The sequence below is a fragment of the Bartonella sp. AC535YNZD genome, assembly GCF_042196625.1.
In the GTDB taxonomy this organism is placed as follows: Bacteria; Pseudomonadota; Alphaproteobacteria; order Rhizobiales; family Rhizobiaceae; genus Bartonella.
Map to the genome: position 1 here is coordinate 57672 of NZ_JBHIQP010000001.1, position 230686 is coordinate 288357.

The window sequence follows — 230686 nt, forward strand, 5'->3', positions numbered from 1 at the left end:
TATAGCTAAAAATACCACACTCACCATTACTGGAATGACAACGCAAAGCATAACAGCCACACAAACAACAATCAAAATTAACTGTTGACGTGCAACATAACCTGATGGCTGTATAACATCAATTTTACAACCAGACAAAAGCAGTGCTCCCCCTAAAATCACAAGCATCTCTAATTGTCTAACAAAGCTTTTCATCTTCATTTACCCCCGTCATACGCACTAAAAATTGTCATAATATAACACCTTAATATTGTACAGATTTGAAAATAATTATCAAGTGAATTCAATGCCAATACTACTCTTATCCAACGTTTGCTCTTTACCTATCACAAATTAATTATTTTGCTTAATTGTTTTGCAATATACTCAAGTGCAAACCGATATCCATCACCTCCACACCCAGTTATGATAGCGTCTACACCTGCAGATGTATAAGAATGGTGACGAAAAGCTTCACGCTGATAAATATGAGATAAATGAACTTCTACTTTCGGCCCTGAAAACATTTTTAGGGCATCGAGAAGTGCAACAGATGTATGACTGTAAGCCGCTGGGTTAATGATCAATCCAGAACTTGCCTCTATTGCTTCTTGTATCCATGCTACTAATTGCCCTTCACAGTTACTTTGATAAAAATTTATTATGATATCATTTTTTTTTGCCCATTCTCTGCATCTTTTTTCAATACCTTCTAGAGTTTCAGTTCCATAAATTCCTGGCTCACGTTGACCTAGAAAATTTAAATTAGGACCATTTAAAATCGTTATTATCTCTGACATAGCAAGCCTTTTCTTTCAGAGTCATCACTTATTAGAAAAATATTTAGCATGTTTTTTACAGCAATAAAGCTCCATTCTTAATCTCAAAAAATTCTGCGCGTCCTTTTAAGTCATCAAATAAAACACGATCTGTTCCTGTCATAAATGTTTGTACAGCTAAATCATCAAGAATATCAAATAGAGCAGCACGTCGATGCGAATCAAGATGAGCAGCCATTTCATCAAGAAGAAGAATGGGAGATCTTTCCGACATCATACCTGTTAGACGTGCATGACACAAAACTAAACCTGTTAGCAGCGCTTTTTGTTCACCTGTTGAACACGATGTTGCTGTTCTATTTTTATCAGAATAAAAAACCTGCAAATCTGCACGATGTGGTCCTTCTAACGTCCGACCAGCAGCACGATCCATTGCGCGATTATGCCGTAATCGATCACAAAATTGTTCTTCAACTTCAGTTGCTGATATTTCATTAAGAGCTGTTTCTAAAAAACCATCAATTTGCAAAAAAGCTCGTGGAAAAGGTATATGAGACGGCATTTGTGTAAACATGTCATTTAAAAGCCGAATAACATCAACACGCGCCGCAGAAATAGCTGTCGCCAATTCTGCCATTTGCTTTTCTAAAGCATCAAACCAAACACAATCTTCATTTCCATCTAAAAACAAACGATTTCGTGCGCGCATAGCTCTATCATAATCGGCTATGCGGCGCCTATGCAACGGATCAATCGCCAAAACCATACGGTCCAAAAAATTACGGCGCTCAAGTGAAGGACCTGTAAAAAGACCATCCATAGACGGTGTTAGGACACTAATATGACAATAATCTGTTAAGCAATCACCTGGTTCACTCACACCATTAATATGGACCTTTCGACTGTTATCGCTAACCTCCAAAGCTGTACCAATCTTTACTTCACCATAAAGAGCACATTCAAGACGTGCAAATACAACGAATCCTTCACCTCCGCCCTCTACAAAGCTAACATCAGAATAAGCAGCACGTCGCAAACCACGACCAGGAGAAAGAAAAGATAACGCCTCTAAAAGATTCGTCTTACCAGCACCGTTATGGCCAGTAAAAACCACATGCTGACCCGAAAAATGAATATTAAAAAAAGAATAATTACGATAACGTAAAAGCTTCAGCTGCCTCACTGCCACTTTGTGCACACGACTCGCCATGCATTGCAAAACAATTGCCCCTAAACGCGAATAGGCATCAGTACATAAAGCACATCCGCATCATCATTATCACGAATCAGAGCTGGTGCTCCAGCCTCAGCCAACATAAAAACCATCTCATCACTTGAAAGCTGCCCAGCAATATCCAAAAGATAACGTGAATTAAATCCTATCTCAAGCGGTTCAGATGCATAAGTTACTGATAACTGATCTTCTGCACTGCCCGAATCTGGGCTATTAACAACAAGCCTTAACTGTCCATGCTCAATCGTTAATTTAACTGCACGCCCCCGATCACTTGAAATCGTTGAAACACGATCAACTGCAGAAGAAAAGTCCTGCCTATTAACAATTAATTCTTTATCATTTCCAAGAGGGATAACACGTTGATAATCTGGAAATGTTCCATCAATTAATTTTGATGTAAAAATCACAGAGCCTATAGAAAAACGAATTTTTGTCTCCGAAAGCTCTATACATACATCGCTATCATTTTCTTCTGAAAGAAGTTTTTGCAATTCTCCTACAGCTTTACGGGGAACAATAACTCCAGGCATTCCCTCAACTCCCGAAGGAGCTTCCATCTCAACTTGTGCCAAACGATGACCATCAGTTGCAACCAAACGCAATTTCAAAACACCATCATTAATAATATGGAAATAAATACCATTAAGATAATAACGGGTTTCTTCAGTAGAAATAGCAAATTGTGTACAATCAAGTAAATGTTTTAAGCCTGATGCCGATAGAGAAAAACGATAACCAAATTGCCCAGGAAGCGACTCTGGAAAGTCTGCCTTCGGAAGACATTGAAGCTGAAAATGTGCACAACCCGAAACAACGGACATTGTACCTGCTTGATTCTCATCGAGGGATAATACAACTTCATTGCTATCAGGAAGTTTTCGAATGATATCATAGAGCAAATGTGCCGGAACAGTTGTTGCTCCAGCTTGTTTAACATTAACTGCAAAAGATTCCATAACCTCTAAATCAAGGTCTGTTGCTTTTAACTGTACACGGCCATTTTCTGCATCAATCAACACATTCGATAAAATAGGAACAGTATTACGGCGCTCTACCACACGGTGAACCCGACCAAGAGACTTGAGAAATTGACTGCGATCAACTGTAATACGCATAAAAGCCCCGTATGATTTACTAAAAACTATAAAAATTCCTTAGAATTAAAGAATAGATCCCTTTAGAGAATCGCCTGCTAGAGTTTATTAAACCTCTCTTAAAATGGCAAGTCACTCCTGTATAAGAAAAAATAAATCTTTTCATTAAATTCTTTAAAGTCTCTCCAAAGAAAGAAACGATAAACACTATACAGCCTGTTCTCCAATCAACCGCTTAAGCAACTCAAGTTCCTTAGCCAATGTCTGATCACCACAAACCAAATCTTCAATTTTACGCACAGCGTGTAAAACTGTTGTATGATCACGCCCACCAAAACGGCGCCCAATTTCTGGTAATGAGCGAGGAGTTAATACTTTTGCTAAATACATCGCAACTTGCCGTGGCTTCACAACCGTACGTGTTCGGCGATTAGACAACAAGTCCTGTTTAGAAACATTATAATGGCGCGCTACCGTACGTTGAATTTCTTCAATCCGAATTCGCTTAGGTTCTCCAGGACGTGTCAAGTGACCTAATAACTCATCAATCCGTTCTAAAGATAAATTAGACTCAAAAGATTGACGAAATAACAACTGATTAAATGCTCCTTCAATATCACGTCCCGACCCTAAAACCGTTTTGGCAATATATTCCAAGATATCATCAGAGATTGATATCATGCCATCATCTTGTTGTGCCACCTTTAACCGCTGGCGCAACATTTGTAAACGCATTTCATAATCTGGTGCTTCAATTTCAAGTGCGACTCCTCCTTGAAGACGAGATCGAACGCGAAGATCAAGCGATTCTAATTCTGCTGGTGGACGATCTGCAGCGACAACAACTTGTTTTGCACTATCAAGCAACATATTAAGCAAATGGCAAAACTCATGTTGTATCGACTTTCCCTGCAAAAACTGCATATCATCAATAATCAAAAGGTCGATATCACGAAGCTGTTCTTTAAAAGAAAGAGCATCATTATCACGAATAGCTGTTGCAAAACGCCACATAAAATATTCAGCAGTTAAATAAATAACGCGCGCAGACGTTAAACGCTTCAATGCAGAAGCAGCAATCGCTTGAAGCAAATGTGTTTTTCCCAAACCAACAGATGCGTGAATAAAAAGAGGATTAAAACGCAAAGCGCTTTTATGCCCCTCCGCAATTGAACGTGCAGCTGCTAAAGCAACACGATTAGAAGCCCCCTCAACAAAACTTTCAAAAGTATAGCGAGAATCAAGTGGGGATCCAAAAACTCCCGTTTGAGAATTCTTAACTGAATGCTCTGCGCAACTTTCAACAAAAGATGAAGTCGCCTGCTCCTCTAGCACAACAGGAGGAACACTTCTTTTACAAACGACATCTCTTGAAACGCGTTCCATACCACGAACAATAACTTCAACACGAATAATTGCTGAATTCTCTTGTTTCCATAAATGAGTCAAAAGAGAACCATAGTGATTATTAATCCATGAACGTAAAAAAGCAGTAGGAACAGAAAGCTTTACAAGAGTATGACTATATTCAGCAAGCTTCACACGTCCAAACCAACTGGTATAAGCCTCAACACCAACCTGCACCTTTAACTGCGCCATAACACGGACAAAAGCCGCCGCACTTTCCTCCTCTGAAACAATAGAATGCCCTATAGAAGCATTTCTACAAACGTTCTCATCACTTTCCGTCATCCTATTCTTTATTATGTTCTCTGCCGACAGGATATTTACCGAAACCCTTTTAAAGGAACTAGCTTTAGAGTTCAATTTATCCACCATCTTCCATCCTGATAAAAATAAAATTTTGTCCTGCCAAACAACTAAAATAAATCTAGCGAAGGCAAAACGCCCTACCCCAAATAAGATTACTCACCCTCCCCTAGGATAGCCTCATCACAACCCCACTAACAAAGATGACCAATAAGATTTATTTGCACTCATGATATGACCCACCCTTCTAAAATGGTAAACATATCCATTAAGAAAACTAAAAAACCGCCAGAAACCTCTCCAACACAAAAGTTTCGAAAAACCTAAATCAAAACATCTTGTATTCAACAAAATACATAATAATGCGCTGATGTGACCCCTTCATGCTTCTTAGTCTTCATAAGAACCATACAAAACAGCAGAGGTAAAATGCAAGAGGTCAAAATAAAATCAAAAAACCCGAAAAAAATGCTTATATTAATGAGGACTGAAAAAAATATTGATTCAATTCATTTTTTTTCTCTAAATTTACCAATAATTAAAGAATCTCTTCAGATTTAAAAAAAAAAATAAAATGCTTGACAAAAAAGACTCTGTACAAATCCACAAAGCTTGTGGATAACCATACCTCCCCCTATAAACTTTCTCTCCTTTTTCAAGTGGAGAATCATTATCGATTCTTATTTTCAATAGAAACCTTTTGAAATAATAAACAAAAAGCCAGCACCCTCATGGATACTGGCTTTGTTCTCAATTAAAGGAAAAAAAGCTTAAACGCTGAGAGCCTTCAAGCGTTTAGCTAAACGTGATACTTTCCTCGCAGCAGCATTTTTATGAAAAACCCCTTTAGAAACTGCACGCATAATTTCAGGCTCAAAATTCTTAAATGCAATCTCTGCAGATGCTTTATCGCCACCCGCTAAAGCATCATCAAACTTACGTATAAAAGTACGAACGCGTGAACGGCGGGCCTTATTAACCTGTGTGCGCGCCGCAACCTTGCGCACCGCTTTTCGAGCAGAAGGTGTATTCGCCATAAATATAATCTCTCTTTCAACACCTTGGTAAAATGAGTCCTAATAACAACTCTACCAATATAAATAAATCCAACCCAAGCAAAACTATAAAGCTGCCTATAACTGTGTGGCTTATAGCGCAATCCCAAAGCTAACGTCAATTAGATTTTCAAAGATAGTCATAAAAAAACGAAGCTAAACTCTTTGATCCGCAACTTTATAGCTTAATAATAGATATTTCTTAACAAACAAAAGAATTTAAACGGCTAACTTACGTAAGACATATTGCAAAATTCCACCATGATGCAAATAATCTAGCTCATCTTCAGTATCAACACGGCACAATAATGGAACGGTTTTTACCGTACCATCAGAAAAAGTAATTTTCGCTACAGTCTTTTGACGAGGTTTCAAGTTATGAATCCCTTCAATTGTAACCTTTTCATCTCCCTTTAAGCCTAAAGATTTCCAACTTAGTCCCTCCTCAAAGACAAAAGGGACAATGCCCATACCAACAAGATTAGAGCGATGTATCCTTTCAAAAGACTGCACAATCACTGCTTTGACACCAAGAAGATTGGTCCCTTTGGCAGCCCAATCGCGTGATGATCCATTGCCATATTCAATACCTGCAAAAACAACGAGCGGAACACCTTCTTGTTTATACGCCATTGCTGCATCGTAAATGGTTTGTTCTACCGCTGACGGATAATGAACCGTATAACCTCCTTCTCGACCATTTTCCCCTAACATGAAATTACGAATGCGAATATTGGCAAAGGTCCCACGCACCATAACTTCATGATTCCCACGACGCGTTCCATACTGATTAAAATCAGCCACTTTAACACCATGATCCATTAAATATTTCCCAGCAGGAGAAGCTGCCTTAATAGAACCAGCAGGAGAAATATGATCCGTCGTGATTTTATCACCAAATAAACCTAAAATCTGTGCATCCTTAATATCTGGTAAGACATCAGGAGTTTTCTGCATAGCATCGAAATAAGGTGGATTGCGTACATAGGTGGATTGCTCATCCCAAGAATAGGTAGAACCTGTAGGAATCCGAACTTTTTGCCAATTTTCATCTCCCTTAAAGACATCTGCATACTTTTCAGCAAAAACTTTACGCGTAACATTTTCTTCGATAAATTCCTGTATTTCTTGAGAAGTTGGCCAAATATCTCTTAAGTAAATCGGTTGACCATCTGAATCTTCACCAAGAGGTTCCTTGGTTAAATCTTTACACACTGTCCCAATGAGCGCATGTGCAACAACTAACGGTGGTGAAGCTAAATAATTCGCTTGCACATCAGGAGAAACGCGCCCTTCAAAATTACGATTTCCTGAAAGAACCGCAGCTGCAATGATACCATTGTCATTAATCGTTTTGGAAATAGCTGGATGCAAAGGGCCAGAATTTCCAATACATGTTGTGCACCCAAATCCTACTAAGTTAAATCCTAACGCATCTAAATCTTTTTGCAGACCTGAATTTTGAAGGTAGGCTTCAACGACTTGTGAACCAGGTGCAAGAGAAGTTTTTACCCATGGTTTACTTTTGAGACCTTTTGCTACAGCATTTCGTGCCAAAAGACCTGCTGCAATGAGAACACTTGGATTTGATGTATTCGTACAAGAAGTAATCGCAGCAATCACCACATCACCGTGACTCAGCGTATATTCTTCACCTTCGACCTGATAGCGCTCACCTTGTCCAGAAGTTTTTTTGTAGTCTTCGACCAATGCCTTCTCAAAACCCTGCCCAACATTTTCCAATGCAATACGTCCTTCAGGACGTTTAGGACCAGCCATAGAAGGGACAACGGTTCCCATATCTAATTCAATTGTATCACTAAAAATGGGATGAGCCACCATTTCATCATGCCACATCCCTTGTGCTTTGGTATAAGCCTCCACTAAGGCAATCCGATCTTCATCACGCCCTGTCATATTGAGATAACGCACTGTCTCCTTATCAATTGGGAAAAAACCACACGTTGCTCCATATTCAGGAGCCATATTCCCAATCGTTGCCCGATCAGCAAGCGTCATATGCTCCAAACCAGGACCAAAAAACTCAACAAATTTACCAACAACACCCTTTTGGCGTAACACTTGGGTCACCGTCAACACGAGATCGGTGGCGGTTACACCTTCTTTAAGTTTCCCTGTTAGACGAAAACCAATCACTTCAGGTAACAACATAGAAACAGGTTGGCCTAACATTGCTGCTTCTGCTTCAATACCACCAACCCCCCAACCTAAGACCCCTAAACCATTTACCATAGTCGTATGCGAATCAGTTCCCACACAGGTGTCAGGATAAACTGTCTCACATCCCTCTTCCTTCTTCGTCCACACGCATTGTGCTAAATATTCTAGGTTAACCTGATGACAAATCCCTGTTCCTGGAGGAACAACACGAAAATTTTGAAAAGCTTGCTGCCCCCATTTAAGGAAACGATAGCGCTCACCATTGCGATCATATTCATGCTCAACGTTTTCCTTAAAAGCCATGGAATTGCCAAAAGCATCAACAATAACTGAGTGATCAATGACGAGATCAACGGGAATGAGAGGATTGATTTTTTCAGCGTTACCGCCAAGTTTAACCATAGCATCACGCATTGCAGAAAGATCAACAACTGCTGGAACACCTGTAAAATCCTGCATAAGAACACGTGCAGGACGGTAGGCAATTTCTGCCCCGGCACTTCCTTTGTCACTTAACCACTTAGCAACATTGAGGATATCCTCTTTTTTAACCGTGCGACCATCTTCAAATCGCAATAAATTTTCGAGAATAACTTTCATCGAAAACGGTAAACGAGAAACACCTTCAAGTCCGTTCTTCTCCGCTTCGATCAAGCTATAATAAGTATATTCTTTGCCACCAACATTTAATACTCTGCGACAATTAAAGCTATCAATTTGAGTCATGACTGTCCACCCTCATACTATAACCACCCAATTTCCAGGAATGAACAACACAAACTACGAGTCAAGGTCGCAGCTTGAGCGCAGACGCAATTACCTCCGCTATCCATTTCCCCCTCCACCCGCTCATAGGCAAATGCGGAAATCAGCGCCAGAAACCATTTTACACCAGATATTGATGTAAGGTACCCCTTATAGAACTATTTCTAGAACTATTCTAGGTACAATTGCATAAAAAATGTGTTTTTTATTCTATAATGCACTAAAGAATATGAAAATAAAAACAAAATAGGCAATCACATGGTGTTATCAGGCAAAGATCTAGCTGCTTACAGAAACGAGGAAATTCTGTTTCAAGGTCTTTCTTTTTGTTTATTTTCACAGCAACTTATGACAATCACCGGTCCTAATGGTATCGGAAAGTCTACATTACTCCGAATCATTGTCGGTCTTCTTGAAGCTGCTGAAGGTCATATAATCCTTAAAGACCATAATCAAACATACCCTGTTGCAACTGCCTGTCATTACCTTGGTCCTCAAAACGCTATGAAACCTCTCTTATCTGTCATTGATAATTTGCAATTTTGGGCAGAATTTTATGGTCAACATTTACGCTTTGTGCATGAAGCCCTTGCCGATATTGGTCTTTCTGATCTTGAACATTTACCCTTTAACACTCTGTCAACTGGACAACAAAGACGTGTCGCTATTGCCCGTCTTTTACTCTCCTATCGTCCTATTTGGATTTTGGATGAACCAATATCTGGTCTCGATAACCATGCTCAGAAACTCCTTGCCCGTATTTTCCAGCGTCATCTCAATCAAGGTGGTATGATTATCGCCGCGACTCATAATTCCCTAGGTATTCCAGAAAACCATACCATCGCTCTGGAAAAATTTTTACCTCTCTAGGAGAGAATAAAGAGAATAAAATGAAAGCACTGTTCTGGCGTGATCTTAAACTATTATTAGCGCTACAAGCTACTTCACTAACAGGATTATTGTTTTTCATCGCTGTTGTTGTCATAACCCCCTTTGCCATTGGACCAGATCCCAAAACTCTTGCACAAATAGGACCGGGTATATTGTGGTTTGGAGCCCTTCTTGCAGGGCTCCTCAATCTGAACAAACTTTTCCAAATCGATCGCGATGATGGTAATCTCGACCAATTTATCCTTTCAGAACAAAGACAAAGTTTTACACTAATTGTCTTTACCAAATGTCTTGCCCATTGGGTAGGAACAATGCTTCCTCTTATTTTTGCTACACCTATTTTAGCCCTCATGCTTCATTTAGATGTAGTAATAACTTTTACAACAATACTTACCCTTTTATGCGGAACACCAGCTATTATTTTTATTGGTGCTATAGGCGCTGCACTCGCAACTTCATTGTTGCACAGTACTTTGCTTATTTTTATCATTATCTTGCCGTGGATCATTCCAATTATGATTTTTGGTGTTTCCGCTGCTACAGCCCCAATAAACCCAAATACCTCTTTTCTCACTTCCCTAGCTCTTCTCAGCGCTTTTTCACTTCTTTTGAGTCTCTTTAGCTCTTTTGTTGCTGCGATAACGCTTAAACTTTTATCAGAATAATAAAAGTTGATTGCCGCATAGCAAAACTCTGCCTATTATGAATTTTATGAATGAAATAATGCGCACATATAAAATGAGATCACTCCCTATAAGTTTTACCCATTTCATGAAAATAAGCAAAATGATTTTGCCTTGGTTAGCCAGCATAACATTGTGTTTTCTTATCTTTGGATTGATTCTTGTGATGCATTCCCCTGATGACTATCAACAAGGGATTACTGTTAAGATTATGTACCTTCATGTACCCTTTGCGTGGTTGTCTACATTCTGTTATATAACGATGAGTGCCGCGGCATTAGGAAATTTGATTTGGAAATATCATCTTGCTGATGTGGCACTCAAATGTGGGGCGCCCATTGGAGCAATTTTTACCGCCTTGGCTCTCATGACAGGAGCACTTTGGGGGAGACCTACATGGGGAACATGGTGGGTCTGGGATGCTCGGTTAACATCAGTTTTAATTCTACTTTTTATCTATCTTGCTATTATCCTGCTTGGACGAGCTTTCGACAACCCAATAAAAGCCGCGCGCGCTACTGCAATTCTTACACTTGTTGGATTTGTTAATATCCCTATTATTAAATTTTCTGTTAATTGGTGGAATACATTGCATCAACCCGCATCATTGTTACGCGCTGGAGGACCAACAATCGACAATGCTATGTTATGGCCCCTTATAACAATGCTCTTTTGTTTCATCTTTATGTTTATTACGCTCTATTTGATGGCTATGCGAAATGAAATCAATCATCGTTATATCCAAATACTTCAGATAAAAAAATCCCGTCGTGCACAACAATAGGCGCTTCATTATGCTCGACCTAAATGGCATCCACGGCGGACTTTTAGGAAATCTATCTCAGAAAATTGATTTTTTCCTGAGCACCCTTAAACACGAGCAAATTGTTGTTTTAAGCTATGTGCTTTCTGCAATATCCCTCTTATGTCTTATTGGATATATTCTTTGCAAAGCCCTCTACCAAAAAAAAATTCTCCAACAGCTAAACAAAAAAGAGCTGTCACAAAAAGATAAAGTATAATGAAAAACATCCCTCCAAAACTTAAAAAAAATATATCTTTGCCTGTTCTGCTTGTTTTTTTTGGACCATTTGTGCTTTTTCTTCTTCTCATGATGTTTTTTTTCAACTTTATGGATAAAAAACACCTTCAAGATTCTTCTCTTCTCCCAAACGCATTAGCTGAAAAACCTGCTCCCAATATTTATCTTCCTCTTCTTGATAAAGAAAGTTATCTCAATTCAAAACAGTTTAAAGGACGTGTCACATTGGTCAATTTTTGGGGTTCTTGGTGTTTACCCTGTCGCGAAGAGCATCCTCTTCTTATGAAAATTGCACAAGATAAACGTTTTGATCTAATTGGCATTAATTATAAAGATAACAAAGCAAATGCCCTGCGCTTTTTAAACAGTTTTGGTAATCCTTTTAAATTTATTGGCTTTGATGATTCAGGATATACAGCTATTGACTGGGGGGTGTATGGACCACCAGAAACCTTTCTCTTGAATAAAGAGAGTATTATTATTGCCAAACATGTTGGTCCCTTAACATGGCAAATTTATCAAAAAAAAATTCTACCAAAAATTGAACAAGCGATTATGACAGAAGAAAAATAATGGAGGTTTGTAAAAACATAACGTTTTATCATGCTATGTATTGCTATTTTATTTATACGGCCACTTATTCTTCTTAGAAAAATTTGACAAGAGTATTATCATTGTTGATTCAAAAACATATGTAAAGAAATATCTGTAGAACAAACCTCCAAAATATGACAAAAATTTTAAGTAGTTTTCATTTTTCCTTAGCGATTAAATATCTGTTTGGGAGCTTTAGTTTTGATTATTTGGACAAAACAATATTGCTATAGAACCATCGTTAGCTTAGTGACAGCAACAAACTATTGTTTTCAAAATCATATAGTATTTTTTCTCCGCTTTTTTATCTGAAATACACATTGTTATGAGGGGACTTCACCACTATTCTCATCTTTATAAAATAATAAATCTGCTTTTTTGCAGCGTCATTGTTATATTTATTCCCATTACACTTATCTGTTCGTAATAGACTCCATAAAGCCTATATTGAATCTATACATTCTTATTCTCTCGATAATTTCCCTTATGATTATAACTAATAAGCTTTATTGAGTCTTAATAAGATAAATTCGAGTAAGAAAATATGACTACAATCAAAAAGTCTCATTTAACAGAGAAGATAAGTTATGAGTACATAATCAATTTATCAATGAACATTATAAAAGAATTCATTGTAAGAAATAAACTTTTGAGATGTAAAAAGTACAAAAGAAGCTTTTTCGAGAAGAGGAAATATATTTTACAGAGAACTCTTTTTTAAGCACTCTATGACATAATTACTGATTTCAACAGAAAGATCACTCGTATACACTAAAAAAACTCTAAAACAAGAAATATTCTAGAAGTTCATATGAGCTTATGCGTAAACTTTTATGACGCAAATAAAATAGGCTTTTGTTGCAATCATCATTTTTTATGAAAAATATTTGATTATGTTTTTTCTTCTAGAAATTCTTGCGGTGTAAAACGATACGTTTTTGAGCAAAATTCACATGTGACTGAAATATAGTTATCTTTAACCATTTTATTGCGTTCATCAATAGGAAATCCTTCTAGGATTCCTTTAATTTTTTCGCATGAACAAGAACATTGATCGACAAGAGAAAAAGAATTAAAAACTCTAACACCTTGTTCATGAAAAAGACGAAACAATAACTGTTTACTACCCACTTGGGGATCTGTTAATTCTGAACTTTCAATCGTTTTCATGAGTATTTTAGCTTCCTGCCATTGGTTATCCAATTGGGTATGAGTTTTCGTTTCTTCTCGCTTTTGATGAGGAGCATCTATTTTATGATGAGACGATTCTTGGGGTAAAAGTTGGGTCAAAATACCTCCAGCTCGCCAACTTTTCTGCGGTTTTCCTTGTTGATCACGATTAATTAATATGGCAACAGCCAAACGAATATCGGTAGGAATTTGCTCTGATTGATCAAAATAAATACGAGAAGCTTCTTGTAAATTTGATCCCTCTAATGCAACTATCCCTTGATAGGGTTGCATGTGGGGACCTTGATCAATTGTGAAAGCTAAAGTTCCTTTTCCTAAAAGTATTTCTGAAGAGGTTTGACCATTGTCTATGGCTTGTTTAAGCTGTTCCTTATCAAAACGAGCATATCCACGTAAACTGGAAGGAGGCGAAAAATCGCACACCAACATATTAACCGGTCCATCGGAATGGGTTTGTAGAATAAATTTTCCCGTAAGTTTTAGAGAAGTTCCAATCAGAACCGTTAAAAGTAAAGCTTCTGCTAGAAGATAAGAAACCGGTTCAGGGTATTGATGTCTTGTGAGAATAGAATTTAAAGTTTCCCCAAGTTGTACGGCACGTCCACGGATATCAAGTTCTTCAACTTGAAAGGGAATAACACTATCATCTTCATGCAAGAAGTTGTTGTTGAGAGAGGCTTCATCCTTAGCTTGTTCACTCATAGCTTTACCTTTTTTATATAATTTGTTGTAGGGAGGCTATTGTGGAGAGAAAAATGCATCTTGTAAACACCAAGAAAGAATTGCTTTTTGAGCATGAAGACGATTTTCAGCCTCATCGAAGACAACGGAGTGCGGTCCATCAATCACAGAATCAACCACTTCTTCACCACGATGAGCAGGAAGACAATGCATAAAAAGAGCATCCGGTTTTGCTAATTTCATGAGAGCTTCATTTACTTGATAAGGCTGAAAAATAGAATGACTGCGAGCACGAAACTCTTGTCCCATGGAGACCCATGTATCGGTCATAATACAATCAGCATCTTGAGCCGCTTCTTGGGGATTATGGGTTAGCATAAGATGCGCTCCCCGCTCACGTGCCCAATGTACAAATTGTTCTTGTGGTTCACTGCCCTTTGGTGTGGCAACACGCAAATGAAAACCAAAAAGAGCTGCAGCTTCAATTAAGGAATGGAGCACATTATTACCATCTCCCATCCATGCAAATATTTTGCCAGCAATTGGCCCTCTATGTTCCTCATAGGTTAAGATATCTGCTAAAATTTGGCAAGGATGTGTATCATCTGTAAGGGCATTAATGACAGGAATTTGTGCATATTGTGCCAATTCGAGCATACGTTGATGTTTTGTTGTTCGTAATATCACGACATCCACAAAACGGGATAAAACTCGAGCCGTGTCAGCTATAGTTTCACTGTGACCAAGCTGCATCTCTGAGCCCGTGAGCATGATTGTATCTCCCCCAAGCTGGCGCATACTGATATCGAATGAAATACGGGTTCGTGTGGATGGTTTTTCAAAAATCATCGCGAGCGTTTTACCTATAAAAGGTTTTGAACCTTTTCCTGCTTTAAAAGATGCTTTAAGGATTTTTGCATAATCGATTAATGCACGTGCCATTGCTGGCGTTAAAATGGATAAATCCGTGAAATGACGAAGAGCATTTGTCATGTGTGTGATATTTGTCTGTCCTTATTTATTTTCGAAAGATAAGAAATTGCTTTTTCAATACGACGCAAACTTTCATCTATTTCTTCTTCCTTGATAATAAGAGGAGGCAATAAGCGCACAACATTATTGTTGGCAGCAACACTTAAGAGATATTCACTTTCCAAGGCATTAACAACGAGATTTGAAGGCACAACACACTGAATGCCCATCATAAGCCCCATCCCCTGAACAGCGCAGATAATATCAGGATAGATATTGAGAATGTGCAAAAGTCCATTTTTTAATTTATCCCCCATACGCTGAACATGGTTGAGAAAACTTGGCTCTAACAAAATATCAAGAATACTATTTCCTACAGCCATTCCAAGCAAATTGCCTCCAAAGGTTGATCCATGCGTCCCAGGTGTCATACTTTTTGCAACTTTATCCGTTGCAAGGCAAGCACCTAATGGAAATCCACCTCCTAGTCCTTTTGCAAGGGTAAGAATATCAGGCGTGACATCACTCCATTCATAGGCAAAAAGCTTTCCTGTTCGTCCTACACCCGTTTGGACTTCATCTAAAATCAATAACAGACCATTATCATCGCATATTTTGCGCAAAAATCTTAAATATTCATGAGGGACCGTTCGTATTCCTCCTTCTCCTTGAATAGGTTCAATAAGAATAGCGGCGGTATTTTTATTAATAACGTTACGCAAAGCGGTTTCATCACAAAAAGGGACTTGAATAAATCCACCAGCTTTAGGTCCAAAGCCTTCAAGATATTTTTCATGCCCAGTCGCAGCAAGTGCTGCAAGTGTACGTCCATGAAATGCCCCTTCAAAAGTAATTATTTCAATGCGTGTTGAATGACCAGCGGCATAGTAATAATGACGCGCTGTTTTAAATGCGCATTCTAATGCTTCAGTGCCTGAATTGCAGAAAAAAACCTTATCTGCAAAACTATTTGCACAAAGCCGCGTAGCAAGAGCTGCTTGTTCAGGAGATTGAAAAAGATTGGAAACATGCCAAAGCTTTTCAGCTTGTATTTTGAGTGTATCAACCAATTTTGGATGTGAATACCCTAATGCATTAACAGCAATGCCAGATGTGAAATCAAGATAATGTTCTCCTTTATCGGAAATAAGCCATACACCATGCCCTTGTTCAAAATGCAAATTTCGTCGTGCGAAGCATTCATAAAGTGGTTGTACAGAGATGGTGTCCATCATAATTTCCTTTATATTTTAACCTTTTCAATATATATACAAAGCGACACTATAAATAAAACAACATGGTACATTTCGTTACGGTGCTTTCAACTTTCATTGCGATTAATGATTACACCTATGGAATAGATCATTACACCAATTGAAAAAAAGTCAATGAAGGTTCTACAAATAAGCATTTTGGAAAAAACCTTAAACAAAAGTGAAAGTTTAACCTATGATTGATTTGCAAGTTGGGGAAAACATTCTAAATAAACTCTTCAAGAGGTAAAGACTCTTGTCATAGAGTGAGTGCATATTGTAATTTACAATATAATAAGCAAGATGATGTGTTTTGATTTGTAAATCCACAGGTTGGATGATTTTTTTATGCTCACGTAGAGTGTAAAGTTCTTTCATTCAGCGTAATGAAAACATTATTTAAACATTTGAAGATGCAACGGGGGAAAGCATCTTAGTGACGTAATCGGAATGGAGTGCTGGTATGGGTTGGACATGTGAACGCGTTGAGCTTCTTAAAAAGCTTTGGAGTGAAGGATTAAGTGCAAGTCAAATTGCTGCTCAATTAGGTGGGGTCAGCAGAAATGCAGTCATCGGCAAAGTACATCGATTAAAGTTACCAGGACGTGGTAAGACAGCACAAGGAAGCACGCGTGCGCAAAAAACTCCCGTGGGAAGCAGCAGCCCATCATCTCCACGTGTGCGTCGCAACACATCCACGGTATCGCCAATAAACACATCAGCTGTAAGTATTGAAGAAACCGCTTTAAAGACAGAATTTGTAGTGGAAGATGTAAAAGAAGTTGATATGTCCACAAAATCCAATGTAGTTGTGCCTATATCACGTCAACTTAATCTTCTACAATTGAGTGAAAATACATGTAGATGGCCGGTTGGCGATCCATTATCAGCAGATTTTCATTTTTGTGGTGCAGATTCTGATGAAAATAGCCCTTATTGTGCCTTTCACGCTAAGCTAGCATTTCAACCAATATCTGAAAGACGTCGGATAAGAGTGTAATATCCTCCGATTGAATCTCGTATTCTACGCCTTCTGCGCTTCGTTATTAAATTTTAATTATTGAATTATTATGAGAAAGAAATTTGTTCTTTAATGAATGAAAAAATTTCTTCATGAAAGCATTCATCGTAAATTGTATCTTTTGATGCGAGTGTGTGGCTATGTGTTGTAAAATGTCTATTGTTGTTTATTTTTACGATTCTCTTTAATTCAGTTATACAGTTTTTAAAACTATCCATAGTAGCAATATCTTTTGAAGAACGTAGTTTCTTAATTTCTCATGTTTTTATTTTTCATATACTTAATAGATTAATGCATTGATTTATAAAACAATTTATCATTTTACATCCTGAATCAGATCCGCAAATATGATAAGACTCTCTCATTTTAAGTCTTCTTATATTGAATTAATAAAAACCTTTCGTTTGCACATCACAAACGAAATGAGAGCCGTGTAGAGTAAAAACACTTAAAGAAAAGCACACGGCTTATAAACTTTCTCAAGTACTAAGGGGAAATTCAAGGGCTGTCGCTATATTGGGAAGTGGTAAATCACGTTAGAATATCCAACCTTGCACTTTATATGTAAGTGTAAAGATGGTGGTGTACAATGAATTTTGTACACCTCATGGAGATTACTTTTTACACGCCCTTCCATAAAATGAATTTGAAAATATTAGGAGATATTTTTTTAATAAGCATGTGAATATGTAGTATAAGTATGTTCTGCCTGAAACATTCTGTTTTTCGTGAGTGCTGTTATCACATTAAATCTGTAAAAACAAAAGCATGAGGCAATGAGAGAGTGTAAAACAATGTCTTTATAAGAAAATTAAAAAATAAGGGAATATTGTATTTAAGGTTTTTGCGCAATATATGGGAAATAATTAATTATCGTTATTAATCAGTATATTATTACGTCTTTTCTATAACCTGTAACATACGAGATCTTATAAAATCAATATTGAACCTGAAACGACCTCAATAACATCACATTTCTTTTCCCGATACGAAACGGCGCAACCAAACATAAAGCGCACCTTCTCCGCCATGTTGACGCGCTGCTTTTTCAAACGCATGGACATAATATCGAAAAGCTGGTGTTGATAACCAATACGGAACAAATCTATACAAAGCTCCATCGCTCCCAACGGATCGTCCTTTTCCTGTAATCACAAGAACATAACGCAATCCTCTCTGCTGAGAGGATTGTAGAAATTTTTTTAAGAAAAAATAAGCTTCTTCCTGCATATAACCGTGGAGATCAAGACGCGCCTCAAGAGGATAACGACCTTGGGAAATTTTACGATGTGCAACATGATCAAAGAAATGAACCTTTTGTGCTTGTGTAACTGCCCTCTTTTCTCTTTTAATAATTGTCGAGGGTTGTTGATTTTCCTGAGACAATAAGGAGATTTGAGTTACAGGCTGTTTTTTATCATTAATATTTGCAATAGTTTCTGAAGTAGAAGAGAGCATCTTACCGTGAAGCGGTGTTATCGTACGACAAACCATCTCCCATAAAAGGCGATCTTGTGAAGCCAATAAATCTCTTTTTTGTCTCCATTTACTTGAGGACATTTTAATTTCTCATAAATCATTGAATGCTTATGGAAGAAAAACAAAAAGTATTTTAATTTTCATTTTCTGTAGCAAAAAGCTTCCAGTTGGGATCTGATGATAAACTATTGCGAACAAAAGTCCAAATATCCCTGATTTCTACAATAGCATCAGGATCACCGTCTATACGCTCGCCCTGTTCATTATAAGTAACAGAAATCATCTCACTGACAATACGTATCGTTAAAAGTTCGTCTTTTTCTTGTATTGCCGCCGAGACAAACTCGATCTTATTAATTCCAACAAAAGTAAACTCTATTCTTTCTTTGTTTTTTTCTCGTTGTTCAATCGCTGTACAAAAGTTTTCAAAAACATTCTGACAAAGCAAGCTTTTTAGTTGACTGCGATCACCTTTGGCAAAAGCTGTTACAATCATTTCATAAGCAATTTGTGCACCTTTTATAAAAAATTGAGGAGAAAAATGCGGGTCAATTTTACGCAGTGCTCGCAAATTTTTATTCAAAATACTTCCCTCTGGTGCAATTTCATCAATTTCACTAAAATTGCCTTTTTCTGAATTTTTCTGATGAGGGAACGAAACAATATTATCTGTCGTTTCTGTCTCATCTTGTTTTTTAGAACGTCGTGAATAAGGATCAAAGGGTGGCTTTTCAAACCCAATTCGTTTCCCTAATACATTACGGAGTTGCACAAAAATAACAACCATAATAACAAGAGCGATGACAAGTATAACGTCAAATTCCATAGGCGCTGTCAATCTCCAAAGATTAAGTCTCTAATAAACATTGCAGTCAATACCATTTATCAATAAATATGTAAAATAAGGAATCTTATCATTCAAATATTTTTATAGATTTTGTATTTAAACGGAGTTCTCTTAAGAATTTCTCCCCCTACTCATCCAGAAGGAAATTTTCATGTGATAAAACTTTATTCTATAAATCCTCGTTTTTTTGTTGTTATCTTTCTTTGCATTCTTTTAATCGAGATTGCTGGTTTTATCTTTGTTGGTCAAGAAATTGGTATTTTAGCAACCTTGAGTCTGGTTATTCTCACAACCATAGTTGGGGTTGTTTTATTGCGAATTCAAGGGATTAGCCTTTTAAAAAACATACAAACTGAACTTATCCAAGGACGCACATTAGAAAATAATATTATCAATGATGCTTTCATTATGTTCAGTGCGATTTTACTTATTCTTCCCGGCTTTATAACTGATCTCTTGGGAATATTACTTCTTATTAAACCAATTCGCTCTGTTGTTTGGCATTTCTTTTCATCATTAAAAAACAAAATGAATCAAAATACTAAAAGAAAAAATGACTCTGAAAAAATAATTGACCTTAACGCAGAAGATTACACAATTCATGATACGACAGAATCTCCATGGCGCAAAAATGATGATAACCATTGAAATGCCTAAAAAATCTGTAACAAACTAAAAAAATATTCAAGATAAAGAGCGCATTTCTTGCAACCTTTTGCAAGGCGTGATAACCAATCTGGTCTTTAGATCTAAAATAAATATACATATTATAATGAGAGAGGTTCGTCGTATGGCCGAAGGTGAAATGAATAACAGTGGTGGAGAGCCGGTTTTTGCTGTATTAACTCAATATTTAAAAGATTTATCATTCGAAAACCCTGGTGCTCCTCGTTCATTGCGTGCACGTGAAAAGTCACCACAAATTGATATCAATATTAACGTCAATGCTAACCCAATTGGTGATGATAATTATGATGTCGTTTTGTCTCTCTCCGTTAAAGCCAATGATGACACTGAAACCTTATTTCATGTAGAACTGATTTACGGTGGTGTTTTCCACCTTAAAAACATTCCACAAGAACATGTTATGCCACTGGTCTTTATTGAATGTCCCCGTCTTTTATTTCCATTTGCTCGCCAAATTATATCTGATGCTACTCAAAGTGGTGGTTTTCCACCTTTGTGGATTGACCCTATTGATTTTGCAGCACTCTTCCAAAAGCGTCTTTCTGAAGAACAAAAGGACAGTCAAATACAGCCCTCTTAAAAAATTTATTTTTTTTGCTATCAAAAAGCCCCTTGATATATTATTGGTATATTAGGGGCTTTTTTTCCTTTAGATGACTTTTTCGGCATGATAAGCCGCAAGCATTGCAATATTGACAACATCTGTATCGCTTCCACTAAATGGTACAATTTGGACAGATTTTTCCAATCCAATTAAAATAGGACCAATGATGGTTGCTTCACCAAGTTCTTGTAACATTTTGCTGGCAATGGAAGACGCGTGATATCCAGGCATAACTAAAATATTAGCAGTCTCTGTTAATCCCATAAATGGGTATTGCTGCATCAATTTGGAATTGAGCGCCACATCAGCGCTTATTTCTCCATCAAACTCAAAATCAACCTTGCGTTCGTGCAAAATATTAATTGCATCCTGAATTTGCTGCGTCGTCTGCCCTTTCATGTAGCCAAACGTAGAAAATGCTAAAAATGCTACCCGTGGTTGATATCCAAATCCACGCACAAACGAAGCTGTTTGTTCCGCTATATCAGCAAATTCTTCAGCATTAGGATTTTCATAAACAGCTGTATCGGCAATAAACACAGTTCGGCCACGGCAAATGGCCATTGAAATACCAATCAATCGTTCTTTTGGTTTTTCATCAATTGCCCGACGTATATCGATCAACGCTGTTTCATAATTGCGTGTCACCCCTGTAACCATTGCATCAGCATCTCCTAGTGCCACCATACACGCAGCAAAATAATTGCGATCATTATTGATACGACGATGACAGTCACGCAACAGCCAGCCTTGACGCTGCATCTTTTTATAAAGATAATTCGCATAAGCATCTGTACGGCAAGAAAGCTTGGCATTTATAATAGAAATACCTTCACGCTCCAAATCAATTCCAGCGATAACAGCTGCTTCTCTTATTTGCTCTTCCCGACCAACCAAAATCGCTTGTCCTAATTTTTGATGAACATAAGAAACGGCTGCCCGCATAACTTGTTCTTCTTCACCTTCTGCAAAAACAATTTGTTTTGGCGCTTGACGAACGTGGTTATAAACCCCACGCATTATCGAAGAAGTAGGATCACGCCTCGCATTTAAATCACGCTCATAGGCCTCTAAATCATCTATGTTCTTTTGTGCAACACCGCTTTCCATTGCTGCTTTTGCTACCGCTATTGAAACAACTGTGAACAAACGCGGATCAAAAGGAACGGGAATGATATAATTAGGACCAAATTTTAATCGCTTTCCACGATAAGCTTCTGCAACGCTGTCAGGTACTTCCTCATGCGCTAAATCAGCAAGAGCTCTTGCCGCAGCAATCTTCATGTCTTCATTAATAACTGTTGCACGCACATCAAGCGCACCACGAAATATATAAGGAAAACAGAGAACATTATTAATCTGATTTGGATAATCGGAACGCCCTGTTGCAACAATAGCATCATGACGCACTTGCATAACCTCTTCCGGCGTAATTTCTGGATCGGGATTGGCCATAGCAAAAACGATCGGCTGCGGCGCCATGGATTTTACCATTTCAGGGGTAAGAGCACCTTTAGCAGAAACCCCGAAAAATATATCTGCTCCTTCCATTGCTTCCATAAGCGTACGTTTATCCGTTCGAATAGCATGCGCAGATTTCCACTGATTCATTCCCTCTTTACGACCTTCATAGACCACGCCCTTTGTATCACATAATATGATATTTTCAGAACGAAAGCCCATTGCTTTAATCAGTTCAATACAAGCAATCCCAGCAGAACCAGCACCATTACAGACTAACCGCGTGTTTTGCATATCGCGCCCTGTTAAAGTCAAAGCATTGAGAACACCCGCAGCAACAATAATCGCTGTACCATGTTGATCATCGTGAAAAACAGGAATATTCATCACCTCGCGTAGGCGGCTTTCAATCATAAAGCACTCAGGTGCCTTAATGTCTTCAAGATTGATTCCACCAAAAGAAGGTTCTAAATGACGCACCAAATTGATAAAACTTTCCGTATCATTTATATCAATTTCTAAATCAATGGAATCAATATCCGCAAAACGCTTAAACAGCACTGCTTTGCCTTCCATGACCGGCTTAGAGGCAAGGGCACCTAAATTGCCTAACCCTAAAATAGCTGTACCATTTGAAATAACAGCAACAAGATTGCCTTTTGCTGTATAATCGTAAGCGAGTGCTGGATTTTGAGCAATTGCCTTAACTGGAACTGCAACACCTGGTGAATAAGCAAGTGCTAAATCATGCTGTGTTGCCATAGACTTTGTTGCAACAATCTCAAGCTTTCCTGGTCGACCACGACTATGAAAATCTAGAGCTTCTCTTTCGCTCGCACTGTAAACAGTTTGAGACATTTTCTGATCCTGCTCGCTCTTTTTCATCTCACTTTATTTTCTCCAAAAACAGTGTAAATTTTGCTTGATAATGCGTATAGTTATTAAATTTGATTCATATGTTAGAAATCGCTATTCTTGCCTTAGCAAATCTGATGATACGTTGCAATTTAGAGATAAATAAATATCGAAGTAAACAAAAAAGAGTAAAAACTTCACTTAAAGGAAACAGGCCTCGTACAAATGGATAAAAAAAACAATCATAAAAATAATTTAATTCCACAGCCTGCCTCCTCATCTGCTTCCTCTCAAGAACGTCTTACACCTATGATGGAGCAGTACATAGAAATCAAAGCCATCAATCATGATTCCCTTCTCTTTTACAGGATGGGGGATTTCTATGAATTATTTTTTAATGATGCAATTGAAGCGGCTCAGGCTTTAGGAATCACACTCACAGCACGCGGAAAACATTTAGGACAAGATATTCCTATGTGTGGTGTTCCCGTTCATGCGGCAGATGATTATTTGCAAAAACTCATTGCTTGTGGTTATCGCGTTGCTGTTTGTGAACAAATAGAAGATCCTGCTGAAGCGAAAAAACGTGGCTCAAAATCTGTTGTTCGGCGTGATGTTGTTCGTCTTGTAACACCTGGAACAATAACAGAAGAAAAACTCCTTGATCCAACGCGTGCAAATTATTTGATGACGCTTTCCCGTATAAAAACCAGTGATGGAGAAGAGTTTGCTCTTTCTTGGATTGATATCTCAACAGGCATATTTCGTGTAACAGAAAGCCGCCAAGAAAAACTTTTGGCAGATATTATGCGTGTGGATCCACAAGAAATCATTGTTGCTGATTCCTTTTTTCATGATAAATCTCACAAATCGCTTTTTAATGTTCTTGATCGTATCGTTTCACCTCAACCTGCTTGTCTCTTTGATGCACTCACCGCTGAACGCGATATTTGCAATTATTTTAAACTCTCAACTCTTGAGGGTGTTGCCGATTATTCACGTTCCGAACTCTCTGCAATTGTGGCGGCTATTCGTTATATCGAAAAAACACAAATCACGCATCGTCCTCCCCTCATGCAGCCTGAGCGCCAAAATGAAAGTGCGACTCTTTTTATTGATGCTGCAACCAGATTAAGCCTTGAACTTATTCGTACGACATCAGGTCAACGGGATGGAAGTTTATTAAAAGCGATTGATCGCACTGTAACAGGAGGAGGGTCACGCCTTCTTATTGACCGCCTTATTGCTCCCCTCACCACTCCTTCAGCGATTGATACGCGTTTGGATTCTATCGATTTTTTTCTACGTAATCCTTCTCTTGCAGAAGCGATAAAGCTTATTTTAAAAGGGGGACCAGATATGCCCCGCGCCGTTTCACGTTTGGCTCTTGGACGAGGAGGCCCCCGTGATATGGCGACAATCCAACGCGGTTTTGAAATCATTCGTGAACTGCATCAACTCCTTAATAATGAGCTCCTATCTCAAGAAATAAGTGATGTACAGCAGATATTCTCAAACTTACCCACAGCTTTATACATTCATTTAGAGCAAGCATTAGCTGATGATCTCCCACTGCTTAAACGTGATGGGGGATTTATTCGCTCCAATTATCATAAAGAACTCGATGAAATGCGGGCTTTACGTGACGAATCTCGCCGCGTTATCGCTGAACTTCAAGCGCAATATGCCCAAGAAACAGATATTAAGACGCTTAAAATAAAGCATAATAATATTCTAGGCTATTTCATTGAAGTAACCAGTACACAAGCATCTGCTCTCACAAATAATCCACAGGCTAAAGCACGTTTTATTCATCGCCAAACAATGGCAAATGCTATGCGTTTTACGACAACAGAGCTTGCTGACCTTGAAAGCCGTATTGCCCATGCTGCCAACCATGCATTGACGCTTGAATTAGAAATCTTTGATATTCTCGTTCAGGAAATTACCGAACAAGTTGACTTTATTCGTAAAGCCTCTGAAGCACTTGCAATTTTAGATGTCTCTGTCGCTCTAGCACATCTTGCTGAAGAACAAGGATATTGCCGCCCTAAAATTGATCATTCACTGACCTTTCATATTACAGCAGGACGCCACCCTGTCGTCGAGCAAGCACTCCGCAAACAAGCCGCAGAACCCTTTATTGCCAATAATTGTGATCTCTCTGTACAAAAAAATCAACAGTATGCAGCAATCTGGCTTTTAACTGGACCTAATATGGGAGGAAAATCAACTTTTTTGCGGCAAAATGCTCTCATTGCTATTATGGCACAAATGGGGTCATTTGTTCCAGCAACTTCAGCGCATATTGGCGTCGTTGATCGCCTGTTTAGCCGTGTTGGTGCTTCCGATGATCTTGCACGAGGGCGCTCAACCTTTATGATGGAAATGGTTGAAACAGCAACGATTCTCAACCATGCAAGTCACCACTCCCTTGTTATTCTTGATGAAATAGGACGTGGAACATCAACCTTTGATGGACTATCTATTGCTTGGGCAGCCGTTGAATATCTCCATGAAGTTAACCATTGTCGTGCTATTCTTGCTACCCATTTTCATGAAATGACTGCGCTTACCGAAAAACTTGATAGACTGCATAATGTAACCATGAAAGTCAAAAATTGGGATGGTGATGTGGTTTTCCTTCATGAGGTCATACCAGGAGCTGCTGACCGTTCCTATGGTGTACAAGTTGCAAAGCTTGCTGGACTTCCCCCAGCCGTTATTACACGAGCGACAGATGTCCTCCATCAACTAGAACAAGGTGAAATGGCTGGAAAAGGGCATAAACTCATTGATGATTTACCCCTCTTTTCTCTTAAAGCAACATCTCCCGTCAATGAAGAAAGAAACAAACATTGTGTTCTTCACGAAGCTTTAAAAAATATCCATCCTGATGAACTCTCTCCTAAGCAAGCTTTAGAAACAATTTACCACCTCAAACAGCTTGAAGAGAGTACCCCCCTATAGAAAACAGATGTTATTTTTTATTAAATAAGCTTTCTTAATAGGAAATAAAGTGTCCTTTTTTGATATGTTTTGGTACAAATATTTGTTTACCTTATTCCTATTGCTTTTCTACGCAATATATTTTGATAAGTAGAATGCATCTAGAGGAAAAATCCTATGCATTATATTTCATATTTCCTTAGATCAATCTTGACGTTTATACAAAAAAATTGATCCACATCGATTCTTTTTACAAGACAATCATTTTTTGCAACGATTATCTTGAATTCTCCTCCACCTTGCCAACATGCATGTCTAATGAATTACGCTTTTTTACGCTCAATATCATCTTACTCATAGCAACAGCGTTGGTTTAAAGCTGTCTGTGTGTATCATACTACCCCATTTTGCATGATAAATTCACGTGCAATAGATTACGCTTTTTCTTTATATTTTAAATGATAAAGAACTCTTTTACTGTTTCCACATGAATCATATAATTAAGTATATCAATGATATCCTAGTTGCATTTTATTTTCCTAAAAAAAGCTTTTGAAATACCTTCCCAACTTTAAACGACGAAGATTTCCACTCGAATTTGATCTGTAAACAGTCCCAATTCTAGCGGTTTCCTCTTAAGCTTCCCACTCATGTAATTAACTTACACAAGGACTCGACAAACAAGCCTAAGAATATTCACAACACACGTTAAAAACGCTTAAATGTTGAAAGCTTTCTTATATCCCGCGCCTCAATGACAGTGTTTTATAGCCCAACAAAATAATATCACCAGTACAATAAATATCTTTCATAAGATGAGTAATAAGAGATCATAACCTTGCATAAAACTAGAATATGATATGAAAAGCGCTTGATACGACCTCACCTGTCTTACACAACTACTAAAAAAATCCGCAGCAGCTTTTATAAATTTTATGCATCGCCTTTTAATCATACTTACGATAACTCAAAATATCCTTATAAGCTCATAAACTTATCCGCTTAGAATATTGTGCAAAAGAAACCAAAAAATCTCTTAGAGGACTATCTTTCTTTTATAAGTCAATACATTGATTTATAATTAAAGTTTAGCGTTATTCAACTTGAATTAGCCCCCCCAAATATCGTAAGATTCTTTCATTTCAAACCTGTTTATCTTAAACCAATCAAAATCACTTGCTTGCACATCACAAGCGGGATGAGTGTGTGGGAAAAACTATAATACAAATGCCTCTTATGAACCCCAAGGATTGTAGCAACATCCATGAGCTGGCAAAGTGTGCGATGGTGCCGGCTTGCTTCTTCTCAAGCGTAAAGATGGGGAATCCACCATTATACCATTCACGGATGCCATCATAAAATGAACTTGGGAGCATTGAGAGATGTCTCTTAAAACGCATCCTTTATCTCATCAAATATTACGAACTGCACCCTTTGAAGCAGATGTGGTCATCGCTGCATAAGCTTTGAGAGCCTTTGAAATTTTACGCTGACGCTTCTCAACCGGTTGCCAAGCACCTTTTCCTTTTGCTTCCATCTTAGCACGACGCTGCTTCATTTCAATGTCATCAACCAATATATGAATGCTACGATTTGGAATATCAATTTCTATGATATCTCCCTCTTCTACCAACGCAATTTCTCCTCCTTCAGCAGCTTCTGGTGAAATATGTCCTATCGAGAGCCCTGAGCTCCCCCCTGAAAAACGTCCATCCGTAACAAGTGCACAAACCTTGCCCAATCCTTTAGATTTGAGATAACTCGTTGGATAAAGCATTTCTTGCATTCCAGGTCCACCACGAGGACCTTCATAACGGATTAAAACAATTTCACCTGTTTTAATCTTATCCGTTAATATAGCTGAAACAGCTGAATCTTGGCTTTCAAAAATTCTTGCTGGACCTTTAAAGGTTAAAATTGACTGATCAACACCTGCTGTTTTTACAATACAGCCATCTTTTGCAAGATTTCCATAAAGAACTGCCAATCCTCCATCTTGTGAATAAGCATGTTTCTTATCGCGAATCACACCTTTTTCACGATCAAGATCAAGAGTCTCATAGCGACTAGATTGGCTAAAAGCGGTTTGGGTTGGAATGCCACCTGGAGCAGCACGATAAAATGCACGAACTGTTGGTTCATTGGTTTGTTTTACATCCCAACGGTACAAAGCTTCTTTCATCGTTTTTGCGTGAACCGTATAAGTTGACGTATCAATGAGTCCCGCCGCATCCAATTCGCCTAAAAGCCCCATAATACCACCGGCGCGATGAACATCTTCCATATGCACATTCGCAACAGCAGGAGCAACCTTGCATAAAACAGGAACACGACGTGAAAGATGATCAATATCCGTCATTGTAAAATCCACCGCACCTTCTTGCGCCGCTGCTAAAAGATGCAGTACTGTATTGGTTGATCCTCCCATAGCAATATCAACGGTCATTGCATTTTCAAAAGCCTTGCGTGAAGCAATAGAGCGTGGCAAAACTGTTTCATCATCTTCTTCATAATAACGCTTGACCAATGTAACAATCTGTTTTCCAGCTTCTTCAAAAAGCATCCGTCGATCTGCATGTGTTGCTAGCATTGATCCATTTCCGGGAAGCGAAAGCCCCAATGCTTCCGTTAAACAATTCATAGAGTTGGCCGTAAACATTCCTGAACAAGAACCACATGTAGGACAAGCAGCACGCTCCATTTCAGCAACTTCTTCTTCTGAATTCTGTTCTGAAGCTGCTGCGACCATGGCATCAACCAAATCAACCATTAGATCTTGATCTTTCCATTTAATCTTACCTGCTTCCATAGGACCGCCTGAAACAAAGATTGTTGGAATATTCAACCGTAAAGCAGCCATTAACATACCAGGCGTAATTTTGTCACAATTAGAAATACAGACAAGTGCATCCGCACAATGTGCATTAACCATATACTCTACAGAATCAGCAATAATTTCGCGTGAAGGCAAAGAATAAAGCATTCCATCGTGCCCCATCGCAATTCCATCATCTACAGCAATAGTGTTAAACTCTTTCGCAACACCACCAGCAACGGCTATCTGTTGTGCAACCAATTGCCCAAGATCCTTTAAATGGACATGTCCTGGTACAAATTGTGTAAAAGAATTCGCAATCGCAATAATGGGTTTACCAAAATCTGCATCTTTCATCCCTGTTGCACGCCAAAGACCGCGGGCTCCTGCCATATTACGCCCGTGAGTCGATATTCTTGAACGGTAAGAAGGCATTATTTTTTTCCCCTCAAATAATTCCATTTTTCTTGTTGTGCTGTAACTTCATTATAAAAACAAGAGCTTTAATATTCAAAAGAGAAAAATACCTTGGACTGAGGCATTTGAAGCACAAAATTAAAAGATTTGCATCAACTTCCTCATAAAGCTTTTGTTTTTTCTATTCCTTATCAATCAACATCTCATCCCTGCGTAACTCTATGTTTGAGACAAATGTCAAGACGATTCAGTGCAGTATGAACTGTTCTAGATTTTTGTATGCCAGATTTGATGGCTATATTGCGTATATCTATTTGCGTAATTTCTGAAATTGGAAAGAATATAAAGGCATCGTGGTAAAAACCTATCATCTCCTTACAATTCAGCTTTACACCTTTCAAAAGCTTCCATAGTAATATCTTTTAAATAATGATGAGGCGCTGTCTCACACTTTTGTTTTTCACACTCTTCAATGGAGTTACCCCCTTAGGAAGAACAAAACACACCAAACAAAATACACTTGTATTGCCAATTTACGCATTCGTTTTAAAGAAACATTTCTCACTGCGCTCGAACTCAGTTCATGACAGCGCCCATAAAGGTATAACAGCCCTCGTGAATAATATAAACTTATGAGAAGCATCCTCACCACTTATGAAGAAGAAAACAAACACCATCATACATTTTACTCATCCCCAATGTTGCGAAGTCCTTGGCAATTAAGACAATTAAAAAGAGAGATTTTTATGCCTTTCTTCAAGTGTTTTTATCCACATGGCTCTCCCTGCTTATGACATCAAGCAAGTGACTTTAATTGTTTTAATATAAGAAGATCTCAAATGAGAGAACCTTATGATATTCGGGATTCTCATTCCAGTTGTAAAAAATTAATTATGAATATAAATCAATGTCTTATATCATTATACCCTTTATGAGAAAAACGAATAGAATTTATAAAGGACTTCGTTTTCCTCGTAAGGAAATCTAGTGCAGAGTTACAATTTGTAGTTCATGCTCATTGGCTCCAGCAAGAGCGATAGAGCGTTCATCGGATAAAATGATAGGATAACCTGTTTCACCAAAGAGAGCCCATATGGTAATGCCTGGGGTCATTGGCGGAAGATCTGGAAAGTTTTTAGCCAAGTCATCTGTACAAACTTTTTTTAAATAAGCAATTTGTCCCGCATCAGAGTAGGCTGTGTTCTGAAACGATAAGTTTTGTTTATGTTCTCCCATTTCACGGTTCCTTTACGCCTTAACTTTTATGACTCACCACTACTGACTTTAATTGGAATCTGTTTTATTTCTTTTTTTAATCTTGGTTGATACAGATTAATTGATAAAAGACCATTTTTCAACTCGGCATTTGTGACGTGCATCCCTTCCGCAAGAATAAAGATTCGCTGGAATTGTCGCGCTGCTATACCGCGATATAAATATTGATGATTTTGGTTGTCTGTTTGTTTACCATGAATAACCAATTGATTATCATCGAGCAAAATATTAAGATGGTTAATCTTAAATCCAGCAACAGCCAAAGTTATCCGGATATGATTTGCATCATCGTTTTTATGTAAACGTTCAATGTTATAGGCTGGGTAAGCTTCATCAGCTTTACCGATACGTTGCAATGTTTTTTCTACGGTTTCAAATCCTAAAAGAAAAGGATTGGAGAAAGGCGTCACATGTGTCATTCATGAGTATCCTCTTTGAAAAGCGGCGTTACTTGACCAAACTCTATACAAAGTGTTCGCTGTATTCCTCTCATATGGCGAGCGTAAATGATAACTTCAAGAGAGAAGATTAAGAGAGTTCAATGACTCAACGTACCATAAAATTATCAAAAGCGCGAAATTTATCTAGTATATTATATAATAAAGATGAAATTGCAGAAATATTTCGCCGTTTTTCTGTGCAACGCCCAGCGCCTAAGAGTGATCTTATCTATACAAATATTTTTACGCTTTTGGTGGCAGTTGTACTTTCAGCTCAAGCGACAGATGTAAGCGTTAATAAAGCGACAAAAGAATTATTTCGCCTTGCTGATCAACCGGAAAAAATGGTTGCATTAGGGGAAGAAGAAATAGCACTTCATATCCGTTCAATCGGTCTTTGGCGAGCAAAAGCACGCAATATTTATGCACTTTGCAACTGTTTAATTAATCAATATGGCGGTCAAGTCCCTGATACGCGTGAAGCACTTATGTCCCTCCCTGGAGTGGGACGAAAAACGGCTAATGTTGTTTTGAATGTTGCTTTTGGTCAACCTACATTGGCAGTAGATACACATATTTTTCGCTTAAGCAATCGTCTTGGTTTAGCGCCTGGCAAAACACCAGAGATTGTCGAAAAAAAATTATTAAAGATTATACCGATCTATTATCTTCGTCATGCGCATCATTGGTTAATTTTACATGGACGCTATATTTGTCAAGCACGTCAAGCAAAATGTGCGCAATGCATTATTGCCGATTTATGTAAAGCCGCAAGCAAAACAAATGCTATCCCAGCACCTCTGGTTGAAATTCAAGGTAATGGCGCTCCGATTTTTTTGTAATACAGTCTTGCTATTTTGTGTATACTAGCTTATGAGAACATTTTTGGAACCGCCCGGCAGGGCATGCCGTGGCTGTTTAAATGCTTGTTCAAGCGTTGGTCCGCTTGAGTGAATAGATGTTTGATTGAATAAACTAATGTATGGAGTAGCAAAATGCCCAAAATGAAGACCAAATCATCCGCTAAAAAGCGGTTTAAAATCACTGCGTCAGGCAAAATTAAAGTAGCAGCTGCTGGTAAGCGCCACGGCATGATTAAGCGTTCGAATAAATTTATTCGCGATGCACGTGGAACAATGGTTTTATGTGAACAAGATGCTAAAAAAGTCATTCAGCATTATTTGCCGAATGGTATTTAAACCTTACGCTTTTGATTTTGAGGAGATTATAATATGGCTCGTGTGAAAAGAGGTGTGACAGCACACGCTAAGCACAAAAAAGTTCTTAAACAAGCTGAAGGCTTTTATGGTCGACGTAAAAATACCATTCGTGCTGCTAAAGCAGCAGTTGATCGTTCAAAGCAGTATGCTTATCGTGACCGCAAAAATAGAAAGCGTACTTTCCGTGCTTTGTGGATTCAGAGAATTAATGCGGCTGTTCGTGCAGAAGGTTTAACTTATGGACGTTTTATTGATGGCTTATCAAAAGCCGGTATTGAAGTTGATCGTAAAGTTCTTTCAGACATAGCAATCCACGAGGCGGAAGCATTTTCAGCTCTAGTCGCTTCAGCAAAAAAAGCTTTAGAATATTTAAAAGACACAACACCTAATGCTTTTGAAGGCGCTGTCAAGTAAGCCAGTCGTGTTCTCTTAAAGCATTTATTTATTCGAGGTCCCGTGCTGGCTATTGCGAGTGCGGGTTTTTCTTTATTAGAAAATAGGCAAAAATATGAATGATATTGAGCGTCTGGAACAAGAAATTTGTTTAGCCTTAGAGGCAGCAGGTGATGAACAAGCACTTGAAACAGTGCGTATTTCAGCATTGGGTAAAAAAGGTAGTATCTCTGAAAAATTAAAAGAATTAGGAAAAATGGAGGCTAGCGAGCGTCATAAAGTTGGACCTGTTCTTAATGGATTAAAAAATCGTATTTTAGAGTTATGGGCGCAAAAGCGTGATCTTCTAAAAAGACAAGCAATGAATGCTCGTCTTTCTCGTGAAACAGTGGATGTTACCTTACCTGTTCGTTCTTCTCCTATAGAACGGGGGCGTATTCATCCTATTTCACAAGTGATTGAGGAAATTATTGCCATTTATACAACGTTGGGTTTTTCTCTTGCCGAAGGTCCAGATATTGAAACAGATTATTATAATTTTACAGCATTGAATTTTCCTGAAGGGCATCCAGCGCGTGAAATGCATGATACCTTCTTTTTTGATGTTGATAAAATGGGAGAGAGAAAATTATTGCGAACCCATACATCACCCGTACAAATTCGTACACTAGAAAAACAAAAAGCACCGATACGGATCATTATTCCTGGAAAAACTTACCGCATGGATTCGGATGCAACGCATTCTCCTATGTTCCATCAGGTAGAAGGTCTTGTCATTGATAAAACCTCCACCATTGCCCATATGATGTGGCTACATGAAACCTTTTGTAAAGAATTTTTTGAAGTTCCTTCTGTAAAAATGCGTTTTCGTCCCTCTTTTTTCCCTTTTACCGAACCATCTATGGAAGTGGATATTCAATGTGATCGTTCTGGTTCAGAAATAAAATTTGGTGAAGGACAGGGTTGGTTGGAAATTTTAGGATGCGGAATGGTGCATCCTCATGTGTTGAAAAATGTTGGTTTAGATCCCGATGAATATCAAGGCTTTGCATGGGGAATGGGCATTGATCGTATTGCCATGTTGAAATACGGTATGCCTGATTTGCGGGCTTTTTTTGATGCTGACCTGCGTTGGTTAGACCATTATGGCTTTCGTTGCTTTGATATGCCTGCTTTTTTTCCTAATAGAAATGTGTGATCTTAGTCATCGCTTTCATGTGAGGTTTTAAAATGAAGTTTACATTGTCCTGGTTAAAAGATCACTTAGAGACAAATGCATCTTTGGATGAAATTTGTGAAAAATTAACCGCTATCGGTCTTGAGGTTGATCACGTTGATGATCGGTCTTCTTTAAAAGGTTTTGTGATTGCAAAAGTTTTAACAGCAATAAAACATCCTGATGCCGATAAACTTCAAATTTTATCAGTGGATACAGGAACTTCCACACCTGTTCAAGTTGTCTGTGGAGCACCAAATGCACGTGCAGGTCTTATTGGTGTTCTGGCACTACCAGGCACTTATATTCCAGGACTCGATGTGACATTATCTGTAGGAAAAATCCGCGGGGTTGAAAGTTTTGGGATGATGTGTTCGCAAGCAGAGCTTGAATTAACAAATGAGCATGACGGGATTATCGAACTTCCAGAAGATGCACCTATTGGAGATTCATTTGCAGCTTATGCTGGTTTAGATGATCCGATCATTGATATTGGTTTGACCCCCAATCGTTCCGATTGTACAGGTGTTCGCGGTATTGCCCGTGATCTTGCTGCCGCTGGAATGGGAAAATTAAAAGAATTGTCTTTACCAAAATTTGATACTGCTTTTGAAACACCTCTCGATGTTTCATTAGATTTTTCGCAAGGTTCATCATTATGCTTAGGCTTTGCTTGGCGTGAAGTACGCAATGTTCAAAATGGCGAATCACCACAGTGGATGCAACAACGTTTGAATGCAATTGGTTTGAGACCGATTAATGCGCTTGTTGATATGACCAATTACATCAGTTTTGACCTTGGTCGTCCACTCCATGTTTTTGATGCAGATAAAATTAAAGGTAATTTGTGTGTACGTTGTGCTCGTGAGGGAGAACAGCTTCAAGCACTAAACGGAAAAGTCTATCATCTGGGCGCTAAGAATTGTGTCATTGCAGATGACGAGGGGGTTGTTTCGATTGCCGGCATCATGGGCGGTGAAAGAACGAGTTGTGATGAAACAACACATCGCGTTATTATTGAATCGGCGCTTTGGGATGCGCAAAGCATTGCACAAACAGGAAGAGCATTAGGTCTTATCAGTGATGCACGTTATCGATTTGAACGAGGTGTTGATCCGGCTTTTATAGAAACAGGGCTTGAAATTGCAACAGAATTGGTCTTACGTCTTTGTGGTGGTGAAGTATCTAAGAAGAGGATCATCGGCTATCAACAACAAGAAATCAAACAGATCGCTTTTCCTTTTTCTGAAATTAAACGTTTAACAAATTTGGAAATAGAGCCTGAAAAAGTCGTCTCTATTTTAACAAAACTCGGATTTTTTGTTGAAGGAAAAGGAGATGTCGTTACGGTAAAAGTACCATCATGGCGCCCTGATATTATGGGTAAAGCCGATTTGGTGGAAGAGGTTATGAGAATTTATGGGTTAGATAAAATTAAACCTATTCCTTTGGAAAACTTTGCAGAAGGAAAAGATCAAATTTTAACATGCGCACAAATTCGTTCACGTGCTACACGTTTGGCTCTAGTGCAACGTGGTATGAAAGAAGCGGTAACATGGTCTTTTATTTCTGAAAATCAAGCTCTTGCTTTTGGAGGAGGTCAAGAAGAGCTTAAATTAGTTAATCCTATTGCTGCTGATATGTCAGTAATGCGTCCTTCCCTTTTACCTGGTTTGATTATGGCGGCACAGAGAAATGCTGATCGTGGTTTTTCCGATCTTTCTTTGTTTGAAGTTTCAAGTATTTATGAGGGTGACACCCCTGATAAACAACACCGTGTTGTTAGTGGAGTTCGTCGCGGAACAGAGCAATTTAAAGGGGCAGGGCGTTTTTGGAATGGAAATGCAACCGTCGTTGATGTTTTTGATGCCAAAGCAGATGCTTTAGCTGTTTTAGAAGCATGTGATATGGATGTTGGGAAAGTGCAGATTGAAGTTGGAGCACCTGATTGGTATCATCCAGGTCGTTCAGGTGTCATAAAACTTGGATCAAAGATTATTCTTGGTTTTTTTGGTGTTTTTCATCCTGCTACATTAGAAACGTTAGATGTCAGTGGTCCTTTATGCGGCTTTGAAATTTTTCTAGACCGAATTCCAGAATCAAAGAAAAAAACGACCAAAAGCCGTCCTCCTTTGAAACTCTCACCTTTTCAAATGGTGCGGCGTGATTTTGCCTTTATAGCGGATAAAACTGTTGCCTCTTCTCTTATTATTCGGGCGGCAAGTGGAGCTGATAAAAAACTTATTCATTCAGTGCAGGTTTTTGATATTTTTGAAGATTTAAGCTTTGGTGAAGATAAAAAATCTGTTGCAATTGAAGTAACTATTCAGCCCATAGAACGGACTCTAACAGATGAAGATTTAGAAAAGCTTGCCTCAAAGATCGTGGATAATGTTACCAAAATGACAGGTGCATATTTACGCTACTGAGTATTCTCATTTTTTATGAGATATTTTACATGAAGTGGGAGCATTTTTGAGTGCTCCCTTTTTGTTTGGCATTCAAGAGCTATAGAACTTCTTGAAAGGGGATCTCTTTACTAAAACAAGCTGCTTAAATTATCAATTTTTTCAATATGAAAAAACTGTTTTTAAACATCTTGAAAAGTTATTTTTTCTCTTAATCCTTCATTGCAAATGTAAAAGATAACTGCTATTGCTAAATGATAATGCAAATTATTTGCAATAAAAAGAAGGCATATAAAGGAAAGAGAGCATCAATGAACGTAAGAACATTTTTCACCATAGTTTTTGGAAGTGTTATTTTTTTTACACCCAATTTTGCTTTGTGTGCTGGTAAATTTAAAGCTGTTACGACATTTACTATCATTGCTGATATGGCACGCAATGTAGCAGGTGATGCCGCTGATGTTGAATCCATTACAAAACCAGGTGCGGAAATTCATGAATATCAACCCACCCCACGCGATCTTATGCGTGCTCAGGGAGCTAACCTTGTATTGTGGAATGGTTTAGAGTTAGAGCTTTGGTTTGAAAAGTTTTTTCAAAATATCAAGGATGTTCCAAGTGTTGTTGTTTCAAAAGGTATTCTACCCATTAAAATTGGTGAGGGCCCTTTTAGCGGTAAACCCAATCCTCATGCGTGGATGTCACCAACCTCTGCTTTGATTTACGTTGATAATATTCGCGATGCTTTTGTAAAATATGACCCTGAACATGCTGAAATTTATAAAGAGAATGCTGAAATTTATAAACAGAAAATTCGTGCAACGATTGATCCAATTAGAGCTGAATTAGAAGCCGTACCGCAAGATAAGCGTTGGCTTGTGACCAGTGAGGGGGCTTTTAGCTATTTGGCGCGTGATTTTGATCTAAAAGAACTTTATTTATGGCCCATCAATGCTGACCAACAAGGAACACCACAGCAGGTCAAGCATGTTATTGATATGGTTCGCAAATACAATATTCATGCAGTTTTTTCTGAAAGCACTATTTCCCCTGCGCCTGCTAAGCAGGTTGCCAGAGAAACAGGGGCTAAATACGGTGGTGTTCTCTATGTTGATTCTCTGAGTGAGAAAAATGGTGAGGTCCCCACTTATATTGATTTATTACGTGTCACGAGTGGGCGTATTAGCAAGGCTCTAGCAGAGGGAGTAAAAAGCCAATGACGGAATGTGGAATATTTGCCCAAGGGGTAACGGTAACTTATCGTAATGGACATACAGCTTTACGCGAAGTGAATTTTGAAAGTCCAAAGGGTTCTATTACGGCATTGGTTGGTGTTAATGGATCCGGTAAGTCAACGTTATTTAAAGCGATTATGGGGTTTGTACGCCCCTCAAAGGGAAAAATTCGCATGTTTGATTTGCCCGTTGATGTAGCTTTGAAAAAAAATCTTATTGCTTATGTTCCTCAAAGTGAAGATGTCGATTGGAATTTTCCTGTTTTGGTTGAAGATGTTGTATTGATGGGGCGGTACGGTCATATGAATTTCTTTCGCTATGCCCGTACACAAGATTATGAAGCCGTTCGTATTGCTTTAGAACGTGTTGATATGCTGGCTTTTGCTAAGCGCCAAATTGGAGAACTTTCTGGTGGACAGAAAAAGCGTGTTTTTCTAGCACGCGCTCTTGCACAAAAAGCAAAAGCTATTTTATTAGATGAGCCGTTTACAGGGGTTGACGTTACAACAGAAGATAAAATCATTGCTTTGTTACAAGATCTTCGTAAAGAAGGAGCTGTGATCTTGGTTTCAACGCACAATTTGGGCTCTGTTCGTGAATTTTGTGATCATACGGTTTTAATAAAAGGAACAGTGTTAGCTTCCGGATTAACTGAAAAAATCTTTACAAAGCAAAATCTGGAAAAAACTTTTGGAGGGTCTTTGCACCACCATATTTTTGATCTTCAAAGCACAAAAAAAAATGATGTTTTCATGGGAAGAAAGCAGTCTGCAGTTTGTGAAGATATTGAAAGAGTGGAGCACGTTGCATGATTTCTTGGTTGCTTGAGCCACTGAGCTATCAATATATGGTGAATGCAATGTGGGTTTCTGGGTTAGTTGGGTGTGTTTGTGCCTTTCTTTCGGCTTTTTTGATGTTAAAAGGTTGGTCATTGATTGGTGATGCACTTTCCCATTCGATTGTTCCTGGTGTAGCAGGAGCTTACCTTTTAGGGTTACCTTTTTCACTCGGCGCTTTTTTTTCTGGTGGTCTTGCAGCAGCAGCAATGCTCTTTTTTAACCATCGAACAAAACTTAAAGAAGATACCATTATTGGGCTCATTTTTTCTTCCTTTTTTGCCTTTGGGTTATTTCTCAAATCATTAAAACCAATGGCTGTTAATATTGATACGATTGTTTTGGGAAATATTTTAGCAGTTAGTTCAACAGATATTCTACAATTGGCTTTTATCGGATTTTTTTCTTTGCTTATATTGCTTTTGAAATGGAAAGATCTTCTTGTTTCATTATTTGATGAAACGCATGCGCACGCCATTGGATTAAACGTAAAGTTTTTAAAGATTCTCTTTTTCACATTGCTGGCCGCTTGTACGGTTGCTGCCATGCAAACCGTTGGAGCGTTCTTAGTCATTTGTCTTGTTGTGACACCTGGGGCAACAGCCTATCTTTTAAGTGATCGTTTCGTAAATGTCTTGATTATTGCAGTTATAATTGGAACATTCACAAGTGTCTTGGGTGTTTATGTAAGTTATTTTTTGAATGCGCAAACAGGCGGGGTCGTAGTACTTTTTCAAGCATTTTTATTTATTTTGGCTTTTATTTTTGCTCCTAAACACGGGTTTATTGCTGCACGCTTACGTATAAATGCGGCAAAAAAGGGTGTGATATTATCATGATTGATCAATTACTGCTTCCGTTTCAATTTTCTTTTATGCTTAAGGGTATGTTTATTGTCATGATTCTTTCTGTTCCAATGGCAATGCTTTCCTGCTTTCTTATCTTAAAAGGATGGGCACTGTTAGGCGATGCCATTTCCCATGCAGTTTTTCCCGGTGTTGTTGTTGGTTATATGACAACACCATGGGTAATTGCATTTTTAACTTCTTTGCCATTTGCTTGGATTCAGCATATGCGTCCCGAGAATATTACAATGACTTTGATTACTTGCGGTGCTTTTGTTGCAGGAATGGTGTGTGCACTATTAACGGGTTTTTTAGGAAGCAATAGCCGTATCAAACAGGACACGGTGATGGGTGTGGTCTTTTCTTCAATGTTTGGTTTGGGGCTTGTTTTAGCCACATCTATTTATAGTAGCTTAGATTTAAATCATATTCTATTTGGTAATCTCTTGGGTGTTAACTGGCTTGATATTACGCAGACAGCAATCATTTCTGCTATTGTCACTTTTATTTTAGCAGCAAAATGGCGCGACTTTATGCTGTATATTTTTGATACAGTTCAAGGACGTGCAATGGGTTTACCAATATCTCTACTCCACTATACCCTTCTAACAATGATTTCTCTTACAATTGTTGCGGCCTTGAAAGCTGTAGGTATCGTGCTCGTTATTTCTTTACTGATAGCACCAGGAGCAATTGCCTATCTTGTCACAAAGCGGTTTTCTTTTATGTTAATGATCGCAATACTTGTTGCAGCTTTTTCTGGTTTTTTAGGGATTTATCTCAGCTTATTTATCGGCTCTGACTCTGCTTCTACAATTGTGTTGATCTTGACGTTGATTTTTATGGCTACTTTCATGATGATTTTCTTTCGTCGAAGCACAGTTCAAGAGACTTGAAAGTGTTAAAATTCATGCATATCAGCCATGCATTTTTATGTATTGTTTCTCGTGCCTATTTTAGTTAGAGATTGGGTTGTTAGGTTATTTTTCCTCCTAATGCCTAGCAACTGAATGCAGTGTATATTCTCCCCCCCCCAAGACTGCATTTTAATTAAGAGGCTGCATTGATTTATTCTGCAGCCTTTTTATTTTTTTCTGAAACTTTTTCTCATTTCTTGAAATCATTTAAAATGATTATAATATTGTGTAAGCTATTCGGTATTTTCAAGGAACTTATAACAGCAAAGACACTTACGCATGAAGGGATAGAGCGTAATTGTACACTCAGACATGTAAACAGAAAAAAACAGATACAATGTTTTTGTATAGGGTTTTGCGTAGAGGAAAATAGTACGAGAAAATGAAAAAAGATTTGAAGATATCGCACCCTTTACGTATCTGCTATTATATAGCAGGGTGGGCGATGGTTATATTAGGTATTATCGGTGTCGTATTACCTATTATGCCAACTGTGCCTTTTTTATTGGTTTCCTCATGGTGTTTTACGCGTTCTTCTCCACGTTTTCATCAATGGTTGAATAATCATCGTATTTTTGGTCCCCCTATTAAGCGATGGGAAGAAAAAAAAGCAATCTCTCCATTCGTTAAAGTTTTTGCAATGATGAGTATGACAGGAGGATTTTTATCCTTTTTTGTAATGCTACACCCTCCTTTATGGATTTCTTTACTTGTTGCGGTTATATTATTGCTGATTGCCATTTATATTGTAACACGTCCATCTTATTAATGATAAAAAAGACTTTATGGGATACTCTTTTTAGCTTCGACTTATTTGTAAAAACTATGAGAACTTTTAAGTTTTGAATATAAGCTCTCCATTCCCAAAATGCATATGAAATAGCAAGCTTTTTGAACGCAATTAATTAATAATATGTCTGTGAAATAATTTTTATGAACAAAGAAAGTTGTTTATGAATACTCAAAATGTTCTTACTTGGTAAACAATGATAAATCACATTCATGGAAGAGAGTCATTATTTTTGTAAAGCATGTTTGTATGAATCTCTACATATACATCATTGAAAAGTCATTGATATGATAGTCATTTCTTTCTAAAAGACATTTCGTTTTTTTTCATATCTCTTAATGAGGATATAATACAAAGCTTACTAAACACCATCATTTTATACTTATACAGTTAAGAAGCCGGTCCATTATATCAATCTTTAATGTTACATCTGTTATTAACTGAAGAATAATTCATAAGAAACAACAGAGCTTTTCAAATTGTTTTATACATACACGCATTCTTATTATAATATGCGAATAAATAATTTCTCTGTCTTTGTATAAAGCTTATTCGAAATAAAAATATTATTGCATTCTCTGTTTTTTAATGAAGTCATGCCCCTCACGTAAAACAAAAGGTCTCCCAAATCATGTTATTTACACATTTATTTTAATGAAACATCTCTCAACGCTTTACTCATTTCATAATAGCAGACCATACATGGATAAAGTAAAATCTCCTGTAAAGTGTATAAAATCTATTTGAGCACCATCATCCTTGCCTTTCAAAATGCACACCAATAGTCACCATGCTATTTGTCATCCTCCAATGTTGCCTTAGTAATTCCTAATGCTACAATTATAGCTTGTCATCTGGTTTTGTATATTTTGGCACTAGATTTTGTACCAATTTATTTTTTTCAAAGAGTTTAAAGGTGTTCTCAAAGGGTTTTGAAAGTCTTTTCTTATTTTTACTTATGGAAACGCACTTTTTTCTGATTTTCGGTCATTTTTGCAATTTTAGGTGTCAAAATCTATTTTGATAAAACGCGCATTTAATGGCTAAAATTGTACATAAAAACAACAAATTACCACGTATTCCTACTTAATCCAACCTCTTCCCACTTAGTATAAAACCTACTGTCAAACTACAACAATAACCCTTAGAACTTGAAAACCTTCATACATGCAAGGAGATGAGTGTGCTTGATTTAACAGGGTTAAAATGAGAAAATCTCCTTGGCTAAACTTCCTTGGCACGTTAAGTATTTTTTTAATGCGTCGTAAATACTTTTAAGTCTTATCTATCGCGCCTTATGTAAGTGAAGCGTATCCGTGGTAGGCCAAGTAGAATCTGCTCAAAAACAGCCAAACTGTTTACAGACCAGCAAAGGTTAAGAATCCTCATCCTTAGGGGAGGACAAAAATCAATCTTATAAACAATATGATGAGTCAATATACTTGTTTTAAAGAACCGGAAACTATGTCTTTATAGGTCCAGCAATTCGCTTTTTATTACCAAAAAAATTGAGATAACGTTGTACTTCTTTTGAATCACCGATCGTTTTTTTAGGATTATCTGAAAGTTTTACGGCTGGTCGACCATTGGCATAGGTCACCTTACAAACAAGGGAAAGAGCATCAAGTGTTGCAATTTCTTGAGGTGCACAGCCCGCAAAGTCGTTGGTAAGATCAGTTCCCCATCCAAAACTCATGCGCACTCTTCCATGAAAGTGATGATAGGTTTTTTCGATTGTATTGACATCAAGAGCATCAGAAAAAATTAAAAGTTTTTCGCGTGGATCTTTTCCTTTTTCTTTCCACCATTGAATAATACGTTCGCCACCTTCAATAGGGGGTGCACTATCAGGTCTAAACCCCGTCCAATCTGCTACCCAATCTGGAGCATCGCGTAAAAATGCTTCTGTACCAAAGGTATCTGGTAAAACAATGAGAAGATTTCCACCATAATAACGGTTCCAATCTTGCAAAACTTGATACGGAGCTCTGCGTAATTCATCATCGTTTTTGCTAAGAGCAGCAATAACCATGGGCAATTCGTGAGCATTGGTTCCAAGAGCTTCTAAATCTGTATCCATGGCGAGAAGGACATTAGACGTTCCAGTAAAAGAATTACCAATGCCTTCTTTTAATGCTTCCACACACCAGCGCTGCCATAAAAAAGAATGGCGGCGCCTTGTCCCAAAGTCAGATATTTTAATATCAGGCAATTTTTTGAGACGTTCAACTTTACTCCACATTTTTGCTTTAGCACGCGCATAAAGTACATCAAGAGCAAAACGATCTAGTTTTTTGAGAGCAGCACGTGAACGTAATTCACTAATAATAGCAAGGGCAGGAATTTCCCACATGGAACTATGGGCCCAGGGTCCATGAAAATGAAGGATATATTGGCCATCTTTGCGGGTGAGTTCATATTCTGGAAGTTGAAAATTCTCAAGCCACTGAAGAAAATCCGGTTCAAAAATTTGTTTGCGTCCATAAAATGTATTACCAGAAAGCCAAATCATTTCTTTTTTTGTAAAGCGCAAACTAAGAGCATGATCAAGTTGGGCACGCAATTCACTCTCATCAATATCATCGGCAAGACGTATTGTTTTAGAGCGATTTATGAGGGAAAAAGTAACATTAACATTAGGATATAACCCCCAAATCATCTGCACCATTAGAAGCTTATAAAAATCCGTATCAAGAAGTGACCGAATAATGGGATCAAGTTTCCAAGTGTGATTGTAAACACGTCTAGCAATATCCGGATGATTCATAACCTTTTTCTTTCATTTTCATAAAATCTAAAACATTATGCACCAACGCGGCTAATATAGGCGGTGCAATATAACAACTCTACAGTTTTGAACAAGAATAAAAAGTCTGCTCTCTTTTTTCATCTTTCATCTTTAAGATTTGACAATACGTATAATTTCATGCTGACCTGTTTTTTGTAACTTTATCCCTGTATGAAATTCGGTATATTCTTTGCTATTAACATAGAGCATATTTTTAGGTCCCCATTTTACTTTAATGCTATAAACGGCATCATAAAACTTCATTGTTGCTTCATATTTTGGCCAAATAGAGGGTAAATGTGGCTGCAAAAACAATAGGTCTCCCTGACGTTGTATTCCAAGAATCGCTTGTGTTGCGGCACGATAAAACCAACCAGCTGAACCTGTATACCAAGTCCAACCGCCTTGACCACATCGTGGTTCAACAGCATAAATATCTGCCGCCATCACATAAGGTTCAACACGATAAGTTTCAGGATCTTGTCCATGATTAATAGGGTTAATCGCGGAAAATAAAGCATAAGCTTCATCGTTTTGTCCCATTTCAGCCAATGCTAAAATACTCCAAATGGCACCATGCGTGTATTGACCACCATTTTCTCGAATTCCTGGAGGATAACCTTTTATATAACCAGGCTCGAGTGTACTTTTATCAAAAGGCGGCCAAAAAAGGCGAATGAATCCGCCTTTTTTATCATAGAGATGCTCCAACATTGATTTCATCGCTTGTTTTTGACGTTCAGGCGATGCCATTTGAGAAATGACAGCCCAAGATTGAGCAATGGTATCAATTTGACATTCATCATTGATTTTAGAGCCAAGAGGTGTTCCATCATCAAAATAACCACGTCGATACCAAGCACCATCCCAACCGTTTTTCTCTAGGGATTTTGTTAAACGTTCAAGATACGTACTCCATATTTGCATATGGCTGTTGTCACCACGTTTCTTTGCTAAAGAGATAAATGCTTGTAATGTGTACCCAAGAAACCATCCTAACCAAATGCTTTCGCCTTTTCCTTCCACACCCACCAAATTCATGCCATCATTCCAATCCCCACCTAACATAAGAGGGAGACCATGTGGTCCGCAGCGTTTAATGGCAAGGTCTAAAGCTAAAGCACAATGTTCATAAACTGTTGCAACCTTTGAGGATTGGGTGGGTTGAAAATAAGCATCCTGTTGCCCACTTTTGAGAACATCACCTTCAATAAAAGGAATGAGCGTATCAAGAAAGGCATCATCGCCAGTGGTATTGACATAAAAAGCTGTTGCATATGCAAGCCAAACGATATCATCAGAAATCCGCGTACGAACACCAGCATTTGTATCAGGCAACCACCAATGTTGCACATCCCCTTCAAGAAATTGGTGCGCTGCAGCATTTAACAATTGGTCATGAGCCAATTGTGGTTCCAGCAATAACAAAGACAAGCTATCTTGTAGCTGATCACGAAAGCCAAATGCACCACTCGCTTGGTAAAAGCCTGCGCGTGCCATGATGCGGCATGCATAAATTTGATAGGGAAGCCAGTGGTTGACCATAAGATTAAAAGAAGAGTCAGGTGTTTTGACTTGGAAAGGAGAAACAAAATCACTCCATTGTTGTTTTTGTTTTGTGAGCAGAATTTCAAAATCGCTTGCACGTGCTTGATCAAGTAGTTTTTCAGCTTCTTGCCTATTTTCAGCACTGCCAAGATAGAAGATGATTTCTTTTGTTTGCCCTGGCAAAAGATCAATATCATAGGCAAATGCTGAACAAGGATCACATCCTGCTGCAATGGTATTCGAAAGAGCACCAGCTTTATGGATCGCATTTGGATGTGTTACGGTTCCCGTTGCACCGATAAATTCAGCGCGATTGGTGGTCGTACTGGTTGGCATTTCGGAGGCTGATAAAAATGTAACTTGTTGAGATTTCTCGATGTGATAGGGATTTTGAATAAAATGCGCCCCCCATCTGGCCTCATAAGAGGAAACAATAAAGGGAGCATATTTTGTACGGACATTTCCCAAAACCCATTCAACATAATTATAAAGGCGTAAACTGCGTGGTTTTTTCCCTTCATTCGTAAGGATAAGACGTGAAAAGCGAATAGGTTTTTCAGGATCAAGTGTATGGGTCAGTTCTAATGCGATTTCTGAATGTGTTGATTTAAAAGTTGAGAATCCAAACCCATGACACGCCTCATAGACAATATTTTCGTCACATTCAACAGTAGAAACGGGTGAGAAACGTTTTAAAGACTGGCGATCAACCAAATAAAGTGCTTCTCCTGGTCGGTTAAACGTTGGATCATTCGCCCAAGGAGTTAGTTGATAATCGCGGCTATTGTTAGCCCAAGTAAAAATTGCACCTTCAGCAGAGACATGAAAACCAAACCTGTGATTAGCAATGACATTAATCCACGGATGCGGTGTATTGGTACGTCCATGAAGACGTATTACATAATGATTATGCTGATTAAAACCACCGTAACCATTCCAATATCTTAGATCTTCTCCATTCGTAGGGAAAGAAGATGGTTTTTGTTGGCTAATAAGACCAATGGAAGAAAAAAGATTTTGTTCAGTTTGTGTTGTAAATTGCTGTCCTTCGTTATATCTTGGCAAGTCTAATTGATCATAAGATTCTTGATAATTTTTATGAATTGTGAGATTAAAATCATTCTCATCAAGCCGTTTAAGTTGTTCAGATAAAGAGCCATTTTGGGCATCAAGAACGATACGCGCTGATGCAAGAAGCGTTTTAAAACTCTGTTCACTCATTTGATCGCGTCGAAGCATGAAAATATGTTGGCATCCATCTGCTTCTTGCGTGTGGCGACGATAAGATTCACAGACCCACTCAAGAGCGCGTTGTGTATTTTGTATATAGGAAAATGCTTGTTCATTGAGAATGACCAAATCAACAATAAGACCGCGCATACGCCAATATTCGTGTGCTTTAAGAAGCTCACGCAGTACAGCTATATTTCCCTCGTTATTTAATCTAAGAAGACAGAGTGGATTGTCTCCTGAAATGGACATGGGCCAAAGATCAGACTGTTTTCCTAGCGTTTTTGCTAATATTTCAGAAGGAAGACGCCACGTTCTTTCTGGATAAATAAGCGGTGTTGCATATTTTTGATAAACAATAGCTTCTTTAAGCTGAGTTCCACTCTGATACAGTGCAACTTGTGAGCGCGTCCATGCCATTGAAAGTTCTTTTTGAAACATATCAGGTTGTCGATAATGTTTAATATGATTATTTAGCGCTTCTTTTGTATGAGCAGCGAAAGTCCAAAAAATAAGTTCTGCTTTGCCATGGGCTGGAATTTGTACACAGCAGCGCAATGACATAATAGGATCTAGAACACAACCTTGACTGTTACTAAAACGAGTATTTTGGTCAAATGCAGCGGGACGATGAATAGATCGCCCCCGACCAATAAATAGAGAGCGATCTGTTTCAGCTTCTGTCTCTTGGAGAGTATCTGTTGTACTAGAAACAAAATGAGCAATATGAATATCAGGGTCGCTAGGTGAGCGTTTACGCCTTTTGGCAAAAATTGTTTTGCCTTCCTCAGCAATTTCTGTCTCTATAAACATACGAGAAAAAACAGGATGAGCACTATCTACGTCCATTGTTGCGAGTGCCAGTTCACCATAAGAAGTAACTTCAATAAGACAATCTTTATGTGTCGTATTCATCAGTTGAAGACGTCTCCCTTCGCCACATCCTTCAGATGTAATAAGACATTCAAGTGTTGATTTAATACCATCAACTATTTTTGTATATTCAGCCTTTTCATCTGTAAAAATGCTGACAGCTTCTTCTTCAATAACGCGTGTTGGTTCACCAGTAACAGACCACCAGCGTCCACTATGCGTATCACGTAGAAAGAATAAAGTACCTTGTTGATCTTCTGTTGCATCAGGAATAAAGCGCGTAATCGCATAATCGTGCCAACGGCTGTAACCAGAACCATTAGCTGTTAACATGGTAGAATAAGAGCCATTAGACAAAAGCAAAGTTGCTCGTGGTTTGAGCAACGGATTTTTAATAATACGCAAAAGGGCAGCGTCAAATGCTTGAGACTTATTGCGCATACGATTAACAGCTTTGGTATGAATAATAGGAATGAGATGAGGCGCTCTTTCCTGTAAGAGCAATTGTGTTGCTTCAATAACGGGATCTCTGTGAAAACGATCACGCATTCGCCCTTGAAAAATAACATTGTTAAGAGCAAGGATAGACATGCCATGATGGTGCGCATAATAATTGCGTACAATGGCGTATTTTTCCCCTATCTTCACGCGTGAAGGAGTAAAATCAATAGAGTCATAATAACCATATGTCCCTAAAGCTCCAAGATCACGGAGTCGTTTTAAATTAGCGACAGCGCAAGAAGGTGCATATTGTGCCGCTAGAAGACTGGCATAGGGAGCAATGACAGCATTGCGTGAGAGTCCACGTTGGAGGCCGAGACTTGGAACACCAAAATGAGCATATTGATAGTTCATTAAATGATCGCGAGCATTAAATGCGGCCTCTGAAATACCCCATGGCAATTCTCGTTTATGGGCATATTGTATTTGACATCGAATAATTAATCGATTTGTTTGATCTAGTAGAGATCCTAACGGTTCATGCATCACAAGAGAGGGCATAAGGTATTCAAACATGGAACCAGACCATGATAGGAGCGCACCTTTCCAACCTATCGGTACAAGGAGTCGACCAAGATGAAACCAATGTTTAAGTTTTATATCTCCCTTTGCGATAGCAAAAAAGCTTGCAAGACGTGCTTCTGAAGCAAGCAGATCATAACAATTTTCATCGAGTTTGTTTTCTTGCACACGATATCCAATGGATAAAAGGTGCCGTTTAGGCTGTTCTAAAAAGTCAAATTCCATCTCAAAGGCTATTTGCCGTGCTGCTATAGCCAACTGGTTTAGTTTTTTACATAATTTTTCAGTATCACAATTATCAGTAGCATCATGATGATGAGCGTTGCAGGTGTCGAGAAGGCATTTAGCCCAAGAGAGCGCACGAGCAGATTCTATCGTTTGAATTTTTTGATCAAATTCACCGACTAAGTGCACAATATCGTGAGCTGCCTGTGAAAGCTCCATGACGTGAGAAGAGATCGTATTTTCTTGTTCTATAAAAGTGAAGACAGAATCATGAAAACGAGTAATGTTTTCTTCGATTTTTTGGCGTAAAGATCGTAAACTGGGTTTATGATCTGGAATTTCTCTGACAGTTTCTTCAAGAATAGCAAGAACATCCGATAAGCCTTCTCGGTCACTTTGAAAAAAAATATGAGGTTTTTCAGCCCATTCACTTAAAGCAGAAGAGAGTGTTACCAAATGACCGGCAAGATTCCCTGAATCAACGGTTGATACATAAGTAGGTAAAAGAGGTCTGAGTGTATCCGTTTCATACCAATTATAGAGATGACCACGAAACTTTTCCATTTTTGCAAGAGAGTGTAATGTACATTCAATACGTGTGATGGTCTCTTCAAAACCAATCCAGCCAAAATCACGTGCTGCAATAATAGAAAGGAGATAAACGCCAATATTCGTAGGCGATGTACGTTGAGCAACAAGAGGTTCAGGATCTTCTTGAAAATTATCAGGAGGCAAATGGTTGTTTTGTGCATTGACAAAAGTTGCATAATAAAGCCATGTCCGCCGTGCAATAGAACGGAGTTTTTTTTCATCTTTTGAAGAAAGATAAAGGCTATCTTGAAAGGTTGAAGGTTGACTCACAATCCAAGCAATGAAGGGTGAAAAAAACCATGCTATCCCAAAAGGCAAAGCAACCAAGCTTGCAAAACTATCAGAAAAAAGGGGGAGTGCTATAGTAAGAATACCAATAAGCGATGCTGGTGCCATTGTAAAAACATAGAAACGCAAACTATTGGGTATTGATTTTGTTGCGGCAGAAGTTTTCCATTCAAGAAGATGCCGTTTTGAAATCGTCATACGATAGAGTGTACGAATAATCGCATCGGTCATAAAATACGCCGAATGCGCAAGAAACGTCGTTTTAAGAAATATATCAGCGCTTGTAAGAGCAATTTTGTTCCAAATTAATTGAAAATGTCCACGCAAAGAATGATCTATATTGGATGAGACAAACGTTTTTAATACACATAGAATGGGTGAAATGAAGGAGCTAAACAACAAGAATAGTTGCCAGACGATTGCACTCTTTAATGGCAAAAGAGTCCAGCCTGAAAATGCTGCGATTAACCACATAAGTGGCATGAGAGAACGACGTAAATTATCCTGCATTTTCCAACGCGTTACAAAGCTTATTTGACGAGGAAAAAAAAGATAAGGTAAAAGTTGCCAATCACCGCGGATCCAGCGATGATACCGCATAACATCAATATTATAAGCTGTCGGATAATCTTCAACAATTTCTACGCTACTTACAAAAGCAGTACGAGCATATCCTCCTTCTAAGAGATCATGACTGAGAACAGTATTTTCTTTAATTTTGCCGTAAAGTGCTCGTTCAAATGCATCAATATTATAAAGCCCTTTACCGATAAAGGTGCCTTCTCCTAAAAGATCTTGATACGTATCAAAAACAGCAAAAACATAAGGATCAATACCACGGTTGGTAGAAAAAACGCGTTGGAGAATTGATGTTTTTTTTTCTGTTGTAAGAGAAGGAATAATGCGTGGTTGTAAAATGCTATAGCCCTTTACAACCTTTCCACTTTGTGGATCAAAAATGGGATGATTGAGTGGATGGTTAAGCTTTCCAACAAGTTGTGTGACGCTCTCTGGAGTAAGACGTGTATCACAATCCAGAGTCATAACAAAACGGCAATCCATAGGAAGACGTGGATTGGGAGGATAAAAGCTCGTGTTTTTATCGCCTCTTAAGAGTCGATTGAGTTCATGAAGTTTTCCTCGCTTTCGTTCCCATCCCATCCAACATTTTTCGCTTGTATTATAAAGGCGTCGGCGATGTAAAAGGAAAAAAAGCGGAAGTTCATCACGATGATAACGACTATTGAGTTTATCAATACTCTTTTGCGCATAGTGTAATAAATCAAGATCATCTTGCGTTTCTCTTAATGGAGCATCCACCCAATCTGTAATGAGTGCAAAATGAATGGCACCTTTAGGATTGGAAAGATAGTGCACTTCAAGATTGCGCACTTGTTCATCAATATCATCGCGTGATGTCATCAAAGTAGGTACAACAACCATTGTCCGCGCATATCCCGGAATACCTTCTTTATATTCATAACCAATGAGTTGTTTTGATGGGACAAACCAAGAAACAACAGTGTTAAATAAAGCAAAAGCAGCATCGATAGCAGGAAAAAGCGCCAATACAGTAAAGCAAAAAGACATCCATTGTGTCATGCCAGACACTTGTAAAAAAGCGTAAATTACAAGCAAAAGAGCAAGCGTTAGAAAAGAGACAGGAACGGCCATGACTCTCAATTTTGAGCAACAGGAAGCGCGTGTCCATTTTATGAGAAAGGGCGGAATATATCCACAAGCCTTTTCAAATATACCACAACCATCATCAACAAGGTACCACCCCACACAAGAATGATGAGGCATATCTTTAGAAGTGGAATTTGCCATTTCTACAACTTTATGTGCAACTTCCAGTTCACTAAGAGGTGAAAAGCGTGAAACTTTTTCAATGACTTGTCGATAAATATTGCGTGAGTGAGCATCAATTTCAGAAAAATCACTATTTTTACGCAAAATAGAATCAACACAACTTACTGTTTCAAACCATGCTGTCCAATCAACATCATCTATAGCTTTAAGAGCACTGATAATATTACCCATGGTCACACCATCTGCTGCTTGTCGGGTGTGTTCATCGGCTGTTGCAATCTCTAAGCTACTGCCTTGGCTTTCCAATTGTTTTTCAAGCCAAGTTAATGCTACGGTTGAATCAATAGATGCACTGCGCAAACGATAAAATAAATGCGCTGAAAAGGTTGGATCAATAGTAAGTGGTTGATACTGCGTAAAAATAGAATGGAGTTTTGGTTTATTTTCTACAAGAGAAATTTTATCAGCCACTTGACTAGCAAGATGACGCATACGCCGCGCTTTTTCAATACGGACTGAAAGACGACGGACATTTTCAATGAGCAGCATCTGCATCACAGAAGGAAGAGCCCACAATTCACCAATTGTGAGCGCACAAACTTCTTGAAATCCATTAATCATAGCAGTCAGTGTTTCTTGTGAAAAACTACTATCAGTATGCGCGATATAAAGCCAAGTTAAAATAAAAATTCGTGGCATTCCTGCTTTTTGTCTAGAAAGAGGAAGTTGCTTTATAAAGGACTTGGGGAGGTTACGGCGTAGCTGTTGTATGGTTTTATCAATGGCGTAATAATTATCAATGAGCCATTGAGCAGACGGTGCGATGGTCTCATCATTTTGGGCAGCAAAATCACTGGTATGAAAGGCATGAAGAATAAGTTTAGCACTTTCATTCAATCTCTTGCGAAAATCTTCTACTCCCTCATATTCAGGGAGTAAAACTTCTTTACCAGAAGCTATATCATGCCCTAAATTATAAAGATCTTCCTGTACTTTATAAATTGCACGAAGAGGAAAATCCGTATTAGTAAAATGATCTTTTCTCTCTGTTTGAGAAAAAAGTATTTTATGAAGGATATTATGCACGCCATGTCCCATTGTTATTTAATTACATCGTTTTTTATTTAAATTGTAAGCATTTTATCTGAATAGTGAACCGTTGATAGACAAAAAAACAAACTTTTTGTTTTTATTTGCAAGCATTTGCAATTTTTGACGCAATAATTAAAAAATAAGTAGACAATTTCTTTAGAAAATAAAAAGGTCACTCTTAAAATGAGTGACCTTAATAACAACATCAACTTTAATGATTGATGATTAATCTTGTTCTTGTTTTTTCAAAGCTGCACCCAGAATATCACCAAGAGAAGCACCTGAATCTGTAGAACCATATTGTGCAACAGCTTCTTTTTCCTCTGCAATTTCTAAAGCTTTGATTGATACTGAAATTTTACGTGTTTTTTTATCAAATGCTGTGATGCGAGCATCAACCTTTTGCCCAATTGCGAAACGCTCAGGACGTTGCTCATCACGATCACGCGCAAGATCAGCACGCCGAATAGTTGTCTCAAGGTTGTGGTCAATCAATTTCACACCAATGTCATTGTCGTTAACAGCAATCACTTCGCATGTTACAACTGCACCTTTTCGCAATTCGCCAGAAGCAGCTGCTTCTCCAACTTTATCGCTGGAAAGCTGCTTAATTCCAAGAGAAATGCGCTCTTTTTCAATGTCAACATCAAGAACCACAGCTTTAACGATATCGCCTTTATTGTAAGTATCAATGACTTGTTCACCAGGACGGTTCCAATCAAGATCAGACAGATGAACCATACCGTCAACATCGCCTTCAAGCCCAATAAAGAGACCAAATTCTGTTTTATTTTTAACCTCTCCTTCAATTTGCGAATTGACAGGAAATTTATTGGCAAAAGCTTCCCATGGATTTTCAAATGTTTGTTTTAAGCCAAGAGAAATACGCCGTTTAGAAGGATCAATCTCAAGAACAACCACTTCTACTTCTTGTGATGTAGACAGAATTTTTCCAGGATGAACATTTTTCTTTGTCCAGCTCATTTCAGAAACATGGATCAGCCCTTCGATTCCTGGTTCAATTTCAACAAAACCACCGTAATCAGTAATGTTGGTAACAGCACCCGTAATTTTTTTACCAATCGGATACCGGACACTGATACTTTCCCAAGGATCACTTTCAAGCTGTTTCATTCCAAGAGAAATACGGTGCGTATCTTGATTAATGCGAATAATCTGCACTTTAATCGTTTGGCCAATTGTGAGCACTTCAGATGGGTGATTAACACGCCGCCATGCCATATCTGTAACGTGCAAGAGACCATCAATCCCACCAAGATCAACAAAGGCACCATAATCTGTAATATTTTTCACCACACCTTCAACGATTTGGTTTTCTTCAAGATTTTGTACGATTTCTGAACGTTGCTCAGCGCGACTTTCTTCTAAAACAGTGCGGCGTGAGACCACAATATTGCCACGACGACGATCCATCTTCAAAATTTCAAAGGACTGTGAATTATGCATGAGAGGTGAAACATCACGAATGGGACGAATATCAACTTGGCTGCGAGGTAAGAAAGCAACGGCACCATCAAGATCGACTGTAAAACCACCTTTTACTTGGCTAAAGATCACTCCATCAACGCGCGCACCAGCATTGAATTTTTCCTCCAAACGGACCCAACTTTCTTCGCGCCGTGCTTTTTCACGCGATAAAACAGCTTCACCCATCGCATTTTCAATGCGTTCAATGTAAACCTCAACTTCATCGCCAACTTGCAAAGAACCATCTTTTGCTTTAGCTCCAAATTCTTTGAGAGGAATACGTCCTTCGACTTTAAGACCAGCATCAATAATGGCCATGTCTTTTTCGATTGCAATAACACGACCTTTAACAACAGATCCTTCATTAAGATCATTAGTTTGAAAAGATTCTGTTAAAAGGGCTTCAAAATCCGCTGTTGTGGGATTGTATTGTGACATAAGAACTCCTAATATATACCTTGTATTATAAGGTATGAGCGCTAGGTTAGTGTTAACATAAGCAACTTCTTGCCTTTTTCCTTTTAAATACAGGAAAAAAAGTTAGCGCTAGGCCGGAAGTCACCTTGACGAATTTATCCAATTATATGCATTTTTATGATTGGATCAATAAAACTACATGCAATTTCAAATGTTGCTTCTATACTCAATTCTGACGTATCAAGCAAGTGGGCGTTTTTTGCTGGTTTTAGTGGGCTTTGTTTGCGCGTTATATCGCGACTGTCGCGCTGTTCAAGTTGAGCTAGGATTTCATGATAATTTGCTTGAACACCTTTTTTTAAAATCTCTTGGTAGCGGCGTTTGGCGCGTGTTTGAACATTGGCTAGAATATAAAACTTGATATCGGCATCAGGACAAACAATCGTTCCGATATCACGCCCATCAAGCACACAGCCGGGCAAAACTTTAGCAAAGTTGCGTTGTTTTTTGACAAGAATTTTGCGTACAGCAGGGTTAATTGCTATTTTTGAAGCCGCTTCACCAAGTTCATGAGAAGAAAGAAGAGAAGGATTTAAGGTATTAAAATCAAGTTCTTTAGCATAAATAATAGCATTACTTTCATCATGAAGAGATAAATTTTGTTGTAAAAGCGCATAAGCAACACCACGATAAGTGAGACCAGTATCGAGATGATGAAGATGATAATGTGCAGCAATTTTACGTGCTAAGGTTCCTTTGCCTGAGGCTGCAGGTCCATCAATAGCAATAACAAAAGGCTTCAAGCGATTCTCCCCCCAAGTTTTTTTATAAAAGGAATAAATTCTGGAAAGCTCGTAGCGATCATTCGTTTATCATCAATGGTAACAGGTTTTTCTGACACAAGCCCAAAAATGAGAAAACACATAGCAATTCGATGATCAAGATGTGTGGCAACATACCCACCCCCCAAACCTTTGGCAGAACCTTTTCCATAAACAACAAGAAAATCTTGACCTTCTTCACAGTCTACGCCATTAATTTTTAATCCTTGAGCAACAGCAGACAATCGATCTGATTCTTTTACACGCAATTCTTCAATGCCTAGCATAACTGTTTTGCCTTCTGCAAAGGCTGCTGCTACTGCCAAAGCAGGATATTCATCTATCATCGATGGAGCACGTTCTTTGGGCACCGTAACGCCTCTAAGGACCGATGATTTTATCCGTAGATCAGCAACATCCTCTCCACCTGTTTGACGTCGGTTCAAAAATTCAATTTGAGCACCCATTTCCCACAATGTTTCGATAAGTCCTATTCGAGAGTTATTTATCAAAACATTTTCAATGGTGATATCAGAGTCTTCTACAAGAAGGGCTGCGATAATTGGAAAAGCAGCAGAAGAAGGATCACCCGGAATATGAATCGTTTGTCCAGTAAGATGGGGTTGACCATTAAGATGAATCAAACGCGCACCTTCGTTATCTTTTTCTATTTCAAGTTGCGCACCGAATGCTTTTAACATTTTTTCCGTATGATCTCGTGTCAGAACTGGTTCAATAACAGTTGTAGTGCCGGCGGTGTTGAGTCCAGCAAGCAGGATTGCTGATTTAATTTGGGAGGAAGCTATTGGAACACGGTAACGTATCGGATTAGCCATTTTCGGACCATAAAGCGTTAAAGGAAGGTGATCGTCGCGCGTTGCCTCAATTTCAACCCCCATGAGACGCAGTGGATCAAGGATACGTCCCATTGGACGTTTAGAGAGAGAAGAATCACCAATAAAGGTTGTTTTCATATGATACGGACCAACCATTCCCATAACCAAACGAGCACCTGTTCCAGCGTTTCCAAAGTCTAAAGGTTTTTGTGCAGCTAAAAGGCAACCATTCCCTGTTCCTCGTATGATCCAGAAGTCTTCTTTTTTAATAATACAGGCACCCATAGCTTGCATAGCAGCAGCTGTATTGAGTACATCAGCGCTTTCAAGTAATCCATGAATATATGTCTCACCACTTGCTAATCCTCCCAATATAAGAGAGCGATGAGAGATTGATTTATCTCCTGGTATTTGAATTTTTCCAGAGAGACTACTCGATTTATAGGTGGTTATAGGGATTGCTTTTTGCATGGAAATTCTATTTAATTCTATCTAACTTTTATGAAATTGTGCATCCTTTAGCACATGCTTTAAAAGACGTCATGAAAAAATCACTGTGGAACAGTGTATTTATCTTTGACAAAGGTATTATTTTTCGATTAAGCACCATAAAATTTATCTTTTAATGGAATAATAGTTAATCAAAGAGGCACGGCTTATGGCAAAACAAGAACTCGGAACTAAACGTGTTGATCCAGAAACAGGAAAAAAATTTTACGATCTAAATCGCGATCCTATTGTGTCGCCCTATACAGGAATTTCTTATCCGCGTTCTTACTTTGAAGTTGCAGCAGCTGAAGCAAATAATGAAGAAGAAGTTGATACTGAAGAGCTTGATACAGCACTTGAAAAATCTGCTTTTATGCTTCTTGAAGATGATGATGTGGATTCTAAAGATGACGATCTTCCTGATTTAGAAGATAGTGATGTAGATCTTGGTGATGATGATGATGATACATTTTTGTCTCATGATGGTGACGATGAAGATGATGACGTTACTGATATTCTCGGAGGCGGTGTTTCTAATGATGATGATGCTTAAAAGAAGTAAAAGAGGACATCTTTTCCATTAAATGTAAATTCTTCTTGATCTTCAAGTTTGATCGTTCTAGAAAAGCTGGAATTGTATACTGTCCTTTTGGGACAATTTGTTTTTATAGGGGCTATAGCTCAGCTGGGAGAGCGCTTGCATGGCATGCAAGAGGTCAGCGGTTCGATCCCGCTTAGCTCCACCAAAAGGGCTAACTGTTCTATCAAGGGAATTAATTATAATAAAAGATGTGTGCATCAATTTAAAAGGTTTATGTGCTCTGTAACCATTGATCCAGTAGCGCGTTCCTTGCTTTAATGCTATCATTATGCGTTTCTAATCATTTGTTGGATTGTAAAGTTTTACTTTACATAACAATGGAAAGAGATCATTTTTTATGCTTTATATAGAAATAAAAAAGGGGCTATTTAACTGACACCTTATATTTTCAAAGGACAAAATTTGAATCCTTCTTCACCACAAAATCATAATCTGTTAATTATCGATATCCTTTTAAAAGGTAAGAAGTTCCTAAACAAAGATTTGGGAATAGAAGACTAAGATATATTTTCCAATTATTGCGAAGCAGGACTTTTGTTGAATATTTTTAGTCTTATCAGATGTCCTAGCAATTTAAAAAATTATCCCCTTGAGTAGCATTCACCAACTCAATACTGAAGCATGTTAAATCTTAAATAACGTATTGTTATCATTATAAATTATTTATATTATTAAGTGATAACTCTAAACAAAATAAACTTCTCTCACCATAAGCCATAACGCATTGAATCAATTGGATTCCTTCCTTACACATCACAAACGATGTTTGAGATGTAGGAGTAAAGCAGTACCATCATTATACTTTTCAATCCCTAATGTTGCAAAAATTCTTATATTTGAGAATGTATGTTCATAAAAAACATTTTTAGTCTTTTCTTTCACAGTTCTTATCCACATGCCCATTGTGCTTGTTATGTGCAAGCCAATGGTTTTATTGATTCAACCTCAAGAGATCTGAAACGATAAAACCCTACGCCATTCGAGATTCTTACTTTAATATAAATAACGATATATTATCTTTATAAATCAATATGCTTAAACCATTTAAGAAAAAGAATTAAAATGCTTCTCATAAATATTCTCAAATGCAAAAGCTATCACAGCATTGGAGGCTGACTTGTTACTTCATAGGCGCTACAAATCTTTCTCTGAATACTCCCTACCCTGAGTATTCATTGTGTGTAAAGTTGCATATACCTTATCATCCTATAAACGGGAGTGTTTTTACAATACAATAAGATAACTTCTTTCAATTAAGATGGACTGGATGGACGAGTATGTTTTATTTCATACAATACTAAATACACTTAGTTCTTTTGAAGACTGTATTGCCCTCTTTATACAAAATAACGTTTTTTCGTTTAATGCATTTCTCGTTTTTTTATATCGAATATTTTACCCTTTTTATAATGCCCGAATTGCATTTGTTTTAATTGCTATTTTATACGCTTAGTAAAGAAAATATTCATGTAATAATCAGCCAGTAATACGCATAATGAAAATAAAAATGATATTATATTTTAAAATTTTCATAATCTCTGGTACTTAGCCCAATGCGAAATGCCAGCGCTAAATAGAAGATAATTTCCATTGTAAATTTTTTAAACAAAGGAGGTAAAAATGTCGAGAGTATCTTCAAACACATTGTGTATTGCAAAAGCTTTCTGTCGCTTGAGTTTATTCTAAAGAAACAATTTATTTCATTGAACGATCGGAAAAACGACACTATTTTATCATATCATAAGGGTTTTTTCTTTCGAATAATTTCACCACATCAATTCTCTGATTGAGATTTTCAAAATCCTCCCTAACGCCACCCACATCTCTTTAATTGCTGTTCATAGAGCTTCGATATTCTCGCCATGCGCTGTGCTGCCTGTGAAAGTGCAACAGTGACATGCCCGCCACTACGCGCATAAGCACCATGTCCCATATGATAATTTAAATAAAGGCTATATGCATCATCAAACCTCACGCCATTGCGTTGAACACTTTGGCGATGATACCAAGCAACAAAATCAGCAGCATCTGCGAAATTCGTACGCCATGCAAAAGACTTTCCTGTAGAGCGAAGATACATTGCCCATGTACTGTCAAGCGCTTGAGCATAACCATAAGCTGTCGACCGACGCTTCCATGGGATAAAACCAAGTAGTTTTTTGCGTGGAGGACGTGCATTATGACGAAAACTTGATTCCATATTAATGGTTGCAAGAATAATAGGCATAGGAATCCCATAGCGCATTTCTGCCTTTTGAGACGCCTTTCCCCAATTATCAAAAAAACCATTTTTTTGTGCTAAAATAGCGCAAGCATTGTTTGTGTGAGTGGGAGTGGTTGTTGCACAGCCCCCTAGCAGAAACACCAATGCCCCTAAAAACAAAAGGTGTCGCATATTCTCTATTCCTCTCGTTTAAGAAATAAAACAAGATAAAGATACTAAAAAATGATTACCAATCAATAAAGAGCGTGATCTAACTTGTGATATTTAAGAAAATTGTTTTGCGTTATTCCTCATCAACTAAACGCAATGTTTGTGACTGAGCGGATGTTGTCATTTTTGTTGGCTCAGAGTAATTTTCTTTTAATTCGAAAGTTTCAATGCGATTTGCCCGTTTCATAATTTTGGAAGATGATATTAAAATTCCCTCTATATCTTCACCTGCTTTGTAAAAGTGCTTCTGTAGGGCGCGAACACGCATATCCATTCGTCCAAAATCTTCCATCAGTTTTGCCACTTCCGATTGAATTAAATGCGCTTGTTCACGCATCCGCGCATCTTTCATAATGGTTTGTACAACCTGGACAGAGAGCATCAACAAAGATGGTGAAACAATAATCACATGGGCTCTATTGGCTTTTTGTACCAATGCCTCAAAGTCCTCATAAATTGTTGCAAAAATTGATTCCGATGGCACAAAAAGGAAAGCAGTGTCATGGGTTTCTCCAGGAATTAAATATTTCTGCGCAATATCACGGATATGGACTTCCATATCGGTACGAAATTGGCGTTCTGCCTCTTGACGCTCTTGCGTTGATGCGGCTTTACGCATAGCATTCCAAGCCTCTAGAGGGAATTTAGCATCAACAACAAGAGAAGGTGCTTTATTGGGCATATGAATAAGACAATCTGGGCGCTTTCCGTTGGAAAGAGCAGCCTGAAAAGCATAGGCATTTGCTGGTAAGGCATCAGCAATAATTGCTTCCATCCGCCCCTGACCAAAGGTACCACGTGTCTGCTTATTGCTTAAAATGGATTGTAACTGAACAACTTGTCCCGTAAGCGATTGAATATTATTTTGTGCCGCATCAATCACTGCTAAACGTTCTTGCAAACGATTCAAATTTTCATAAGTGGATTTAGTTTGTACCTGAAGTGTTTGACCTAAGCTTGTTGTCATTCCATTGAGTTGCTCACTGAGCGATTTATTCAATTCAGCTTGCCGTTGACCAAAAATTTCCGCCATCGTTTGCATTCGCCCTTGCATTTCAGCTTGTGTTTTTAGCAAGGTAGCCATCTGCATTTGTGCCTCACGCGCACGTTCAGCAGTTTCTTGTTCCAAAAATGTTCTTTTTCGATGAGAATGTATCAGCATAAAAAATGCCAAACAGACAAGTGTAAATAAAAGTAAAACGATTAATTTAGAAAAAAACTCACCAGTGAGTATAGAAAAAAACGAATCAAACATAAAAGGTAATATAACGCTCTTATGGTAAAAAAATGCAAGAATCCGTTATTCAATATTGACCAATAACAAACCTTTGATTAATCTCTTCTTATGCCAATAAGATCTTTAGTTATTTTACCTGATCCGATTTTACGGGAAGAGTCCAAACCCGTTGAGCAGGTCGATTCAGCTCTCCAAAAGCTCGCAGATGATATGTTGGAGACCATGTATCATTCTAAAGGTGTTGGTCTTGCTGCTATTCAAATTGGTATACCACTACGTATGTTGGTTATGGATGTCTCTGGAAATTCTGAAGATGAGCAGAAAAAACCGCTTGTTATTATCAACCCTGAGATTTTATGGCTTTCAGATGAGCGCAATATTTATAAAGAAGGTTGTCTTTCTATTCCTGACTATTTTGCGGAAGTTGAACGCCCTAAACGTCTGCGTGTTCGCTATCAGGACCGTGAAGGAAAACAGACAGAAATTGAAGCAGATGATCTCTTGGCGACTTGCTTACAGCATGAAATTGATCATTTAAATGGGCGTCTTTTTATTGATTACATTTCAAAGATCAAACGCGATATGGTGATACGGAAATTTAAAAAACGCGCAAAAGAAAAAAACACACAGGAAGCAGTTTTGTAATGGCATTACGGTTAAGTTTTATGGGAACACCAGATTTTTCTGTTCCCATTTTACATGCTTTATTGAATGCTGGTCATGATGTTGTCGCTGTTTATAGTCAACCCCCTCGTCCAGCAGGACGTCGGGGGCTTAAATTAATCCCCTCAGCTGTTCACACGGTAGCAAAAGAAAAATCTATTCCTATCTTTACGCCTCAAACACTTAAAACAGCCGAACAACAAGAAAAATTTGCAGCACTTTCTGTTGATGCTGCTATTGTCGTGGCTTATGGACTCCTGTTACCCAAAGCTATTCTCGAAGCACCGCGTTTTGGTTGTTTTAATGCCCACGCTTCACTCTTACCACGTTGGCGTGGTGCTGCACCTATTCAACGAGCAATTATGGCCGGTGATAAGGAAACAGGTATCATGATCATGAAAATGGATGAAGGACTTGATACAGGACCTATTGCTCTTTCTCGTTCTCTCCCTATTACTGATAGCGCCACCAGCGCTGAGCTTTCAAATAAACTTTCAAATATAGCCGCAGAACTTATGATAGAAGCTCTATCAACTCTTGAAAAAGGACAACTTAAACTGACCCCACAATCAGAGGAAGGCATCACCTATGCAGCCAAAATTAGGAAAGAAGAAACCCGCATTGATTGGACAAAACCTGCAGAGTTTATTCATAGGCATATTCGCGCGCTCTCTCCCTCTCCTAGTTGCTGGTGCAATATGAATATCGGTGGACGAGAAGAACGCGTAAAAATTATTGAAAGTCGCTTAACAACAGGAGCTTCTTTTGAAATTGGGAGGATAGAACCAAATTCTTTGATTATTCATTGTGGACAAGGACGGATAGAAATAACCTCTCTCCAAAGATCTGGCGGTAAAATTCTTGATAGCGCAACATTCTTGCGAGGCGCTCATATTTCTGCTGTTTTTTAATATGCCACGTTTTAAACTCACTCTTGAATACGATGGTTCAAATTATGCTGGTTGGCAGCGTCAAGTGGAGCTTCACACGATACAAGGAACTCTTGAACAGGTACTCTTTTCCTTCAGTGGACAACAATTGACCATAACAACAGCAGGACGAACGGATGCAGGGGTGCATGCCACGGGACAAGTTGCCCATGTTGATTTTGAAAAAAACTGGCCCCCCCATACTGTGCGTGACGCACTCAATGCTCTTTTACGTAAACAGGGAGAAGCGATTTCAATCCTAAACGTACAAAATGTCCCTGATGACTTTGATGCACGATTTTCCGCTGTAAAGCGCCATTATCTTTTTAAAATTCTCAATCGCCGCTCTCCACCAGCTCTAAATGCCAAACGCGTATGGTGGATACCAAAACCTCTTAATGCTGAAGCTATGCATGAAGCTGCGCAAAAGCTTGTTGGACAACATGATTTTACAACTTTCCGTTCAGCACATTGCCAAGCCAAAAGCCCTATTCGTACCCTTGAACGCCTTGATGTTCAAAGAGAAGGAGAGGAAATCTTCCTTTATGCACAAGCTCGTTCTTTTCTTCATCATCAAATCCGTTCATTCGCAGGAAGCCTCATGGAAGTGGGTATTGGACGTTGGACAACACAAGATCTTGAAGCAGCTCTTCACGCTAAAGATCGCAAACGCTGTGGTGTTGTTGCCCCCCCCTCAGGACTTTATTTAACCAAAGTAGAATATTAATGATCCTTCAAGCGTTAACGCCTCAAAAACTGTTAAGGCAGCATATAAAAAGAACGAATTTCTTCAAACGCTTCTGCTGCTGTATTGACAAATTTCACAAAATTAACATCACTGGGAGAGATCGTACCTTGTGCAGATAGATACTCAAAGTTGATAGCATTGCTCCAAAATTCTTTGCCAAACAATAAAATTGGTACCTGTTTCATACGCCCCGTCTGTACTAAAGTTAACGTCTCAAACAGTTCATCCAGAGTCCCAAATCCTCCAGGAAAAATGGCTAATGCTTTCGCTCGTAATAAAAAATGCATTTTTCGCATCCCTAAATAGTGAAAATTAAAACACAAATGCGGCGAAACATATGAATTAGGCTCTTGCTCATGCGGTAAAATAATATTCAAGCCAATTGTTGGAGCCCCAACATCACAAGCACCACGATTTCCCGCCTCCATGATCCCTGGTCCGCCCCCCGTAACAACCACAAATTCACGATATTCTGTCGTAGCAGAATAGAGTGAGCACAAACGCGCAAACTCTCTTGCTTCATCGTAATAATGTGACATAGCACGCAAATTTTTCTTTTGTGTTTCATTTTTTGCTGCCCACGCAGCTTGCCTAGGTTCAGGAATGCGCGCACCACCAAACAAAACAACTGTCGATTGAATATTATATTCTTTAAGAGTTATTTCCGGCTTTAAAAATTCAAGACCAATACGTTGTGAGCGCAGCTCTGGACGCATCATAAACTCTTGATCGATATAGGCTAAACGATAAGTAGACGAACGCACCTGTGCTGAATTAGAGACTTTATATATTTGTTGTAGAGCATCCTTCGTATGGAGAAGTGGTGTCCAGTTTTCTTGCTCTGCTTTTCTTTTTTCTTTACAGCCTTTTTTCATGCACCTGTCCTACTTCCTCATCGTTTTATTGACTGAAAACATTTCTTCGCGTAAGTCATAGAGAATAAATCTTGAAGCTTTCAACTTGTTTAACGGAACTATGTTCATGATCAATCTCACACAACTTGAAATCATTATCGAAAAAGCATTTGATGATCGTGATTCTATTGATACTACCACAAAAGGTGAAATTCGTGAGAGTGTCGAACACGCATTGAATCTTCTCGATAAAGGTGCAATTCGCGTCGCAGAACGGCAAAAAAACGGACAATGGCATGTTCATCAATGGTTGAAAAAAGCTGTTTTGCTCTCTTTTCGGCTTAACCCTATGCAAATTATTGCTGGTGGTGTAAATGGAACACATTGGTGGGATAAAGTTCCTTCAAAATTCTCTGGTTGGCAAGAGGCAGATTTTAAAAGCGCTAATTTCCGTTCTGTTCCTGGAGCCATTGTACGTCATTCTGCTTACATTGCACCCAATGTTATATTGATGCCATCCTTTGTCAATCTCGGCGCCTTTATCGATGAAGGAACAATGGTTGATACATGGACCACCGTTGGTTCTTGTGCACAAATTGGTAAACATGTTCATCTTTCTGGCGGTGTTGGTATTGGAGGTGTTTTGGAACCCCTGCAAGCAAATCCAACAATCATTGAAGATCACTGCTTTATCGGTGCACGCTCTGAAATTGTTGAAGGCTGTATTATTCGTGAAGGCGCTGTTTTAGGAATGGGAGTCTTTATTGGAAAATCAACAAAGATTATTGATCGTACAACAGGTGAAATTTTTATTGGTGAAGTACCAGCCTATTCAGTGGTTGTACCGGGTTCTCTCCCCGGAAAACCTTTACCAAATGGTGAAGCAGGCCCAAACCTTTATTGTGCTGTTATTGTAAAACGCGTTGATCAAAAAACACGAGAAAAAACATCCATTAATGATCTTTTACGTTCTTAGACACAAGATTAATGCATAATAATATTTTCTCGTTTTTTAACTTGAATAATAACCTCGAATACAAGGATTCTCTCATTTCAAATCCTTTCATAGTGAATCAATCACTATCATTTCCTTGCTCGTCACAAATGCTGTTGGTGTGTGGGTAAGAAACACTTCAAGAAAAGAGTGAAATACCTTTAATGAATTCTCTCTATCGCCAAGAGCTATCATAATATTTTGAGCTGAAAAAGAGTATGATGGGTGCGCTTTGCACCTTTCTGACGCATAAAGATGTGGCGCCAAATGGGTTTCATGTAATTTACAATGAATTTCACATTATATTTTGTTGCAGCCCCCGTTGTGAAATGAAGTTTGATGTATTGAGAGATGTTTCTTTGAAACAAGTGCACAAACGTGCAACACAACAAATGTATTTTGTTTAAAGCATTCTGTTTTACATGAGAAAGTGACACCATTCGCAATACACAAAAACATGAAGCACAGTGCGATTCTATTTAAAAGTGTTCTTTAAGCACCTGAACCAATCGACAAAAGCAAAAGCGCAACTAATGAGAGAAAATATTCCTTTTTCCATTATTTATTCATTTTGAGCGCTTGGATAAATGCCGATTGTGGAATTTCTACTTTTCCAAATTGGCGCATCCGCTTTTTGCCTTCTTTTTGCTTTTCCAAAAGTTTGCGCTTACGCGTAACATCACCCCCGTAACATTTCGCTGTTACATCTTTACGCAAAGCACGAATTGTTTCGCGCGCTATAATTTTACCACCAATAGCCGCTTGAACTGGAATCTGAAACATATGCTGGGGAATAAGATCTTTCAGTTTTTCACACATGGAACGCCCGCGCTTTTCTGCAATCGTGCGGTGCACAAGCATAGACAATGCATCTATAGACTCTCCATTTACCAAAATAGACATTTTAACTAAATCCCCTTCTGCATAATCTGTCATTTGATAATCAAAAGAAGCATAACCCTTTGAGACTGATTTTAGCCGATCATAAAAATCAAAAACAACTTCATTCAGTGGTAAATCATACGTTACCATAGCACGGGTTCCAACATAGGACAAACCAACCTGTACCCCGCGCCGCTCTTGGCATAGCTCTAAAATTGACCCAAGATAATTATCAGGAGTCATGATTGTCGCCCGAATCCATGGTTCTTCTATGGAAGAAATTTTAACCACATCCGGCATATCTGCTGGATTGTGCAACTCTTTAACAGAACCATCATTCATATTCATGCGATAAACAACCGAAGGTGCTGTCGCAATTAAATCCAAATTAAACTCACGCTCTAACCGCTCTTGAATAATTTCAAGATGCAGAAGTCCCAAAAAGCCACAGCGAAAACCAAAACCCAAAGCCGCGGATGTTTCCATTTCAAAAGAAAAACTCGCATCATTTAAGCGTAATTTGCCCATGGCTGCACGCAAATCATCAAAATCGGCAGCATCTATTGGAAAAAGTCCACAAAAGACAACCGGTTGCGCCGGCTTAAAACCAGGCAAAGCATTTTCACAAGGACGACGCTCTTCAGTAATCGTATCCCCAACCCGTGTATCTGCTACCTCTTTGATAGAAGCAGTGATAAAACCAATCTCACCTGGTCCTAATTCATCAACCTGTACCATTTTAGGTGTAAAAACCCCAACGCGCTCAACTGGATATTTTGCTCCTGTACCCATCATACGAATGGTTTGGCCTTTTTTTAAAATACCATCTATCACCCGTACCAAAACAATGACACCAAGATATGCATCATACCAGCTATCAACCAACATTGCTTTCAAGGGATTTGCAACATCGCCTATACGTGGAGGTGGTAATTGTGCAACAATTGCCTCCAAAACATCAGGAACACCCAAACCTGTTTTTGCTGATATTTCTACTGCTTGAGATGTATCAATGCCTATCACATCTTCAATTTGTTCTTTAACACGCTCAGGTTCTGCTGCTGGAAGATCAACTTTATTGAGAACAACAACTAACTCATGGGAATTATCAATGGCTTGATAAACATTTGCTAACGTCTGTGCCTCTACGCCTTGGCTTGCATCCACCACCAACAAAGAACCTTCACAAGCTGCCAATGAACGCGAAACCTCATAAGCAAAATCCACATGACCAGGTGTATCCATAAGATTTAAAATATATGTTTCACCATTCTTTGCCTTATAGTGTAAACGTACCGTTTGTGCTTTAATAGTAATTCCACGTTCACGCTCAATATCCATGGAATCGAGTACTTGTTCTTTCATCTCACGTGTTTCAAGCCCACCTGTTATTTGAATCAAACGATCAGCTAAAGTGGATTTGCCGTGATCAATATGCGCCACGATGGAAAAATTACGAATATAATTACGATCTATTGTCATATAAGCCGATTTAGCAAAGAATAATACAAAACGCAAAGACCAATTATGCTCCGGCTTCTATCAAAGAATATAAACCTAACAAGCTTCTCAAAACACAACTTTTCATAGCCTAAAAAATGAGGCTTTTGTTTGCTAAATTAAATACAAAAGGTTCTAAAATGACCTTTTCACATCTTGTTTGATAACTCATATGCTGGCATTATATAATAAGATATTGATTTATAAATATAATTTAACATTATTTATATTGAATTAGAACCTTGAGTACCGTAAGATTCTCTCATTTCAAATCTGTATATCTTGAATTAATTAAAATCACTTGCTTGCACATTACAAGCGGCATAAGTGTGTGGATAAAATTTATATAAGAAAGAACTAAAAATGGCTCTTATGAACCCGTTTTAATGCAAAAGCTGTCGGCAACACCCACGAACTGGCAAATAGTGTGATTGTGCCGACTTACTTTTTCATAAGCGTAAAGATGTAGGTGCTCAATGGATTTACCGTTATACTATTCATAGGCACCGTCGTGAAATGGGATTGAGAGCGTTAAGAGATGTTTCTTTAAAACAAGCCCGTGAATATACAACGCAATGATGGATGCGTATATCACTAAGACTTTCAATAAAATGCACAAGAAATGCTTTTTTATTTGTACGCAATAATCTGTTTTTTTCAGCAATCTTATAAAATAAAATAGATATTGAGAGAGATAATTTTTTTCTCAATGTTTAAAACTTTAGAAATTGGCTTTATTGAGTAAAGTTTTTATGCCCTTTTATACAACGCCTTTCTTCTTTTATTAAAGATAAAAAACATCAAATCTCTTCTATTAATTTGTTAGTGCTTTGATTTATAATGACTATTTATTGCTTTGCAATTTAAATGAAACCCCTGACCATCGCGAGCCTTTTTCATCTTAAGCTTGCTTATAGTAAATTAGTCAAATTTTTTACACATTACAAACAGAACTGGACAAACAGGACTGGTGTATGGATAAAGCCGTTTAAGGAATGATTAAAATACCTCTTAATAAACTCTTTCAAGTACCAAAACTTGTCGTAATGGTAATTAATAAAGAAAATAATGCTATTAACTTTAATTTTTTATTTTAAGTAAAAATGGTGATATTTCATGGCCTTTATACATTTCACATGGACCATCAATGGGTACAATATCCATTGAGAAAATATGTCTTTTAAAAAAGTGCGTTAATGTACACCATTATGGGGGTTGCTTTGAGCGTTTCTATTTTGCATGGGAGTTAAAGAATAAAAGGAATAACGTGCGACAGTGCATAGTTTTCATTATTCAAAAATATTACCGTAGATGTTTTTGAAAGTTGTTAAAGCCGAATTTAAAAATGATCGTAAAGATGCGTATTAATTTTCACTTTTACAACTTAATGCTTAGCTCAATGAAGTTTGTTTTTCCTTTTCAGAGGTTAGAAAACAGATAGAAGCATACTCTTGCTCCAATTTGGCATGCAAAAGCTGGAATAATTTATAGAATTCTTAATCATCTTAATATTAAAAAAAACTTTAAAAATGAAAACTCTACAAGCAAAAATCTCGTGCAATAAAATCATAATAAAAAAATGTATAGCTAATCAATTTTTTTAATTGCTTTATTTTTTTTACGCCATTGTGAAGGTTGTAATTCAGCCACAATGATCCCAATAAGAATAAGCAAACCGCCCAATAAAGCTAAGGGAGATAAACGTTCTCCAGCCAAACGCCCAACAATACCAGCCCATACCGGTTCACCTGCGTAAATGAGTGTCGCACGCGTAGGGGAAATAGACTTTTGTGCCCAATTCATAGCTAATTGAATGATGGCACTCATTAATGCCAATCCTATACCAATATTAAACCACACCCACGAAAATTCAGGAATGCTTTCACCCATCAAAGGCATACAAGCAAATGAAAAAAAACCACTAAAAAATAACTGAATAATGGTTACACGCCGACTATCAACCTTGTTCGCAAAAATTCCGATGAGTATGACTTCTCCAGCAATCGCTAATGCACCTAACAAAGTCAAAATTTCACCTTTTGAAAAATCAAAACTTCCAGGCTTTTGTCCTGAAATGAATACAAGCCCAATAAAAGCGAAAACAATACCAATCCAACAGGCTAAACGGGGAGGTTTTTTAAACACAATCCATTGCAAGATTGGAACCATCGGTACATAAAGCGCTGTGATAAAAGCCGACTGACTACTAATAATCGTTTGAAGTCCAGCTGCTTGAAAAGCATACCCCAAAAACATGGCTAAACCAATCGCCATCCCAGCAAAAACTTCATAAACAGTTATCCTTTTTATAGAGCGCCAAAAAATTGCCCCACATATAAGAGATGCAACAATAAAACGAAATCCAACAAAAAATAGAGGACCGCTATAGCGTACCGCAATGTGAATGACTAAAAATGTAATGCCCCACAATATTGTCGCAGCAAATAGTGCCAATTCTGGTTTACTTAATAAAGGATATTTAAACTGTTTTATACTTTTCATGAAAAGCCTTCTCCTTCAATTTTCCGCACAATTTATGAAACAATAAGCGTTCCAATTCCCTGTTCGGTAAACAGTTCTAGTAAAACAGGATGAGGGGTTTTACCGTTTAAAATGACAACACCTTCCACACCATTTTGAAGGGCTTTTATACAAGTCTCTACTTTTGGGATCATGCCTCCTGAAATTGTTCCATTTTTGATAAGTTTCTCAGCTTCAGAAACTGTCAATTCTTTTAAAAGTTTACCCTGTTTATCCAAAACACCAGGAACATCAGTGAGAAATAAAAGGCGTTTAGCCTCTAATGCACCAGCAATAGCTCCAGCAAAAATATCAGCATTAATATTGTAAGTTTTACCATCGCGTCCTGGAGCCACAGGAGCAAGAACTGGTATCATTTCAGAACATGCTAAGAGATCTAGCAATGTGCGATCAACTTCAATAGGCTCACCAACAAACCCCAAATCTAAAACACGTTCAATATGAGAATCAGGATCAATGACAGTTTTATAAGCCTTTTCGGCAAAAACCATATTGCCATCCTTGCCGCATAATCCTATTGCCCATTCACCCTCAGCGTTGATGAGAGCAACAATTTCTTTGTTTATGGATCCCGCTAAAACCATTTCAACAACTTCAACAATCCGTTCATCGGTTACCCGTAAACCGTTTTCAAATCGTGATTCAATCCCCATTTTCATTAAAATTTTAGCAATTTGAGGTCCACCACCATGAACAACAATAGGATTAATCCCTGATTGCTTTAATAGAGCAATATCACGCGCAAATGCTCGTCCCAAAGCGGGATCACCCATAGCATGGCCGCCATATTTTACCACGACCGTTTCATTTTCATATTTTTGCATATAAGGTAAAGCAGACGATAAAAATGCTGCTTGTTTTTCCAAAACATCTACATCATCGTTTTTAGCATCATCCATCAATAGAGCCTCCTCATCACTTTTTACCATCTCTTAATGAAACTTAGGAAAAGTGAAAACAATAAAACCAAGCTTTACTCTATCCATCCCCCTGAAAATCGTCAATTTTCTTTTAATTTACGAAGATGAAACACAAAAAATATCCTTTAAAAATTGACCGTAAAAAATTAAACAAAATAGGTGTCAAAAAACGTCATTACTTTATGATCTTATGTATAAAATTGAAAAGCAAAATTTTGAAAATTTTTTAAGCGACGCCCTATATTCAATTCATTAATTTATACCTATGGATACTTAACAATGAATAGAAATATATACAACCATTGATTTTATAAGATAAAAGCAAAATTTTCTTATCATAATAAAATTAACCTATCGCCAAGATAAGAAACCACTCAACCGCTTTAGTAACCTATCTCAATTTTTCTTTAATGAAATTGTCAAACGAAGTTCGACCGGAGACTATAACTTTGGTTTTAAAAATTTGACTTTTTTCAATCGTTAAACATGAGAAAATGTCAATTAAATATCCCTTTATGAAGAATTATAATACGTTGATTTATAATAATAATTTTATATATTTATAGCGTAAAACCCTAAATGAGAAGTCTGAATATAAGAATATTTTGTCATTTTAACTCTCACATTTCAAATCAATAAAAACCGTTGGCTTGTACGTTACAAATGAACTTGGTATATAAATACTATAGAAGGCTTAAAATACCTCTTATTAATGCTCTCAATAGCAAGAGATGCAGCAATGTTTGAAACGAGGAATGATAGTGTTAACTTACGCATACATGAGCGTAAAAAGAGTGGTGTACAATGAAGTTTTATACCCTTTCAAGCACCATCGCATGCAATAGGGGTACATCCATTAGGAAATGTTTCTTCAAAATAAGCGTATAGATTTGTAACACAATGATCTTCTGTATGGGCGTAAGAGATTTACCTCTATTAAAGATCGCGAAAACAAAAGCGTGAGGGACTATGTATTCCATTATTTAAATACTACTTTGAATATTTCTGAAAGGCGCAAAGCTAAGTGAAAAAGAGGTGGCAAAGCTTGAATTTTCTACTTTTATGCTTTTATATTCTCCTCAACTTTAGCTATATCCTCGTTGCAAAAATTACTTAAACAGATATATACAATACTCTTGTTTCACTCCGACATAAAAAAAGTTGCAACAGTAAAGAACATACTGAACTGCCTTAATATTTATCCATTTATCTCAAACATAGTGCTCTATGAGATCTGAATTGATTTACAGATAACAGCAAAAGTAAGCGCTTTATTAAAATACAAAACCAAATCCACAATCTAAAAAGACATGATTACTGCTAAAAGCTGAGATAAGGCATGTAAAAGTTATTTTGAATAAGAATAACCCTTATTTTAAGGAAAGCAGTGGTTTAAGGCTATGAAAATGCCAGAAATAAAATCGGTTATGAGAAGTTGATACTTTATTTGAAAAAGATGAATTGCCTAACAGCTTATTGAGCGTTGCTTTGTAAGCTCTTGTCTATTTTACAGTTTTATTATAGAGCCTTTAAAAAGAAATTTTGAGTGAAAAAATAAATACAAAAAATACTGAATGCATAAAGACAGCCATCATGACACTGGCAATATTTATTATCAATCACTCAATTGCGTTCTTATATGGATAAGCCCTTTTTAAAATGTCATAGACATTCAAAAATAAGACTTATCCATAAAACTCATGAAATATAAAAACTATCAGCAGCAGGAGTTTATCCTAAATTAGCTGTCTCTCTCTTTTCTTTTTAAAGAAAAAAATGCTGTTCAAAGATAATGAGACAATAGAACACTTAATGAAAATAACTTTCCCACAGTTCTCTCTAATTATTCTGAGAACATTCACATATTTTAACCAGAAATATTTTCAAAAAATTCTTTCATCCGTGAAAAAAAACCATGTGATTGCGGTGAATTTTCATGATTTGAGAGCTTTTCAAATTTTTGCAACAATTCACGTTGTTCTTGCGTTAATTTCTGCGGTGTCTCAATTGTGATATGGATGTAAAGATCACCCCTTGCTTGCTGACGGCGCAACATGGGCATACCTTTGCCTCTAAGGCGGAATTGACGTCCATTTTGTGTTCCTTCTGGGATCTTAACACGTGCTTTAACACCATCAAGGTCGGAAACTTCAAACTCTCCTCCTAAAGCAGCTGTTACCATTGAAATAGGAACGCGACAGTGAAGATCTGCTCCTTCTCGCTGAAAAAACTCATGCGGTTTAATGGAAAGAAAAATATAAAGATCACCATTGGGGCCACCACGAATACCAGCATCACCCTCACCAGAAAGGCGAATACGCGTTCCATCTTCAATACCAGCTGGAACATTTACGCTCAATGAACGTTTTTTCTCTATACGCCGTGTCCCCTGACATTTGGGGCATGGATCGGTAATAGTTTCACCCCGTCCATGACATGTAGGACATGTCCGCTCAATAGAAAAGAAACCCTGTGCAGCACGCACACGTCCAGATCCATGGCATGTTCCACAAACTTGCGGCTTAGAACCCTTTCTCGCTCCTGATCCTTCACAAACATCACACGTAACGGAACTGGGAATATTAATTTCTGCAGTTTTTCCTGAAAATGCCTCTTCTAAAGTCACTTCCATATTATAACTCAAATCTGCACCACGTTCGCGACTATCACCACGCTTACGGTGGGTCCCTCCCATAATCTCACCAAAAAAGTCTTCGAAAATATCCGCAAATCCACCACCAGCAGCAAAACCACTAAAGGGATTTGCTCCCCCTTGACCACCACTATTTTCAAAGGCCGCATGGCCAAATCGATCATAAGCAGCACGCTTCTGGGGATCTTTAAGAACTTCATAGGCTTCGCCAATTTCTTTGAATTTTCGCTCTGCCTCTTTATCCCCCGCATTGCGATCAGGATGATATTGCATTGCCAACTTACGAAAAGCAGATTTCAACTTTTTATCATCACATTCGCGAGTCACGCCAAGAATTTCATAATAGTCAACCTTCATCATGTATTCCTGATAATTTTTCTGTCATCCAACTTTATGGATAATATTGCTTTTAATTTATATTTTTAGCAACAAAGTTGCAACTTATCTCAAATAATAAAGCCCAGCCTTATATTTCAAAGGCCGGGTTTATAAATTAATCAACACATACGCTGACACTATTTCTTCTTATCATTAACTTCTTCAAAATCAGCATCGACAACATCATCATTCTTTGTTTCTGTTTCAGTATCAGCAGTTTCTGCTTGTGAAGCTTCATACATAGCCTGTCCCAACTTCATACTAACTTCTGCTAATTTTTGCATCTTTGTTGCTATCTCTTCCGTATCACTGCCTTCAAGCGCAGATTTCAAATCAGAGATTGCTGTTTCAATCTGTCCCTTTTCTTCAGCTGATACTTTATCGCCATATTCATTGAGCGACTTTTCAGTTGAATGAATAAGAGCCTCCGCTTGATTTCTAGCTTCAACACCTTCACGGCGTTTTTTATCCTCAGCCGCGTGCTCTTCTGCATCCTTTACCATTTTTTCAATATCAGCATCACTTAAACCACCTGATGCCTGAATACGAATTTGATGCTCTTTCCCTGTTCCCTTATCCTTGGCCGAAACATTAACAATACCATTCGCATCGATATCAAAAGTAACTTCAATTTGAGGTATACCACGTGGTGCTGGAGGAATACCAACAAGATCAAATTGAGCCAATAACTTATTATCACTTGCCATTTCCCGTTCACCTTGGAAAACACGAATCGTTACAGCACTCTGGTTATCATCAGCTGTCGAAAAAACTTGCGATTTTTTCGTCGGGATAGTGGTATTGCGCTCAATAAGGCGTGTGAAAACCCCACCCAAGGTTTCAATACCCAAAGATAAAGGTGTTACATCTAGCAGCAATACGTCTTTGACATCGCCTTGCAATACACCTCCTTGGATGGCAGCGCCCATTGCAACCACTTCATCAGGGTTAACGCCTTTGTGTGGATCCTTACCAAAGAAGTTCTGCACAACTTGCTGAATCTTAGGCATACGTGTCATACCACCCACTAAAACAACTTCGTCAATCTCACCAGCCTTTAATCCAGCATCTTTCAACGCAGCTTTACAAGGTTCGATGGTACGCTGGACTAAATCGTCAACGAGAGATTCAAATTTTGCCCGAGTCAATTTCATTGTTAAGTGCTTGGGACCTGATTGATCTGCCGTGATAAATGGTAAATTAATTTCTGTTTGCTGTGACGAAGAAAGCTCAATCTTTGCTTTTTCTGCTGCTTCTTTTAAGCGCTGTAAAGCGAGTTTATCATTTTTCAGATCAATTCCTTGCTCTTTTTTGAATTCATCGGCAAAATAACCAACCAAGCGCATGTCAAAGTCTTCACCCCCTAAAAATGTATCCCCATTGGTTGACTTAACCTCAAAAACGCCATCTCCAATTTCAAGGACTGAAATATCAAATGTACCACCACCAAGGTCGTAAACAGCAATTGTTTTTCCATCCTTTTTGTCCAAACCATAAGCTAAAGCAGCAGCAGTTGGCTCATTAATAATCCGTAAAACTTCAAGTCCAGCAATTTTACCTGCATCTTTCGTGGCTTGACGTTGCGCATCATTAAAATAAGCAGGAACCGTAATAACGGCTTGTTCAACTTTTTCACCAAGATAAGATTCTGCTGTTTCCTTCATCTTTTGCAAAATCATAGCTGAAATTTGTGACGGAGAATATTTCTTTCCCGCCTCTTCAACCCATGCATCACCATTGTCACCTTTAACAATTTTATAAGGAACAAGCGCTTTATCTTTTTCAACCATAGGGTCATCAAAGCGGCGCCCTATCAAACGTTTAACTGCAAAAACTGTCCCTTCAGGATTTGTCACCGCCTGCCGTTTAGCAGGTTGCCCAACAAGCCGCTCCCCCCCATCAGTAAAGGCAACAACGGAAGGTGTTGTTCGCGCTCCTTCTGAGTTTTCAATAACTTTTGCATTTTTGCCATCCATAACAGCCACACAAGAGTTCGTTGTCCCCAAATCAATACCAATTACTTTTGCCATATTATAATCTCCATTCAGCAAGCTACCTCAACCTTCATAAAGCATCTTTTTAAGATAGCTCCTCATAACACCTAAAGCCCGTATATTGCTTCAAGCAACATAAATAATAATAAACTGCAAGTCGCAACAAGCCTTGCTGCCTCGTATATAAGAACAGGCTTTTATTGCTACAAGAGAATAATGAGAGAAACATCTCCAAAATAAAAAATTTATTTTAAAATAGGCACTCTAATGACCCATAAATACCATATTTATGAGAGACTTGAGAGCATAATATATTTTTCTTGCAATTCTCAAAAAATATATCTTTCTATAAAAATTAAAAAATAAAAGAATGATTGCACTCTCGCTCTTGATCTTCTCATCATTGATAAAATCGTACTCACGTAAAAGCTTTTTAAAAGGCGAATAATTTATATCACAAATATTATAGATTTTTCTTGGACTAAAATAGTCATCATATCTAATGCTCGTATCAGTAAAGGTATTATCTATCAATCTCCTTTCAAAAATTCTCCCTCTAACGGTCTCATTGTTTGCGGCTATTTGAAATCTGTGCTTTAAATTCACCTAAAGCGTTTTTTCTTAACTGTATAATTTTGAACTTTGAAAATATATAAAAATACCTCTGTATAAACGCTTTAAAATGCCAAAAGCTGTCATAATATTAAAAATTGGTAAAGTGGTTAATGATTGTTCTGTATTATATCTTCATTAAGTAAAATAGTAGTGCATCATAGATTTTATACCATTTGCAAATACTATTTATGAGATGAACACGGAAGCGTTAAGAGGTGTGTTGTCATTGTAAATCTTACTGTCTTCTTTTAAATTTCAAGAATTCTATGATTTTTATATTCAAATCAATTTCATTTTAGTATTTCTTTCTTTTATTTTAAATAAAAGCTCTGCTAAAATAAAAAATATTCAAAGTGTGAATCTTATGAAGGAGGGTAAATCAATGATGACATCTATTATTAAGAAAATAACAAATCTCATCTTTAAGAATATAATACATACACAATATCCATATAAAAAGGTTATCATAAATATCGTGTGTACTCTTCTCTTTGCTGGTATAATCCTGCCAGCAGGTGCTCAGCAATATAAACTTGGCGACATAGAAATTCTCAATCCTTGGACACGCGAAACACCTAGAGGTATAAGAGTTGGTAGCGGTTATCTCTACATTATTAATCACAGTAATACCCCAGACCGTTTGGTTTCTATTTCCACAAACGGAGTAAAAACAACAGAGATACACTCTATGGCTGTCGTTAACGATATTATGAAAATGGAAAAAATGCACAATGGCATTGAAATTCCGGGAAATGGCGAAATCACGCTTAAGCCTGGCGGTGATCATATTATGTTCATGGGGCTTTCACAACCATTTAAGTTAGGTGATAAAATTAGCGCAAAATTAACATTTGAGAAAGCAGGAACCATTGATGTTGATTTCTCTGTAAACGCTATGAAAGTACCATCACCTTCTAAATCCTCTCCTGTTCACTAAGCTCCTTTTATTATAAATACACACTTTATAAAATGAAGAAGTGTGAAATTTTTTACGCTTCTTTATTTTTTGTTTAATGCCATCAGTAAAAAATTATCCCCTTTGATGAATTAACTATGGTCAATTTCAGGAATACGTAAAACTTGACCAGGATAAATTTTATCGGGAGATTTTAGCATTGGCTTATTGGCTTCAAAAATAAATGTGTTTTTATTACCTTGCCCTTTTCCATAAACCTCTTCAGCAATTTTCCAAAGATTATCACCAGATTTAACCTCATAAAAGCGAGAAGTTTTTCTAGGCGTTGTATCTATAACCTTTAATTGATCAACATCTACAGAAGAGATACCTTGTGAATTGCCAACAACCAGCAGTGCTTTTTCAAGTGTTTCCCTATCTGGAACTTCACCGCTTAAAATAGCTTTACCGTCTTCAACTTGAATATTGACTTTTTCTGTACCGAGTTGAAAATGATCAAATGCTCTCTTAAAATCCTTTTCTTTTGGTTCATGGTCCCCAATACCTAACTTTTCCCCTACAGTTTTAATAAAATTAAAAAATCCCATTACGACCTCCTTTCGTGTAGCAGAAACAAATTTTTGTGCATATATTGCCACATTCTTTTCTTTGCTCTTAAAACACATAGGCAGATTTTCTAAACTTCAACAATCAAAACTACATCTGTTCAATTATGAGACAAATACAATAATAAACTTTGTAATAAACCTTGATAAAAAAAGCCTTTATGAAAATTTTCTCTCAAATGAAGGGATCTTAATAGACGTAGAAACATTATAAATTATGAAAGCAAAACAAGATTTTACAGTAATGACAAAAGGTTTTTTACTTTGCTACAATTTGTATCATATTTGTTTTGCAAAAAAAATATGAACTCCCATATAAATAAGTGTGGGTAATTTGCTACCACAGCAATAGAAAGGTCTAAGAAACCATGAAAGATACACCAACAATCACGCAAACGATCGTACTTGTTGATGATGATCGCAATATTTTGACATCTTTATCTTTTGCGCTTGAGACAGAAGGATATCGGGTTGAAAGCTATACAGATGGAGCATCTGCACTCAAGGGTCTCACACTTCACCCTCCACACTTAGCTATTTTTGATATTAAAATGCCCCGAATGGATGGGATGGAACTTTTGCGTCGTTTGCGTCAAAAATCTGATCTTCCAGTTATTTTTCTTACCTCTAAAGATGATGAAATTGATGAATTATTTGGTCTCAAAATGGGAGCTGATGATTTTATTACTAAACCTTTCTCCCAACGTCTTCTTATTGAACGAGTGAAAGCTATTTTACGCCGTTCTAATGCACGTAACCAACCGCTTTCTACAGGAACTTCTTCCACCTCTTCTCTCAAACGTGGAGATCTTGTGATGGATCAAGAACGCCACACCTGTACATGGAAAGATAAACCTGTTATTTTAACCGTTACGGAATTTTTGATTCTGCAAACCTTAGCACAAAGACCAGGAGTTGTAAAAAGTCGTGATGCTTTAATGGATGCTGCTTATAGTGATCAAGTCTACGTAGATGATCGCACCATTGATAGTCACATTAAACGTCTGCGTAAAAAGTTTAAACAAGTGGATGATGATTTTGCAATGATTGAAACACTTTATGGTGTAGGTTATCGTTTCCACGAGGTATAAAACTACTTTGTCGCAAAAATTTGAATGGCAATCAAATCGATGACAGACAATTCTCAACTGGAAACTTTACAAAAAACAACCGTTAATGGTACCTCCTCAACGCCATTTCTTATGTTCGCTGGTTTGCATCTTCGAACACAACGTCTCTTTAGACAATTGCTTTTTTCCAGCCTCACACGTCGCATTGTTATATTAAACATTGCTGCCCTTGCCGTTTTAGTTACAGGCATTTTATACCTTAACCAATTTCGCGATGGTTTAATTGAAGCAAAAATCAAAAGTTTATGTACCCAAGGAAAAATTATTGCTGGGGCTATTGCTGCTTCTGCAACAGTAGATACAAATTCTATCCTCATTGACCCTCAAAAACTCTTAGAGTTACAGACTGGTGAAAGCGTTACACCCGCTCCTCAATCAACCGATTCTTGGGATTTTCCTATTAACCCTGAGCAAGTTGCCCCTCTTTTACGGCGTCTTATTACACCTAAAACGACAAGAGCACGTATCTATGATCGTGATGCTACTCTCCTTCTTGATTCGCGCGTTCTTTATTCTAGTGGAGAAGTTTTTAGTTATGATTTACCCCCACTTAAAACAGAACAAAACATGTGGGATCGCCTTACTTCATGGTATTCAAGCGTATTTTATGGCAAAGGTATTGCTCTTGACAGAGAACAAACAAAAACCAGTGGTATTGCTTATCCAGAAGTGTACCGCGCATTAAACGGATCTCTTGCTACGGCTAAAAGACGCAACAGACAAGGGCAATTAATTGTTTCTGTTGCTGTTCCTGTTCAACGCTATCGCGCAGTGGTTGGTGCTCTTCTTCTTTCAACCACTGGTTCCGATATTGATAACATTGTAAAAGGCGAAAGACTGGTTATCTTTAAAGTTTTTGCCGTTGTAGGTAGCGTACTTTTGGTTCTTTCTCTCTTTTTGGCCCATACGATTGCCCATCCATTAAGTAAATTATCTGCCTCGGCTAATCGAGTGCGTAATGGCAATAATCAGCGTGTAGAAATTCCTGATTTTTCAATGCGTGAAGATGAAATTGGTCACCTTTCAACTTCTATTCGTGATATGACCAATGCCCTTTATATGCGTATTGAAGCCATTGAACGTTTTGCTGCTGATGTAAGCCACGAATTAAAAAATCCTCTCACCTCCCTACGCAGTGCTGTTGAAACGCTCCCTCTGGCTAAAAATGAAGAAGCACAAGAGAAATTGCTTGAAATTATTCAACATGATGTGCGCCGCCTTGATCGGTTGATTACAGATATTTCTGATGCATCGCGGCTCGATGCAGAGCTTGCACGAGAAACTGCAGAGATCGTTGATATGACACCGCTTTTGGAAAGTCTTGTTCATGCTGTTCAGGAAGTGTATCGTAATACGCAAACTATTGATATAAGCCTTAATATTGTCCCACGTCCTCATGGAAAAGCCTATCTTGTATTGGGACACGAACTCCGTTTAGGACAAGTGATTTCAAATCTTCTTGAAAATGCGCGTTCTTTTATTCCTCGGAATCGTGGCAAAATTTGCATTACTATGAAAAGTCATGCTTCAACCCTTATTTTAACCATTGAAGATAATGGCCCAGGTATTCGTTCAGAAAATATTGAACGCATTTTTGAACGTTTTTACACAGATCGACCAAATGAAGATGCTTTTGGACAAAACTCTGGACTTGGCCTTTCTATTAGTCGGCAAATCATCGAAGCTCATAATGGGACAATTACAGCCGAAAATATTATTGATCCTACACTTGGGAAGTGTAAAACTGGTGCACGTTTTACTATTATGCTTCCGCTTGCTAAATAAATCTTTTATCCAAAGTAAAAGACATGAAAACAAAATGTGAAATACTCCACGCAAATTGCCTGCAACTAGGCGGCAAGGGGCTGTTAATTATAGGTCCATCTGGATCAGGAAAATCAACCATCACCCTTTCTTTGCTTGACCGCGCTGAGTGGTCAAAACGTGAAGCGAAGCTTATCAGTGATGATTATACAATGTTGCGTGCGGAAAATGGAAAGCTTCACGGATACACTCCTGATAATTTAGAGGGCGGCATCGAGATTCGTGGCGTTGGTCTTTATATGATAGAATTTGAAAAGCACACAACTATCGATTGTGTTATTTTTCTCGGTCCGAAGTATGAACGTTTTTCCACAAATAAAACTTTTCAATTTGAAAATTTGCACATTCCTCTTTTAAAACTTCCCTCTCTTCGTGAAGCCGATTGTACAGCCATTTGTCAAGCTATTGAAGCATTTTTGTTTAGAAGAATATGGCAAAAATCTGTCTAATTTTTTTCTAAAGATAAAAAAATCACAATTTTTGCCTTTTTTTTGCAAATTTTTCTTGGCAGCAAGATAAAGCCTTGTACAATGTCTTTCCCACCAACTATGGTCGGGTCTTATTAGTTAACAGGAGTTTGCGTAAATGATTGGACTCGTGCTTGTAACGCACGGTGAGCTGGCTGTCGAATTTTTACATGCCGTGGAACATGTTGTTGGAGTACAAGAAAAGTTCGCAACAATATGCGTTTATCCCGATGACGATATAGATCAGCGCCGAGGTGATATTATAGCCGCAGTAACCGATACAGATACGGATCATGGCGTCATCATATTAACAGATGTGTTCGGTGGAACACCATCAAATATAGCTATTCCTGCTATTGAAAAAGGACGCGTTGAAATGATTGCGGGTGTTAATTTGCCCATGCTTATTAAACTGATTTCTATTCGCAAATGTCCTGATATTTCATTATCAGACGCGTTAAGAATAGCACAAGAAGCAGGGCGTAAATATATTAATGTACCAAGTATAATTTTATAGCGGATAATAAAATACCAATGTTTTCCAAAGATACCCTCCCATGTATAAGTCGTCATTTCAATATCTGTAATAAACGTGGGTTGCATGCACGTGCCTCTGCAAAATTTGTACAAACTGTTGACAATTTTAATGTTACTGTTGAAGTTGAAAAGGACGGAAAAATTGTTGGCGGATCATCAATTATGGGACTTATGATGCTAGCGGCTTCATCCGGTTGCAACCTTACCATTCGTGTTTCAGGACCAGAAGCAACAGATGCTCTTAATGCTCTTGAAAAGCTCATCAATAACAACTTTGGAGAGGAAAACTAGTGCTTTTTCATCATAAACAAGGATGATAATTCTTAGAAAATAGGAACTTTCCATCATTATTTTGAATTTTAATTTCTCTTCCCGCTTTTATACCAATATTCATATCCATTATAGATTGGTATAATTATCATAAATGTAAAAGCTTATAGTTATTTTGTTATGCAATAATTTTTTCCTTTTCCTAACATTATTTGGCCCATTTGAATAGTTTTGCGTATTATGGCTATTCCCCAACTTAATCATATAATTAGACCTTTACAGAAAAGAGAACTCTTCACCTTTGTATTAGAATATGCTTTATTTTAGGCTAAAGATAAATGTCAAAATAATTTCGCACATCAAAAATCTATCAACTTTCTTATTTTCTGCTCACTTTGTAGCTTTTATAATACACAAGTAATCTTCCATTGCACATCATTGTGATACAGATCATGAAAATGCAATTCTTATCAATGTCATAACCATTTTCTTAAAACGAATAAGCTTTGTAAGCTCATAATTATAGTAAGAATTCTTTAGACATTCTTTTTCTATACTATTGCCTTGTTTTCTGTGGTACGTGCCCCGCCCTTATTATCTATATTGCGCTTGGGATAACATCTTTCATTATAAGGAGATAATATCATGGATCGTCTATTTAGTGCTCTTCAGATTCCTCAACAAACAACAAAAGCCCTCATATCATTGCAAAATGGCTTACCAAAAGCGCAATGGATCAATCCGCAAAATTTTCATGTAACCTTATCTTTTTTTGGCGAAGTTGAAAGCTCCCTAGAAGATGAAATTATGCATACCTTTAACACTATAGAACTTCCTTCTTTTACGCTACAGATAAAGGGTTTTGAAGTTTTTAGTTCAGAAAATGCTCCCCATTCTCTTGTGGTTTGCATTGAACCTTGTGAAAAGCTTACTCTTTTACATGAAAAGATGCAATATATCCGGAATAAATTAGAGTTAAAGCCTGATGAAAGACTATTTATTCCGCATATCACTCTTGCACGAATATTTGATATTAATCTTAAAGATCTTTCTTCTTATCTATCTTCTCGAGATGATTTTTCGCTCCCTCCTTTTGAGGTTGATCATTTTGTTTTATTGTTATCGGCCTCTCCCTTAAATAAGACTCCCTATATTGTAAAAGGAAGTTGGGCGCTTCAAAGATAAAAGGGTGTTATAAACACCCTTTAAAAACCCTTTAAAAAAAGACTTCATATATATGTAATTGCAGGGAATACTGCATTTTATGTTGGAGATTTATTATTGATGTGTTTTAAGCCGAATCAGCTTCAACAGAAGCTTCTTTTGCTCCTCCTTTAGCTACACCCACTATAGCTGGACGTAGCACCCTTTCCCCGATAATATAACCTGCCTGAACCACTTGTTGAACAGTATTATCTGGAACATCAGCATTGGGAATTTCAAACATCGCTTGATGAAAGTGAGGATCAAATTTTTGCCCCTCTGGATGAATTTTTTGCACCCCATGACGTTCTAATGCTGCCATCATGGCACGTTCAGTCATTTCAACGCCTTCTGCTAATGATTTCAAACCAGCATCACTCTCCCGTGCACCTTCTGGAATCGCTTCCAAAGCACGATTGAGATTGTCAGAAACCGATAACATATCCCTTGCAAAATTAGCAATGGAATAAGCCTTTGCATCCGCCACATCTCGCATAGTACGGCGTCGAAGATTTTCCATATCTGCAACAAGACGTAAAAGTTGATCTTTCAATTCTTTATTTTCATCCTGCAAAGACGCTAAAAGATCACTAACCTCATTGCTTTCTGTTTCAACGACTTCGTGTTCCTCTGTTTTATGTGTTTTTAAAAATTCATCGGCTGCCTGTTTAAGTGTATTACGATCAGCTGGATTTTTTAAATCACAATTTTCAAATGAAGCGTCAGTAAATTTGTTTTTTTCATCAGACATAAAAATTTTATTCCTTCATAAGATTCGTTATTCTCGATATCGAAATTCTACAGACAAAAATCAAGGGGTATCGATGTATATAATACAATGAGCTTTTATAGTACAAATACTTACTTGCACCGTTTTAACGCAATAACTGTGACACAAGTTGAGCTGTATAATCAACCATGGGCACGATCCTTGCATAATTAAGCCGTGTAGGACCAATAACACCTAAAGCACCAATGACTCTTTGTTGTGAATCACGATAAGGTGCTACAACTAAAGAAGAACCAGAAAGTGAAAATAACTTATTTTCTGAACCAATAAAAATTCTAACCCCAGAACCTTCATCCGTTAAATCGAGAAGCTGTGCCATACTCTCACGCGTTTCAAGATCATCAAACAAATGGCGCAACCGTTCTAAATCTTCTTCTGCTTTTACATCTTCAAGCAAATTGCTACGCCCGCGAACAATGAGGTGTATTTTATGATCAGCATCTTCTCCTCCCCAAAGAGCTAATCCCGTTTCAACAAGATGATGCGATAAATCATCAAGTGCAGCCCGTGTTTCTGCACATAAGCGGGCAATTTCCCCTTTAGCTTCACTTAGTGTGCGCCCTTGGATATGGGCATTGAGAAAATTCGTTGCTTCCGTCAATTGTGCATGAGTAACCCCTTCTGGTAAATGAACAATACGATTTTCAACTTCACCTTGTTGAGTCACCAAAACGGCAAGAGCGTTCTCCCTATCAAGGCGCACAAATTCAATATGTTTCAATGTTCCTTCTTGTTTCGTTGCTAAAACAAGCCCTGCCCCACGTGATAGATCTGAAAGAACTCGGCTTGCTTGAACAAGAAAATGTTCAACCGATTGTGCATGACCAGCCTCTTTGACTTGCATTTCAATATTTTCTCGCTCTTCGTTTGGCAAATCACCCGCTTCCATAAATGCATCAACAAAAAAGCGTAAACCTGATTGTGTTGGCATTCGACCCGCAGAAACATGTGGTGCATAAATCAAACCGAGATGTTCAAGATCACTCATCACGTTACGAATCGTTGCAGGTGATAATGTCTGTTGCAAAAGCCGCGAAAGATTACGTGACCCTACAGGTTCCCCATCATTAAGATAAGCTTCAACAATATGGCGAAAAATATCACGCGAACGCTCATCAAGATATTTTAGTTCATTACCAATAGTTTTGTGTTTCATCACAATTGTTTCACTATTTTTAAAATCCTCATCTCTTATATAAGTTTTGCCAAGGTTTGGTCAAATAGTCTAAAGTAGTATAAAAACATATTATCCTATTGAGCTGTAAAATGCTACCTTTCAGAGTGATGCTTGATAAATTACGCAGGAAATATTTTTTGTTAGAGTGTGTGAGAAATATTTAAGATAAGAGTTGATCTGTAAAGTGGTCTGCTGTAGGGACTTGTCAAAAGAATCTAGATTGATTAAAAACCGCTGTAAGTAGAAAATTTTACCCTTTAGAGCAAGCAGAAAATTGGAAATTTACCATAAAAATGCTATCATAAAAAAGACATGTCTTTCCTATCTTTGCAAGGTTATCTTCGTACAAGATAAAAAATTTTATTGGAACAAAATATCATAAAACATGTAAAATAATCATATCATGTAAAATCAAGCAGAATGTGTGTGTATGAGCATTTAAGCCGGTTTTTAGCACAAAAATAATTCCCCTTTCATTTTTGGAGAAATCTATATGAGAAGCATAGCAGATAAAAAACTTGTCATTGCTACACATAACACCGGAAAATTGCATGAAATCACTACTTTAATTACGCCTTTCGGTTTAATAATACAATCGGCAAAAGAACTGGGCTTGCCAGAACCAAAAGAAACAGGAAAAACATTTGAAGAAAATGCTTATATTAAAGCTTTTTCAGCAGCAAAAAAGACAGGACTTCCTGCCCTCTCTGATGATTCAGGATTAGAGGTAGATGCATTGGAGGGTGCGCCAGGCGTTTATACCGCTGATTGGGCAATTCAAGCCGATGGTACACGTAATTTTCCAAAAGCTATGAAAAAAATAGAAAATGAACTCCAAAAAGTCGGAGCACGAGAAAAAAACCAACGGAAATGCCGTTTTATATCCGTCATTTGCATTGCATGGCCTGATGCTCATGCAGATTACTTCCGCGGATGCGTTGAAGGAACGTTCATTTGGCCTCCACGGGGAGACAAAGGCTTTGGTTTTGATCCTATTTTTTTACCCGATGGATATGAAAATACCTTTGGAGAAATGTCAACAGAGCAAAAACACAACTGGAAATGTAATGATATTCCCCCTCTTTCACATCGCGCACGTGCTTTCAAACTTTTGGCAGAAAACCTTTTAGCATTCTCATGAATGAACCTTTTGGCATTTACATTCATTGGCCCTTTTGTGCAGCTAAATGTCCTTATTGTGACTTTAATTCGCATGTTCGCATCCATGGTGTTGATCAACCACGTTTTGTCACCGCCTTTAAGCGCGAAATAGAAACGCAATACCACAAAATAGGCCCACGCCATATTACAAGTATTTTTATTGGTGGAGGAACCCCTTCTCTTATGGAGCCGCAAACTGTCGATGCCCTATTGCAAGCACTTGCAAAAAAATGGGTAGTCGATGATAAAGTTGAAATTACATTAGAAGCTAATCCATCCAGTGTGGAAGCAGAGCGCTTTCGTGGATACCGTACGGCAGGTGTTAATCGCTTATCTCTAGGAATACAAGCGCTCAATGATAAAGCATTGCGCAAACTTGGCCGACTCCATAATGTGGAACAAGCTCTTTGTGCCATTACTTTAGCGCGACAAATTTTTCCACGTTTATCCTTTGATCTCATTTATGCCCGCCCTGAACAAACTCTTGAAGAATGGAAATCTGAACTTGTACAAGCAATTGATTTAGCAGCAGACCATCTTTCTCTTTATCAATTGACAATCGAAGAAGGAACTGCCTTTAAACGGCTTCATGATGCAGGAAGACTTATCCTTCCCCCATCAGAGCTAGCAGCAGATCTGTACCATCTTACTCAAGAAATAACCGCACTGCATGGACTTCCTGCCTATGAAATCTCAAACCATGCAATGCCCGGTGCCGAATCAGCACACAATCTTCTTTATTGGCGTTATCACCAATATGCAGGCTTTGGTCCAGGAGCACATGGACGTTTCATTGAGCACACACCGAATCATTCCTCTTTCTGTTCAAAAACATCATTATCACACCTTAAAAACCGTGAACGTTATGTCACAATAAATGAAAAACATCCCGAACAGTGGCTTAATTTGGTAGAAACAACAGGACATGGCTGTATTGAAACGGAACATTTAACCACTGAACAACAGGCAAATGAAATGCTCCTTATGGGATTACGCCTTTGCGAAGGCTTAGAACTTATACGCTATGAAACCTTAAGCCCTAAACGTATCCCAATGGAAAAACTGATCGATTTACAACACCAAGAATTGATAGAAATGGTGGATAACCAACGCTTAAAAGCAACAACCAAAGGACGTATTGTTCTTGATCACATCATCAGCCAACTCGCAAACTAAAGTTTTTATAACAACATACTTATTTTAATCATAATTATCATTTTTCATAGCAAAAGCGAGACTAAAATATTGTAAGATTCCCTTATTTTAAATCTGTTTATAGTCAATTAATTACAACCATTCGCTTACACCTTAAAAATAGGGAATGTGGATAAAAACTATAAAAAAGAGGCAATACCTTTTATGAACACTCTCAAATGAAAGCTATCGCAATATTTTGAGCTGGAAAGTGTATAGTGGTCTAGCTTTTTTCATAAGCGCAAAGATGATGCAATACTATAGACTTTATACACTTCATGGAAAACTCTATATTACATATTCATAAGAACCATTGTAGCATGAATATGATAAAAACTGAGAGATATTTCTTTAAAACAAGCACATGAATATATAACACGATGATTTTTGTTCTTTATGAGATCGTGGCACTATTAAAGAACCAAAGACATAAGCATGAAACAATCTCTATTATTTACTCTAGATTCTTTTGAAAACTGTAAAATCGCATGAAAAAGGATAGTAAAAAGGTACATTTATTTTTACCTTTATGCTTTTATATCCTCCCTCAATGAGACTCTATGTCTGCTTGTGAAGAAGCAAAGCCGAGCACCAGCACATAACTTTACCAGCTCGTGGGTGTTGCGACGGCCCTTGGCACTTGAGACGGTTCATAAGAGACATTTGTATTCCTTTATTCTATAGTTTTTACCCACACACTCATCCCCACTTGTTATGTGCAAGCAAATGATTTCTCTTGATTTAAGATAAACAGGTTTGAAATGAGAGAATCCTCGAATATTAGGGCTCTTATCCAACATGCAAAACAATGAATTATTCTTATAAATCAATGTGATGTATCTTAAGAGATTACAAAAACAGATATACATGCAACATTTTATCTCACCCTGACATATAAAAACTGTTGTAACAAAGAAAATTGTGAACCAATATTTGAGACATGCCGTTGTGTGCTGGGTATTGATTTATAAGGTAACAGCAAAATCACGAATTTTATTAAACATACAATGCTATAAAATCACAAATATACTAAATATGAATCGGCATTGCTTCGTTGGCGAGCAAAATGGTATTCGTTGCATATCACCTTACTTGTATGTGTACATGCTTATGGCTATCTATACACGTCCTTTAAGGTTATTTTATAACTAATTGAAAATAATAATATAGGACAATCCTTGACTAAAAAAGTCAATGTGATGCTACAGAAGAATTTCTATATATCTTTATCATAAAAAATATTAAAGCTGATTGGATAAGCTTACTTTCTATCTCATAATGATTTTTTCTACAATAAAGGTTCTTTGGAGTAACAAAGAGTATGGCAAAATATATGGATAAAATAAACTTGAAGCGTATTTCTATAGGCTTTATTTTAAAAGAAGTTCATTGAAACAAGGAAAGCATTTTATGAACATGCAGAAATCATATAAGACATGTGGTATGAATGAATGCATTTACGTTGTACGAACTTTTTACAATAGCAGCATGTTTTTGTGTGTCTTTATGGCTCCAATCTGTCATCACACAATGATGATATAATATTCATTGTTTTCCATATATGATTGCGTGTGACTTACTTTCTACACTTTAAAGAACGAATATTTTCAATCCAATATGGTCTAAACAGTTCTGCTTCTTCAAACAGGTCTCTTTTGGCTTTTCAATTATGTAATTCACTTAACTAAAGACTCTACAGGCAAGAATCCCAACTTAAGAATATTCATCACTTACTCTAAGACTACTTAATATATTAAGTTTTACGAGTCTCGTATCACCACACCTTATCTTATGGCACAACAAGACAAAGGTATTTTTGAACCAACAATTATTTCTTTATGCAAAAAAATCAACAATAAAACGCTCATAAATAGCAGTGAGCGTTTCCACGGCTTCAAGAGATACACACTCATCTACCATATGCATCGTTTGCCCTGGTAAGCCAAACTCAACCACTGGGCAATAGTCCTTAATAAATCGCGCATCTGAAGTACCACCAGAAGTAGAACATTCTGGTATACTCCCTGTTACACATTTAATCGCATTAGATACAGTTTGAATGAGTTTATCATTTTTAGTCAAAAAAACATCCCCTAAACTTGGAATCCATTCAAGCTGATAAGAGGGATATTGATCACTATTGTTTTTTGCTTGCACCAAAGCAAGGCGCTTTTCAATTTCCTCCATCAGTGTTTCTTTTGTCCAAAGATCATTGTAGCGTATATTAAAACGAACCGTTGTCTGCGCTGGAATAACATTGACTGCTAAGTTACCGGTATCGATGGTTGTTAGTTCTAAATTACTCGGTTGAAAATTCTCTGTCCCTTTATCTAAAGCTGTTTGTGTCAATACTTGAATCAGCTTACTTGCCAAAGGCAAGGGATTGGCAGCCCGTTCTGGAAAAGCAACATGGCCTTGGCGACCTTTCACGATAATGATACCAGAAATCGATCCGCGACGACCAATTTTGATAATATCACCAACAGTCTTTACACTTGTTGGTTCTCCCACAAGAGCCGCAGTCCATTTTTCGCCTTTTTTTTCTGCCCATTTGAGAAGTTTTACCGTACCATTAACGGCAGGTCCTTCTTCATCACCTGTAATTAAAAGGCTTACCCTTCCTTTAATGGACTGTTTCTCAAGAACTCGCGCTAGAGCCGCAATAAAACAAGCGATACCACCCTTCATATCAACAGCACCCCGCCCATATAATTTCCCCTGATCTATAACAGCTTCAAAAGGTGGATAAGTCCAATCTTCCAATGCGCCTGGCGGTACGACATCCGTATGACCCGCAAACATAAGATGGGGTCCTTCACTTCCCATTTTTGCATAAAGATTTTCAACATTATCTGTATTTTTATCCGTAAAAATAGGGCGATCGACGTGAAATCCCATTTTTTTCAAAAATTGTTCCAAAGTTGATAAAGCCCCTGCTTCATGAGGTGTAACAGAAGGACAACGAATAAGTGCCTGTAATAGCTGAAGTGGATCTGTAAGAACAGACATAAGGTCCCTTCCCATTTTTTTATAAGTCATCGGAACTTAGAGTTATTACGCTGAATTACAAAAAAGATAAAGCAAAAACATTGAAGACACTCAGCAAACCAAGCAGGGGAGAACAATCGTGCTGAGAGCTTCAATGGCTTCCTCATTATGATGCATGAGCAAGCACACACTCAACAAAACACTCAACAAAAAGTTCCGTTAAATATTGCCTTCATTTGAAAGTTTTTTACGCCTCTAATTTATATGAATCAAAATTAATTGCATGCAGTCTAGGAGCATTTTCTTTCAACCAAGCTCGATATGTTTTACTATCAGGACATAGCTCTTCACAAAGAGCCCAAAATCTTGGTCCGTGATTCATTTCAACAAGATGAGCAACTTCATGGGCAACAACATACTCAACAACTTCTTTTGGTGCCATAATAAGGCGCCAAGAAAAAGAAAGACGCTTATCGATTGAACAAGAGCCCCAACGACTTCTCGTATCTTTATAACAAATGGATTTGACTTTACGTTCTACCTGATGAGCATAAAGTGCCACCAAAGGCGTTATAATAAGCGCCGCTTGTTTTTTTAAAACGTCAGCAATGCGTCTTGGAAGATATTCTAATTGACCATAAACAATAATTTCAGGCCTTTGCTCCGCATCTGCTGTAACAATTTCTGTTACTCCACGTCCCTTTCTATGCTTTATGGTATGAGAAACGCCCAATAAAGGTATTGTCGCCCCCTCTTTGAGATAAGCATTTTCAGGAGAGACTTGTACACGAGCAAGACGTGCCTCAATCCAAGACCGATGTTTTTCAATAAAATTTTCAACCGCATAGAGATTTATCGCTGGTGGTGTTGTTACACAAATCTCCTGATTTCTGGCATCGATACGTAAGGTAAGACGGCGCGCATACTTATTTTCCCGCACCCGTACAGGTACAGAGCGATCAGAAAAAATAAAATGCTGTTTAGAAATGCTCATATATTTTTATCTTCATCATTAATAAATAAATATACCCCTTATTTTGCATTAATCTGATTAATAAAAGATCTCAATACTGTTTCAAGGCAATCTAAATCTTGTGGACGAGAAAAGCGATGATCTGCATCACGAACAAGTGTCAATGTTACATCATGGAGAGGTAAATGATCAAGTAAAGTCAATGTATGATGATAGGGAATATCTTCATCTTCCATCCCTTGTAGAATATGGACAGGACACCCAACATCAATGCATCCTTTCATAACACAATTTTCGCGTCCATCTTCAATCAATGTTTTTGTAAAGGGCATTGGCTCTATATCATCAACTGCAGGTCGTTCAATATAGCCTTTTTCTTCCAAAACCTTCCATTCTTCTGGGCCTAATTTTGGTTCCACCAATGTTTGTGTAAAATCAGGCGCTGGAGCAATCAATATCATGCCAGCAAGCTTCTTATTTTTCTGTGCTAGCATCATAGCAAGCCTTAGCGCAATCCACCCACCCATAGAGGAACCAATCAAAATTTGTGGACCCTCACAATAGGTTTCAAAAATCGCTAAACTTTCCTTAACCCAACGCGAAATTGTTCCTTGAAAAAAATCACCTTCAGATTCTCCATGTCCAGAATAATCAAAACGTAAACAAGACAAATCATTCTTCTGAGCAAACTGATCAACTAACGTTGCCTTACTTCCCAACATATCGGATTGATAGCCAGGAAGCCAAACCAAACCTGGAGATTGGCGCCCCTTGCGATAGCGTACCGCAAGTGCGGTGTTCTCAAACGAAAAAAACTGACAAGGAATATTTTGATCCATGATTCTTTATCCTCCATAAAACAATTTCTTTAAATTAAGAGAAAAACTTTTATAATCTAAATCATTCCAAAAAGTAATAAATCAAATAATGAAAAAGATACGAATTATTGTTGTTTTTAGGTGCATAATTGTATATTAAATTAACTGTAGTTGAATCAAAATTTAAGGAGCATAAACCATTCGTAAACCGTTTAAAATGACACCTACCCAAAAAGACGGACCACGTTCAAATCAGGATATTCGGGTACCTCATGTTCAGCTTATCAATGATGAGGGACAACATCAGGGAGTTGTTGCGATACAAGAAGCTCTTGCTATGGCTGCAGATGCGGGACTTGATTTGGTTGAAATTGTACCAAATGCGGAGCCACCTGTATGTAAAATCATCGATTTGGGAAAATTAAAATATCAAACCCAAAAAAAAGCTGCTGAAACACGTAAAAAGCAAAAAGTCATCGAAATCAAAGAGATTAAGATGCGCCCAAATGTTGATGTCCATGATTATGGAGTCAAACTCAAGGCTGTTCATCGCTTTATTGATCATGGTGATAAAGTAAAGATTACTTTGCGTTTTCGTGGTCGTGAGATGGCTCACCAAGATCTTGGATTAAAGCTTCTTCAGCGTGTGAAAGAAGATACAAGTGAAATTGCCAAAATCGAATTGGAGCCAAAGCTTGAAGGCAGGCAAATGATGATGGTGATAGCACCTAAATAGTTTTGCATTGGAATAATATTCGCATGCAACTCATCAAAATGATGTGTATAGTGTTATTTAGAAGCACCACATAGAGTTTTTGTGGTGCTTTTAAGGTTTTATAAATGTGTATAAATCCTTTTAACAGTTTAACAGTGCTTGATTGATTTATAAAAAGAATTCGTTATTTTGCATATTAAATGAAAAAGCTCAAACATCGTAAGGTCTTATTATTTCAAGTTCTTTCTATATGAATCCGACAAAATAATTCTGCTTGCACATCACAAACAGAGATAATGCATACATAAAATTATTAAAAAAAGCAGAAATGCCTTTTGTGAACCATTTGAAGTGCCAAAGGCTATTACAATATGGAAATTAGTAAATAATAATGATGAGACTCGCCCGTACTTTTTATTTAACTAAAGATAGTAATAAACAACAAATTTTCGTTATACTTTTCACAGAAACCTTGCACTATATTCTTCACTCTCACCGTCGTGAAATTGATGGATGAACCTTGAAAGAAAAGGCTATTTTTGTACAAAAGATTTATGGATTTTTTTAATCTAAGAGTGCTTCAATCTTGCATAAAACAACAAGAAAATATAGAAGCACTTTATGGACAAAAAACAAATTTCCTCTTTTGATAAACATCTTATTATCCGTCTTTTGCGAGAAAATTTTCACAAACATGCGCGTTGGTACAGTGCAGCTATTTTCTCAATGATCATCATTTCTGGTACAACTGCAACTAGTGCATGGATGATGCGTGATGTTGTTAATCAGATTATTGATGCGCAAAATTTTCCTATGATCGTTTTGATTTCTAGCATCATTGCTTTTATCTTTATTCTCAAAGGAGTTGCAACTTTTTCCCAAACTTATTTTCTAAACAAAGCAGGCAATAGTATCATTGCTGAACAACAACGCAAAATTTTTGCCCGACTTATGGAACAAGGAGTTTCTTTTTATCATAATAACACTTCATCTGATCTTCTTGTTCGCGTAACCCACAATGCTACAGCTGTACGTAATATCATTGATACTATTATCACAACTTTTGTACGTGATTTGCTTTCCGTTAGTGGTTTGTTGCTTGTCATGTTTATTCAAAACTTTATATTAGTTGCCATTACTTTAATCCTAGGACCACTAGCTTTTTTAGGCGTTCGAATGGCTTTAAAACGCGTTCGCCGCCTTATGGAAAAAGAGCTCCTTTCACTTGGTGAAATTATAAAAATCGTACAGGAAACTGCTGTTGGTATTCGAGTCATTAAGGCTTTTTCACTAGAAGAAGTCATGAAGAAAAGAATGGACAAAGCCATTTGTGATGTTGAAAAACAAACAAATAATATTGCAACACTCGAAGCTATTACCAATCCGATTATGGAAACGCTCACAGGTGTTGCCATTGCTGGTATTATCTGTTTTTCCGGTTACCTTGCAACCCAACGCGCAGGTGTTCAAGGTGAATTTATGTCCTTTATTGTTGCTTTACTTTTAGCTTATGAACCCGCAAAAAGACTAGCAAATGTACGTGTTAAAATTGAATCTGGATTGGTCAATATCCGTACGATGTTTGAAATACTCGACCATCCTCTTACAGTTATAGAACATAAAGAAGCTAAAGATCTGAATAAAACGCAAGGAGCTATTCGCTTCGAACACGTTTCTTTTGCATACACTGAGAACAAAATGGTATTGAAAGACATAAACCTAGAAATAGAAGCTGGAAAAATGACAGCATTGGTGGGACCATCAGGTTCGGGAAAGTCTACCTTTATTAACCTTATTATGCGACTCTATGATCCCACAAAAGGACGCATATTAATTAATGATCAAGACATCCGCTACACAACATTTCGCTCTCTGAGAAACCTGATGGCCTATGTAGGACAGGATACTTTTCTCTTTCAAGGAACTGTTAAATATAATATCGGACTTGGAAAAGAAGGGGCTAGTGATGACGAAATTATCGAAGCAGCAAAAGCAGCAAATGCTCATGACTTTATTATGCGTTTGCCAAATGGTTATGATACACAGATAGGTGATAATGGCTGTAATCTTTCAGGGGGGCAAAAACAACGACTTTCTATCGCTAGAGCAATGATTCACGATAGTGAAATTCTGATTCTTGATGAAGCAACGAGTGCGCTCGATTCACACACCGAAGCGCAAATTAATGAAGCTATTCATCACCTTACCAAAGGACGCACAACGATTATCATTGCTCATCGCCTTTCAACAATTGCCCGTGCTCATAAAATTGTGGTCATACAAAATGGACAACTAATTGAACAAGGTACTCAAAAAGAATTGCTCGCAAAAGAACATGGGTTTTATAAAAAACTTCATAATATCCAGTTCAAAAAACATACCCCCTAATTTCTAGATCCTTAAATAAGATTTGAAATAAAAAATGGATAGAAGGTAATGCTTCATTTATAAAAAAAGACTTGTTATCAAGAAAAAGCATTACTTCAATCAAGAATTGGCAAAGAATTTATGGTTTATTGAAAATAAACTTCTTGGATTTAAATGAAACCTTTACTCGCTATTTTGTTGAATGCAATTGACTTTAACCACGAAACTTCAAAAACCCCTTCCCTTCCTCAAATAAGTGTTGAAACATTCATAAGTGTTGTGAATCCCTGAAAAAGAGAGCATCAAGATTTGAAAAAATTGTTACGGAGGAGGAATCTGGATTAATACAACCTTTATCCGTGTTTATCCCTGCACTGATAATTTTTTTCTCTACACATTTTAAAGGACAAAGATTCTACCCAATCTGATCTGTAACAATCTAGATTTTTATTGAGTTCATTCCGCTTGATAACAACTTATGTGATTCACTTATACAAGGCTTACCCTAAAATATTTACCACGTGTTTTCAGAATACTGTGTCAAAATTACATATCTTATATCACCTCACCTCAAATGTCGGTCTTTTATAGTACAATAGAATAAGCTAACAATTATAAATTGTGCTGCAAATTATAGATACACTCCGTGTAAGAAAAACATTGAAAAATAAGAGAGGATTTTATTACAAAATTTCTTTACTGTTGTAGCTTGCTTTAAAGCAAGCTTTGCTGTTTTTTCTACATCTAGAAACTAAAATGATATTCCTCTAATACCTTAACTGCTTGAAGAGTTTACAAATGCACAACGTTAATGCTTATATAAGGCTATGATTCAATATGCAAAAAAACAGATGAAAAGCAAAATGACATTCCTCTTTCTTTTAATCGCTAAAATAGAAAAATACGACATATAACTCTGATAAATATTTTTACAAAAATACCTGTCAACATACATCTTAACACTTATTTATAATCATAATTTATTATTTTACATCTCAAATAAAAAATACGATGTAATTTGCTTATTGCAAATCTTCTTTATATTGAGGATGAATCAATCCAAAGCACTTGTTGTGTGCCATAAGAGACATTAGCGTGTTTATAAAAACTCTTAAGATCAGCAATAAAAATACCTCTATGCTTTCAAGTGCAAAGGTTATCGTCAACATGACAAGCTAAAAAATAGATAATAATGCCGGCTTATATCTTTAATAAATACTTATACCTTTATTAATAACGGTAGTATGGATTTTATACCATTTCACAAGCAATCTTATGAAATAGGCTCAAGTGCACACTGAGAAATTTTTCTTTAAAACAAGCACGTGAACTTGCAACACAATAATGTTATATTTTGGAGTATTCTGTTTGGAGGGCTATTTGTTATAAGAAAAGTGATCTCATTCAAAAATACAATAAACAAAAATCTAAAATAATAGGTAATTTTTATTATTAAAAAGTATTGCTTTAAATGCGTTTGACAATAAAATCAATATCTTATGAATTCTCCGCTTGCCTCACGCTTTTATTTATCACGTTCTTTAATGGAATCATGTCCTTCACGTAAAAACAGAATGCCATTGTGTTGCAAATTCACCTGCTTGTTTTAAAGAAACCTCTCTCAAAGTCTTTCCCAAACCCATTTCGCGATAACATCCGTGAATTGTATAATGATAAATCCATTAAGCTCCCCATCTTTACACTTATGGAGTAACAAGCCGGCACCATTTACACTATTTTCCAGCCCCTAATGTTGCGACAGCTCTTAGCTCTCGAGATGATTCATAAGAGGCATTTTTAGTCATTTCTTAATAGTTTTATCCACACAGGATTCCCAGCTTGTAGCATGCAAGCCGAATGATTTTGATTGATTCAACGCGAGAGAAATTCGTATGATATGCATAGTTCTAATTCAAGTTGAATAACGATAAATTATCTTTATAAATCAATATATTGCACACACTACATTCTTTAGGCAACAGCACCACATGGGCTTGAAAACAAGATAAGGTATTTCTCTGAAATAAATATATAGCAGCAAAATAACATACTATCTTTCGTGAAGATTTTGTCCCTTTAGAGAATAAATCGAATATTTCAGATAGTTCTCTTCAAGCCTCAACAAAAAGCTTCTTCTTTTATAGTATTTCTAGTCTATGTCTTCTTCCTCAGATTTAGAAATGAGAGACAAAAAACGAAGAAATTGTTTTTTTAAATTCAATCTTTAATAATCTCTTTCATAAAAGAGACCTATACTAGAATTTTGTTCATTTCCTATGGCACCTTTAGCTTTGAGATGACGCGAAATATCTAAATTAATTGTCCCTTTCGTTGTTCCATCAGACCCTGCTTCAAAGCCCAAATAAATATTATTGTGTATGTAGCGTCCAATACGTAAGCCTGTATTACCCTTCTCATTAACGATAACATCAAGATCATCAAGTCCAATTTTAGTTCGTAAAGTATTCAACAAAGATGTATTAGAACCACCTGCAAGATCAGCCGCTGCCGCTGCAAGTTGAGCAATCTGAAATGGTGATAATTCATTAAGAGAGCGATTAAAAATCAAACGCGCCAAAATCTCATCCTGAGGCAAATTTGGTTGTGATGAAAAATTAATATCAAGATTATCAACCGTCCCACTTACAGTTACAGTGACGCGAATATCACCACTGTTATTGTTGGTTACAAAATAAATCGTAGGATTAAGATTACCACTAAAACTCGCTTGTCCTTGATCGAAATTAAGACGTTGCGACAGGATATCAAAACGTCCACGAATCATTCTAAATTCACCAACTGGATGCACATCATTCAATGGACCTGCTAGATTAATGCGTCCTCCCAGTTCAGCATCTAAGCCTTTTCCGCGTACAAAAAATTGATTGCGTGCAGTAATACGCATATTTGATAGCACGACAGATGAAGATTCTTGTGTAACTATACGGCTTTTGCTTTTGTTCGTGTTCTTAACATCAGCACGTTCAAGTGTTGTTTGAATCGATTTAGTTAAATTCTTATTTCTAACATCAAGAAACTTGGCACTTTTAAAATGATCAGGAACAAAAACTTCAGCTTTTTCAACGATGATATCACCACCAAGAACAAGATCATTTAAAAAATGACCTGTCATTGTCATCTCACCTGATAATGTTGCCAGAATCATAGAACCATCATTATAATTGGCATTATCAAGATGAAATATCAAATCTGTCTCTAGACCATTAGAAATACGACCTGAAGCAGAAATTCCTCCCCCCTCAAACGAAGAAGCTGAAGCTTTTTCTATAAGGATATGATCACCTTTCAATTTGCCTTCAATTGTTATATTATTCAATCCTACATTTGTTTGTGAATCAAAAAAGCTACCGTCGCCTATAGAAATATTTCCTATCAATTGTGGCTTTGATAATGCCCCATTAAGAGCTGTATCAATTCTTGCTGTACCCGTTATATGTGCACCACGCTTGGCTAATAAGAGATTAACAAAATCAAGAGGCATTATCCCTTTAACGTTTAATTTTGCCTCTGAACCATTAAGAGATACAGGCCCATGGATGGAAAGATCTAATCCTTTATCTCCAGTAGCTATCATATTTTCAATATGAAATGTCGATTTTTTATAAGAACCACGAGCATTTATATTGATTGACATCGGTCCTTTAGGCGTCATAGCGGTTAAATTTTGACTAGAAAGCTCAAAATGAGCAGATGGATCCTTCATTGTTCCACCAATATCAACTTTACCTATCACTGTCCCATCAAGCGCTTGTCCTGCAATAAAACCATTCGCCAAACGCGCAGATAAATTTTGCAAATTAATATGAAAATCAAGCGCATTTTTCTCTAGAGATATATGCCCCTGAGCTTGTGCTTGTACTCCTTCTCCTGTTAAATTTGCATTCAAAGTAAGATTTTGATCTACAGTGTTTCCCGTAGCAGAAAGAGAAAAAGGCATAATTTTTTTATCTTGAAAAGCAACGGTTGTCAGTCCCTCACCTTTTATATCGTAATTTATATCAGGTTTTTTTAAATGACCACGAATCATAACCTGCCCTGTTACACTCCCTGCTGCTCCAAGATCGGATTTCCACAAATTGACTAAAGTAGCAGGAAGGGCATTCATTGTAAGTTGTAAATTCAGGGTATCTTGAATATTCCCTGCTAAGATGATGTTGCCCCCATTTATTGCAATTCCTAATTCATTGATTGTCATTCCATCTTTATCAAAAGCAATTATGGATGGCTTCAGCAATGTTGCATGAAAAGTATGTTGTTTTAAGTCCACAGTTTCAATTTGCACTTCTCGTTTTATACTTTCTGGAAGTTCCTCAACCATTAAACGACCAGAAAGCCGTGCATTGAGAGTATCATGCAACATCGCCTGAACAGTAAAAACCGTTTGTCCATTATTCCTATCAGCGTGAGCATTTAAACGATTGACCATTACCAAAGGTGTTTGAATATGTTCTGCATTGAGAACTCCTTCAAACTGAGTCATGCCAAAAGGATCGAATATATCAGCATCTATTGCCAATTTTTTTATTTTATTCTTGGAAAAATTCAAATGGTTAACATGCGCCTTCACATTGGTTTTTTGTCTGCCATTTTGTTCATCAAAAATAAAATCTCCTTTTACTTTTCCACTACCATCCTGCAAAAATAACGCTGAAAGTACGGAAATATCATCGGCATCAATATGCAGCGCTCCTTTCAAAAAACCTCCAAGTTGTTGAGAAAGACCACCGGTTATTTTTGCATTTCCCCCTCTAATATCGATATTTTCAAGTTTTCGAATTTTATGAGAATCTTCAAAAGAGGCCGATAAATGCAAAGGTTTCTTAGCAAAAGTTCCTTCACCTTTTACAACTCCTGTTAAAGAAGTAATCGGTGCTGTATTATCCATAAGTGCCTCTATGTTAAACGTTGTGTTTTGAAGTTTCTTCCCCACAAAGAGTGCTTCAGCCACATGAGCACGTGTATTTAGTTTTATATGGCTATTGCTCCCTCTCGCCGTACTTTGAATTGTAAGTGCACCACTTATCTTTGGGTCTAATTTGGACAAATCAGATATTTGAGCAGATAAGTCCATTTTAGCGCTTTCATCTGAAAAATAACCATTAGCCTTTATGTTTGTATATTGATTTTTCAAATTCCAATGACGTAAAATGAAGCCCTTTGTATTTCGAGCAACTCCACCTGAAAGACTAGTATTTCCTTTGAATAAACGATCAAAAGACTGCATGCCTATTTTCATATCGTCAGCCATTCCTGATAATTGGAGATCAAAAATGCCACTCAATAAACTGATCGTTCCTTTGGCTTTAATATCTGCATTACCAGAAAGTGATTGTTTACTGAACACTTCCAAAGGAGTTAATGTTTGAGCTTTTAAACCGAGATCGCCTTTAAAAACAAAATTCTCCATTGTCCCTTTTAACCAAGAAGAAAAACCCTGAGCCGTAACACTCAGATCATGAATCAAAATTGGTTTATTCGAAACAATATCCGTATCTAAATGCACATGAACCGCTTGGCTTAAATTTTCTACTAACGCTCCCTTAATCTTTTTAACCCCTTGAAGCGTCCCTTTAACCTGAACACCAACATGACGAGAAGCTACATTATCAAGATTTTCGCTTACTCCTCCCATATCAAAAATTGCATCGCGAATATAAATATTTTTATTGCTTAAATGACTTACAACCAACCGCCCATTCCAAGATTGTTGCCCTTCGCGACCATAGTCAATGTTCAAAGCAAGAGTATTCGCAGGTTTTGGCACTTCTGATACAGATAAATGAACAGACTCCTTTTCGTTATCAAGAGCCATTTTGCCATCAACAAAAAGCCGTCGCAAGAATCCATCGGCGGTTATTTCAGCATTGGCTATAACATTCATTGCTTTGTTCTGAATAACCATCTGATCAAGGTGTGTCACACCTTCTTTTGTTCTTCTTGCCTTTGCTTTTAATGTTATATTAGATTCAAAGAGACTACGATATTGAGAAGGTATTAAAGGGCTCAGTGTTCCCTCTAGTTTCGTAGAAAAACTCTGTCCTTCTGGAACGCTTGCAAGAATAACATTACCATCTACAATAGAATGATGATCAGACTCTAAAGAAAGTTTGATAACCAAATCATCAAAAGTACCATCACCTTTCATGACGAGATTTAATGCTGGACGTTGTTCAATGTTAAAAATATTCGCCAAAATACCATTTTGTGGTTCGTTAGCAGAAATATCAATTTGAGCTGTACGATTACTATCAGATATCTTGGTGAGAACAGAAAAAGAACCCGGTGCATCTAAACGATGAGCTGCTATATCGACATCAAAATTACCACTAGCCAAGGTGAAATTGCCTTTTAAGGATATATCAGCAGAAAAACCAAAAAGATTCTGTTCAAATGTCACATGTTGGGCTGTAAGTGTATTGATAGAAAGAGCAAGCGGCAATTTTGGTAAAGAGAACTTACCTGTCTCAAGGGAAGAAACAAAAGAAGAATTGCCTTGCGGTTTGCGTAAAAATGTAACCTGTTCTGCCGAAAGCTGGTTAATATCCATCCGCCCTCTCAGCAACGCTAGACGATTCCAATCCATTTTAGCATTGGTAATTTTAAGCCAAACCCCTTTTTTATCACTGACAGTAATAGTATCAATTGATGTTTGAGAAGACAGTGTCCCTTGCATATTGTGTAAACGAACTTGACGATTAGGCGCTGAAAGCTTTCGTTCAATTAAAGAAACAAACCATGAGCGATCATCTGTTTTCATTTCGCTAGAGGGAAGAATGTCTCCTCTTTGCGCAAAAACAAAACAACCCACCCCAAAAAACAAAAATACAAAGAAGAAAGCTGATAAACGTGCACCTTTTTTCATTAAAATGCTTGCCCTATACCCACATAAAAACCAATGCGAGGGTCACCCTTCTCTCTCTTTAAAGGAAAGGCTAAATCAACGCGTAAAGGACCAAGACCCGTCATATAACGACCTCCTATACCGGCTCCCCATTTAATTTTTTGAGAAAAATCAAAATTCGCCTTTTCCCCTACTAAACCTCCATCAAGAAAACTGACAAACCCTATTTTATCATTTAAAGAAACACGCAATTCTGCTGACCCCTCAATAAGCGCCCGTCCACCAACGACCCCATCATTTTCTGTTTTGATACCAATATTACGGTAAGCATAACCACGAACAGAGCCCCCACCACCAGCAAAAAAAAGCGTATTTGCGGGTACTTGTGCTGTATCATTCCCAAGAATTGTACCAAGCTTTGCCCGCGCAGCAACAACAAAACGATCCCCTTCATCCAACGCCCAATAAGAGCGACCTTCTGCTGTTACTTTTGCAACAAAGTTGCTAAAACGCATCTCATAAAAAGGCTCAATGAAAACTTCACCATATAAACCTTTTGTTGCATTAAACTTATTATTACGACTATCGTAAATCAAGCCGCTAGGGAAACCGATTGTTGTAAAATTACGGCTCCCAAAATAGACATCACGTGAATAACCATTTGAAACTTCTACAGCAGCCTGTCCCGATAGATTACCATTAAAAATATGCGTAATACCTAATTTTCCTTTGATGGCTTTTGTCGTATAATTTTCTAAAACATCTTGTTGTATTTTTAATTCTGACCTGAAATCTGTATCTGGCGTGAGTACACCGGGCTTTACAAATGTGCCTCCGAAAAGATAATCAAAATTTTTAAAATTATATGATTGCTTTTTATTGCTACCAACACCAGTTATTTTTGTTTCAATTTTAAGAGTCTCTGCATGACCAAAAAGATTGTTATGCATCCAATAAGTCTCAAAACCGGCACCGTCTAAAGTTGAATAGCTACCGCCTACACCAAAACGACGCGGTTTATGTTCTTGTACAACAAGTGCAAGCGGTAAACGTCCATCTAGATTAATAGTATCAGCCTCACGTATATTGATAGCACGAAAAACACCAAGGCGCGCAAGACGTTCATTTCCCTTAGCTAACGCATCGGAATCGTATATCTGCCCTGGTTTCAATCCGGTCATCCACGCGATATAAGCTGAATCTACACGTGGTTTCTTACTTATATTACGCACACTTAAAGGACCATAATAAGCCTTTTGTCCAGGAGCAACAACAATCCGTCCTTCAACACGCAACGCAGCATGGTCAGCCACGACCTCACTCTTCATAATTTTAGCTTTAGCATAACCTTGTTGCCGCCATCCTTCTATCGCCCATTTTTCTGCTTTCAAAATAGTTTCAGATTTAGCAATAGCCCCAACTTTATAGCCCAATTCTTCAATTGTGGGCATTTTATGCGCTTTACGTTTTTCAAACGGAGCTACTTTATCAATATTTGCAATACTAAAAACATATTGTGGACCAGCATTAATTGTAATAACAATATTGGACCGTGCTGGAAGTTGAGTTACCGGACTTAAATCAGCGACTTCTAAGCCATTAATTTTAATACTAATAATACCACCATAGCGTCCATCAGCATAAAGAGCAGAAAGAATTGCTCGATAATCTGAACGCGCCTTGGCGAGCAAACCAGAAGAACTGGCGGATGCTTTCTCTTTATCAGCAACAAGAGAAGAAACAGATTTAACTATTTTTATACCTTCTAATGGTGCGCCTGGCGGTGCAACAACATCAACTTTATAAAATTTCTCTGTACTTTTAGCATAATGTGAAGAAGAATTTGTTTTCTTTTGACCAAAAAGAGGGATGCCGAAAAAATCAAATGCAGCAAGTGGCTGTGGAAAAGAAAAAGTAAAACACAAGCCTATAAATACACAGCGCATAGTCCCTGATTTTAACAAAATTCTTGTCTGGTATACCATAAAATCAGATACCTTATAATACACTTTGCATCTACTACGCTTTAAATAATATAAAAATAAGAAAGGTAAATATAATTACTTTGCACATTTTACACGTTTTATCACATCAAATAACACTCTGCGATACATAACGTTATCCTCCCCTTATATTTTCATAAAATTCTGCACTGTTGTATAACACGAACAGCCTCATTCTTTTTTTTCTTAACATATTTATTTAGCTTATTATAAATGTTTTATTGCGTCCCATATCATCATGGTTAAATTTGTACAAATGACTTTCCATGGGAATGCTAAAAAACTGCCCACGTATATAGTTCTCTCTATAAAAAAAGCTATAGAGATGCTTCTTGATTTTTATAAATAGATATGATTGTCTCTACCAAGTCTAAAGGGGGGAAATAAATAAATGATCGCACGTATTACAACTGTTGCTTTTCGCGGTCTAGAAGCAGTCCCTGTCGATGTACAGGTTATGATTTCGTCTGGTAAAATAGGAATGGCTATTGTTGGATTAGCTGATAAGGCAGTTGCAGAAAGCCGTGAACGTGTACAAGCAGCCCTCCACGCTTGTGGACTTTCTATGCCTACTAAACGAATTACGATTAATCTTGCACCAGCTGATTTACCTAAAGAGGGATCACATTATGATTTGCCAATTGCCGTAGGCTTAATGCTTGCTATGGAAATCCTCCCTCCTGAAGTAGCAGAAGACTATGTCATTTTAGGAGAATTATCATTAGATGGTTCACTTACCGCTGTTCATGGTGTGTTACCAGCCGCCATGACAGCTTTATCACTCGATAAAGGACTGATTTGTCCTTTTCAATGTGGACCTGAGGCAGCATGGGCAAATGCAGAAATAAATATTCTTGCCCCAGAGACTCTGCTCACTATAGTCAACCATTTTAAAGGAACCCAAATTCAAAAACGTCCACAACCGCGCCAATATACTATCGAAACTGAGCTTCCAGATCTTTGCGAAATCAAAGGACAAAAAACAGCCAAACGTGCCTTAGAAGTTTGTGCTGCTGGACGCCATAACCTTTTGTTTGTAGGTCCCCCTGGTGCTGGAAAATCTATGCTAGCGCAACGCTTACCTTCCATTTTGCCACCTCTTGATAGCCGTGAGCTTTTAGATGTCTCTCTGATTGCTTCTATTACAGGAGAAACGGTTCATAATACCATTTCACTTCATTGCCCCTTTCGTTCCCCACATCATTCTGCGTCCATGGCCGCAATGATTGGTGGAGGGCTTAAAGGACGACCGGGAGAGGTCTCCCTTGCTCATAATGGTGTGTTATTCCTTGATGAATTGCCTGAATTTTCTCCACAGGTTCTTGATTCTCTTCGTCAACCTTTAGAAAGTGGGGAGTCAGTTATCGCCCGCGCTAATCACCATATTAGCTATCCTGCTCGATTCCAACTTATTGCCGCAATGAATCCTTGCCGTTGTGGTATGGCAGGCGAAAAAGACCATGTTTGCCCTAAAGGGATACGCTGTCAAATCGATTATCAGTCCCGTATTTCTGGTCCTCTGCTTGACCGAATTGATTTACGGATTGATGTCCCTGCTTTGACGGCTATGGACCTTATGCAACCAGAACAATCAGAAAAAAGCTGCGACGTTGCCAAACGCGTCGCACGGTGCCGTACCATTCAAGCTAAACGTTTTTCAACAATGGGGTTTGATCATATTCGTACCAATGGCGATTGCCCTGCCAAAATTATAGAACAGATTGCCATTCCTGATAAAAGTGCGACCATACTCTTACGAGATGTGAGTGAAAAAATGCACCTCTCTGCACGCGCTTATCATCGTATTCTCAAAGTTGCACGCACAATTGCTGATCTTGACGGATCAGATACTCTTTCACGCTATCATCTCGCAGAAGCTATTTCCTATCGACTAGGCGCAGAAAGATTAACAGCCCTTAACTAAAAAACTACTCATCAATAAAAACTTATTGGAAAATAACGCAAATAAAGTTCTGTAAGTTTACCATCCTCTTCTAAAGATTTCAGCGCATAATTGAGTATATCAACCAATTTTTCATTCTTTTTTGCAACAGCAAGCTGCATTCCTTGCCCCAATAACTGTGGCGCCATATATGCCCCCCCAACAAAATGACAGCAATTCGCGGTTTTTGAATCGTTTAGCCATAAAGATAAAGCAAATCCATCATCAAAAATAAGATCAATTTTACGCTCCTGTAACGCTTTATAGAGCTCCGCCCTGCCTCTAAATTCTTGTCCTTTGGCTTCAGGAAAATAGTGATGAAAGAGCTTTTCGTGAACACTTTTAGATAAAACACCACTGGTTAAATGTACCAATTGATCACTTATTGGCTCATCGAGATTTAAACGTCGAGTAGCAACAAATCGCGCTGGAAAACGCAAATATGGCTTTGTAAAAACAAGATCTTGCTGGGTTTTATTTGTTTCTTTTAAACCTGCAATAATAACTTCTGCACCACCATTGTTAACATGTTCTACAAGCTCTTTCCAAGGAACAACTTCTACTTCACAAAACTTCTCTAATTCTAATTTTGAGCAAATAGCACGCAATAAATCGATATTATAACCTGCAAGATGCCCCGTTTGATCAAGAAAATTAAAAGGAGGAAAATCAAAAGTTGTTACAAAACGCAAACGAAAGATATCCGTTGTATCAGGTTGTACCAAATGTTCATGCGAATCAAAAAAAGAAGGCAGCCTTTCAGCTTCTGCGTAAGAGGAAAATAGAACCCCCCCTGCTACAAATAAAATACGAATAAAAATATTGTATGGATTATTGAATAAAAGATACCGTAGACGCAATTGAAGATGTTTTACATATATAGATTTTTTTATTTTCAAAATCTCTCCCCCATTTTCAAAACTAAGATGCAACTCTCCTTAATTATTATCTAACGCACTTCACCAAAATATCTGGCGTTTAATAAATAAAATTCTTGCTATTTTTTAAAACTGTTAAAAAATTTAACAGTTTTCATATATTTTTTTTGAAACCATTGAAAATACTTCTTAAAAAATTGCGTGAATAAGCCGCACAATAGCGTTTTATTTTGAATAAGAAATGTAACCTCCATGGACAGGAATAATACAAACAAATATACACAATATTCTCACCTCAATTTAACATACAAAAAGTTAAAAAACTTAGAGAACGCGTAATATTAACTTCATTAAGATTGAAGATTGATTTATAGGTAAGAAAGTAAAAGTCTCATTAGTGTAACATAAAGATGCACAACTAATTTTGAAATATTATGCATATGCAAAAATAAACAATAATACTACTCTTTACATAATTTTAAAATTTACGTTTAAAGTTTACGTAAAGCATAATTGGCCTCGTCCTCAAATTTTAAAGGAAAAGGATTCGTACCAACGTTGTTCTGTAAACAGTCAGCTTCTCTCGATAAATTACGCTTTTAATTTCTTTAGTCTTCTCATTGTGATTCACTTAACTAAAGGCGTTCAAGCCCTGCCCTGAATATTCACCACGCACTGTAAAAATACTTAAATATACCAAAGAGGTGCTTACTTGTCTTATATTATCACCCTAAATGACGGTATTTTACTGTATAATTGTGTCATATCATTTCATCATTCTTTCCATTATATATCGACAGATATTGAATCTAGATCTGATATACGGTAAATGTTTAATGTGGTTATTCCATAAATAACTTATCAGAACATTGAGCTTTAAAAAAGCGGATAAAATATTGAAATTGAACACAGGAATGGACTAACTTATGAGTGATGAAATAACCTCACCGGCACAAAGCCATGACTATGATGCGGCTTCTATCAAAGTTCTCAAAGGTCTTGATGCTGTACGCAAACGTCCTGGGATGTATATCGGTGACACTGATGATGGATCGGGGTTACATCATATGGTCTATGAAGTTGTAGACAATGCTATCGATGAGGCTTTAGCCGGTCATGCAACTCTTGTAAACGTCACACTCCATGCTGATGGTTCTTGTTCTGTTCGTGATAATGGACGTGGAATTCCGACAGATATCCATCCAACAGAAGGTATTTCTGCAGCTGAAGTTATTATGACACAGCTTCATGCCGGCGGAAAGTTTGATCAAAACTCTTATAAAGTTTCAGGCGGATTACACGGTGTTGGCGTCTCTGTTGTGAATGCACTCTCTGTTTGGCTTAAATTGCAAATCAAACGCAATGGTAAAATTCATGAAATATCATTTACCCACGGGGTAGCTGATGCTCCATTAAAAGTTGTTGGCGATTGCGATCAAGAAAGTGGAACAGAAATTAGATTTTTACCAAGCTCTGAAACCTTTACTATGGTTGAGTTTGATTTTGAAACTTTAGAGCGTCGTTTACGGGAATTAGCCTTTCTAAATTCTGGGGTTTATATTCTTCTTGTTGACGAGCGTCATGCTGATATTAAATCCGTTGAATTGCATTATGAAGGTGGATTAATAGAGTTTGTGAAATATATTGATCAATCAAAAAAAGCGCTGCTTGATACTCCTATTTATATTACAAGTGAAAAGGATGGTATGAGCGTTGATGTTGCCCTATGGTGGAATGATTCCTATCATGAGAAGGTCTTGTGTTTTACCAATAATATCCCTCAGCGTGACGGTGGAACTCATTTGATAGGTTTCAGAAGTGCCCTTACACGCCAAATTAATGGCTATGCTGAATCTTCAGGTATTGCTAAAAAAGAAAAAGTGAACTTAACCGGTGATGACTGCCGTGAAGGATTAACAGCTATTCTTTCTGTCAAAGTTCCTGATCCAAAATTTTCTTCACAAACAAAGGATAAGTTAGTCTCTTCTGAAGTGCGCCCTATTGTTGAAAGTTTGGTCAATGAAGGTCTTTCAATATGGCTGGAAGAACATCCTCATGAAGCAAAACTTCTCATTAGTAAAGTGGTAGAAGCTGCAACAGCACGTGAAGCAGCACGCAAAGCACGTGAACTCACAAGACGAAAAGGGGCGCTTGATATCACTTCTCTACCAGGAAAGCTTGCCGATTGCCAAGAACGAGATCCCGCAAAATCAGAAATCTTTATTGTCGAGGGGGATTCGGCTGGCGGTTCAGCAAAAAGTGGGCGCTCACGTCAAAATCAAGCAATTTTACCCCTTCGTGGTAAAATCCTCAATGTTGAACGAGCACGTTTCGACCGCATGCTCTCATCTGATATGATTGGAACACTTATTACAGCTCTTGGAACGTCTATCGGTAAGGATGAATTTTCACCCGATAAATTACGTTATCATAAGATTATTATCATGACAGATGCGGACGTTGATGGAGCCCATATTCGTACGCTGCTGCTCACTTTCTTTTTTAGACAAATGCCCGAGTTGATTGAACGTGGACATCTTTATATTGCTCAGCCTCCTCTTTATAAAGTATCGCGTGGAAAATCTTCCCAATATATTAAAAATGAAGCAGCGTTTGAAGAATTCTTGATCGATACTGGATTAGAAGAAACAACGCTTGAGCTTTCAACGGGAGAAGTTCGTGCAGGAGCTGATTTGTATCAACTCGCTAAAGATGCTCGTATATTACGTCAACTTTTAAATGGTCTTCATACCCGTTATGACCGTAATATTGTTGAACAAGCAGCAATTGTTGGCGCTTTTAATCTTGAAGTCTTTGCAACACAAGAAAAAGCGCAAAAAATAGCAGATACTGTAGCACTCCGCCTTAATCTGATTGCTGATGATATGGAACAAGGTTGGAGTGGACAATATACAGCAGATGGAAGTTTATGTTTTGAGCGTATTTTACGTGGTGTTAAAGATGTTGTTACGCTTGATGTGGGACTTATAAATTCAACTGACGCACGCCAAATTGATCGCATTTCCCAAAATTTTATCGACATATATCATCCTCCTGTTCTTTTACGTCGCAAAGATAAAACAGAGCGTATTTTTGGTCCTATGAGCCTTTTAGAGAGCATTTTTACAAACGGTAAAAAAGGTGTTACTCTTCAACGTTATAAAGGTCTTGGGGAAATGAATGCTGAACAACTTTGGGAAACAACGCTTGATCCCAATGCACGTTCTCTTTTACAAGTAAAAATTAATGATGCAACCGATGCAGATTCACTCTTTTCTCGTCTCATGGGTGATGAAGTTGAACCTAGACGTATTTTTATTCAAGACAATGCCTTAAGCGTTGCCAATCTTGATATCTAAAGATACTCTTCTGTTTTTGGCTGTGTAAACGTCGTAGTTTTATACGTTGTTTTTTCGTATTTGAACATTTCATCTCTCTTTCATTTACGATAAAAGAAAAATAAGAAAGGTCATCCATATGACAGCTGAAACAGAACGTGTAGGAACCAAGGGTGGCATGGAGCACTCTTTTGGTTTTACAAGAGTAGATGAAACACAAAAACAATCCATGGTGGATGGTGTGTTTCATTCTGTCGCTGAAAATTATGACAAGATGAATGATATCCTATCATTGGGGCTACATCGTGTGTGGAAAAATTCCATGATTGCTTGGCTTTCCCCACCAGCACTTTCTCATTGGAAAGTTCTTGATGTCGCTGGCGGTACAGGTGATATTGCTTTTCGTATTCTTAATGCTTCACGCCAAAAAGCCCATGCTACAGTGCTTGATATTAATGGCTCAATGCTCAGCGTTGGTAAAAAACGCGCACAAAAAAATGGTCTTGCCCCTCTAATTGATTTTGTTGAAGCCAATGCAGAACATCTACCTTTTGAAGATCAAAGCTTTGACGCTTACACGATTGCTTTTGGAATTCGCAATGTTCCTCATATTGATCAAGCCCTTAGAGAAGCTTTTCGTGTCTTAAAGCCCGGTGGACGTTTCTTATGTTTAGAATTTTCAAATGTCGAGATGCCTCTGTTGGATAAAATTTATGATCTTTGGTCTTTCCATGCTATCCCTAAGCTGGGTCAATTTATCGCAAATGATGGCGATGCTTATCGTTATTTGGTTGAATCTATCCGCAAATTTCCTAAGCAAGATGATTTTGCCCATATGATCAAGCATGCGGGGTTTTCGCGGGTATCGTACCGCAATCTCACCGGTGCGATTGCAGCGCTGCATTCAGGTTGGAAAATTTAAAAATGGTGCAAATTTCCCCTTACTTTCAATTGATGCGTGCAGGATGGGTTCTAACACGTGAAGGTGTTTTAAGTGCTCTCCCTCATGATGATCTTCAAGGATTTCCAGCGCTATGTCATCGTATAGCGAGTGCATTAGCACGACGCAAAACAAAAAAGAAACAACGATCTGAAAATATTTCATATGCCATTAATAAGCTTGGACCCTCTTACATAAAACTTGGTCAATTTCTTGCCACAAGACCTGATATTGTTGGGCGTGATATTGCGGAAGATTTGTCACAGCTACAAGATCGCGTCCAAACATTTTCTTGCACTGCCGCTATTGCTCAAATTGAAAGTTCTCTTGGTCGCTCTATTGATGATTTATTCGTAAATTTTTATCCCCCCATTGCCGCCGCGTCTATTGCTCAAGTTCATCCAGCTGAATATAGTGATGAAACTGGCCATAAGAAAAAATGTGCTGTAAAAGTTATTCGTCCCAATATCAGAGCACGTTTTTCTAAAGATCTTAGAGGATTCTATCTCATTGCTCATTTACAAGAGCGCTATATCCCTGCCTCTCGAAGGCTTCGTCCTGTTTGTGTGGTGGATACTTTAGCACAAACAACACGACTTGAAATGGATTTACGCTTAGAAGCAGCAGCTATATCTGAAATGGCTGAAAATATTCAACATGATACAGGCTTTCGGGTTCCACGTATTGACTGGGAACGGACAGGACGTAATGTTCTTACAATGGAATGGATTGATGGTATAAGAATATCCGAAACTTCCAAACTCAAAGAAGCAGGTTTTGATTTGAAGGTGCTTGCTATTACGCTTATTCAATCTTTTCTTCGTCATACACTGCGTGATGGTTTTTTTCACGCCGATATGCATCCTGGTAATTTATTTGTAGATGAAAAAGGATGTATTGTTGCTGTTGATCTAGGCATTACAGGAAGGCTTGGCAAAAAAGAAAAGCATTTCCTTGCTGAAATTCTTTACGGCTTTATTACCCGCGATTACCATCGAGTTGCACGTGCCCATTTTGAGGCCGGCTATGTTCCTTCACACCATAATATCGAAAGCTTTGCGCAAGCCAACCGTGCTATTGGCGAACCAATTCACGGACAATCAGCACAAAGCATTTCCATGGCTAAATTGCTCACTTTATTATTTGAAGTCACTGAATTATTTGACATGCAAACGCGACCTGAACTTTTATTGCTGCAAAAAACAATGGTTGTCGTGGAAGGTGTTGCCCGTACATTAGACCCCACTTTTAATATGTGGAAAGCTTCTGAACCCGTTGTCAAAGAATGGATTAGTAAAAATTTAGGACCCGTAGGCGTTGCAAAAGACTTTAGTGAAGGAGCAAAAGCTCTCCTTTCGCTGGCACGCAAAACACCACAATTGGTTCAAAATTTCCAACGAATAGAAGAAGATTTCAATCAAATGAGAAAAACAGGTTTTAATCTTTCTCCTGCTACCCTCAAACAACTTGCTGTGGAACAAAGTCACAGAAACCGTTATGGTCGTTATAGTCTTTTCATCATTGCACTTTGTTGCGCTTGTCTTACTTTTTACTTTTTTCATCTTTTCTAATCTCCTTAATATGCTAAAAATATCAACAATGAAATCATTGAAATCATTTTTACTTCTTGGAGGTATTTTATGGCCAGTATTACTATTCGTAACCTGTCTCTTGAAACCAAAGAAGCTTTGCGCATACGCGCCGCGCAAAATGGTATTTCTATGGAAGAAGAAGCCCGCCGTCTTTTAAGCAATCCCCCTACTCACACCACACTCCCCTCTCATGCCAGTGCTGTTGAAGTGCAATCATTGAAATCAAAATCTCTCCTTCTTATTATTGGTGGAAGTATTGCATCTTATAAAGCCCTTGATTTGATTCGCCGTTTACAAGAACGTGGAGCAGATTTAAAAGTTGTGATGACAAAAGCGGCGCAAAAATTTATTACGCCTTTAGCCGCTGAAGCTTTAAGCGGTGGTACTGTATATACTGATTTATTTTCACGCGAAGAAGAACATGATATCGGACATATCCGATTAGCACGTGATGCTGATCTGATTATTTTAGCTCCTGCTACAGCCAACCGCATTGCAAAAATAGCCAATGGCATAGGAGATGATCTGGCTGATTGTGTCCTTTTAGCAGCACGCTGTCCACTCTTGATTGCACCCGCCATGAATCCAGCCATGTGGGTGCATCCAGCAACTATTCGTAATGTTGCACAATTGCACGCAGATGGCGTTCATATCATCGGACCAGAAATCGGAAATATGGCTGAACGTGACGAGATTGGATATGGACGTATGAGCGAACCTTTAACTATTGTCGCTGCTATAGAGAATCTTTTGAATGTGCATGAAAAACCTCTCTTTGACCGCCATTTCATCGTTACCTCTGGCCCTACCCATGAACCAATTGATCCAGTACGTTATCTTGCTAATCGGTCCTCAGGTAAACAAGGTCATGCCATTGCAACCGCTCTTGCACATTTGGGTGCAAAAGTAACACTTATTTGTGGACCTATTCATCTTGCAGACCCACAAGAAGTAAAAACAATTCATGTTGAAACAGCACAACAGATGTTAAAAGCCGTTCAAACCGCATTGCCTGCTGATGGTGCCATCTTTGTTGCCGCTGTTTGTGACTGGCGTAGTCAAACCCAATCTTTACACAAAATTAAAAAGGATGCTCATAAAACACCACCATCCCTTCAAATGGTTGAAAATCCTGACATTTTAGCAACGATTGGACACGCTCCAAAACGCCCCTCATTGGTCATTGGTTTTGCTGCTGAAACATGCGATATTATTGCTAATGCGCAAAAGAAATGCGTTGAAAAAGGAGCTGATTTCATTCTTGCTAATGATATTTCTCTTCAAGTAGATGGTACAAGTGTCATGGGTTCTGATACAAATCAAGTTTATCTCGTAAGTAGAAAAAAAGTTGAACAATGGCCTCATATGAGTAAACAACACGTAGCGCAAAAATTAGCAAACGTGATTGTATCATTTTTTGCCCCCCAAACATCTACTCCTCATGAGAAAAATATACCCCTTTGCAAATAAGAACTCTTCAAACGCGTTGATATTAAAACACCTTATAAAATAGAACTGATAATAGGTGTCTATCCATCTCAATTAGTATATAATATTTTTGATTTATAATGATAACCTAGCATTGTTCATATTAAATTAGAATCCCAGACATCGTAAGATTCTCTCATTCCCAATCTCTCTTCATATTGAATCAATAAAAATCATTTTCTTGCACGTTTTAAACAAGGATAACTGTATGAATACAAAACGTTTAAGAAAGAACTAAAAGCGCTTATAATGGACCGTCTCAAGAACCAAGAGCTTGTCTCGGACAACACTAAGGATGATGGCACCAACGTACTCTTTTTATTAAGAGTATAGTGATGCCCTATAAGTTTTATATTATTCACGAGAGCTTTACCCATAGACCATTCACAAGCGCTGTTGCGAAATGGGTGTGACAAGCGTTGGAAAATATTTTTTAAAAAAATCACATCTCACTCTAGCCTTCATAAAAGTAGGATCTATTGCACTACTGTCTCCCCAGCTTATAAAAAAACAAGCTATCATTCACTTTGCCTAACATTAACTTTGAGAAAGCTCTTGCACTGGATAAAATTTATAAAAAGCATTTTCTCTCTTCAATGTTTTTATCCCCATATTGGTCCTATTTATGATATACGAATAAATGATTTTGATTGTTTCATGATGAGAACAGCTCATGAGAAAATATGACAACTTTATTTGAAGCTCTTATTCACTATGAAAATGATGTATAAATTAATATATTATAAATATCTCAATGCAATTTTAAGCATACCTCACACTGACGCTCATAAAGAGTGTAGACAAAATTCATTGTACCACTGTCTATAAGTTTATGAAACTGACGCTTTTATTATTTTCCTCAGTGATCTGTCTTTAAGATTAAATGTCTGTCTCCTCTCTCCAGCATACCAAGACCACAAAGACTAGAATTTTATCCATGATATCCTCACATTGTGACGATTCATGAGAAGCATTTTTATTCTTTTATCGAAAGCTTTGTACCCATACATTGGTCTCGCCTATAATGTGCACGTAAATAATTTTTTGATGTTGAATAGAGACTTTGAAATTAAAGAATATTTCTATATTTTGGGTTCTTATTCAAGTTGAAAATGATCAATTCTCTTCATAAATTAATGGTGTTATTATCTAAAAATTATTTGATACAGTGCACCACTTGTATGAAAAGTGCTTCAATGAATTCTTACTTCATTGCACTTATGGCTTTTAAAATTCAAAATCTCATCATTTTTAAGCATCAGTGACATCTCCCTTTCTTTGCTTCTTCTCAAAAAACTGCTCTTCCATGGAATCGGACGGTCAATCGCCTAAGCTTATTTTTTCCACTTCTATCATATTAATCATTCTGTTGCCCAAAATTAGAATATCTACGGAGCTACTACGTTACCCCTATTCCATTGAATTCAATATTTTTTTGAAAGCGAGAGGCAAAAGCATGCTGCCAAATAGTAGAAAAGTACAGAATTTTAGGAATTGTGTAAAACAATTAAGCACTTAAATAAACTAAGTTAGATAAATCTACTGAATAAATAGAAGTAAATAACTTTCCTCCCCAAAGTTCTTATTCCTTAATTTTTTACATATATCATATAAACGCAATAATCTACACTATGTACAAAAATAATAAAAACTTCTTCTACAACAGCTGCTTTTTAAATTCTTCTTTGTTTTAAAAATCAAAATTTCTATTTATTCAAACTTTATTTTAAATAAAGGAGCCTTATCCGTTTTTTATAATGTTTTTGAAAAAAATCTTGTAATTCAAAGAAAGAAAAAATTACACTGTACATACTTTAAATATATTTCTTGTTTTTTTTGCTTCTTTCCTTAGTTTATTAATCTATGATTTTTACTGCTGCTTATCGTGCTTTACAACGTCTTCTGACCTCGCAATATCGTATTATGATACTGAAAGCATTGGGGGTTACTTTTTTCATTCTCACCATTTTATGGTTATGTGTGCACCAACTTTTTGTGTCTTACTTTTGGCCCTGGATTGCTCAATTTCTTCCTGGACTCCCTAGTTGGGCGGGATGGATTGGTTTTAGCATGCTTATCATTTTTAATCTTGGTTTGGCTCTTTTGTTAGCTTTTTTGATTGCACCAATCACCGCTATGATTGGTGGTTTTTTCATTGATTCTGCTGCTGAAATCATTGAAAAAGAGGATTACCCAAATGAGCCTATTGGACAAGCTTTGTCGTTTCAGCGTTCTCTTATCATTTCCTTTAAATTTGTTATTTTAAGCCTTCTTGGTAATGGAATTGCTTTTATTTTATTCTTCATACCAGGTATTAATTTAATTGCTTTTTATCTTATTAATGGTTATTTGCTCGGTCATGAATATTTCTTGTTTGCTGCTTATCGTTTTCGAACAGAGCAAGATGCACGTACTTTTTTACATACTCATTACACAACGGTTTTTGGTGCAGGATTATTGATAGCGCTTTTTGTTTCGATTCCAATTCTTAATTTAGCAACACCGCTTTTTGCAGCCGCCTTTATGACATATTTACACAAAATGCTTTCCCAAAAGACCATGGCACGCATTACACAAAAATAGTTTCCTTGACTTTAAGGTTAATAAAACTTGCCAGCCAAAGAAAGCATAATATAAAATTTTATGTTTTCTCTTTTATTAAAGCAATATATTGATTTATAATGATAATTTATTGTTCCACAATATGAGTGAAAAACCTAAATATCATGAGGGTTTCTCATTTTAATCCTATTCATATTGGATCAATTGAAATCGTTTGTTTATGTATCATAAATGAAGGTGGTATGCGGATAAAAGTACTTTCAAAAAGGCGTGAAATATCTTTATATGAATCCTCTCAATGCAAACATTATCGTCGCATTGAAAACTGAAAAAGAGTATGATGGTGCCGCTTTGTACCTTATATTTCAGTAAAAATGGAGAGCATAATGTATTTTATACCCTTCATAGAGAAATGATTATTATACTCTTCATGGGTACCGTCATAAGAGAGTTTTGGGAATATTGAGACTGTTAAATCTAGCAACGCGTGAATACATAACAAGAACAATATTTTGTTTTGACGTTCTATTTTATGTGAAAAGCGTGCACTTTGAAAGACCATTCTGAAAAAATATTGCTCTGGTGTTGGCGTTTCGCTAACATAACATTATCATAGTCATTATCTTTAATGAATGAGTGTGGCTTATATTATAAGGTTTCTTGATTTAAAAATTGTTGATACGAATGATTAATTGGATATCCATTTTCATTAAAAGAAAATAAGGCGTTTGTTAATGAGCGCAAGGAGTGAGTTTTAATACAAAAATCAAAGAATAAAAACATGTCAGTTCTTAAAACTTCTGAGAAGTTTGTTATAGGAAATACTCTTCATGCATATGATTGTTGTAAAATTGGAAAAATTAAAAAACAGTGGAGTGAGAGCTATACGTATACTGATAAAAGTATTAAATAGACTCGTTTGGTCAGCCGGCAAAGCAAATGTGACTGCTTAAATTCTATATTCTTTCAAATCATGCAAAAGGTGTATAATATTTTAAAGGAAGGTTATAAAGATGAACTGGATTACAAATTATGTTCGCCCTAAAATTAATTCTATATTGGGACGCCGTGAAATTCCAGAAAATCTATGGATTAAAGATCCTACCAGTGGTGAAATGATCTTCCATAAAGATTTGGAAGCCAATCAATTTGTGGCTCCTAATTCTGGCTATCATATGCGTATCAGTGCCAAAAATCGTCTTATGCATTTTTTTGATGATGGTGTTTACACAGCTCTTGAAAATCCAAAAGTTGTGACAGACCCTTTAAAGTTTCGCGACGAAAAACGCTATATTGATCGGTTAAAAGAGTACCGTTCTAAACTCGGTGTTGAGGACAATATTTTGAGTGCACGCGGTACGATTGAGGGTTTGCCAATTATTGCAACCGTTCAAGATTTCGCCTTTATGGGGGGATCACTCGGTATGGCCTCAGGAGAAGCTATTATCAAAGCTTTTGATACTGCCATTGCCGAAAGATGCCCTTTGGTTCTTTTTACTGCTTCTGGTGGTGCACGCATGCAAGAAGGAACACTCTCATTGATGCAAATGCCCCGTACAACAGTAGCGATTGAAATGTTGAAAGAAGCAAAACTTCCCTATATTGTTGTGCTGACTAATCCAACCACCGGTGGTGTTACTGCTTCTTACGCCATGCTTGGTGATATTCACATTGCCGAACCTGGCGCTATGATTGGTTTTGCTGGTCCACGTGTGATTCAACAAACGATACGTGAAACCCTACCAGAAGGGTTTCAAAGTAGTGAATATCTGCTTGAACATGGTATGATTGATATGGTTGTATCGCGTTTAGAAATGAAAACAACAATTGCGCGTATTTTACGCTTGATGATGAAACGCCCTGCTGTTTTTAACCCTTCCGATCCATCCCCAACAGACTCTCAAACATCGCTTTCTAGGACAAAAGCAGCTTAAGTTTATGCAACAAAGTCAAATACAAAGGGTGGTGGATGATTTACTAAAAAATTATCCGAAAAAATTTGATCTTTCTTTAGAGCGTATTGTTCACCTTTTAGAGCGTCTTGGTAATCCACATTTAAAACTTCCACCTGTTATTCACATCGCTGGAACAAATGGCAAAGGATCTGCCTCCGCAATTTGTCGTGCTCTTTTGGAAAGTGAAGGATACTGCGTTCATGTTTATAGCTCACCTCATCTTGTCAACTGGAATGAACGCTGCCGGTTAGGTCAAAAAGGAGGTGGTCAACTTGTTACAGAAAACCAATTGGCAGAGACAATCCGTGAAATTATAAAAGTAAATCGTCAAGAGCCGATTACTATTTTTGAAATTTTTACAGCCGCTGCCTTTATGCTGTTTAGTATACATCCAGCTGATGTTGTTATTTTAGAAGTTGGATTGGGAGGACGTTTTGATGCTACCAATGTCGTTAACAAAACAGCTGTATCGCTTATTATGCCCATTGATTATGATCATGAGAATTTTCTTGGAAACACAATTGCTCAAATCGCTTTTCAAAAAGGGGGGATTATAAAACCAAACGTTCCAGTGGTCATCGGAAAGCAGAATTATGAAGAAACTCTTGCTACTTTAATACCCCTTGCCGATAAAAATAAAGCATCTTATGCTCTCTTTGATCAAGATTATCAAAGCTATAAAGAACATGGACGTATGGTTTTTCAAAACCATCAAGGTCTCATGGACCTTCCTCTTCCTAACCTTATTGGAGACCACCAAATTGCTAATGCTGGTGCATCTCTTGAAGCAGTTTATCAAGCGGGTTTTCAACTTTCAGAACAAACCATAAATGACGCTTTGAAGAATATTTATTGGCCCGCACGAATGCAGCGTCTTACCCAAGGGCTTTTGGTTGATCAACTATCTCCTGATATTGATTTATGGTTAGATGGTGGTCACAATCCTGCTGCAGGAAAAGTTATTGCGGCAGAACTTACACAATGGAGAAAAAAAACAGATCGTCCCATTATTATGATTGCTGGCATGCTTAATACCAAAGATGCTGTCGGTTATTTTCGTCCTTTAGCAAACCTTGTCGATAAAGTATATACGATACCGCTTATTAACAATGACGCCAGTCTCTCTCCAATAAACTTAGCTGAATCAGCCCAAAAAGCAGGAATCTTTGCTACTCCACAAGCACATCTACAAGATGCTTTGTATAAAATTAAAATGGAATATAAAGAGGCTATTGTCCTTATTAGTGGTTCTCTTTATCTTGCGGGTGATATTTTGCGTGACAATAAAACACCACCGTGCTAGATAATTAGCTATTTTTAAAGCTTTGAAAGATAGACCTTTTAATCATGCAACTTGATTGTGCACTTTATCAACATCCTAAACTCATTACTGTTTTTGGCGGATCCGGTTTTGTAGGACGACATGTCGTTGAAACTTTGACTAAGCGGGGATATCGCGTTCGCATCGCTGTTCGTTGTCCACAAAAAGCTTATTACATGCTACAAATAGGAGAAGTAGGACAAACCCAAATGCTTAAAACAGATATCAAGCATCGTGCCTCTGTTGCACGCGCATTGCTTGGAGCTGATGCAGCAGTGTTTTTACCCGGTAGCTTAAAACAAGCAAATCAATCGAATTTTAAAAGCACACAAATTGATGGTGCTTACAATGTTGCTGAATTAACAGTAGAAGCTGGTATTCCTCTCATCTATATGTCGACTCTTGTGGCTAGCGAAAACACTGCATGTCTTTATGCACGTGTTAAGTTTATGGGTGAACAAATCATTCATAACAAGAATCCTCAGGCAATTATTATACGTCCATCCATTATCTTTGGACCAGAAGATTGTTTCTTTAATACCTTAGCAGATTTGTCACGTTTTTTACCAATTATGCCTCTTTTTGGAGGTGGGAAAAGCAAATTGCAACCCGTATATGTTGGTGACGTTGCTGAGTTTATAGCACGTGCTTTAGATGGACAGGTAGCTTGGGGAAAAAAATATGATCTTGGTGGTCCCCAGATTATCACCCTCCAAAATGCTCTTGAAAATATACTTAAAATCATTCATCGTAAAAAAACAATCCTATCTATGCCTCTTTCTGTCGGTCTATTGATTGGAGGAGTTTTAGGAACGATTGGTAAGTTGCCTCTTGTGCCAACGCTCGTAACAGCCAATCAAATACGCTTTTTGCAAATGGATAACATTGTTTCTAAAGAAGCTATAGAGAATGGATATACTCTAGAAGGAGTAGGAATTACTCCTAGAGCAATGACTGCATTCTTGCCAAGTTATCTCTGGCGATTTCGTCCACATGGTCAATTTTCCCAAAACCTACTCGTCTAGAATAAATTCTTCTAAAACTGAGTTAATTATTTGATTTATAATTCATAGTGCGTTGTTAGCGGTTTTAAAATCAGAGTGTTCAATAGAGTGATGTTTTTGCATTTTTAATGCTCCATTTAGTATCACAAAACATGTTTCCTCGCACATCTATAGTATTTTGATAAAAACTGTTGGAAACAGGAGAAAAGCACTTCTTATAAACTGTCTTTATCCAAGAGCAGGTGCAACATTGGAATCCTAAAGAACCGATCCTGAACTGCCTATCCATAAACATGATAATCTATGGCTTTGCATTTATATTATTTTGCCAAAAAGCTTAATAATGAGATTAAAGTAATTCTTCCTTTTTCAAAAACCGCATAAGTGAGTAGAATACGAGTATACTACTTTCGATATTATCCCATAAAAATCGATATAAAAACTGTAAAGCAATGCACCATTTTTATTATTTAAAAGGTATTCCCTCTGGAAACTTTTAAAAGCTTTAAAGTTACGTGAAAAGGATAGAATTTTGTTTATATAATAAAACTTATCATGAAGATCTCCTACTCTGTCAGTAACATCACTACTCAGATCCATAAATGCATATTTGTTGCACAAATTTATGGAGATTTTAAAAGAGCTTTTTCACATAAAGAAGTCCTCTTCTTGTCTTGCATTTTTTTTTAATTTCTCCTACCGTCTTGGAAAAAATTATTTTAAAGGAATGAAGAATGGCAGCTCAAGATTTTGTTGTCAAAGATATTGCACTTGCCGCTTATGGTCGTAAAGAACTTGATATTGCTGAAACTGAAATGCCTGGTTTGATGGCTTGTCGTAAGGAGTTTTCTTCCAGCCAACCTTTGCGCGGAGCGCGTATTTCTGGCTCATTGCATATGACAATTCAAACAGCTGTTTTAATTGAAACATTAAAAGCAATTGGCGCCGATATACGGTGGAGCTCTAGCAATATTTTTTCTACGCAAGACCATGCAGCAGCAGCTATCGCCGCAACTGGCATTCCTGTATTTGCCGTTAAGGGTGAAACATTGGAAGAATATTGGACTTATATAGATGCAATCTTCCAATGGCCAGATGGTAATCCTTCCAATCTTATTTTAGATGATGGAGCTGACGCCACAAACTATATTTTAATGGGAAGTCGTGCAGAACAAAATAAAGATATTTTATCGCATCCCAAAACAGAAGAAGAAGAAATTTTTTTCAAACAAATACAAAAGCGTATGGATGCAACGCCAGGTTTTTTTACACAACAGCGCGCAGCAATTAAAGGTGTAAGCGAAGAAACCACAACAGGTGTAAACCGTCTTTATCAGTTACAAAAAGAAGGACTTCTACCTTTTCCTGCTATTAATGTTAATGATAGCGTCACTAAATCAAAGTTTGATAATAAATATGGATGTAAAGAATCATTGGTCGATGGTATTCGACGTGGAACAGATGTGATGATCGCTGGTAAAACTGCCATTGTCTGTGGTTATGGTGATGTAGGAAAAGGTTCAGCAGCATCTCTTTCTGGTGCTGGGGCTCGTGTTAAAGTAACAGAAATTGATCCTATCTGCGCTCTTCAAGCCGCTATGGATGGCTATGAAGTTGTTAATTTGGATGATGCTGCTTCCAGTGCTGATATTATCATCACGACAACAGGCAATAAAGATGTTGTTCGTTTAGATCATATGCGACAAGTAAAGGATATGTGTATTCTTGGAAATATTGGTCATTTTGATAACGAAATCCAAGTCGCTGCCCTTAGAAATTTGCCATGGACGAATATTAAACCACAAGTTGATATGATCACCTTTCCCGATGGAAAACGCATCATTTTGCTCTCTGAAGGACGATTGTTAAACCTCGGCAATGCGACGGGGCATCCTTCTTTTGTCATGTCAGCTTCGTTTACCAATCAAGTTTTAGCGCAAATTGAACTTTTTACCCGTACAGAACACTATACAAATGAAGTCACTGTTTTGCCTAAACATCTTGATGAAAAGGTTGCACGTCTACATCTGGATCGGTTAGGAATAAAATTAAGTGTTTTATCAGAAGAACAAGCCGCTTATATTGGAGTCTCACCACAAGGACCTTATAAACCAAACCATTACCGTTACTAATACGTTTCCTTGGGTTAAAAAAGGGAAAGATGTCGTGCTCAGCTTTGGTGACTATAACCCCAAAGAAAAAACTCAAAAAGAGATCCGAATCTATACGTATATACTTTGCCTTTTTTTCTTTTTTTCTCCAACATGCGCTTTTTCTCAGTCATTGGAAGGTTATTTACCATTTTTCTTCACTTTGCCGAATGGTCCATGGCTGCTTTTAGCGCTGTGTGGAGGAATTTCTTGTGCTTCACTTCTCTCATGTATAGCTGTTACCGTGCGTGCAAAAAAAACTGCACAGAAGCCTTTGAAGATAATTCAGGCAAATTTTTCTGAAAAACTTAAATATTATGAATGGCTTCTGGAAGAAACCGAGCAATTCCTTCTTATTTGGGAAAATCCAACAACCTTACCCCATGTTGTTGGTGCTCTTTCCACATTGCAAAAAATAGGAATCGATCAGAAAGATTTTCAGCGTTTTGAGCTCTGGGTTGAAGAAAATTCTCTGCGAGAACTTGATTATGCATTGACTCAACTCCGTTGTAAATGTCACCCTTTTGATCTTTCTATCACCACCACAAACAATGTACTGCTACAAGTTACAGGAGTCATCGCAGGAACAGTCGCCATTGCTCGTTTTCAAGATATCTCAAAACAACAGAGTGAAAATGCTCGTTTACAGAAAGATATCGCCCGCCTTCTTACTGAACTGAGAATGCAGCGTAATCTTCTTGATCTTATTCAAGAGCCCGTATGGATAAAAGATTGTGAAGGAAAAGTTTGTTTTATCAATCGCGCCTTTAGAGAAATGACAGACTTTCGTGAAGACAGTGATGACGTGGGGGATCTTTTCAATGAAAATACACAACGCAAAACAGATGAAACAGAAACAATTTTTCAAGAACATGTTCATACGGTTATTGGTGGAGAACGGCACCGTTTTCATCTCACACGTATTACAACAGCTGAAGGGATGGCAGCTTTTGCACGTGATGACAGCGCCTATGAAAATCTTGCTCATGAATTAAGATATGTTCTTCAAAGTCATTGTGAAACACTTGACCAAATTTCAACAGCTGTAGCCATTTTTGATACAAACCAAAAATTAAAATTCTGTAATCACGCTTTCAAAATTTTATGGCCGTTGGAGAGTTCTTTTTTAGAAAGTGAACCAAGCCATACATTGTTTCTTGAACGTTTACGTGAAAAGGGGCTCATTGCTGAACACCCTGATTGGCGCGCATGGAAAGAAGAACTTTTAAAAGCCTATTGGCAAACAGAATCGAACCAACAAATTTGGAATCTTCCAGATGGGCGTACGGTGCGTGTTGTCTCGAACCCTCATCCACAAGGAGGTGTCACTTGGCTTTACGAAAACCTTACCGAAAAAATTGATCTTGAGCGCCGTTATAATACACTTATTAAAATACAAGGTGAAACACTTGATAAACTTTCTGAAGGTGTGGTCGTTTTTGGTACTGATGGACGCCTTCGCTTATCGAATCCTGCCTTGTCGAAATTGTGGTCTCTTCCTTATAATTTACTGGTAGAAGGAACCCATATTACACAGTTACAAAGCCATTGTTCAGCCTTAACCTTGGGGCAAGAATGGGATCAATTTACCAAGTTCATTACCGGTTTTGCTGAAAAACGTGAAACATTTTCAGGTCGTATAGATCTTAAAAATGATATGATTATTGACTATACTCTGGTCCCTCTTCCTAATGGACAAACGATGCTTACTTTTGTGAATGTTACGGACACTGTCCATATTGCGCGTGCTCTTCAAGAAAAAAATGAAGCATTAGAAAGTGCTGATCGTTTGCGTAATGAATTTGTCCAACATGTTTCTTATGAATTACGCACACCTCTCACCAATATTATTGGATTTTCCGATATTTTACGTGATCAAATTTTCGGTTCTATCAATGAACGTCAACAAGAATATCTTGAACACATTCATTCAGAATCAGGAACTCTTTTAAATATTGTTAACGATATTCTTGATCTTGCTACCCTTGATGCAGGCATTATGGAGTTGGACATAAAATCGGTTAACATTGCCGATGCTATGATACAAGCAGTAGCACGTGTAGAAGATCGCCTTAATGGACGTCATATTACGCTTTTACAACAAATTTCTCCTTCCTTAAATTCTATTTCTGCTGATGAAAAGCGCTTGCATCAAATTTTTGTGAATGTCCTGAGTAATGCTATTAATTTTGCAACGGAGGCGAGTACTATTGAATTTTGCGTTGATGAACAAGATGATAACATTGTCTTTAGCGTTCACAATCAGGGCTCTGACATCCCAGAAGATGTCCTTGATCGTATTTTTAAACGTTTTTCTTCCCATTCACACCATGGTGGGCGTGCGGGAGCGGGTCTTGGCCTTTCCCTTGTAAAAAGTTTCGTTGAACTACACGGTGGACATGTTGAAATTCTTACCGGTTCTGGAAAAGGAACAACAGTTAAATGTTTTTTCCCACTCTCCAAAGGAGATACGATTTTTTAATTTTAACCTTTATGATAACAAAAATTTTTCATCCATTTCATGGAACTTTTAATGAATTTTAGTTTTTTTCTTGAAAATGAAGAGGCAACAAAGCTTTTTTCACAAAATTTAGCTCTTTCTTTAAAGCCAGGAGATCTTGTAACGCTGCAAGGAGATCTTGGAACTGGAAAGTCAACCATTGCACGTACAATCATTCAAACACTTGCGAACGATAACACTATGGATGTTCCAAGCCCTACTTTTACTCTTGTGCAAAGCTATCAACTTCCAAAGTTTGAAATTATTCATGCTGATCTTTATCGCCTTTCTATGGCAGAAGAAATTGATGAATTAGGGCTTCATGAAGCTCGTGAGAAAAATATTTTACTTGTTGAATGGCCAGAAAGAAATACAGCTCTTTTAGAGCTTGCCACTTTTGCACTCACCTTACATTATAAAGAACATGGGCGTCATGTAACAGTTAAATCAGCGCAACATTCCATTGAATGTTTGCAACAGTCTTTCGCAATTCGTACATTTTAAAAAAAACATGGACATCATCATTTTTAATTTGATAATACCTCAGTACTACCTATGAAATTTGAGATGATGGACAACATAAAGAAGGCTTCAATGGAGGCACCAACCATGGAAGATGAAGTGAAATGCTGACTCTTTCATATAACAATGACATAAATTGCAAAGAATAGTCGTTAATTTATAGGAATTCATCAATTTATTTTAGAGAATCTGATACCTACAATTTTGATTTTAGAGAATAGTATAAGAGAATTTTAAATTGAAGTGGTACCCCTTTAGAAGAGCATTATATAACCTGTAGTGAATTGCTTGTTTCTTTCTGCTTAAAAATTGTGAGCTTCAAAAAAGTAATTTGCAAAGTTTTTGCTTAAAATCTCCTTTTATTGTTGAAAGCACTATCTATCTCAATAGTCTTATCTAAGAAGAAAATATCATTCACTTAAATATTCGTTGGCATGCATATAAACAAGGAATTGCCTACATTGTTCATACAGGACAATTTTTTGATAAAAAATGATCTATTGAATTACGTATAACAGTGTGGATTCTTAAAATCATTTAAATTTTTGATTTAATTGAATTGCTATTACAATGTATTACAGAAAAGGAATGTAAAAAAAATCAAAAGGAGAGACTAAAATTTCTCTCCTTTATCGTTACTGTGTATGGCATTAACTAAGGCCATTTTTTATCCACTCAGAAAGACGTCCTTTAGAGGTAGCGCCAACCATATTCGATGAAATATTTCCATTTTTAAACATTAGTAATGTAGGGATAGAACGTACTCCGTATTGGGTAGCCAGTTCCGGATTTTCATCAATATTTACCTTAGCAATTTTAACTTGATTTTGCATTTCTATTGAAATTTCATCCAAAATTGGAGCAATCACTTTGCAAGGGCCACACCATTCTGCCCAAAAATCAACCACAACAGGGGTGGAAGAGGTTAGAACTTCACTTTCGAAATTATCCTTATCAACTTTTATACACGTCATTGATTTATCCTTTATATTCACTTTTTATAGATTGGTATAATAACAATTCATATCAAGTTATTGCAAAGATAAATTATTAAAGGACTTTTTTACATCAGAGATTGTGCGTTGTGTTTGTTTGAGCGATTTTATGAAAGTAAATAAAGTGTAAAAATGCTTTGCAAGGAAAAGACTAACTTATAAGGCAACTTCACTAAGAAATGCCTCAAGTTTTTCTGGAGAAAGTTTGAAAATTTTGGCTTCTTTACTATAGATAAGCAGAGCTTGTATATCTTTATCGGGATGAATAGCTTGCAATAATTTTCGATAAAGAGCCATTTGCAACCAATGATGGGAAGCAATAGCGGCTTCATTTTCTGGTGGGGTTCCTGTTTTAAAATCGGCAAAGATAATGCTGTTTTGCGTGATGTAGAGACGGTCAATTTGACCAGAGATTACTTGTTCTTTTCCACGAATTTTTACAATGCCCATTAAGGAAACCTCAGCACGTGAATGCTCAGAAAAAAGGGGTTTGAGATAAACATGATCTAATATTTTCCAAATATGGCAAAGAGCATCTTCTCTTTGGCTCTCATGCCAATGAGAGGCTTTGATATTGAGATAGTTTTGAGCATAATCTCGACGTTTTTGTGGGGGACAATCGGGTAAATATTGTAACAATCGGTGAATGAGATTACCATATTCAATGGAAAAAGCTCTGTTTGTGTTCGTTTCTCCTAAAACAGGTGAAATAGTAAGTTGTTTTGGACTTGAGGAAGGTTCTGTATCAGCTTCAATAGAAAGGCTCGCTACTGAGGGTTTTAACGGTTTTGGGAGAATTGGTTCTGCTGGTACTTTATGAGAGAAAAAATCTGGTAGAGGTGGAAGTGTTTGGCACTCAGAACGAGAGGCTTCCTGATTTATTGAGGCAGAAGAAGAATCTGTGATACAATAACGCCAAGCTGCAATATCTTCTGCAGGGCCTTTTATAGAAACCGCATGAGGTTCAAGAGCTTTTTTTACCAATTGTAACCATGTATGAGATGGCGTTTTCTGACTTTTATATCCACAAATAAACAAGCGATCTTCAGCGCGTGTCATTCCTACATAAAGAAGGCGCCTATATTCTTCTTCTGCACGCTCTTTTAAACGCAAAATTGCTTGTTTAGAGGGCATTGTATCGAATTCTGCATTAGGGCACCAGATAAAAGCTTGTTGATCACTCAAATGTGCATTGTTCAAGGGAACTTCAAGCAAGTGAGGTGAATGCTGAGGATGCCAGATTGCACTACCAGGATCAACCAGAAATACAACGGAAGCTTCCAGTCCTTTTGCAGCATGAACAGTCATGATGCGAATTTCTTCATGATTTTGGTCAAACTCACGTTTAATTTCTGGTTCACTGACACTTAATGTTTCCAAAAAAGCTTGTAATCCTGGTAACCCCGTTTTTTGAATCGCGAGTGTGTAGTCCATAAAAGCATCAAGCACATCATTGGCTTCCGAGCCTAAGCGCGCTAAAATTTTTTGTCTTCCCTTATCATTATTCAGAATATGGCTATAGAATTCGAAGACTGGTATTTTATCCACTAAAGTACGATAATGGTTCAGCTTTTCAAAAGCATCTTTAAAAGATACCCGCGATGATGTATGCGTACACAAACTTTGCCAAAGAGAGCCAGTGCGGTGTGCGGCAAGCAGATAGAGTTCCTCTTCACTAAGAGCAAAAAGGGGACTTTTTAAAACACAAGCAAGAGAAAGATCATCTTGTGGCTGCAAAACAAAACGTCCGAGTGCCATTAAATCACGCACGCTCATATGTTTTATAAGCTGTAAACGGTCTGCACCAGCGACAGGTATATTGCGTTGTTTAAGGGCACGAGAAAGCGCTAGGGCAAATTGATCACGCTTACGAACCAAAACCATAATATCACTAGCACGCAATAACCGCCCTTTTGCTGGAAGCATTTCTCCTTTTTGTAACCAGCCTGCAATAGTTTCAGCAACTTTTTCTGCCAAACGTACTGCTGGTGTATCTAAATGATCAACAGTTACATGCCAATCATCAGGAAATTCGTCTTTTTCTTTAGAAATAGCATCCCATAAAATAACTTCACCTGGACTGTGAGTACGGATAGCTTCGTGTATGGTTTTTGTATTTTCTGCCGAAAGCCCTTTATAATTTTCTGGTGTTTCAAAAACAAGATCAACGCTTTTAAGAACATCTGCTGTAGAGCGAAAAGAGTAATGCAGTTGTATTTTTTCGAATTTCTGCTTTGCTTGTTGTGCTTTTTTTTGAATAATTTTCCCATTTGCAGCAAAATTTTCTGGTGCAGCGCCCTGAAAGGAATAAATAGACTGTTTTTCATCTCCAACAGCAAAAAGAGTACGTATATTGTCACGTTGACTATGACCTGTAAAAAATTCTTGCGCTAAAAATTGAATAATTTTCCATTGATCAGGGTTCGTATCTTGTGCTTCATCAAGCAAAATATGATCAAGACCCTTATCAAGTTTATAGTGCACCCATTGGCTTGCACCTTCACGTTGCAATAAATGGAGTGTGCGCTCAATGAGATCATCAAAGTTTAAAAAACCATTGGTTTTTTTTAAATTTGCATAAATTTTGAGATAAAGGGCACAAAGCTGAAAAGCCGCCATATTGAGGGTCGCAACTTTTGCGCATTGATATTTCTCTAAAAGAATAGAAAGCTCGCTTTGTTTATCTTCAAGCATTTGTTGAATAAAAGGCCAAATTTCGTCTGATTTTTTACGAGATAAATTTGAGAAATTCCGTGGCTCACCTTTTGTTGTAAAATAAATATCAGAAATACTATTGAGAATATTTGTCTCATCATGTACCTCTTCTAATTGGGAAAGTTTTACCACCATATCCTTGAAGCTTTGACTGCCATTGATTTCACAATGATTAAGAGCATAAACAGGAAGGCGCGCAATCTGTTGCATTTGTTCCAATAGGTATTGGGTTGTATCATCAGGTGCTAAATCAAACAGCGACCGCAATTTTTCTTCTCCATTTTCAGACAGAAGAGAAGACAAAAAATCAGACAGTTTATGTTGCTTTTCAGCTGCTTCATACAGCAATTGGTTAAAAGTATGTTCACTGATAACCTTAAGCAGCTGTTTTAGAGCGGGTTGTACATCATGATGCTTCAAAAGTTGGCAGCGAGCTTCTTGTAGTAATTTCTTGCGGTTGACATCATCTATGAGTTCGAAATGTCCAGCAATATTGGCTTCTAGCATAAATTGATGCAAGAGAGATTCGCAAAATGCGTGAATAGTCTGTATTTTCAAACCACCAGGTGTTTCTAAAGCACGAGCAAAGAGTTGGCGCGCATAGGTTATTTTTGTTGCACTGATAGGTTTGTTTTCAAACTTCGATAAGATTTCTTTAAGCTGCGCATCATCGAGTTCATTCCAGCTGGAGAGTGTGCGAAAAATTCGTGATTGCATAACAGCAGCGGCGGCTCTCGTGTAAGTAAGGCATAAAATACGTGCTGGAGGTGTACCGTTTAAAAGCAAACGGATAACACGTTCGGTTAGAACATGGGTTTTTCCAGATCCTGCATTTGCAGAAACCCACACGTTTTTTTGGGGATGTGTTGCTGTTGCTTGTGCATCAAGAGCGGCTTCAGGAATAGAAAAAAACGTCATGATTACTCTTCTTTATGAAAACCACTTGACCATTCCCATAAGCGTGCCAGATGATCATAGTCACTTTCATATTGTTTTAACATAGGGACTGCGTGTGAAAGATAGCCTTGTTGTGGATTTTGATAATAAGTTATGAGTGCGATAAGATTTTCCCATGCATTGTTAGCAAGATCAACAGCACTTAGATGAGTTTTTCCGTCTTTTTTCTTTAAAAGAATTGATTGGGATTTAATTTCACCTTTTTTGTTAAGAGGAATGTAAAATAAATTTGAGGGGGTAAAATCTTGAAAATCTGGGAATCCCCCTTGTATGAGTAAAGCTGTTTCTAAAGCCAATTGCGGAAATAATAATTCACGAACTTGTTTTGATGAAGGAGGGGTTCCGGTTTTGAAATCTAGAATTTCAACCGTTTTATCTGGCAAAACATCAAGACGATCAGCACGTCCTGAAAGGGTTACCCCTGTTGTTCCTATAGGGATTTTTTGTGATACCACTTCCGAATATCGCTCTCGCAGTCCTAAACTTTGTTCCCATTGAATAAAACGTGGAGCAAGATTTTCAAAACTATCCCACCAAATTACTTCAATATCCGGTGGAAAATTGAATTTATCAAACTCTTTACGTCCAATAGCAAGCAACACATCTAATGCATTTGCAGCATTTAGATTTTTTATTTGTGTGCAAAAATCTGCAAGAATAGCGTGATAAAGTGTTCCACGTTCAGGAGCGCTAGAATTATGAATAAGGGCTTTAAGTGGTTTGAGCCTTAAGATTTTTTTAGCATAAATGGCATAAGGGTCATACCGTAATATTTCTATTTCAGTAACTGAAAAATGACGTGGACGCATATCAAGAGGTGGTACAGGGCAGGGACGCTTCACCTCAGAAATCATGTTTGTATGATCAAGCATCTTTGCCCAATGAAGGAGTATTTCACCTCGTACACGGATTTGTTTCCAAACTTGTTGTCCTACGACGGTTTCTAAGCGTTGTAGCCAACGTGAAGGAATGGAAGGCGTATGATTAACGCGCAATGCGCGACTCATCACCACTTTATCCATTCCCATCGCCCATTGAAAATCATGCGCGGAAAGACCAATATGCTGCTCTGGTGGCTCCAGAGTTAACATCATTTTCATCGGTCGCGATAAAAAAGCATCATTTCGGGTTGATATCGGCCATGACCCTTCATTAAGACCGCCGATGACCACTGTATCAACCGTTTGCAAACGCGATTCCAAAGTACCCCAGATGAATAAACGTGGATGTCCTCCAGGAGAAGGTGTAACGGAACGCATTGCGATCAATGCAGAAAACATAGCAGGCCATTCGCAAAGATGAAATGTTAATCCTGATTGATCACTGACCAATTCACGTAAGAACTTTGATAAGGCTTGTCCTGCTTCGTGTTGATAAAGATGTGCAAGAGAGTTATCCTCATCGCGACCAAAATTTTCAAAAACTTCAACAGTTGCTATCGCAGCTTCGTTGATGGTGCACTCTTTCTCTTGTTTCATAAGAGATGTTAAAGGTTCAACAGCTGTCCTCAAAAGATGACAAAGGAAACGTGCTTCTTCACATTTCTGCTGATCAAGAGCGTTGATTTCAGAACTATTATGAAAAGATGTTTCAATCCATTTTTCAAGAAATTGATCACATTCGCAAAGATTGATGCGCCCTGTATTCCCTCGAAGAACAAAAAGTTCAAAATTTTCTGCCATTTCCCGTAAACGATGACGGTTTTGTTGGAGTGTTGTAAGGGGATGTTTAAGAAGAGAAAGAAAAGCAATGGGATCATCAGGTTGTAATACATTTTCTAAGATAAGCCGCAAAAGCGTTACAGGCAATGTTTGGGCAAGTGGTATTCCCCCTGAATCATTTGCTTCAATTCCAAATCGTTGTAATTCCGCAGTAACACGGCGTGCTAAATTACGGTCATTTGTAATAAGAGCTGCGGTTTTTTGGGGTTCTTCAATAGCTTTGCGTAAAGCAACAGCAATAGCGAGAGCTTCTTCACGTTCATTGATAGCTTCAATAAATGACCAGTCTGCACAAAGAGCCTCATAATCATCACGGACAATTTGTATCCATTTATCTGTCGTAGAAGCAGGTCGCAATGCTTCCGATAAAAGAGCCATTCGTCTTTTCTTTGTGCTACTTTGTTGGCCAATTTCGCAAACATGGCGACGTTGACACCCCATGAGAGAAAGAAGTTTTTTTAAATGATATTGAGGATGGCTAAAAATATTTTCTGCAGGATCAAAAAAATCGCAAGCTGTTTTTTCTTTATTGCTTGTGCTTAATGCATTCCATTGTTCTTCATCCATATAAAAATCAAGGCCAGGAAGAACAACAGCCCCTTTGGGCAGAGAAGCTATAACCTTTAAAAGATGAGAAACTGCGGGCATAGAACCTGACACACCAGCTGCAATGATCGGTTTATCAGGCTTCGTACGTCGTAAATTCTCTGCATGCATTGTGAGTGCTTGATTACGCCATTCAGCGGGATTACTTCGTTGTCTTTCTGTCAAGATTTGTGGCCAATTTTGCGTAACAATAGTCAGAAAATCGAGCGTTATCTGCCACCATTCAGCGACCATGTCAGGGGCAATATCTTTAAGTTTCGACCAATCTGCTCCTTCTGTTTCAATTTCGTCCATCAAGTGTGCTAAATCTTGAGCAAGCCAAATTGCATCAGCACTATGAGCTGGAATAAGCACATCTTCTGTACCAAACATGGCACGCAGATGCGCAGGTAAATTTTCACGCCATGGACGAATAAGGCGCGCTAAAAGCAGTAGGCGTTCACTTTCTCCAATAGGCGGATTTAAAGCGCTAGTATGATTTTCAACAAAAAGGAAACTGTCTTCATCGACATCTCCTAGAGCACGAATAGTTGGTAAAAAGGTTGAGTGTGTATTACTTCTTTCAACAAAAGCTAAACGCAAAGCGCGCGCAGCACGACGTGTCGGAACATAAATAAGGCTATCAGCAAGAGCAGTTTGAATGTCTCCATTGGGAGCAAAATTATCAATAAGGGTACCAGAGAGCAGTGCATCAACAAAGTGAGGCAAAAAAGCCGTTCCAGAAGATATAGAAAAGACACGTGGCTTATAAGTCATATGATCTCATATTGGGAATAACAAATTTCATCTTATTGATTATTTGCTTTATTTTGACTGTATACAATTTTCATACAAGAAAAAACTGAAAAGCTCTATTTATACAGGAGATTTTTAACTGACATTCAAAATACTTAAATATATGACCTTGTCTTAAGCTATTGTGAAAAAATATATCAAAATTTTAAAAGACGTTACAATTACAAATATATTATAACTTATTGAATATTATAAATAAATTTACTTCTTTCTTTATATAATACAACCTGAAAGTGTTCTTTACATACTCCTTTTGTTTTCAGAAAAAATAACAATATTCAGATCCCTAACTCGATATGAAAAATCATTATCAACCAAATTGTTACATAAAAAATTCTTCTTTACATTAAGAGCTTACTTGATAATTTTTAAAAGTAGAAAATTTTATCTTAGGAGCTCTTTCTGCTTCATAATTTAATGAAAAATGGTTCTCCGCTAAAAAAACTGGATCACCTTCTAAATCATACGCAAGAGCAGAGCGATGATTGTTGAGAAACTTTTGCAACTCATCTTTGCTCTGCGCTGAAATCCAACGGCATAAATTAAAGCGTGCAGACTCAAAATTCACTGGCAAAGAATATTCTATTTTTAATCGCTCTTTTAAAACATCAATTTGCAAAGCACCAATAACACCAATGAGAGAAGGCGACCCATCATCAGGAATAAACAATTGCACAACCCCTTCTTCAGCCATTTGTTGCAAAGCTTCTCTGAGCTTTTTTGCTTTCATTGGATCACCCAAACAAACACGACGCAAAATCTCTGGTGCAAAATTGGGTACTCCCTTAAAAAGAATATCTTCTCCTTCAGTCAAAGTATCACCAATACGCAATGTTCCATGATTAGGAATCCCTACGATATCACCGGCATAGGCTTGATCAGCAATTTGGCGCGAACGCGCAAAGAAAAATTGTGGAGCAGAAAGTGTCATCGGTTTTCCTGTTCTGACCAATTTTGTCTTCATACCACGTTCAAGTGTTCCCGAACATACCCGAAAAAATGCAATACGATCACGATGATTAGGGTCCATATTCGCTTGAATTTTAAAAACAAATCCCGTCATTTTAGGTTCAGTTGCTATGATATTGCGCTGATCTGCACTTTGATCACGAGGACTTTGACCAAAATCAATAAGCGCATTGATCAAATCACGAACACCAAAATTTCGTAAAGCTGAACCAAAATAAACCGGAGTCATATGACCTTCACGGAAAGCTTGAAGATCAAAATTCTTGCACACACTTTGAGCGAGTTCTACTCCTTCAAGAAAAGTGGAACGTTGATACTCTGGAAGTAAATGGACAACCTCACTGGGATTTGAAACGATCCGCTGGGTTATCTCATCATCTTTTTGGCGAAAACGGTTATGATGAAGATCAAAAGTCCCAACGAAATCTTTACCCGTCCCAATGGGCCATGTTATGGGGGCGGTATCAAGAGCAAGCTTTTCTTCAATTTCATCTAAAAGCTCTATAGGATCACGCGCCTCACGATCCATTTTATTGATAAAAGTAACAATAGGAATATCCCGCATCCGACACACTTCAAACAGTTTTAGTGTTCTAGGCTCAATCCCGCGGGCCCCATCCAATACCATGATAGCACTATCAACCGCTGTAAGCGTGCGATAAGTATCGTCTGCAAAATCTTCATGGCCTGGGGTATCTAGGAGATTAAAAATATGATTTTCATATTCAAACGTCATCACAGAAGTCACAACAGAAATACCACGATCACGCTCAATATTCATCCAGTCAGAACGAGTTTGAATACGATCTTTTTTGGCTTTTACTTCTCCTGCAAGTTGAATAGCACCACCAAACAATAAAAGCTTTTCCGTCAATGTTGTTTTCCCAGCATCTGGGTGAGCAATAATTGCAAATGTACGGCGCCGCTTTACTTCCTGTACTCTTCGTTCCATTATTCCTCCATAGGTCGTGCAAGTGCTTCAGCAATCAGTGCACGCATTTCATTAATCCCATAAAGCGCTATAAATGATCCCCATCGTGGACCTCTCTCTTGTCCTAAAAGGACCTCATACAACATTTGAAAAAAAACATTGGAAACGCCAGGCCCACCTTCAGGGCTTTTTTTGCTATGATCTTGATAGCGTTCCGTTAACCGCGCAACATCAAGAAGTGTATTTTGTAGTGTGTTGCCATCAACAGTTTCAGGCAAATTGGCTAATTTTGCATCAATTTGTGCTAATGTTGCTCGTTCGCTGTCATCTGGTATACGAAATTTTTTGTTTGGTTTAACAAAAACATCAAAATATTTAATGGCAAATTTCACCAATTGATCAAGTTCTGGACAAGTTTGCGCATTTGCTCCCTTAGCGTAACGAGAAATAAAACCCCAAAGAACCCCTGCATTCTCTGCATTTGAAGCACTTACCAAATTTAAAAGCATCGCAAAAGGTACAGGTAAATCAACCTGCGGTGGACAACCATTATGAATATGCCATACAGGATTATTGAGCCGTTCTTGCCAACTTTGACGACCATAGGCAGAAAGATGCGCATAATATTCATCCACAGCTTTGGGAATAACATCAAAATAAAGCCGTTTTGCTGTCTTGGGCTTTGAAAACATATAAAGCCCTAAGCTCTCTGTTGGAGCATATGTAAGCCATTCATCAATGGTTAAGCCATTTCCCTTGGATTTGGAAATTTTTTGCCCTTTATCATCTAAAAAGAGTTCATAGTTAAATCCCTCTGGAGGCTTTCCACCCAGTACTTTACAAATTTTAGAAGAAAGATTTGTGGAATCGATAAGATCTTTTCCTGCCATTTCATAATCAATGCCAAGCGCTGCCCAACGCATAGCCCAATCGACCTTCCACTGACACTTAACTTTACCCCCTGTAACCTCTGTTTCTATGGTTTCTCCTGTTTCAGGTTCAATATAAGTAACTGTCCCTTTTTCAACATTACGCGCAATCATTGGTACTTGTAATACTTTTCCAGAAAAAGGAGAAATCGGTAAAAAAAGAGAATAGGTCGCCTGTCGCTCTTCACCTAATGTTGGTAAAATAATTGCCATCACCTTGTCATAACAAGCAAGAATTTTTAAAAGTGTTTCATCAAAACGACCAGAATTGTAATAATCCGTAGCACTTGCAAATTCATAATCAAAACCAAAACGATCAAGGAAAGCCCGTAACCGCGCATTATTTGCCGCTCCAAAAGAAGGATAATCATCTCCAAAAGGATCAGGTACACGGCTCAACGGTTGACCAAGATAATGTTCCATCCTCTCGCGATCTGGCACATTCTCAGGAACCTTGCGCAAACCATCCATATCATCAGAAAAACAAAGTAATTTTGTTTTTACTTTATTCTCTGTGAGAATATGAAATGCATGACGCACCATGGTTGTACGTGCAACTTCCCCAAAAGTTCCAATATGCGGTAAACCAGAAGGTCCATAACCGGTCTCAAATATTATACTGTCTGGGTAACCCGTCTTTTCATACCGTTTGATAATCTTACGTGCTTCTTCAAATGGCCAAGTTCTCGATTGAGCAGCCGCATCCTTTAATTCAGGCGTAAGGCTAAGGGCATCACACTGATTACGCATCATTATTTATCCTAAAAATTATAATCTTCCAAAATAGGGTGTATGGTTCTTGAATTTATTCGTCAATAATAGCAAGCAAAAAGATGTAAATTTCTTTATACTCTTAAGTCACAATACAAAAACCACCCTCACTGTAAACATATTTTGTTCTGATAAAAATCAAAAACATTCAATATTATAAAGCAAAATTGACTTGTTTTGATTATCGAAGCCTTCATTGCTATTATTATCATGGGTTTTGCTTATTATATTTATTAGCGCAGAAGATAAGCTTCTAGTATTGAACGAAAGAACGGTAAAAACCAACAAAAAAATGCTTAAACTAGGCATTTCATACAAAAGCACTAATCCACATTACACTTGTCACTGTAACTTTCTATTTCTTTTCTTTATCATCTTGATGATGCCTTGCTAATGTACGCAAACGTAGAGCATTTAATTTAATAAAACCAGTCGCATCTCTTTGATCATAAACACCTTGATCATCCTCGAAAGTTACTAACTCACTGGAATAAAGTGATTTTTTACTTTGGCGCCCTTCAACAATCACATTCCCCTTATAAAGCTTTAACGTGACTTCACCTTCAACATGTTCTTGAGATAAATCAATCGCTGCTTGCAACATCTTACGTTCGGGAGAAAACCAAAAGCCATAATAAATGAGTTCTGCATAACGTGGCATCAATTCATCTTTTAAATGAGCTGCGCCACGATCTAACGTTAAAGATTCTATAGCTCTGTGAGCCGTTAAAAGAATGGTCCCCCCTGGTGTTTCATAAATACCCCGCGATTTCATACCTACAAAGCGATTTTCTACCAGATCCAACCGACCAATACCATTATCCCGCCCATAATGATTTAATTCTGCAAGTAAAGTTGCAGGAGATAAATTTTTTCCATTGATTGAAACAGCATCGCCTTTTTTAAAGCCAAGAGTGATTCTGGTTGCTTCATCTGGAGCATCTTCCACCGAAAGAGTACGCATATGGACATATTCAGGAGCAGGAAGTGCTGGATTTTCTAAAATCTTTCCTTCTGATGAAGAATGTAATAAATTTGCATCCACTGAAAAAGGAGCTTCGCCTTGCTTATCTTTTTCTACAGGAATTTGATGCATACGCGCAAATTCAAACAGATCTGTCCGACTCTTAAAATCCCAATCACGCCACGGAGCAATAATCTTTATATTAGGATTAAGTGCATAAGCAGAAAGTTCAAAGCGTACCTGATCATTGCCTTTGCCCGTTGCTCCATGAGCAATGGCATCTGCCCCTGTTTCCTTAGCAATTTCAATAAGACGTTTTGAAATAAGTGGACGTGCAATTGATGTTCCTAAAAGATAAGTCCCTTCATAAACGGTATTGGCTCGAAACATCGGAAAAACAAAATCACGCACAAATTCTTCACGCAAATCTTCAATGTAGATTTCTTTAACACCTAGCATTTCAGCTTTACGACGAGCAAGCTCTAATTCTTCCCCCTGCCCCAAATCTGCTGTAAAAGTCACAACTTCAACGCCTAGCGTACTTTGTAACCATTTGAGAATAATTGACGTATCCAATCCCCCCGAATAAGCCAAAACAACTTTTCTAATACTTTTCCACTTTTTCATTCTAAAGCTCTATACGAATTGTTCTTTTTTTCTAAAAAATTAAAACGACACAAGAAATATAAAAATAAATTCTCTTTAAACAACATTAAAAAGACTCAAAAAGCATAAATAAAGACGCCTCAAAGTATAAATAATGAACATTACTTAAAAATAAGAGGAGATTGACGTGTCATTTCTACCGGAGTGGTCTATTGTTGTACAATTTGCTTTAGCATCGTTGATTTTAGCACTTATTCCAGGACCTGATATGATGCTTTCTGTAGGACGAACCATTACACAAAGCAAAAAAGCTGGAATTATGTGCGCCTTGGGAAGTGCAACAGGATTTGCCATTCAGGTTACAGCTGTAGCACTTGGTTTATCAGCGCTTATTTTTGCTGCGCCACACGCTTTTGTTTTTCTGAAAATTGTTGGCGCCTTTTATCTTTTATGGTTTGCCTTTCAAGCATTAAGGAGAAACCCGACACTTTCCTTTGAACCAACATCTTCTAAACCTCAAAGCTCTAAACGTAACTATCTTGCTGGTATTGGAATTAATCTTCTCAATCCTAAAGTCATACTCTTTAACGCAACATTCTTACCACAATTTATCAATGCAAATGATCCTATGGCAACACAAAAGCTGCTCTTTTTAGGACTCTCTTATATTCCTATTTCTTTCCCCATTACAATTTCAGTCGTTTTTACAGCGCATAAACTTACCAAAATCCTTAAACAGAACCCTCTTTATCTTCGCTTTCTCGATTGGCTTATTGCAGGTACTTTTACCAGCTTTGCCCTCCATCTCCTTGTGGTTACAAAACATTGATTTATAAGTGTAATGTATCGCTTTTAATTTAAATAAAAAAACAAATATTATAAGATTTTTTCATTTCAAACCTGTTTATTTTGAATAAAACAATACCTTTCCTTTGTACATCACAAGAGAAGCTGGAGTTTTTGTATGGATAAAAACTATCTAAGAAAAGAATAAAAACACCTCTTATAAACCATCTCAAGTACTAAAAGCTGTTACAACATTGGGAGCTAAAAAATAGAATGGTGGTACCAATTTACACCTTTATTAAACATAAAGGTGTAGGAGTACAATACATTTCACAGAAGCTTTTTGTTATACTCCTCACAAGCATTATCGTGATATGAAGAGTGCACTAAGAGATACTTATGATGCGTGATCTTATTTAAGAAGAATAATAAACAAAAGCATGAGGCACTGCACAATCTCCACTTTTTAAAAGGTATTACCGTAGATGCTTTTAAAAGACACAAAACCTAATTAATGAGTATGATAATAAGGTAGAAATTAGTTACAATCCTTAAGACTTCATATTCCCTCTAAATTAGGCTTCCTTCTTATTTCAGAGATTATGCAAACAGACTATAGACAATCTCTTACCCCATTTAGCATATAAACGCTGAAACTGTTCGTCTAGCACTTATCCAATCTTAATCTCTGTCTCACATATGCTATCGCACGAGGTTTGGATATTAATTTACAAACAAAAAAGCACAGACTTTATATCGCTTCGCTATATAGCTGAAAATTGTATTAACTAATGACCAGCAGCATTTTCAAGTCGCAAACGTTCAGATTTCCGTAAGCGCTCTGAAGCCGATTTAAGCTGTCCACATGCAGCTAAAATATCGCGTCCACGCGGTATCCGAATAGGAGAAGCATAACCCGCTTGATTAACGACATCAGCAAAACGCTCGATTTGATCCCAATCAGAACACTGATAGTTACTCCCTGGCCACGGATTAAAAGGAATTAAATTGATCTTAGCAGGAATCCCTTTCAATAGCTGAATCAATCGCTTTGCATCATCTAAACTATCATTGATATCTTTTAGCATAACATATTCAAATGTGATTCGCTTTGCATTAGAAAGACCAGGATAATTACGGCAAGCATCCATTAGTAAAGAAAGCGGATATTTTTTATTAATGGGAACAAGCATATCCCTTAATGTATCGTGTACTGCGTGGAGTGAAATCGCCAACATAACACCAATTTCTTCTCCGGTTCGGATAATTCCAGGAACAACCCCACTAGTTGAAAGCGTAATTCGACGTTTTGATAAAGAAAGTCCATCGCCATCAGAAGCAATCAATAAAGCTTTTTTAACAGCTTCAAAATTATAAAGAGGTTCTCCCATTCCCATCATAACAATATTGGTAATTTTGCGCCCTTCAATGGGAACAATTGCCCCATCAGGAGTATTCTTATCAGGAAAATCACCCAAACAATCACGTGCAACCAATAACTGTGCCAAAATTTCTTCTGCAGTCAGATTGCGAACAAGCATCTGTGTTCCTGTATGGCAAAAGGAGCAGGTTAACGTACACCCTACTTGCGATGAAAGACATAAAGTACCACGCCCTTCTTCAGGAATATAAACCGTTTCAATTTCAACAGGCCTTCCAGCTCCACGTGCAGGAAAACGTAAGAGCCATTTACGCGTACCATCTTTTGATATTTGTTCTCCAACAATTTCTGGGCGCGCAATGGAGAAATGACACTTAAGTGTTTCTTGCATTGCTTTAGAAATATTCAGCATCTCATCAAAATTTGAAACACCACGTACATAAAGCCAATGCCAAAGCTGACGCACACGCATACGCGTTTGATGCTCTGGTACACCAACTGTCTTTAAAGCTTGCATCATTTCGTCTTGCGACAAACCAATTAAAGAGAGCTTAGAACTCTCCTTCACGACCACATTATCTGTTTTTCGTGCAAAACATGAACCAACTGGTCTAAGGTCATAGGAAATGGCCATTGCTTTCTAATTCACATCACTATTTTAGAAGTTATCGAAACCTTAATGGCACTTTTGAGTTGCATTTAATGCAGCAGTGACCCCTTTTAAGGAATAAGTATAAGTGGTATGCGTTCCTCGTTTTGATATCGCTTTCACTGTCATATTGCTTCCAGCACGCATAGCAGAAACAAGCTGCTTTTCTAGCTCTGATGACGCCAACCAAGCTGAGGAATCTTTAGTGAAAAAATCAAAATCCTTACCTCCAATGGTCACTGTCACTCTAGACCCTTCTTGAAGGGAATAACCAGCCATGAACTGCGGTTCAAACGAAATAGGTGAATGAGAACGCTTGGTAACCAAGAAAAAGTTATCACCATGATTAACTGTCGTTGGAAGAGCCTTCAAAGGTACCGATAACACATAGCAAATCGTATTTTTGGGCGATTTATAAGAATAGGCTCCCCACGCTTCAAATTGATTTAAACGGCTTGGCGTTTGTGCATATGCCACTCCTGCTGTAACAAGAACCATTACAGATGCAGCAATAACAGTCTTTTCAAACATCTTCATTTAGCTCACTTCTTTAGTCTCTAACAAGATTTTCTTCATTGGAAAAATTCAACAAAAACTCCTCGATATTCATGTGTTATTGTCCTAATTCCTTCAATAAGCGAAATATTTTCAAACTAATCAAAATAGATTTCTACGTTTCATTATGACCTTTTAATCGTTACCAAAAAATAAACTTCTTATTCAATAACCACATTAAAAAATAACATCTTCATTTTACGCTACTTATTTCGTTTTTGTATAAAAAACGATTTCTTTAAGCTATAGAACCTCAAAACGAGATGAAAACATACCATCACACTATTAAGAAATAAACCATACTCTTTATATCACAAGCAATCTGATGCAAAATTTTGAAAATACACCCCGGACTCCCCGCAAAAAAGCTTAATCGCCTTACGAATATCACTTCTCGACTTTATGCATTCAATACATTTATGTTCGCAAAATACTCCACCTTTTACTCATTATAGTGCATTCATATTTCGTATTCAACATCGTCCCGATAACACTTTTTCTCAACCTTCAAAAGACCTTGTAAAAATAATAAAATATTATCAAGATATTAATAATAAAACATAAAGAATTTAGATTCTATCTCAATAATCACATACAACTTTGTTTCTTTTGATCTTATTTCCCTATATATTTCATCTCCAATTATTAATTTCTAAAATGATTTTAGTAGCTTATAATAGCTTAATCGTATTATTTTAATGTATCAGACGATATTTTTCTTTCTGTTATAAAAAACTTCTTAAGAATTCTTTTGGAAAGTCTCCTTATCTTATTTCTAAGTAATTTATAAAAAGAAATATAAAACTTTTTTCTATAGCAGTTCTAACATTACCATTTTTTAAACAATATTTTAATCAATTAAAGACACTTAAATAAATCTTCCTATGTATAAAAACTCTTTCACCCAACCTAAAGGTATAATTTTCATTCTTACCGTACAAAATTGTTCTTTAGCATGAGCTCTATACAACAGCAGACATCTAAATCATATCTATAAAATAGTTGATCTCTCCACTTGTGAAGAAGAAAGATGGCACCATAACACTATTTTCCAGCTCCCAATGTTTTGCTGCAACCCTCAATACTTGAGACGATTCATAAGAAGCATCTTTACCCCTTTCTTGTACAGTTTTTATCCACACGCTAATTCCGTTTACAACGTGCAAGGAAATGGTTTTGATTGATTCAACATAAACAAGTTTGGAATGAGAGAATTTTACAATATTCGGATCTCTCATCTAACATGCGAAATAGTGAATTATATTTAAAATCAATATCTTGCTATACTGAAGATACAATATATTTCTTATTTCTTCTTGAGCATTAAAATATTATCCCTAAACACTCAAACTCAACTTACAAAAAAATTCAATGCACAAATAAACTTTTCTGTTGATTTCTTTCCCGCTTTCAAAGGACGAAGATTCTTAATCCAATTTGGACTGAAAAAGTTTGGATTCTTGTCGAGCGGTCTCCTCTTTTCTTCCCACTCATGTGATTCACTTAACTAAAGGCTCTACAGACAAGTCCTGCTTAAAAATATTTACCACGCACTCTAAAAGCACTTAATATATTAAGAAGACTTACAGAATTTATCTCACTATATCTCAAATGACAGTGTTTTTACAGTATAACAGGATAAAAGAATCCACGAACATAATAATTAGATGCTTTAATATACGAGAACAAGAAAGGAAAAGCCCTTCGTTTTTGTTGGTTGCTCTTTAAAAAGAAGGTTCATTTAGAAGTAATTTTCTTAAATCTCATGACACAACCTTTTGTTATTAGTCTTAAGATGCAAATTATATTCTTTCCTACGCTCTGTAGTGCATACCTCGCAATTTATACGCTCATAATACCTTTTAAGCTGCATTTGATTCTGAAGTCTGAATCAATAAAGCATAAAGCGCATTGGCATTATGCGTACTGCGCAACTTTTGTACAACATCAGTGTGACGCAAAACACGTGCGATCTGTGATAAAGCTTTTAAGTGATCTGCACCAGCATTTTCAGGTGCTAAAAGGAGAAAAACGAGATCTATAGGTTCGTCGTCAAGAGCTTCAAAATCAACAGGACTTTCAAGACGTGCAAATATACCAATGATCCGATTAATATCAGGTAATTTTCCATGAGGAATCGCAATACCTCCACCTAAACCCGTTGAACCAAGCTTCTCGCGTTGTAAAACAACATCAAAAATCACATGCTCACTAAGACCTGTTAGCTTGGAAGCTTTTTCGGCTAAAATTTGCAGAACCTGTTTTTTCGAATTAGCATTAAGAGCCGGAATGATCGCTTCCGGTGCTATTAACTCACTCAAATTCATACTTTAATTTTCCTCTTACACGCTAAAATGCTCATCAATAAACCTATAAACGCTATAGATACTTAATGTTCTTTCACTTTTCGCAACATCGCATGTGTTTTTACTTTTCAATTTATAATGGGTGATAGCTCAATACATCTCATATCACTTCTAAAACAACAATAAATAGTATTCGGATCATCATTAACGGCATAAGAAACCAAAGAAATGAAATTGTTCATAAAGTTAATTTCCTTACGACTCTAAAAAAGGCCATTATTCATAAATTTATTAAACTTGTCATAAGAGTTGATGTATAATCCGCCATCAGAGTTTTTCTTTCTTTAAAAATGAGCCCTTAAATTAAGATGAAAAGCATACTGAGCAAAATGGATCTTTACTTTGAAAATTACTGTATAGCTTGAACATCGACTTATAACAAGAATATAAAGATTTTTAGAAATTTAATGATTATTTTAAAAGAGTTATAGATTTAGCCTGATATCTGCAGCCAACCTCCTATTTTCAAATAGGCGATATAAACCAATAAAATACGACAACTCCTATTGAATAACCGCAATATATAACCGGTGCTCCCATCAAAATACCTAAAACAGCATCACCGATATATTATTTGATTCGACAGAGAAAAATATGATAAATATCTTTTACCTTTCAATAACACACGCATTCATTGAGAGCTTCATTTATCACTCATTATCACGTTAATCTAGTGATATCTTTTCTATGATATAATTATGAGTAAGCTAAACTTATAAAACAACAAACTAACCTCTAATGATAAAACCTTTTTCACCACTCAATAACAACATTAAGGTTATAGTCATAAAAGAAGTTTTGGCATAAATAAGGAGATTTTCAGTAATAATGTTTGGTTAAACTTAAATGGAAACTTGTGAAAGCTGTAAAATCAAAGAGAAAACTGATTTCCCAAATAAATTCTGCGTACATCAACGTTGTTGATAATATCGTTAGGACAACCGTGAACTAACACCCGCCCTGTATGAATAATATAAGCGCGATCGACAAGCCCTAATGTCTCACGTACATTATGATCCGTTATTAAAACACCAATGCCACGCCTCGTTAAATGACGAATAAGTTGTTGAATATCGAAAATAGCGATAGGATCAATTCCTGCAAATGGTTCATCAAGTAACATAAAATGGGGACGAGAAGCTAAAGCGCGCGCAATTTCAAGTCGCCGACGTTCACCTCCAGATAACGAAAGCGCAGACATTTTACGTAAATGATCAATTTTAAATTCATGTAAAAGGCTATCTAACTCTTCACGTTGTTTAAGACGATCTTTTTCAACGACCTCTAAAACAGCTTTAATGTTATTTTCTACTGAAAGACCACGAAAAATAGACGCTTCCTGTGGAAGATATCCAATACCTAGACGCGCACGTCGGTACATCGGAAGATGCGTAATATCAAATCCATCAATTTTAATCGAGCCTCCATCAGATTTTATGAGCCCTGTCACCATATAAAAACAAGTTGTTTTACCTGCCCCATTGGGTCCTAAAATGCCAACGGCTTCTCCCGTACGAATGCCAAAAGAAACACCATTAACTGTTCGTCTTCCTCGATAAACTTTAATCAAATTACTGGCAATCAAGGTCCCTTTTAAGGGATTTTTTGAAGCTTCACTTTCAAGATTATACCTATCAGTCTGTTTTTTTCTTTTGATTCCAAACATGAAATCTTAATGGCCATTCTTTTGATTTTGTTTTAAAATAATAGAAACACGACCTTTTTTCTTAGGCGTCTCACAACCTTCTAAAAAAGCCTTTCCGCTTTCCATATTTGCCGTTAGTTTGCACCCCGTTGCCACATTATCACCATCAGTTAACACAACATGATTCCCTGTCAAACTCATCATTTTTGACTTTCCATCAAAAACACCTTTATCACCCGTAGCAACTTGCGTAGCAATTTTTATATAAACTTTTCCTAAAGCTTCCATTTTTTGTATACTCGACGAACCAAATAAAGAAACAGATGATGCCTTTGTATCTTCCTTGTTTTTATCAATTTCTTTATATGCTTTATCGTAGTAAACAACTAATTCTGCCGTTCTTAAAAGACGTTCACCTTGCACCACTGAAACATCACCCTTAAAAAGTGCTATCCCTTCTTTATCACGTATTTCCAAAGAATCTGCATGAAGTTCTACCGGTTCTTTGTCGTTTGATAGACTTATTCCAAAATGAGTCCCTTCAGCATATCCTAAAACTGCTCCTTCTCCTAACATTCCCATGCTAAAAGCTAACATCACACCTATCCATCTTTTGTACGATTTCATTATTTCAATTCTTCTGTTTGTATATACACATACTTCTCTTTATAAATATCCTTTAAAGATTTGTATTGATATTCCGTCATTGCTTTTGAAGCACTAAATGCACATCACCATGGAAATATATGTTTTTTCCTTTTTCTCGAATTTGTAAGGCGTTTGCAGCAAGATGCAAACCGGCCTGCTGAATATTAACACGTTGATCTGTTTTTAACTGTCCCTCGGATAAGTTAATACTAGCTGACATAAATTGTACCATCATCCCATCGTTCGTTGTAATGGTGAATGGCTTATTCAACTGTAAAAAACCATTAATGTTATCGTAAACCCCCCCTTGTGCTGAAAGAAAAACCTGTCTTTGTTGGCCCATAAATGCTCTAGCTGTAATGTTTTGCAACCCAATCATTCCAGCGTGTGTATGGTCTTGAAATGCCTTTTCTGCTTTAAGCCAATAAGGTTCATGAGCACGCGTATACCCTTCTAATTTTGGATTAAGCATCGTCAAATTCATCACGCCACTTTCTCCATTATTCAAAGGCATAGAATCAGAAGTAACGGGAACCAAGAAAAACGTAAACCAGCAAAAAACCAGCGCTGAAAGCAACGCTAAGAGAGGTAAAAAAATTTTTAATACGCTAATGCGACGCGAATGACGGGATGCTTTTTTTAAAACATCTCCAAAAGATGATTGCGTTGAAAAGGCTTCATAATGTTTGTGTACGGACATACTCTCCTGATCTCTTAAATACTCCGCATTTTTAATCTGTATACCCTTTATAGAAGGTATTTTCAAATTTTGTTTCTTGCAATTTGTTTTTTCTTGATTTTATTTTGCTTTTATCCGTTTATATATTGTAATATTATGCATGGAGTGCACAATTACGAAATTTTTTTGTGTGAAAGTGAGGCTATTGTGGTAAAATCAGAGCTTGTGCAAATTATTGCTCGTCATAACCCGCATCTTTTTCAACGGGATGTGGAGAATATTGTAAACGCTATTTTTGAGGAAATTGCAACAGCACTTGCAAATGGCAATCGCGTTGAACTTCGTGGATTTGGAGCTTTTTCTGTAAAAAGCCGTTCAGCCCGTAATGGACGTAATCCACGAACAGGTGAAGCCGTTTCTGTTGAAGAAAAGTGGATTCCTTTTTTTAAAACTGGCAAGGATTTACGCGACCGTCTTAATCAGTGAGAAACTTATGATAATTAAACGTATTCTTCTAACAAGTATCAGTGTGATTCTCGCAGCGGTTTTGATTGTTTTTATCGTGGCTAATCGTCAAATGGTTCCGTTAACCCTTGATCCTTTTCGAGCAAATCCTGAAAGTTTTACTTATCATGCTCCCCTCTTTATATGGCTCTTTATTTTCTTTGGTTTTGGTATTTTATTAGGAAATCTGATCAGTTGGTTTTCCTATCACAAATACAAAAAAGCTCTCAAAAAAAGTAAAGCCGAGATTGAAAAATTGAAAACATCTATCACAAATCTGGTGTAATGGTATTTAAATGAAATCTTTTCTCTCTGTATTCTATATTCAGTACAGAGTTAAAAGTGCTCTTTTTCTTTTTTTATACATGTTTTAATTGACTTTAGCTTTTTTGCACTTTTACGAAACATTTAAGAGCTTTATAATATATTTTTATACCTCATATACCGTGATACAAAACATGCCCCCACAATGCTTTCAATCCTCCCATAATAATAGATATCCGCAGGAAAAGCTGCCCCTTATTTTAGAAACGGGTATAAGCGAAAACTATGCTCTCATTGATTCTGGTCATGGACAAAAATTAGAACGTTATGGAGCTTACCGCATTATTCGACCAGAAGGTCAAGCACTATGGAAACCCGCTTTATCACAGAAACAATGGGCTGATGTGGACGCTATTTTCACGGGAAATCGTGATGAAGAAGGGGTTGGTCGTTGGCATTTTCCTAAAAAGCCACTTAATGAGACATGGCCACTTTCTTGGAATGGACTGTCTTTTCTAGGCCGTTTTACTTCTTTTCGTCATGTGGGAGTTTTTCCTGAACAAGATGCCCATTGGCGCTCTATGGAAGAACAAATTGTTAAAGCCGAACGCCCTATAAAATTGTTGAATCTTTTTGGCTATACAGGTATTGCCTCTTTGATTGGAGCACGAGCGGGTGCGAATGTTACCCATGTTGATGCTTCTAAAAAAGCCATTGCGTGGGCAAAAGCTAATCAAGAAAGAGCAGGATTACCAGATCATTCTATTCGCTGGATTTGCGATGATGCTATGAAATTTGTCGAGCGTGAACTGCGTCGTAAGAAAAGCTATGATATGATTCTCCTTGATCCCCCTGCTTATGGGCGTGGACCCCATGGTGAAGTTTGGCAACTGTTTGATCATTTACCAGATATGATCACAAATTGTCGTAAACTTCTCTCTGATAAACCGCTCTCTGTTGTGCTTACAGCTTACTCTATTCGTGCTTCCTTCTTTGCACTTCATGCTTTAATGCGTGATGCATTTGTAAATCTTGGTGGTAAGGTCGAATCAGGAGAACTTATTTTGCGTGAAGAAGTTGCAGGACGCGCTCTTTCTACTTCCCTTTTTAGCCGTTGGATTGCTTGAATATGTTTAGACCTAAAACTGGCAAAGTGAAAGAAATTACTTCTCTTAGCAACCCCATTATAAAAGATCTTAAAGCGCTCAGCCAAAAGAAAAATCGTAATAAAGAAGGTCTTTTCATGGCAGAGGGATTGAAGTTGGTCATTGATGCTCTCGATCTCGGCTGGACAATACAGACGCTTATTTTTTCTAAAAGCAAAATCGGTAATGCTGCTATCGAAAATATTGCTGCACGCGTTGTAGCCAATGGTGGTTTTGTGATTAAAGCTTCACAAAAGGTTATGGAATCACTTACCCGACGCGATAATCCACAAACAGTTATTGGTATTTTTAAACAAAAATGGCAACCTCTTGAAATGATAACTGAACAGACTAAAGATGTTTATATCGCGCTTGATCGTGTGCGTGATCCTGGAAATCTTGGTACCATTATCCGAACTGCCGATGCCGTAGGTGCTAAAGGTGTTATTTTAATTGGCGAAACAACAGACCCTTTCTCGCCTGAAACAGTTCGTGCAACTATGGGATCAATTTTCTCTATACCGCTTTATCGTTTTGATGAAAGCGCCTTTTTAAACTGGTCTGCTCACTTTAAAGGCATGATCGTTGGCACGCATCTTAAAGGATCTCTGGATTATCGGACACTTGATTTCAAAAATGGTCCTGTTATCCTTTTAATGGGAAATGAAAAACAGGGATTATCAGATATTCTTACAAGGCGGTGTAATAAACTCGCGCGTATTCCACAAAGTGGACGTGCTGATTCGCTTAATCTAGCAGTAGCAACAGCTGTTATGCTTTATGAAATCCGTCGCCCTTATTTAATACTGGAACCATGTGAGGAAAAACATGATTCGTAAATCACTCCCTTTTCTTCTCTTGGGCTTGGCTTTTACAGTAGTACTTGATCAAGCTGTCAAATACTGGATTATGCACAATATGCCTTTAGGAACAGAAATTTCGCTTATTCCTTTTCTTTCCCTTTATCATGTGCGCAATTCTGGCATTGCATTTTCATTTTTTTCTTCCTTTTCTCACTGGGGAATCATCGCCATCACGATCATTGTGATTATCTTTCTTCTATGGTTATGGAAAAATACTGAATATAATAAGTCTTTAATGCGCTTTGGTCTTATCCTTATTATTGGAGGAGCAATAGGCAATCTTATTGATCGTATTCGCTTTCATCATGTCACTGATTATATCCTTTTTCATATTGATGATATCTTTCATTTTGCTATTTTCAACCTTGCAGATAGTTTTATCACTCTTGGTGTTATTGCCATCCTTATTGAAGAATTGCGTACTTGGATGAAGGCAAAACGTCATTCCAATAGCACATCTTCTCATTGATATGTTCAGCGCCTTAAAAACCAGAGGTTATTAATCATCACAAGTCTGATTACAAATTGATTTTTCTCAATCAATTCTTGTTTCTAATAATTTCATGTGTTTCTTTTCATGGAATTATAAAACCTTACTTTCACTTGATCTTTATATACTTGATCCGTGTAAAAGGAATGAACTCAAATAGAAACCAATAATTTTTTATTCATATGTCCTATATCCCATTCTGAGAGGAAATATTTTACAGCATTTAAATTCTGTTCATTTGCTTAAAACAATTACTTTTCATATGTTTTTTAGTTTTTACAGGCGTCATTTTTACAGTGTTTTTCTTAAGCGCTTCGTGTAAAAACACCCCTCTTTTATTTATATTGCTTAATAAGCAACATCTTTTAACTATTTTCAATGTTTTATTTATAATACAACATATTGATATATAATGATAGTTTACCATTTTGTATATTGAATGAGAACCCTAAATTTCTTTTATTTCGAACTTTCGCATGTTGAATTAATTAAAACCATGTCTTTTACACACCAATCTTGCTTGTGTGGAGCAAGCAAATAAATAACCTTGATTGATTTAATATAAGAAAATTTGTCATCAGAGAATCTTACGATATTCGGAGAAGAATTTAGCATACAAAACGATAATTTATTATTATATATCAGTTTTTATATAAAAAGATTCAATTCAATAGGTCTTCTAACCGTATAGAGCAGATGCAATATTGTAAGTTGAAAAACAGTGCGACGACATTTGCCTCTCTCTTCATCAAAGCAAAGACCGTTGATACCTTACAGAGAATTATATTACACAATTTCTATGAACAGTAAAAAAATTTTAAGTATAGTCTTTTTATCTTGCAAAAATATGGCAAAAAATGGAAATATTATTTCATCAAAATAAACTATTTCCTTACCAATTTGTAAGGTTCCTTCTTCAGATAAATCTCTTGTAATTTTTAAATAAATCTCCATAATAAGAGCAGATGTGCTGGAATTCCGCCAGTGATTCTTAGGGTTTTTGTGTTAGCCAATTTAGGACTTATACGAAGTGTTTATCTGTAATGACAGAGGTACTTTTAAACCCCAATATCTGACGGAACATATGCTAAAGGATTTTATATTATGGCTAATTTTAAAAATTTACGTTCGGCGCCTGCTTCTCATGCCGATGCATCAATTGATCTGGGATTGCGCGACTATATGTTGGGTGTCTACAATACAATGGCCATTGGTTTGCTTATTACAGCTGCTGCCGCTTATGCAATTGTATCATTAGCAACGACAACAGATATGAGTCAAGCAGCAGCTCAAATCAATAGCAGTGTTTATTTAACATCTTTTGGAGTAACATTTTATACATCACCATTCTCTTATATTGTTATGTTTGCACCACTCATAGCGGTCTTATTCCTCAGTTTTAAAATTAATACACTGAGCACAAATGCTGCTCGTAGCCTCTTTTTTGGTTATGCTGCTCTGGTTGGTCTTTCACTATCTTCAATCGTTTTGCGTTATACGACAGAAAGTATTGTACAAACCTTTGTTATTTCCGCTGCAACTTTTGGAGCTCTTTCACTTTATGGATACACAACAAAGCGTGATCTTACAGCAATCGGTTCATTCTTATTTATGGGATTGATTGGTTTGTTACTTTCTATGATTGTAAACATTTTTCTTGGGTCAAGTGCTTTGCAATTTGCTATCTCCGTTATTGGTGTTTTTATCTTTGCTGGTTTAACAGCTTACGATACTCAAAACATTAAGTTGATGTATTACGAAGGAGATGAAGGTGATACAAGAGGACGTAAAGTTATTATGGGTGCATTGAATCTTTATCTTGATTTCATCAATATGTTTGTCTTCTTGCTACAATTTCTTGGTTCAAACCGTGATTGATTTTAAAAGATCATCGCTTAATGAAAGAACCTTGTTTCCAAAAGAAACAAGGTTCTTTTGTTTTTAGTGTAAGTTTTTACCCTTTGCCTCTTAGAGATTATATTCTTTTCGCAAAATGACAAAAATACCTTACAAGCAAAAGTTTCCTTGGTTTACTGGTTTTATCCAACAAAAGCTCCATAATTCTCTTTTAAAGGCAATCTATAGCCGCTCTCATCATCAACCAAACATCATCAAGCCAAATGATAATTATGATCTAACCGTTGCTTCCTATAATGTGCATAAATGTGTAGGTACTGATAAAATTTTTAATCCTACACGTATTGTACGTGTTATTAATGAATTACAAGTTGATATCCTTGCTCTTCAAGAAGCAGATAAACGTTTTGGAGAGCGCGTTGGCTTGATTAATCTTCAGCTATTAAAAGCTGAAACTGGCTTGATTCCTGTGCCTCTCAATACCATGTCACCTCATGGTCATGGTTGGCATGGGAACGCTCTTTTTTTGCGAAAGGGATATGTACGTGAAACTTTACAAATCACTCTTCCTGGTATTGAACCACGTGGGGCTGTAATTGTAGAATTGGAAATGCAAGCAGGCCCTATTCGTATTATTGCGGCTCATTTTGGCTTATTACGTTATTCTCGTAAACAACAAACAAAAATGCTTCTTGCAATTTTGCAAAATCGCTCCCTTATGCCTACACTCCTCATTGGAGATTTTAATGAATGGCGGATAGGAAAAGGCTCATCTTTGAACCATTTTTCTCCCTATTTTGATAACACACTTGAAGTTGTGCCAAGCTTTCCTTCGCGTTTTCCTCTTTTAGCCCTTGATCGCGTTTTTGCTTTTCCCCACCAATTGGTAACAAATATTGAAAATCATCATTCACCACTTGCACGTATTGCCTCAGATCATTTGCCTATAAAAGCCTACCTTAATCTTGCCAACGCCATGAATGTTCTTGAACATAAAATAAATAAAAAAAGTTAATGTGCCTCATCCCAATTTTGAGCTGTCATGACTTTTACTTCAAGGGGTACAGATAAAGATAAAACCGGCATTGTAGCATTTTCCATAACATTTTTAACAACGTCCATGGTTTTTTTACTCTCTTCTTTTGGTACTTCAAAAATCAGTTCATCATGTACTTGCAGCAACATTTTTGCTGATAGATTTTCTCCTTTTAAAACATCTTCCATCTGTATCATAGCGCGGCGAATAATATCTGCAGCAGAGCCTTGAATCGGGGCATTAATAGCTGCCCGTTCATTAAGGGAACGAATTTTTACGTTCTTTGCTTTTATTTCTGGATAATGGATACGACGTCCAAAAATTGTTTCTACATAACCATTTTCACGTGCAAAGTTTTTTGTCTTTTCCATATAATCTTTAATTCCTGGAAACCTTTCAAAATACAATTGAATATAACGACCCGCTTCTTGGCGTGAAATTCCTAATTGATTGGCTAAGCCAAAAGCTGAAATACCATAAATGATACCAAAATTAATCGCTTTTGCACGCCGTCGTATATCTGAATGCATTCCCTCTATTGCAACGCCAAACATTTGTGACGCCGTTATAGCGTGAATATCGTGTCCTTTAGCAAAAGCTTCTTTTAATGCTTTTATATCCGCAATATGTGCAAGAATGCGTAATTCAATCTGACTATAATCAGCAGAAAGCAACACGTGCCCTTTGGGAGCAATAAAAGCTGTTCGAATTTTACGTCCTTCAGCAGTTCGTACTGGAATATTTTGCAAATTTGGCTCTGATGATGACAATCGCCCTGTTGATGTTATTGCCAAAGAATAATTCGTATGAACACGCCCTGTTTTTGGTAAAATATAAGAAGGCAAAGCATCGGCATAGGTAGATTTTAGCTTTGCAAGTTGACGCCACTCAATAATTTTACGCGGTAATAGATGACCTTCAGCAGACAACTCTTCTAAGGTCTGTGCAGAAGTTGACCATTGTCCACCCTTGGTTTTAGCACCTCCAGGTAATCCCATTTTGCTAAAAAGGATATCCCCCAATTGCTTTGGCGAAGCAAGATTAAACTTTTCACCAGCTTGTTTGTAAATTTCCTCTTCTAGAATCAAAGTAGCTTGCGCCAATTCTCCTGAAAGGCGCAATAAAATCTGCCTATCAACAAGAATCCCACGTTCTTCCATTCTTGCAAGAACTTCTACGAGTGGTCGATCAAGGCGATCATAAATTTTTGCCATTTTTTGAGCAACAAGTTGCGGTTTCAAAACTTGCCAAAGGCGTAGCGTTATATCGGCATCTTCCGCCGCATAAAGGGTAGCTTGTTTTAAATCTACTTGTGCAAAAGAAGTAATTTTTTTTCCTTTATGCGTTAAATCCTTATAGGCAATTGGTTTATGTCCAAGCCAACGTTCAGACAAATCATCCATATTATGGGTTAAAGTTCCAGCATCAAAAGCATATGACAAAAGCATAGTGTCATCAAAAGAACGTATAACAATGTCGTATTGCTTCATCACCAACCAATCATATTTTATATTCTGACCAATTTTTAACACCGCTGAATCTTCTAATAGCGGTTTTAAAAGTGCCAAAGCTTTTTGGATCTCAATCTGCGAGGCAATACGCCCATCCCTTAAAAGGTCCTCTTTTTCCTCAAAATGTTCAAGTGGTATATAAGCTGCTTTTCCTGGTTGTAATGCCAGTGAAAAACCAACAAGCTTTGCTTGCATCGGATCAAGAGAGGTTGTTTCAGTATCAAAAGCAAAAAAGCCCTGTTCTTGTGCTTGCCATAACCATTCTTTTAAAGTTTCCTCCTCAAGAATCGTTGTGTAAGTATCTCTTGTAATTTTTTGAGACAGTGCTTGATCTTTACGTTTTTGTGCAAAAACTTGTGGAGAGTTTTCAGAAAAATTATGAAAAGATGCACGTTCAGTATTTTTTATATCTAAATCATGTCCATAGCTTAGTTTTTCCCATTCAACATCTATATCAAGTGCATCAATAACAGCTGCATCGCATGACGTTGCCTCTGCTATGCGACGCGTTAATGTTGAAAACTCCATCGCTTTCAAAAAAGCAATTAAACGCGGACCATTTTGTGGCTCCAAAATAAAATCATCTAAATCACTGTCTATAGGGACATCTGTTTTAAGCCTAACAAGCTCACGAGACATTTTAACTTGTTCTCTATAAGCTTGAATGTTTTCACGCCGTTTTGTTTGTTTAATTTCTGTTACGCGTTGCAATAAAAGATCAAGAGAACCAAATTCATTTAACAACTGGGCTGCAGTTTTGGGACCAATGCCTGGAATACCCGGTATATTATCCGTTGAATCTCCAATCAAAGCTTGTAAATCAATCATTTTTTCAGGTTCAACACCCCATTTTTCTATAACTTCTGAAATACCTATATGCTTATCTTTCATTCCATCATACAAGGACACATGTGTATTTACGAGTTGCATAAGATCCTTATCAGAAGAGATAATGGTTGTCTTTGCCCCAACCTTCGTTGCCAATTTTGCATAAGTAGCAATTAAATCATCCGCTTCAAAACCTTCCTTTTCAATACAAGGCAAATTAAAAGCTTTTGTTGCTTGGCGTATCAGAGAAAATTGAGGAATTAGATCTTCAGGAGGTTCAGCGCGATTCGCTTTATATTGAGGATAAATTTGTTTCCGAAAAGTATCAGATGAATAATCAAAAATAACAGCAAAATGTGTTGGAATAATACCCATAGCTGTATTACGAGCATCACAAAGTAATTTCCATAACATATTACAAAAACCAGCTACCGCTCCTACAGGGAGTCCATCCTTTTTACGTCTTAAAGGCGGCAAAGCATAGTAAGCACGAAAAATGTAGCCTGATCCGTCAACCAACAAAAGATGATCTGTTGCTTTCATGATAATTTTATTTCTCCATTTCAGCTAAAAAACAAATTACCTGTATATATTTTTTTCATTTTTATTTTATTTTTTTACTTTGCCTCTAAAAAGCCATTTTTTCTTTCCATAAGACATGAAGTCGTTGCACTTATATTAAGTACCTAGAGCTTTTCTTTGCTGTTACAGGATTAATAGCTTTCATTTTGCTCCTCCTATGATAGCTGAGGTACAATGTAACGACAAGGTCGTTGTGGTGTTCCCCTCCCCACAACGACCGTTTTTTTTGGTATCCATATTTTATATTTTTAACCTTAAATAGCTTGTTTAGAGAAAAGATAAGAATATTATTCATAAACTTTGAAGTTATTCCACAGAGCTTTTTCACCCATTTTATTGATAAAATCAGCATGCAATCTTTTTTCTTGCGCACTCAATCTTGAAGGTAAAGCCTGTGGGCGAAATTTAACTGCATAAGGCATATCTTTGTCACTTTGAGTATGTTCATCAACACTCTTTCTGTTATCAAAACCCAATATGCCCTGCTTTCCACCAATCAATTCAATATAAACATCGGCCAAAATCTCTGCATCAAGTAAAGCACCATGAAGAACACGATGGCTGTTATCAATTCCAAAACGTTTGCATAAAATATCAAGAGAATTAGGACCCATAGGGAATTTACGCCGTGCCATAGCCAATGTATCAAGAATATTATCAACACTGATGAGCGGCTTATTGACGCGTTTTAATTCTGCATTAATAAAACCAATATCAAAACTCGCATTATGCGCAATCATTGTCGCGCCATTAATAAATTCCAAAAATTCATCAACAATATCACTAAAACTTTTCTCGTTTTTTAGGCGTTCATTGGTTAATCCGTGAATTGCTACAACTTCATCAGGAATAATAACGCCTTCAGGGTTTAAATAAACATGAAATTGGCGCCCTGTAAGATAACGATCAACCATTTCTACACAACCAATTTCGATTATGCGATCTTTCTCTTTATCTAAACCTGTTGTTTCTGTATCAAAAATAATTTCACGCATGATTTTAATTCTTTAGCAATTTTTTTATCACATCAAAAACCTGTTGACGGGTATTTTCTAAATCTTTCCCTGTATCAATAATAAAATCAGCACGTTCTCGTTTTTTTTCATCTGGCATTTGTTGGGCATTGATAAAGGCAAATTTTTTCTCATTCATACCTTGGCGAATCATTACACGTTCTTTTTGTATTTCTGGTGGAGCAGAAACAACAATAACGCTATCTACACGATTTTCACCATTTGTTTCAAACAGAAGTGGAATATCAAGAATAACTAATTTTTCCCCTTGTTTGCGCGCTGTATCAATAAATTCTTTTTCTTTTTCTTGCACCAAAGGATGAATTATTTTTTCTAATGTTTGTAATTTTTCCTTATCATCAATCAAAATTTCAGAAAGTTTCAAACGGTTAACTTCATCGTTTTCAACAACACTAGGAAAAATACGCTCTATGAGTGACAAAACTGGCTCACTTTTATAGAGTTGTTGTACCGCCTCATCAGCACTAAAAACAGAAATACCCGCTTGTCTGAAAAAATCAGCAACTGTTGATTTTCCCATAGCTATTGATCCAGTTAATCCTATAATTTTCATTCTCTTTCTTCACTCATATCCTCTAAAATGGCTGTCCTTAACGCTTTTGTTACCTGTGGTTTTATTCCAAACCACCGTTCAAATCCTATAACAGCCTGATGAAGAAGCATCCCAAGCCCATCAACCGTTTTGAGATCACAAGCCTTTGCCTGTTGTAAAAAAGGAGTTATCAATGGTGTATAAACAATATCTGTTACTAATGCCGTTGTTTTTGCTTTATGAAAATCGCAAAAAAAAGAATCACTTTTTTCTTCCGGATTTTTTATGCCAATAGAGGTTGTATTAACAATTAAATCAGCTTGATGAAGTATTTCATGGATTTTATGCCAATCGTAAACTTTAATGATCTTTCCAAAATGCTGAGCTAAATTATCAGCGCGTTGTTTTGTACGGTTAATTAAATAAATTTGTTCAAATCCGCGTTTTTTTAAAGCATATAGGATAGCGCGTGCAGCGCCCCCAGCCCCAAAAACAAGAGCTGTTTCCCCTCCCCAATCAGATGCAAAATCATCAAGATTAGCACTAAAACCATAGGCATCACTATTTGTGGCACAAAGTTTATCTCCTTCATACCAAAGTGTATTAGCAGCACCTATCATTGTTGCTCTCTCGTCTTTATAATCTGCTAAACGAAAGGCTTCCTGTTTATGAGGCAAAGTAACATTTCCTCCACAAAAGCCCATTTTTTGTAAAGAAACAATAAAATGACTAAATTCTTCGGATGTTACTTCCTGTGCAAGGTATTCTCCTTGTAAACTATATTGTTTAAGCCAAAAATTGTGAATTCTTGGCGATTTTGAATGATGAATAGGAGAACCAACAACAAAAGCACGCGGATAATTTGTCTTTTTTATTATTAAGTTAACCATCAATAATTCCTAAGTGGCGCAATTTTATGAGTAGAGGCAGCAAAGGTAAACCAACAATGGTAAAAAAATCTCCTTCAATTTTTTCAAAGAGATGAATCCCTTCTCCTTCAATTTGATATACTCCTACGCTGTTTAGAACATCTTTTCCTACGCGTGCTAAATAACGTTCAATAAATTCTAACGAGAGTAAACGTACAGACATATGTGCACTAAAAGCTTCAACCCAAATTTTTTGACCATTTTTAAATAAAGCTACCGCACTATGAAGAGAATGGGTTTTTCCTGATAACTCACATAAACGTTGATGTGCTTCCTTAATATTTCTTGCTTTATGAAAAACTTTACCTTCCAAATCAAGAACTTGATCACAACCAATAACGAAAGCATCAGGAAAACGATCTGAAACATTTTTTGCTTTTGCACTTGCAAGAAAACAGCTAAGTTCTTTAGGTGTTTTTTCTTTTGTTGTTTTTTCTACTTCTCTCTCATCAAAAGAAGCGCCTTCAATTAAAAAATTTAAACCTGCCTTTTTCAACAACTGTGCACGATAAAAACTAAGAGATGCTAATATTAACGTATCTGCGTCCATGAGGATTTTCTCTCACTTTCCTTCACGAAATCGTGATAAAAGTTCAAATATTGCAGCAGCAGTTTCTTCAATAGAGCGCCTCGTGACATCAATAATAGGCCAACCAAAACGTTCGCAAATGCGTTTTGCATGGATTAATTCTTCAGCTATGCTGATACGATTAGTATAATTATCAAGAGCAAAACCTTCTCCTAAATCTCTATTTTGACGAATATGTGAGATTCTTTCAGCTGAAGCAATTAAACCAATAATTAAAGAATTTTTTACCTCTAAAAGAGATTCTGGCAAATCAATTCCTGGAATAAGAGGAACATTAGCCGTTTTGATTCCACGATTTGCTAAATAGATGCTTGTTGGCGTTTTAGAGGTTCTTGAAATTCCTACAAGAATTACATCCGCTTCAGATAAGCTACTGGAAGACTGTCCATCATCATGCTCTATTGTAAAATCCAGTGCCTCAATACGACGAAAATAATCTGCATTAAGATCATGTTGTGCACTAACACGTAAATGAGTTGGCATTCCAAGGTAAGACTGAAAAGCATTTAGAACAGGATACAATATATCAATACAGGGAACTTCTATTTTTTTGCATTTTTTTTGAAGGAGTAGTTTAAGTTCTTCATCAATCATTGTGTAAAGAACAATACCTGGCTCTTGTTGTATTTCATCAAGAACTTTTTGTAACTGTATTTTATTACGAATCATAGGATAGATATGCTCTGTTGCCTGACACATTGCATATTGGGATGCTACAGCTCTTCCAACAGAAATTAATGTCTCCCCCGTTGCATCAGAAAGCATGTGTAAATGAAAGAATTTTTTTTCTTTTGTCACAAAAATTTTAACTCCTTGTTAAGACATGTGTATATATCCTCACTGTTTTTTATAAAACTAAAATTTATGAAAAATTCTCCTTTTTTATGCACAAATTAAATGCTTGTGATAATTTTATCCCTCTTATAAAAAAGAGGGGATAATATCTTTAAGATAGTGTTATTTTTATTCTTTTTTCAGTTCCTTTTGTGGATAAAATTGAGGATAAATAATAATCCACACTAAACACAGTTATAAATAAGAATAATCCTTTCTTTAATATAAATTTATTAATATAAATTTCTGTAAAAAATACTTTTTAATAACATTTCATTGATGCTATAATTTTAACTCATATTTTTGTTATTAAAATAATTAAATACTATTTGGATTTTATATTTTTTCAATTTTTTCATATAATTACTTAATATTACAGGAACAAATTTCATATAAATGGTACTTGCAGATTAAAAAAATTGAGTGTAGGATATTTTTTCTTAAAGAATATTTCACTCATAAATTTCCATAAATTATTTAGAACAATCTTCTCCTTAATTACAAAGAGCATATTTCATGCAAAAAATGAAACTACAAGAACTTAAAAGCAAAAATCCCGTTGAGCTTGTTTCTTTTGCTGAAACATTAGAAGTTGAAAATGCCTCCCTTATGCGCAAACAAGAATTAATGTTTGCTATCTTGAAAAAACTTGCTCTACAAGACGTTGAAATTATAGGAGAAGGTGTTGTCGAAGTTTTACAAGATGGATTTGGATTCTTGCGCTCTGCTGATGCTAATTATCTTCCTGGACCTGATGATATCTATCTTTCACCTGCACAAATACAGTCGTTTTCTTTAAAAACAGGCGATACAATTGAAGGCCCCATACGTAGTCCAAAAGAGGGAGAACGTTATTTTGCTCTCCTTAAAATTAATACAATTAATTTTGAAAAACCTGAAAAGATCCGTTATAAAATTCACTTTGATAATCTTACTCCCCTCTATTCAAATGAACGTTTTCAAATGGAAATACAAGATCCTACAGAGAAAGATATGTCATCACGTGTGATTGATTTGATATCTCCATTGGGAAAAGGACAGAGGGGACTAATTGTTGCACCACCACGGACGGGAAAAACAGTTTTACTTCAAAATATTGCTCATTCTATTACCACTAATCATCCTGAATGTTATCTCATTGTTCTTTTAATTGATGAACGACCAGAAGAGGTTACTGATATGCAGCGTTCAGTAAAAGGAGAAGTGGTTTCTTCTACTTTTGATGAACCTGCAATACGTCACGTACAAGTGGCAGAAATGGTCATTGAAAAAGCCAAACGTCTCGTTGAATATGGGCGTGATGTTGTTATTCTCCTCGATTCTATTACACGTCTTGGGCGTGCATATAATACAGTTGTTCCTTCTTCGGGTAAAGTTTTAACAGGTGGTGTGGATGCAAATGCCCTACAGCGTCCAAAACGTTTTTTTGGTGCAGCACGTAATATTGAAGAAGGCGGATCTTTAACCATTATTGCAACGGCTTTGATTGATACAGGAAGTCGTATGGATGAGGTTATTTTTGAAGAATTCAAAGGAACAGGTAATTCGGAAATTGTTCTTGATCGTAAAGTTGCTGATAAACGTATTTTCCCTGCTATGGATATTTTAAAGTCAGGAACGCGTAAGGAAGAACTTCTGGTAGAACGACAAGATTTACACAAAATTTTTGTTCTTCGTCGTATTTTAGCATCTATGAATGTAACTGATGCAATTGAATTTTTGATTGATAAATTAAAGCAAACAAAAAATAATAGTGAATTTTTTGATTCAATGAATACGTAGAGTCATTAAAGTTTTTATTAGGATAAAACCTGTGGATACAATCTTTGCTGTTTCGAGTGGATTGTTACCTTCAGGGGTTGCAGTCATTCGGCTTTCTGGTCCTCATGTTGTGGATATAGTTAAAACGCTTTGTGGTCGTTTACCTAAAGCACGTTTTATGCATTATGGAAATCTTACTGCTCGTGATGGTGGTTTTTTAGATTCTGGTTTAACTGTTTTTTTTCCTGCTCCTCATAGTTTTACGGGGGAGGATTGTGCAGAATTCCATTTACATGGAGGAAAAGCAGTCGTTAATCGTTTTCTCGATGAATTGTCAACATTTTCTGGATGCCGTATTGCAGAGGCAGGTGAATTTTCACGTCGCGCTTTTATGGAAGGAAAATTAGATCTTGTTCAAGCAGAAGGTCTTGCTGATTTAATAGAAGCAGAAACGGAAAGCCAACGGCGTTTAGCTGTTATGGGTACAAGTGGACATTTAACGACGCTTTATCGTGATTGGCGTCATAAGCTTATGAAGGCGCGTGCTTTTATTGAGGCAGAACTTGATTTTGTTGATGAAGCAGATATTCCCAACGCAATATCTGATAAAGTTTGGAAAGATGTTGAGGATCTTTGTACTTCTATTAGGGAATATATTACTGAAGGAGAACGTGCGAGTATTTTACGTGATGGATTAAAAATTGTTATTGCTGGTGCTCCAAATTCTGGAAAATCAAGCATTATGAATCGTCTTTCAGGAAGATCTGTTGCTATTGTAACGGAAGAAGCAGGAACAACCCGTGATGCTTTAGAAATGAGAATTATTCTTGGTGGTTTACCTGTTTTTTTAACCGATACTGCTGGTTTTAGAAAAACAGAAAATAAAATAGAACAGATGGGAATAGAAGTTGCTAAACAGCATGTTAGAGAAGCTGATTTGGTTATTTTGGTTTATGATATAGGAAATCCTAAGCAAGTTGATTTACCAGAAACATCGGCTGAAATATGGCATGTTGGTAATAAGCTTGATCTTTATGAAAAAAATGATCAGCGTTGGTCTATACAATTTTCCGCATTAACTGGTTTAAATTTTGATTCTTTTATCAAAGAACTTGAATTATTTTGTCATCATCGTGGTTCTGAAATTGGAAATATTGTTCCAGCACGTAAAAGGCAACTTCAATTATTAAAAGAAGCTGTTAAAGAGATTGAGTTTGCTATCAATTATCATTCTTTTGATCTCAGTTTACGTGCAGAACATCTCCGTCGTGCAAGTGATTTTCTTGGAAAAATTACAGGAGATATTGATGTTGAAGATTTGCTTGATATCATTTTTTCAGAGTTTTGTGTTGGTAAATAATGATTCACGTGAAACATTGATTATTTCATAGACAGATTATAAAGATTATGTAATTTATATCCTGTTTCACGTGAAACCTTAGAAATTTTCTACGGAATGAATTAAATGCGATCATATGATGTTATTATTGTTGGTGGTGGTCATGCTGGCTGTGAAGCGGCTTCAGCTTCAGCACGTGTAGGAGCCAAAACAGCGCTTGTTACACATAAAATATCAGCACTGGGAACAATGTCGTGTAATCCTGCTATTGGTGGTCTTGGAAAAGGGCATCTGGTTCGTGAAATAGATGCGTTAGATGGTCTCATGGGAAGAGCAGCAGATGCTGCTGGAATTCAGTTTAGACTTCTTAATAGACGTAAAGGACCGGCAGTAAGAGGACCACGGACACAAGCAGATCGACAACTTTATAGAGAAGCAATTCAAAAACTTTTAAAAGAACAAGAAAATCTTACTCTCATTGAGGATGAAGTACTTGATTTGGTTGTTAAAGATAATTGTGTATCAGGTGTTATTTTAAAAAAACAAGGAACAATTTTTTCTGGTGCTGTTGTTTTAACAACAGGTACATTTTTAAATGGCTTTATTCATATTGGTAATAAAACATGGGCTGCTGGTCGTATGGGAGATCAGTCAAGTGTGAAACTTGCTGAACATTTGAAAAAATATCATATAAAACTTGGACGATTAAAAACAGGAACCCCTGCTCGTCTGAGTAAAAAAACAATTGCTTGGGAAACTCTCCAAAAACAACAAGCAGATGAAAATCCCGTTCCCTTTTCTCTTTTAACAGAGAAAATTGAACAGCCACAAATTGAATGTGCAATAACGCGTACAAATGCACAAACACATAAAATTATTCGCGAAAATATCTATCGTTCTGCTTTATATTCTGGAAATATTGAAGGATTAGGACCACGTTATTGTCCTTCAATTGAAGATAAAATCGTTAAATTTGGAGAACGTGATGGACATCAGATTTTTCTAGAACCAGAAGGATTAAATGATGATACTGTTTATCCAAATGGTCTTTCTACTTCTCTTCCTGAAGATGTACAAATTTCTTTATTGAAAACCATTGAAGGATTGGAAAATGCTACAGTTTTGCAACCTGGCTATGCTATTGAATATGATTTTGTTAATCCTCAACAATTAACGAAAAGTTTGGAAGTACGCTCTTTACCAGGTTTGTTTTTAGCGGGCCAAATTAATGGCACAACAGGATACGAGGAAGCGGCAGCACAAGGTCTTTTAGCTGGATTAAATGCTGCACGCAAGGTAGGTAAATTAGATGAAATACTTATAAGTCGTTCTACTGCTTATATTGGTGTTATGGTTGATGATTTGGTTTCACGTGGTGTTTGTGAACCTTATAGAATGTTTACATCACGTGCTGAATTTCGTTTATCTTTAAGATCTGATAATGCTGATACGCGTTTAACACCTTTGGCAAAAGAATGGGGTATTGTGAGTAAAGTACGTTGGGATTATTATCAGAAAAAGCAACAACGGCTTGATCAAGCACGATCAATATGTCAAAATCTCTTTTTAACACCTAATGAAGCTTCTGCTCATGGATTACACGTTAACCATGATGGAATTCGGCGTTCGGCTTATGATTTTCTTGCATATCCTCATATGACTGTAGAGCGTCTTTCACATTTATGGCCACAATTACAAGAAATTGATTCTAAAACAGTTGAAGCTTTAGAAATTGAAGCACAATATGCGGTTTATTTAGATAAACAAGCACAAGATATTGCCTCTCTTCAAAGAGATGAACGTTTAGAAATTCCTTCTTCTCTTAATATTGAGGCAATTTCAGGTCTTTCAAATGAACTTAAATCAAAAATTCAAGAAGTATCGCCTCGTTCAATTGCTGATGCACAAAAAATTGATGGCATGACTCCTGCCGCATTATCACTTATTATTACATATATTCAACGTCAACGGCGTGAAAAGGCTAAAACAGCTTAATGGATTTTTCTACAGAAAAAAAATATCAACAATTATTAAATATTATTCCTTCTGTTTCACGTGAAACGATGGAAAATTTAATGCAGTTTGAGTCTTTAATACTTCAATGGAATGCACATATTAATTTGATATCTGCTACAACTATACCAGATCTATGGACACGACATATTTTAGATTCAGCACAAATTTTTCCTTTATATGCTCATTCTTTACATTGGTGTGATTTAGGATCAGGAGGAGGTTTTCCTGCAATTGTGATTGCTATCTTTTTGAAAGAAAAAAAAGCAGGACATATTAATCTTGTTGAAAGTAATGGGAAAAAAGTTGCTTTTTTGCGAACAGTTATTGCTCAACTTAATCTTCCAGCAACGGTTTATCACGCTAGAATTGAAGATATATATCAAAAAATTCCCATATCTGATATTATAACGGCACGAGGATTAGCGCCGCTTGATACTCTTTTACAACTCATTTTTCCTTTATTAACAGAAAAAACAATAGCTCTTTTGCAAAAAGGTCGGGATTACGCTACAGAAATAAAAAATGCCTCTGCCAATTGGCACTTTGATCTGTTAAAACATAAAAGTAAAGTTGATGAAAATTCTGTTATTTTGGAAATTTCTCATATTCGATCATATAGAGGGTAGAGCAAAATGAGCGAAACACGAATTATCGCTATTGCAAACCAAAAGGGTGGAGTCGGAAAAACAACCACAGCAATTAATCTTGCTACAGCTTTAGCGGCTATTGGTGAAAATGTCCTTATTATGGATGTTGATCCACAAGGTAATGCTAGTACAGGTTTAGGGATTGATCGTAATAGCCGTCCTTTATCTTCTTATGATGTTTTGGTTTCGGGCGTTTCAATTACACAGGCGGCTTTAAAAACAGCCGTACCCAATCTTTATATAGTTCCCTCTACACTTGATCTCTTAGGAGTGGAAATGGAAATTTCTTCATCAAAAGATCGCATACAACGCTTACGTAAAGCTCTCTATGATGATCCGGAAATGGAAAAAAAATTCAATTATGTTTTAATTGATTGTCCTCCTTCCCTTAATCTTTTAACACTTAATGCTATGGGGGCTGCGGATTCTGTTTTAGTGCCTATGCAGTGTGAATTTTTAGCACTTGAAGGTTTAAGTCAATTACTTGAAACAGTAAAACAAGTGCGATCCGTACTTAATCCATCTTTAGAGATCCAAGGTATTGTTCTAACAATGTATGATGGACGTAATAATCTTTCAAATCAAGTTGTTGAAGATGTACGCTCTTTTATGGGAGATAAAGTTTATCGTACTGTTATTCCACGAAATGTAAGAGTATCAGAAGCGCCCTCTTTTGGTAAACCTGTATTGCTTTACGATCTCAAATGTGCTGGAAGTCAAGCTTATTTGCGTCTAGCATCAGAAGTGATTCAACGTGAAAAACAAGCACGCGCTGCTGCTTAGAAATATAAAAAAATAATCTAAAAATTCAAAGAGAAAAATTATGAATGATGATCTCTCAAAAAAAAGACTAGGACGTGGATTAGCGGCATTGATTGGAGATATCAATTTAAACAATAATATTGCACGTTCATCAAGCTTTGATAAATTAAATGAATCCGGTAGTCTTTCTGAGCAATTTATTCCAATTGAATCTATTTCATGTAATCCTCATAATCCTCGGCGTCATTTTACTGAAACAGAGCTTGATAATTTGACACAATCAATTCGTCAACACGGTGTGGTTCAACCGGTTATTGTAAGGCCTTTAAGAGATCATCCTCATCGGTTTGAATTGATTGCTGGTGAACGGCGCTGGCGTGCAGCACAACGTGCAAATTTAAACCAATTGCCAGTTATTATTCGCGATGTAGATGATAAAACGGCTTTGGAATTGGCAATTATTGAAAATGTTCAACGTGCAGATCTTAATCCTATCGAAGAAGCAAAGGGATATGAGATGCTTCTAAATGAACATGATTATACGCAAGTAGATTTAGCGCAAGTTATAGGAAAAAGTCGTAGTCATGTTGCAAATACGCTTCGTTTGTTAAAACTTCCAGAAAAAGTACAACAATTTTTAACTGATGGACAACTTTCCGCAGGTCATGCACGTTGTCTTATAACCGTTGATAATCCACAAGATTTAGCTGAGAAAATTATTCGTGAAGGGCTTTCTGTACGTCAAACAGAAATACTTGCATATGAGCAAGCTAATCCTAAAACTAAAAAACGTACCAATTCGGAGAAAGATGCTGAAACAAAATCTTTAGAAAAATTACTTGCAGATGTGATAGGAATGAAAGTTATTATTCGACATGGTAAAAAAGGTGGAGATTTAAAAATACATTATTCTTCATTAGAACAATTAGATGAAATTTGTCGGCGTTTACAAAGTTAATCAATTGTTCTAAAAATGTTTTTTAACAGTTATCTTTTAAAATTTTTATTATTCTATACATATGCTCTTTAGCAAATTCTATATTGTTTGAAGGTAAAAAGTTTTTTTCATAAGTAGAATTTTCTTCATTAGTAAGTACATACAATGTCGCTTGAAGTGCTAGGTGAGCAACAACAAAATCTTTCGGTGTTATATTATTTTCTTTTAAAATATTCACAAGTTTTGGATTATTAGAAATATAGGCAGCGTATTTTTCAATATTATCATTATAAGTATTTAAATCACTTTTTTTATTTGTTTGTTCTGGTTTTGAATATAAATTTTTACATTCTATTTTGATTTTTTCCAGCTTTAAAAGAAGATCTTCTGTTAAGGGATAATTTGCAATGAAAGGCGATATAAAAGAAAGCTCATCTATTTCTTGTTTTTTTTCTTGAGCGTATGATGCAAAAGGAAAAATGAAGAAAAAGCACAATAGAAGTTTAAACATGACTAAAATTATCCTTTCTTTTTTGAATTTCAATAAATATTTTTTCGTCTGTTATTCTTTATTTTTAGAAAAACATTTGTTAAATGTAATCGAAATAAACACAATTATTAGGAATGATAAAAACACGGTGATTTTTTAATGCACGGACTTTTTTATTAGATTAATGGGATGATATTTTTTAATGTCTCATAGCTGATTAGTTGCTCAAAATGAGTTTTTCACAGCTATCTAAAAGAATTGTCGCTTTAAAAAAATGTTTTTTAACAAATTCAAGATTGTTTAGAAATGTAGTATTTTTCTCAGTAGAATATTCCTTTTCAGGTACAAATATGAGAAGCGTTGATATTTCTTTAAGAGCTAAGGTTCCTGAAGCAAAATCTTTCGGTGTTATATTATTTTCTTTTAAAATATTTACAAGTTTTGGTTTACTAGAAATATAGGTAGCGTAATTTTCAATACTAGAATGGATACTAGAATCATAACTTATAAGATTATTTTTTGTTTCTGGAAGTAAATTTTTACATTCTTTTTCAATTTTTTCCAGCTTTAAAAAAAAATCTTCTGTTAAGGGATAATTTGCGATGAGAGATGATATAAGAGAAGAATTATCTGTTTCCTTTTCCTCTGCCCTTGTTAGTTGAATATGTATCACGAAAAGAAAAAGGAGGAACAAACGTAATACGAACTTAAGCATGATTAAAAATTATCCTTTCTTCTTCGAATTTCAGCAAAGACTTCTTCATCTGTTTCTTCTTCCATTACAAGGTTTCTTCGCAACACACTATCATCCCAGCGGAGAAAGGGATTTGTTGTTTTTTCTTGCCCTAAAGTGACAGGAAGAGTCATGGCATTTTTTGCGCGCAGTAAAAAAACATCTTCTACTCTTTGCTGGAGTTTTTTATTATGTGGGTCAATTGTTAGCGCGAAAAGAGCGTTATTTTTTGTGTACTCGTGTCCACAATAGAGGAGTGTTTCATCGGGAAGTTTACGAAGTTTTTTTAAAGAATTTAGCATTTGTGCAGCTGTTCCTTCAAAAAGACGTCCACAACCAAGTGAAAAAAGTGTGTCTCCAGCAAACAGTAATTTTTTTTCAGAAAAATAGTAAGATAGCGCTCCTAGCGTATGGCCAGGTGTTGATAGAGCTAAAAGTGTGTGAGAACCAAAAAAAAGTTTCTCATCATGGTGAAGTGTTTGATCAAGATGATGAATCTTTTCTTTTTCTGCTTCTGGTCCAATAATTATAGCATTGTAAACTTGTTTTAATTCTGCTAGGGCTTCTACATGGTCGTGATGATGGTGAGTCACAAAAATAGTGTTAAGTGTCCAATTACGGCGCTTTAAAGCGTTATGAATCGCTTTGCTTTCTGGAGCATCTATTGCGGCTGTCATACCGCTTTTTTCATCATGAATGAGCACACCAAAATTATCTTCTCGACAGATAAACTGTTCAATCAGCATGTTTTTTCTCCTGAACAGTGTTTCGCAATGAATCTATAAAATAATTTGTGATGGTAAGTTTTTTAAGAATCAGATTTGTCCTCTTCTGTAAAAAGTCCTTTTGAATGTTTTATAATGATAGGCATTTGGGTAAGCATGAAAAGGACTGTTATAGGCATGACGCCAAAAACTTTGAAACTCGTCCAAAAATTATCGCTAAAATTGCGCCAAATAATTTCATTCAAAAGAGCAAGAAAAATGAAAAAAAACGCCCAACGATAGGTCAATTTTTGCCAGCCTAAATCATCAAGTTTTAAGGTAGAATCAAGAGCATAACGCAAAAGCGGTTTTTTAAAAAACATTCCACCAAAAAGTATCAAAGCAAATAAGCTATTAATGATTGTTGGTTTCATTTTTATGAAAGTTTCATTATGAAGCCAGAGAGTTAAAAAACCAAAAACTAAAACAAATATTCCCGAAATAAGAGGCATAATAGGAATTTGTTTTGCAAGGATCCATGATAAGCTTAGAGAAATAATAATTGCTACCATAAAAATAGCTGTTGCAGGGAAAATAGGCTTGCTAAAATTTTGAAAAAATTCAATGTTTTTTATCAACCATTCTCCTTTATAATTAGCAAAAAAGAAGGCGACCAATGGTCCCATTTCTAAAAGAAACTTAAGTGTTGGTGAAAGGGGCGTTTTTTTATTGTTATTCACATTTTTTTCAGAATTATTATGTGAATTAGGGTTAGATAAAGGCTGTTTCATACATGTTTTCCTGCAATAGTTTCGGCAAAGTCAGAAGCAGAAAAGGGTTGAAGGTCTTCAATATTCTCTCCTATACCGATAAAATAAACGGGTAATTTATATTTTGCTGCGATAGCGACAAGAATTCCTCCTCGTGCTGTTCCATCCAGCTTTGTCATGACCAAACCATTAACACCAGCAATATCACGGAAAATGTCCACTTGGTTGAGTGCATTTTGTCCGGTCGTTGCATCAAGTGTTTGAAGGATTGTATGGGGCGCTTGGGGGGTGTGTTTTCTTAAAACACGAATAATTTTTGCTAACTCATCCATCAATTCAGATTTATTTTGTAAACGTCCTGCTGTATCAATAATTAATACATCACTGTTTGCTTTTTTTGCTTTCTCAAAAGCATCAAAGGCTAAACTTGCAGCATCTGCACCTAATTTTGTAGAAATAACAGGAGAATCAGTACGTTCACCCCAAATATGCAGTTGCTCAATAGCTGCGGCTCGGAAAGTGTCACCGGCTGCAAGCATAACTTTTAATCCCCCTGCTGTTAATTTGGCGGCAAGTTTTCCAATAGTTGTCGTTTTTCCAGTGCCATTTACACCTACTAGCAAAATAACATGAGGCTTATGGCTGAGATCAAGTTCTAATGGTATTGCAACAGGTTCCAGAACTTTTTTGATCTCATCAGCTACAATAGTATGAATGTCATCTGGAGAGAGGTCTTTTCCATAACGACTGGAAGCTAAAGTATTTGTGATGCGCGTTGCCGTTTCTACACCGAGGTCAGCTTGAATCAGAATATCTTCGAGCTCTTGCAGTGTAGCTTCATCAAGTTTTCTTTTAACAAAGAGGTCACTAATTGATCCGCTTAGGCGTTGTGAAGAAAGCGATAGACCTTTTTTAAGGCGTCCAAACCACGCTGTCTTTTTTTGTTCAACAAAGGATTCAGACAAAATTTCTTCATCCTTTTTTTCACGGATGGTGTTTGTGACAATAATTTTTCCATAAGGGGGAATTTTAACAGAAAGGGAAGCTTTATCAGAATGAGATTCTAAAGGTGGAGATTTTTCATCACACTTTGTAGGTGTTGACTTTTTATTTTTTGTTTGTTCTTCTTTTTCTGTATCTATAGAGATTTCGTTGTTTTTTGTTCTTTCATTTTTGTCCTTCTTTTTTTCTATGATATCACTTTTATCAGGAATAGAAATTTGTTCCATTTCCTGCTCTTTAAATTTGTTAAAAGAAAATATTTTTTTTATAAAAGATTTTGTCATAAGAAATTTCCTGTTCAAGCAGCGTTTAATTTTGGAAGGACAGCAATTAATTTATCGCCATCATGGTCAACGATAAGGGCTTGAACAATTGTTCCTGCTTTTACACCTTTAATTTGTACAAGAGTATAATCTTCCGTTCGTCCGATTTCATCTCTTTCAACGAGAATTGTTTGTTGACTGTTTTTTAAATGAGCAAGATGCTTTTGGTAAGCTTCCTCACCTGCTTTACGTAGTCTTTCAGCACGCATTTTCACTATTCTACGGTTGATTTGTGGCATACGTGCGGCAGGTGTTCCTTCTCTTGGACTAAAGGGAAAGACATGTAGGTGGGTTAAATTACACTCTTTAATCAAAGCAAGACTGTTTTGAAACATCTCTTCTGTTTCGGTAGGAAAACCAGCAATTAAGTCGGCACCATAAACCATTGTAGGACGTTTGGCATGCAATTCTTGGCAAAATTGAATGGCATGTTCACGCAAATGCCGTCGTTTCATCCGTTTTAAAATCATATTATCACCTGCTTGCAAAGATAAATGCAAATGGGGCATGATTCTTTTTTCATAGGCTAAAAGATTTATGAGTTCTTCATCTACTTCAATAGAGTCAATAGATGAGAGGCGTAATCGCGCTAAGTCAGGAATATGATGCAAAATAGCTGAAGTTAATTTTCCTAGAGTAGCTTTTCCAGGAAGATCGTGGCCATAACTTGTAAGGTCAACACCTGTAAGGACCACTTCTTGAATACCCACATCTGTCAGCTTTTTAATTTGTTCTATGACAGCACCCATGGGAACTGAACGAGATGGTCCACGTCCATAAGGAATAATGCAAAATGTACAGCGGTGATCGCATCCGTTTTGTACCTGTACAAAAGCGCGGGTACGTTCTTGCATTGCACTAACCATATGTGGAGCAATTTTTTTCACTTCCATGATATCATTAATACGCACCTTTTCGGTATGGTTAATACCAAAATCAGGAAGTTGACGATAAGAATGGGCGTGAAGTTTATCTTCGTTTCCTAAAACGAGATCCACTTCTGTCATTGAGGCAAAATTTTGTGCTTCTGTTTGGGCTGCACATCCTGTTACAATGATGCGCGCATGAGGATTTTCACGTCGCGCTTTGCGGATAGCTTGTTTTGCTTGTCGTACGGCTTCGGCAGTGACAGCGCAGGTATTAAAAATAATAGCACCATCTTTAAGCTGGTTTAGCCCTGAAGAAGTGCTTTCTTTGCGAATTATTTCCGATTCGTAGCTATTGAGTCGACAACCAAAAGTTACAATTTCTACTGCCATCAGGAGTGATCCTTTTTGTAGCACCCTGTTAAAGGGCTTAAAAAACCACTAAATTGATATTTTATTGGTCCTGTCATGATAATATGATCGTCTTCTCGGTAAAAAATATTAAGAGCTCCCTTTGGTAAATTCACATCAACATGGCGCTCTGTAAGTCCACGACGATAAGCAGCCACAGCACTTGCACAAGCAGCACTCCCACATGCTTGTGTTAATCCTGCCCCTCTCTCCCATGTGCGTAAATTTAGACTTTTCTTTGACGTTATGCAAGCAATGGAAATATTGCACCGTTCGGGAAACAGGGGATCATGTTCAAGTTTTGGTCCATATTTTTCTAAAGGAAAATGTTGAATATCATTTTCAATAAAAAAGATAGCATGGAGATTGCCAATGGATATAAGGCAAGCATCTTTTAGAGGACCAGCCGTAATTTCTACGTGATTGGTATCAACTATTTCACGTGAAACAGGCATCTCTTTTGCATTGAAATTTGGGCATCCCATATCAACAGAGATAAGATTACCGGTTTGGCGTTTTCCTTCAATAATGCCAGCAGGAGTTTCTAAATGAAAATTTTCACCAAAATTACGGTCTGTGAGCCATGCAATAACACAGCGGGTACCATTGCCACAAGCTTTAGCTTTTGAACCATCAGCATTCCATATTTCGATGCGGAAGTCGGCTTTTTTCTGGGTTGGTGTGTGGATAGCCATGATTTGATCAAAATGCATTTCGGGATCTACCGATAAAGCAAGGATTGCTTGTGGTGTAAAAGCATGTGCGCTTTCACGCATATCCGCAACAATAATTTGATTTCCAAGACCGTCCATTTTGCTAAATGGCGTTTTCATGAAACTTCTCTATTTCTAATGATTACTTAATTAAGGGATATATGACTGAAAATCTTATAAATTTCTAGTGTTTAATAAATATAAAATTGGGTATATAAATTATTTCATTTAAAATAAGTAATTTAAATCCTGTTTTTTTTCATTTGTTAATTTATCTTTGTAACTATAACAAATATTCACTTGATTTTTTATAAGCTTATTTATTGCTGTGGGAGAGAGTACAGACATGGCGTTTTCAAAAGTTTCGTTTTTCGTTGCACTATCAACTGTAATGTTTTTAGGGGGATGTTCAACAACACGGTTTGATGGTAATGACGATGGTAACGCATTAGAAGTTTTTTATCCATCTCAACAAATGACAATATTAGAAGCGTCTGATCTGTCGTCCACTTCTTCGTCGATATCTGAAGATGCAAACGCTCCGATGTATGAAAAAGGAGATTCTCAGAGCGATGGACGAATGGCTAGTCTCGAATTGCCAAGCAATGCCACTGATTTATTTCCTGCAAGTATTGCTGGGGTATGGAATCTTTCTATGGGAGGAAAAGTTTGCCGGATTGCAACTCCACAAACAAAGTTTGGACAAGGGTACCGTGCTGGTCCTTTACACTGTCCAGGAATTGCTTCCCAAGTGAGATCGTGGGCTGTTAAAGGAAAAAGATTATATTTTTATAATAACTCTGGACGTGTTATCCTCGTTTTTTATTCTTCAAATGTTGATCGTTTTGAGGGACGCACACTTGATGATCATCCCGTTATTTTAAGTCGTTAAATCATTTTTGACCGTTTATGAAAAAGTAAGTTATAGAAACAGATTCGTGAAAAAAATTTGTATTTTTCATTGAGAACGGTTTGAAAAAGGTTGTTTGGATGATTCTCGTTTCAACACGCTATAAGGAGTTGGTCTCTAAAGGAGAAGTTTGTTTTGATCCAGCTCAATTAGTTTTAACAGAGCATTTTGATCATTTATTAAAAAAAATTGAGGAACAAAATGTTTCTCGTCCTTGGTTTTTGGTATTTTTGTCTTTTTTAAAAAGAATACTTAAAAGGAAAAAACAAAATATTGCTCGTGTTGCAAAACAAGGGGCTGAAAATGGATCTTTTCAGGGGCTGTATATTTATGGTGAAGTAGGACGGGGCAAAACCATGCTGATGGATTTGTTCTTTTCTTGTTTGCCGAAAGGTCATAAAAAGCGCGCCCATTTTAATGACTTTATGGCTGATGTGCATGAGCGCATTAATTTGTATCGTCAAGCATCTGGGCATACAAAATCTAAACAGGATAATCCTATTTTAGCTGTTGCTGAAGATCTTGCACGAGAAACAAAGGTGCTTTGTTTTGATGAATTTAGTGTAACAGATATCGCTGATGCTATGGTGTTGGGGCGGCTTATTTCTGCTTTGTTTGATAAAGGAATTTTCTTTATTGCAACTTCAAATGTGGCGCCCGATAACCTTTATTATAACGGTTTAAATCGCGAACTCTTTTTGCCTTTTATTCAAGTTTTGAAAACATATGTTCGTGTTGTTAATCTTGATGCAAAAACAGATTATCGTCTTGAAAAATCAAATCTACAGCCCGTGTATGTAACACCTTTAGGGAAAAAAGCAGATGAATGCATGGATAAAGCATGGGCACTTGTATTGCAAGGAAATAAGGAGATATCTGATGAGTTTTCTATAAAAGGGCGCCTTATTCCTATTCCGCGTTTTGGTGCGGGATGTGCACGCTTTGATTATCGAGATTTGTGTGTACAGCCTTTGGCCGCGGCTGAGTATTTGGTATTAGGCGAGCGTTATCATACGATTTTTATCGATAATGTACCGGTTATGGATGATACATGTCGCAATGAAACAAAACGGTTTATTTTGCTCATTGATACTCTTTATGAGCGCCACATACGATTATTTATGTCTGCAGCAGCAGATGTGGAGCATTTGTATAAGGGGCATGCGCAGATCACGGAAACATTTGAGTTTCAAAGAACACAGTCACGTCTTTTTGAAATGCAAAGTCACGATTATTTGAAACTTTGGGAAGAACATTTTCTTTTGAAGAAGAAGCATTGATTATACTTTTACCTTTACGTAAACTGTAAAAATAATAACTCTTTGAAATTAAAGATATGCAATAATTCTGTTGTATTTTTTTTAAATTCACTTTATCGATACATCATGATAATTTTCTAATAGTTGTTTGTGCGGAGGGTTATTGTTTTTGTGAAGAGAGAAATTTGTAAATTTCATTGCTTTACTCCTTTTTATGATATTGTTTAAATATGGTTGAAGTCAAAAATATTCAGTATACGGACGCAAATGAGTGTGCGCTGGATTGTCTAAAAGTTAGGAAAAAATAAAATGGCACGAAAAAAAATAGCTCTCATTGGTTCAGGTATGATTGGTGGTACTTTGGCACATATTATTGGGCTTAAAGAGCTTGGTGATGTTATCTTATTTGATATTGCAGAAGGTGTACCACAGGGTAAAGCTCTTGATATTGCTGAGTCTTCACCTGTTGATGGTTTCGATGTTCATTTAAAAGGGGCAAATGCCTATGATGCAATTGAAGGTGCTGATGTTGTTATTGTAACAGCAGGGGTTGCACGGAAACCTGGTATGAGCCGTGATGATCTTTTGGGTGTTAATCTAAAAGTTATGGAACAAGTTGGTGCTGGAATTAAAAAATATGCACCTTCAGCTTTTGTTATTTGTGTTACAAATCCCCTTGATGTAATGGTATGGGCATTGCAGAAATTTTCAGCTCTTCCAGTGCATAAAGTGGTTGGTATGGCTGGTATTCTGGATTCAGCGCGTTTTCGTTACTTTTTATCTGAAGAACTTAAAGTCTCTGTCAAAGATGTGACAGCTTTTGTTTTAGGTGGGCATGGTGATTCAATGGTGCCTTTGGTGCGTTATTCAACAGTTGGTGGTATTTCTTTGCCTGATCTTGTTAAAATGGGTTGGACAACACAGGAAAGAATTGATCAAATTATTCAACGTACCCGTGATGGTGGTGCAGAGATTGTTAGTTTGTTAAAAACAGGTTCTGCTTATTATGCACCAGCAGCTTCTGCTGTTTCTATGGCTGAGGCCTACCTAAAGGATACTAAGCGTGTTATGCCTGTTGCAGCCTATCTTTCAGGGGAATATGGGGTTAATGATACCTATGTTGGGGTACCTGTTGTACTTGGTGCAGGTGGTGTTGAACGAGTCATTGAAATTGATCTTGATAAAGAAGAAAGAGGTGCTTTTGATTATTCAGTAAATGCGGTTAAAAAGCTTTGTGAAGCTTGTATTGCTCTTGTGCCTAGCCTCAAGTAAATTGAACAGGATTTTGTTCATTAAAATTAAAGTATTTAGAATATTATAACTTTAGGACTAATAATAATCCATAAAAGAAAAGGACAAATGCATGAATATCCATGAGTATCAGGCCAAACGTCTGCTTCATGAATATGGAGCACCAATTGCAAATGGTGTCGCTGTTTATTCTGTAGAGCAAGCTGAAAAATGGGCGGAAAAATTACCCGGATCTCTCTATGTGGTTAAAAGTCAGATACACGCTGGTGGTCGTGGTAAGGGTAAGTTTAAAGAACTTGGTCCTGATGCAAAGGGTGGTGTTCGGCTTGCAAAATCTGTTGAAGAAGTTGTTGCAAATGTTCAAGAAATGCTTGGAAAAACTTTGGTAACCAAACAAACTGGTCCAGAGGGTAAGCAGGTCAACCGCCTTTATATTGAAGATGGTGCCGATATTGAACGGGAGCTTTATCTTTCACTTTTGGTTGACCGTAGCGTTGGTCGAATTGCTTTTGTTGTTTCAACAGAAGGTGGAATGGATATTGAAACGGTTGCTGAAGAGACACCAGAAAAAATATTCACACTTCCCATTGATGCTGTAGAGGGTGTTACTTCTGCTGATAGTGCAAGACTTTGTGATGCGTTGGAACTACAAAGTAGTGCGCGAGAAGATGGTGAAAAGCTTTTTCCCATTCTCTATAAGGCATTTTGTGAAAAAGATATGAGCCTTTTAGAAATCAATCCGCTTATTGTGATGAAAGATGGTCACTTGCGCGTTCTTGATGCAAAAGTTTCTTTTGATAATAATGCTCTGTTTCGTCATCCAGATATTTTAGAATTGCGCGATCTTTCAGAAGAAGATCCAAAGGAAATAGAAGCATCAAAGCATGATCTTGCTTATGTTGCTCTTGAGGGTACGATTGGTTGCATGGTTAATGGTGCTGGGCTTGCTATGGCAACAATGGATATCATTAAGCTTTATGGAGCAGAGCCAGCGAATTTTTTGGATGTTGGTGGTGGAGCATCAAAAGAAAAAGTGACAGCTGCTTTTAAAATTATTACGGCCGATCCGAATGTTAAGGGCATTTTGGTTAACATTTTTGGTGGTATTATGCGTTGTGATGTCATTGCTGAAGGTGTGGTTGCTGCTGTTCGTGAGGTTGGTTTAAAGGTTCCCTTGGTTGTTCGTCTTGAAGGTACTAATGTTGAGCAAGGTAAAGCAATTATCAATGAGAGTGGTTTGAATGTTATTCCTGCTGATGATTTAGATGATGCTGCCCAAAAAATTGTTGCAGCCGTGAAGGGAGCTTAAGTTATGTCGATTCTTGTGAATAAAGAGACAAAAGTTCTCGTTCAAGGGCTTACAGGAAAAACAGGAACATTTCATACAGAACAGGCGCTTGCTTATCATGGTACGCAAATGGTTGGTGGCGTTAATCCTAAAAAGGGTGGAGAAACATGGGAAGGTTCAAAAGGCGAAACTCTTCCTATTTTTGCTAATGTTGCAGAAGCAAAAGAAAAAACAGGCGCGGATGCTTCTGTTATTTATGTTCCTCCTGCAGGGGCTGCGGCAGCTATTATAGAGGCTATTGAAGCTGAAATTCGTTTAATTATCTGTATTACGGAAGGTATTCCCGTTATGGATATGGTGAAAGTAAAGGCGCGATTAGAAAACTCAAAGTCGCGTCTTGTTGGTCCTAATTGTCCCGGTATTCTTACACCAAATGAATGTAAAATTGGTATTATGCCTGGTTCTATTTTTAGAAAAGGTTCTGTTGGCGTTGTCTCGAGGTCGGGAACTTTAACTTATGAAGCCGTTTTTCAAACGAGTCAGGAAGGTCTCGGACAAACAACTGCTATAGGGATTGGTGGCGATCCTGTTAAGGGTACTGAATTTATTGATGTGTTGGAAATGTTTTTAGCGGATGATGAAACCGAGTCTATTGTTATGATTGGTGAGATTGGTGGTTCTGCTGAAGAAGAAGCAGCACAGTTTCTGCAAGATGAAGCAAGAAAAGGTCGTAAAAAGCCAGTTGTTGGCTTTATTGCTGGCCGTACGGCTCCTCCAGGACGCACAATGGGACATGCTGGTGCTGTTATTTCTGGTGGTAAAGGTGGAGCAGAAGATAAAATTGCGGCAATGGAATCAGCAGGGATTCGTGTGTCTTCTTCGCCATCACAGATAGGTAAGACTTTGATGTCAGTTTTGAAAGGCTAAAAGAAAGTTTCACCTGAATAAGAAAAGGTTCTTAGATTCAGGTGAAAAAGCTTGAGTATAAATAAGGTAAAACTTTTTTGAATGTTCGATCACTGCTTGTTTGTAAGCATTTAAAGATCAAAAAGAGATATGAGATATAAGGAGACGGAATAAATGTTCCGGAGAAGTATATGGCAAGGCAGGACGAAATAAATAGCCTTTTTGCACAGACATCATTTCTTTATGGTGGGAATGCGGATTATATAGATCAACTTTATGCTCAATATGAAAAAGATCCTACCAGTGTTGATTCACAGTGGCGTGCTTTTTTTGAAGGACTTCATGATAACAAAGAAGATGTTCTTAAAAATGCTGAAGGAGCAACATGGCAGCGTGATCATTGGCCATTAAAAGCAGAGGGTGAATTGATTTCTGCTCTTGATGGTGATTGGTCTTCTCTTGAAAAATATTTTGGCGATAAATTAAAGGAAAAAGCAATAACAGGTGTTGCACAAAATGGAAAAACTTCCAGTGAACAAGATATTATTCGTGCAACACGTGATTCTGTTCATGCAATTATGATGATTCGTGCGTTTCGAGAACGGGGACATCTTCATGCACAACTTGACCCTCTTCAATTGGCCGAAAAACAAGAAGATTATAAAGAACTTTCTCCAGAAGCTTATGGTTTTACTCCAGCTGATTACGAGCGTCCCATTTTTATTGATAATGTTTTAGGGTTGGAATATGCAACTATTCCGCAAATGCTTGAGATTCTCAATCGTACCTATTGTTCAACAATCGGTGTGGAATATATGCATGTTTCTGATCCGGTTCAGAAAGTATGGCTTCAAGAACGCATTGAAGGGCGAGATAAAAAAAATTCTTTCACACAACAAGACAAGAAAGCTATTCTGAATAAGCTTATTCAGGCAGAGGGATTCGAACAGTTTTTAGACACTAAATATAAAGGTACAAAGCGTTTTGGACTCGATGGTGGTGAGGCGCTGATTCCCGCTCTTGAACAGATTATCAAATGTGGTAGTGCTTTGGGGGTTAGGGAAGTTATTTTAGGAATGGCACATCGTGGTCGTTTAAATGTTCTTTCACAAGTTCTTGCCAAACCGCATAGGGCTATTTTTCATGAATTCAAAGGGGGATCTTACAAGCCTGATGATGTGGAGGGATCCGGTGATGTCAAATATCATTTGGGAACTACCGCTGATCTGGACTTTGATGGTAAAAAAGTTCATTTATCGCTGTTGGCCAATCCATCTCATCTTGAGATTGTTGATCCGGTTGTTATGGGAAAAGCACGTGCTAAACAAGATCAACTTATGGGACCTGCGCATACTGATTTACTCCCATTAAGTGAGCGTTCAAAAGTGATGCCATTGCTTATTCATGGTGATGCTGCTTTTGCAGGACAAGGCGTTATCCAAGAAACTTTTGGTCTTTCAGGTCTTAAAGGTTATCGTGTTGCGGGCTCACTTCATGTTATTATCAATAACCAGATTGGTTTTACAACATCCCCACGTTTTTCACGTTCTTCGCCTTATCCATCAGATGTCGCAAAAATGATTGACGCACCAATTTTCCATGTGAATGGTGATGATCCTGAGGCAGTTGTTTTTGTTGCCAAAATAGCAACAGAGTTTCGCCAAATTTTTCATAAACCAGTGGTTATTGATATGTTTTGTTATCGCCGTTATGGGCATAATGAAGGTGATGAACCTTCCTTTACGCAGCCGCTTATGTATAAAGCAATACGTAATCATAAAACAACACTTCAACTTTATAGTGACCAATTGGTAGAAGAAGGAATGGTTACTTCAGAAGAGATTGAGCAACAAAAAAAATTATGGCGCGATAAGCTTGAAGGTGAACTTGAAGCAAGTGCTTCTTACAAACCTAATAAGGCTGATTGGCTTGATGGAAGCTGGACGGGACTCAAGGCTTTTAGTAGTTCTGATGAGCAGCATTCTAGAACAACTGGTGTTGAATTAAAAACTTTAAAGGAAATTGGTCAGAAAATTGTTGAAATTCCAGCAGATTTTCACGTTCACAAAACCATTCAACGTTTTTTAAATAATCGTGCTAAAATTTTTGAAACCGGTGAGGGTGTTGACTGGGCAACTGCTGAAGCTTTAGCTTTTGGTTCACTTTGTTTGGAAGGAGCACCGGTTCGTCTTTCCGGTGAAGATGTTGAGCGAGGAACTTTTTCACAACGTCATTCAGTTCTTTATGACCAAGAAAATGAGGCGCGTTATATTCCTTTGAATCATTTACAAAAGGGGCAAGCACTTTATGACGTTGTTAATTCTATGCTTTCTGAAGAAGCTGTTCTTGGTTTTGAATATGGATATTCTCTTGCTGAACCACGAGGATTAACACTTTGGGAAGCACAATTTGGTGATTTTTCTAATGGTGCACAGGTCATTTTTGATCAATTTATTTCATCCGCAGAGCGTAAGTGGCTTCGTATGTCTGGTCTTGTGTGTTTATTGCCTCATGGTTTTGAAGGGCAAGGGCCGGAGCATTCTTCTGCACGTTTAGAACGGTTTCTTCAACTTTGTGCGGAAGATAATATGCAGGTTGCTAATTGTACAACCCCTGCAAATTATTTTCATATTTTGCGTCGACAAATTAAGCGTGATTTCCGTAAGCCATTGATTTTGATGACACCGAAATCACTTTTACGTCATAAGCGAGCTGTTTCTCTTCTCAATGAAATGGGGCCAGAAACAAGTTTTTGTCGTGTGTTACTTGATGATGCAGAATGTCTCAAAGATTCTGTCATTAAGTTGCAAAAAGATAATAAGATTCGCCGTGTCGTTCTTTGTACTGGTAAGGTTTATTACGACCTTTATGAAGAACGTGAAAAAAAGGGTATTGATGATGTTTATCTCCTTCGTATTGAACAGCTTTATCCTTTCCCTGCAAAAGTTTTGGTGAATGTGTTGTCGCGCTTTTTGCAGGCGGAAGTTTTTTGGTGCCAAGAGGAACCAAAAAACATGGGGGCTTGGTCATTTATTGAGCCTTATTTGGAATGGGTTTTGACGCATATTAATGCGCAATATTCACGTGCTCGTTATGCAGGACGTCCTGCGAGTGCGTCACCGGCCTCTGGGTTAATGGTGAAACACCTTGAACAACTGGCTGCGTTTCTTAAAGACGCGTTAGGTTCTTAATTTATTACTACTCTGATGTATGGAAAAATATTATGACTACTGAAATTCGTGTTCCTACTTTGGGCGAATCGGTTACCGAAGCAACGGTTGGCAAATGGTTTAAAAAACTTGGCGAAGCTGTCGCTATGGATGAGCCTTTGGTTGAATTAGAAACTGATAAGGTAACCGTTGAAGTTCCTTCTCCTGTTGCTGGGAAATTATCTGAAATCATTGCAAAAGAAGGCGATACGGTTGAAGTAAATGCTCTTTTAGGAGTGGTGAAAGCTGGAGAAGCTGGTATCTCCCAATCACTTTCACCTTCTGCTACACTTGTTCCAGCGGCTTCATCTGAATCGGAGAAGCCTGCTTTGAGCAGTGCAATGCCTCCTTCTCCTTCAGCAGCAAAATTGATGGCTGAAAATAATGTTGCAAAAAGCGATATTTCAGGTTCTGGAAAACGTGGACAAATTCTTAAAGAAGATGTTCTTGGTGGATTAAAACAAAGTACAAATGCTCCTACACCCTCTTCTTCTGCGACGAGTTCTTCGGCAACTCCTGTCCAAGAAACACGTGAAGAGCGGGTTCGTATGACGAAATTGCGTCAAACAATTGCTCGCCGTCTTAAAGATGCACAAAATGTAGCAGCAATGTTAACCACATTTAATGAGGTTGATATGTCAGCGGTGATGGATTTGCGCAAGCGGTATAAGGATCTTTTTGAAAAGAAACATGGTGTTAAGCTTGGTTTTATGGGGTTTTTTACTAAGGCTGTTTGTCATGCATTAAAAGAACTTCCTGCTGTTAATGCAGAGATTGATGGGACAGATATTGTTTACAAAAACTATGTCAATGTTGGAATTGCTGTTGGAACGGATAAAGGACTTGTTGTTCCAGTGGTGCGAGATGCAGATAAAATGTCATTGGCAGAGATTGAAAAAGAGATTGGTCGTTTGGGGCGTCTTGCGCGTGATGGAAAATTAGCCGTTTCTGATATGCAGGGCGGAACTTTTACTATTACCAATGGTGGTGTGTATGGATCGTTGATGTCAACACCGATTTTGAATGCACCACAATCTGGTATTTTGGGAATGCATGCGATTAAAGAGCGAGCAATGGTTGTTGAGGGTCAAGTTGTGATCCGCCCCATGATGTATTTAGCGCTTTCTTATGATCACCGTATTGTGGATGGGCAAGAAGCTGTGACTTTCCTTGTGCGTGTTAAGGAAAGCTTAGAAGATCCGGAACGCCTTGTTCTTGATTTGTAAAATACAGTTTTCAGGATGAAAGGAGAAACGGATGTCTTATGATGTGGCTGTGATCGGAGCGGGTCCAGGTGGTTATGTAGCAGCAATAAAGGCGGCGCAACTGGGACTTAAAGTAGCAATTATTGAAAAGCGTACAACATTAGGAGGAACATGTCTCAACGTTGGTTGTATTCCTTCTAAAGCGTTGTTGCATGCTTCAGAAGTGTTTGCTGAAACCCAGCATGGTTTTGAAACGCTTGGTATTTCTATTGGTAAATCTAAGCTTAATCTTGAACAAATGATGGTTCATAAGAAAGCTGTGGTGACGGCCAATACGAGTGGTGTTTCTTTTTTGATGAAAAAAAATAAAGTTGATACTTTTTTTGGGACAGCCAAAATTTTGAGTGCGGGTCATGTGGAAGTTGTTGCCAGAGATGGTAATAAACAAACAATTGAAACAAAAAATATTATTATTGCTACCGGTTCAGAGAGTTCAGGCATTCCAGGAGTGAATGTTGAAATTGATGAAAAGACTATTGTTTCTTCTACGGGAGCTCTTTCACTTGAAAAAGTACCAACGCATATGATTGTCGTGGGTGCTGGTGTCATTGGTTCAGAACTTGGATCAGTTTGGAGCCGTTTAGGTGCTAAGGTGACCATTATTGAGTATCTTAATAAAGTTTTGGGCTCAATGGATGGTGAAGTTTCACGGCAATTTCAGAAGTTAATGGAAAAACAGGGGATTGAATATAAAACGGGTGCAAAGGTAACAGCTGTTACACAATCTGGCTCAACTGCTCAGGTGAGCTTTGAATCTGTCAAAGGTGGTGAATCTGAAACTTTAGAGGCTGATGTTGTGCTTATTGCTACTGGACGTTCTCCTTATACAGAGGGGCTTGGCTTGAGAGAAGCCGGTATTCAGTTAGATGAACGCGGATTTATTGCAATTGATGCTCATTGGCAGACGAATGTTCCAGGAATTTATGCGATTGGTGATGTTGTAAAAGGACCAATGCTAGCACATAAAGCAGAGGAAGAAGGCGTTGCTGTGGCAGAAATTTTGGCAGGTCAAAAAGGGCATGTTAATTTTGATGTTATTCCTAGTGTTGTTTATACACAGCCGGAAATTGCGAGTGTAGGAAGGACAGAAGAAGAGCTAAAAACTGCTGGCATTGAATATAATGTTGGCAAATTTCCTTTTATGGCCAATGGTCGTGCACGTGCAATGCAAAAGAGTGATGGGTTTGTTAAAATCCTTTCTGATAAAAAAACAGATCGGGTATTAGGGGGGCATATTCTTGGATTTGGTGCTGGTGAAATGATCCATGAAATTGCAGTTTTAATGGAATTTGGTGGTTCATCAGAAGATCTGGGACGTTGTTGCCATGCACATCCTACCTTATCAGAAGCTGTGCGTGAGGCAGCTTTGGCAACATTTGCTAAACCACTTCATATTTAAAAAGCTTTTAAAAAGTAAATTTTAAAAGGTACGGGGGGCAGAAAATATTTGTGAAGCATGCAACAACATTTTAAAACTTTAAAAAAGAATATAACCAATTGTATTGAAGTGTTCCGTTTGTTGTATGCTTTTCGATAATTACTGTTTTAGATATCTGTTGTGCAGTTTTGATTGATTATTCTGTTGTGCACTATCGTTTAGAGCGGTGGTGTTTAGTCTATGTAAAGTTTTATATATGGGGTAGTTTTTATACTGTTATAAAATATTTAAGATAGGATTCTGAGCCTATCTGCGTGCTTTGTGTTAAGAAAACATCTCTCAAAATGCCCAAATCTACTTCGCAATGGTGCTCGTGAATGGTATAGCTGTAAAGTTTCTCTTGAAATATATGAAATTCATTCAAACTGTTATAAGACCTATTGTGCACCATCATCTTTATGTTTAGTAAAAATACACGCTGACATTGATAATACACTTTTTCAGTTCTCAATATTGCTAAAGCTTTTTATTATTTGAGAGTTTTCATAAGAGAATTTTTATTCTGTTCTTTTATCATTTTACCTCACACGCTCGCTTTGTTTGTGATGCGCAGACAAAAGATTTTAATTGCTTCAATGTGAGAGAGTTTGTGATTAAGAGAATTTTACAGTATTCAGCGTTATGAATCAACATGTTATATATGATGATGAATCATATGAAAAGGGAAGCCAAGAGGAATTCATTCACCCGAAGAAATTGAATTGTTTAATGATTGGTATAGGTTAAGGATCTTTGTCATTTAAGATGAAGAAGGGAGGAATTGAATATTCTACAAAATACCGCTCTTCTTTAAAAGAGCGGTATTTTTATATCTTTTGTTTATGACACTATCTTTTTGATGATAATGACAAGTTATACAGTGTGATTAAATTAGTTTTTTCTTCTCTGTTTTTCTTGATCATTGCTCGCTATGTCTTAAAAAGATGCTATGTCTCTTCTTTACGGTTGTTAAGAAATCGCAATGTTGCCAAAACATAACGAATAGCTAAAATTTTTTTGAAAACCATAATTACACGAGAATATTAAGTTTGTTTTCATTGGGCAGTTTTATGATAACTTAAAAAATTAAGCATATGCTTTCTATAGGTATTAAAATTGTAATTTTTTATCCTCTTGTTGTTCTCTTATAAAAGTGGGAAGCCCCATATGATCAAGATATTTAAGGAAAGGGTGGGGTGGTAACTCTTCCACATTGACCATAGTTTTAACATCCCATTCACCTGTGGCAATAAGAAGAGCTGTTGCGGCTGCTGGTACGCCAGCCGTATAGGAAATGCCTTGTGCCCCAGTTTCATGAAAAGCTTGTTTGTGATCGGCTATATTATAGATAAAAATTTCTCTCGGTTTTCCATCTTTTTCGCCTTTAATAAGATCTCCAATACAGGTTTTTCCTGTGTAGTCTGGGGCGAGAGAGGAAGGGTCGGGTAAGACGGCCTTTACGACTTTCAAGGGAACGACTTCTTGTCCTTCTGCTGTCTTAATGGGCTGTTCAGATAAGAGACCAAGATTTTTTAGAACCGTAAAAACAGTGATATAACGATCACCAAATCCCATCCAGAAACGGACATTCTCTACATCAAGATTTTTGGAAAGTGAATGAATTTCATCATGTCCTGTCATATAGGCTTTTTGTTTTCCCACAACGGGAAGATCCCATTCATGGCTGACTTCAAACATTTTATTGGAAGTCCATTTTTTATTTTGCCACGACCATACTTGTCCTGTAAATTCACGGAAGTTAATTTCTGGATCAAAATTTGTAGCAAACCAACGTCCATGATTTCCGGCATTAATATCAATAATATCAATATCTGTGATTTTATCAAAATAATCATCGCGCGCTAATGCTGCATAAGCATTCACTACACCTGGGTCAAAACCTGCTCCTAAAATAGCGGTTATACCAGCTTTTTCACATTCTGGACGCCGAGGCCATTCATAATTTCCATACCAAGGAGGTGTTTCACAAATTTTCAATGGGTCTTCATGAATTGCGGTATCGATATAAGCGCATTTGGTTTCAATACAAGCTGAAAGAACAGACATATTAAGAAAAGCAGAACCAACATTAATGACAATTTCGCATTTGGTCTTTTGGATGAGCTTTATAGTTTCTTCTACATTCATGGCATTGAGCGAATGGCTTTTGAAAACACCTTGCTCTTTCATTGTGTTTTTTTCTTTAATAGAAGAAATGATGGCTTCACATTTTTTGAGTGTTCGTGAAGCAATATGAATTTCACCAAGAATATCATTGTTTTGAGCACATTTGTGTGCAACAACTTGTGCAACACCTCCAGCACCAATAATGAGAACATTTTTTTTCATTGTAGGTCCATCTCCCTTTTTAATACTGTTGTATGACGTTTTTATGGTTGGTCTTTATGAAAGGCTTTCCTGATAGTCGTTATAGCTGAATTGGCGTTGAAGTATTAATGTACCATCGCACTCTTTGAGAACAATAGCAGGCATTGTAACGCCATTAAACCAGTTTTTCTTGACCATTGTATACCCTGCTGCATCCTGAAAAGACAGTCTATCGCCTATTTTAAGAGGTTTTTGAAATTGAAATGTTCCAAAAATATCGCCGGCAAGACAAGATTTTCCACAAATCATAATTTCGTGTGGTCCTTGATTGGGTTCTAATTTAGCATTTTCACGATAAATGAGAAGATCGAGCATATGTGCTTCAATTGAGCTATCAACGATGGCTAGATTCTTTTCATTATACAATGTGTCAAGAACACTGACTTCTAATGTGGTACTTTGGGTAATAGCAGCTTCTCCTGGTTCTAGAAAAAGAGTGACACCATGGGTTTCAGAAAATTGTTTTAAGCGTTTTGCGAAAGCTTCTAGAGGGTAATTCTCAGCCGTAAAATGGATTCCGCCGCCAAGGCTTATCCAGTCAACAGCAGAAAAAAGTTCTGCAAATTTTTCTTCCATATACCCAAGCATTTGGTTAAAAAGATTAAAGTCAGCATTTTCACAATTGTTATGGATCATCAATCCGTTGATAAGAGGCAGAACTTCTTTAATAGCGCTTTGGTTTGTTTCTCCTAAGCGGCTAAAAGGGCGAGAGGGGTTGGCAAGATCAAAATTTGATGCACTGATTCCTGGGTTTAACCTTAAACCTCTTTGAATGGTTTTTGTTGCATCAGAAAAGCGTTGGAGCTGTTGGATGGAATTAAAGATGATTTTATCTGCATAACCACAGGCTTCATCAATTTCATTATCTGCCCAAGCCACTGAATAAGCATGGGTTTCTTTGCCAAATTTTTCTCTTCCTAAACGTAGTTCATAAAGGGATGATGATGTGGTTCCATCCATGAACTCAGACATTAAATCAAAAACACTCCATGTGGCAAAACATTTTAAAGCAAGTAAAATTTTAGCTCTGGACATTTCCCGTAAACGAGAAATTGTTTGCATATTTTTGATGAGTTTCGATTTGTCTATAAGATAATAGGGGGTTTTTATCATCATTTATTCATTCTTTTTTGAAGGATCTTATTGCCAAGATCAACGTTTAGTACAAAGAGTAACAGAATGTCTCAAGAAAAAAGAATCTTAAGAAAAGAATCTGTTTCTGTCTAGCAAGAGAAAGGCTTTCTGTAATTACTGTTGTTTATTATGTTGAGTTTTTTTTATGAGTATGAAAAAAAAATTATATTATGCTTTAGCTTTTGTATTTGTTAGCAGTTTTTTCATTATAACAACCACTTTTGTTAATTGGGGGCAAAATAGAAGTGACGCTAAAGCCAAATTGGTTACTCAGACTTCTGTCCTAGATAGTTCGGTGCCTCTGATTTTTACGGGGCGTAGAGAGCTTAATGGTTTCAAAGGTTATCGTCATTATCGGCGTGGTTATCGTAAATACAGTGATAATTGGTGGTATCCTGAAGTGGCATTTGTTACATCACCACACTTAAGCACAAAAGGCGCATCATTAAAAGTTGTATCAGATGCTAAAAAAGTGTTTTTAACGTCTTCTTCGGAAAAATTAGAAAAAAAAGAGCCATGGATGCTTAAACAACACATTGAATCTTGCCGTGTACGTTATCGCTCTTATAATAAAAATGATAATAGTTTTCAGCCTTTTCATGGGGGGCGTAGGCAGTGTCTATCACGCTTTTTTAAAGGATTAGAAATTAAATAAAATTTTAATTGCTTCTTGTCGTGAGCGTTATTGTTCTTACAATAAAGAGAAGACTTGTGTGGTGCGCAGTATTTTCATGCAAGCATTGTTTTTTTTAAATTTAAATGCTTTTAAGTTTTATTAAATCTTATTATCATTAAGTGTAGAATGGGGGGTGAGAATATAAGTTTTTGTTTTGTCGATGACAAAATATTAAGGTAAAATGGAGTTTAAAGAATGACAACACGGGAAGCAATGTTGGTATTGCTCGTTTTGCTTCCCTTTGGTGGAAGTGCTGTCATTGGCTTTTTTCGTTCGACAGCAAAAAATAATGAAGCTTGGTTTGCTGGGGTTGTCGCACTTTTCTGTCTTATTTTTACAATAATGCTTTATCCGGAAGTTCGTGGAAACCACATAGTGCGTTTAGATATTTCTTGGCTTCCAGAATGGGGAAGCAATTTGATTCTCCGCATAGATGGTTTGTCGTGGCTTTTTTGCTTGCTTATTACAGGGATTGGGCTGCTTGTTGTCATTTATTCACGTTATTACATAGATCCAGCGGATTCTGTACCGCGTTTTTTTTCCTTTTTTTTGGCCTTTATGGGATCAATGATAGGAATAGTTTTATCAGGTAATCTCGTCTTTTTGGTTGTTTTCTGGGAACTCACCAGTATTTTTTCTTTTTTGCTGATCGGCTATTGGTACCATAATGCAAGTGCGCGTGAGGGTGCGCGTATGGCTCTAACGATCACAGGTTTTGGCGGCTTTGCTCTTTTTATTGGAGTTTTATTGATTGGGTATACTGTTGGCAGTTTTGATTTGGATAAGGTGCTACAGTCTGGAGATATGATCCGGTTAAGTTCTCTTTATAGTCCTATCCTTATTTGTATTTTATTGGGAGGGTTAACAAAAAGCGCGCAATTTCCTTTTCATTTTTGGCTACCCAACGCGATGGCTGCTCCAACCCCCGTATCGGCTTATTTGCATTCTGCAACAATGGTAAAAGCGGGATTGTTTTTGCTCGTTCGTTTATGGCCTGTGCTCTCTGGAACAGAATCTTGGTTTTGGCTGGTTGGCTTTTCAGGACTCTCAACTCTTCTTCTAGGTGCCTATTTTTCCATGTTTCAGCAAGACTTGAAAGGACTGCTTGCTTACTCGACTATTAGTCATCTTGGATTAATTACAACACTTTTAAGTCTTGGTAGTCCACTTGCATGTGTTGCGGCGATCTTTCATATGGCCAATCATGCTACTTTTAAAGCTTCTTTATTTATGGCTGCTGGCATTATTGATCACGAGACGGGAACACGTGATATGCGTAAACTGTCAGGGCTTTATCGTTCTATGCCTATTACAGCAACTCTTGCTTTAGTTGCGAGTGCAGCGATGGCTGGGGTTCCTTTGTTGAATGGTTTTTTATCGAAAGAGATGTTTTTTGCTGAAGCTGTTGAAACGCATATGGAATCATGGCTCGATTGGATTGCACCTTATGTGGCAACGCTGGCCAGTCTGTTTAGTGTGACCTATTCTATACGCTTTATTCATGGCGTTTTTTTAGGATCAAAGCCTGACAATTTGCCCAAGACTCCCCATGAACCACCGCATTTCATGCGTTTACCAATGGAGCTTTTGGTGTTTATTTGTTTAGCGGTTGGTATTTTTCCTAATTTAACAATAGGACCTATTTTAGATAATGCGGTCGTGTCTGTTTTAGGACCAATGACAATTCCTTATAGTTTGGCTGTTTGGCATGGGTTTAACACTCCATTAGTGATGAGCTTTGTTGCATTATTAGGGGGCGGATTGCTCTATGCTGTTGGGCATCGTTATTTTTTATCCTGTGATGATGGGGCTCCTTTTTTCCGTCACTTAAAAGGGCCGCGTATTTTTGAACGCATTCTCGTAATTATTTCTTGGAAATGGGCACGTGCGGTGGAGTCTGCTTTGTCAACACGCCGTTTGCAGATCCAATTGCATTGGATTTTTTGGGTCTGTTTTGCCTTTGTTGGTCTTTTACTTTGGTGCGATGGTTTCATTCCAGTGGGGACATTACCGCTTTTTCCACTTGATATTCCTTTTCTCGCTCTTTGGCTGGTTGGCGGATTATGTGCGCTTTTAGTGGCTTGGCGAGCAAAGTTTCATCGTCTTGCTTCACTTATGCTTTTAGGGGGAGCTGGTTTGATGACTTGTACAACCTTTTTATGGCTTTCTGCTCCTGATTTAGCAATAACACAATTGGTTGTTGAGGTTGTTACAGTCGTTTTATTATTGCTTGGTTTACGGTGGTTGCCTAAACGTTTGCATGACCCTGGGCCAGCTGCTGTTCATTTTTGGGTTCGCTTGCGTCGTTTCCGTGATTTCATCATATCCCTTGTAGGAGGTGCTGGTGTAGCATGGCTTTCTTTTGCAGTGATGACACGTCCTCAAGGTACGACGATTTCTGATTTTTTTCTAACACATGCTTACTCAGATGCTGGTGGTCGCAATGTTGTGAATGTGTTATTGGTTGATTTCCGTGGTTTTGATACCATGGGAGAAATTGTGGTTTTGGGTGTTGTTTCCCTTACTGTTTTTGCACTCTTACGACGTTTTCGTCCTGCGCCTGAGAGTATTGATGCGCCTTTTCAACAACGTATCCAGAAAGCCTTTGATATAGCACAGCCTAATCGAAATGTGGGAGATACAGTATTGAATTATTTAGCTGTTCCTGCTGTTATTATGGGTTGGCTCTTTCCGATTATTATCGCTTTTGCTATTTATTTATTCATGCGAGGGCATGATCTGCCAGGAGGTGGATTTGTCGGTGGTATTACTTTGGCTATAGGATTTATTTTACAATATCTTGCACGCGATATTCGGTGGGTGGAAACGCATTTGAGAGTTTTACCTTTGCGTTGGATAGGCTTTGGTTTATTATTGTCAGTCGTAACGGGGATGGGCTCTTGGTTTTTTGGATATCCTTTTTTAACATCCTTTTTTCGATATATTCATCTTCCGTTAATTGGGAAAGTTCCCATGGCATCTGCTTTTTTGTTTGATTTTGGTGTGCTTTCTCTTGTGTTAGGAGCAACTGTTCTCATTTTAATTGCACTTGCACACCAGTCAATTCGGAGTTACCGAATCGGTAAGAAACCTATTTTAAAAGAGAAGGAAAATTAATGGAAATTGTTCTTTCTTTGGGTATCGGTGTTTTTGTCGGATCAGGTATTTGGCTTGTTTTGCGTCCACGTACTTTTCAAGTCATTCTTGGTTTGTCCTTGATCTCCTATGGTGTTAATCTTTTTATATTTTCAATGAGTAGACCGCGTAGTAATGCTGCTCCAATTGTTGATTCTACCACTGTTATTAATCCAGCTAATTATGTCGATCCTCTTCCACAAGCCTTGGTTTTAACTGCGATTGTGATTGGTTTTGCAACAACAGCTTTATTTTTAGTTATCTTGTTGGTTTCACGTGGTTTAACGGGTTCTGATCACGTTGATGGACGTGAGGTGCAATAATGGAAATAGGAGTGCATCATCTCCTTATTTTGCCTATTCTTTTGCCGTTAACCACTGGAGCACTTCTTCTTTTTTATGATGAACGTCGTGCAAAACTTAAATCATTCATCAGTCTTTCTTCTGCGGGACTGTTGGTTGTTACTGCCATTTTATTGATTATACATACTCTTGAAATAGCACCGGCTTGCGATGTTTATCGACTTGGTAATTGGCCGTCTTCTTTTGGAATTGTTTTAGTCCTTGATCGCTTAAGCGCTATGATGCTTTTACTTTCCAGCTTGTTGGTGACTAGCGTGTTGGTTTTTGCGCGGGCTCATTGGTACAAAGCTGGCTCTCATTTTCAGTCACTAATGCAATTTTTTATGGTGGGGATAAATGGTGCTTTTTTGACTGGCGATTTATTTAATTTATTTGTGTTTTTTGAAGTTATGTTAACGGCTTCCTATGGGCTTGCTTTGCATGGTTCTGGTCAGACACGCGTGCGCGCAGGATTGCATTATGTTGTGGTTAATCTTGTTGCTTCATTATTTTTTTTAGTTGGTATAGCGCTCATTTATGGAGTCGTTGGTACTCTTAATATGGCCGATTTGGCTGTTAAAATAAAATATATATCTTCTACAGATATTGTTTTATTCGAAATAGGTGTTGCACTTTTAGGTATTGCTTTTTTGCTTAAAGCGGGTATGTGGCCGCTTAATTTTTGGTTGGTGCCAACTTACAGTGCAGCAGCAGCGCCTGTTGGAGCTTCTTTTGCAATTTTGAGCAAGGTTGGTATTTATATTATCTTACGTTTAACGTTGCTATGGTTTGGTCCTGAAAGTGAATATTTTAACCATTTTGGTCATACGGTTTTGTTTTATGGTGGGCTTGCCACTATGATTGTTGGTTTTATTGGGGTATTGGCGAGCCAAGTTTTGGTGCGTTTGGCAGCTTATAGTGTGCTTGTTTCTTCTGGTACATTGTTGGCTGCGATCGGGATAGGCAATGCAGCACTGACAGCAGGCGCACTTTTTTATATTGTTTCTTCAACTTTAGCACTGGGAGCTTTTTTTCTTTTGGTAGAGTTGGTTGAACGCTGTCAAGATGTGGCTGCTAATGTTCTTGCTGTCACAATGGAGGTGTATGGTGACGATGAAGAGGAGGAAGAAGATGAAGTTGGCATCTATTTTCCAGTAACCTTGGCAATTCTTGGAGCTTGTTTTGGTATCTGTGCCATTTTGATTATTGGATTGCCGCCTTTTTCTGGTTTTGTTGCTAAATTTATGATGTTCATGGCAATTTTAAATCACAGTAGAGAGGATTTTTCTGCCTCTCTACCGGTTTACCAAGATTGGCTTTTTATAGTTTTTGTCACTCTCTCTGGTTTTGCGGCTTTGATTGCATTGACACGAACGGGTATCCGAACTTTTTGGGTTTCTCTTGAAGGGCGTATTCCCCGTGTGCAAGTGATAGAATTTGCGCCTATTGCCGCTCTCCTTGCTTTGTGTTTTCTTATAACAATTGTAGCCAGTCCTGTTAGTCATTATATGTCTGAAACTGCTAAGACTTTGTATGAACCTCAAAACTATATTAGGAGCGTTTTAACGGATTTTTCTCTCGAAAATAGGGAGGTGAGTAAATGAATCGTTTTTGTCCTTCCCCTTTTTTCAGTGGTGTCATTGTCCTTATGTGGCTTATTTTAAATGGTTTTAGTTTAGGGCAATTGCTTTTAGGGATTTTAACCGCTTTGTTTTGTGGTTGGATGATACGGCTTCTGGAGCTGGAGAAGGCTGTTATTAAAAGCTGGAGTGCGGTTTTTCGTCTCGTTTTTCGAGTATTTATAGATTCTATATTCTCAAATGTTTCGGTGGCTTGGTCTGTTTTAACAAAAAGGTCTCGAGAGCAGAAATCTGGTTTTATTGTAGTACCTCTTCTGCTTCATAATCGCACTGCTTTGGCTATTTTAGCATGCATCCTTTCGGCAACCCCTGGAACTGCTTGGGTTGCCTATAATAGTAAAAAGGGTGAACTTTTGCTTCATGTCTTAAATTTAAAAAATGGATATGATTACAAACAGTTGATCAAACAACGGTATGAGCAATTGCTTTTGGAGATTTTTTTATGAGTATGGTGATTCTTTATTGGGGGCTTTTCTTTTCACAGTTTTTTTTAAGTTTAGCGGTGATTTTTGCGCTGTTTCGGTTGATTCGTGGTCCACGGGCGCAGGATAGAATTGTTGGTTTGGATGCCCTTTATATAACCACTATTCTTTTGTTTCTTACATTCGATATTCGTTCAGGAACAACCACTTATTTTGTCGCAGCTCTCATTATTGGATTGTTGGGATCTGTCTCAAGCATCGCTTTGGCGAAATTTCTTATGCGGGGGGAGATTATTGAATGAAAGATGATATATCGCTTGTGGTTGCTATTGCTATCACAGTTTTCTTAATATTAGGGTCTGGATTGACATTGATCGCAACGATAGGTTTGGTGCGTTTTTCCAATTTTTATAAGCGTTTGCATATGCTTTCAGTATGTACGAGTTGGGGCGTTGGTAGTATTCTTATTTCTTCATTTCTTTATTCAATATTTGTGGACCATTATTTTGTTTTTCATGAAGTTTTGCTGATGTTTTTTTTGTTTTTAACAGCACCGGTAGCTTCTATGTTGCTTTCACATACAGCAGCTTATCGACATCATTCAGAAGAACAGTCAGAAAAACCGCTGGCTCTTTTATTACACCAGACGGAGGAAAAGTTACCCACGTCAGAAGGAACATCAAGAGATGAGAGCCAGCGCGGTTCTTGAAATCTTCTTTATTCTGTGCTTTTTTCTTCTACACAGTGGATGGGTTTTTCTTCTTTTGGATCATTAATAAGATCGTAAAATATGGCTTCATTTTTAGTTATCCACCAAATGTATTGACCACCCACATATTTTCCTCCAGAAGCGGCAATTACATTAGAACCAACGATGCGCTTACCGTTCCATTTTAAATCAACAAGCGCAATATTGCCAGCATTATGATAAGTTGCCTCAACATGCTCTTTACTTGTTCCCATGTCGCATTGATAGGAGACGGTCTCTGTTGTTGGTTCTGGATCATCTGGTACTTCAATGACTAAAGAACTTGCTAATGCATTAATTGAACCGAGGAGTAAAACACTTAAAGTAATGAAAAATTGTTTAGTAAAAGAAATTTTTTTCATAATATTTCCCGTATTATTTAAAATAATAATGTTGACTCATCTTTACAGAGGATAGGTTTTTTTTCTTCTGGATCCTGAGCAAGGTCATAAAGCGTGACTTCTTTGTTCTTCTCCCACCAGATATACTGAGCTCCTGCAAATTTTGCTCCTGTTGCCGCGATGACATTAGCAGCAATGACACGGTCACCGTTCCATTTGAAATCAACCAACGAAATATTGTCAGCATTAAGATAGACTGCCTCTACGCGCTCTTTACCTGTTCCAGTATCACATTGATAGGTAATGGTCTCTGTTTTGGGCTCTGGATTGTCTGGTACTTCAATGATTAAAGAACCAGCTAAGCTATTGTTTGAGCTGAAGAGTGATAAACTTAAAGCGGTGAAAAATCCTAAAATGTGCAAAGTTTTTTTCATGATGCTTCCCTATATTCCTAATATTGTGCACAAAGAATAATTTGACTGATACGATGGTGTCTACGGCAGGATTCGAACCTGCGACCCCAGGATTCATACCACTTCGATTTTCACCGCCAGCCTTATTGGCTGTTTGTGGTCTGGACTGTCTCTTCACCTTGAAGCTTTTGCTCTTTAGGTGCTGCCCGTTCAGTCTCTACACCTTTCTCTCATTTGAAAAGAGACTTGGCTCGGGATTGGCATATAGTCGCCCATGAAGCTTTCCCCGAATTTGAGCAGATTCACTTTGAGGATTTCTCCTCAAAGTGCCCAATTTCTTTAGGAATCCTGTGCTCTATCCTACTGAGCTACGCAGACATCATCATATTTAATCTTTAATAGAAGTATAAAAACGAATCAATTATATTCAATATGAATTAACGAATTTCTGTTAATTTTTGTTCCAAAAAGGATAAAACTGCATCTGGTGAAATATTTTTTGCAATAAATGATTGGCCAAGTCCGCGTGTTAAGATGAAAGTCAAATTGTTTTGCGAAACTTTTTTATCTTGGGCAATGAGAGTCATTAAAGTTTCAGCATCTGGTAGAGGCCCTGGGATATCCTTTAATTGTGTAGGCAATCCTATAAATTTGAAGTGCGCTTCAATGCGTTGTGTAAGCGTGGGGCTTATTAAATTTAATTGAGCAGAAAATTGATGAGCTAGAATCATCCCAATTGCTACACTTTCGCCATGGATTAAACGGTTAGAGTCATAAGCGGTTGCTGTTTCAAGCATGTGTCCAAATGTATGGCCGAGATTTAAGAGTGCGCGCTCTCCGGTTTCGTATTCATCGCGTGCTACAATGTCAGCTTTAAATTGGCATGAGCGAACAATGGCCTCTGTTCGCATAGGGCCATTAGAGAAAATTTTCTGCCCATTTTTTTCAAGCCACTCAAAAAAGTCAGGTTGGTTAATGAGACCGTATTTTACTATTTCTGCGTAGCCAGCGCGAAATTCGCGCGGCGGCAGGGTATCAAGAAGACACGTGTCAGCAATAACGCATTGTGGTTGATAAAAAGCACCGATAAGATTTTTGCCATATTGGTTATTGATTCCAGTTTTTCCACCAACAGAGGAATCAATTTGTGCAAGAAGCGTTGTGGGCATTTGAATGAAGTTCATACCACGGCGGATTATACTTGCTGCAAATCCTGCTAGATCGCCAATGACACCACCGCCAAAAGCAATAACACAGTCGCCTCTTTCTAAACGCGCAGCAAGAATTTGATCGATGACAACTTGCAGGGTTGAAAATGATTTTGATTGTTCTCCCGCTTCTACAATAATAGGGACAGTATGAATTTTATTTTTTGTTAATTCTGCTTGCAATATCTCCAAATAAAGGGAGGCAACATTTGTATCTGTAACAAGTGCCAAGCGCGTTTGATGAGGATCTTTTTTGTTAAGAGCATGTTTAATCTGTGAAGCAGCTTGTGTAATCAGACCCGGACCAATGATGATATCGTAACAGTGTTTGTCCAGTTTAACAGTGACGGTTTTGGTTTGCATGCTGGTTATCCCTATTGTTAATTTCTGTGTATAGGTAGTGCTGTACGGATCGTATAACATTTTGTGCTACAGTATGACGGCTTTCTTTATGACTGTTAATTGTTAAGTTTGCCTTTGCATAGATAGGATAACGCTGTTCCATGAGTTTTTGCATAGTTTCTTTAGGATTGGCTGTTTGAAGCAGGGGACGTGTTGGGTGTTTTGAGACACGTTGCATGAGGATATCAAGATCGACTTTTAGCCATATGGATATACCATTTTGGTGAATGGCTTTTCGGATATTTTCATTTATGTAGGCACCACCACCTGTTGCTAAAACAAGGGGACTTTTTTTCATGAGGTTTAGAATAACACGCTGTTCAAGAGCACGAAATTCGGATTCACCATAAATTTCAAAGAGTTCCGTGATTGTCATTTGTGCAGCTTTTTCAATTTCTTGGTCAGAATCATAAAAAGGTAAACGAAGCATGGTGGCGACGCGTTTTCCGATCACTGATTTTCCTGCCCCCATAAGACCAACAAGGACAAGTGCTCTTTTATCAAGGGACGATAAGAGCTGATTCTTTATTTGTGTTATGGGGACGCGTTTTTGTCGATTGCTTTTCATAACTTTATTTCGGCATTTATCCATCTTAAAGTCAATTCCTGTTAATCTTTGTGAGGCATAATACGAGATAGAATATTTTTGGGTAGGTTATTGTCTTATGCCAACATTGACTAGATTTTTGATGATTCTTTTCATTTTGCTTTCTGTTCTTTTCATTATAATGGGTGCTCTTGTGGTTTGGGTTGAACCAGTAACTGTGGATATGTACATTGATGTTCCTTTGGATTCATGGAATCTTTCTACGGGAGCGAATCAATGAAATGAAAAGTGATGCTGTGATAGATCATTTTCTTGAGATGATGAGTGCGGAGAGAGGGGCTTCGCCTCATACGCTTGCGGCTTATCAGCATGATTTGCAGTGGGCACAAGACGAATTGTCTTCACACTCTGTTTCGCTTTTTTCAGCACAAAAAGAAGATTTAATTACCCTTTTGTCGCTTATGCATACTTTTGGTTTTGCGGCATCGTCGCAAGCGCGCCGTTTATCGACTTTGCGTCAGTTTTATCAATTCCTTTATGCTGAAGGGTTGAGAGCAGATGATCCCTCTCATGATATTGATGCACCTCGTCAGGGGCGTCCTTTGCCCAAAATCATGAGTGAAGATGCAGTGATAAAATTGCTTGATTTTGCGGAGTTAGAAGTCAATCAAGCAGACTATGGGTCCAAAGGTTATTTCCGTGCACTGCGTCTTCAGCTATTGATTGAAATGCTTTATGCAACAGGGTTACGTATTAGTGAGTTGGTGAGTCTGTCGGTTCAGTCTGTTCGAAGGAAAGAGTACAGCGTTTTGGTTCGTGGTAAGGGCAAAAAAGAACGAATGGTGCTGTTATCAAAAAAAGCATGCCAAGTTCTTTCACAGTGGTTAAATTTGCGTGATCAGGGAAAGGATGCTACGAGTTCTTATCTTTTTCCGGCGCATTCCGAGACAGGATATATTGCTCGTCAAGTCGTTGCACGGGAGTTGAAAAATCTCGCTAGAAGAGCAGGGATAGGAAGTGATAGCTTTTCTCCCCATGTGTTGCGTCATGCTTTTGCTAGTCATCTTTTGCAAAATGGTGCTGATTTGCGTGCTGTTCAACATTTGTTAGGTCACTCTGATATTGCTACTACTCAGATTTATACCCATGTGTTGGAAGAGGGACTTTATCGTTTAGTCAATGAGCATCATCCACTTGCCGATGAGCAAAAGGCTCGTTAAAGAAAAGGTGATGTTTTTGAAAAAGACTTTATAAAGCAAATTATAAGTGTATAAGTGACACTGAATGAGTTGACACAAATGTATAATTATCTTGATTTTGAAAAACCAGTTGCTGATCTTGATGGGAAAATTCTTGAATTAAAAAAAATTTCTCAGGAAAAAGGCAGTCTTGATATGAGTGACGAGATTGCTCGTCTTGAAACGCGTTCCCAAACAGCGTTGCGCGATATTTATAAAAAATTATCGCCGTGGCAGAAAACACAAGTTGCTCGTCATCCGGATCGTCCCCATTTTATGGACTATTCTAAACGCCTATTGAGTGACGTTACGCCTTTGGCCGGAGATCGCAAGTTTGCTGAAGATGAGGCTATTCAAGCGGGGTTTGCACGCTTTAAAGGTGAGGCCATTGCTTATATCGGTCAAGAGAAAGGTCACGATACGCAAACACGTTTGCGCTATAATTTTGGTTCTGCACGTCCAGAAGGCTATCGTAAAGCTGTACGTATTATGGAAATGGCTGACCGCTTTGGTTTGCCACTCCTCACTTTTATTGATACAGCAGGTGCTTATCCTGGGGTAAGCGCTGAAGAACGTGGGCAAGCGGAAGCAATTGCTCAATCAACAGCTACAACTTTGCGTTTGAAAGTTCCTGTGGTTTCCGTTGTTATTGGAGAAGGCGGTTCTGGAGGGGCGATAGCAATCGCGGCTGCCAACAAAGTTTATATGTTGGAGCACGCAATTTACTCTGTTATTTCACCAGAAGGAGCAGCTTCTATCTTATGGCGTGATCCAGCTCGTGCAAAAGATGCTGCAATGAATATGCGTATTACCGCTCAAGATTTGTATCGCTTAAAGATTATTGATGGCATTATTTCGGAACCTTTAGGGGGAGCGCATCGTGACAAAGAGATTGTCATTGATGCAACGGGTGATGTTATTTCAGAGGCTTTAAAAGCTATGGCTGGAAAAGATGGTCAAGTGCTTAAACAAGAGAGAAGGGAAAAATACCTTCAAATTGGTCGATCTCTAACATAGGTTATTTTTTGTGAGGGGTGTTGGATTGGAGTTTTATTCGATGACATTTAGCAGATTCCTCGCTGTGTGTGTGTTGTTTGTAATGGGACTATTGACAGCATGTGAAGGAAGATTACCAGCCTCTATTCGCGCTAAAGTTGAGCAGCCATTGCCGCAAGAAATCAAAAATAGAATGGTTCTGTATGATATAGATCCCTATGCACCGATTATGATGCGGTTTTTTAAGGAAGAAAATCTTGCTGAAGTTTGGAAGCAATCTCGTTCAGGACCTTTTATATTGGTTGCTCGCTATGGCATTTGCAAATGGTCTGGTAAGCTTGGACCTAAATATAAAGAAGGGGATCTTCAGACACCAGAGGGTTTTTATACTATTAGCGCAAACCAAATGAATCCTTATTCAAAATATTATCTCTCTTTTAATATAGGATTTCCTAACCTGTATGATCAGGAAAATGGTCGCACAGGAAGCAATCTTATGGTGCATGGTTCTTGCTTTTCCGCAGGTTGTTATTCTATGAGTGATAAGAACATGGCTCAGATTTATGCGTTTGCACGGGATGCTTTTAAAGGAGGACAAAGAGAGTTTCAGTTGCAGGCTTTTCCTTTCCGCATGACCGAGGATAATATGTCACGTCATAGCAAGAATCCTCATTATCAATTCTGGGTTATGCTTAAGAAAGGTTATGATTTTTTTGAAAAAAATCGTCAACCTCCAACTGTTGAGGTTTACGGAAAACGTTACGTTTTTAATCGCGATATTGATAAAACTTCAGTTTCTCTAATGCAGTGAGTGTTATTGTATCCTACAGCACCGTAAACACTATCACTTAATAATGGTGATACAGGATATGCAAAAACTTTGCACATAAGGTTTTTAAGTGAGTAGTCAATATTTTAAAGCGCAGAGTTTTTTCATAGAGCTTTATGTAAGTAAATCATATGAAGTGGGAAGCCAAGAGGAATTTTCTCAAGGAAGTTGGATTGTTTGCACATCGTTACTGGTCTCAACCTTCGTTTGAGTAAGTTAACATGAAATGTACCTCTCTTTTTATTCTTTTATGCTGTGAAATATTGTCTTGTCGTGCTGTTATAAGATACATTCACATATTTTAAAATGCGATATTGCCTCTGTCTGATTTTGGTTTTTTTCTTAACAGGGATTTTGATTTCAATTAGCTTGAATAAATATAGAGTTGAGCAGAATATTTTAGAACCAAGAATTTGGCCAATCGGTCTGTGAAATGAATCACATGAAGTTATTTGCAGATGAAGCGCATTTAGAGAGAAAACAATCTGTTTTCAGATTGATGGGTATTAAATTTTTTATCGTAACAATTTGATTTATAATGATAATTTAGTGTTTTCAAGTCAAATTAGAGCCCTGAATACCGTAAGATTTTCTCATTTCAAAGCTGTTCCATGTTGAATAAATTAAAACCATTTGCTTGCACGTTACAAGCGGGGATCGCTGCGTGGGTGAAATTGTACAAGTAAGACTAAAATGCTTTTTACAAACCGTTTTAAGTGCCAAGAGCTTGTTTCAACATTGGGAATTAGCAAAGTGTGTAATGGTGCCGGTTTGCTCCTTTAAAAGCATAAAGATGGTGGTGCCAATGAATTTAATGTTATATCATTGAAGGGGCGAAAAAATTAAAATTTTATTCCTGGAATGACCAGAGGATTTTCTAAGAGAGCTGTTTTATCTGCAGTATCTATTGCTGGTTTATTAAAAAAAGCATTGAGGAGCTTTTGTATTGCTTCTTTTTCAACACTATCGGCAATGATGACAAAACGTGTTTGTTTTATTCCTTTTGGCCATGCTGGCAATCTTATGGGAGGATGAAAAAATGTTTGTACGCCATGTAATACAAGTGGGCGATAAGGGTCATCACGCAATGCGATAATTGCTTTAATACGTAATAATTTTGTACCATAGCGCTCTTGTAGGAGATCTAAAAAAGCTTCAATTGTGGCGTAATCAACAGGATCCTCACAGTTTAGTGAAAAGGTACGAATGGTTTTATGGGGGGTATGATCATGTGGGGTAGTCGTAAGATTTTGTTTAAGTTTTGTATTTTCTCCTTTTTCATCCCATAATGTGTTATTTATTAATAGATTTGAACAGAAATCTTCAGAATGGGCGTCAATGATTTGTGCTGTGGGATTCATTGTTTTAAGTGTGCTAAGGAGTGTATCTGAAAGCGTTTGTGGGTCTCTAAGATCTGTTTTGGTGAGAATGATTTTATCAGCAAATATTAATTGTTTATATATTTCAGGGTAGCGCTTACATATGGAAAGTGGGCTTAATGTATCAAATGTTGCAATAACAGCATTTATGGACAATGTTTGAATAAACAATGGGTGGCTTAAAAGTATTTGTAAAATAGGGGCGGGATCAGCCATCCCTGTGGTTTCAATGATAATATGATGGAGTTGTTTGATCTGTCCTGTCTGAACGCGATTTATTAAATCAATTAATGTGTCGATGAGATCACTGCGTAAATTGCAACATAAGCAACCATTGGCAAGCTCAATAATTCCTTCTGTCGTTTTTTCAACCAGAAGGTGATCAATACTGATTTCGCCGAATTCATTGATGATAACAGCACATTCTGTTAGAAGAGGGGCTTGTAGCATACGGTTAAGCAAAGTTGTTTTGCCAGAGCCTAAAAAGCCCGTAATAAGCGTGAGAGGGATGCGCTTTATTTTCATGTTAATCATCAATCATAGTTTTGTTTTTAAAAAATATATCTCAGTATGTCGAACCAATTTATAATGGTGTCCGTGAGGGATATAATGGTTAATCCCCCATGAAATCTATTGTACCACTATCTTTACGCTTATAAAGATAGGTGCACGTGGGTATATCATACACTTTTTAGCGTCAATGTTATGATAATTCTTGGTTCTTGAAAGGATTTATAGGAAGGATTTTTATTCCTTGTTTTAATTATTTTATCTACATGTTCATCCATCTTGTGGCGCGCAAGAGACTGGTTTTATTGATTCAACAAATACAGATTTGAAATGAGAGAATCTTACAATACTTGCGGGTCTGACATAAGGTACAAAATAATTAATTATCATTATAAATCAAAGTATTATAATTAATTGTAGATTATGATTTATGGCTTTTTATAGAATGGTTTGCGTGCTTTTTATACGGAATATAGGGTTTTCTTAGTGGTTTTACTGTCATTTTAGGTGCTTGTGGCGTACGAATGAGGTGTACTGATAAAGGATGAGAAAAAGAAGGTGGAGCAGTGATAAAAGGTGAGGTGAGAATAATATTTCCTTGATCATCATATGAATTTGCATGCATTTTTATGGCTTCAGGTGTGCATGTTTGTTGTCTCATATTGTTGGCTTGTGTTATGTTGCTCCCATAAGGTTTTAATGTTGCTAGTGTTAATTGGGGGCTTCCTTGGTGCAAAAATCCTATTTCAAGAAGTTGTGCAGCTTTTTCTTCTCTTTCGCTTATGTTGTTAGCACCTAGAATGACAGCAATAATTGTACGTTTATTGCGGGTGGCTGAGGCAACAAGATTAAAACCAGAGGCACAGATAAAGCCTGTTTTCATACCGTCTATCCCATAAAAACGGCCAATGAGGTTGTTTGAATTATGCTGAATTTTTCGATTATTACCAAAATCAATGGCTGGAATAGAAAAATAATGAGCATATTGTGGAAATTCTCGACGTATTTGAACGGCTAAAAGAGCAATATCGCGTGCCGTGGAGTAGTTTTGAGGGTCTGGTAAACCACTTGCGTTTGCAAAATGGGTGCCAAACATGCCTAAACGTTTAGCTTCGCTATTCATTTTACGTACAAAATCTTTCTGTGAACCTGCAATGGCTTCACTCATGGCAATAGCTAAATCATTGGTAGATTTAACCATGGTGATACTTAAGGCTGTATCAAGTGTGAGTACAGAACCAGCTTTATAGCCTGAACGATATGAGGGAGCTTTTGCGGCGTATTCGCTGATGGTGATATGTTTGTTTGGTGAAACTTCTCCTCGGCTCATGGCACGAAAAATAACATAAGCGGTCATTAATTTTGTCAAGGAAGCAGGATACCAACGCTCAAAAGCTTGATTATGTTTTAAGATACGCCTCGTTGTAACATCAACAGAAATAAAAGGCTGCGCTAGAGCGACAGCGCTGGATAAACTCAAAATCACAGAAAAAAATAAATTATAGAAGAGACGTTGCATTAATTTAAATCTAGTTCCCTCTTATTCGTTATTTAGAATTGTTTTAATGTAGCACACAAAGCTTTTAAGTCTAGGATAGGGAGGAAAGATGGTTAATTGCTGTATCCGTTGTGTCTGTGGGATAAAAACCAACACTCATTTTTATTTTCCCCTTGAATTTGGTTTGATGACTTAAGTATCTCAAGAAATACTTTTTAAATAATGAAGATTGTACAAGATTTCATGTTCTTGGAGGGATTGAATTTCTCAGAAAAGAATGAATCTGCATAATCATGCATTTTTCTTGCTCTCCTGTTAGGATAGCCCTTGGCACTTGAGACTGTTCGTAAAAAGCATTTTAATCTTTTCTTGTATCGTTTTATTCACACAGATATCCCCGCTTGTAATGTGTAAGAAAATGATTCTAATTGATTCAACCTAGAATAGATTTGAAATGAGAGAATCTTACGGTATTCAGGGTTCTCATTCAAGTTGAATAACGCTAAAACATCCTTATAAGTCAATGAGATGTATGTTATTTAAATGATTTTAAAGAGAGGAAGAATTCTTTTCCAAAAAAATTTACACATTGATTATTTCTTATCATGTACATGTGTTTTATAATTTTGAATTAGAAAGTTTGAAGTATCTTTCTTATATTTTTGTTTCTTATACTCCGCTCAATATACAAAGTGATACACTATTCTTATCAATCAGTGCATTGTTTCATGATGATTTAGTTTTTGAAGTTTCTGAACAGCGTATGGTGGCATAGGAGGAGGGCTAGGATCTTGAGCTGCTAAGAGAAGCAGTTCATCACACGCTTTTTCAGTTTTTTGGACAAGTTGATCTAGAAAATCACGTTTGCTTAAACCTGCCTCTATCGGGGGAAGAATACGGACACGAATTGTTCCGGGATAGCGGCGAAAATTATTGCGTGGCCAATATAAACCCGCATTGTGTGCAATAGGAACAACTTGAAGTCCTAATTCATTATAGAGCGCGACAATTCCTGACTTATAATCTGGTTTTTGACCGGGTTGTCGGCGTGTTCCTTCGGGAAAAATCAAGATTTGGCGCCCTTGTTTTACTTTCTCTTTTGCTTTTTGTATAACCATTTTTAAGGCTTTGATGGGGGTTGTACGGTTAATGGGGATAATTTGTGTTTTTGCCATATACCAGCCAAACAATGGAATCCACATCAATTCACGTTTTAAAATGAGAGTGGGATCATCAAAATAGGGAACAAGACTGAAAGTTTCCCAAGCCGATTGATGCTTTGGAGCAATGATATAGGGTCCTTTGGGAAGATTTTCTAAACCTTCAATCTCATAACTTGTGCCTGCGATGTATTTTTGCAAAAAGAGTGTAACGCGTGCCCATGTTTTAGGGACAATCCATGCCTTTTTGCGGGGCATTAAAAAATAAACGGGAGCGTAAAGAATCATTTGTATGAAAGTTGTTGTATAAAAAGCGAACGTAAAAAGAATAGAACGAAGGATAAGCACTACATTTTCCATTTTATATCTATAAGAAGACTTCATATATAATATAATTCACATGAGAAAACATCTTCTTTATGTTTTTTCAAGCATCTATTTTTTCGGTAACTCATTTTCCGATATTTAAAAACAGAAGGGAAGAGGTTAATGGAATTACAAAAAGATAAACTTTTTATTCCACGGATTTTATCTATTGCGGGAACAGATCCTTCTGGTGGCGCTGGAATGCAGGCGGATTTGAAGGTTTTTTCAGCTATGAAAACTTATGGTATGAGTGTGGTTACAGCTGTTGTTGCACAAAATACTCAGGGTGTGCGTTCTTTTCAGGCATTAGATGCTTCTTTTGTTGCAGATCAAATTGATTCTGTTTTTGAGGATATCCATGTTGATGCCGTTAAAATTGGTATGGTTGCAAATGCTCAGATTGCACAGGTTATTGCAGAACGTCTTGCTTATCATAAAGCGCGTTTCATTGTTTTTGATCCGGTTATGGTTGCAAAAAGTGGTGATGTTCTTTTAAAGTCTGATGCAATTGAAATTATGCGTGATGTTCTTGTGCCGATGTCAACTTTGATCACGCCAAATTTGCCTGAAGCTGCACTGTTATTGGGAGGTGAAGTGCAATGGTCTTTAGAGACTATGTATCAATATGCTCCACGACTCTTGGCGCTAGGGTGTCATGCAGTTTTGTTAAAAGGGGGACATTTGAATACGATTACCAAAAATAGTACAGAAAATTACGATTGTTCTAGTCCAGATCTTTATTGTGACTGTGAAAACCTTTTTATACTTGAAGCCTCTCGTCTTTCAACTACTCATGATCATGGGACAGGGTGTACCATTTCTGCTGCCATTGCAGCTCTGTTACCTACTCAACCTTTGGATTGCGCTGTTAAACAAGCAAAAGATTATTTGCATGGCGCTTTAACTGCCTCAGATGCTTTAAAAGTAGGGAAAGGGCGAGGGCCGCTTCATCATTTTTATGCATTATGGAAAGATTAATACAACGGTTGATTGTGAAAAATCTTCATTCTATGAATTTGTGTCGTCATTATATGATGTTTTGGGCTTATGATTGATAAGTGCTAGCGCATTGTAGCTTAACAGTTATTTTGTATTAAGAAGGATAAGAAAAAATGTTATAATTTGCTTCTTTTATATATTTTTTACGATTAATCTATCCTATTTCAGAGGCAATTTTGAGTATAAAAAAGAGAGCAAGGAATTGTAAAATCAGGATTTGATAGCAAAAAGTGTAGAGGGAAAGACCTTTTACAAGGCGATATTAAAGCTGGCGGATCCACTATATTTGCTGTTTATTATATTGGTGGCAAAACAGGATGAGTCAAAATCGTCATCAAAATTATTATATATCTAACATTTACATAGTTTTTGTCGGCACGGATAGGGTTTTCTAAATAGAAATTGATACTTCCTGATGGAATTATCAATGATCTTTCAGGTGATATGGTAAATTTTTTTCGGATATTACAACGTCATTATCCTTTGGTTTAATCTTTTCAAAATTGAATTTTTATTCTGTTGTTTAGCAGATGTTACCATTAAACATTTAAAATGGTCTAATTTTGTTGTGCACTATGACGATTTCAATACTTTATGTTACCTTATCTTGATTTGAAGTTATGCTTCTCATGTAAAATAGGATGCATTTATATTGTTAATTCACATGTCTATTTTAAAGAGATTTCTCTCAAAGTGTGTCACATCCATTTTATAATAACGTTCGTGAATGGTCTAAAGCCTCTATGAAGTGTATAAAGCTATTATGCTTCCCATTTTTACATTTTCAAGGTGAAAGGGGTACCTCCTATACTATTTGGGCTCCCAATTTTGCGATAGTCTTTGGTATTTCAGAGCGTTCAGAAGAAGAGTTTTTATTCCTTTCTTCAAGTGAATTTTATTGATGCCTCAATTTTTCCTGTTATGTGTGAGCAGATGATTGTGAGTGATTTTAATGTATAGAGATTTGAAATGAGATAATCCTATGATATTTGAGACGCTTGCTCAATATGAATAATGATAAATTATCTTTATAAACCAAGTTATTAATTTATTTTTGTATTGAAGATTATTCTGGATAAGAATTTGTTCAAGAAAGAGGATTATCAAATGATGTCTACGCTGTTTGCACAAGTACAAGGGAAAATTTCTTTTATCTTTCAAATGATGTGCCAGAAATCCCAAAAATTTAATTTACTCTAAATAATAGGTGAAAACAGTTTATTTCGTTTGAAAATAATTACAATTAGCGTGAGAGATTTTTCATCATCAACTGTAATATAGAAAAAGAAACAATACATATAAAGGACCTTTAAAAGTTTTTTTAAGCTCCTTTGGTTATTGTATAAAGCAAAAATTTTTTCTATTAATTAACTAACAGACTAACCATCTAACAAACTATGATGCAACTGTCGTTTTAAATGTTTTCTTTCGAGTTCTTCATAATTATCAGTAACATACAGTAGATTATCGATCATATAAAAAATTACATTTGTTCAACTTAGATTTGTGATAGATATCTTTTTAAGACAAATTAAAAAAATAAGAAAATTTGAGTGCGTCATTTGAAACAATTATGTTTGTAATAACTGATTTTAGCTTTTCACTATCAGTATTAAAGGGGATTGGTCAAGCTTCCTTGGTTATATCGATTGCTTGATCATATTTGAGTTTTGTTGAAAATAATAAATTTTTTAATTGATGAGCAAAAAAAGAGTTCATAGCTAAACCACTACGTGTTTATTGGAATAAATTTTAAATTTACCAAAGTTTGTAAAACCAAATTTTTTATAAATGCTAATTCCCTCGTGAGAGGCTTGCATACCAATTACATGACATCTCCTTCTTTTTAAATGCTCAATAGCAATTTTTGTCATGAATGTCCCAACACCTCTTTTCTGAAAATCCGGCTTGGTGACAATATCATACACTCCACCAATCCCATCTGCTTTAATACAAAAACATATTGCTACAGGATTATTATTTATATAACCAACGAACATCTCTACATCAGAGTCTTTTTTATAATAATGGCCTATTGCTTCATAAAATATAACCGCTTCTTCATCAAAAGGCTCGAATACTGATGCCATAACATTTCCGTAATCTCTAAAATCTTGAAGGGATTCAACTTCTTTGATTTTGAAGTTATCCGGCATAGAAGTAACATGTGAGTCTATATCTTGCGCTAAAGCTGCCATTCCTACCTCTGTTTCAACATGCTCTAAGCCAATAGATAAGAGAACTTCATCAACTTTATAATGAGACGAATGAGGTCAACCCACCAAGCTAAAGGTAGTTTCTGCGCATTAAAGGAATCGATAATAGACTTTGCCTGCTCTACAGGTATAGTTTTTTGTAAATTTTTAGCAGAGATAATATTGAATGTATCTGAAGCAAATGTTGAATTAATAGAAGACACGCCATTTGGAAAATCAACAATCTTTATTTTAGGGCACAATTTTGGTAAAAAACATACTTTTGAACAAAAATTATTCTCTAATGATAAGTCAATTTTTGATTTGTTTAACATTTGTTTTTCTTATCATTGCTCATCATTTTTAATTAATCTTTTATATGGTGGCTGTAAAAAATCCGTCTAAGTTCAAAATTATTATCTTAAATCTAAGCCCCCCAATCCAATAGATGTTTCATAAGAAATTACGAATCTTAGAAAAACTTTGAAAAAAATAAATTGATACAAAACCGAATGGAAAAATATACAAAACCTGCTGGCAAGCTACATACAGCTACAACAACCGATGACAAGCTATAACTCCACACAAGAACGAATAAATACAAAATTCAATGGAGCGGGCGATGGGATTCGAACCCACGACCCCAACCTTGGCAAGGTTGTGCTCTACCCCTGAGCTACACCCGCTTACCGATTCGATATATGTCTTGTCTGTATGGCGTAGGCTTCTACGAATTGCAACAAAAAAATATCATTTTAGTTTGATTTATTTTGTCCATGTTTAAATAAAATGAAATAAAGATTGATTTTAGAAAATTCTTCAGTAATAAATTATTCCTTTTTTAATTTTTGCATGGAGAGGGGTGGAGTATAATGTTGAAGAGAATAAATATATTAGGGATTATCATTGCAACTGTTTTTATGATGAACAGTGTTGCAAAGGCCGATGACCAAGTTAAATACGTTAAAGTTGCAATAACGCAAATTATGGTCCATCCTGCTGCGGATGCTGTTCGTAAAGGTGTGGAAGATGTGCTTGCAGCAAATGGTTATAAGCAAGGTGAAAATTTTCACCTTACCTTTTTATCAGCGCAGGGTAATATTTCAACAGCAACGCAAATTGCACGTAAATTTGTTGGTGATAAACCCGATGTTATTGTCGCAATTACCACGCCTTCAGCACAAACGATGCTTGCGGCAACAAAAACAATTCCTATCGTCTTTGCAGCAATTTCTGATCCTATCGGAGCTAAAATCGTTTCTTCGCTTACCAAACCTGGCGGTAATATGACAGGGAGTTCGGATCGTATAGATGTTGCAGAAAGTGTTAGACTTTTACAAGAAGTAAAACCAGATTTAAAAAAAATTGGTTACCTTTATAATGCTTCTGAGGCAAATTCTGTTTCGACACTTAAGGTATTAAAGGATGTAGCAAAAAAAGCAGGAATTGAAATCATTCCTTCATCGGCACCAAAACCTTCAGATGTTCAGGCAGCAACACGCGCTTTAATCGGTAAGGTCGATATTATTTTTGTTCCTGCTGATAATACGATTTTATCTGTTTTAGAAGGTGCAATAAAGGTCTCAGAGGAAGCCAATATGCCTGTATTTACTGTTGATGCTAATACTATCGGGCGCGGGCCTTTTATGACGCAAGGTGTGAATTTCTATGATGTAGGGGTTGATGCTGGGAAATTGGTTGTACGTATTCTAAAGGGTGAAAAGCCTGGTGATATTGATGTTGTGCAGGCGGCTAATAATGACATTCGAATTGATTTGAAAGCAGCTAAAAAAGCAGGGATTGTTATTCCGCAGGCAGTTATTGATCGTGCAACAAAAGTGATTCAATAACTTTTATTGATAGAGTGTTGATACAATAAAAATACGTTAAGTTTTCATGGGGATTGTCTTTACATGAATATATTTGCGTTTTCTGGCGCTGTGGAATTAGGCCTTATTTATGCGTTTGTTGCTATAGGGGTTTATCTTTCATTTCGGGTTTTAGATTTTCCTGATTTAACGGTTGATGGTTCGTTTCTTCTTGGTTCCTGTGTCTGTGGCGTCTTGATTCTTTTAGGTTTTAACGCATGGGCAGCTATGGCATGCGCTTTTTGTGCAGGTATGGCGGCTGGTTTATTAACAGCTATGTTAAATTTGCGTTTTGGCATTTTAAATCTTTTGGCTTCCATTTTAACAATGTCGGCACTTTATACGGTTAATCTTCGTATTATGGGAATTATGGGAGGGTCTAATGTTAATTTAGCCCTTGCTGATACGGCGTTAACGCCCTTTTATAATCTGTTTGGTTTGTCCGATATTTTTGTGCGTCCTCTTTTCGTTGGTATTGTGTTGCTAGTTATGGCGTTTTTGATTTGGCGCTTTTTGGAAAGTGAAATTGGTCTTGCTATGCGTGCAATGGGCGCTAATCCACGCATGGCGACGGCGCAAGGTGTTCATACATCAGCATTGATTTATTTTGGTATGGGGCTTTCTAATGCGTGTGTTGCTCTTGGTGGTTCTCTTTATATTCAAACTGCCATCGCAACTGATATTACCGGTGGAATTGGAACTATTGTTTTTGGGTTGGCTGCCGTGATTATCGGTGAGACTCTCTTTCGCACGCGCAATATTTTGTGGATTATAATCAGCTGTATTGTGGGGTCTGTGCTTTATCGTGTAGCGGTGCAATTTGCATTTGAAGCAAATGGCATTGGTATTGATACATCGACAGATCTTCAGTTGATTACTTCGCTGTTGGTTGTTTTAACTCTTATTGTGCCACGTTATTGGAGGAGGCGTAAACGTGATTGAGTTGTTTCATGTTGGGGTCACATTTAAACCGCAAACGCCTTTGGAAAAACAGGCTTTAATTGATATTAACCTCAAAATTGAGCAGGGTAGTTTTGTTACGGTTATTGGTTCAAATGGTGCTGGTAAATCCACTTTGCTTAGTGTTTTGGCAGGTGCAACGCTTCCCTCAACGGGGAAAGTGGTTATCAATGGACAAAATGTTTCTAGGCAATCAGTCAGTGAACGTGCGGGAAAGATTGCTTGTGTTTTTCAAGATTCCTTAGAGGGAAGTTGTGGTTCTTTAACAATTGAAGAAAATTTGGCTCTTGCTGCTCTTCGAGGAAGTCGTCGTGGTTTGCGTTCAGCTTTAAACCATGAAAAACGGCAACTTTTTCGAGAAAAAATTGCTCAATTAGGCATTGGTCTTGAAGCATATATTCATAATCCTATGGATAGTTTATCAGGTGGGCAACGCCAAGCAGTTTGTCTTGTGATGGCAACATTAGCACATGCGGATGTTTTATTGCTTGATGAACATACCTCAGCACTTGATCCTGGAATGGCTGATTTTGTGATGCGATTGACTGAAAAAATCGTTGAAGAGAAAAAATTAACGACTATCATGGTGACTCATTCTATGCGTCAGGCTCTTGATTATGGCAATCGCACATTGATGTTGCATGGTGGAAAAGTGATTTTGGATGTGAGTTATGAAGAGCGTAAGGGCTTGGATGTCAATGATTTAATTGGTATGTTTCAGAAAGTTCGCGGGGAAGTTCTTGATGATGATGAACTGTTAATAGGTTAATAATGTGGCTCAGAAAAAAGCACATGAAGTTGATCAATTTCTAACGCGTTTTTCACGTGCTTTTCCTATTGTTCTCATTTATGGGACGGATCGTGGACTGATTTGTGAGCGTGCACAACATTTTGCTAAGCTTACACGGGTGGCAATAGAAGATCCATTTTCAACAGTTCGTTTGGATGCTGGTGAAATTGATAAAGATCCTGCACGTTTGGAAAATGAAGCGCGTACGTTATCGCTTTTTGGGGGAGATCGTTTGATATGGATCTCTAATGCGGCTAACCAAAAAGGTTTTCTTGCTGCTTTAAAGCTTTTAATTGAGAAGCCACCAGAAGCTTGTTTTATTCTCATTGAGGCAGGAGATTTAAAAAAAGGAACAGGGTTGCGCAATGTTGTTGAAACAGCGTCAAAAGCAATGGCTTTGCCTTGTTTTGCTGATGATATGCGTTCTCTTGACAGTTTAATTGATGAGGTTTTAGGACAGTTTAAGAAGACTCTTTCTTTGGATGCACGTAGATGGTTGCATGAAAGTTTAGGGGCGGATCGTCTTGTGTCTCGCGGTGAATTAGAGAAGCTTTGTCTTTACGCTGAAAATGTTCATATTACTCTTGAAGATGTGAAAGCTGTTGTAAGTGATGTAAGTGTTCTTTCTCAAGATGAAGTCATTGATGCTCTTTTATTGGGCGATATATCAGGCTTTGAAGCGCATTTTAACCGACATGCAGCATTGCATGGGACGCTTTTTTTTATTTTAAGTACAGCACAGAGGCATTTTCAGCAATTACAGCTCTTGCGTTATCAGGTAGAGATTGAAGGAAAATCGCCTTTTACGGTGGTTTCTCAAGCACGTCCTCCTATTTTTTTTCAACGGAAAAAGATCGTTGAACAAGCTTTAAAATATTGGAAGTTAGAGCAAATTTCTTATGCGATGGAAAGAATTCAGAGTGCTGTTTTAGACAGCCGTAAAAATCCGCTTTTGGGTGAAGCTATCATTCGTCAAGTTTTGTTAGGGCTTACAATTATTGCACGACGCCAGATGGCTGCTTAGTGTTTTAAAAATATTATGATTTTTTATTTTAAATACAATACAGAAGCATTTTCAGCAATTACAGCTTTTGCGTTATCAGGTAGAGGTTAAAGGAACGCTATTTTTGAGGAGGCGTTTTAAGAGCTTGAAAGTTTGATAAAAACTTTCCTTCAAAAGACAATCTTGATACAGTTTTATTATCTTATTGTGCCGCAAAACACTGTTCTTTAGGTTAGTAATATAAGGCTCAGGTGAAATTTTACGCATTCGGTGTTTTTTGTGTGGGGATGTGGTGAATATTAGGTTGGTTCATAGAGTCTTAATGGAGTAACACCCACATGTAAAACAGAGTGTCTCAAACAAAAGAAGACACTTGTATGGTAGATTCATACGCTTTCTTAGAAATATTTTTCAATGCGCGTCATATCTATTTCGCGTCGGTGTTTATGAATGGTGTAGAAGTAAAGTTCCTTGTGAAGAATATAAAACCCATAGAGCAACTTTATCTTTACGCTTAATAAAAGTGCAAGTCGACACTCATTATATACTTTGCTAGCCTCTAATGTTGCTACAGTTTTTAGCATTAGAGAGCGTTTTTCATCATTTTGCTCACATGTCTTCTTGTGACGTGTAGACAAGAGATTTTAATTGATAAGAGGGTTTGTGATGGAAGAATTTTACAGTATTCGAAGTTATGATTTAAACTGAAAACAATAATTATATTTATAAATCAATGTATTATAGATTAATTGAATCACATAAAATAGTGAGCTAGAGGAATCTTTTAGACAAGAAAATGAATTGTTTGCAGATTGGTATGAATTAAGAATTTTCTTGGGATGAGGAGAAAGTCAAAATAGATTATGATGAAAACGACAGCACCTATGGGGAAACTTTTATGTTTGATACAGAGATGATAATCTTAGCAATGAATGTGTCTCATAAACAGAACTAGCCATTGTTTATTATTAATAATTTATTATTTTTCATATTGAATCAATCAGAACAATGTCTTTTGCACGTCATAAGTGGGGGGCGTGTGGATAAAAACTGTACAAAAAAGCACTAAAAATGCCTCTTATGAATGCTCTCAAATTCCAAGGTTTTTTGCAACATTGGGGGTAGGAAAATATAATGATAGTGTTTTATTAAGTGTGAAGAGGGTCGTGCTTAATAGATTATAGTTATAACATTTATGAACACTGTCGTGAGATAGGCTAGGGAGCGAGATGCCTTTTAAAACAAACCCATGAATTTGTAATCCAAATTTATTCTGTTGAGGGCGTTCTATTTTACGTGAGGGGTGTGATTCCATTAAAGGGATATTCGGTGTTTTTGTTATCAAACTTTTTCTTTATTGAGAGGGCGTGTTTTTCTCATATTTATTTGATTTATGGTATCCGGAATCGGGAGAGGAAAATGTTTTTAATGGTATCTGTTGGTATGCGTTGTTTTACGGTGTTTTCAATATTCGCGAAACTTATGTTGATGTTGTAGGTGGAGGCGTAATACGTTTTTATATAGGTCTAATGTACAAATTAATGAACGTATCGGGATAATTGGAGAAGAGTTAGTGTCTGCTTACGCTTTTGATGTGTTTTTTTGTGAGTAAATTAGTAAGATAAAGTAAACTGATGGGATTTTATGTAGAGTCGTTGTTATCCTAATTGAGAGTGCATTTTATTTTGTTTCGGTGATGCGCTTTGATCAGTAATTAAGAGGGAGCTTTAGAGCGTGATGTTAGATTTCTCGTCATTTATTTTTTATGTGTTTTCTAGGTAAAGTGATCTGTTGTCAGCTTGTGCAGATGATAATTGGTAAATTGCGTTATTCTTTATTTCCTAGTTGTCATTTTTTAATATTTTACGCATAACTCGTGAACAAACAAACAAGAAAATTGTGATTTTACGATTGTCTTTATTGACATTTGCAAAGAATCTTTGAAGGTGAAAGATGCTCCATATTCAGTTTGAAAAAATAGCACTCATTGGGATCGGTCTGATTGGGTCTTCTTTAGCAAGAGTGATTAAAAAGAAAAATCTTGCAGCTCAGATTTCTATTGCAACACGTCGTACAGAAACCCTGAAAAGAGCGCGTGAATTGGAGCTTGGGGACTTTTATACGACAGATAATGCAAAAGCTGTTGAAGGAGCAGATTTGGTTATTCTTTCTGTTCCTGTTGGGGCTAGTGCAGAAGTGGCAAAAACCATTCGTGATCATTTAAAACTTGGGGCGATTGTCAGTGATGTTGGTTCTACAAAAGAATTGGTTATTACAGAAATGGCACCTTTATTGCCCAAAACGGTTCATTTTATTCCAGGGCATCCTATTGCTGGAACGGAATATTCAGGTCCAGACGCTGGTTTTGCTGATTTGTTTATCAATCGCTGGTGTATTTTAACGCCTTTTGCAGATAGCGATGTTGCTGCTGTCGCACAATTAACAGCGTTTTGGGAAGCTTGTGGTGCGCGTGTCAAAAAGATGGAGCCTAAGCATCATGATCTTGTTTTGGCTATTGTTTCGCATTTACCACATTTAATTGCGTATAATACTGTTGGGACAGCGAGTGATTTAGAAAAAGTAACAAATTCAGAAGTGATTGCTTATTCTGCTTCTGGTTTTCGTGATTTTACGCGTTTGGCCTCTTCTGATCCCGTTATGTGGCGGGATATTTGTTTGCATAATAAAGATGCTATTTTAGAAATGTTGGGTCGTTTTAGTGAAGGGCTTGCTTTTTTAGAACAGGCAATTCGTTTAGGGGATGGTGAAACACTGTTTAATTTTTTTACGCGTACGCGTGCTGTACGTCGCAATATTATTGATGCCGGACAGGAAATTGATGCTCCTGATTTTGGACGTCAGAGTGTTTCTAAAAAAGGGTGAATAAAAGCAAGGGGGGTTGTTGAATTTCGTTGGTTTTTTCTAGAAATCGATAAGAAGTTTTTTCTTTATTCAGTCATAGATTGCAATAAAAAAGAGTGGCGATTGCTTCGATACAGATAACCATGACTTCAAAAGGTTTTATGTGTGCACGATCATCTTGCTTAGTTCTCTATAGGGCATGTGATGTACAGAAGAGGTTACTGATCTGTAGAAGTAACAAAAAAATGAAGTCGTTGTAGAACTTCATAGAGTGGGTTATTGTTTTTGTTTTGGTATAAAGTCGGGCTTGACCGTATTGATTATTGACCTTTATATTGCAACATTGCAAAATGTTTATTTGCAGAGTTTTGATGATTTTTATAAAACTTGAAATAGACTGAGGAAGAGTTTTACCAGAAAGTATTGAGTTTTGTTAAAAAATATCTTTTGGTATAGCTATCGTATTTTTGGTGACGCAGTAAGTCATTATTGGCGTGATAATGGGAGTGCTTTTGCAAGCCATGTTGCGCTATCGGGGCTTTTAGCATTTTTCCCTTTTTTTATTTTTGGAACATCTTTTGCTCGTTTTCTAGGTGCTTTTACCTATACACCGCAAAAAATTAAAGCACTGGTGCAGTTATTGCCTGATGTTATTGCAGAGCCTTTATCTCAGGAAATTGTCAATGTTTTAACCATTCATCGAGGAGGTGTGTTGACGCTTTCTGTCATTGGAGCGGCTTATTTTGCTTCTAATGGGATAGAGGCTTTGCGTACGGCTTTAAATAAAGCTTACCGTGTTACTGATCGACGGAGTTTGTTGTTTTGTCGTTTTCAAAGTCTGTTTTTTGTAATCCTTGGAGCTTTTGGTCTTGTTGTGATTAGCTTTTTATTGATTCTGGCGCCTTTGCTGACCAAAATTATGCAAAATCATTCTTTTTTTATGACTGAATACATTGGTGTTATTCGTTTATGGCGTTATACAGTTGCAGTCGTTATTTTGTTTATCAGTCTTTTGATTGTTCATAAATGGCTTCCAGCAGGACAGCGGAAATTTATAGATATTTTACCAGGAATCGTGGTGACAATGTTTGTATGGTTTATGGCTTCTCTTGCTTTTGCACAATATTTGACGATGTTTGATTATATTTCAACCTATGCGGGGTTAGCATCTATTATGGTTGCCATTATTTTTCTTTACATCTTAAGCGCAATTTTTATTTTGGGAGGTGAAATAAACGCCGCAATAATGTTTTATCGTAACTATTGGCGCTCTCTTCGATGAATGAAAAAAACAGTAGATCGTACGAAAATCAAAAGATAGATAGAGGAATAAAACTTGCCATTACTTTGTTGGTTGATGCGGATGCTTGTCCCGTAAAAGATGAAGTTTATCGTGTGATGAATCGTTATCAGCTTAAGACATTTGTTGTGGCAAATCGTTCTTTGTTCCTTCCAGATGAAGCGCTCATTGAGAGAGTAGTCGTTGCTGGTGAATTCAATGGTGCTGATGATTGGATCGTAGAACATGTGCATGAGGCGAGTATCGTTATTACCAGTGATATTCCTTTAGCAGCAAGGGTTGTGCAAGCTGGGGGTTTTTGTCTTTCGCCAACGGGGCGTATTTTTGATGTAAATTCAATTGGTCAGGCTTTGGCGATGCGCAATTTGATGGAAGATTTGCGTGGACAGGGCAGTATAATAGGTGGTCCCCGTCCTTTTTCTCGTAAAGACCGTTCTGCTTTTTTGTCAGCACTGGATCTTGTTATACAACGTTTAAAAAGACGCGGTTATTAAAGTTATAGGGCCTCTTTAATCACTGCTTTTATAAGTGTTTTGGCATCGTCATTGGCCCATGGAGCTGCACCATTGAAGGAAGCAATGAGATATCCCTCTTTATCAATGAGCAATGTAATGGGGAGTCCTAAAGCAAGCCCCTGTTTTCTAACATTATTGAAAATATCCATTGTTTTATCGCGATAGTAAAGCAAATTATCTGAATGAATATCTCGTAAAAATTGCTGAATTTTTTCAGGAGAAGCAGTTTTATCGATATTAATCGCTATGACATCAAAGTTTTCTCCACCTAATTCACGTTTTAATTGCGCAAGTTCGGGCATTTCTGTGCGGCAAGGTGCACACCAAATAGCCCATAGATTGACCAGCATTGGTTTTCCGGTAAATTCGCTGAGTGTACGCTCTTTTCCTAGAATATCCTTGAAAGAGAGTTTATTCATATCCGAGGGTGTATCAGCAAATCGTATGTGGCTAAAAAAGCCTTTTGCTGCTTTTCGTATCGCCATCATTTTTTCTGCTCGTGCTTTATCAGTGTTTATTTCTTGTGCTTGTGCTGCTGAAATGAAATTGAAAAGAAAAAACTCTCTTTTAGTATCGTAGTTTATGGTTGCGTATAAACTCAATGCAATGATAAAGAATGCAAGGGAGAGTTGCCTTTTTTTATTGTTTTTTTCGCTGATGAAAATTTGAAAAATCATAATTTTGTCCTTTGGATGGGTGTTTTCAGAATATGACAGATGAGAAGTTAAAGAACCAAATATGGGGTGGTCGGTTTACGGCAGGTCCTGCTGCAATTATGGAAGAAATTAATGCCTCTATTGATTTTGATCAAAAACTTTATCGACAAGATATTGAAGGTTCTCTTTCTCATGCGGCTATGTTAGCGCAAACGAAAATCATTTCACAATCAGATTATGAAAAAATTGTTCATGGTTTGAAACTTATTCGCCAAGAAATTGAAGACGGTAAATTTGTTTTTTCACGAAAGCTTGAAGATATTCATATGAATATTGAAGCGCGGTTGAGTGAATTGATAGGTTCTGTAGCAGGGCGTTTGCATACGGCGCGTTCACGCAATGATCAAGTTGCTGTTGATTTTCGCTTGTGGGTACGTGAAGCAACGCAAAAGATAGCACAAGCTTTAAAAGGATTGATAGAGCAATTACTTATTCGCGCAGAACAACATGTTGATACCTTTATGCCGGGCTTTACGCATTTACAATTAGCCCAACCTGTAACATTGGGCCATTATATGATGGCTTATGTTGAAATGTTCGGTCGAGATTTATCGCGAATGCGTGATGCTCTTGAGCGAATGAATGAATCGCCTTTAGGGGCTGCTGCTTTGGCAGGAACAAGTTTTCCGATTGATCGCTTTATGACAGCACAAGCACTAGGCTTTCGGGAACCTACACGCAATTCAATTGATAGTGTTTCTGATCGTGATTTTGCGTTGGAGTTTTTAAGCGCTGGTGCTCTTTGTGCGGTGCATCTTTCGCGTTTGGCGGAAGAAATAATTCTTTGGTCAAGTGAACAGTTTTGTTTTATTCATTTGTCAGATGCCTTTTCAACGGGTTCGTCTATTATGCCACAAAAGAGAAATCCGGATGCGGCAGAGTTAGTACGAGCGAAAGCAGGTCGATTGAATGGTGCGCTTATGGGATTGTTAACGGTGATGAAAGGATTACCGCTTGCTTATTCAAAGGATATGCAAGAAGATAAAGAATATGTATTTGATGGGGCTTTGAGTTTGAAATTATCACTCGCAGCAATGACAGGGATGATTGCTGATTTGAAAGTGAATAAAAAAGCCATGAAACAAGCAGCGGATTTAGGGTATGCAACAGCTACGGATTTTGCTGATTGGCTTGTCCGTGAATTAGGGATTCCTTTTCGTGAAGCACATTACATAACAGGGCGTGCTGTGGCATTGGCAGAAAGAAAACAGTGTCGCCTTCATGATTTATCATTAGATGAACTTCAAGCAATTTGTCCTGATATCAATGCGACACTTTTTGATGTTTTGACCGTTGAAAAATCTGTTGAAAGTCGTAAAAGCTTTGGGGGAACAGCACCTTCAGAGGTTCTTCGGCAAATTGCATATTGGAAAAAGCGTCTCGTGAGCGCTTGAATAATTGTATTTTAAAAGTAAAAAAGAAAGCAAGATGAGGAAAGAGGACTAATGAAAGTTATAATAAAGGGGTTGATGGTTGTCCTTTTTGGGGGCTTTGGTGTCGTTGGGTGTGGGCGTAAAGGATCATTGGAGATGCCTCCTACAAGTGTGGAAAAACCTACGCAGGGAACATCTGTTGCTAAAAGTGAAGATGATAAACCTTTTATTCTTGATCGTTTGATAAAGTAGGAGGCAAGTGTGGATTTTTTCTCCTATCATCAAGGTATACTTTATGCTGAGGGTTGTTCACTTGCTATGCTTGCACAGGAGGTGGGAACTCCTTTTTACTGTTATTCGGCCAATGCATTGGTTACACATTTTAAGGACTATCAAAGAGCATTTCAAGGGATGCCCAGTCTGATTGCTTATGCGGTTAAAGCGAATTCTAATCAAGCAGTTTTGCGGCTTTTAGCTAACAATGGAGCGGGAGCTGATGTGGTCTCAGAAGGTGAATTACGGCGTGCTCTTGCTGTTGGTATTCCGGCGCATTGTATTGTTTATTCTGGGGTTGGTAAAACCGTGAGAGAGATAGATTTTGCTCTTTCTCAGAATATTTATTGTTTTAATGTTGAATCAGAGCCGGAACTTGAACAGTTATCGCAACGCGCTGTTGCACTTTCAAAAATAGCACGTGTTTCATTGCGTATTAATCCAGATGTTGATGCAAAGACCCATAAGAAAATTACAACAGGAAAATCTGAAAATAAATTTGGTATTCCCTTGTTGTTGGCAAGAGAGGCTTATAAAAGAGCGTCCTCTTTGCCTGGATTGCAGGTTTGCGGTATTGATATGCATATTGGCAGTCAAATTTGTGATTTAAAGCCGTTTGAGGAGGCGTTTATTATTATCGTAGATTTGGTGCGTCAATTGTGGAGTGATGGTTATGCAATAACGCATATAGATATTGGTGGCGGGCTTGGTATTGCCTATGGTTGTGAACAATATACCGTACCCTCCCCTTTTGATTATGCCGCGCTGGTAAAGAAGCATATTGCTCCTTTAGGGATTAATATTGTGGTGGAGCCGGGGCGGAGCATTGTGGGTCAAGCTGGTGTGTTGGTAACCTCTGTTCTCTATTTAAAAAAGGGGCAAGGGCGGAATTTTGTTATTGTGGATGCGGCGATGAATGATCTGATGCGTCCAACGCTTTATGATGCTTGGCAGAATGTCGTCCTTGTGAAACAAGCAGCAAAAGACGCCTCCCTTATTCGTGCAGATATTGTGGGTTCTGTTTGTGAGACTGGTGATTATTTAGCATTAGATCGTTGCTTGCCAATTTTGGCACCCAGTGATCTTTTGGCAATTACGCAAGCTGGGGCTTATGGTGCCGTGATGGCGAGTACTTATAATAGCAGACTTCTGGTCCCTGAAGTTCTCGTTCAAGATATGCGTTATGCAGTTATTCGTCCACGTCTTGATTATGCGCAATTAATGGGATGTGATCATATTCCTGATTGGATTGAGCCCAAATTAGATTGAGCATTATTAAATATTTTTGGTCTTATTTTTACTAAACTTTGATGAAACAATTTATTTTCTAGAAATTGTTCTGTATGGGGTTTATGATCTTAATGCACCACGGTAAAAGGGGATAAATGCTTGTTTATGAAAAATAAAAACATCAAAGGCTTTGCAATGAAGCTTTTGTGTGTGCGCATTTTGATGTGGGGGATCCTTTCATTGGAACGGATCTGGGGTCGGTTATTACCATTTTTCCTTGTTCTTAGTCTGTTTTGTTCGTTTAGCTGGTTGGGACTTTTTGGCGTTTTGGGCTATTGGTTCCATTGGCTTTTACTTGGGGCTATGCTTGTTTGTGCTGGGGTAAGTTTATTTTTTCTTATTGGTTTTCGGTTTCCCACAATGCGGGAAGTGAATCACCGTCTTGAACGTGTCAATGGCCTTAAACACCAGCCTTTGAATATTCAGACAGATCGTTTATGTTCTGAAAATGATGAAGATTTTAGTGTTGTTATTTGGCGTGAACATCAACGCCGAATGGCAAAGCAATTATACCATTTAAAAACTGGATTTATCTCTCTTAATAGTGCGGATTATGATCCTTTAGCTTTGAGGGCTTTGTGTGCTCTTCTTTTTGTGTGCGCTTTTAGTTTTTCTTTTGGTTCACAAGGGGGGCGTTTGGCTGATGCCTTTGATTTTCGTCCTGTCGTTGATGAAAAACTCATGCGGATTGATGCTTGGGTAACACCACCTGCTTATACCGGTGTGGCACCGATTTATTTGACAAAAGATGAGAAAACACAACTAGAAATCCCTGAAGGGAGTAATGTTGTTGTGCGTGTTGTCAATGGGGCTGGCATTACAGTAAAAGCAAAGTCTGTAGAAGATGGGAGGGAAATTTCGTTTTCAGAGAAAACGGAGCAAACAGCTTTGAATGATCCAATTGTTCATTTTGAAACACATTTAAAGCATTCAATAAATTTATTTGTATCATCACGTCGTAAAAAACAGCAATGGCATTTGCAGATAATTAAGGACACGCTTCCAACAATTCATTGGTTGGAAAAACCAGGGAGGATTTTAACGGGATCATTGGAGTTACGATATGTGGTGGATGATGATTATGGTGTGACAAAGGCTTTTGTTGAAATAGAGCCTTTTCTTCCTCAGAATAAAAGTGCTTCTTCTCTTTATAATGCTCCGGAAATAGAACTTCTTCTTCCGCGTGGTGGAAAGGGGAAAATGCGAATGGTGCAGGATATATCAGCGCATCCATGGGCGGGTTCGCAAGTCAAAATTACTTTGGTGGCAGAAGATGGTGCGGGGCAGAAAGGACGTAGCAAAACTTTTGTTATGATATTACCACAGCGTGTTTTTTCGAATCCTGTTGCACGCGCAGTGGTTGAACTGCGTCGTTTATTAGCTCTTAATCCTTTAGCGCGAGAGCGGGTACTTGATATGCTTTCTGCTTTGCTTGTGCGTCCAGAAAAGGGGTTGCAAAATGCATCGCATTTTATTGTTCTACAAAGTGCGTGGACAAGACTTTCTTTAGCACAAACAGACGAGGATTTGCGCAATGTGGTGGATTATTTATGGCAAATTGCTTTGGGTATTGAAGGCAATCAACTTGAATCCGTGCAAAAAAAGTTAAAACAAGCACAAGCTGCTTTACGTGATGCATTGCGTTACGGTGCTTCAGCGGCAGAAATTGAACGGCTTATGGCAGATTTACGTCAAGCTATGGATGCGTATATTCGTGCTTTGGCTGAAAAAGCACCGGATAGTCAAGTTTCTAAAAATTCTAAAAGCTCAAAAAGTCCTAATCTTTCTGAAGCTACATTACAAGAAAAGCTAAATTTAATTGAGGAAATGGCTAAAACAGGCTCTTCTTTAGCAGCTGAACAACTCTTGGCGGAAGTTGAACAGACGCTTGATCATTTGCATGTGCAAAAAGGTAATCAAAATGAGGGAGAAAAAAGCCAATCTACACAAATGAAAGAAAAGATGGACCAGCTTGGAGATTTAATGCGTCGTCAGCAAGAAATTCTCAATGAAACACATCAGTTAGAGATGGAACAAAAACGCGGAGAAAATGTACCGGAAACACAAAAAAAATCTTTAAAAAAACGTCAAGCTGAATTGCAATCTGAATTATCAACATTAGAAAAAGAATTATCAGAACAAGGATTTGAAACAGGGGGCGCCTTGAAAAGGGCAGAAGAAAAAATGAATTCTGCGGAAAATGCTCTTGATAATGGAAATCATCAGGTATCTATACAAAATCAGTCTGATGCTTTGGAATCTTTGAGGCAAGGTGCACAAAATGTTTTGAAAAAAATGCGCGAAACACTTAAAGAAACGGGAGATGATCAAAATGCTGATTCTGGTCCTAAAGATCCGTTAGGACGTCCACTTTTTTCAAAAACAGATGAAGAACAAGAAGGCGAGGCACTCCCACAAGAAAGTGATCAAATGCGTACGCGGCAGATTTTGGATGAAATTCGCAAACGTCTTGGTAAAGAGCATCTTTCAGAAGAAGAAAAAAACTATCTTGAAAGATTGCTTCATTTTAATTAATCAGTGTTGGCTTTTTTCTTAATTGATGTCAAAAACAGTGTATGAAGAACCTCTATGGAGTTCAGCTTCAAAGAAAATAATTAAAGCACTTGTAACGCGATAATCATTCTATTGTACTGCTTTTTTAATCATTTAAGTTTAAAATATGCAATATTGAAGTGTTCGCTATTGCGGAGAAAGAGCAGAAGTCCATATAAGTTGGATATATGAAAATCTGTAATGTTTGAAATTTGTTTCTACATGGTATGTTGAGTTGGATATCGTTACGCTGAAAGATTTTTATGCTTCTGCACTTGGGCTGCGTGTGCAAAAGACGCTGTGTGACCAATTAAATTTATGGTGGCCTGATCTTACGGATAAACGGATTATGGGGTTGGGTTATGCGATTCCTTATCTTTCTGTATTGCGTGAACGTGCCCAACAATGTTTTGCTTTTATGCCTGCTGCTCAGGGTGTTTCGCCTTGGCCTTGTGCTGAGAAAGTTGCTACAGCGCTTGTTTTTGAAGAAGATTTGCCGCTTCCTGATGCGTCAGTTGATTGTATTTTATTGGTCCATGCATTAGAATATACAGAAAATTCATTTGAAACGTTGAATGAAATATGGCGTGTTTTAGCACCCAATGGTCATTTGATCGTTATTGTTCCTAATCGCTCTGGCTTTTGGGCGCGCAATACGACTACGCCCTTTGGTTATGGCGAACCTTATAGTCAACAACAGCTTATTCGTTTGTTCGAAAAAACAAATTTTATTTCTGGACCAATACAAGAAATTGTACACTATATGCCTTCTACGGGGTATTTTTCGCGGTTGTTCTCATTTTTTTACGAGCCATTTGCTCGCTATCTTTTGCCTTATTTTGGTGGACTCTTAATGTGTCAGGCACAAAAACGTGTTTATCAGGGTCTGCTCGTACAGCGTCGTCAGTCGCGACGTATTTTTATTCCTGCTTTATCACCACAGACAAGAAATATTTTAAATTATAAAGATAATTAATCATTTTGTCATTGTCATAAGAACCGCAAGTATAAAAGGATTCTCTTATTTCAATTTTTTGCATTTACAATTAAAAAATATTCTTTTGTACATTAATATGTGGAATTGGTATGTGAATAAAAATCTCAAGTATCTATATATCGAACCATATTTCATGAATAGCGGAAACATTTTAAAAGAAAAAATGCTGGTATCTTCGTAAGCATAAAAATAGCAGAGTCCAAAGGATCTTGCATAATATGGTTTATGGTGGTTAAAAACTGTACAAGGAAGGATTAAAATGCTTCTTATGAACCATCTCAAGTATCAAGGGCTCCTCTGCAACATCGAGATCTAACATAAGTGTGTGATGGTGCTGGCTTGTTCTTTTATAAGCGTAAAGATGGTGGTGCTCAGTGGCTTTATCATTAGGATAAACATTTAGCGTTATATCATGAATTATATAATCTCTTAAGAGGAGATAAAGTCATAAAGAATGGAGGAAAACTATAAAGATAAAAAACATCTCTCAAGTTAGGTTAGTGAATGTGAGATAAAGCAATGTGTGGAGCGGTTTTTCTGAAAAAAATAATTATAAATAGCACTCATCTAAAGATGATAGTTATGATCAAGAATGTTGCTAAAAGATATCACGATTATTTATATGCGAAACATATTAAAAACTTTAGAAAGAACAAAAGCATGTGAAACAGAAGTTACAAAGTATATCGTGAGAGTTGAAAGCATTTTTGTTTCTGGTTCTCATGTTGGAATATTTCGTTTTTTATTCGTAATGTTATATATTTTGTCATAAGAGTAAGTTCTAAGTAATAGCATTCGAATTATATGCGAAGTTTTTTTCATCTCGTTTCTGTTTTCATTTAGGATATTAAAATTATTTTTGAAACAGTAAATCTCGAATTAAAGATTTAAACGGTAACCATTTTGATCTGTTATGAGAATTTGTGCATTGGAGGGATCGTTTTCGATTTTTTGTCGCAAACGATAGATATGGGTTTCTAAAGTATGGGTGATAATATTTTCATTATATCCCCAAACTTGTTCTAACAATGTTTCACGGCTGACAATTTTATCATTGGCATAATAGAGACATTTAAGGATCGCTGCTTCTTTTTCTGTGAGACAGATTTTATTGTTGCATTGATCAAGAAGAAGTTTTTGTCTTAGTTTAAAAGTATAGGGACCAATATGAAAGGTTGCGTCTTCATTTTGTTCATATTGGCGCAACTGTGCTCGAATTCTCGCCAATAACACTGCAAAGCGAAAGGGTTTTGTTACATAATCATTGGCGCCTGTTTCAAGATCTAAAATATTATCACAGTCTGTATCATAATTTGTTATCATGATAATGGGAGCACGAAATCCTTGGGTGCGTAATTGTTTAACGGCTTTGTAGCCATCAAGATCAGGAAGTTGAAATCCCAAAATAGTGAGATCAATATTTTCTTTTTGGATTATTCTCATTCCCGCTTCTGCTGTTTTTGCTTGGGAAATTTTAAATTCTTGATGCATTTGCAATTGTTCTACTAAAATGGGGCGTAGATCATCGCCTTCAACGATTAAAAGAGTGTATTGGTTCATGTTTTTCCTTATAGGCATGTTGATGCACTGATTGATATAGTTTCATGAAAAATGAGATTTCATGCAAGAAAAATTAAAAGAGGAAAATTAAAAAAAAGTCTTTGAAAAAATAAACTTTTATAATTTCTATGGTTGTTTGCCGAAAAGAAGGTGTTTCCGTCTGCAGAGTATTTTACGTATTGGTTGGAAGCATTTTTTATGCTTTAGAATGTGTTTTAGCCATTGAGTGTCATCATTTTTACGCTTATGGAGAAACAAGCTAGCACTATCATTCACTTTGCCAGCTCGTGGGTGTTGCGGACAGTTCTTGGCACTTGAGACGATTCATAAGAGGAATTTTTAGTGCTTTCTTTCACGTTTTTTATCTATATGGGACTTTCTCCGCTTAGAATATGCAAGCAAATAGCTTTTGATTGATTCAATATAAACAGGTTGGGAATGAGAGAATCCAGCGGCATGAGAGGCTCTCATCCAACATGCGAACAATGAACACTCAATATGATGCGTTTTTTAAGCGTGAAGAGAACTGTGCAACACCTAGCAGATATGCACCGTTTAGGAGAATTTCACGGTCATTTTTATTGTTTTTTTATCCACGTTCAGTTTTGTTTTTTCGTAGAGTTTGTGTGCGAAGAGGTCTGTGTGATGCTCGTGGGTGTTGCTTATTATAATCGTTGAGTAAGTCTTGCCTTTAGAAATGCCTAAAAAATACCTAATGAAGGGGGGAAGTTTTGGGGCATTTTATATTGAGAAGAGTGCAGAATGAAAAATGATAAGGAAGAGTATCCTATTTATGTATTTAGCGTGAAAACACATCAATAGAGAGGGATGCCTTGTGCGATATGAAGTGCTTTTTCATATGAGTCTAACGGTAAATTCATCGAACACTCCCATCTTTACGCTTATGAACAATTAAGCCGGATCACACACTTTGCCAGCTCGTGGGTATTTCGAGACAGCCCTTAGCACTTAAGACGGTTCATAAGAGCCATTTTCACTCTTTTCTTTAACAATTTTTATTCACACACTCATCCCGCTTTTTATGTGCAAGAAAGTGGTTTTAATTGATTCAACATGGGACAAATTTGAAATGGGAGAATCTTACGATATTCGGGACTCTTATTCAACATGCAAAACAGTAATTTATCATTATAAATCAATGGATTATTAATGAATAAAATTTATTGCTTTAAGATAAAAGCATTTCCTTCTTAAGGTTGCCCATCAAACAGACTTCTGTCCATTCCTCTTCTGTCACGGGTTGTACTGATAAGCGGCTGGCCTTGACCAACACCATATTTGCTAGTTTAGGATTGGCTTTGATTTGTTTTAATGAAACAGGTGTTGGCATGTCACAAAGTGCTCGGATATCCACACATTCCCAGCGTGGATCAGAACTTGTAGAATCAGGGTGTGCTTCAGCACATATTTCTACAATTCCTACAATTTCTAAACCTTTATTTGAGTGATAAAAAAAACCTTTATCACCATATTTCATAGTGCGCATATTGTTACGTGCTTGATAATTGCGTACACCATCCCATTGTTCGCCATTAACTCCTTTTTTCTTTTGCATCTCCCATGACCATTTATGGGGTTCAGATTTAAAAAGCCAATAAGCCATGAGTTCTCCTTTTTCATAGACTGTTATGCATTTTTATAAGTATCTTTGTAATACCATCAACGATGATTTTTAAAATGGGGTAAATAACGGCTATTATCTATTTTTCTTGTTTCAAAATAATGTGTAGTAGAGAGACGCGCTCCATTGATATTTCATGTTGTATAAAAGTATTTTGCTCTTTGTTTCTCTTTTCAACTATGGTCTGAAATGCGGTCACTATAAGAGTTTGTTGGAAAAAATTAAGAAAATTGGTTCTAAAAAGCTTTAAGATTACAATGACAATGAAACGAATAAATGGTCAAAGATGATGAGGTCAACG

Annotated in this window: 167 protein-coding genes, 2 tRNA genes and 4 pseudogenes (1 of these 173 running past the window's edge); 94 read left to right on the forward strand and 79 right to left on the reverse strand. The window is 37.3% G+C overall.

Features of this window, described 5'->3' with window-relative positions; all coding sequences use genetic code 11:
- From cyoA to acnA, 7 genes are all read right to left on the reverse strand, one after another.
- Positions 1-195, reverse strand: the 5' end (the start) of a protein-coding gene (cyoA, locus tag ACFIM8_RS00200) for a ubiquinol oxidase subunit II (protein ID WP_375606229.1). The gene continues 777 nt to the left of window position 1, outside the view; the window shows 195 of its 972 coding nt (coding positions 1-195); its start codon is at positions 193-195; the stop codon falls past the left edge of the window.
- A 131-nt stretch (positions 196-326) separates the two neighbouring features.
- Positions 327-779 carry a type II 3-dehydroquinate dehydratase gene (aroQ, locus tag ACFIM8_RS00205; protein ID WP_375606189.1) on the reverse strand — a complete coding sequence of 151 codons (453 nt, stop codon included), beginning with the start codon at positions 777-779 and terminating at the stop codon, positions 327-329.
- A gap of 55 nt (positions 780-834) precedes the next feature.
- Positions 835-1968 carry a DNA replication/repair protein RecF gene (gene recF / locus ACFIM8_RS00210; RefSeq protein WP_375606228.1) on the reverse strand — a complete coding sequence of 378 codons (1134 nt, stop codon included), beginning with the start codon at positions 1966-1968 and terminating at the stop codon, positions 835-837.
- A 20-nt stretch (positions 1969-1988) separates the two neighbouring features.
- Complete coding sequence (gene dnaN, locus ACFIM8_RS00215; protein ID WP_375606188.1) at positions 1989-3110, reverse strand: DNA polymerase III subunit beta; 1122 nt, start codon at positions 3108-3110, stop codon at positions 1989-1991.
- 186 nt (positions 3111-3296) lie between these two features.
- On the reverse strand, positions 3297-4868 hold the full coding sequence (gene dnaA / locus ACFIM8_RS00220; RefSeq protein ID WP_375606187.1) for a chromosomal replication initiator protein DnaA: 1572 nt from the start codon (positions 4866-4868) through the stop codon (positions 3297-3299).
- A gap of 701 nt (positions 4869-5569) precedes the next feature.
- Complete coding sequence (gene rpsT / locus ACFIM8_RS00225) at positions 5570-5836, reverse strand: 30S ribosomal protein S20 (protein WP_273790272.1); 267 nt, start codon at positions 5834-5836, stop codon at positions 5570-5572.
- A 237-nt stretch (positions 5837-6073) separates the two neighbouring features.
- The gene (acnA, locus tag ACFIM8_RS00230; RefSeq protein ID WP_375606186.1) at positions 6074-8761 is read right to left on the reverse strand and encodes an aconitate hydratase AcnA; all 2688 of its coding nucleotides are present in this window, start codon (positions 8759-8761) and stop codon (positions 6074-6076) included.
- Positions 8762-9058: 297 nt separating this feature from the next.
- Between acnA and ccmA the strand changes: the two genes are divergently transcribed.
- The 5 genes and pseudogenes from ccmA to ACFIM8_RS00255 all read left to right on the forward strand — a co-directional run bounded on the left by ccmA (position 9059) and on the right by ACFIM8_RS00255 (position 11989).
- Positions 9059-9670, forward strand: coding sequence for a heme ABC exporter ATP-binding protein CcmA (ccmA, locus tag ACFIM8_RS00235; RefSeq protein ID WP_375606185.1), 612 nt, complete (start codon positions 9059-9061; stop codon positions 9668-9670).
- 20 nt (positions 9671-9690) lie between these two features.
- Entirely contained in the window at positions 9691-10356 is a 666-nt protein-coding gene (ccmB, locus tag ACFIM8_RS00240; RefSeq protein ID WP_375606184.1) for a heme exporter protein CcmB, read from the forward strand.
- A 46-nt stretch (positions 10357-10402) separates the two neighbouring features.
- Positions 10403-11181: pseudogene (locus tag ACFIM8_RS00245) on the forward strand (heme ABC transporter permease).
- Positions 11169-11421, forward strand: a pseudogene (locus ACFIM8_RS00250) (hypothetical protein). Before ACFIM8_RS00245 ends, ACFIM8_RS00250 begins: the two co-directional pseudogenes overlap by 13 nt.
- Positions 11396-11989: a DsbE family thiol:disulfide interchange protein gene (locus ACFIM8_RS00255; protein ID WP_375606183.1), complete on the forward strand. Its 594-nt coding sequence runs from the start codon at positions 11396-11398 to the stop codon at positions 11987-11989. The pseudogene ACFIM8_RS00250 and the gene ACFIM8_RS00255 overlap by 26 nt, the downstream one beginning before the upstream one ends.
- Positions 11990-12901: 912 nt before the next feature.
- On the opposite strand, the gene ACFIM8_RS00260 is transcribed toward ACFIM8_RS00255, so the two are convergent.
- The 3 genes from ACFIM8_RS00260 to ACFIM8_RS00270 are packed head-to-tail and all read right to left on the reverse strand — an operon-like array spanning position 12902 to position 16086.
- A complete protein-coding gene (locus ACFIM8_RS00260) occupies positions 12902-13903 on the reverse strand; it encodes an Hsp33 family molecular chaperone (RefSeq protein ID WP_375608951.1) in 1002 nt (333 codons plus the stop codon).
- Positions 13904-13939: 36 nt separating this feature from the next.
- Positions 13940-14875, reverse strand: coding sequence for an ornithine carbamoyltransferase (argF, locus tag ACFIM8_RS00265; protein WP_375614311.1), 936 nt, complete (start codon positions 14873-14875; stop codon positions 13940-13942).
- Positions 14872-16086 (reverse strand): aspartate aminotransferase family protein, encoded by a 1215-nt coding sequence (locus ACFIM8_RS00270; protein ID WP_375606227.1) that lies wholly within the window; start codon positions 16084-16086, stop codon positions 14872-14874. The genes argF and ACFIM8_RS00270 overlap by 4 nt, the downstream gene beginning before the upstream one ends.
- A gap of 484 nt (positions 16087-16570) precedes the next feature.
- Between ACFIM8_RS00270 and ACFIM8_RS00275 the strand changes: the two genes are divergently transcribed.
- The gene (locus ACFIM8_RS00275) at positions 16571-17107 is read left to right on the forward strand and encodes a GcrA family cell cycle regulator (RefSeq protein WP_375606180.1); all 537 of its coding nucleotides are present in this window, start codon (positions 16571-16573) and stop codon (positions 17105-17107) included.
- 990 nt (positions 17108-18097) lie between these two features.
- Here the strand turns inward: ACFIM8_RS00275 and ACFIM8_RS00280 are convergent.
- Complete coding sequence (locus ACFIM8_RS00280; RefSeq protein ID WP_375607863.1) at positions 18098-18688, reverse strand: Smr/MutS family protein; 591 nt, start codon at positions 18686-18688, stop codon at positions 18098-18100.
- 52 nt (positions 18689-18740) lie between these two features.
- Positions 18741-19433 (reverse strand): Tim44/TimA family putative adaptor protein, encoded by a 693-nt coding sequence (locus ACFIM8_RS00285; RefSeq protein ID WP_375606178.1) that lies wholly within the window; start codon positions 19431-19433, stop codon positions 18741-18743.
- A 174-nt stretch (positions 19434-19607) separates the two neighbouring features.
- On the opposite strand from ACFIM8_RS00285, the gene ACFIM8_RS00290 reads away from it, so the two are divergent.
- Together ACFIM8_RS00290 and secB are read left to right on the forward strand one after the other, a co-directional pair.
- On the forward strand, positions 19608-20102 hold the full coding sequence (locus ACFIM8_RS00290) for an FxsA family protein (protein ID WP_375606177.1): 495 nt from the start codon (positions 19608-19610) through the stop codon (positions 20100-20102).
- Between the two features lie 142 nt (positions 20103-20244).
- The gene (gene secB / locus ACFIM8_RS00295) at positions 20245-20721 is read left to right on the forward strand and encodes a protein-export chaperone SecB (protein ID WP_375606176.1); all 477 of its coding nucleotides are present in this window, start codon (positions 20245-20247) and stop codon (positions 20719-20721) included.
- Between the two features lie 69 nt (positions 20722-20790).
- Here the strand turns inward: secB and ACFIM8_RS00300 are convergent, their stop codons facing one another.
- Complete coding sequence (locus tag ACFIM8_RS00300) at positions 20791-23091, reverse strand: NADP-dependent malic enzyme (protein ID WP_375608954.1); 2301 nt, start codon at positions 23089-23091, stop codon at positions 20791-20793.
- 195 nt (positions 23092-23286) lie between these two features.
- Between ACFIM8_RS00300 and mutS the strand changes: the two genes are divergently transcribed.
- Complete coding sequence (gene mutS, locus ACFIM8_RS00305; protein ID WP_375606174.1) at positions 23287-26031, forward strand: DNA mismatch repair protein MutS; 2745 nt, start codon at positions 23287-23289, stop codon at positions 26029-26031.
- Positions 26032-27421: 1390 nt separating this feature from the next.
- Here mutS and ilvD read toward each other — a convergent pair.
- From ilvD to ACFIM8_RS00320, 3 genes are all read right to left on the reverse strand, one after another.
- Positions 27422-29260 (reverse strand): dihydroxy-acid dehydratase, encoded by a 1839-nt coding sequence (ilvD, locus tag ACFIM8_RS00310; RefSeq protein ID WP_375614312.1) that lies wholly within the window; start codon positions 29258-29260, stop codon positions 27422-27424.
- 966 nt (positions 29261-30226) lie between these two features.
- Complete coding sequence (locus ACFIM8_RS00315; protein ID WP_375606172.1) at positions 30227-30478, reverse strand: DUF1150 family protein; 252 nt, start codon at positions 30476-30478, stop codon at positions 30227-30229.
- A gap of 26 nt (positions 30479-30504) precedes the next feature.
- Entirely contained in the window at positions 30505-30936 is a 432-nt protein-coding gene (locus ACFIM8_RS00320; RefSeq protein ID WP_375606171.1) for an Hsp20 family protein, read from the reverse strand.
- A gap of 122 nt (positions 30937-31058) precedes the next feature.
- On the opposite strand from ACFIM8_RS00320, the gene nth reads away from it, so the two are divergent.
- The 10 genes from nth (at position 31059) to ACFIM8_RS00370 (ending at position 40796) form a co-directional block, all read left to right on the forward strand.
- Positions 31059-31799 (forward strand): endonuclease III, encoded by a 741-nt coding sequence (gene nth, locus ACFIM8_RS00325; RefSeq protein ID WP_375614313.1) that lies wholly within the window; start codon positions 31059-31061, stop codon positions 31797-31799.
- 153 nt (positions 31800-31952) lie between these two features.
- Complete coding sequence (gene rpmI / locus ACFIM8_RS00330; RefSeq protein WP_183193590.1) at positions 31953-32156, forward strand: 50S ribosomal protein L35; 204 nt, start codon at positions 31953-31955, stop codon at positions 32154-32156.
- A gap of 33 nt (positions 32157-32189) precedes the next feature.
- A complete protein-coding gene (gene rplT / locus ACFIM8_RS00335; protein ID WP_012754515.1) occupies positions 32190-32591 on the forward strand; it encodes a 50S ribosomal protein L20 in 402 nt (133 codons plus the stop codon).
- 94 nt (positions 32592-32685) lie between these two features.
- Complete coding sequence (gene pheS / locus ACFIM8_RS00340) at positions 32686-33768, forward strand: phenylalanine--tRNA ligase subunit alpha (protein ID WP_375614314.1); 1083 nt, start codon at positions 32686-32688, stop codon at positions 33766-33768.
- Between the two features lie 32 nt (positions 33769-33800).
- On the forward strand, positions 33801-36215 hold the full coding sequence (gene pheT / locus ACFIM8_RS00345) for a phenylalanine--tRNA ligase subunit beta (RefSeq protein ID WP_375614315.1): 2415 nt from the start codon (positions 33801-33803) through the stop codon (positions 36213-36215).
- A gap of 290 nt (positions 36216-36505) precedes the next feature.
- On the forward strand, positions 36506-37414 hold the full coding sequence (locus ACFIM8_RS00350; RefSeq protein WP_375606167.1) for a metal ABC transporter substrate-binding protein: 909 nt from the start codon (positions 36506-36508) through the stop codon (positions 37412-37414).
- A complete protein-coding gene (locus tag ACFIM8_RS00355) occupies positions 37411-38241 on the forward strand; it encodes a manganese/iron ABC transporter ATP-binding protein (protein WP_375607867.1) in 831 nt (276 codons plus the stop codon). Before ACFIM8_RS00350 ends, ACFIM8_RS00355 begins: the two co-directional genes overlap by 4 nt.
- The gene (locus tag ACFIM8_RS00360) at positions 38238-39104 is read left to right on the forward strand and encodes a metal ABC transporter permease (RefSeq protein ID WP_375606165.1); all 867 of its coding nucleotides are present in this window, start codon (positions 38238-38240) and stop codon (positions 39102-39104) included. Before ACFIM8_RS00355 ends, ACFIM8_RS00360 begins: the two co-directional genes overlap by 4 nt.
- Entirely contained in the window at positions 39101-40006 is a 906-nt protein-coding gene (locus ACFIM8_RS00365; protein ID WP_375610018.1) for a metal ABC transporter permease, read from the forward strand. The genes ACFIM8_RS00360 and ACFIM8_RS00365 overlap by 4 nt, the downstream gene beginning before the upstream one ends.
- A gap of 403 nt (positions 40007-40409) precedes the next feature.
- Entirely contained in the window at positions 40410-40796 is a 387-nt protein-coding gene (locus ACFIM8_RS00370) for a YbaN family protein (protein ID WP_375606163.1), read from the forward strand.
- Positions 40797-42279: 1483 nt separating this feature from the next.
- Here the strand turns inward: ACFIM8_RS00370 and pncB are convergent.
- The 5 genes from pncB to aroA all read right to left on the reverse strand — a co-directional run bounded on the left by pncB (position 42280) and on the right by aroA (position 56320).
- Entirely contained in the window at positions 42280-43584 is a 1305-nt protein-coding gene (gene pncB, locus ACFIM8_RS00375) for a nicotinate phosphoribosyltransferase (RefSeq protein ID WP_375614316.1), read from the reverse strand.
- Between the two features lie 132 nt (positions 43585-43716).
- The gene (locus ACFIM8_RS00380) at positions 43717-52281 is read right to left on the reverse strand and encodes a GH36-type glycosyl hydrolase domain-containing protein (protein WP_375614317.1); all 8565 of its coding nucleotides are present in this window, start codon (positions 52279-52281) and stop codon (positions 43717-43719) included.
- A gap of 231 nt (positions 52282-52512) precedes the next feature.
- The gene (rpsA, locus tag ACFIM8_RS00385) at positions 52513-54213 is read right to left on the reverse strand and encodes a 30S ribosomal protein S1 (protein ID WP_026500132.1); all 1701 of its coding nucleotides are present in this window, start codon (positions 54211-54213) and stop codon (positions 52513-52515) included.
- 134 nt (positions 54214-54347) lie between these two features.
- Positions 54348-54995 (reverse strand): (d)CMP kinase, encoded by a 648-nt coding sequence (cmk, locus tag ACFIM8_RS00390; RefSeq protein WP_375614318.1) that lies wholly within the window; start codon positions 54993-54995, stop codon positions 54348-54350.
- The gene (gene aroA, locus ACFIM8_RS00395; RefSeq protein ID WP_375606159.1) at positions 54992-56320 is read right to left on the reverse strand and encodes a 3-phosphoshikimate 1-carboxyvinyltransferase; all 1329 of its coding nucleotides are present in this window, start codon (positions 56318-56320) and stop codon (positions 54992-54994) included. The genes cmk and aroA overlap by 4 nt, the downstream gene beginning before the upstream one ends.
- Positions 56321-56507: 187 nt before the next feature.
- Here aroA and ACFIM8_RS00400 point away from each other — a divergent pair, with 187 nt between their 5' ends.
- Positions 56508-56891 (forward strand): TIGR02300 family protein, encoded by a 384-nt coding sequence (locus ACFIM8_RS00400; RefSeq protein WP_375606158.1) that lies wholly within the window; start codon positions 56508-56510, stop codon positions 56889-56891.
- 117 nt (positions 56892-57008) lie between these two features.
- Positions 57009-57084: transfer RNA gene (locus ACFIM8_RS00405), tRNA-Ala, on the forward strand.
- A gap of 1662 nt (positions 57085-58746) precedes the next feature.
- Here ACFIM8_RS00405 and ACFIM8_RS00410 read toward each other — a convergent pair.
- Complete coding sequence (locus tag ACFIM8_RS00410) at positions 58747-59334, reverse strand: hypothetical protein (protein WP_375606157.1); 588 nt, start codon at positions 59332-59334, stop codon at positions 58747-58749.
- Between the two features lie 112 nt (positions 59335-59446).
- Complete coding sequence (locus tag ACFIM8_RS00415) at positions 59447-60628, reverse strand: DNA recombination protein RmuC (RefSeq protein WP_375606156.1); 1182 nt, start codon at positions 60626-60628, stop codon at positions 59447-59449.
- A 90-nt stretch (positions 60629-60718) separates the two neighbouring features.
- On the opposite strand from ACFIM8_RS00415, the gene def reads away from it, so the two are divergent.
- From def to truA, 3 genes are read left to right on the forward strand one after another with little or no spacing between them, the layout of a single operon-like run.
- Entirely contained in the window at positions 60719-61255 is a 537-nt protein-coding gene (gene def / locus ACFIM8_RS00420) for a peptide deformylase (protein WP_375606155.1), read from the forward strand.
- Positions 61255-62184 carry a methionyl-tRNA formyltransferase gene (gene fmt / locus ACFIM8_RS00425; protein ID WP_375606154.1) on the forward strand — a complete coding sequence of 310 codons (930 nt, stop codon included), beginning with the start codon at positions 61255-61257 and terminating at the stop codon, positions 62182-62184. The genes def and fmt overlap by 1 nt, the downstream gene beginning before the upstream one ends.
- A gap of 1 nt (position 62185) precedes the next feature.
- The gene (gene truA / locus ACFIM8_RS00430) at positions 62186-62929 is read left to right on the forward strand and encodes a tRNA pseudouridine(38-40) synthase TruA (protein ID WP_375606153.1); all 744 of its coding nucleotides are present in this window, start codon (positions 62186-62188) and stop codon (positions 62927-62929) included.
- 32 nt (positions 62930-62961) lie between these two features.
- On the opposite strand, the gene ACFIM8_RS00435 is transcribed toward truA, so the two are convergent.
- The gene (locus ACFIM8_RS00435) at positions 62962-63825 is read right to left on the reverse strand and encodes an LOG family protein (protein WP_375614319.1); all 864 of its coding nucleotides are present in this window, start codon (positions 63823-63825) and stop codon (positions 62962-62964) included.
- A gap of 106 nt (positions 63826-63931) precedes the next feature.
- On the opposite strand from ACFIM8_RS00435, the gene dapD reads away from it, so the two are divergent.
- Positions 63932-64780, forward strand: coding sequence for a 2,3,4,5-tetrahydropyridine-2,6-dicarboxylate N-succinyltransferase (gene dapD, locus ACFIM8_RS00440; RefSeq protein ID WP_375614320.1), 849 nt, complete (start codon positions 63932-63934; stop codon positions 64778-64780).
- Positions 64781-65356: 576 nt separating this feature from the next.
- Here dapD and lepA read toward each other — a convergent pair.
- Positions 65357-67162, reverse strand: coding sequence for a translation elongation factor 4 (lepA, locus tag ACFIM8_RS00445; protein WP_375609053.1), 1806 nt, complete (start codon positions 67160-67162; stop codon positions 65357-65359).
- 447 nt (positions 67163-67609) lie between these two features.
- Here lepA and ACFIM8_RS00450 point away from each other — a divergent pair.
- Positions 67610-67753, forward strand: a pseudogene (locus ACFIM8_RS00450) (integrase); the annotation flags it as partial.
- 1014 nt (positions 67754-68767) lie between these two features.
- Here the strand turns inward: ACFIM8_RS00450 and ACFIM8_RS00455 are convergent.
- The 4 genes from ACFIM8_RS00455 to dnaK all read right to left on the reverse strand — a co-directional run bounded on the left by ACFIM8_RS00455 (position 68768) and on the right by dnaK (position 75702).
- Positions 68768-69682 carry a DMT family transporter gene (locus ACFIM8_RS00455; RefSeq protein ID WP_375606150.1) on the reverse strand — a complete coding sequence of 305 codons (915 nt, stop codon included), beginning with the start codon at positions 69680-69682 and terminating at the stop codon, positions 68768-68770.
- Between the two features lie 32 nt (positions 69683-69714).
- On the reverse strand, positions 69715-70620 hold the full coding sequence (gene argB, locus ACFIM8_RS00460) for an acetylglutamate kinase (protein WP_375606149.1): 906 nt from the start codon (positions 70618-70620) through the stop codon (positions 69715-69717).
- 1888 nt (positions 70621-72508) lie between these two features.
- Complete coding sequence (gene dnaJ / locus ACFIM8_RS00465; RefSeq protein WP_375606148.1) at positions 72509-73651, reverse strand: molecular chaperone DnaJ; 1143 nt, start codon at positions 73649-73651, stop codon at positions 72509-72511.
- A gap of 158 nt (positions 73652-73809) precedes the next feature.
- A complete protein-coding gene (gene dnaK / locus ACFIM8_RS00470; RefSeq protein WP_375606147.1) occupies positions 73810-75702 on the reverse strand; it encodes a molecular chaperone DnaK in 1893 nt (630 codons plus the stop codon).
- Positions 75703-76663: 961 nt separating this feature from the next.
- On the opposite strand from dnaK, the gene ACFIM8_RS00475 reads away from it, so the two are divergent.
- Positions 76664-77218: a copper chaperone PCu(A)C gene (locus tag ACFIM8_RS00475; RefSeq protein WP_375606146.1), complete on the forward strand. Its 555-nt coding sequence runs from the start codon at positions 76664-76666 to the stop codon at positions 77216-77218.
- A gap of 110 nt (positions 77219-77328) precedes the next feature.
- On the opposite strand, the gene lysM is transcribed toward ACFIM8_RS00475, so the two are convergent.
- The gene (gene lysM, locus ACFIM8_RS00480) at positions 77329-77784 is read right to left on the reverse strand and encodes a peptidoglycan-binding protein LysM (protein ID WP_375606145.1); all 456 of its coding nucleotides are present in this window, start codon (positions 77782-77784) and stop codon (positions 77329-77331) included.
- 386 nt (positions 77785-78170) lie between these two features.
- Here lysM and ACFIM8_RS00485 point away from each other — a divergent pair, with 386 nt between their 5' ends.
- The 6 genes from ACFIM8_RS00485 (at position 78171) to thpR (ending at position 83215) form a co-directional block, all read left to right on the forward strand.
- Positions 78171-78893, forward strand: coding sequence for a response regulator transcription factor (locus tag ACFIM8_RS00485; protein WP_005774392.1), 723 nt, complete (start codon positions 78171-78173; stop codon positions 78891-78893).
- 39 nt (positions 78894-78932) lie between these two features.
- Positions 78933-80717 carry a stimulus-sensing domain-containing protein gene (locus ACFIM8_RS00490; protein ID WP_375606144.1) on the forward strand — a complete coding sequence of 595 codons (1785 nt, stop codon included), beginning with the start codon at positions 78933-78935 and terminating at the stop codon, positions 80715-80717.
- Between the two features lie 23 nt (positions 80718-80740).
- The gene (locus ACFIM8_RS00495; protein WP_375606143.1) at positions 80741-81205 is read left to right on the forward strand and encodes an HPr kinase/phosphatase C-terminal domain-containing protein; all 465 of its coding nucleotides are present in this window, start codon (positions 80741-80743) and stop codon (positions 81203-81205) included.
- A gap of 136 nt (positions 81206-81341) precedes the next feature.
- On the forward strand, positions 81342-81740 hold the full coding sequence (locus ACFIM8_RS00500; protein WP_375606142.1) for a PTS sugar transporter subunit IIA: 399 nt from the start codon (positions 81342-81344) through the stop codon (positions 81738-81740).
- Positions 81741-81757: 17 nt separating this feature from the next.
- A complete protein-coding gene (locus tag ACFIM8_RS00505) occupies positions 81758-82051 on the forward strand; it encodes an HPr family phosphocarrier protein (protein WP_012754483.1) in 294 nt (97 codons plus the stop codon).
- Between the two features lie 624 nt (positions 82052-82675).
- Complete coding sequence (gene thpR, locus ACFIM8_RS00510) at positions 82676-83215, forward strand: RNA 2',3'-cyclic phosphodiesterase (RefSeq protein WP_375607938.1); 540 nt, start codon at positions 82676-82678, stop codon at positions 83213-83215.
- 106 nt (positions 83216-83321) lie between these two features.
- On the opposite strand, the gene grpE is transcribed toward thpR, so the two are convergent.
- Complete coding sequence (gene grpE / locus ACFIM8_RS00515) at positions 83322-83984, reverse strand: nucleotide exchange factor GrpE (protein ID WP_375606140.1); 663 nt, start codon at positions 83982-83984, stop codon at positions 83322-83324.
- Between the two features lie 124 nt (positions 83985-84108).
- Entirely contained in the window at positions 84109-85179 is a 1071-nt protein-coding gene (gene hrcA, locus ACFIM8_RS00520; RefSeq protein ID WP_375606139.1) for a heat-inducible transcriptional repressor HrcA, read from the reverse strand.
- A 514-nt stretch (positions 85180-85693) separates the two neighbouring features.
- On the opposite strand from hrcA, the gene rdgB reads away from it, so the two are divergent.
- Positions 85694-86341 carry an RdgB/HAM1 family non-canonical purine NTP pyrophosphatase gene (rdgB, locus tag ACFIM8_RS00525; RefSeq protein ID WP_375606138.1) on the forward strand — a complete coding sequence of 216 codons (648 nt, stop codon included), beginning with the start codon at positions 85694-85696 and terminating at the stop codon, positions 86339-86341.
- Positions 86338-87537 carry a radical SAM family heme chaperone HemW gene (gene hemW, locus ACFIM8_RS00530; protein ID WP_375606137.1) on the forward strand — a complete coding sequence of 400 codons (1200 nt, stop codon included), beginning with the start codon at positions 86338-86340 and terminating at the stop codon, positions 87535-87537. Before rdgB ends, hemW begins: the two co-directional genes overlap by 4 nt.
- A 1854-nt stretch (positions 87538-89391) precedes the next feature.
- On the opposite strand, the gene dapE is transcribed toward hemW, so the two are convergent.
- The 3 genes from dapE to ACFIM8_RS00545 all read right to left on the reverse strand — a co-directional run bounded on the left by dapE (position 89392) and on the right by ACFIM8_RS00545 (position 92355).
- Entirely contained in the window at positions 89392-90564 is a 1173-nt protein-coding gene (gene dapE, locus ACFIM8_RS00535; RefSeq protein ID WP_375606136.1) for a succinyl-diaminopimelate desuccinylase, read from the reverse strand.
- 226 nt (positions 90565-90790) lie between these two features.
- The gene (locus tag ACFIM8_RS00540) at positions 90791-91537 is read right to left on the reverse strand and encodes a M48 family metallopeptidase (RefSeq protein ID WP_375614321.1); all 747 of its coding nucleotides are present in this window, start codon (positions 91535-91537) and stop codon (positions 90791-90793) included.
- Positions 91538-91575: 38 nt separating this feature from the next.
- On the reverse strand, positions 91576-92355 hold the full coding sequence (locus tag ACFIM8_RS00545) for an alpha/beta hydrolase (protein WP_375606134.1): 780 nt from the start codon (positions 92353-92355) through the stop codon (positions 91576-91578).
- A 196-nt stretch (positions 92356-92551) separates the two neighbouring features.
- Here ACFIM8_RS00545 and infC point away from each other — a divergent pair, with 196 nt between their 5' ends.
- Both infC and ACFIM8_RS00555 read left to right on the forward strand, forming a co-directional pair.
- Positions 92552-93070, forward strand: coding sequence for a translation initiation factor IF-3 (gene infC / locus ACFIM8_RS00550; protein WP_026500140.1), 519 nt, complete (start codon positions 92552-92554; stop codon positions 93068-93070).
- 600 nt (positions 93071-93670) lie between these two features.
- A complete protein-coding gene (locus ACFIM8_RS00555; protein WP_375614322.1) occupies positions 93671-95437 on the forward strand; it encodes an ABC transporter ATP-binding protein in 1767 nt (588 codons plus the stop codon).
- A gap of 1507 nt (positions 95438-96944) precedes the next feature.
- Here the strand turns inward: ACFIM8_RS00555 and ACFIM8_RS00560 are convergent.
- From ACFIM8_RS00560 to ACFIM8_RS00570, 3 genes and pseudogenes are all read right to left on the reverse strand, one after another.
- Positions 96945-97211 (reverse strand): annotated as a pseudogene (locus tag ACFIM8_RS00560) (Arm DNA-binding domain-containing protein); the annotation flags it as partial.
- Between the two features lie 429 nt (positions 97212-97640).
- Complete coding sequence (locus tag ACFIM8_RS00565; protein ID WP_375614323.1) at positions 97641-102299, reverse strand: translocation/assembly module TamB domain-containing protein; 4659 nt, start codon at positions 102297-102299, stop codon at positions 97641-97643.
- Positions 102299-104263, reverse strand: coding sequence for an autotransporter assembly complex family protein (locus ACFIM8_RS00570; RefSeq protein ID WP_375606131.1), 1965 nt, complete (start codon positions 104261-104263; stop codon positions 102299-102301). Before ACFIM8_RS00570 ends, ACFIM8_RS00565 begins: the two co-directional genes overlap by 1 nt.
- A 409-nt stretch (positions 104264-104672) precedes the next feature.
- On the opposite strand from ACFIM8_RS00570, the gene ACFIM8_RS00575 reads away from it, so the two are divergent.
- Positions 104673-106205, forward strand: coding sequence for a YifB family Mg chelatase-like AAA ATPase (locus tag ACFIM8_RS00575; protein ID WP_375606130.1), 1533 nt, complete (start codon positions 104673-104675; stop codon positions 106203-106205).
- An 11-nt stretch (positions 106206-106216) separates the two neighbouring features.
- Here the strand turns inward: ACFIM8_RS00575 and ACFIM8_RS00580 are convergent, their stop codons facing one another.
- The gene (locus ACFIM8_RS00580) at positions 106217-107122 is read right to left on the reverse strand and encodes a transporter substrate-binding domain-containing protein (RefSeq protein ID WP_375606129.1); all 906 of its coding nucleotides are present in this window, start codon (positions 107120-107122) and stop codon (positions 106217-106219) included.
- A gap of 905 nt (positions 107123-108027) precedes the next feature.
- On the opposite strand from ACFIM8_RS00580, the gene gyrB reads away from it, so the two are divergent.
- From gyrB to tsaE, 11 genes are all read left to right on the forward strand, one after another.
- Complete coding sequence (gyrB, locus tag ACFIM8_RS00585; protein WP_375614324.1) at positions 108028-110460, forward strand: DNA topoisomerase (ATP-hydrolyzing) subunit B; 2433 nt, start codon at positions 108028-108030, stop codon at positions 110458-110460.
- Between the two features lie 118 nt (positions 110461-110578).
- Complete coding sequence (gene ubiE, locus ACFIM8_RS00590) at positions 110579-111361, forward strand: bifunctional demethylmenaquinone methyltransferase/2-methoxy-6-polyprenyl-1,4-benzoquinol methylase UbiE (protein ID WP_375606127.1); 783 nt, start codon at positions 110579-110581, stop codon at positions 111359-111361.
- Between the two features lie 2 nt (positions 111362-111363).
- Positions 111364-112950 carry a 2-polyprenylphenol 6-hydroxylase gene (ubiB, locus tag ACFIM8_RS00595; protein ID WP_375614325.1) on the forward strand — a complete coding sequence of 529 codons (1587 nt, stop codon included), beginning with the start codon at positions 111364-111366 and terminating at the stop codon, positions 112948-112950.
- Positions 112951-113019: 69 nt separating this feature from the next.
- Positions 113020-114441 (forward strand): bifunctional phosphopantothenoylcysteine decarboxylase/phosphopantothenate--cysteine ligase CoaBC, encoded by a 1422-nt coding sequence (gene coaBC / locus ACFIM8_RS00600; RefSeq protein WP_375614326.1) that lies wholly within the window; start codon positions 113020-113022, stop codon positions 114439-114441.
- 1881 nt (positions 114442-116322) lie between these two features.
- Positions 116323-117042, forward strand: coding sequence for a sulfate transporter family protein (locus ACFIM8_RS00605; RefSeq protein ID WP_375614327.1), 720 nt, complete (start codon positions 116323-116325; stop codon positions 117040-117042).
- Positions 117043-118034: 992 nt separating this feature from the next.
- On the forward strand, positions 118035-118955 hold the full coding sequence (accD, locus tag ACFIM8_RS00610; protein WP_375608985.1) for an acetyl-CoA carboxylase, carboxyltransferase subunit beta: 921 nt from the start codon (positions 118035-118037) through the stop codon (positions 118953-118955).
- A 4-nt stretch (positions 118956-118959) separates the two neighbouring features.
- Complete coding sequence (locus ACFIM8_RS00615) at positions 118960-120279, forward strand: bifunctional folylpolyglutamate synthase/dihydrofolate synthase (RefSeq protein WP_375614328.1); 1320 nt, start codon at positions 118960-118962, stop codon at positions 120277-120279.
- A gap of 44 nt (positions 120280-120323) precedes the next feature.
- Positions 120324-121322 carry a complex I NDUFA9 subunit family protein gene (locus tag ACFIM8_RS00620; protein WP_375606121.1) on the forward strand — a complete coding sequence of 333 codons (999 nt, stop codon included), beginning with the start codon at positions 120324-120326 and terminating at the stop codon, positions 121320-121322.
- Positions 121323-122035: 713 nt separating this feature from the next.
- Positions 122036-123433 carry an adenosylhomocysteinase gene (gene ahcY, locus ACFIM8_RS00625; protein WP_375606120.1) on the forward strand — a complete coding sequence of 466 codons (1398 nt, stop codon included), beginning with the start codon at positions 122036-122038 and terminating at the stop codon, positions 123431-123433.
- Between the two features lie 34 nt (positions 123434-123467).
- Entirely contained in the window at positions 123468-125933 is a 2466-nt protein-coding gene (locus ACFIM8_RS00630) for an ATP-binding protein (RefSeq protein WP_375607923.1), read from the forward strand.
- 51 nt (positions 125934-125984) lie between these two features.
- The gene (gene tsaE, locus ACFIM8_RS00635) at positions 125985-126455 is read left to right on the forward strand and encodes a tRNA (adenosine(37)-N6)-threonylcarbamoyltransferase complex ATPase subunit type 1 TsaE (protein WP_375607922.1); all 471 of its coding nucleotides are present in this window, start codon (positions 125985-125987) and stop codon (positions 126453-126455) included.
- Positions 126456-127123: 668 nt separating this feature from the next.
- Here the strand turns inward: tsaE and trxA are convergent.
- The 6 genes from trxA to ACFIM8_RS00665 all read right to left on the reverse strand — a co-directional run bounded on the left by trxA (position 127124) and on the right by ACFIM8_RS00665 (position 139453).
- Positions 127124-127447 carry a thioredoxin gene (gene trxA, locus ACFIM8_RS00640; protein WP_375606117.1) on the reverse strand — a complete coding sequence of 108 codons (324 nt, stop codon included), beginning with the start codon at positions 127445-127447 and terminating at the stop codon, positions 127124-127126.
- Positions 127448-127624: 177 nt separating this feature from the next.
- Positions 127625-131101 (reverse strand): double-strand break repair helicase AddA, encoded by a 3477-nt coding sequence (gene addA, locus ACFIM8_RS00645; RefSeq protein WP_375614329.1) that lies wholly within the window; start codon positions 131099-131101, stop codon positions 127625-127627.
- Positions 131102-131103: 2 nt separating this feature from the next.
- On the reverse strand, positions 131104-134223 hold the full coding sequence (addB, locus tag ACFIM8_RS00650) for a double-strand break repair protein AddB (RefSeq protein ID WP_375614330.1): 3120 nt from the start codon (positions 134221-134223) through the stop codon (positions 131104-131106).
- Between the two features lie 385 nt (positions 134224-134608).
- The gene (locus ACFIM8_RS00655; RefSeq protein WP_375614331.1) at positions 134609-136183 is read right to left on the reverse strand and encodes a peptide chain release factor 3; all 1575 of its coding nucleotides are present in this window, start codon (positions 136181-136183) and stop codon (positions 134609-134611) included.
- Positions 136183-137844, reverse strand: coding sequence for a lysine--tRNA ligase (locus ACFIM8_RS00660; RefSeq protein ID WP_375608990.1), 1662 nt, complete (start codon positions 137842-137844; stop codon positions 136183-136185). Before ACFIM8_RS00660 ends, ACFIM8_RS00655 begins: the two co-directional genes overlap by 1 nt.
- 373 nt (positions 137845-138217) lie before the next feature.
- Complete coding sequence (locus tag ACFIM8_RS00665) at positions 138218-139453, reverse strand: argininosuccinate synthase (RefSeq protein WP_375609993.1); 1236 nt, start codon at positions 139451-139453, stop codon at positions 138218-138220.
- A 166-nt stretch (positions 139454-139619) separates the two neighbouring features.
- Here ACFIM8_RS00665 and ACFIM8_RS00670 point away from each other — a divergent pair, with 166 nt between their 5' ends.
- Complete coding sequence (locus ACFIM8_RS00670; RefSeq protein ID WP_375606111.1) at positions 139620-140261, forward strand: LysE family translocator; 642 nt, start codon at positions 139620-139622, stop codon at positions 140259-140261.
- Between the two features lie 745 nt (positions 140262-141006).
- Here the strand turns inward: ACFIM8_RS00670 and rlmN are convergent.
- From rlmN to lptC, 6 genes are all read right to left on the reverse strand, one after another.
- The gene (gene rlmN / locus ACFIM8_RS00675; protein ID WP_375614332.1) at positions 141007-142233 is read right to left on the reverse strand and encodes a 23S rRNA (adenine(2503)-C(2))-methyltransferase RlmN; all 1227 of its coding nucleotides are present in this window, start codon (positions 142231-142233) and stop codon (positions 141007-141009) included.
- Positions 142234-142275: 42 nt separating this feature from the next.
- On the reverse strand, positions 142276-142779 hold the full coding sequence (locus ACFIM8_RS00680; protein ID WP_375606225.1) for an invasion associated locus B family protein: 504 nt from the start codon (positions 142777-142779) through the stop codon (positions 142276-142278).
- Between the two features lie 1886 nt (positions 142780-144665).
- Entirely contained in the window at positions 144666-145130 is a 465-nt protein-coding gene (gene ptsN, locus ACFIM8_RS00685) for a PTS IIA-like nitrogen regulatory protein PtsN (protein WP_375606109.1), read from the reverse strand.
- A gap of 910 nt (positions 145131-146040) precedes the next feature.
- Positions 146041-146835, reverse strand: a complete 795-nt coding sequence (lptB, locus tag ACFIM8_RS00690; RefSeq protein WP_012754448.1) for an LPS export ABC transporter ATP-binding protein — start codon at positions 146833-146835, stop codon at positions 146041-146043.
- 6 nt (positions 146836-146841) lie between these two features.
- A complete protein-coding gene (locus ACFIM8_RS00695; RefSeq protein ID WP_375606108.1) occupies positions 146842-147441 on the reverse strand; it encodes an LptA/OstA family protein in 600 nt (199 codons plus the stop codon).
- Positions 147442-147517: 76 nt separating this feature from the next.
- Positions 147518-148162, reverse strand: a complete 645-nt coding sequence (gene lptC, locus ACFIM8_RS00700; RefSeq protein WP_375606107.1) for an LPS export ABC transporter periplasmic protein LptC — start codon at positions 148160-148162, stop codon at positions 147518-147520.
- Positions 148163-148348: 186 nt separating this feature from the next.
- Here lptC and ihfB point away from each other — a divergent pair, with 186 nt between their 5' ends.
- From ihfB to ACFIM8_RS00735, 7 genes are all read left to right on the forward strand, one after another.
- A complete protein-coding gene (gene ihfB, locus ACFIM8_RS00705) occupies positions 148349-148627 on the forward strand; it encodes an integration host factor subunit beta (RefSeq protein WP_273790186.1) in 279 nt (92 codons plus the stop codon).
- Positions 148628-148634: 7 nt separating this feature from the next.
- Positions 148635-148931, forward strand: a complete 297-nt coding sequence (locus tag ACFIM8_RS00710; RefSeq protein WP_375606106.1) for a lipopolysaccharide assembly protein LapA domain-containing protein — start codon at positions 148635-148637, stop codon at positions 148929-148931.
- A 172-nt stretch (positions 148932-149103) separates the two neighbouring features.
- Entirely contained in the window at positions 149104-150036 is a 933-nt protein-coding gene (locus ACFIM8_RS00715; RefSeq protein WP_375606105.1) for a class I SAM-dependent methyltransferase, read from the forward strand.
- A gap of 2 nt (positions 150037-150038) precedes the next feature.
- Positions 150039-150893: a TrmH family RNA methyltransferase gene (locus tag ACFIM8_RS00720; protein WP_375606104.1), complete on the forward strand. Its 855-nt coding sequence runs from the start codon at positions 150039-150041 to the stop codon at positions 150891-150893.
- Positions 150883-151386 carry a signal peptidase II gene (lspA, locus tag ACFIM8_RS00725; RefSeq protein ID WP_375606103.1) on the forward strand — a complete coding sequence of 168 codons (504 nt, stop codon included), beginning with the start codon at positions 150883-150885 and terminating at the stop codon, positions 151384-151386. The genes ACFIM8_RS00720 and lspA overlap by 11 nt, the downstream gene beginning before the upstream one ends.
- Before the next feature lie 1125 nt (positions 151387-152511).
- Entirely contained in the window at positions 152512-153285 is a 774-nt protein-coding gene (locus tag ACFIM8_RS00730; protein ID WP_375606102.1) for a Bax inhibitor-1/YccA family protein, read from the forward strand.
- Positions 153286-153400: 115 nt separating this feature from the next.
- Positions 153401-154279, forward strand: coding sequence for an endonuclease/exonuclease/phosphatase family protein (locus ACFIM8_RS00735; RefSeq protein WP_375614333.1), 879 nt, complete (start codon positions 153401-153403; stop codon positions 154277-154279).
- Here the strand turns inward: ACFIM8_RS00735 and polA are convergent.
- The 6 genes from polA to ACFIM8_RS00765 all read right to left on the reverse strand — a co-directional run bounded on the left by polA (position 154276) and on the right by ACFIM8_RS00765 (position 161103).
- Complete coding sequence (gene polA, locus ACFIM8_RS00740; protein ID WP_375614334.1) at positions 154276-157182, reverse strand: DNA polymerase I; 2907 nt, start codon at positions 157180-157182, stop codon at positions 154276-154278. The two genes, ACFIM8_RS00735 and polA, sit on opposite strands and share 4 nt — an antisense overlap.
- Before the next feature lie 326 nt (positions 157183-157508).
- On the reverse strand, positions 157509-158216 hold the full coding sequence (gene dnaQ, locus ACFIM8_RS00745; protein ID WP_375606099.1) for a DNA polymerase III subunit epsilon: 708 nt from the start codon (positions 158214-158216) through the stop codon (positions 157509-157511).
- Between the two features lie 4 nt (positions 158217-158220).
- Positions 158221-158808: a dephospho-CoA kinase gene (coaE, locus tag ACFIM8_RS00750; protein ID WP_375608998.1), complete on the reverse strand. Its 588-nt coding sequence runs from the start codon at positions 158806-158808 to the stop codon at positions 158221-158223.
- Complete coding sequence (locus ACFIM8_RS00755) at positions 158805-159677, reverse strand: shikimate dehydrogenase (protein WP_375614335.1); 873 nt, start codon at positions 159675-159677, stop codon at positions 158805-158807. Before ACFIM8_RS00755 ends, coaE begins: the two co-directional genes overlap by 4 nt.
- Positions 159670-160266 (reverse strand): Maf family nucleotide pyrophosphatase, encoded by a 597-nt coding sequence (locus tag ACFIM8_RS00760; protein WP_375606096.1) that lies wholly within the window; start codon positions 160264-160266, stop codon positions 159670-159672. The genes ACFIM8_RS00755 and ACFIM8_RS00760 overlap by 8 nt, the downstream gene beginning before the upstream one ends.
- A 12-nt stretch (positions 160267-160278) precedes the next feature.
- Complete coding sequence (locus ACFIM8_RS00765; protein WP_375606095.1) at positions 160279-161103, reverse strand: pyruvate, water dikinase regulatory protein; 825 nt, start codon at positions 161101-161103, stop codon at positions 160279-160281.
- Between the two features lie 552 nt (positions 161104-161655).
- Between ACFIM8_RS00765 and rho the strand changes: the two genes are divergently transcribed.
- The 6 genes from rho to ACFIM8_RS00795 all read left to right on the forward strand — a co-directional run bounded on the left by rho (position 161656) and on the right by ACFIM8_RS00795 (position 168622).
- Positions 161656-162921, forward strand: a complete 1266-nt coding sequence (rho, locus tag ACFIM8_RS00770) for a transcription termination factor Rho (protein WP_015857121.1) — start codon at positions 161656-161658, stop codon at positions 162919-162921.
- Between the two features lie 31 nt (positions 162922-162952).
- Positions 162953-164260, forward strand: coding sequence for a tRNA uridine-5-carboxymethylaminomethyl(34) synthesis GTPase MnmE (gene mnmE, locus ACFIM8_RS00775; RefSeq protein ID WP_375614336.1), 1308 nt, complete (start codon positions 162953-162955; stop codon positions 164258-164260).
- Positions 164261-164365: 105 nt separating this feature from the next.
- Positions 164366-166234 carry a tRNA uridine-5-carboxymethylaminomethyl(34) synthesis enzyme MnmG gene (gene mnmG / locus ACFIM8_RS00780; protein WP_375614337.1) on the forward strand — a complete coding sequence of 623 codons (1869 nt, stop codon included), beginning with the start codon at positions 164366-164368 and terminating at the stop codon, positions 166232-166234.
- Positions 166234-166881: a 16S rRNA (guanine(527)-N(7))-methyltransferase RsmG gene (gene rsmG / locus ACFIM8_RS00785; protein WP_375607902.1), complete on the forward strand. Its 648-nt coding sequence runs from the start codon at positions 166234-166236 to the stop codon at positions 166879-166881. Before mnmG ends, rsmG begins: the two co-directional genes overlap by 1 nt.
- A gap of 6 nt (positions 166882-166887) precedes the next feature.
- Positions 166888-167685 (forward strand): ParA family protein, encoded by a 798-nt coding sequence (locus ACFIM8_RS00790; RefSeq protein WP_375606091.1) that lies wholly within the window; start codon positions 166888-166890, stop codon positions 167683-167685.
- A gap of 40 nt (positions 167686-167725) precedes the next feature.
- Positions 167726-168622, forward strand: coding sequence for a ParB/RepB/Spo0J family partition protein (locus ACFIM8_RS00795; protein WP_375614338.1), 897 nt, complete (start codon positions 167726-167728; stop codon positions 168620-168622).
- A 22-nt stretch (positions 168623-168644) separates the two neighbouring features.
- On the opposite strand, the gene ACFIM8_RS00800 is transcribed toward ACFIM8_RS00795, so the two are convergent.
- From ACFIM8_RS00800 to dapF, 7 genes are all read right to left on the reverse strand, one after another.
- Positions 168645-169112, reverse strand: a complete 468-nt coding sequence (locus tag ACFIM8_RS00800) for a hypothetical protein (RefSeq protein WP_375614339.1) — start codon at positions 169110-169112, stop codon at positions 168645-168647.
- 196 nt (positions 169113-169308) lie between these two features.
- Positions 169309-169806: a hypothetical protein gene (locus ACFIM8_RS00805; RefSeq protein ID WP_375614340.1), complete on the reverse strand. Its 498-nt coding sequence runs from the start codon at positions 169804-169806 to the stop codon at positions 169309-169311.
- A gap of 2 nt (positions 169807-169808) precedes the next feature.
- On the reverse strand, positions 169809-170570 hold the full coding sequence (gene gloB, locus ACFIM8_RS00810; RefSeq protein WP_375606087.1) for a hydroxyacylglutathione hydrolase: 762 nt from the start codon (positions 170568-170570) through the stop codon (positions 169809-169811).
- 62 nt (positions 170571-170632) lie between these two features.
- Complete coding sequence (locus tag ACFIM8_RS00815) at positions 170633-171319, reverse strand: septation protein A (protein ID WP_375606086.1); 687 nt, start codon at positions 171317-171319, stop codon at positions 170633-170635.
- Positions 171316-172584: a signal recognition particle-docking protein FtsY gene (ftsY, locus tag ACFIM8_RS00820; protein ID WP_375614341.1), complete on the reverse strand. Its 1269-nt coding sequence runs from the start codon at positions 172582-172584 to the stop codon at positions 171316-171318. The genes ACFIM8_RS00815 and ftsY overlap by 4 nt, the downstream gene beginning before the upstream one ends.
- Before the next feature lie 14 nt (positions 172585-172598).
- Positions 172599-173882: a tRNA (N(6)-L-threonylcarbamoyladenosine(37)-C(2))-methylthiotransferase MtaB gene (gene mtaB / locus ACFIM8_RS00825; protein ID WP_375614342.1), complete on the reverse strand. Its 1284-nt coding sequence runs from the start codon at positions 173880-173882 to the stop codon at positions 172599-172601.
- The gene (gene dapF, locus ACFIM8_RS00830) at positions 173882-174733 is read right to left on the reverse strand and encodes a diaminopimelate epimerase (RefSeq protein ID WP_375614343.1); all 852 of its coding nucleotides are present in this window, start codon (positions 174731-174733) and stop codon (positions 173882-173884) included. Before dapF ends, mtaB begins: the two co-directional genes overlap by 1 nt.
- Positions 174734-174959: 226 nt before the next feature.
- On the opposite strand from dapF, the gene ACFIM8_RS00835 reads away from it, so the two are divergent.
- The 8 genes from ACFIM8_RS00835 (at position 174960) to lpdA (ending at position 186100) form a co-directional block, all read left to right on the forward strand.
- Positions 174960-175505, forward strand: a complete 546-nt coding sequence (locus tag ACFIM8_RS00835; protein ID WP_375606082.1) for an AprI/Inh family metalloprotease inhibitor — start codon at positions 174960-174962, stop codon at positions 175503-175505.
- Positions 175506-175603: 98 nt separating this feature from the next.
- On the forward strand, positions 175604-176803 hold the full coding sequence (gene zapE / locus ACFIM8_RS00840) for a cell division protein ZapE (protein WP_375614344.1): 1200 nt from the start codon (positions 175604-175606) through the stop codon (positions 176801-176803).
- 288 nt (positions 176804-177091) lie between these two features.
- Positions 177092-178054, forward strand: a complete 963-nt coding sequence (gene mdh, locus ACFIM8_RS00845; RefSeq protein ID WP_375614345.1) for a malate dehydrogenase — start codon at positions 177092-177094, stop codon at positions 178052-178054.
- 91 nt (positions 178055-178145) lie between these two features.
- Positions 178146-179342, forward strand: a complete 1197-nt coding sequence (sucC, locus tag ACFIM8_RS00850; RefSeq protein WP_375606079.1) for an ADP-forming succinate--CoA ligase subunit beta — start codon at positions 178146-178148, stop codon at positions 179340-179342.
- Between the two features lie 3 nt (positions 179343-179345).
- Positions 179346-180248 (forward strand): succinate--CoA ligase subunit alpha, encoded by a 903-nt coding sequence (gene sucD / locus ACFIM8_RS00855; protein WP_375614346.1) that lies wholly within the window; start codon positions 179346-179348, stop codon positions 180246-180248.
- A 170-nt stretch (positions 180249-180418) separates the two neighbouring features.
- Positions 180419-183418: a 2-oxoglutarate dehydrogenase E1 component gene (locus ACFIM8_RS00860; protein WP_375614347.1), complete on the forward strand. Its 3000-nt coding sequence runs from the start codon at positions 180419-180421 to the stop codon at positions 183416-183418.
- Positions 183419-183450: 32 nt separating this feature from the next.
- Positions 183451-184662, forward strand: coding sequence for a 2-oxoglutarate dehydrogenase complex dihydrolipoyllysine-residue succinyltransferase (gene odhB / locus ACFIM8_RS00865; RefSeq protein WP_375614348.1), 1212 nt, complete (start codon positions 183451-183453; stop codon positions 184660-184662).
- Between the two features lie 31 nt (positions 184663-184693).
- Positions 184694-186100, forward strand: coding sequence for a dihydrolipoyl dehydrogenase (lpdA, locus tag ACFIM8_RS00870; RefSeq protein WP_375614349.1), 1407 nt, complete (start codon positions 184694-184696; stop codon positions 186098-186100).
- 1128 nt (positions 186101-187228) lie between these two features.
- Here lpdA and ACFIM8_RS00875 read toward each other — a convergent pair.
- Together ACFIM8_RS00875 and ACFIM8_RS00880 are read right to left on the reverse strand one after the other, a co-directional pair.
- On the reverse strand, positions 187229-188467 hold the full coding sequence (locus tag ACFIM8_RS00875) for a saccharopine dehydrogenase NADP-binding domain-containing protein (RefSeq protein WP_375606074.1): 1239 nt from the start codon (positions 188465-188467) through the stop codon (positions 187229-187231).
- A 54-nt stretch (positions 188468-188521) separates the two neighbouring features.
- Entirely contained in the window at positions 188522-189619 is a 1098-nt protein-coding gene (locus ACFIM8_RS00880; RefSeq protein ID WP_375606224.1) for a carboxynorspermidine decarboxylase, read from the reverse strand.
- A 166-nt stretch (positions 189620-189785) separates the two neighbouring features.
- On the opposite strand from ACFIM8_RS00880, the gene ACFIM8_RS00885 reads away from it, so the two are divergent.
- The 7 genes from ACFIM8_RS00885 to mnhG all read left to right on the forward strand — a co-directional run bounded on the left by ACFIM8_RS00885 (position 189786) and on the right by mnhG (position 196563).
- Positions 189786-190295, forward strand: a complete 510-nt coding sequence (locus ACFIM8_RS00885) for a BA14K family protein (RefSeq protein WP_375614350.1) — start codon at positions 189786-189788, stop codon at positions 190293-190295.
- A 216-nt stretch (positions 190296-190511) separates the two neighbouring features.
- Complete coding sequence (locus tag ACFIM8_RS00890; protein ID WP_375609970.1) at positions 190512-193433, forward strand: monovalent cation/H+ antiporter subunit A; 2922 nt, start codon at positions 190512-190514, stop codon at positions 193431-193433.
- On the forward strand, positions 193433-193774 hold the full coding sequence (locus tag ACFIM8_RS00895; protein WP_375606071.1) for a Na+/H+ antiporter subunit C: 342 nt from the start codon (positions 193433-193435) through the stop codon (positions 193772-193774). Before ACFIM8_RS00890 ends, ACFIM8_RS00895 begins: the two co-directional genes overlap by 1 nt.
- Complete coding sequence (locus ACFIM8_RS00900) at positions 193774-195396, forward strand: monovalent cation/H+ antiporter subunit D (RefSeq protein ID WP_375606070.1); 1623 nt, start codon at positions 193774-193776, stop codon at positions 195394-195396. Before ACFIM8_RS00895 ends, ACFIM8_RS00900 begins: the two co-directional genes overlap by 1 nt.
- The gene (locus ACFIM8_RS00905) at positions 195393-195878 is read left to right on the forward strand and encodes a Na+/H+ antiporter subunit E (protein WP_375606069.1); all 486 of its coding nucleotides are present in this window, start codon (positions 195393-195395) and stop codon (positions 195876-195878) included. The genes ACFIM8_RS00900 and ACFIM8_RS00905 overlap by 4 nt, the downstream gene beginning before the upstream one ends.
- Complete coding sequence (locus ACFIM8_RS00910; protein ID WP_375606068.1) at positions 195875-196156, forward strand: K+/H+ antiporter subunit F; 282 nt, start codon at positions 195875-195877, stop codon at positions 196154-196156. The genes ACFIM8_RS00905 and ACFIM8_RS00910 overlap by 4 nt, the downstream gene beginning before the upstream one ends.
- Entirely contained in the window at positions 196153-196563 is a 411-nt protein-coding gene (mnhG, locus tag ACFIM8_RS00915) for a monovalent cation/H(+) antiporter subunit G (RefSeq protein ID WP_375614351.1), read from the forward strand. Before ACFIM8_RS00910 ends, mnhG begins: the two co-directional genes overlap by 4 nt.
- An 8-nt stretch (positions 196564-196571) precedes the next feature.
- Here the strand turns inward: mnhG and ACFIM8_RS00920 are convergent, their stop codons facing one another.
- The 4 genes from ACFIM8_RS00920 to ACFIM8_RS00935 form a co-directional block, all read right to left on the reverse strand.
- Positions 196572-196964, reverse strand: a complete 393-nt coding sequence (locus ACFIM8_RS00920; protein ID WP_375606066.1) for an MliC family protein — start codon at positions 196962-196964, stop codon at positions 196572-196574.
- A 17-nt stretch (positions 196965-196981) separates the two neighbouring features.
- Positions 196982-197377, reverse strand: coding sequence for an MliC family protein (locus tag ACFIM8_RS00925; protein WP_375606065.1), 396 nt, complete (start codon positions 197375-197377; stop codon positions 196982-196984).
- A 416-nt stretch (positions 197378-197793) separates the two neighbouring features.
- Positions 197794-198927 (reverse strand): 3-dehydroquinate synthase, encoded by a 1134-nt coding sequence (gene aroB / locus ACFIM8_RS00930; protein WP_375606064.1) that lies wholly within the window; start codon positions 198925-198927, stop codon positions 197794-197796.
- Positions 198902-199534, reverse strand: a complete 633-nt coding sequence (locus ACFIM8_RS00935; protein WP_375606223.1) for a shikimate kinase — start codon at positions 199532-199534, stop codon at positions 198902-198904. Before ACFIM8_RS00935 ends, aroB begins: the two co-directional genes overlap by 26 nt.
- Positions 199535-199794: 260 nt before the next feature.
- Between ACFIM8_RS00935 and ACFIM8_RS00940 the strand changes: the two genes are divergently transcribed.
- The 3 genes from ACFIM8_RS00940 (at position 199795) to ACFIM8_RS00950 (ending at position 202558) form a co-directional block, all read left to right on the forward strand.
- A complete protein-coding gene (locus ACFIM8_RS00940; RefSeq protein ID WP_375606063.1) occupies positions 199795-200733 on the forward strand; it encodes a site-specific tyrosine recombinase XerD in 939 nt (312 codons plus the stop codon).
- Positions 200734-200811: 78 nt separating this feature from the next.
- The gene (locus tag ACFIM8_RS00945) at positions 200812-201768 is read left to right on the forward strand and encodes an acetyl-CoA carboxylase carboxyltransferase subunit alpha (protein WP_375606222.1); all 957 of its coding nucleotides are present in this window, start codon (positions 200812-200814) and stop codon (positions 201766-201768) included.
- Positions 201769-201808: 40 nt separating this feature from the next.
- Entirely contained in the window at positions 201809-202558 is a 750-nt protein-coding gene (locus tag ACFIM8_RS00950) for a L,D-transpeptidase family protein (protein ID WP_375606062.1), read from the forward strand.
- An 860-nt stretch (positions 202559-203418) separates the two neighbouring features.
- Here the strand turns inward: ACFIM8_RS00950 and ACFIM8_RS00955 are convergent.
- From ACFIM8_RS00955 to ACFIM8_RS00965, 3 genes are all read right to left on the reverse strand, one after another.
- Positions 203419-204480 (reverse strand): CobW family GTP-binding protein, encoded by a 1062-nt coding sequence (locus tag ACFIM8_RS00955; protein WP_375614352.1) that lies wholly within the window; start codon positions 204478-204480, stop codon positions 203419-203421.
- Positions 204481-204886: 406 nt separating this feature from the next.
- A complete protein-coding gene (locus ACFIM8_RS00960; RefSeq protein WP_375609965.1) occupies positions 204887-205984 on the reverse strand; it encodes a D-alanyl-D-alanine carboxypeptidase family protein in 1098 nt (365 codons plus the stop codon).
- A gap of 692 nt (positions 205985-206676) precedes the next feature.
- Positions 206677-207483 carry a lysophospholipid acyltransferase family protein gene (locus tag ACFIM8_RS00965; protein WP_375606059.1) on the reverse strand — a complete coding sequence of 269 codons (807 nt, stop codon included), beginning with the start codon at positions 207481-207483 and terminating at the stop codon, positions 206677-206679.
- A 129-nt stretch (positions 207484-207612) separates the two neighbouring features.
- Here ACFIM8_RS00965 and thiD point away from each other — a divergent pair, with 129 nt between their 5' ends.
- The gene (gene thiD / locus ACFIM8_RS00970; protein ID WP_375614353.1) at positions 207613-208467 is read left to right on the forward strand and encodes a bifunctional hydroxymethylpyrimidine kinase/phosphomethylpyrimidine kinase; all 855 of its coding nucleotides are present in this window, start codon (positions 207613-207615) and stop codon (positions 208465-208467) included.
- A 1742-nt stretch (positions 208468-210209) separates the two neighbouring features.
- On the opposite strand, the gene ACFIM8_RS00975 is transcribed toward thiD, so the two are convergent.
- From ACFIM8_RS00975 to ACFIM8_RS00985, 3 genes are all read right to left on the reverse strand, one after another.
- Positions 210210-210686: a GNAT family N-acetyltransferase gene (locus tag ACFIM8_RS00975; protein ID WP_375614354.1), complete on the reverse strand. Its 477-nt coding sequence runs from the start codon at positions 210684-210686 to the stop codon at positions 210210-210212.
- 23 nt (positions 210687-210709) lie between these two features.
- Positions 210710-211018, reverse strand: coding sequence for a hypothetical protein (locus ACFIM8_RS00980; RefSeq protein WP_375606056.1), 309 nt, complete (start codon positions 211016-211018; stop codon positions 210710-210712).
- A 276-nt stretch (positions 211019-211294) separates the two neighbouring features.
- Positions 211295-211369: transfer RNA gene (locus ACFIM8_RS00985), tRNA-Gly, on the reverse strand.
- A 186-nt stretch (positions 211370-211555) separates the two neighbouring features.
- Between ACFIM8_RS00985 and ACFIM8_RS00990 the strand changes: the two genes are divergently transcribed.
- The 7 genes from ACFIM8_RS00990 to ACFIM8_RS01020 all read left to right on the forward strand — a co-directional run bounded on the left by ACFIM8_RS00990 (position 211556) and on the right by ACFIM8_RS01020 (position 219960).
- On the forward strand, positions 211556-212533 hold the full coding sequence (locus ACFIM8_RS00990; RefSeq protein WP_375614355.1) for an ABC transporter substrate-binding protein: 978 nt from the start codon (positions 211556-211558) through the stop codon (positions 212531-212533).
- Between the two features lie 63 nt (positions 212534-212596).
- Positions 212597-213493, forward strand: coding sequence for an ABC transporter permease (locus ACFIM8_RS00995; RefSeq protein WP_375614356.1), 897 nt, complete (start codon positions 212597-212599; stop codon positions 213491-213493).
- Complete coding sequence (locus tag ACFIM8_RS01000) at positions 213486-214280, forward strand: ABC transporter ATP-binding protein (RefSeq protein ID WP_375614357.1); 795 nt, start codon at positions 213486-213488, stop codon at positions 214278-214280. The genes ACFIM8_RS00995 and ACFIM8_RS01000 overlap by 8 nt, the downstream gene beginning before the upstream one ends.
- 4 nt (positions 214281-214284) lie before the next feature.
- Positions 214285-215325, forward strand: a complete 1041-nt coding sequence (gene holA / locus ACFIM8_RS01005) for a DNA polymerase III subunit delta (protein WP_375614358.1) — start codon at positions 214285-214287, stop codon at positions 215323-215325.
- A 1932-nt stretch (positions 215326-217257) separates the two neighbouring features.
- On the forward strand, positions 217258-218187 hold the full coding sequence (locus ACFIM8_RS01010; RefSeq protein WP_375606051.1) for a prephenate/arogenate dehydrogenase family protein: 930 nt from the start codon (positions 217258-217260) through the stop codon (positions 218185-218187).
- 409 nt (positions 218188-218596) lie between these two features.
- On the forward strand, positions 218597-219448 hold the full coding sequence (locus ACFIM8_RS01015; RefSeq protein WP_375606050.1) for a YihY/virulence factor BrkB family protein: 852 nt from the start codon (positions 218597-218599) through the stop codon (positions 219446-219448).
- On the forward strand, positions 219445-219960 hold the full coding sequence (locus ACFIM8_RS01020) for a YaiI/YqxD family protein (protein ID WP_375606049.1): 516 nt from the start codon (positions 219445-219447) through the stop codon (positions 219958-219960). Before ACFIM8_RS01015 ends, ACFIM8_RS01020 begins: the two co-directional genes overlap by 4 nt.
- Positions 219961-219962: 2 nt before the next feature.
- On the opposite strand, the gene ACFIM8_RS01025 is transcribed toward ACFIM8_RS01020, so the two are convergent.
- Positions 219963-220658, reverse strand: coding sequence for a TlpA disulfide reductase family protein (locus tag ACFIM8_RS01025; RefSeq protein WP_375614359.1), 696 nt, complete (start codon positions 220656-220658; stop codon positions 219963-219965).
- 32 nt (positions 220659-220690) lie between these two features.
- On the opposite strand from ACFIM8_RS01025, the gene argH reads away from it, so the two are divergent.
- The 5 genes from argH to ACFIM8_RS01050 all read left to right on the forward strand — a co-directional run bounded on the left by argH (position 220691) and on the right by ACFIM8_RS01050 (position 227162).
- Positions 220691-222091 carry an argininosuccinate lyase gene (gene argH, locus ACFIM8_RS01030; RefSeq protein WP_375606047.1) on the forward strand — a complete coding sequence of 467 codons (1401 nt, stop codon included), beginning with the start codon at positions 220691-220693 and terminating at the stop codon, positions 222089-222091.
- A 51-nt stretch (positions 222092-222142) separates the two neighbouring features.
- Positions 222143-222322 (forward strand): LPS translocon maturation chaperone LptM, encoded by a 180-nt coding sequence (locus tag ACFIM8_RS01035; protein ID WP_375606046.1) that lies wholly within the window; start codon positions 222143-222145, stop codon positions 222320-222322.
- Positions 222323-222331: 9 nt separating this feature from the next.
- On the forward strand, positions 222332-223612 hold the full coding sequence (gene lysA / locus ACFIM8_RS01040; RefSeq protein WP_375614360.1) for a diaminopimelate decarboxylase: 1281 nt from the start codon (positions 222332-222334) through the stop codon (positions 223610-223612).
- Positions 223613-223738: 126 nt separating this feature from the next.
- Positions 223739-226168 (forward strand): TIGR02302 family protein, encoded by a 2430-nt coding sequence (locus tag ACFIM8_RS01045; protein ID WP_375614361.1) that lies wholly within the window; start codon positions 223739-223741, stop codon positions 226166-226168.
- A 223-nt stretch (positions 226169-226391) separates the two neighbouring features.
- On the forward strand, positions 226392-227162 hold the full coding sequence (locus ACFIM8_RS01050) for a class I SAM-dependent methyltransferase (protein WP_375606043.1): 771 nt from the start codon (positions 226392-226394) through the stop codon (positions 227160-227162).
- A gap of 900 nt (positions 227163-228062) precedes the next feature.
- On the opposite strand, the gene ACFIM8_RS01055 is transcribed toward ACFIM8_RS01050, so the two are convergent.
- Entirely contained in the window at positions 228063-228743 is a 681-nt protein-coding gene (locus ACFIM8_RS01055; protein WP_375606042.1) for a response regulator transcription factor, read from the reverse strand.
- A gap of 1189 nt (positions 228744-229932) precedes the next feature.
- Positions 229933-230367, reverse strand: a complete 435-nt coding sequence (locus ACFIM8_RS01060; RefSeq protein ID WP_375606041.1) for an EVE domain-containing protein — start codon at positions 230365-230367, stop codon at positions 229933-229935.
- Positions 230368-230686 lie beyond the last annotated feature (319 nt).

Excerpts from the sequence above, each read along its gene's own strand:
- ACFIM8_RS01025 (WP_375614359.1), bottom strand. The coding sequence starts at position 220,658 with ATGATTTTTCAAATTTTCATCAGCGAAAAAAACAATAAAAAAAGGCAA.
- ACFIM8_RS00275 (WP_375606180.1), top strand. The coding sequence starts at position 16,571 with ATGGGTTGGACATGTGAACGCGTTGAGCTTCTTAAAAAGCTTTGGAGT.
- ACFIM8_RS00400 (WP_375606158.1), top strand. The coding sequence starts at position 56,508 with ATGGCAAAACAAGAACTCGGAACTAAACGTGTTGATCCAGAAACAGGA.
- ACFIM8_RS00255 (WP_375606183.1), top strand. The coding sequence starts at position 11,396 with ATGAAAAACATCCCTCCAAAACTTAAAAAAAATATATCTTTGCCTGTT.
- gyrB (WP_375614324.1), top strand. The coding sequence starts at position 108,028 with ATGAGTGATGAAATAACCTCACCGGCACAAAGCCATGACTATGATGCG.
- ACFIM8_RS00900 (WP_375606070.1), top strand. The coding sequence starts at position 193,774 with ATGGAAATAGGAGTGCATCATCTCCTTATTTTGCCTATTCTTTTGCCG.
- ACFIM8_RS00950 (WP_375606062.1), top strand. The coding sequence starts at position 201,809 with ATGACATTTAGCAGATTCCTCGCTGTGTGTGTGTTGTTTGTAATGGGA.
- ACFIM8_RS00660 (WP_375608990.1), bottom strand. The coding sequence starts at position 137,844 with ATGATGCGTAATCAGTGTGATGCCCTTAGCCTTACGCCTGAATTAAAG.
- rpsT (WP_273790272.1), bottom strand. The coding sequence starts at position 5,836 with ATGGCGAATACACCTTCTGCTCGAAAAGCGGTGCGCAAGGTTGCGGCG.
- argH (WP_375606047.1), top strand. The coding sequence starts at position 220,691 with ATGACAGATGAGAAGTTAAAGAACCAAATATGGGGTGGTCGGTTTACG.
- ACFIM8_RS00920 (WP_375606066.1), bottom strand. The coding sequence starts at position 196,964 with ATGAAAAAAATTTCTTTTACTAAACAATTTTTCATTACTTTAAGTGTT.
- ACFIM8_RS00995 (WP_375614356.1), top strand. The coding sequence starts at position 212,597 with ATGAATATATTTGCGTTTTCTGGCGCTGTGGAATTAGGCCTTATTTAT.
- ACFIM8_RS00495 (WP_375606143.1), top strand. The coding sequence starts at position 80,741 with ATGAAAACAAAATGTGAAATACTCCACGCAAATTGCCTGCAACTAGGC.
- ACFIM8_RS00565 (WP_375614323.1), bottom strand. The coding sequence starts at position 102,299 with ATGAAAAAAGGTGCACGTTTATCAGCTTTCTTCTTTGTATTTTTGTTT.
- pheT (WP_375614315.1), top strand. The coding sequence starts at position 33,801 with ATGAAGTTTACATTGTCCTGGTTAAAAGATCACTTAGAGACAAATGCA.
- mutS (WP_375606174.1), top strand. The coding sequence starts at position 23,287 with ATGGATAAAAAAAACAATCATAAAAATAATTTAATTCCACAGCCTGCC.
- aroB (WP_375606064.1), bottom strand. The coding sequence starts at position 198,927 with ATGCAAACCAAAACCGTCACTGTTAAACTGGACAAACACTGTTACGAT.
- ACFIM8_RS01010 (WP_375606051.1), top strand. The coding sequence starts at position 217,258 with ATGCTCCATATTCAGTTTGAAAAAATAGCACTCATTGGGATCGGTCTG.
- ACFIM8_RS00665 (WP_375609993.1), bottom strand. The coding sequence starts at position 139,453 with ATGAAAAAGTGGAAAAGTATTAGAAAAGTTGTTTTGGCTTATTCGGGG.
- ACFIM8_RS00975 (WP_375614354.1), bottom strand. The coding sequence starts at position 210,686 with ATGGCAGCTTTAGCGCAAGATATAGACTCACATGTTACTTCTATGCCG.
- aroQ (WP_375606189.1), bottom strand. The coding sequence starts at position 779 with ATGTCAGAGATAATAACGATTTTAAATGGTCCTAATTTAAATTTTCTA.
- ACFIM8_RS00485 (WP_005774392.1), top strand. The coding sequence starts at position 78,171 with ATGAAAGATACACCAACAATCACGCAAACGATCGTACTTGTTGATGAT.
- rlmN (WP_375614332.1), bottom strand. The coding sequence starts at position 142,233 with ATGGCCATTTCCTATGACCTTAGACCAGTTGGTTCATGTTTTGCACGA.
- ACFIM8_RS00620 (WP_375606121.1), top strand. The coding sequence starts at position 120,324 with ATGCAACTTGATTGTGCACTTTATCAACATCCTAAACTCATTACTGTT.
- ACFIM8_RS01055 (WP_375606042.1), bottom strand. The coding sequence starts at position 228,743 with ATGAACCAATACACTCTTTTAATCGTTGAAGGCGATGATCTACGCCCC.
- ACFIM8_RS00280 (WP_375607863.1), bottom strand. The coding sequence starts at position 18,688 with ATGTCCTCAAGTAAATGGAGACAAAAAAGAGATTTATTGGCTTCACAA.
- ACFIM8_RS00760 (WP_375606096.1), bottom strand. The coding sequence starts at position 160,266 with ATGGACGCAGATACGTTAATATTAGCATCTCTTAGTTTTTATCGTGCA.
- hrcA (WP_375606139.1), bottom strand. The coding sequence starts at position 85,179 with ATGAAACACAAAACTATTGGTAATGAACTAAAATATCTTGATGAGCGT.
- dnaK (WP_375606147.1), bottom strand. The coding sequence starts at position 75,702 with ATGGCAAAAGTAATTGGTATTGATTTGGGGACAACGAACTCTTGTGTG.
- sucC (WP_375606079.1), top strand. The coding sequence starts at position 178,146 with ATGAATATCCATGAGTATCAGGCCAAACGTCTGCTTCATGAATATGGA.
- ACFIM8_RS00540 (WP_375614321.1), bottom strand. The coding sequence starts at position 91,537 with ATGAGCATTTCTAAACAGCATTTTATTTTTTCTGATCGCTCTGTACCT.
- thiD (WP_375614353.1), top strand. The coding sequence starts at position 207,613 with ATGGAATTACAAAAAGATAAACTTTTTATTCCACGGATTTTATCTATT.
- ACFIM8_RS00945 (WP_375606222.1), top strand. The coding sequence starts at position 200,812 with ATGTATAATTATCTTGATTTTGAAAAACCAGTTGCTGATCTTGATGGG.
- ACFIM8_RS01060 (WP_375606041.1), bottom strand. The coding sequence starts at position 230,367 with ATGGCTTATTGGCTTTTTAAATCTGAACCCCATAAATGGTCATGGGAG.
- ACFIM8_RS00455 (WP_375606150.1), bottom strand. The coding sequence starts at position 69,682 with ATGAAAAGTATAAAACAGTTTAAATATCCTTTATTAAGTAAACCAGAA.
- ACFIM8_RS00475 (WP_375606146.1), top strand. The coding sequence starts at position 76,664 with ATGATGACATCTATTATTAAGAAAATAACAAATCTCATCTTTAAGAAT.
- ahcY (WP_375606120.1), top strand. The coding sequence starts at position 122,036 with ATGGCAGCTCAAGATTTTGTTGTCAAAGATATTGCACTTGCCGCTTAT.
- dnaQ (WP_375606099.1), bottom strand. The coding sequence starts at position 158,216 with ATGCGTGAAATTATTTTTGATACAGAAACAACAGGTTTAGATAAAGAG.
- coaBC (WP_375614326.1), top strand. The coding sequence starts at position 113,020 with ATGGCCAGTATTACTATTCGTAACCTGTCTCTTGAAACCAAAGAAGCT.
- lpdA (WP_375614349.1), top strand. The coding sequence starts at position 184,694 with ATGTCTTATGATGTGGCTGTGATCGGAGCGGGTCCAGGTGGTTATGTA.
- lptC (WP_375606107.1), bottom strand. The coding sequence starts at position 148,162 with ATGTCCGTACACAAACATTATGAAGCCTTTTCAACGCAATCATCTTTT.
- addA (WP_375614329.1), bottom strand. The coding sequence starts at position 131,101 with ATGACGTTTTTTTCTATTCCTGAAGCCGCTCTTGATGCACAAGCAACA.
- infC (WP_026500140.1), top strand. The coding sequence starts at position 92,552 with ATGACACCTACCCAAAAAGACGGACCACGTTCAAATCAGGATATTCGG.
- ACFIM8_RS00285 (WP_375606178.1), bottom strand. The coding sequence starts at position 19,433 with ATGGAATTTGACGTTATACTTGTCATCGCTCTTGTTATTATGGTTGTT.
- mnmG (WP_375614337.1), top strand. The coding sequence starts at position 164,366 with ATGCGATCATATGATGTTATTATTGTTGGTGGTGGTCATGCTGGCTGT.
- ACFIM8_RS00365 (WP_375610018.1), top strand. The coding sequence starts at position 39,101 with ATGATTGATCAATTACTGCTTCCGTTTCAATTTTCTTTTATGCTTAAG.
- acnA (WP_375606186.1), bottom strand. The coding sequence starts at position 8,761 with ATGACTCAAATTGATAGCTTTAATTGTCGCAGAGTATTAAATGTTGGT.
- rdgB (WP_375606138.1), top strand. The coding sequence starts at position 85,694 with ATGAGAAGCATAGCAGATAAAAAACTTGTCATTGCTACACATAACACC.
- ACFIM8_RS00885 (WP_375614350.1), top strand. The coding sequence starts at position 189,786 with ATGAGTATGAAAAAAAAATTATATTATGCTTTAGCTTTTGTATTTGTT.
- ACFIM8_RS00795 (WP_375614338.1), top strand. The coding sequence starts at position 167,726 with ATGAATGATGATCTCTCAAAAAAAAGACTAGGACGTGGATTAGCGGCA.
- ftsY (WP_375614341.1), bottom strand. The coding sequence starts at position 172,584 with ATGACAAAATCTTTTATAAAAAAAATATTTTCTTTTAACAAATTTAAA.
- ACFIM8_RS00355 (WP_375607867.1), top strand. The coding sequence starts at position 37,411 with ATGACGGAATGTGGAATATTTGCCCAAGGGGTAACGGTAACTTATCGT.
- truA (WP_375606153.1), top strand. The coding sequence starts at position 62,186 with ATGCCACGTTTTAAACTCACTCTTGAATACGATGGTTCAAATTATGCT.
- dapE (WP_375606136.1), bottom strand. The coding sequence starts at position 90,564 with ATGTCTGTTCTTACAGATCCACTTCAGCTATTACAGGCACTTATTCGT.
- ACFIM8_RS00435 (WP_375614319.1), bottom strand. The coding sequence starts at position 63,825 with ATGAAAAAAGGCTGTAAAGAAAAAAGAAAAGCAGAGCAAGAAAACTGG.
- ACFIM8_RS00575 (WP_375606130.1), top strand. The coding sequence starts at position 104,673 with ATGATCGCACGTATTACAACTGTTGCTTTTCGCGGTCTAGAAGCAGTC.
- ACFIM8_RS01035 (WP_375606046.1), top strand. The coding sequence starts at position 222,143 with ATGAAAGTTATAATAAAGGGGTTGATGGTTGTCCTTTTTGGGGGCTTT.
- ACFIM8_RS00260 (WP_375608951.1), bottom strand. The coding sequence starts at position 13,903 with ATGAGTGAACAAGCTAAGGATGAAGCCTCTCTCAACAACAACTTCTTG.
- ilvD (WP_375614312.1), bottom strand. The coding sequence starts at position 29,260 with ATGCCTTCTTACCGTTCAAGAATATCGACTCACGGGCGTAATATGGCA.
- ACFIM8_RS00710 (WP_375606106.1), top strand. The coding sequence starts at position 148,635 with ATGATAATTAAACGTATTCTTCTAACAAGTATCAGTGTGATTCTCGCA.
- ACFIM8_RS00490 (WP_375606144.1), top strand. The coding sequence starts at position 78,933 with ATGACAGACAATTCTCAACTGGAAACTTTACAAAAAACAACCGTTAAT.
- aroA (WP_375606159.1), bottom strand. The coding sequence starts at position 56,320 with ATGCAAAAAGCAATCCCTATAACCACCTATAAATCGAGTAGTCTCTCT.
- mnhG (WP_375614351.1), top strand. The coding sequence starts at position 196,153 with ATGAAAGATGATATATCGCTTGTGGTTGCTATTGCTATCACAGTTTTC.
- ACFIM8_RS00965 (WP_375606059.1), bottom strand. The coding sequence starts at position 207,483 with ATGGAAAATGTAGTGCTTATCCTTCGTTCTATTCTTTTTACGTTCGCT.
- pncB (WP_375614316.1), bottom strand. The coding sequence starts at position 43,584 with ATGAATCATCCGGATATTGCTAGACGTGTTTACAATCACACTTGGAAA.
- ACFIM8_RS01045 (WP_375614361.1), top strand. The coding sequence starts at position 223,739 with ATGAAAAATAAAAACATCAAAGGCTTTGCAATGAAGCTTTTGTGTGTG.
- ACFIM8_RS00800 (WP_375614339.1), bottom strand. The coding sequence starts at position 169,112 with ATGTTTAAACTTCTATTGTGCTTTTTCTTCATTTTTCCTTTTGCATCA.
- ACFIM8_RS00955 (WP_375614352.1), bottom strand. The coding sequence starts at position 204,480 with ATGAAAATAAAGCGCATCCCTCTCACGCTTATTACGGGCTTTTTAGGC.
- ACFIM8_RS00350 (WP_375606167.1), top strand. The coding sequence starts at position 36,506 with ATGAACGTAAGAACATTTTTCACCATAGTTTTTGGAAGTGTTATTTTT.
- argF (WP_375614311.1), bottom strand. The coding sequence starts at position 14,875 with ATGACAAATGCTCTTCGTCATTTCACGGATTTATCCATTTTAACGCCA.
- ACFIM8_RS00500 (WP_375606142.1), top strand. The coding sequence starts at position 81,342 with ATGATTGGACTCGTGCTTGTAACGCACGGTGAGCTGGCTGTCGAATTT.
- rho (WP_015857121.1), top strand. The coding sequence starts at position 161,656 with ATGCAAAAAATGAAACTACAAGAACTTAAAAGCAAAAATCCCGTTGAG.
- lepA (WP_375609053.1), bottom strand. The coding sequence starts at position 67,162 with ATGACAATAGATCGTAATTATATTCGTAATTTTTCCATCGTGGCGCAT.
- ACFIM8_RS00605 (WP_375614327.1), top strand. The coding sequence starts at position 116,323 with ATGATTTTTACTGCTGCTTATCGTGCTTTACAACGTCTTCTGACCTCG.
- mtaB (WP_375614342.1), bottom strand. The coding sequence starts at position 173,882 with ATGGCAGTAGAAATTGTAACTTTTGGTTGTCGACTCAATAGCTACGAA.
- def (WP_375606155.1), top strand. The coding sequence starts at position 60,719 with ATGCCAATAAGATCTTTAGTTATTTTACCTGATCCGATTTTACGGGAA.
- ACFIM8_RS00730 (WP_375606102.1), top strand. The coding sequence starts at position 152,512 with ATGGCTAATTTTAAAAATTTACGTTCGGCGCCTGCTTCTCATGCCGAT.
- ACFIM8_RS00960 (WP_375609965.1), bottom strand. The coding sequence starts at position 205,984 with ATGCAACGTCTCTTCTATAATTTATTTTTTTCTGTGATTTTGAGTTTA.
- ACFIM8_RS00890 (WP_375609970.1), top strand. The coding sequence starts at position 190,512 with ATGACAACACGGGAAGCAATGTTGGTATTGCTCGTTTTGCTTCCCTTT.
- ACFIM8_RS00545 (WP_375606134.1), bottom strand. The coding sequence starts at position 92,355 with ATGGATCAAAATATTCCTTGTCAGTTTTTTTCGTTTGAGAACACCGCA.
- ccmB (WP_375606184.1), top strand. The coding sequence starts at position 9,691 with ATGAAAGCACTGTTCTGGCGTGATCTTAAACTATTATTAGCGCTACAA.
- ACFIM8_RS00615 (WP_375614328.1), top strand. The coding sequence starts at position 118,960 with ATGCAACAAAGTCAAATACAAAGGGTGGTGGATGATTTACTAAAAAAT.
- dapF (WP_375614343.1), bottom strand. The coding sequence starts at position 174,733 with ATGAAAACGCCATTTAGCAAAATGGACGGTCTTGGAAATCAAATTATT.
- ACFIM8_RS00300 (WP_375608954.1), bottom strand. The coding sequence starts at position 23,091 with ATGAAAAAGAGCGAGCAGGATCAGAAAATGTCTCAAACTGTTTACAGT.
- ACFIM8_RS00735 (WP_375614333.1), top strand. The coding sequence starts at position 153,401 with ATGACAAAAATACCTTACAAGCAAAAGTTTCCTTGGTTTACTGGTTTT.
- zapE (WP_375614344.1), top strand. The coding sequence starts at position 175,604 with ATGATTCTCGTTTCAACACGCTATAAGGAGTTGGTCTCTAAAGGAGAA.
- fmt (WP_375606154.1), top strand. The coding sequence starts at position 61,255 with ATGGCATTACGGTTAAGTTTTATGGGAACACCAGATTTTTCTGTTCCC.
- ubiB (WP_375614325.1), top strand. The coding sequence starts at position 111,364 with ATGGTGCAAATTTCCCCTTACTTTCAATTGATGCGTGCAGGATGGGTT.
- hemW (WP_375606137.1), top strand. The coding sequence starts at position 86,338 with ATGAATGAACCTTTTGGCATTTACATTCATTGGCCCTTTTGTGCAGCT.
- ACFIM8_RS01020 (WP_375606049.1), top strand. The coding sequence starts at position 219,445 with ATGAATGAAAAAAACAGTAGATCGTACGAAAATCAAAAGATAGATAGA.
- ACFIM8_RS00270 (WP_375606227.1), bottom strand. The coding sequence starts at position 16,086 with ATGGACACCATCTCTGTACAACCACTTTATGAATGCTTCGCACGACGA.
- ptsN (WP_375606109.1), bottom strand. The coding sequence starts at position 145,130 with ATGAATTTGAGTGAGTTAATAGCACCGGAAGCGATCATTCCGGCTCTT.
- ACFIM8_RS00815 (WP_375606086.1), bottom strand. The coding sequence starts at position 171,319 with ATGAAACAGCCTTTATCTAACCCTAATTCACATAATAATTCTGAAAAA.
- trxA (WP_375606117.1), bottom strand. The coding sequence starts at position 127,447 with ATGACGTGTATAAAAGTTGATAAGGATAATTTCGAAAGTGAAGTTCTA.
- ACFIM8_RS00880 (WP_375606224.1), bottom strand. The coding sequence starts at position 189,619 with ATGATAAAAACCCCCTATTATCTTATAGACAAATCGAAACTCATCAAA.
- lspA (WP_375606103.1), top strand. The coding sequence starts at position 150,883 with ATGATTCGTAAATCACTCCCTTTTCTTCTCTTGGGCTTGGCTTTTACA.
- ACFIM8_RS00905 (WP_375606069.1), top strand. The coding sequence starts at position 195,393 with ATGAATCGTTTTTGTCCTTCCCCTTTTTTCAGTGGTGTCATTGTCCTT.
- ACFIM8_RS00790 (WP_375606091.1), top strand. The coding sequence starts at position 166,888 with ATGAGCGAAACACGAATTATCGCTATTGCAAACCAAAAGGGTGGAGTC.
- ACFIM8_RS00895 (WP_375606071.1), top strand. The coding sequence starts at position 193,433 with ATGGAAATTGTTCTTTCTTTGGGTATCGGTGTTTTTGTCGGATCAGGT.
- ACFIM8_RS00695 (WP_375606108.1), bottom strand. The coding sequence starts at position 147,441 with ATGAAATCGTACAAAAGATGGATAGGTGTGATGTTAGCTTTTAGCATG.
- ACFIM8_RS00555 (WP_375614322.1), top strand. The coding sequence starts at position 93,671 with ATGGACAAAAAACAAATTTCCTCTTTTGATAAACATCTTATTATCCGT.
- odhB (WP_375614348.1), top strand. The coding sequence starts at position 183,451 with ATGACTACTGAAATTCGTGTTCCTACTTTGGGCGAATCGGTTACCGAA.
- ACFIM8_RS00925 (WP_375606065.1), bottom strand. The coding sequence starts at position 197,377 with ATGAAAAAAACTTTGCACATTTTAGGATTTTTCACCGCTTTAAGTTTA.
- rsmG (WP_375607902.1), top strand. The coding sequence starts at position 166,234 with ATGGATTTTTCTACAGAAAAAAAATATCAACAATTATTAAATATTATT.
- ACFIM8_RS00415 (WP_375606156.1), bottom strand. The coding sequence starts at position 60,628 with ATGTTTGATTCGTTTTTTTCTATACTCACTGGTGAGTTTTTTTCTAAA.
- thpR (WP_375607938.1), top strand. The coding sequence starts at position 82,676 with ATGGATCGTCTATTTAGTGCTCTTCAGATTCCTCAACAAACAACAAAA.
- rpsA (WP_026500132.1), bottom strand. The coding sequence starts at position 54,213 with ATGTCACAATACAATCCCACAACAGCGGATTTTGAAGCCCTTTTAACA.
- ubiE (WP_375606127.1), top strand. The coding sequence starts at position 110,579 with ATGACAGCTGAAACAGAACGTGTAGGAACCAAGGGTGGCATGGAGCAC.
- ACFIM8_RS00835 (WP_375606082.1), top strand. The coding sequence starts at position 174,960 with ATGGCGTTTTCAAAAGTTTCGTTTTTCGTTGCACTATCAACTGTAATG.
- grpE (WP_375606140.1), bottom strand. The coding sequence starts at position 83,984 with ATGTCTGATGAAAAAAACAAATTTACTGACGCTTCATTTGAAAATTGT.
- argB (WP_375606149.1), bottom strand. The coding sequence starts at position 70,620 with ATGGATGATGCTAAAAACGATGATGTAGATGTTTTGGAAAAACAAGCA.
- lptB (WP_012754448.1), bottom strand. The coding sequence starts at position 146,835 with ATGTTTGGAATCAAAAGAAAAAAACAGACTGATAGGTATAATCTTGAA.
- sucD (WP_375614346.1), top strand. The coding sequence starts at position 179,346 with ATGTCGATTCTTGTGAATAAAGAGACAAAAGTTCTCGTTCAAGGGCTT.
- ACFIM8_RS00570 (WP_375606131.1), bottom strand. The coding sequence starts at position 104,263 with ATGGTATACCAGACAAGAATTTTGTTAAAATCAGGGACTATGCGCTGT.
- ACFIM8_RS00935 (WP_375606223.1), bottom strand. The coding sequence starts at position 199,534 with ATGAAAAGCAATCGACAAAAACGCGTCCCCATAACACAAATAAAGAAT.
- tsaE (WP_375607922.1), top strand. The coding sequence starts at position 125,985 with ATGAATTTTAGTTTTTTTCTTGAAAATGAAGAGGCAACAAAGCTTTTT.
- accD (WP_375608985.1), top strand. The coding sequence starts at position 118,035 with ATGAACTGGATTACAAATTATGTTCGCCCTAAAATTAATTCTATATTG.
- ACFIM8_RS00720 (WP_375606104.1), top strand. The coding sequence starts at position 150,039 with ATGTTTAGACCTAAAACTGGCAAAGTGAAAGAAATTACTTCTCTTAGC.
- rplT (WP_012754515.1), top strand. The coding sequence starts at position 32,190 with ATGGCTCGTGTGAAAAGAGGTGTGACAGCACACGCTAAGCACAAAAAA.
- ccmA (WP_375606185.1), top strand. The coding sequence starts at position 9,059 with ATGGTGTTATCAGGCAAAGATCTAGCTGCTTACAGAAACGAGGAAATT.
- mdh (WP_375614345.1), top strand. The coding sequence starts at position 177,092 with ATGGCACGAAAAAAAATAGCTCTCATTGGTTCAGGTATGATTGGTGGT.
- ACFIM8_RS00875 (WP_375606074.1), bottom strand. The coding sequence starts at position 188,467 with ATGAAAAAAAATGTTCTCATTATTGGTGCTGGAGGTGTTGCACAAGTT.
- ACFIM8_RS00805 (WP_375614340.1), bottom strand. The coding sequence starts at position 169,806 with ATGCTTAAGTTCGTATTACGTTTGTTCCTCCTTTTTCTTTTCGTGATA.
- ACFIM8_RS00980 (WP_375606056.1), bottom strand. The coding sequence starts at position 211,018 with ATGTTAAACAAATCAAAAATTGACTTATCATTAGAGAATAATTTTTGT.
- ACFIM8_RS00315 (WP_375606172.1), bottom strand. The coding sequence starts at position 30,478 with ATGGGAGAACATAAACAAAACTTATCGTTTCAGAACACAGCCTACTCT.
- dnaA (WP_375606187.1), bottom strand. The coding sequence starts at position 4,868 with ATGGTGGATAAATTGAACTCTAAAGCTAGTTCCTTTAAAAGGGTTTCG.
- dnaJ (WP_375606148.1), bottom strand. The coding sequence starts at position 73,651 with ATGAAGGTTGACTATTATGAAATTCTTGGCGTGACTCGCGAATGTGAT.
- ACFIM8_RS00505 (WP_012754483.1), top strand. The coding sequence starts at position 81,758 with ATGTTTTCCAAAGATACCCTCCCATGTATAAGTCGTCATTTCAATATC.
- ACFIM8_RS00715 (WP_375606105.1), top strand. The coding sequence starts at position 149,104 with ATGCCCCCACAATGCTTTCAATCCTCCCATAATAATAGATATCCGCAG.
- secB (WP_375606176.1), top strand. The coding sequence starts at position 20,245 with ATGGCCGAAGGTGAAATGAATAACAGTGGTGGAGAGCCGGTTTTTGCT.
- ACFIM8_RS00655 (WP_375614331.1), bottom strand. The coding sequence starts at position 136,183 with ATGGAACGAAGAGTACAGGAAGTAAAGCGGCGCCGTACATTTGCAATT.
- ACFIM8_RS00910 (WP_375606068.1), top strand. The coding sequence starts at position 195,875 with ATGAGTATGGTGATTCTTTATTGGGGGCTTTTCTTTTCACAGTTTTTT.
- dnaN (WP_375606188.1), bottom strand. The coding sequence starts at position 3,110 with ATGCGTATTACAGTTGATCGCAGTCAATTTCTCAAGTCTCTTGGTCGG.
- addB (WP_375614330.1), bottom strand. The coding sequence starts at position 134,223 with ATGACTTATAAGCCACGTGTCTTTTCTATATCTTCTGGAACGGCTTTT.
- pheS (WP_375614314.1), top strand. The coding sequence starts at position 32,686 with ATGAATGATATTGAGCGTCTGGAACAAGAAATTTGTTTAGCCTTAGAG.
- dapD (WP_375614320.1), top strand. The coding sequence starts at position 63,932 with ATGATCAATCTCACACAACTTGAAATCATTATCGAAAAAGCATTTGAT.
- ACFIM8_RS00370 (WP_375606163.1), top strand. The coding sequence starts at position 40,410 with ATGAAAAAAGATTTGAAGATATCGCACCCTTTACGTATCTGCTATTAT.
- ACFIM8_RS00755 (WP_375614335.1), bottom strand. The coding sequence starts at position 159,677 with ATGGTTAACTTAATAATAAAAAAGACAAATTATCCGCGTGCTTTTGTT.
- coaE (WP_375608998.1), bottom strand. The coding sequence starts at position 158,808 with ATGAAAATTATAGGATTAACTGGATCAATAGCTATGGGAAAATCAACA.
- lysM (WP_375606145.1), bottom strand. The coding sequence starts at position 77,784 with ATGGGATTTTTTAATTTTATTAAAACTGTAGGGGAAAAGTTAGGTATT.
- ACFIM8_RS00360 (WP_375606165.1), top strand. The coding sequence starts at position 38,238 with ATGATTTCTTGGTTGCTTGAGCCACTGAGCTATCAATATATGGTGAAT.
- ACFIM8_RS00860 (WP_375614347.1), top strand. The coding sequence starts at position 180,419 with ATGGCAAGGCAGGACGAAATAAATAGCCTTTTTGCACAGACATCATTT.
- ACFIM8_RS00320 (WP_375606171.1), bottom strand. The coding sequence starts at position 30,936 with ATGACACATGTGACGCCTTTCTCCAATCCTTTTCTTTTAGGATTTGAA.
- gloB (WP_375606087.1), bottom strand. The coding sequence starts at position 170,570 with ATGCTGATTGAACAGTTTATCTGTCGAGAAGATAATTTTGGTGTGCTC.
- ACFIM8_RS00680 (WP_375606225.1), bottom strand. The coding sequence starts at position 142,779 with ATGTTTGAAAAGACTGTTATTGCTGCATCTGTAATGGTTCTTGTTACA.
- polA (WP_375614334.1), bottom strand. The coding sequence starts at position 157,182 with ATGAAAGCAACAGATCATCTTTTGTTGGTTGACGGATCAGGCTACATT.
- ACFIM8_RS00940 (WP_375606063.1), top strand. The coding sequence starts at position 199,795 with ATGAAAAGTGATGCTGTGATAGATCATTTTCTTGAGATGATGAGTGCG.
- ACFIM8_RS00410 (WP_375606157.1), bottom strand. The coding sequence starts at position 59,334 with ATGCGACACCTTTTGTTTTTAGGGGCATTGGTGTTTCTGCTAGGGGGC.
- nth (WP_375614313.1), top strand. The coding sequence starts at position 31,059 with ATGACTCAACGTACCATAAAATTATCAAAAGCGCGAAATTTATCTAGT.
- recF (WP_375606228.1), bottom strand. The coding sequence starts at position 1,968 with ATGGCGAGTCGTGTGCACAAAGTGGCAGTGAGGCAGCTGAAGCTTTTA.
- rpmI (WP_183193590.1), top strand. The coding sequence starts at position 31,953 with ATGCCCAAAATGAAGACCAAATCATCCGCTAAAAAGCGGTTTAAAATC.
- ACFIM8_RS00990 (WP_375614355.1), top strand. The coding sequence starts at position 211,556 with ATGTTGAAGAGAATAAATATATTAGGGATTATCATTGCAACTGTTTTT.